Annotated in this window: 214 protein-coding genes and 4 tRNA genes (2 of these 218 running past the window's edge); 84 read left to right on the forward strand and 134 right to left on the reverse strand. The window is 67.8% G+C overall.

Annotated elements, in window-relative coordinates:
* Both ACFK0J_RS26370 and ACFK0J_RS26375 read right to left on the reverse strand, forming a co-directional pair.
* Positions 1-481: the start of a phosphotransferase family protein gene (locus ACFK0J_RS26370; protein WP_378731733.1), read on the reverse strand. Its footprint begins 689 nt before the window's first position; 481 of the gene's 1,170 nt are visible here — the first part of the coding sequence; the start codon lies at positions 479-481; its stop codon lies beyond the left edge, outside the window.
* Between the two features lie 224 nt (positions 482-705).
* Positions 706-1,032, reverse strand: a complete 327-nt coding sequence (locus tag ACFK0J_RS26375; protein ID WP_378731735.1) for a hypothetical protein — start codon at positions 1,030-1,032, stop codon at positions 706-708.
* A gap of 252 nt (positions 1,033-1,284) precedes the next feature.
* Here ACFK0J_RS26375 and ACFK0J_RS26380 point away from each other — a divergent pair, with 252 nt between their 5' ends.
* On the forward strand, positions 1,285-2,037 hold the full coding sequence (locus ACFK0J_RS26380) for a hypothetical protein (protein WP_378731737.1): 753 nt from the start codon (positions 1,285-1,287) through the stop codon (positions 2,035-2,037).
* 91 nt (positions 2,038-2,128) lie between these two features.
* Here ACFK0J_RS26380 and ACFK0J_RS26385 read toward each other — a convergent pair whose 3' ends face one another.
* Both ACFK0J_RS26385 and aspS read right to left on the reverse strand, forming a co-directional pair.
* A complete protein-coding gene (locus ACFK0J_RS26385; protein WP_378731738.1) occupies positions 2,129-3,097 on the reverse strand; it encodes a DUF389 domain-containing protein in 969 nt (322 codons plus the stop codon).
* 83 nt (positions 3,098-3,180) lie between these two features.
* Positions 3,181-4,986, reverse strand: coding sequence for an aspartate--tRNA ligase (gene aspS, locus ACFK0J_RS26390; RefSeq protein WP_378731740.1), 1,806 nt, complete (start codon positions 4,984-4,986; stop codon positions 3,181-3,183).
* Between the two features lie 161 nt (positions 4,987-5,147).
* Between aspS and ACFK0J_RS26395 the strand changes: the two genes are divergently transcribed.
* Positions 5,148-6,068: a neutral zinc metallopeptidase gene (locus ACFK0J_RS26395; RefSeq protein WP_378731742.1), complete on the forward strand. Its 921-nt coding sequence runs from the start codon at positions 5,148-5,150 to the stop codon at positions 6,066-6,068.
* A 126-nt stretch (positions 6,069-6,194) separates the two neighbouring features.
* On the forward strand, positions 6,195-6,737 hold the full coding sequence (locus ACFK0J_RS26400) for a hypothetical protein (protein WP_378731743.1): 543 nt from the start codon (positions 6,195-6,197) through the stop codon (positions 6,735-6,737).
* Positions 6,738-7,196: 459 nt separating this feature from the next.
* Here the strand turns inward: ACFK0J_RS26400 and ACFK0J_RS26405 are convergent, their stop codons facing one another.
* Positions 7,197-8,873: a hypothetical protein gene (locus ACFK0J_RS26405; protein ID WP_378731745.1), complete on the reverse strand. Its 1,677-nt coding sequence runs from the start codon at positions 8,871-8,873 to the stop codon at positions 7,197-7,199.
* On the reverse strand, positions 8,870-9,199 hold the full coding sequence (locus ACFK0J_RS26410) for a type VII secretion target (protein WP_378731747.1): 330 nt from the start codon (positions 9,197-9,199) through the stop codon (positions 8,870-8,872). The genes ACFK0J_RS26405 and ACFK0J_RS26410 overlap by 4 nt, the downstream gene beginning before the upstream one ends.
* Positions 9,200-9,410: 211 nt before the next feature.
* Here ACFK0J_RS26410 and ACFK0J_RS26415 point away from each other — a divergent pair, with 211 nt between their 5' ends.
* The 6 genes from ACFK0J_RS26415 to ACFK0J_RS26440 all read left to right on the forward strand — a co-directional run bounded on the left by ACFK0J_RS26415 (position 9,411) and on the right by ACFK0J_RS26440 (position 16,077).
* Complete coding sequence (locus tag ACFK0J_RS26415) at positions 9,411-10,415, forward strand: NAD-dependent epimerase/dehydratase family protein (RefSeq protein ID WP_378731749.1); 1,005 nt, start codon at positions 9,411-9,413, stop codon at positions 10,413-10,415.
* 120 nt (positions 10,416-10,535) lie between these two features.
* On the forward strand, positions 10,536-11,276 hold the full coding sequence (locus ACFK0J_RS26420) for a VOC family protein (protein ID WP_378731750.1): 741 nt from the start codon (positions 10,536-10,538) through the stop codon (positions 11,274-11,276).
* Positions 11,277-11,304: 28 nt separating this feature from the next.
* A complete protein-coding gene (locus ACFK0J_RS26425) occupies positions 11,305-11,877 on the forward strand; it encodes a PadR family transcriptional regulator (RefSeq protein ID WP_378731752.1) in 573 nt (190 codons plus the stop codon).
* A 42-nt stretch (positions 11,878-11,919) separates the two neighbouring features.
* A complete protein-coding gene (locus ACFK0J_RS26430; protein WP_378731754.1) occupies positions 11,920-12,936 on the forward strand; it encodes an Rv2578c family radical SAM protein in 1,017 nt (338 codons plus the stop codon).
* 112 nt (positions 12,937-13,048) lie between these two features.
* Positions 13,049-15,001 carry a 2-oxoacid:acceptor oxidoreductase subunit alpha gene (locus ACFK0J_RS26435; RefSeq protein WP_378731756.1) on the forward strand — a complete coding sequence of 651 codons (1,953 nt, stop codon included), beginning with the start codon at positions 13,049-13,051 and terminating at the stop codon, positions 14,999-15,001.
* The gene (locus ACFK0J_RS26440; RefSeq protein ID WP_378731758.1) at positions 14,998-16,077 is read left to right on the forward strand and encodes a 2-oxoacid:ferredoxin oxidoreductase subunit beta; all 1,080 of its coding nucleotides are present in this window, start codon (positions 14,998-15,000) and stop codon (positions 16,075-16,077) included. The genes ACFK0J_RS26435 and ACFK0J_RS26440 overlap by 4 nt, the downstream gene beginning before the upstream one ends.
* A gap of 722 nt (positions 16,078-16,799) precedes the next feature.
* Here the strand turns inward: ACFK0J_RS26440 and ACFK0J_RS26445 are convergent.
* The 3 genes from ACFK0J_RS26445 to ACFK0J_RS26455 form a co-directional block, all read right to left on the reverse strand.
* Positions 16,800-17,810 (reverse strand): malate dehydrogenase, encoded by a 1,011-nt coding sequence (locus ACFK0J_RS26445; RefSeq protein WP_378731759.1) that lies wholly within the window; start codon positions 17,808-17,810, stop codon positions 16,800-16,802.
* 878 nt (positions 17,811-18,688) lie between these two features.
* Positions 18,689-19,336: a hypothetical protein gene (locus ACFK0J_RS26450; RefSeq protein WP_378731761.1), complete on the reverse strand. Its 648-nt coding sequence runs from the start codon at positions 19,334-19,336 to the stop codon at positions 18,689-18,691.
* A 328-nt stretch (positions 19,337-19,664) separates the two neighbouring features.
* Positions 19,665-19,868, reverse strand: a complete 204-nt coding sequence (locus ACFK0J_RS26455; protein ID WP_378731763.1) for a hypothetical protein — start codon at positions 19,866-19,868, stop codon at positions 19,665-19,667.
* Between the two features lie 9 nt (positions 19,869-19,877).
* Between ACFK0J_RS26455 and ACFK0J_RS26460 the strand changes: the two genes are divergently transcribed.
* Positions 19,878-20,774, forward strand: coding sequence for a hypothetical protein (locus ACFK0J_RS26460; RefSeq protein ID WP_378731766.1), 897 nt, complete (start codon positions 19,878-19,880; stop codon positions 20,772-20,774).
* A 14-nt stretch (positions 20,775-20,788) separates the two neighbouring features.
* Here the strand turns inward: ACFK0J_RS26460 and hisS are convergent, their stop codons facing one another.
* On the reverse strand, positions 20,789-22,081 hold the full coding sequence (gene hisS, locus ACFK0J_RS26465) for a histidine--tRNA ligase (protein ID WP_378731768.1): 1,293 nt from the start codon (positions 22,079-22,081) through the stop codon (positions 20,789-20,791).
* Between the two features lie 158 nt (positions 22,082-22,239).
* On the opposite strand from hisS, the gene ACFK0J_RS26470 reads away from it, so the two are divergent.
* Together ACFK0J_RS26470 and ACFK0J_RS26475 are read left to right on the forward strand one after the other, a co-directional pair.
* Positions 22,240-23,118 (forward strand): peptidylprolyl isomerase, encoded by an 879-nt coding sequence (locus ACFK0J_RS26470; protein ID WP_378731770.1) that lies wholly within the window; start codon positions 22,240-22,242, stop codon positions 23,116-23,118.
* A gap of 538 nt (positions 23,119-23,656) precedes the next feature.
* A complete protein-coding gene (locus tag ACFK0J_RS26475; RefSeq protein WP_378731772.1) occupies positions 23,657-24,214 on the forward strand; it encodes a hypothetical protein in 558 nt (185 codons plus the stop codon).
* Between the two features lie 126 nt (positions 24,215-24,340).
* On the opposite strand, the gene ACFK0J_RS26480 is transcribed toward ACFK0J_RS26475, so the two are convergent.
* The 18 genes from ACFK0J_RS26480 to ACFK0J_RS26565 form a co-directional block, all read right to left on the reverse strand.
* The gene (locus tag ACFK0J_RS26480; RefSeq protein WP_246634022.1) at positions 24,341-24,733 is read right to left on the reverse strand and encodes a DUF4913 domain-containing protein; all 393 of its coding nucleotides are present in this window, start codon (positions 24,731-24,733) and stop codon (positions 24,341-24,343) included.
* A 28-nt stretch (positions 24,734-24,761) separates the two neighbouring features.
* Complete coding sequence (locus tag ACFK0J_RS26485) at positions 24,762-26,585, reverse strand: type IV secretory system conjugative DNA transfer family protein (protein ID WP_378731775.1); 1,824 nt, start codon at positions 26,583-26,585, stop codon at positions 24,762-24,764.
* 37 nt (positions 26,586-26,622) lie between these two features.
* Positions 26,623-27,201, reverse strand: coding sequence for a hypothetical protein (locus tag ACFK0J_RS26490; protein WP_378731777.1), 579 nt, complete (start codon positions 27,199-27,201; stop codon positions 26,623-26,625).
* Between the two features lie 59 nt (positions 27,202-27,260).
* Positions 27,261-28,952: a peptidoglycan DD-metalloendopeptidase family protein gene (locus ACFK0J_RS26495; RefSeq protein WP_378731779.1), complete on the reverse strand. Its 1,692-nt coding sequence runs from the start codon at positions 28,950-28,952 to the stop codon at positions 27,261-27,263.
* 91 nt (positions 28,953-29,043) lie between these two features.
* On the reverse strand, positions 29,044-29,352 hold the full coding sequence (locus ACFK0J_RS26500; protein WP_029899114.1) for a transposase: 309 nt from the start codon (positions 29,350-29,352) through the stop codon (positions 29,044-29,046).
* Positions 29,353-29,407: 55 nt separating this feature from the next.
* Positions 29,408-31,804, reverse strand: a complete 2,397-nt coding sequence (locus tag ACFK0J_RS26505) for a hypothetical protein (RefSeq protein ID WP_378731781.1) — start codon at positions 31,802-31,804, stop codon at positions 29,408-29,410.
* 7 nt (positions 31,805-31,811) lie between these two features.
* The gene (locus tag ACFK0J_RS26510) at positions 31,812-33,302 is read right to left on the reverse strand and encodes an SCO6880 family protein (RefSeq protein ID WP_218478967.1); all 1,491 of its coding nucleotides are present in this window, start codon (positions 33,300-33,302) and stop codon (positions 31,812-31,814) included.
* A 2-nt stretch (positions 33,303-33,304) separates the two neighbouring features.
* On the reverse strand, positions 33,305-34,765 hold the full coding sequence (locus ACFK0J_RS26515; protein WP_378731783.1) for a hypothetical protein: 1,461 nt from the start codon (positions 34,763-34,765) through the stop codon (positions 33,305-33,307).
* 77 nt (positions 34,766-34,842) lie between these two features.
* Entirely contained in the window at positions 34,843-35,658 is an 816-nt protein-coding gene (locus tag ACFK0J_RS26520) for a hypothetical protein (RefSeq protein WP_378731785.1), read from the reverse strand.
* A 73-nt stretch (positions 35,659-35,731) separates the two neighbouring features.
* Positions 35,732-36,346 (reverse strand): hypothetical protein, encoded by a 615-nt coding sequence (locus ACFK0J_RS26525; protein WP_378731787.1) that lies wholly within the window; start codon positions 36,344-36,346, stop codon positions 35,732-35,734.
* Complete coding sequence (locus tag ACFK0J_RS26530) at positions 36,343-36,630, reverse strand: hypothetical protein (RefSeq protein WP_218470205.1); 288 nt, start codon at positions 36,628-36,630, stop codon at positions 36,343-36,345. Before ACFK0J_RS26530 ends, ACFK0J_RS26525 begins: the two co-directional genes overlap by 4 nt.
* Positions 36,630-36,926, reverse strand: coding sequence for a hypothetical protein (locus tag ACFK0J_RS26535; protein ID WP_218470206.1), 297 nt, complete (start codon positions 36,924-36,926; stop codon positions 36,630-36,632). Before ACFK0J_RS26535 ends, ACFK0J_RS26530 begins: the two co-directional genes overlap by 1 nt.
* A 51-nt stretch (positions 36,927-36,977) precedes the next feature.
* Complete coding sequence (locus tag ACFK0J_RS26540) at positions 36,978-37,646, reverse strand: hypothetical protein (protein ID WP_378731789.1); 669 nt, start codon at positions 37,644-37,646, stop codon at positions 36,978-36,980.
* Positions 37,643-38,521 (reverse strand): hypothetical protein, encoded by an 879-nt coding sequence (locus ACFK0J_RS26545; RefSeq protein WP_218470208.1) that lies wholly within the window; start codon positions 38,519-38,521, stop codon positions 37,643-37,645. The genes ACFK0J_RS26540 and ACFK0J_RS26545 overlap by 4 nt, the downstream gene beginning before the upstream one ends.
* A gap of 16 nt (positions 38,522-38,537) precedes the next feature.
* On the reverse strand, positions 38,538-39,512 hold the full coding sequence (locus ACFK0J_RS26550; RefSeq protein ID WP_378731791.1) for a hypothetical protein: 975 nt from the start codon (positions 39,510-39,512) through the stop codon (positions 38,538-38,540).
* 57 nt (positions 39,513-39,569) lie between these two features.
* Positions 39,570-41,198: a cutinase family protein gene (locus ACFK0J_RS26555; protein WP_378731794.1), complete on the reverse strand. Its 1,629-nt coding sequence runs from the start codon at positions 41,196-41,198 to the stop codon at positions 39,570-39,572.
* A 362-nt stretch (positions 41,199-41,560) separates the two neighbouring features.
* Positions 41,561-43,978, reverse strand: a complete 2,418-nt coding sequence (locus ACFK0J_RS26560; RefSeq protein ID WP_378731796.1) for a RelA/SpoT family protein — start codon at positions 43,976-43,978, stop codon at positions 41,561-41,563.
* A gap of 312 nt (positions 43,979-44,290) precedes the next feature.
* On the reverse strand, positions 44,291-45,184 hold the full coding sequence (locus ACFK0J_RS26565; protein ID WP_378731798.1) for an alkaline phosphatase family protein: 894 nt from the start codon (positions 45,182-45,184) through the stop codon (positions 44,291-44,293).
* 571 nt (positions 45,185-45,755) lie between these two features.
* Between ACFK0J_RS26565 and ACFK0J_RS26570 the strand changes: the two genes are divergently transcribed.
* The 4 genes from ACFK0J_RS26570 to ACFK0J_RS26585 all read left to right on the forward strand — a co-directional run bounded on the left by ACFK0J_RS26570 (position 45,756) and on the right by ACFK0J_RS26585 (position 48,043).
* On the forward strand, positions 45,756-46,088 hold the full coding sequence (locus ACFK0J_RS26570) for a YnfA family protein (protein ID WP_378731800.1): 333 nt from the start codon (positions 45,756-45,758) through the stop codon (positions 46,086-46,088).
* Positions 46,089-46,170: 82 nt separating this feature from the next.
* Positions 46,171-47,196, forward strand: coding sequence for a saccharopine dehydrogenase NADP-binding domain-containing protein (locus ACFK0J_RS26575; RefSeq protein ID WP_378731802.1), 1,026 nt, complete (start codon positions 46,171-46,173; stop codon positions 47,194-47,196).
* A 217-nt stretch (positions 47,197-47,413) separates the two neighbouring features.
* Positions 47,414-47,548, forward strand: a complete 135-nt coding sequence (locus ACFK0J_RS26580; protein WP_378731804.1) for a hypothetical protein — start codon at positions 47,414-47,416, stop codon at positions 47,546-47,548.
* 141 nt (positions 47,549-47,689) lie between these two features.
* Entirely contained in the window at positions 47,690-48,043 is a 354-nt protein-coding gene (locus tag ACFK0J_RS26585; protein WP_378731806.1) for an MmcQ/YjbR family DNA-binding protein, read from the forward strand.
* A 72-nt stretch (positions 48,044-48,115) separates the two neighbouring features.
* Here ACFK0J_RS26585 and ACFK0J_RS26590 read toward each other — a convergent pair whose 3' ends face one another.
* From ACFK0J_RS26590 to ACFK0J_RS26600, 3 genes are all read right to left on the reverse strand, one after another.
* The gene (locus ACFK0J_RS26590) at positions 48,116-49,705 is read right to left on the reverse strand and encodes an ABC-F family ATP-binding cassette domain-containing protein (RefSeq protein WP_378731808.1); all 1,590 of its coding nucleotides are present in this window, start codon (positions 49,703-49,705) and stop codon (positions 48,116-48,118) included.
* A 190-nt stretch (positions 49,706-49,895) separates the two neighbouring features.
* Positions 49,896-50,498: a DUF4291 domain-containing protein gene (locus ACFK0J_RS26595; RefSeq protein WP_378731810.1), complete on the reverse strand. Its 603-nt coding sequence runs from the start codon at positions 50,496-50,498 to the stop codon at positions 49,896-49,898.
* 98 nt (positions 50,499-50,596) lie between these two features.
* Complete coding sequence (locus ACFK0J_RS26600) at positions 50,597-52,015, reverse strand: MFS transporter (RefSeq protein ID WP_378731811.1); 1,419 nt, start codon at positions 52,013-52,015, stop codon at positions 50,597-50,599.
* A gap of 82 nt (positions 52,016-52,097) precedes the next feature.
* Between ACFK0J_RS26600 and ACFK0J_RS26605 the strand changes: the two genes are divergently transcribed.
* Positions 52,098-52,787, forward strand: coding sequence for a TetR/AcrR family transcriptional regulator (locus ACFK0J_RS26605; RefSeq protein ID WP_378731813.1), 690 nt, complete (start codon positions 52,098-52,100; stop codon positions 52,785-52,787).
* A 6-nt stretch (positions 52,788-52,793) separates the two neighbouring features.
* Here ACFK0J_RS26605 and ACFK0J_RS26610 read toward each other — a convergent pair whose 3' ends face one another.
* From ACFK0J_RS26610 to yajC, 7 genes are all read right to left on the reverse strand, one after another.
* Positions 52,794-52,991, reverse strand: a complete 198-nt coding sequence (locus tag ACFK0J_RS26610; protein ID WP_378743026.1) for a hypothetical protein — start codon at positions 52,989-52,991, stop codon at positions 52,794-52,796.
* A gap of 73 nt (positions 52,992-53,064) precedes the next feature.
* Positions 53,065-53,658 (reverse strand): hypothetical protein, encoded by a 594-nt coding sequence (locus ACFK0J_RS26615; RefSeq protein ID WP_378731815.1) that lies wholly within the window; start codon positions 53,656-53,658, stop codon positions 53,065-53,067.
* Between the two features lie 36 nt (positions 53,659-53,694).
* Positions 53,695-54,267 carry an adenine phosphoribosyltransferase gene (locus ACFK0J_RS26620; protein WP_378731817.1) on the reverse strand — a complete coding sequence of 191 codons (573 nt, stop codon included), beginning with the start codon at positions 54,265-54,267 and terminating at the stop codon, positions 53,695-53,697.
* A gap of 33 nt (positions 54,268-54,300) precedes the next feature.
* Positions 54,301-56,022 (reverse strand): ABC transporter substrate-binding protein, encoded by a 1,722-nt coding sequence (locus ACFK0J_RS26625; RefSeq protein ID WP_378731819.1) that lies wholly within the window; start codon positions 56,020-56,022, stop codon positions 54,301-54,303.
* Positions 56,023-56,039: 17 nt separating this feature from the next.
* Positions 56,040-57,263: a protein translocase subunit SecF gene (secF, locus tag ACFK0J_RS26630; RefSeq protein WP_378731821.1), complete on the reverse strand. Its 1,224-nt coding sequence runs from the start codon at positions 57,261-57,263 to the stop codon at positions 56,040-56,042.
* A complete protein-coding gene (secD, locus tag ACFK0J_RS26635) occupies positions 57,260-58,984 on the reverse strand; it encodes a protein translocase subunit SecD (RefSeq protein WP_378731823.1) in 1,725 nt (574 codons plus the stop codon). Before secD ends, secF begins: the two co-directional genes overlap by 4 nt.
* A gap of 154 nt (positions 58,985-59,138) precedes the next feature.
* Entirely contained in the window at positions 59,139-59,498 is a 360-nt protein-coding gene (yajC, locus tag ACFK0J_RS26640; protein ID WP_218470228.1) for a preprotein translocase subunit YajC, read from the reverse strand.
* Between the two features lie 358 nt (positions 59,499-59,856).
* Here yajC and ACFK0J_RS26645 point away from each other — a divergent pair, with 358 nt between their 5' ends.
* Positions 59,857-61,203, forward strand: a complete 1,347-nt coding sequence (locus ACFK0J_RS26645) for a hypothetical protein (RefSeq protein WP_378731826.1) — start codon at positions 59,857-59,859, stop codon at positions 61,201-61,203.
* Positions 61,204-61,257: 54 nt separating this feature from the next.
* Here the strand turns inward: ACFK0J_RS26645 and ACFK0J_RS26650 are convergent, their stop codons facing one another.
* Positions 61,258-62,748 (reverse strand): flavin-containing monooxygenase, encoded by a 1,491-nt coding sequence (locus ACFK0J_RS26650; RefSeq protein WP_378731828.1) that lies wholly within the window; start codon positions 62,746-62,748, stop codon positions 61,258-61,260.
* 69 nt (positions 62,749-62,817) lie between these two features.
* Between ACFK0J_RS26650 and ACFK0J_RS26655 the strand changes: the two genes are divergently transcribed.
* Entirely contained in the window at positions 62,818-63,450 is a 633-nt protein-coding gene (locus tag ACFK0J_RS26655; RefSeq protein ID WP_378743028.1) for a TetR/AcrR family transcriptional regulator, read from the forward strand.
* Positions 63,451-63,611: 161 nt separating this feature from the next.
* Complete coding sequence (locus ACFK0J_RS26660) at positions 63,612-64,211, forward strand: DivIVA domain-containing protein (RefSeq protein WP_378731830.1); 600 nt, start codon at positions 63,612-63,614, stop codon at positions 64,209-64,211.
* A gap of 24 nt (positions 64,212-64,235) precedes the next feature.
* On the opposite strand, the gene ruvB is transcribed toward ACFK0J_RS26660, so the two are convergent.
* The 5 genes from ruvB to ACFK0J_RS26685 all read right to left on the reverse strand — a co-directional run bounded on the left by ruvB (position 64,236) and on the right by ACFK0J_RS26685 (position 68,102).
* A complete protein-coding gene (gene ruvB / locus ACFK0J_RS26665; RefSeq protein WP_378731832.1) occupies positions 64,236-65,324 on the reverse strand; it encodes a Holliday junction branch migration DNA helicase RuvB in 1,089 nt (362 codons plus the stop codon).
* A gap of 6 nt (positions 65,325-65,330) precedes the next feature.
* Positions 65,331-65,933: a Holliday junction branch migration protein RuvA gene (ruvA, locus tag ACFK0J_RS26670; protein WP_378731834.1), complete on the reverse strand. Its 603-nt coding sequence runs from the start codon at positions 65,931-65,933 to the stop codon at positions 65,331-65,333.
* Entirely contained in the window at positions 65,930-66,499 is a 570-nt protein-coding gene (gene ruvC, locus ACFK0J_RS26675) for a crossover junction endodeoxyribonuclease RuvC (protein WP_378743030.1), read from the reverse strand. The genes ruvA and ruvC overlap by 4 nt, the downstream gene beginning before the upstream one ends.
* Positions 66,500-66,628: 129 nt before the next feature.
* Positions 66,629-67,057 carry an acyl-CoA thioesterase gene (locus ACFK0J_RS26680; protein ID WP_378731836.1) on the reverse strand — a complete coding sequence of 143 codons (429 nt, stop codon included), beginning with the start codon at positions 67,055-67,057 and terminating at the stop codon, positions 66,629-66,631.
* A 91-nt stretch (positions 67,058-67,148) separates the two neighbouring features.
* The gene (locus tag ACFK0J_RS26685) at positions 67,149-68,102 is read right to left on the reverse strand and encodes a GlxA family transcriptional regulator (RefSeq protein WP_378731838.1); all 954 of its coding nucleotides are present in this window, start codon (positions 68,100-68,102) and stop codon (positions 67,149-67,151) included.
* A 70-nt stretch (positions 68,103-68,172) separates the two neighbouring features.
* On the opposite strand from ACFK0J_RS26685, the gene ACFK0J_RS26690 reads away from it, so the two are divergent.
* The 4 genes from ACFK0J_RS26690 to ACFK0J_RS26705 all read left to right on the forward strand — a co-directional run bounded on the left by ACFK0J_RS26690 (position 68,173) and on the right by ACFK0J_RS26705 (position 70,484).
* Entirely contained in the window at positions 68,173-69,120 is a 948-nt protein-coding gene (locus tag ACFK0J_RS26690; RefSeq protein ID WP_378731840.1) for an NADP-dependent oxidoreductase, read from the forward strand.
* 188 nt (positions 69,121-69,308) lie between these two features.
* Positions 69,309-69,515, forward strand: coding sequence for a DUF5988 family protein (locus tag ACFK0J_RS26695; RefSeq protein WP_218470238.1), 207 nt, complete (start codon positions 69,309-69,311; stop codon positions 69,513-69,515).
* Between the two features lie 115 nt (positions 69,516-69,630).
* Positions 69,631-69,993, forward strand: a complete 363-nt coding sequence (locus ACFK0J_RS26700) for a metalloregulator ArsR/SmtB family transcription factor (RefSeq protein ID WP_378731842.1) — start codon at positions 69,631-69,633, stop codon at positions 69,991-69,993.
* Positions 69,990-70,484, forward strand: a complete 495-nt coding sequence (locus ACFK0J_RS26705; protein WP_378731844.1) for an SRPBCC family protein — start codon at positions 69,990-69,992, stop codon at positions 70,482-70,484. The genes ACFK0J_RS26700 and ACFK0J_RS26705 overlap by 4 nt, the downstream gene beginning before the upstream one ends.
* A gap of 64 nt (positions 70,485-70,548) precedes the next feature.
* Here the strand turns inward: ACFK0J_RS26705 and ACFK0J_RS26710 are convergent, their stop codons facing one another.
* Both ACFK0J_RS26710 and pdxT read right to left on the reverse strand, forming a co-directional pair.
* Complete coding sequence (locus ACFK0J_RS26710; RefSeq protein WP_218470241.1) at positions 70,549-71,301, reverse strand: YebC/PmpR family DNA-binding transcriptional regulator; 753 nt, start codon at positions 71,299-71,301, stop codon at positions 70,549-70,551.
* Between the two features lie 175 nt (positions 71,302-71,476).
* On the reverse strand, positions 71,477-72,124 hold the full coding sequence (pdxT, locus tag ACFK0J_RS26715; protein WP_378731846.1) for a pyridoxal 5'-phosphate synthase glutaminase subunit PdxT: 648 nt from the start codon (positions 72,122-72,124) through the stop codon (positions 71,477-71,479).
* A gap of 220 nt (positions 72,125-72,344) precedes the next feature.
* Here pdxT and ACFK0J_RS26720 point away from each other — a divergent pair, with 220 nt between their 5' ends.
* Positions 72,345-74,036, forward strand: a complete 1,692-nt coding sequence (locus ACFK0J_RS26720) for an APC family permease (protein ID WP_378743032.1) — start codon at positions 72,345-72,347, stop codon at positions 74,034-74,036.
* Positions 74,037-74,197: 161 nt separating this feature from the next.
* Here the strand turns inward: ACFK0J_RS26720 and ACFK0J_RS26725 are convergent, their stop codons facing one another.
* Complete coding sequence (locus ACFK0J_RS26725; RefSeq protein ID WP_378731848.1) at positions 74,198-75,016, reverse strand: acyl-CoA thioesterase; 819 nt, start codon at positions 75,014-75,016, stop codon at positions 74,198-74,200.
* A 168-nt stretch (positions 75,017-75,184) separates the two neighbouring features.
* On the opposite strand from ACFK0J_RS26725, the gene ACFK0J_RS26730 reads away from it, so the two are divergent.
* Positions 75,185-75,790: a hypothetical protein gene (locus tag ACFK0J_RS26730; RefSeq protein WP_378731850.1), complete on the forward strand. Its 606-nt coding sequence runs from the start codon at positions 75,185-75,187 to the stop codon at positions 75,788-75,790.
* Between the two features lie 15 nt (positions 75,791-75,805).
* Here the strand turns inward: ACFK0J_RS26730 and ACFK0J_RS26735 are convergent, their stop codons facing one another.
* The 13 genes from ACFK0J_RS26735 to ACFK0J_RS26795 form a co-directional block, all read right to left on the reverse strand.
* Positions 75,806-76,297: a hypothetical protein gene (locus tag ACFK0J_RS26735; RefSeq protein ID WP_378731852.1), complete on the reverse strand. Its 492-nt coding sequence runs from the start codon at positions 76,295-76,297 to the stop codon at positions 75,806-75,808.
* A gap of 256 nt (positions 76,298-76,553) precedes the next feature.
* Positions 76,554-77,456, reverse strand: a complete 903-nt coding sequence (gene pdxS / locus ACFK0J_RS26740) for a pyridoxal 5'-phosphate synthase lyase subunit PdxS (protein WP_378731854.1) — start codon at positions 77,454-77,456, stop codon at positions 76,554-76,556.
* Between the two features lie 489 nt (positions 77,457-77,945).
* On the reverse strand, positions 77,946-78,989 hold the full coding sequence (locus ACFK0J_RS26745) for an NUDIX domain-containing protein (RefSeq protein WP_378743034.1): 1,044 nt from the start codon (positions 78,987-78,989) through the stop codon (positions 77,946-77,948).
* Positions 78,989-80,113 carry a glycosyltransferase family 4 protein gene (locus tag ACFK0J_RS26750; RefSeq protein ID WP_218470246.1) on the reverse strand — a complete coding sequence of 375 codons (1,125 nt, stop codon included), beginning with the start codon at positions 80,111-80,113 and terminating at the stop codon, positions 78,989-78,991. The genes ACFK0J_RS26745 and ACFK0J_RS26750 overlap by 1 nt, the downstream gene beginning before the upstream one ends.
* Positions 80,110-81,093: a phosphatidylinositol mannoside acyltransferase gene (locus ACFK0J_RS26755; protein ID WP_378731856.1), complete on the reverse strand. Its 984-nt coding sequence runs from the start codon at positions 81,091-81,093 to the stop codon at positions 80,110-80,112. The genes ACFK0J_RS26750 and ACFK0J_RS26755 overlap by 4 nt, the downstream gene beginning before the upstream one ends.
* A 46-nt stretch (positions 81,094-81,139) precedes the next feature.
* Positions 81,140-81,835, reverse strand: coding sequence for a phosphatidylinositol phosphate synthase (gene pgsA / locus ACFK0J_RS26760; protein WP_378731858.1), 696 nt, complete (start codon positions 81,833-81,835; stop codon positions 81,140-81,142).
* A 2-nt stretch (positions 81,836-81,837) separates the two neighbouring features.
* Positions 81,838-82,422 (reverse strand): HIT family protein, encoded by a 585-nt coding sequence (locus ACFK0J_RS26765; protein ID WP_378731860.1) that lies wholly within the window; start codon positions 82,420-82,422, stop codon positions 81,838-81,840.
* Positions 82,419-84,470, reverse strand: a complete 2,052-nt coding sequence (gene thrS, locus ACFK0J_RS26770) for a threonine--tRNA ligase (RefSeq protein ID WP_378731862.1) — start codon at positions 84,468-84,470, stop codon at positions 82,419-82,421. Before thrS ends, ACFK0J_RS26765 begins: the two co-directional genes overlap by 4 nt.
* Before the next feature lie 211 nt (positions 84,471-84,681).
* Complete coding sequence (locus ACFK0J_RS26775) at positions 84,682-85,296, reverse strand: (2Fe-2S)-binding protein (protein WP_378731863.1); 615 nt, start codon at positions 85,294-85,296, stop codon at positions 84,682-84,684.
* The gene (locus ACFK0J_RS26780) at positions 85,293-85,718 is read right to left on the reverse strand and encodes a TIGR02611 family protein (RefSeq protein WP_378731865.1); all 426 of its coding nucleotides are present in this window, start codon (positions 85,716-85,718) and stop codon (positions 85,293-85,295) included. The genes ACFK0J_RS26775 and ACFK0J_RS26780 overlap by 4 nt, the downstream gene beginning before the upstream one ends.
* Before the next feature lie 94 nt (positions 85,719-85,812).
* The gene (locus ACFK0J_RS26785) at positions 85,813-88,065 is read right to left on the reverse strand and encodes a SulP family inorganic anion transporter (protein ID WP_378731867.1); all 2,253 of its coding nucleotides are present in this window, start codon (positions 88,063-88,065) and stop codon (positions 85,813-85,815) included.
* 264 nt (positions 88,066-88,329) lie between these two features.
* Positions 88,330-88,722: a hypothetical protein gene (locus ACFK0J_RS26790; RefSeq protein WP_378731869.1), complete on the reverse strand. Its 393-nt coding sequence runs from the start codon at positions 88,720-88,722 to the stop codon at positions 88,330-88,332.
* Positions 88,723-89,268: 546 nt separating this feature from the next.
* Positions 89,269-89,340, reverse strand: a tRNA-Val gene (locus ACFK0J_RS26795).
* A 346-nt stretch (positions 89,341-89,686) separates the two neighbouring features.
* Between ACFK0J_RS26795 and ACFK0J_RS26800 the strand changes: the two genes are divergently transcribed.
* From ACFK0J_RS26800 to ACFK0J_RS26810, 3 genes are all read left to right on the forward strand, one after another.
* A tRNA-Gly gene (locus ACFK0J_RS26800) sits at positions 89,687-89,758 on the forward strand.
* 47 nt (positions 89,759-89,805) lie between these two features.
* Positions 89,806-89,876, forward strand: a tRNA-Cys gene (locus tag ACFK0J_RS26805).
* Position 89,877: 1 nt separating this feature from the next.
* A tRNA-Val gene (locus ACFK0J_RS26810) sits at positions 89,878-89,952 on the forward strand.
* Between the two features lie 620 nt (positions 89,953-90,572).
* Here ACFK0J_RS26810 and idi read toward each other — a convergent pair.
* From idi to ACFK0J_RS26850, 8 genes are read right to left on the reverse strand one after another with little or no spacing between them, the layout of a single operon-like run.
* Positions 90,573-91,115 (reverse strand): isopentenyl-diphosphate Delta-isomerase, encoded by a 543-nt coding sequence (gene idi / locus ACFK0J_RS26815; RefSeq protein ID WP_378731871.1) that lies wholly within the window; start codon positions 91,113-91,115, stop codon positions 90,573-90,575.
* The gene (locus ACFK0J_RS26820; protein ID WP_378731873.1) at positions 91,112-91,750 is read right to left on the reverse strand and encodes a LysR substrate-binding domain-containing protein; all 639 of its coding nucleotides are present in this window, start codon (positions 91,748-91,750) and stop codon (positions 91,112-91,114) included. The genes idi and ACFK0J_RS26820 overlap by 4 nt, the downstream gene beginning before the upstream one ends.
* The gene (locus ACFK0J_RS26825) at positions 91,747-92,538 is read right to left on the reverse strand and encodes a DUF6182 family protein (RefSeq protein WP_378731875.1); all 792 of its coding nucleotides are present in this window, start codon (positions 92,536-92,538) and stop codon (positions 91,747-91,749) included. The genes ACFK0J_RS26820 and ACFK0J_RS26825 overlap by 4 nt, the downstream gene beginning before the upstream one ends.
* Complete coding sequence (locus tag ACFK0J_RS26830) at positions 92,535-93,716, reverse strand: hypothetical protein (RefSeq protein ID WP_378731877.1); 1,182 nt, start codon at positions 93,714-93,716, stop codon at positions 92,535-92,537. Before ACFK0J_RS26830 ends, ACFK0J_RS26825 begins: the two co-directional genes overlap by 4 nt.
* Positions 93,706-95,166 carry an FAD-dependent oxidoreductase gene (locus ACFK0J_RS26835; RefSeq protein WP_378731879.1) on the reverse strand — a complete coding sequence of 487 codons (1,461 nt, stop codon included), beginning with the start codon at positions 95,164-95,166 and terminating at the stop codon, positions 93,706-93,708. The genes ACFK0J_RS26830 and ACFK0J_RS26835 overlap by 11 nt, the downstream gene beginning before the upstream one ends.
* On the reverse strand, positions 95,163-96,023 hold the full coding sequence (locus tag ACFK0J_RS26840) for an SAM-dependent methyltransferase (protein ID WP_378731881.1): 861 nt from the start codon (positions 96,021-96,023) through the stop codon (positions 95,163-95,165). Before ACFK0J_RS26840 ends, ACFK0J_RS26835 begins: the two co-directional genes overlap by 4 nt.
* Entirely contained in the window at positions 96,020-97,789 is a 1,770-nt protein-coding gene (locus ACFK0J_RS26845) for a GH3 auxin-responsive promoter family protein (protein WP_378731883.1), read from the reverse strand. Before ACFK0J_RS26845 ends, ACFK0J_RS26840 begins: the two co-directional genes overlap by 4 nt.
* Positions 97,776-98,432 (reverse strand): hypothetical protein, encoded by a 657-nt coding sequence (locus tag ACFK0J_RS26850; protein WP_378731884.1) that lies wholly within the window; start codon positions 98,430-98,432, stop codon positions 97,776-97,778. The genes ACFK0J_RS26845 and ACFK0J_RS26850 overlap by 14 nt, the downstream gene beginning before the upstream one ends.
* A 332-nt stretch (positions 98,433-98,764) precedes the next feature.
* Here ACFK0J_RS26850 and ACFK0J_RS26855 point away from each other — a divergent pair, with 332 nt between their 5' ends.
* On the forward strand, positions 98,765-99,082 hold the full coding sequence (locus ACFK0J_RS26855; protein ID WP_378731886.1) for a hypothetical protein: 318 nt from the start codon (positions 98,765-98,767) through the stop codon (positions 99,080-99,082).
* A gap of 9 nt (positions 99,083-99,091) precedes the next feature.
* Here the strand turns inward: ACFK0J_RS26855 and gyrB are convergent, their stop codons facing one another.
* Positions 99,092-101,128: a DNA topoisomerase (ATP-hydrolyzing) subunit B gene (gyrB, locus tag ACFK0J_RS26860; RefSeq protein WP_378731888.1), complete on the reverse strand. Its 2,037-nt coding sequence runs from the start codon at positions 101,126-101,128 to the stop codon at positions 99,092-99,094.
* A 307-nt stretch (positions 101,129-101,435) separates the two neighbouring features.
* The gene (locus tag ACFK0J_RS26865) at positions 101,436-103,103 is read right to left on the reverse strand and encodes an alpha-keto acid decarboxylase family protein (RefSeq protein ID WP_378731890.1); all 1,668 of its coding nucleotides are present in this window, start codon (positions 103,101-103,103) and stop codon (positions 101,436-101,438) included.
* A gap of 236 nt (positions 103,104-103,339) precedes the next feature.
* Between ACFK0J_RS26865 and ACFK0J_RS26870 the strand changes: the two genes are divergently transcribed.
* From ACFK0J_RS26870 to ACFK0J_RS26880, 3 genes are all read left to right on the forward strand, one after another.
* The gene (locus ACFK0J_RS26870; protein WP_378731892.1) at positions 103,340-104,509 is read left to right on the forward strand and encodes a PucR family transcriptional regulator; all 1,170 of its coding nucleotides are present in this window, start codon (positions 103,340-103,342) and stop codon (positions 104,507-104,509) included.
* Between the two features lie 208 nt (positions 104,510-104,717).
* Positions 104,718-105,782, forward strand: coding sequence for a cobalamin-independent methionine synthase II family protein (locus ACFK0J_RS26875; protein ID WP_378731894.1), 1,065 nt, complete (start codon positions 104,718-104,720; stop codon positions 105,780-105,782).
* A 97-nt stretch (positions 105,783-105,879) separates the two neighbouring features.
* Positions 105,880-107,109, forward strand: a complete 1,230-nt coding sequence (locus ACFK0J_RS26880) for a sigma factor-like helix-turn-helix DNA-binding protein (protein WP_378731896.1) — start codon at positions 105,880-105,882, stop codon at positions 107,107-107,109.
* On the opposite strand, the gene ACFK0J_RS26885 is transcribed toward ACFK0J_RS26880, so the two are convergent.
* Positions 107,075-108,022 (reverse strand): hypothetical protein, encoded by a 948-nt coding sequence (locus ACFK0J_RS26885; RefSeq protein ID WP_378731898.1) that lies wholly within the window; start codon positions 108,020-108,022, stop codon positions 107,075-107,077. The genes ACFK0J_RS26880 and ACFK0J_RS26885 overlap by 35 nt on opposite strands.
* A gap of 621 nt (positions 108,023-108,643) precedes the next feature.
* On the opposite strand from ACFK0J_RS26885, the gene ACFK0J_RS26890 reads away from it, so the two are divergent.
* Positions 108,644-109,873: a hypothetical protein gene (locus ACFK0J_RS26890; RefSeq protein WP_378731900.1), complete on the forward strand. Its 1,230-nt coding sequence runs from the start codon at positions 108,644-108,646 to the stop codon at positions 109,871-109,873.
* On the opposite strand, the gene ACFK0J_RS26895 is transcribed toward ACFK0J_RS26890, so the two are convergent.
* The 3 genes from ACFK0J_RS26895 to ACFK0J_RS26905 all read right to left on the reverse strand — a co-directional run bounded on the left by ACFK0J_RS26895 (position 109,840) and on the right by ACFK0J_RS26905 (position 113,743).
* Positions 109,840-110,775 carry a LysR family transcriptional regulator gene (locus ACFK0J_RS26895; RefSeq protein WP_378743036.1) on the reverse strand — a complete coding sequence of 312 codons (936 nt, stop codon included), beginning with the start codon at positions 110,773-110,775 and terminating at the stop codon, positions 109,840-109,842. The genes ACFK0J_RS26890 and ACFK0J_RS26895 overlap by 34 nt on opposite strands.
* Before the next feature lie 108 nt (positions 110,776-110,883).
* Entirely contained in the window at positions 110,884-112,443 is a 1,560-nt protein-coding gene (locus tag ACFK0J_RS26900; RefSeq protein WP_378731902.1) for a flavin-containing monooxygenase, read from the reverse strand.
* Positions 112,444-112,501: 58 nt separating this feature from the next.
* Entirely contained in the window at positions 112,502-113,743 is a 1,242-nt protein-coding gene (locus tag ACFK0J_RS26905) for a cytochrome P450 (RefSeq protein WP_378731904.1), read from the reverse strand.
* Positions 113,744-114,033: 290 nt separating this feature from the next.
* Between ACFK0J_RS26905 and ACFK0J_RS26910 the strand changes: the two genes are divergently transcribed.
* Positions 114,034-114,573, forward strand: a complete 540-nt coding sequence (locus tag ACFK0J_RS26910; protein ID WP_378731906.1) for a GNAT family N-acetyltransferase — start codon at positions 114,034-114,036, stop codon at positions 114,571-114,573.
* A gap of 8 nt (positions 114,574-114,581) precedes the next feature.
* Here the strand turns inward: ACFK0J_RS26910 and ACFK0J_RS26915 are convergent, their stop codons facing one another.
* Positions 114,582-115,334, reverse strand: coding sequence for an alpha/beta fold hydrolase (locus ACFK0J_RS26915; protein WP_378731907.1), 753 nt, complete (start codon positions 115,332-115,334; stop codon positions 114,582-114,584).
* 87 nt (positions 115,335-115,421) lie between these two features.
* Between ACFK0J_RS26915 and ACFK0J_RS26920 the strand changes: the two genes are divergently transcribed.
* On the forward strand, positions 115,422-115,910 hold the full coding sequence (locus tag ACFK0J_RS26920; RefSeq protein ID WP_378731909.1) for a GbsR/MarR family transcriptional regulator: 489 nt from the start codon (positions 115,422-115,424) through the stop codon (positions 115,908-115,910).
* A gap of 4 nt (positions 115,911-115,914) precedes the next feature.
* On the opposite strand, the gene ACFK0J_RS26925 is transcribed toward ACFK0J_RS26920, so the two are convergent.
* Positions 115,915-116,706 (reverse strand): tyrosine-protein phosphatase, encoded by a 792-nt coding sequence (locus ACFK0J_RS26925; protein ID WP_378731911.1) that lies wholly within the window; start codon positions 116,704-116,706, stop codon positions 115,915-115,917.
* A gap of 44 nt (positions 116,707-116,750) precedes the next feature.
* The gene (gene zapE, locus ACFK0J_RS26930) at positions 116,751-117,707 is read right to left on the reverse strand and encodes a cell division protein ZapE (protein ID WP_378743038.1); all 957 of its coding nucleotides are present in this window, start codon (positions 117,705-117,707) and stop codon (positions 116,751-116,753) included.
* 125 nt (positions 117,708-117,832) lie between these two features.
* On the opposite strand from zapE, the gene ACFK0J_RS26935 reads away from it, so the two are divergent.
* From ACFK0J_RS26935 to msrB, 4 genes are all read left to right on the forward strand, one after another.
* On the forward strand, positions 117,833-118,594 hold the full coding sequence (locus ACFK0J_RS26935) for a pyrimidine reductase family protein (RefSeq protein WP_378731913.1): 762 nt from the start codon (positions 117,833-117,835) through the stop codon (positions 118,592-118,594).
* A 32-nt stretch (positions 118,595-118,626) separates the two neighbouring features.
* Positions 118,627-120,183, forward strand: coding sequence for an alpha/beta hydrolase (locus ACFK0J_RS26940; protein ID WP_378731915.1), 1,557 nt, complete (start codon positions 118,627-118,629; stop codon positions 120,181-120,183).
* A gap of 84 nt (positions 120,184-120,267) precedes the next feature.
* Complete coding sequence (locus ACFK0J_RS26945; RefSeq protein WP_378731917.1) at positions 120,268-121,584, forward strand: glycosyltransferase family 87 protein; 1,317 nt, start codon at positions 120,268-120,270, stop codon at positions 121,582-121,584.
* Positions 121,584-122,027, forward strand: coding sequence for a peptide-methionine (R)-S-oxide reductase MsrB (msrB, locus tag ACFK0J_RS26950; protein WP_378731919.1), 444 nt, complete (start codon positions 121,584-121,586; stop codon positions 122,025-122,027). The genes ACFK0J_RS26945 and msrB overlap by 1 nt, the downstream gene beginning before the upstream one ends.
* 102 nt (positions 122,028-122,129) lie before the next feature.
* On the opposite strand, the gene hemQ is transcribed toward msrB, so the two are convergent.
* The 4 genes from hemQ to hemE all read right to left on the reverse strand — a co-directional run bounded on the left by hemQ (position 122,130) and on the right by hemE (position 125,809).
* Entirely contained in the window at positions 122,130-122,825 is a 696-nt protein-coding gene (gene hemQ / locus ACFK0J_RS26955) for a hydrogen peroxide-dependent heme synthase (RefSeq protein WP_378731921.1), read from the reverse strand.
* 303 nt (positions 122,826-123,128) lie between these two features.
* The gene (locus tag ACFK0J_RS26960) at positions 123,129-124,472 is read right to left on the reverse strand and encodes a protoporphyrinogen oxidase (protein WP_378731923.1); all 1,344 of its coding nucleotides are present in this window, start codon (positions 124,470-124,472) and stop codon (positions 123,129-123,131) included.
* A 57-nt stretch (positions 124,473-124,529) separates the two neighbouring features.
* Positions 124,530-124,670, reverse strand: a complete 141-nt coding sequence (locus ACFK0J_RS26965; RefSeq protein ID WP_378731926.1) for a hypothetical protein — start codon at positions 124,668-124,670, stop codon at positions 124,530-124,532.
* A 74-nt stretch (positions 124,671-124,744) separates the two neighbouring features.
* Positions 124,745-125,809, reverse strand: a complete 1,065-nt coding sequence (gene hemE / locus ACFK0J_RS26970; RefSeq protein ID WP_378743040.1) for a uroporphyrinogen decarboxylase — start codon at positions 125,807-125,809, stop codon at positions 124,745-124,747.
* A gap of 247 nt (positions 125,810-126,056) precedes the next feature.
* Between hemE and ACFK0J_RS26975 the strand changes: the two genes are divergently transcribed.
* Entirely contained in the window at positions 126,057-126,695 is a 639-nt protein-coding gene (locus tag ACFK0J_RS26975; protein WP_378731929.1) for a DUF3000 domain-containing protein, read from the forward strand.
* 92 nt (positions 126,696-126,787) lie between these two features.
* The gene (locus tag ACFK0J_RS26980; RefSeq protein WP_378731932.1) at positions 126,788-128,050 is read left to right on the forward strand and encodes an HRDC domain-containing protein; all 1,263 of its coding nucleotides are present in this window, start codon (positions 126,788-126,790) and stop codon (positions 128,048-128,050) included.
* Positions 128,051-128,059: 9 nt separating this feature from the next.
* On the opposite strand, the gene ACFK0J_RS26985 is transcribed toward ACFK0J_RS26980, so the two are convergent.
* Together ACFK0J_RS26985 and ACFK0J_RS26990 are read right to left on the reverse strand one after the other, a co-directional pair.
* Complete coding sequence (locus ACFK0J_RS26985; RefSeq protein ID WP_378731935.1) at positions 128,060-128,434, reverse strand: DUF5655 domain-containing protein; 375 nt, start codon at positions 128,432-128,434, stop codon at positions 128,060-128,062.
* Positions 128,435-128,442: 8 nt separating this feature from the next.
* On the reverse strand, positions 128,443-128,838 hold the full coding sequence (locus ACFK0J_RS26990) for a MerR family transcriptional regulator (protein WP_378731938.1): 396 nt from the start codon (positions 128,836-128,838) through the stop codon (positions 128,443-128,445).
* 28 nt (positions 128,839-128,866) lie between these two features.
* On the opposite strand from ACFK0J_RS26990, the gene ACFK0J_RS26995 reads away from it, so the two are divergent.
* Positions 128,867-129,616: a methyltransferase domain-containing protein gene (locus ACFK0J_RS26995; RefSeq protein WP_378731940.1), complete on the forward strand. Its 750-nt coding sequence runs from the start codon at positions 128,867-128,869 to the stop codon at positions 129,614-129,616.
* Positions 129,617-129,624: 8 nt separating this feature from the next.
* Here ACFK0J_RS26995 and dxs read toward each other — a convergent pair whose 3' ends face one another.
* Positions 129,625-131,553, reverse strand: a complete 1,929-nt coding sequence (dxs, locus tag ACFK0J_RS27000) for a 1-deoxy-D-xylulose-5-phosphate synthase (protein ID WP_378731943.1) — start codon at positions 131,551-131,553, stop codon at positions 129,625-129,627.
* A gap of 167 nt (positions 131,554-131,720) precedes the next feature.
* Here dxs and glsA point away from each other — a divergent pair, with 167 nt between their 5' ends.
* Positions 131,721-133,586, forward strand: coding sequence for a glutaminase A (gene glsA, locus ACFK0J_RS27005; RefSeq protein WP_378731946.1), 1,866 nt, complete (start codon positions 131,721-131,723; stop codon positions 133,584-133,586).
* A gap of 78 nt (positions 133,587-133,664) precedes the next feature.
* Positions 133,665-134,345: an SIMPL domain-containing protein gene (locus ACFK0J_RS27010; protein WP_378731949.1), complete on the forward strand. Its 681-nt coding sequence runs from the start codon at positions 133,665-133,667 to the stop codon at positions 134,343-134,345.
* Positions 134,346-134,367: 22 nt separating this feature from the next.
* On the opposite strand, the gene ACFK0J_RS27015 is transcribed toward ACFK0J_RS27010, so the two are convergent.
* Positions 134,368-134,883 carry a hypothetical protein gene (locus ACFK0J_RS27015; RefSeq protein WP_378731951.1) on the reverse strand — a complete coding sequence of 172 codons (516 nt, stop codon included), beginning with the start codon at positions 134,881-134,883 and terminating at the stop codon, positions 134,368-134,370.
* Positions 134,880-135,176: a DUF1330 domain-containing protein gene (locus ACFK0J_RS27020; RefSeq protein ID WP_378731954.1), complete on the reverse strand. Its 297-nt coding sequence runs from the start codon at positions 135,174-135,176 to the stop codon at positions 134,880-134,882. Before ACFK0J_RS27020 ends, ACFK0J_RS27015 begins: the two co-directional genes overlap by 4 nt.
* 128 nt (positions 135,177-135,304) lie before the next feature.
* On the opposite strand from ACFK0J_RS27020, the gene ACFK0J_RS27025 reads away from it, so the two are divergent.
* Entirely contained in the window at positions 135,305-136,108 is an 804-nt protein-coding gene (locus tag ACFK0J_RS27025; protein ID WP_378731956.1) for an enoyl-CoA hydratase, read from the forward strand.
* A 1,264-nt stretch (positions 136,109-137,372) separates the two neighbouring features.
* Here ACFK0J_RS27025 and ACFK0J_RS27030 read toward each other — a convergent pair.
* Complete coding sequence (locus tag ACFK0J_RS27030; RefSeq protein WP_378731959.1) at positions 137,373-139,070, reverse strand: TRAM domain-containing protein; 1,698 nt, start codon at positions 139,068-139,070, stop codon at positions 137,373-137,375.
* The gene (locus ACFK0J_RS27035) at positions 139,067-141,055 is read right to left on the reverse strand and encodes an APC family permease (protein ID WP_378731961.1); all 1,989 of its coding nucleotides are present in this window, start codon (positions 141,053-141,055) and stop codon (positions 139,067-139,069) included. Before ACFK0J_RS27035 ends, ACFK0J_RS27030 begins: the two co-directional genes overlap by 4 nt.
* A gap of 157 nt (positions 141,056-141,212) precedes the next feature.
* Here ACFK0J_RS27035 and ACFK0J_RS27040 point away from each other — a divergent pair, with 157 nt between their 5' ends.
* Positions 141,213-141,878: a potassium channel family protein gene (locus ACFK0J_RS27040; RefSeq protein ID WP_378731964.1), complete on the forward strand. Its 666-nt coding sequence runs from the start codon at positions 141,213-141,215 to the stop codon at positions 141,876-141,878.
* Positions 141,879-141,880: 2 nt separating this feature from the next.
* Positions 141,881-142,552 (forward strand): potassium channel family protein, encoded by a 672-nt coding sequence (locus ACFK0J_RS27045; protein ID WP_378731966.1) that lies wholly within the window; start codon positions 141,881-141,883, stop codon positions 142,550-142,552.
* A gap of 36 nt (positions 142,553-142,588) precedes the next feature.
* Here ACFK0J_RS27045 and ACFK0J_RS27050 read toward each other — a convergent pair whose 3' ends face one another.
* The 3 genes from ACFK0J_RS27050 to ACFK0J_RS27060 all read right to left on the reverse strand — a co-directional run bounded on the left by ACFK0J_RS27050 (position 142,589) and on the right by ACFK0J_RS27060 (position 144,444).
* Positions 142,589-143,212, reverse strand: coding sequence for a sigma-70 family RNA polymerase sigma factor (locus tag ACFK0J_RS27050; protein ID WP_378731968.1), 624 nt, complete (start codon positions 143,210-143,212; stop codon positions 142,589-142,591).
* A gap of 164 nt (positions 143,213-143,376) precedes the next feature.
* Complete coding sequence (locus ACFK0J_RS27055) at positions 143,377-144,063, reverse strand: DUF3159 domain-containing protein (RefSeq protein ID WP_378731970.1); 687 nt, start codon at positions 144,061-144,063, stop codon at positions 143,377-143,379.
* A 3-nt stretch (positions 144,064-144,066) separates the two neighbouring features.
* A complete protein-coding gene (locus tag ACFK0J_RS27060; RefSeq protein ID WP_218470316.1) occupies positions 144,067-144,444 on the reverse strand; it encodes an OB-fold nucleic acid binding domain-containing protein in 378 nt (125 codons plus the stop codon).
* A 128-nt stretch (positions 144,445-144,572) separates the two neighbouring features.
* Between ACFK0J_RS27060 and ACFK0J_RS27065 the strand changes: the two genes are divergently transcribed.
* Positions 144,573-145,286, forward strand: coding sequence for an alpha/beta fold hydrolase (locus ACFK0J_RS27065; RefSeq protein WP_378731973.1), 714 nt, complete (start codon positions 144,573-144,575; stop codon positions 145,284-145,286).
* Positions 145,287-145,330: 44 nt separating this feature from the next.
* Here ACFK0J_RS27065 and ACFK0J_RS27070 read toward each other — a convergent pair whose 3' ends face one another.
* Positions 145,331-146,170 (reverse strand): DUF3710 domain-containing protein, encoded by an 840-nt coding sequence (locus tag ACFK0J_RS27070; protein WP_378743042.1) that lies wholly within the window; start codon positions 146,168-146,170, stop codon positions 145,331-145,333.
* Between the two features lie 5 nt (positions 146,171-146,175).
* Complete coding sequence (dut, locus tag ACFK0J_RS27075; protein ID WP_378731975.1) at positions 146,176-146,673, reverse strand: dUTP diphosphatase; 498 nt, start codon at positions 146,671-146,673, stop codon at positions 146,176-146,178.
* Positions 146,674-146,752: 79 nt separating this feature from the next.
* Here dut and ACFK0J_RS27080 point away from each other — a divergent pair, with 79 nt between their 5' ends.
* Entirely contained in the window at positions 146,753-147,259 is a 507-nt protein-coding gene (locus tag ACFK0J_RS27080) for a DUF3093 domain-containing protein (protein WP_378743044.1), read from the forward strand.
* Between the two features lie 15 nt (positions 147,260-147,274).
* On the opposite strand, the gene ACFK0J_RS27085 is transcribed toward ACFK0J_RS27080, so the two are convergent.
* On the reverse strand, positions 147,275-147,577 hold the full coding sequence (locus tag ACFK0J_RS27085; RefSeq protein WP_069160046.1) for a DUF4193 domain-containing protein: 303 nt from the start codon (positions 147,575-147,577) through the stop codon (positions 147,275-147,277).
* 416 nt (positions 147,578-147,993) lie between these two features.
* Here ACFK0J_RS27085 and cei point away from each other — a divergent pair, with 416 nt between their 5' ends.
* A complete protein-coding gene (gene cei, locus ACFK0J_RS27090) occupies positions 147,994-148,671 on the forward strand; it encodes an envelope integrity protein Cei (RefSeq protein ID WP_378731977.1) in 678 nt (225 codons plus the stop codon).
* Between the two features lie 70 nt (positions 148,672-148,741).
* On the opposite strand, the gene ACFK0J_RS27095 is transcribed toward cei, so the two are convergent.
* Positions 148,742-149,665 (reverse strand): inositol monophosphatase family protein, encoded by a 924-nt coding sequence (locus ACFK0J_RS27095; protein ID WP_378731979.1) that lies wholly within the window; start codon positions 149,663-149,665, stop codon positions 148,742-148,744.
* A gap of 169 nt (positions 149,666-149,834) precedes the next feature.
* Here ACFK0J_RS27095 and ppgK point away from each other — a divergent pair, with 169 nt between their 5' ends.
* Together ppgK and ACFK0J_RS27105 are read left to right on the forward strand one after the other, a co-directional pair.
* Positions 149,835-150,593, forward strand: coding sequence for a polyphosphate--glucose phosphotransferase (gene ppgK / locus ACFK0J_RS27100; protein ID WP_378731981.1), 759 nt, complete (start codon positions 149,835-149,837; stop codon positions 150,591-150,593).
* A 270-nt stretch (positions 150,594-150,863) separates the two neighbouring features.
* On the forward strand, positions 150,864-152,234 hold the full coding sequence (locus tag ACFK0J_RS27105) for an RNA polymerase sigma factor (protein ID WP_218470321.1): 1,371 nt from the start codon (positions 150,864-150,866) through the stop codon (positions 152,232-152,234).
* Between the two features lie 182 nt (positions 152,235-152,416).
* On the opposite strand, the gene eutC is transcribed toward ACFK0J_RS27105, so the two are convergent.
* From eutC to eat, 3 genes are read right to left on the reverse strand one after another with little or no spacing between them, the layout of a single operon-like run.
* Positions 152,417-153,265 carry an ethanolamine ammonia-lyase subunit EutC gene (eutC, locus tag ACFK0J_RS27110; RefSeq protein WP_378731984.1) on the reverse strand — a complete coding sequence of 283 codons (849 nt, stop codon included), beginning with the start codon at positions 153,263-153,265 and terminating at the stop codon, positions 152,417-152,419.
* A complete protein-coding gene (locus ACFK0J_RS27115) occupies positions 153,265-154,674 on the reverse strand; it encodes an ethanolamine ammonia-lyase subunit EutB (protein ID WP_378731986.1) in 1,410 nt (469 codons plus the stop codon). Before ACFK0J_RS27115 ends, eutC begins: the two co-directional genes overlap by 1 nt.
* Positions 154,671-156,092 carry an ethanolamine permease gene (gene eat / locus ACFK0J_RS27120; protein ID WP_378731987.1) on the reverse strand — a complete coding sequence of 474 codons (1,422 nt, stop codon included), beginning with the start codon at positions 156,090-156,092 and terminating at the stop codon, positions 154,671-154,673. The genes ACFK0J_RS27115 and eat overlap by 4 nt, the downstream gene beginning before the upstream one ends.
* Positions 156,093-156,266: 174 nt before the next feature.
* Here eat and ACFK0J_RS27125 point away from each other — a divergent pair, with 174 nt between their 5' ends.
* Complete coding sequence (locus ACFK0J_RS27125) at positions 156,267-157,031, forward strand: rhomboid-like protein (RefSeq protein ID WP_378731989.1); 765 nt, start codon at positions 156,267-156,269, stop codon at positions 157,029-157,031.
* Here ACFK0J_RS27125 and ACFK0J_RS27130 read toward each other — a convergent pair.
* Together ACFK0J_RS27130 and ACFK0J_RS27135 are read right to left on the reverse strand one after the other, a co-directional pair.
* A complete protein-coding gene (locus ACFK0J_RS27130) occupies positions 157,021-158,205 on the reverse strand; it encodes a cation:proton antiporter (protein WP_378731991.1) in 1,185 nt (394 codons plus the stop codon). The genes ACFK0J_RS27125 and ACFK0J_RS27130 overlap by 11 nt on opposite strands.
* Positions 158,206-158,209: 4 nt before the next feature.
* The gene (locus ACFK0J_RS27135; protein ID WP_378731993.1) at positions 158,210-158,692 is read right to left on the reverse strand and encodes a cation:proton antiporter regulatory subunit; all 483 of its coding nucleotides are present in this window, start codon (positions 158,690-158,692) and stop codon (positions 158,210-158,212) included.
* Between the two features lie 18 nt (positions 158,693-158,710).
* On the opposite strand from ACFK0J_RS27135, the gene ACFK0J_RS27140 reads away from it, so the two are divergent.
* Positions 158,711-159,982: a sensor histidine kinase gene (locus ACFK0J_RS27140; protein WP_378731996.1), complete on the forward strand. Its 1,272-nt coding sequence runs from the start codon at positions 158,711-158,713 to the stop codon at positions 159,980-159,982.
* Complete coding sequence (locus ACFK0J_RS27145) at positions 159,979-160,626, forward strand: response regulator (RefSeq protein ID WP_378731997.1); 648 nt, start codon at positions 159,979-159,981, stop codon at positions 160,624-160,626. The genes ACFK0J_RS27140 and ACFK0J_RS27145 overlap by 4 nt, the downstream gene beginning before the upstream one ends.
* Here the strand turns inward: ACFK0J_RS27145 and ACFK0J_RS27150 are convergent, their stop codons facing one another.
* A complete protein-coding gene (locus ACFK0J_RS27150; RefSeq protein ID WP_378731999.1) occupies positions 160,627-160,947 on the reverse strand; it encodes a DUF952 domain-containing protein in 321 nt (106 codons plus the stop codon).
* Between the two features lie 311 nt (positions 160,948-161,258).
* Here ACFK0J_RS27150 and ACFK0J_RS27155 point away from each other — a divergent pair, with 311 nt between their 5' ends.
* Positions 161,259-161,453, forward strand: coding sequence for a hypothetical protein (locus ACFK0J_RS27155; RefSeq protein ID WP_246634043.1), 195 nt, complete (start codon positions 161,259-161,261; stop codon positions 161,451-161,453).
* Between the two features lie 48 nt (positions 161,454-161,501).
* Here the strand turns inward: ACFK0J_RS27155 and ACFK0J_RS27160 are convergent, their stop codons facing one another.
* Entirely contained in the window at positions 161,502-162,299 is a 798-nt protein-coding gene (locus ACFK0J_RS27160; RefSeq protein WP_378732002.1) for a TetR/AcrR family transcriptional regulator C-terminal domain-containing protein, read from the reverse strand.
* 118 nt (positions 162,300-162,417) lie between these two features.
* Between ACFK0J_RS27160 and ACFK0J_RS27165 the strand changes: the two genes are divergently transcribed.
* Positions 162,418-164,148 carry a DEAD/DEAH box helicase gene (locus ACFK0J_RS27165; RefSeq protein WP_378732004.1) on the forward strand — a complete coding sequence of 577 codons (1,731 nt, stop codon included), beginning with the start codon at positions 162,418-162,420 and terminating at the stop codon, positions 164,146-164,148.
* Positions 164,148-164,711 (forward strand): SWIM zinc finger family protein, encoded by a 564-nt coding sequence (locus ACFK0J_RS27170; protein WP_378732006.1) that lies wholly within the window; start codon positions 164,148-164,150, stop codon positions 164,709-164,711. Before ACFK0J_RS27165 ends, ACFK0J_RS27170 begins: the two co-directional genes overlap by 1 nt.
* Positions 164,712-164,730: 19 nt before the next feature.
* Here ACFK0J_RS27170 and ACFK0J_RS27175 read toward each other — a convergent pair whose 3' ends face one another.
* Complete coding sequence (locus tag ACFK0J_RS27175; protein ID WP_378732008.1) at positions 164,731-165,300, reverse strand: class I SAM-dependent methyltransferase; 570 nt, start codon at positions 165,298-165,300, stop codon at positions 164,731-164,733.
* A 55-nt stretch (positions 165,301-165,355) separates the two neighbouring features.
* On the opposite strand from ACFK0J_RS27175, the gene ACFK0J_RS27180 reads away from it, so the two are divergent.
* On the forward strand, positions 165,356-166,123 hold the full coding sequence (locus ACFK0J_RS27180) for an AraC family transcriptional regulator (protein ID WP_378732010.1): 768 nt from the start codon (positions 165,356-165,358) through the stop codon (positions 166,121-166,123).
* A 20-nt stretch (positions 166,124-166,143) separates the two neighbouring features.
* Here ACFK0J_RS27180 and ACFK0J_RS27185 read toward each other — a convergent pair whose 3' ends face one another.
* Positions 166,144-166,884, reverse strand: coding sequence for an SDR family NAD(P)-dependent oxidoreductase (locus ACFK0J_RS27185; protein ID WP_378732012.1), 741 nt, complete (start codon positions 166,882-166,884; stop codon positions 166,144-166,146).
* Between the two features lie 106 nt (positions 166,885-166,990).
* Between ACFK0J_RS27185 and ACFK0J_RS27190 the strand changes: the two genes are divergently transcribed.
* Positions 166,991-167,590: a TetR/AcrR family transcriptional regulator gene (locus ACFK0J_RS27190; protein WP_378732014.1), complete on the forward strand. Its 600-nt coding sequence runs from the start codon at positions 166,991-166,993 to the stop codon at positions 167,588-167,590.
* 42 nt (positions 167,591-167,632) lie between these two features.
* On the opposite strand, the gene ACFK0J_RS27195 is transcribed toward ACFK0J_RS27190, so the two are convergent.
* Positions 167,633-169,321, reverse strand: a complete 1,689-nt coding sequence (locus tag ACFK0J_RS27195) for a DEAD/DEAH box helicase (RefSeq protein WP_378743046.1) — start codon at positions 169,319-169,321, stop codon at positions 167,633-167,635.
* A gap of 380 nt (positions 169,322-169,701) precedes the next feature.
* Between ACFK0J_RS27195 and ACFK0J_RS27200 the strand changes: the two genes are divergently transcribed.
* Entirely contained in the window at positions 169,702-170,778 is a 1,077-nt protein-coding gene (locus tag ACFK0J_RS27200) for a YihY/virulence factor BrkB family protein (RefSeq protein ID WP_378743048.1), read from the forward strand.
* Here ACFK0J_RS27200 and ACFK0J_RS27205 read toward each other — a convergent pair.
* Entirely contained in the window at positions 170,751-170,987 is a 237-nt protein-coding gene (locus ACFK0J_RS27205; RefSeq protein WP_218470335.1) for a DUF3039 domain-containing protein, read from the reverse strand. The genes ACFK0J_RS27200 and ACFK0J_RS27205 overlap by 28 nt on opposite strands.
* Positions 170,988-171,091: 104 nt before the next feature.
* Between ACFK0J_RS27205 and ACFK0J_RS27210 the strand changes: the two genes are divergently transcribed.
* Positions 171,092-171,511, forward strand: coding sequence for a DUF3099 domain-containing protein (locus ACFK0J_RS27210; protein ID WP_378732016.1), 420 nt, complete (start codon positions 171,092-171,094; stop codon positions 171,509-171,511).
* A 1,603-nt stretch (positions 171,512-173,114) separates the two neighbouring features.
* On the opposite strand, the gene ACFK0J_RS27215 is transcribed toward ACFK0J_RS27210, so the two are convergent.
* Complete coding sequence (locus ACFK0J_RS27215; protein WP_378732018.1) at positions 173,115-174,464, reverse strand: MFS transporter; 1,350 nt, start codon at positions 174,462-174,464, stop codon at positions 173,115-173,117.
* Between the two features lie 150 nt (positions 174,465-174,614).
* On the opposite strand from ACFK0J_RS27215, the gene ACFK0J_RS27220 reads away from it, so the two are divergent.
* The 3 genes from ACFK0J_RS27220 to ACFK0J_RS27230 all read left to right on the forward strand — a co-directional run bounded on the left by ACFK0J_RS27220 (position 174,615) and on the right by ACFK0J_RS27230 (position 178,105).
* Positions 174,615-175,355, forward strand: a complete 741-nt coding sequence (locus ACFK0J_RS27220; protein ID WP_378732020.1) for a VOC family protein — start codon at positions 174,615-174,617, stop codon at positions 175,353-175,355.
* Between the two features lie 68 nt (positions 175,356-175,423).
* The gene (locus tag ACFK0J_RS27225; protein WP_378732022.1) at positions 175,424-176,944 is read left to right on the forward strand and encodes a methyltransferase; all 1,521 of its coding nucleotides are present in this window, start codon (positions 175,424-175,426) and stop codon (positions 176,942-176,944) included.
* 192 nt (positions 176,945-177,136) lie between these two features.
* Positions 177,137-178,105 (forward strand): sigma-70 family RNA polymerase sigma factor, encoded by a 969-nt coding sequence (locus ACFK0J_RS27230; protein WP_218470340.1) that lies wholly within the window; start codon positions 177,137-177,139, stop codon positions 178,103-178,105.
* 214 nt (positions 178,106-178,319) lie between these two features.
* On the opposite strand, the gene ACFK0J_RS27235 is transcribed toward ACFK0J_RS27230, so the two are convergent.
* Positions 178,320-179,339 carry a hypothetical protein gene (locus tag ACFK0J_RS27235; protein WP_378732024.1) on the reverse strand — a complete coding sequence of 340 codons (1,020 nt, stop codon included), beginning with the start codon at positions 179,337-179,339 and terminating at the stop codon, positions 178,320-178,322.
* Between the two features lie 124 nt (positions 179,340-179,463).
* Here ACFK0J_RS27235 and ACFK0J_RS27240 point away from each other — a divergent pair, with 124 nt between their 5' ends.
* Entirely contained in the window at positions 179,464-180,069 is a 606-nt protein-coding gene (locus ACFK0J_RS27240; protein ID WP_378732026.1) for a TetR/AcrR family transcriptional regulator, read from the forward strand.
* A gap of 34 nt (positions 180,070-180,103) precedes the next feature.
* Here the strand turns inward: ACFK0J_RS27240 and ACFK0J_RS27245 are convergent, their stop codons facing one another.
* Both ACFK0J_RS27245 and ACFK0J_RS27250 read right to left on the reverse strand, forming a co-directional pair.
* Positions 180,104-182,779, reverse strand: coding sequence for a GNAT family N-acetyltransferase (locus tag ACFK0J_RS27245; RefSeq protein WP_378732028.1), 2,676 nt, complete (start codon positions 182,777-182,779; stop codon positions 180,104-180,106).
* Positions 182,772-184,040, reverse strand: a complete 1,269-nt coding sequence (locus ACFK0J_RS27250) for an acetoin utilization protein AcuC (protein WP_378732030.1) — start codon at positions 184,038-184,040, stop codon at positions 182,772-182,774. The genes ACFK0J_RS27245 and ACFK0J_RS27250 overlap by 8 nt, the downstream gene beginning before the upstream one ends.
* A gap of 198 nt (positions 184,041-184,238) precedes the next feature.
* On the opposite strand from ACFK0J_RS27250, the gene ACFK0J_RS27255 reads away from it, so the two are divergent.
* Positions 184,239-184,925, forward strand: coding sequence for a metal-dependent transcriptional regulator (locus ACFK0J_RS27255; protein WP_218470345.1), 687 nt, complete (start codon positions 184,239-184,241; stop codon positions 184,923-184,925).
* Between the two features lie 3 nt (positions 184,926-184,928).
* The gene (gene galE, locus ACFK0J_RS27260) at positions 184,929-185,909 is read left to right on the forward strand and encodes a UDP-glucose 4-epimerase GalE (RefSeq protein ID WP_378732032.1); all 981 of its coding nucleotides are present in this window, start codon (positions 184,929-184,931) and stop codon (positions 185,907-185,909) included.
* 915 nt (positions 185,910-186,824) lie between these two features.
* Here galE and ACFK0J_RS27265 read toward each other — a convergent pair.
* Together ACFK0J_RS27265 and ACFK0J_RS27270 are read right to left on the reverse strand one after the other, a co-directional pair.
* Entirely contained in the window at positions 186,825-187,919 is a 1,095-nt protein-coding gene (locus ACFK0J_RS27265; protein ID WP_378732034.1) for a DUF4192 domain-containing protein, read from the reverse strand.
* A gap of 999 nt (positions 187,920-188,918) precedes the next feature.
* On the reverse strand, positions 188,919-189,623 hold the full coding sequence (locus ACFK0J_RS27270; protein WP_378732035.1) for a sensor domain-containing protein: 705 nt from the start codon (positions 189,621-189,623) through the stop codon (positions 188,919-188,921).
* Positions 189,624-189,868: 245 nt separating this feature from the next.
* Between ACFK0J_RS27270 and ACFK0J_RS27275 the strand changes: the two genes are divergently transcribed.
* From ACFK0J_RS27275 to speD, 4 genes are all read left to right on the forward strand, one after another.
* A complete protein-coding gene (locus ACFK0J_RS27275; protein ID WP_218470348.1) occupies positions 189,869-190,822 on the forward strand; it encodes a proteasome assembly chaperone family protein in 954 nt (317 codons plus the stop codon).
* A gap of 35 nt (positions 190,823-190,857) precedes the next feature.
* Entirely contained in the window at positions 190,858-193,356 is a 2,499-nt protein-coding gene (locus ACFK0J_RS27280) for a DEAD/DEAH box helicase (RefSeq protein WP_378732038.1), read from the forward strand.
* Between the two features lie 171 nt (positions 193,357-193,527).
* Positions 193,528-194,628, forward strand: coding sequence for a type III PLP-dependent enzyme (locus ACFK0J_RS27285; RefSeq protein WP_378732040.1), 1,101 nt, complete (start codon positions 193,528-193,530; stop codon positions 194,626-194,628).
* An 8-nt stretch (positions 194,629-194,636) separates the two neighbouring features.
* Positions 194,637-195,839, forward strand: coding sequence for an adenosylmethionine decarboxylase (speD, locus tag ACFK0J_RS27290; protein WP_378732042.1), 1,203 nt, complete (start codon positions 194,637-194,639; stop codon positions 195,837-195,839).
* 187 nt (positions 195,840-196,026) lie between these two features.
* Here speD and ACFK0J_RS27295 read toward each other — a convergent pair whose 3' ends face one another.
* The 3 genes from ACFK0J_RS27295 to ACFK0J_RS27305 form a co-directional block, all read right to left on the reverse strand.
* On the reverse strand, positions 196,027-196,227 hold the full coding sequence (locus ACFK0J_RS27295; protein WP_378732044.1) for a 4-oxalocrotonate tautomerase family protein: 201 nt from the start codon (positions 196,225-196,227) through the stop codon (positions 196,027-196,029).
* A complete protein-coding gene (locus tag ACFK0J_RS27300) occupies positions 196,227-196,961 on the reverse strand; it encodes an SDR family NAD(P)-dependent oxidoreductase (protein WP_378732047.1) in 735 nt (244 codons plus the stop codon). The genes ACFK0J_RS27295 and ACFK0J_RS27300 overlap by 1 nt, the downstream gene beginning before the upstream one ends.
* A gap of 76 nt (positions 196,962-197,037) precedes the next feature.
* On the reverse strand, positions 197,038-197,628 hold the full coding sequence (locus ACFK0J_RS27305; protein WP_378732050.1) for a TetR family transcriptional regulator C-terminal domain-containing protein: 591 nt from the start codon (positions 197,626-197,628) through the stop codon (positions 197,038-197,040).
* A 110-nt stretch (positions 197,629-197,738) separates the two neighbouring features.
* On the opposite strand from ACFK0J_RS27305, the gene ACFK0J_RS27310 reads away from it, so the two are divergent.
* Entirely contained in the window at positions 197,739-198,047 is a 309-nt protein-coding gene (locus tag ACFK0J_RS27310; protein WP_378732052.1) for a hypothetical protein, read from the forward strand.
* A 4-nt stretch (positions 198,048-198,051) separates the two neighbouring features.
* Positions 198,052-198,369, forward strand: coding sequence for a hypothetical protein (locus ACFK0J_RS27315; protein WP_378732055.1), 318 nt, complete (start codon positions 198,052-198,054; stop codon positions 198,367-198,369).
* Here the strand turns inward: ACFK0J_RS27315 and ACFK0J_RS27320 are convergent.
* Together ACFK0J_RS27320 and ACFK0J_RS27325 are read right to left on the reverse strand one after the other, a co-directional pair.
* Positions 198,366-198,797, reverse strand: coding sequence for a gamma-glutamylcyclotransferase family protein (locus ACFK0J_RS27320; RefSeq protein WP_378732057.1), 432 nt, complete (start codon positions 198,795-198,797; stop codon positions 198,366-198,368). The two genes, ACFK0J_RS27315 and ACFK0J_RS27320, sit on opposite strands and share 4 nt — an antisense overlap.
* A 123-nt stretch (positions 198,798-198,920) precedes the next feature.
* Positions 198,921-199,829 carry a hydrogen peroxide-inducible genes activator gene (locus ACFK0J_RS27325; protein WP_378732059.1) on the reverse strand — a complete coding sequence of 303 codons (909 nt, stop codon included), beginning with the start codon at positions 199,827-199,829 and terminating at the stop codon, positions 198,921-198,923.
* Positions 199,830-199,953: 124 nt separating this feature from the next.
* Here ACFK0J_RS27325 and ACFK0J_RS27330 point away from each other — a divergent pair, with 124 nt between their 5' ends.
* The 3 genes from ACFK0J_RS27330 (at position 199,954) to ACFK0J_RS27340 (ending at position 201,951) form a co-directional block, all read left to right on the forward strand.
* On the forward strand, positions 199,954-200,541 hold the full coding sequence (locus ACFK0J_RS27330; RefSeq protein ID WP_218470359.1) for a peroxiredoxin: 588 nt from the start codon (positions 199,954-199,956) through the stop codon (positions 200,539-200,541).
* Positions 200,542-200,590: 49 nt separating this feature from the next.
* Entirely contained in the window at positions 200,591-201,130 is a 540-nt protein-coding gene (locus ACFK0J_RS27335; RefSeq protein WP_378732062.1) for a carboxymuconolactone decarboxylase family protein, read from the forward strand.
* A 146-nt stretch (positions 201,131-201,276) separates the two neighbouring features.
* Positions 201,277-201,951 carry a PhzF family phenazine biosynthesis protein gene (locus tag ACFK0J_RS27340; RefSeq protein WP_378732064.1) on the forward strand — a complete coding sequence of 225 codons (675 nt, stop codon included), beginning with the start codon at positions 201,277-201,279 and terminating at the stop codon, positions 201,949-201,951.
* A gap of 403 nt (positions 201,952-202,354) precedes the next feature.
* Here ACFK0J_RS27340 and ACFK0J_RS27345 read toward each other — a convergent pair whose 3' ends face one another.
* The 4 genes from ACFK0J_RS27345 to ACFK0J_RS27360 form a co-directional block, all read right to left on the reverse strand.
* Positions 202,355-203,071, reverse strand: a complete 717-nt coding sequence (locus ACFK0J_RS27345; RefSeq protein WP_378732067.1) for an anti-sigma factor domain-containing protein — start codon at positions 203,069-203,071, stop codon at positions 202,355-202,357.
* Complete coding sequence (locus ACFK0J_RS27350; RefSeq protein WP_378732070.1) at positions 203,064-203,738, reverse strand: sigma-70 family RNA polymerase sigma factor; 675 nt, start codon at positions 203,736-203,738, stop codon at positions 203,064-203,066. Before ACFK0J_RS27350 ends, ACFK0J_RS27345 begins: the two co-directional genes overlap by 8 nt.
* Positions 203,739-203,884: 146 nt before the next feature.
* Entirely contained in the window at positions 203,885-204,625 is a 741-nt protein-coding gene (locus ACFK0J_RS27355; protein WP_378732072.1) for a DUF5134 domain-containing protein, read from the reverse strand.
* A gap of 92 nt (positions 204,626-204,717) precedes the next feature.
* A complete protein-coding gene (locus ACFK0J_RS27360) occupies positions 204,718-205,755 on the reverse strand; it encodes an AraC family transcriptional regulator (RefSeq protein ID WP_246634047.1) in 1,038 nt (345 codons plus the stop codon).
* A gap of 282 nt (positions 205,756-206,037) precedes the next feature.
* Between ACFK0J_RS27360 and ACFK0J_RS27365 the strand changes: the two genes are divergently transcribed.
* Positions 206,038-206,769, forward strand: a complete 732-nt coding sequence (locus tag ACFK0J_RS27365) for an SDR family NAD(P)-dependent oxidoreductase (protein ID WP_378732075.1) — start codon at positions 206,038-206,040, stop codon at positions 206,767-206,769.
* 6 nt (positions 206,770-206,775) lie between these two features.
* On the opposite strand, the gene ACFK0J_RS27370 is transcribed toward ACFK0J_RS27365, so the two are convergent.
* Positions 206,776-208,407, reverse strand: coding sequence for an acyl-CoA synthetase (locus tag ACFK0J_RS27370; RefSeq protein WP_378732077.1), 1,632 nt, complete (start codon positions 208,405-208,407; stop codon positions 206,776-206,778).
* Positions 208,408-208,533: 126 nt separating this feature from the next.
* Between ACFK0J_RS27370 and ACFK0J_RS27375 the strand changes: the two genes are divergently transcribed.
* A complete protein-coding gene (locus ACFK0J_RS27375) occupies positions 208,534-209,052 on the forward strand; it encodes a GNAT family N-acetyltransferase (RefSeq protein ID WP_378732079.1) in 519 nt (172 codons plus the stop codon).
* Positions 209,053-209,058: 6 nt separating this feature from the next.
* Here ACFK0J_RS27375 and ACFK0J_RS27380 read toward each other — a convergent pair whose 3' ends face one another.
* Both ACFK0J_RS27380 and ACFK0J_RS27385 read right to left on the reverse strand, forming a co-directional pair.
* Positions 209,059-210,282, reverse strand: coding sequence for an aspartate aminotransferase family protein (locus ACFK0J_RS27380; protein WP_378732081.1), 1,224 nt, complete (start codon positions 210,280-210,282; stop codon positions 209,059-209,061).
* Between the two features lie 153 nt (positions 210,283-210,435).
* Positions 210,436-211,062: a Pr6Pr family membrane protein gene (locus tag ACFK0J_RS27385; protein ID WP_378732084.1), complete on the reverse strand. Its 627-nt coding sequence runs from the start codon at positions 211,060-211,062 to the stop codon at positions 210,436-210,438.
* A gap of 127 nt (positions 211,063-211,189) precedes the next feature.
* Here ACFK0J_RS27385 and hrpA point away from each other — a divergent pair, with 127 nt between their 5' ends.
* The gene (hrpA, locus tag ACFK0J_RS27390) at positions 211,190-215,383 is read left to right on the forward strand and encodes an ATP-dependent RNA helicase HrpA (protein ID WP_378732086.1); all 4,194 of its coding nucleotides are present in this window, start codon (positions 211,190-211,192) and stop codon (positions 215,381-215,383) included.
* 94 nt (positions 215,384-215,477) lie between these two features.
* On the opposite strand, the gene nrdR is transcribed toward hrpA, so the two are convergent.
* The 3 genes from nrdR to ACFK0J_RS27405 all read right to left on the reverse strand — a co-directional run bounded on the left by nrdR (position 215,478) and on the right by ACFK0J_RS27405 (position 218,173).
* Positions 215,478-215,945 (reverse strand): transcriptional regulator NrdR, encoded by a 468-nt coding sequence (gene nrdR, locus ACFK0J_RS27395; RefSeq protein ID WP_218470370.1) that lies wholly within the window; start codon positions 215,943-215,945, stop codon positions 215,478-215,480.
* A 225-nt stretch (positions 215,946-216,170) separates the two neighbouring features.
* Positions 216,171-217,427 (reverse strand): hypothetical protein, encoded by a 1,257-nt coding sequence (locus tag ACFK0J_RS27400; RefSeq protein WP_378732088.1) that lies wholly within the window; start codon positions 217,425-217,427, stop codon positions 216,171-216,173.
* Between the two features lie 227 nt (positions 217,428-217,654).
* Positions 217,655-218,173 (reverse strand): hypothetical protein, encoded by a 519-nt coding sequence (locus tag ACFK0J_RS27405; RefSeq protein WP_378732090.1) that lies wholly within the window; start codon positions 218,171-218,173, stop codon positions 217,655-217,657.
* Positions 218,174-218,490: 317 nt separating this feature from the next.
* Here ACFK0J_RS27405 and lexA point away from each other — a divergent pair, with 317 nt between their 5' ends.
* Entirely contained in the window at positions 218,491-219,225 is a 735-nt protein-coding gene (gene lexA / locus ACFK0J_RS27410) for a transcriptional repressor LexA (RefSeq protein WP_378732092.1), read from the forward strand.
* Positions 219,226-219,278: 53 nt separating this feature from the next.
* Here the strand turns inward: lexA and ACFK0J_RS27415 are convergent, their stop codons facing one another.
* Complete coding sequence (locus ACFK0J_RS27415; RefSeq protein WP_378732094.1) at positions 219,279-219,857, reverse strand: DUF2867 domain-containing protein; 579 nt, start codon at positions 219,855-219,857, stop codon at positions 219,279-219,281.
* A 77-nt stretch (positions 219,858-219,934) separates the two neighbouring features.
* On the opposite strand from ACFK0J_RS27415, the gene ACFK0J_RS27420 reads away from it, so the two are divergent.
* Positions 219,935-220,675 carry a helix-turn-helix domain-containing protein gene (locus ACFK0J_RS27420; RefSeq protein WP_378732096.1) on the forward strand — a complete coding sequence of 247 codons (741 nt, stop codon included), beginning with the start codon at positions 219,935-219,937 and terminating at the stop codon, positions 220,673-220,675.
* Between the two features lie 27 nt (positions 220,676-220,702).
* Here ACFK0J_RS27420 and ACFK0J_RS27425 read toward each other — a convergent pair whose 3' ends face one another.
* Entirely contained in the window at positions 220,703-221,350 is a 648-nt protein-coding gene (locus ACFK0J_RS27425; protein WP_378732097.1) for a TetR/AcrR family transcriptional regulator C-terminal domain-containing protein, read from the reverse strand.
* Between the two features lie 92 nt (positions 221,351-221,442).
* Between ACFK0J_RS27425 and ACFK0J_RS27430 the strand changes: the two genes are divergently transcribed.
* Positions 221,443-222,924 (forward strand): FAD-dependent monooxygenase, encoded by a 1,482-nt coding sequence (locus ACFK0J_RS27430; RefSeq protein WP_378732099.1) that lies wholly within the window; start codon positions 221,443-221,445, stop codon positions 222,922-222,924.
* An 82-nt stretch (positions 222,925-223,006) separates the two neighbouring features.
* On the opposite strand, the gene ACFK0J_RS27435 is transcribed toward ACFK0J_RS27430, so the two are convergent.
* The 5 genes from ACFK0J_RS27435 to ACFK0J_RS27455 all read right to left on the reverse strand — a co-directional run.
* Positions 223,007-223,186 (reverse strand): YegP family protein, encoded by a 180-nt coding sequence (locus ACFK0J_RS27435; protein ID WP_378743050.1) that lies wholly within the window; start codon positions 223,184-223,186, stop codon positions 223,007-223,009.
* A gap of 300 nt (positions 223,187-223,486) precedes the next feature.
* A complete protein-coding gene (locus ACFK0J_RS27440; RefSeq protein ID WP_378732101.1) occupies positions 223,487-224,764 on the reverse strand; it encodes an SGNH/GDSL hydrolase family protein in 1,278 nt (425 codons plus the stop codon).
* A gap of 214 nt (positions 224,765-224,978) precedes the next feature.
* Positions 224,979-225,926 carry an alpha/beta hydrolase gene (locus ACFK0J_RS27445; RefSeq protein ID WP_378732103.1) on the reverse strand — a complete coding sequence of 316 codons (948 nt, stop codon included), beginning with the start codon at positions 225,924-225,926 and terminating at the stop codon, positions 224,979-224,981.
* 138 nt (positions 225,927-226,064) lie between these two features.
* Positions 226,065-227,306, reverse strand: coding sequence for a metallophosphoesterase (locus ACFK0J_RS27450; RefSeq protein WP_378732105.1), 1,242 nt, complete (start codon positions 227,304-227,306; stop codon positions 226,065-226,067).
* Positions 227,307-227,349: 43 nt separating this feature from the next.
* On the reverse strand, positions 227,350-228,798 hold the 3' portion of the coding sequence (locus ACFK0J_RS27455) for a tripartite tricarboxylate transporter permease (protein WP_378732107.1). It continues 78 nt past the right edge of the window; 1,449 of the gene's 1,527 nt are visible here — the last part of the coding sequence; the start codon falls outside the window, past its right edge; its stop codon occupies positions 227,350-227,352.

Below are 228,798 nucleotides of genomic sequence, written 5' to 3' on the forward strand. Positions count from 1 at the left end.
CGGCGTGCATCCGGCCGAGCGCCTGCGCGAACGCCATCATCCCGTTCCGCGTCGCGGGCTCGATGCCGGACTGCAGCATCTGGGTCAGCAGGCAGTTCTCACCGAGGTCGCTGAGGATCAGCAATCGCTCCGGCAAGCTGTGTGCGATCAGGTACGCGCCGGGGCGCTGTTCGCGGCTCAAGGCGGTGGTGAACTGATACGACACCGCTTCCCGAAGGAACGCGGAATCGATGCTGGCGACTCCGGGCGCAAGACCGCCGGTAGTACGGTCCTGCGAGCGTCCGCGAACTTGTTTGACGATCAGGGTTCGCGGCAACGAGAAGGCGTTTTCCGCTACACGCACACGGAGAACCGTCGTTCTACCACTACCGCTGAGTTCGATCGGATCGCTCAGCTTTACCGGAGCACCCATTCGCTTTGTGAGCAACTGTTGCGCTGCGGACACGACTTCGGCGGCGCGTTCGGCCAATAGTGCGGTCATCGCCCTTCAAGTTACTCGCATGGGGTCACTTCTAGCGAGCGGTTACACAACCTTTCCGCGTCGTTCGGCGTGTCTCCCGCGAGGTGACGGAACGGGCGCACGTTGCTTGACACCATTGCACCTGTCAGGTTTTCTCATCGTCAACTGCTCTGCGCCACACCGCAAACCAGTTGAGTGGAAAGGTCTATGGCATGACCGGCACACCGCCTCCCCCGCCCCACGAATCAGCTGGCGACGCTCCCGACCACGGAGACGACGAACGCTACGCGGCGCGGCCGGGCCAGCACGAGAGTCCCACCCCGCAGTCCCCGGGCACCAGTGCGGGGCACGGCCGCCACGAAATGGCAGGGGCCGCCGGGTACCCGCAGTTCGAGGGGCCCGGCGCGGCGCAATACGGGAATGAGCCCGTCGAGCCACCGCCGCCGGTGACACCGCAGCAATCGCAGCAGCAGCCGCCGGAGCAATCGCGGCAGCAGCCCCAGCAGCCGCAATCGGAACCACAATCGCAGCAGTCGCAGCAGCCGCAGCAGCCGCAATCGCAACCTCAGCAATCGCAGCAATCCCAACCGCCGCAATCGCAGCAGCCCGAGCAGCAATCGCAGCAGCCCAGTTACGGTCCGCCGGGAACCGGCCCGGGTGCGGCGCCACCCGGCTCCATGCCGCCACCGCCCGGCTCCATGCCTCCCGGTTACCTGCCGCCCGGTTCTATGCCGCCGGGCTCCATGTCGCCGCCGCCCGGTTCCATGCCTCCCGGTTACACGCCGCCCGGCTCTATGCCACCCGGCTCTATGCCGCCGGGGTCAATGCCCCCACAGGGAAACGTGCCGCCGTACGGCTCGATGCCGCCACCCCAAGGCGGCATGCAACAACCGGGCATGATGCCGCCACCCGACCAACCGATCTACGGCTACCAGCAGGCCGCCACCACCGCCCCCGGCACCCTCGATGTCGGTCAGGCGCTCAGCTACGGCTGGGAGAAGTTCCGCTCGAACCCTGGTCCCTGGATGAGTGTGATCGCGAGCGGGCTCATCATCTATCTCGCGTTCGTCCTCGTCGTTCAGCTGACCGATCCGACGACAATGCTCCCGCTACTGCTGATCTTCCTCGCCGTGCTGGCCGCGGTATGGCTGCTCCAGGCCGCCATGGTGCGGGGCGCGCTCTATGAAACCGACGGCTACAAACCGTCTTTCGGCTCGTACTTCCGTTTCGTGAACGCGGGCAATGTACTGCTCACTGCCCTGATCGCGTTCGTGCTCACGTTCATCGGGTCGGCACTGTGCATCGTTCCCGGTCTTATCGTCGGCGTTCTCTGTATGTTTTCACTGCACTTCGTCGTCGATCAGGACCAAGGTCCGTTCGAGGCGCTCAAATCCAGCTTCACCCTGGTAGTCACCAATGTCTGGCCGGTGCTGCTGCTCGCACTCTCGGTGTTGTTCGTGACGTTGGTCGGTGCCCTGCTGTGCGGCCTCGGCCTCCTGGTCGCAGGTCCCGTAGCCGTCCTGGCGGTCACCTACGCCTACCGCACTTTGACAGGCGGCACCGTCGCCCCCATCTGACACCCGGCCACAAACGGTGCGCGCACCCTTTGCGCTAGCCGCACACCCCGTGTACTGGGCGTGCGGGTAGTGAAAAGGGTGCGCTCTCGGCCTACTTGTCGACCAGGGCGCGCGTTCCGATCCATCGCCTGAATCGATCTATGGGTCCGGCCTCACGGCCTGCGCGAGGGCGGAGTTCCAGCACGATCACACCGGCCGTGACGATGCCCGCCAGGTTCACCGCGAGCTGCCCCGCCGACATGAACGCGACGTGCCACTCCCCCAAGGTGGCGGCGACAACGGCGAATCCGGCCGCGGGCACGGTCGTCACCGAGATGAACACACCCACTAGCGCCGCCGATTTCGCGGTCACCAGCGACAGCATGCCCGCGGCACCGGCCAGCAGCGCGACAACCAGGGAGAACGGCCCGACCTGGTAGATGAAGTCGACATTCGTGACGCTTTCCACGCCGCTCAGCGTGATCCAGCCGAATTGCTCCCACGCCAGCGTCGCCGCCAACGTGACCAGCATGGCCACCGGAAAACCGATCGCCAGCGCGATCGCCGAGCGCCGAGCCAGCCGGAAGTCGCGACGCACCATGCCCACCGCGAATGCCGCCAGCGGGCCGAACTCCGGCCCGACGACCATCGCGCCGACGATCGTCACCGGCGAATCGGTCGCCACACCGACCGCGGCCAGCAGGCAGGCAATGGTCAGGAAGGCGAGGAAGGTGGAGTTGAGCGTCGATTCCTCGTGGGTCTGCGCCACCAACTCTTCCCACACCACCGCGTCGGACGGATCACCGGGCGCCGCCTCGACCGCCCGATCGGCCGCCTCGGACAGCACGGTCTCGACCGGCCCGAGGGTGATGCCGCCGGTCTTGCAGATGCCGAGGTCGGTCAGCTCGGCCAGCACCTCGTTCCCGGCCTCCCGGGCCACATCGGCCTGGATGAGGTCACCCGCGGGTTCCAGCGCGACGCCGCGAGCCAGGGTCACATGCGTGGCACCTGGGTTCGCGGCGAGCACGGCCAGCACTTTGTCCGTCAGCTCCGGCGGACTGATCATGCGCAGATGCAGCAACAGATCCCCTCATGGTCAGTGTCGCCCCGACAGGGTCGACGGATCGAACTGTCCAGAAGGTACCGCTCGCGCGAGTGCGCTCGCTATTGCGCGGGCTCGTCGGCCTTCGCGTCGGCCTTGTCGCCCTTCGACGCGGGCTTGGCGTCCAGCCCGGCTTCCTTGCGCTGCTGCTCGGTGATCGGCGCGGGTGCGTCGGTCAGCGGGTCGACGCCGCCGCCGGTCTTCGGGAACGCGATCACCTCGCGGATCGAGTCGAGGCCGGCGAGCAGCGCGACGATCCGGTCCCAGCCGAACGCGATGCCGCCGTGCGGCGGTGCGCCGAACGCGAAGGCGTCCAACAGGAAGCCGAACTTCTCCTGCGCCTCCTCCTGGCTGATGCCCATCACCTTGAAGACGCGTTCCTGCACATCGCGGCGGTGGATACGAATGCTGCCGCCACCGATCTCGTTGCCGTTGCAGACGATGTCGTAGGCGTAGGCGAGCGCGGAACCCGGGTCGGTGTCGAAGGTGTCGATCGACTCCGGCTTCGGCGAGGTGAACGCGTGGTGCACCGCCGTCCACGCCGAATGACCAAGCGCCACATCGCCGCTCGCGGTGGCGTCGGCGGCGGGCTCGAACATCGGCGCGTCCACGATCCAGACGAACGACCAGGCGTTCTCGTCGATCAGCCCGACCTTGCGGGCGATCTCGGCGCGCGCGGCACCGAGCAGCGCGCGCTGCGCCTTCTCCGGACCGGCGGCGAAGAACACACAGTCGCCCGGCACGGCACCGACGTGCTTGGCCAGTCCGTCGCGCTCGGCGTCGCTGAGGTTCTTGGCGACCGGGCCGCCGAGCGTGCCGTCCTCGTTGATCAGCACGTACGCCAGTCCCTTGGCGCCGCGCTGCTTGGCCCACTCCTGCCAGGCGTCGAGTTGCCGCCGCGGCTGACTCGCCCCGCCCGGCATGACGACCGCGCCGACATACGGCGCCTGGAACACCCGGAACGGGGTGTCCTTGAAGTACTCGGCGCATTCGGTGATCTCGATGCCGAAGCGCAGGTCCGGCTTGTCGGAGCCGAAGCGGCGCATGGCTTCCGCGTAGGTCATGTGCGGGATCGGAGTCGGGATGTCGTAGCCGATCAGCTTCCACAGACCGACCAGGATCTGCTCGGCGAGCAGGATCACGTCGTCCTGCCGCACAAAGCTCATCTCGATGTCGAGCTGAGTGAACTCGGGCTGGCGGTCGGCGCGGAAGTCCTCGTCGCGGTAGCAGCGCGCGATCTGGTAGTAGCGCTCGATGCCGCCGACCATGAGCAGCTGCTTGAACAGCTGCGGGCTCTGCGGCAGCGCGTAGAAGCTACCGGGCTGCAGACGCGCGGGCACCAGGAAGTCGCGGGCGCCCTCCGGAGTGGAGCGGGTCAGCGTCGGGGTCTCCACCTCGACGAACTCGTGGCTGGCCAGCACGGCGCGAGCGGCGGCGTTCGCCTTCGAGCGCAGCCGGATGGCGTGCGCCGGACCTTCGCGGCGCAGGTCCAAATAGCGGTACTTCAGCCGAGCCTCTTCGCCGGGCTGCTCGTCCAACTGGAACGGCAGCGGTGCGCTCTCGTTGAGCACCTCGAGCTCGGTGACGTTCACCTCGATGGTGCCGGTCGGCAGTTCCGGGTTCTCGTTTCCGTCCGGTCGCAGCTCCACCACACCGGTGACCCGCACGCAGTACTCGGCGCGCAGCCGGTGCGCCTGCTCGGCGGGCTCGCCCTCCCGGAACACCGCCTGCGACACCCCCGACGCGTCACGCAGATCGATGAAGATCACGCCACCGTGGTCACGCCGCCTGGCCACCCATCCGGTGAGGGTCACGGTCTGACCGGCATGCTCGCTTCGCAGCGAACCAGCCAAGTGGGTGCGCAGCACAAGGTTCCTTTCGACGACTCCGGCACCGGCGCGATATGACCAGGTGCGGTCCCATCGTAGTGAGACACAACCGCCCAGTGGAAACCGATGTCGCCACGCCCGTGCGAAGCTGTATCGGCGGGGTATGTCCGAGGCGTAGCGACAACGAGAAAGCGACGGCGATGACGTTCAACGAGGGCATGCAGATTGATCAGGATGCGGTCAGTTCCGGCGGTCCCGGTATGGGTGGCAAGCTCGCTCTCGGCGGCGGCGCGGGCGGGCTGATCTTCCTCGTGGTCGCGCTGCTGCTCGGTGGTGATCCCGGCACGCTGCTCGGTGATTTCACCGGCTCACAGAACCAGCAGACCCAGTCCGACGCGACGGGTACCCCGGCACATTGCAAGACCGGTGCGGATGCCAACAAGTACGTCGACTGCCGGGTGGCGCTCACCGCACAGAGCCTCAATGCGGTGTGGTCCGGCGAACTGCAGAAGCAGACGGGCACGAAGTACGTCAAGCCGAAGGTGGTCCTGTTCTCGGGTGCGACCGCCACCGGCTGCGGCAACGCGACCAGCGACGTCGGGCCGTTCTACTGCCCGGCCGACCGCACCGGCTACTTCGACGTCACCTTCTTCCAGGAACTGGTCGACCGCTTCGGCGCCAGCAGTGGACCGCTGGCCCAGGAGTACGTCGTCGCGCACGAGATCGGCCACCACATCCAGAACCAGCTCGGCGATATCGGTCGCGCGCAACAGGATCCACAGGGTGCGAACTCGGGGGCGGTGCGCACCGAACTGCAGGCGGACTGCTACGCGGGGATCTGGGCCCACTTCGCGGACAAGACGCCCGCGCCGGGAAGCAATCAGCCGTTCCTGAAGCCGTTGTCGGACAACGACGTCAACGACGCGCTGTCGGCCGCGGCGGCGGTCGGTGACGATCGGATCCAGCGCGCCTCCCGCGGTCGGGTGAATCCGGAGAAGTTCACGCACGGCAATTCCGAACAGCGGCAGAAGTGGTTCTTGTCCGGCTACCGCACCGGGCAGGTCAAGGCATGCGACACCTATTCCGCGTCGAACCTGGACAGCCCGCCCGGGCTGCGCTGACCGACACTCGCCCGGCAAACTGTGCCTGATCGATCGGCGCGCCACCTGGCGGGAAAGTTGACGCTCCGCTGAGATCTCTATGCGCTATGAACGAAGCGTCTATTCATTGCTAGAGAGGTTGCTTTCATGCGACGAACAAAGGCCGCACTGCTGGCTGTCCTGCTGGCGCTCGCGGGCAGCCTGGGCACCGCGACCGCGGCCCCCGGTCCCGATGCGGCGCAGCCGAGCGCGCACGGGCCGGTTGCCGAGCCGTTGGCGCTGCTCACGCTGACCAGCATCCCGAACGGCTGGCAGACCCGGATCGACCTGCGCCCGCAGTTGGAGGTGTTCGGCAACGGACGAGCCGTAAAAATCCCCGATGCCGTTGCCTCCGAACGCAATCCGGAAACGCTGCCGCAGCAGGTGACCGGCCACATCCCGCCCGAGGTACTGGCCGCGGCGCTGGAAGAGACAAAGGCACTGGTCACCGTCGATTTCGGCATGCCCAGCGTCACCGACCAGGGCAGTCAGATCATCGACCTCATGCCGCAACCCCCCGAAGAAGACGTACACCTAGTCGTCTACGCCCCCGAATTCACCAACGCCCTCACCCCCGAACAACAAGCAGCCCGCAAACGTTTCACCGACCTCTACCGCACCCTCCTCGACGCCTTCGTCAAGGACAACTAACACCCCACACCCTCCCCGCCGCGCCCTGGTTACCCTGCCGCGCATGAAATCGCTAGCGACTTCATGCGCGGCAAACGACCATGCGCGGCACGCGGTGTGCCCGCCACACTCGTTTGCCTCCCACGCATCGAGTCGCTGACAGTTTCGCGCGGTCAACGGTTTCCGTCCGCAGCTAGCGGCTTGTCACGCACGGGTTGCCCTGTCGCGCACCCGTTTGCCTCTCGCGCACGAAATCGATAGCGATGTCATGCGCAGCCAGCGATCTCGTGCGCAGCCAGCGATCTCATGCACAGCCAGCGATCTCATGCGCAGCCAGCGATCTCATGCACAGGAGCGACTTCGTGCACAGCCAGCGATCTTCTGCACGGCGGGGGCTCCGGCCGAGCACCCCGAACGGCAAAGAGCCCGGCTCAAGCGGTCGTTCGCTGCTCGGGCCGGGCTGCGCCGGACGATCGTGCGTTAGAACTGGTCCTGTTCGTAGTCGGAGCTGACTATCTCGTCGGAGTGGGTCGCGCCGATGACGTCCGGTGTGGATTCGCCGAGTGGGCCGGTGAGATCGTCGTTGCCGGTGGCGCTTTGGTATGGCTGCACCGTGCGGGAGTGTTCGTCCTCGTTGCCGCGTTGGGCGCCCGCGGCGGCGGGGCCGCCCATGAAGCCGCTGCCCGCGCCTGCTGTGCTGGTGCTCGGCGCACCGGTGACGCCGGGGCCGAACGAGGTGCTGCCGGGCATGCCGCTGATCGGACGCACCGGTGACACGCTGGTGCCGGGCAGGCCGGTGGCCTTCGGCACCGAGGGAATGCCGGTAGTGCCGGGCCGGCCACTCGGGCTGCCTGGACTGCCCGAACGGTTCGGGCTGCCGGGCACACCGGTGAGGAGGCTGTTGTTGGTCGAGTTCGGGGTGTTCGTGCTGTGCACCGACGAGGGTGCGGTCGAGGTCGGCGACCCCGCGATGGCCGAGTCGAGACCGGCCGCCTTCGTCGTGGTGTCGGCCGCGACCGCCTGCGCCTGCTCCAGGATCGGTTGGCCGACGTTCTGCGCCAGCGCCTGCGCGATCTCCTGCGGCGCGGGCCCGCCACCGGGTGCGACCAGCTGCTGAACCATGCCGCTCAGCTCGCCGGTCTTGCCCGCCAGGTCACCGCGGGTGGCATTGACGACGCCGACGGCTCGGCCGAGATGTTCGGTCGCCGAGGCCATCAGCGTGGCCTGCGCCGGTGGCGTCAGGATGACCGGGGCCATCGCCGTCGCCTGGGTGGCGAACGACGAGGCGATGGTGAGCAGTTGCGCGTTGCCCTGCTGCACCACCGCGGCGGCCCGCTGGGTGAGCTCGGAGATGTCGATGCCGCGCTTGCTGGTCTCTTGCCCTTCGACGTTGGCCTGCTGGCTCGCGGCCTGCGCGTTGCGTGCGGCCTGGCTCTGCCACAGCTGTTCGACGGTGGTCATGCTGCCCTTGCCGACCTGCATGGCCATCTCGATGACCTTGGAAGACTGGCTCAGGATCGCGGTCGGGTCGAGCGCGCCGATAACGCCGGTGCCGAAGCTGCCGAGCAGATCGAGGATCGGCTTGATCAGCATGTCGACGCCGGGCAGCGCGGGCACCGCGACACCCTGCATGAGCGCCGAGACCGGGTCGGCGGGCAACGCGGGCAGTGCGGTCGGAACGGCGGCGGCCGCCTGGCTCGCCGCGGCGGCGGCCGAACTCGGCGCCGAGCCGATGGCACCGTTCAGCACCCCGCTCGCCTGATCGAGGGCACCCTGCGCGGCCTGGACCACCGGCGCGGCGGCGTGCTGGAGCGCGGACTGGGTATCACCGAGTAGGGCCGAAATATCCGACGGCACACCGGAAATGCCCTGCGCGTCCGCGGCGGGAGCGCCGGAAAGGCCCGGCATGCCCGACGGTGCGGCGCCGAGCGTGTTGTGCTGGTCCTCGCTGATCCGCTTGGACAGCACGAACTCGGGCGGTTCGATCGGCGGCAGATCGTCGGGCAACTGCGGCAGCGGCAGGTCGAGGACGGCTTGGGCGGCCGAGCTCTGCGTCGCCTCCAGCACGGCCTGCTGACCGATAGCCACATTCTGGTCGGCGGCGTGCGCCATCGCGTGCTCTTCGGGGGCGATCACCCCGGTATCGAGCGGCTTCATACGGCGCCGCCGATCTGGCTGCCGATGGCGTTGAGCGCACCCGAGGCCGACCAGTCCGTCGCGTCGTAGGCCGCGGCGGCACTGAAGGCGGACTCCGACAACTCGGCGTATTTAGCGGACAGATCGTTGATGTCCTTGGCCTGCAGCACCTGTGCCGCGGCGAACATCGCCAGATAGTCGACGCCGATCAAACCGAACACCGGCACGAGGGCCGAGACGTTCTTGACCGCGTCGAAATTACCTGCCCCCGCAAGATCACCGGCGATGCCCGCGTTCGTGGCGGCGAACGCCCGGACCGCGTCGGTCTCTACCGAGAGATCACTCATCGAGTTGCCCCCCAAATCGTCGTGCACATCAGTGTCGTGAACTTCTTCGTCGTCACCGTCTGCCCTTGCCCCGAACGGCGTGACCGCTACGGTTGGGCTCAATATAGCGGACGGTACCGGCAACTTTCGAGCCCATCGCGACGTTCACACAGGGAATAGAAAGGAACTGGAACGTGTTGCAAATTAGAACAAGTTCTATATTCTCGATCGCATGAAGGTCGCAGTGACCGGCGCAGCCGGCTACCTTGGCACGAATCTGCTCCGCCTGCTGGTCGCGCGCGGCCATGAGGTCACCGCCATCGATCGGGCGGTGCCACCGACGGCAGCGGAGCCGAACGTCACCTGGGTGAGCGGGAACGTGCTGGACCCGGCGTCGATGCGGGAAACGCTGGCGGGCGCCGAGATCGTCTACCACCTGGTCGCGGTGATCACCCTCGCCGAGAAGAACGACCTGGCCTGGAAGGTGAACACCGAAGGCGTGCGCGTGGTCGCCGAGGCCGCACGCGAGGTCGGGGTGCGACGGATGGTGCACGCCAGCTCGATCCACGCGTTCAACCAGTACAGCTGCGGCGGCCGGATCGATGAGACCGCACCGCGCTCGACCGACGCGGCGCTGCCCGTCTACGACCGCTCCAAGTGGGCGGGCGAAGTGGCGCTGCGCAAGGTGATCGATGCCGGCTTGGACGCGGTGCTGTGCAATCCCACCGGCGTATTCGGCCCACTCGACTACAGCAAGCCACTTTCCCGGATCAACCGCACGCTGAAAGACGCGGCGCACGGCCGCATTCCGGCGATGATCGGCGGCGGCTTCGACCTGGTGGACGTGCGCGACGTGGCCGAGGGTCTGATCCTGGCCTCCGAGCGCGGCCGCACCGGCGAGAATTACCTGCTCGGCGGCGAGATGATCTCGATGCTCGACCTCTGTCGACTGGCGGCCGGTCACGGCGGCAAGCGCGGGCCGAAGTTCGCCATCTCCCCCACCGTCGTCGCGGGTCTGATCCCGGTGCTCGCGCCGATCGGCAAGCTCTTCAAATCCGACATCGTCTCGAAAGCCGCACTGGGCGCGCTGATTTCGGCACCCGTGGTGGACCACGGCAAGGCCGAACGCGAACTCGGCTACCGTCCGCGCTCCACCGACGAGACCGTCCGCGACCTCGTCGCCTTCTTCGCCGACCGGACCCCGTTGACGCCGCCGGACACCCGGCAGATCGCTTGACCCACCCCTGAACAAGACCCCGGAGCGCGACTAGTCAAATTTGCTTAGCCGCGTTCCGGGTGTTACCTTTCCAGCGCTAGCCAAATTTGGCTAGTTCGCTCGAAAGGGAGGGTGAGCCCGATGACCGGCGAAGTGATGACGCCCCTGTTGCCGTGCGGGTCGATCGATGAGATCGGCGAGTTCTACCGAATGCTCGGATTCGAGCAGACGTATCGACAGGTTCGTCCGAATCCATATCTCGCGATGCGACGAGAGGACATCAACCTGCACTTTTTCGGAATGCCCGGGTTCGAGCCCGCCGAGTCCTATGGGTCATGCCTGGTGGCGGTGCCCGATATCCGCGGCCTGTACGAGTCTTTCGCCGCGGGGATGCGCACCGTGCACGGCACATTGCTGATATCGGGGACGCCGCGGATGACGCGGCCGCGTAAACGCAAGAACGCGGACAATCTCACCGGATTCCTGGTGGTCGATCCGGGCGGGAACTGGATCCGCTTCCTCCCGCGAACACCCGAGACGAAGAAACCGGCCGAGCCGGTACCGGAGCGCGGCCGACTCCGCAGAACGCTGGCCGACGCCGTCGTACTCGCCGATTCCCATGGCGCCGACGGCCAAGCGGCCAAGGTTCTCGATGCCACACTGGCCCGCGAGCAGGACACGGCGACGAAGATCGACCTCGTCGACGCCCTGGCCTATCGTGCCGAACTGGCCGTGCGGATGGACGATCCCGAACACGCGCGCCACCTGCTCGACCGCCTGCGCACGATCACGTTGACCCGCGCCGACCGCCGGGTACTCGCCGATACCCTGAGCGATGCCGAAGACCTGCAACGCATCCTGAACTCCCCGACCGTCGACTGACAAACCACCGGAAGGAACCGAGAACTCCGTGTCCGCGGTCCGCCTGCTCGTCCTCGGCGCCGTTCGGCGCCGGGCACGGGCGCACGGCTATCAAGTACGAGCAGATCTGGAAGCGTGGGGCGCGAACGAGTGGGCCAACGTCAAGTCCGGGTCGGTTTACCACGCGCTCAAAGCCATGACCGGCGACGGTCTCTTGGTCGCACACGAAACCACACCGAGCACCACCGGCGGACCACCCAGGATCGAATACGAGATCACCGACGCGGGCGACGAGGCGTATTTCGACCTGCTGCGCAGCGCACTGTCCCACCACGACCCCCGCATGGACGTCCTCGCCGCCGCAGTCGGACTCATCGATGACCTGCGCCGCGCCGAAGCCATCGGGCTACTGCGGCAACGCGCGCGGGTAATGGAGCAGTGGCGGTCCAGCGTCACCGGCGCATTGCCGCCGGACACCGACCTCGACACCTGGGGACCGGTCGGCGAAGTCCTCGGACTGTGGATTCACACCGCCGACAGCCGCGCCGAATGGACGCAGCGCCTGATCCGCCGCCTCGAAGCGGGCGCGTTCGAGATGGCCGACGACAAAACCCGGGAGTGACCGTGGTTGCGCACTCAGGGGAACATATGTTCGACTGAAGCGGTGCGGTGGCAAAGCCAAACCCTGGACGCCGACGACGGCGCCTTGCCCGGGCTCACCCGGGCAGGTTTGACGCGCACCGTGCAGACCCCCGAATTCGAGGGCATCACCTTCCACGAAGTGCTGTGCAAGAGCGCGCTGAACAAGGTGCCGGAAAGCTCGAACCTGCCGTTCCAATGGACGATCAATCCGATGCGCGGCTGCTCGCACGCCTGCCGCTATTGCTTCGCCCGGCCCACCCACGAGTATCTGGATCTGGACGCCGGCCGCGATTTCGATTCACAGATCGTGGTGAAGACGAATATCGCCGCCGTACTGCGCAAGGAACTCAACCGGCGCTCCTGGCATCAGGAACCGGTCGCGCTGGGCACCAACACCGACCCCTACCAGCGCGCCGAGGGCCGATATCGGTTGATGCCGGGCATCATTCGCGCGCTCACCGATTCGGGCACGCCGTTCTCCATACTCACCAAGGGCACCCTGCTACGACGGGACCTGCCGCTGCTCACTCTGGCCGCGCGCGAGGTGCGGGTGAGCGTCGCGGTGTCCATCGCGATCTTCGATATGGACCTGCATCGCAGCCTGGAAACCGGCACCCCGTCGCCGAAGGCCCGGCTGGAGATGGTGCGCGCGCTCACCGAGGCGGGGTTCGACGTGAATGTCATGGTGGCGCCGGTGATTCCCTACCTCACCGACGGCAAGGCCCACCTGGACGAACTGTTCGGCGCGATCGCCGACGCGGGCGGGCGTTCCGCGGTCGCCTTTCCGATGCACCTGCGCGGCAGCACCCGCAACTGGTTCCTCGGCTGGCTCGCCGAGGCACATCCCGCGCTGCTGCGCCGCTACCGTCAGCTCTACGGCCGCGGCGCCTACGTGACGCCGGAGTATTCGGCCTGGCTCCGCGGACGCGTCGACCCGCTGCTCGAGCGACACGCATTGAAGCCGACAAAACCGGCCGAACCGGCGACACAAACGGAAAGTCCGCACGCCACCGACCCGCAGCTGGCATTGTTCGCCTGACGTCCCTACCACCGGTTACCGGCGGACCTCACATTTCGGGCGGACGCACCGCGCGGTGCGGAGTAGTTTGGCGATGGCACCCCTCTCATCGACGAGGAAGTGAAGCAGGCAAATGGTTTCGCACCACAGCGAGGTCGGCACCGCCCAAAGCAACGCCGGCGCAGCGAAATTGGAGAAGGTCGTCATTCGGTTCGCGGGGGATTCCGGCGACGGGATGCAGCTGACCGGTGATCGCTTCACGCACGAAGCGGCCGCGTTCGGCAACGATCTCGCCACCCAGCCCAACTTTCCCGCCGAGATCAGGGCGCCACAGGGCACGCTGCCCGGCGTCTCGTCGTTCCAGATCCAGATCGCCGACTACGACATCCTCACCGCGGGTGACCAGCCGGACGTGCTCGTCGCGATGAACCCGGCCGCGTTGAAGGCGAACCTGGAAGACCTGCCGCGCGGCGCCACCATCATCGTGAACACCGACGAGTTCACCAAGCGCAATCTGTCCAAGGTCGGCTACCCCGCCGACCCGCTCGGCGACGACACGCTGTCGGACTTCGTGGTGCACCGCGTCCCGATGACCTCGCTCACCCTCGGCGCCACCGAATCCACCGGCGTCGGCAAGAAGGACGGCCAGCGGGCGAAGAATATGTTCGCACTCGGCTTGCTGTCCTGGATGTACGGGCGGCCGATCGGCGGCACCGAGAAGTTCATGCGGGAGAAGTTCGCCGCGAAACCGGACATCGCCGAGGCCAATGTGCTGGCGTTCCGGGCGGGCTGGAATTACGGCGAGACCACCGAAAGTTTCGCCACCACCTACGAAATCGCGCCCGCGAAACTGCCGCCCGGCACGTATCGCCAGATCACCGGCAACACCGCGCTCGCATACGGTTTGGTCGCGGCGGGTCAGCTGGCCGGACTGCCGGTGTTCCTCGGCACCTATCCGATCACCCCGGCCTCGGACATCCTGCATGAGCTGAGCAAGCACAAGAACTTCGGCGTCACCACCTTCCAGGCCGAGGACGAGATCGCCGGAATCGGTGCGGCACTGGGGGCTTCGTTCGGCGGCGCGCTCGGCGTCACCAGCACCTCGGGGCCGGGACTCGCGCTCAAGAGCGAGACCATCGGCCTCGCGGTGATGACCGAGCTGCCGCTGCTGGTGATCGACGTGCAGCGCGGCGGACCGTCCACCGGCCTGCCGACCAAGACCGAGCAGGCCGATCTGCTGCAGGCGCTGTACGGGCGCAACGGCGAATCGCCGGTCGCTGTGCTCGCGCCGCGCTCCCCCGCCGACTGCTTCGCCACCGCGGTCGAGGCGGCCAGGATCGCGCTCACCTATCGCACGCCGGTGCTGCTGCTCTCCGACGGCGCGATCGCGAATGGTTCGGAGCCGTGGTCGATTCCGCGCGTCGCCGACCTGGCACCCATCGATCCGGCGTTCGAACCGGACGGCGACGACGCCGACCCGTTCCTGCCCTACGCCCGTGACCCGGAAACCCTGGCCCGGCCGCTCGCCGTTCCCGGCACCAAGGGTCGCGCGCACCGCATCGGCGGGTTGGAGAAGGCCGACGGCAGCGGCAACATCTCCTACGAACCGGTCAACCACGAGCTCATGGTTCGGTTGCGCCAGGCCAAGATCGACGCGATCACCGTGCCCGATATCGAGGTCGACGACCCGGACGGCCGCGCCGAACTGCTGCTCATCGGCTGGGGCAGTTCCTACGGGCCGATCGGCGAAGCCTGTCGCCGGGCTCGCCGCCGTGGGGTGCCGGTCGCACAGGCGCATCTGCGTCATCTGAATCCGTTGCCCGCCAACCTCGGCGACGTGCTGCGCCGCTATCGCACGGTGGTCGCACCGGAGATGAACGGCGGCCAGCTCGCCATGCTGCTGCGCGCGAAGTATCTGGTCAATGTGCAGCCGTGGACGAAGATCGCGGGCACCGCCTTCTCCGCGCAGGAACTCGTCGGGGTCATCGATGCCGCGCTGGACGGCTCGATCGAGGACATGGAACACGACAAGGCCTTCGCCGCTCGCGCGCAGGCCACGTACCGGACCGCTGGGGGCAACGAATGACGATCACCGAAACCTCGCTCGTCGGAACCGATCTGGGCCTGACCGGACTCTCGGGTGTGCCCGCGGCGGACGGACCGCAGAAGGTGAAGGACTTCACCTCCGATCAGGAGGTGCGCTGGTGCCCCGGCTGCGGTGACTACGTGATCCTGGCCACCGTGCGCGGCTTCCTCGCCGAGCTCGGATTGCGCAGGGAGAACCTGATGTTCGTCTCCGGGATCGGCTGCTCGAGCCGCTTCCCGTATTACCTCGAGGCGTACGGCATCCACTCCATCCACGGCCGCGCACCCGCCATTGCCACCGGGCTCGCGGTGACCCGCCCCGACCTGTCGGTGTGGGTGGTGACCGGTGACGGCGACGCGCTGTCCATCGGCGGCAACCACCTCATCCACGCGCTGCGCCGCAATGTGAACATGACGATCCTGTTGTTCAACAACCGGATCTACGGCCTCACCAAGGGCCAGTACTCGCCGACCTCGGAACAGGGCAAGGTCACCAAGTCGACGCCGATGGGTTCGGTGGACCACCCGTTCAACACACTGTCGATCGCGCTCGGCGCCGAAGCCACCTTCGCCGCCCGCGCCCTGGACTCCGACCGTGCTGGCCTGACCGAGGTGCTGCGCGCCGCCGCCGAACATCGCGGCACCTCGTTCGTGGAGATCCTGCAGGACTGCCCCATCTTCAACGACGGTTCCTTCGACGCCCTGCGCCGCGACAACGCCGCCGCCCACCTCATCCCGCTACAGCACGGCCAGCCCATCCGCTTCGGCACCGACGGCGAATTCGCGGTCGTCCAAAGCGGTTTCGGCCTCGAGGTGGCGCGCGCGGATGCCATTGCCGAATCCGACATCGTCGTCCACGACGCCTATGCCGACAACCCCGAATACGCCTACGCCCTCGCCCGCCTCTCCGACCAAGCCCTCGACCACGTGGTCACCGGCATCTTCCGCAACGTCAACCGCCCGACCTACGACGACGGAGTGCGCGCCCAATCCGCGACGGCCCGGGAACGCAAGCCAGTTTCGGCGGACTCGCTTCAGTCCCTGCTGACCGGCCCGGAGACCTGGACCGTGAGCTGACCCGTCCGGGTCGGCTGGAATTCACCGGCACGACAGCGTCCCCGCCCCCGGCGCCCCCAGGGCAGTCCTCGAACGGGACATGGCTGAGCCAAAACGCGAGTAACGCCTCCGTGAGGTCCCGTTCGCGATTAGGGCGGGTCCCGAACGGGACATGGCCGCGCCAAAACGCGAGTAACTCCTCCGTGACGCCCCCTTCGCGGCTAGGTCGGGTTCCGAACGGGACATGGCTGCGGCGAAACGCGAGTAACCCCCCGTGACGTCCCCTTCACGGCTAGGCCGGGCCCCGAACGGGACATGACCGCGCCAAAACGCGAGTAACGCCCCCGTGAAGTCCCCTTCACGGCTAGGCCGGGCCCCGACGGGACATGACCGCGCCAAAACGCGAGTAGCACCTCCGTGATGTCCCGTTCACGGCTAGGTCGGCCCTCGGACGGGACATGGCTGCGGCGAAACGCGAGTAGGGCCTCCGTGATGTCCCGTTCGCGATTAGGGCGGGTCCCGAACGGGACATGGCTGCGGCGAAACGCGAGTAGGGCCGCCGTGAAGTCCCGCACACGGCTAGGCCGGGCCCCGAACGGGACATGACCGCGCCAAAACGCGAGTAGCACCTCCGTGATGTCCCCTTCACGGCTAGGTCGGCCGTCGGACGGGACATGGCTGCGGCGAAACGCGAGTAGGGCCGCCGGGATGTCCCGTTCGCGGTTCGCTGGCGGCTGGGTGGGTTAGGGGTGCTTGGCGAAGCCTAGGTCGATTACGGCGTCGCGTTCTTGGGTTAGTTCGGTGATGGTGGTGTCGATTCGGGGGCGGGCGAAGTCGTCGATGGGGAGGTTGGGGACGATGGTGTAGGTGCCGTTGGTGCAGGTTACGGGGAAAGAGCTGATCAGGCCTTCGGGGATGTTGTAGGAGCCGTCGGACGGGACGGCCATGGAGACCCAGTCGCCGGGGGCGGTGCCGCGGACCCAATCGTGGATGTGGTCGAGGGCGGCGCTGGCCGCGCTGGCGGCCGAGGACGCGCCGCGGGCCTGGATTATGGCGGTGCCGCGCTGCTGGACGGTGGGGATGAAGTCGTCGGTCAGCCAGGACTTGTCGCCGATGCGGTCGAGGGCGGGGCGGCCGTCGATGGTGGCGTGCGCGATATCGGGGAATTGGGTGGCGGAGTGGTTGCCCCAGATGGCAACTCGGGCGATGTCGGCGGCGGGCGCACCGGTCTTCTTGGCCAGCTGCGCGATCGCGCGGTTGTGGTCGAGGCGGGTCATCGCGGTGAACCGCTCGGCCGGGACGTCGGGTGCGTTGCTCATCGCGATGAACGCGTTGGTGTTGGCCGGGTTGCCGACCACGAGCACCTTCACGTCGTCTGCGGCACTGGCGTTGATCGCGGCGCCCTGCTCGGTGAAGATCGTGCCGTTGGCGGCCAGCAGATCCGACCGCTCCATGCCCGCCGTTCGCGGCCGCGCACCCACCAGCACCGCGACGTTCGCGCCCGAAAAGCCCACCCACGGATCGTCACTGATGTCGATGGACTCCAGCAGCGGGAACGCGCCGTCCTCCAATTCCATCGCCACCCCCTCCAGCGAGGACACCGCCGCCGGGATCTCCAGCAACCGCAACCGCACCGGCGTATCCGCGCCCAGCATCGCCCCCGAGGCGATCCGGAACAGCAGCCCATAAGCGATCTGCCCCGCCGCTCCGGTCACGGCAACGGTCACGGGCGCGGTCCGAGCTGCGGTGGTCACGACAGAACTCCTTCTGCGGTAGACGGACTCTCGAACCTCACCCTAACGACTCTCACCGCCCCCGAAACCCGACGGTGAGCAACGCGACAGTCACCCCACCCACCACCCCACCAGCCCGGCCCCCGCTCACGAATCACCGTCGCGCGCATCGAATCGCCAGCAGATCCGGGCGCAGCGAACTGGAACACGCGCGGCGCGCGGTGAGTGCGGCCCGCAGTTAGTGCGGCCCGCGATCAGTACGGCCCGCGATCAATGCGGCCCGCGATCAATGCGGCCCGCGATCAATGCGCCCCGCGACCAGTACGACCCGCGACCAGTACGCCCCGCGACCAGTACGACCCGCGACCAGTACGGCCCGCGGTCAATGCGGCGCGCGATCAGTACGGCCCGCGATCAATGCGGCCCGCGATCAATGCGCCCCGCGATCAATGCGCCCCGCGATCAATGCGCCCCGCGATCAATGCGCCCCGCGATCAATGCGCCCCGCGATCAGTACGACCCGCGACCAGTACGACCCGCGATCAGTACGACCCGCGATCAGTACGACCCGCGACCAGTACGACCCGCGACCAGTACGACCCGCGATCAATGCGGCCCGCGACCAGTACGACCCGCAATCAGTACGACCCGCAATCAGTACGACCCGCAATCAGTACGACCCGCAATCAGTACGACCCGCAATCAGTACGACCCGCAATCAGTACGACCCGCAATCAGTACGCCCCGCAATCAGTACGCCCCGCAATCAGTACGCCCCGCAATCAGTACGCCCCGCAATCAGTACGCCCCGCAATCAGTACGCCCCGCAATCAGTACGGCCAGCGATCAGTACGGCCAGCGATCAGTACGGCCCGCGACCAGTGCGGAGTGGGGGCCTGTCAGGTCAGGGCGGCTACTTCTCGGTCGGTGAGGACTATTGGGGAGACGGCGTCCTTGGTGCGGGCCATTTGGACGGCGCGGTAGAGGGGGCGGTCGGCTAGGCGGGCGTCTCGGGCTTCGGCGCGCAGCTGGTGGACCAGGAGCGCGGAAACGGCTACGGCGGCGGCCAGTTGGCTGGTGGCGAGGGCGTCGGCCAGGCGGCGCAGGCCGAGGAGGTGCATTTCGCGGCCGCTGCCCGCGTCGGTGTACATGGCGAGCGGGACGATCTGGGAGATTTCCCCGGCGGTGACGCGCAGGACGATCCGGCTGAGCCGGGCCGGGAAGATCAGCACCTCGACGCCGGTCGCCGCGGACACCTCCACCCGCCGCTCCCCGAATAGTCGGCGCGCATGGATCATGGTGCCCGTCAACCACATTCGCCGACGCCGCAGCGCGAAGGCGTAGCCTACGGTCGGCGCGCCGACCACCAGTCCGATGGCCACCGCGATCGGCCAGCTGACCACGGTCGCGGCCAGCAACGCCGACCCGATCCCGATGCCCGCCGCCGCCAGCGCGAGCCGCCGCAGCATCGGCGCGTACATCTCGGGTGCCACCAGATCCAGCCCAACGGGTGGATCCGTTTGCTGCTCACCAGAATTCGCCTGCACTGGCCCAACCCTCTCCGCGACCCCGGCGCCACATCGTGCGCGCAGTCACGTTACCCCCGCCACCAGCGGCGCGGTGGGTCTTCGGGCTGGCCGAACCACGGATGATACGTCCAGCAGCTGAATCGCGATAACCGTCTTGTCCGGCGGCAGCTGTCGCGGATGACAACCAGGCGACGAAAAGCCGAGAACGTCTCGAGCGCGATTCCACTCTGCGAGAATCGCCGGGCAGCAACGTCCTCGGGTCCGGGATTGCGATGAAAAATACCAGGTCAACAATTATTTTCGGGTGCGGCATCGCCCTCGGGCTCTGCCTGATCACCGCAGGCTGTCAGGGCAGCGAACAGCGCACCCCACCTACCACCGGCGGGCCGACGACGATCGAGACGACGCGCGGCGCTCCCACGGGCACGAGAATCCTGCCCACGACCGCTACGCCGGTAACGCGTTCGCCGACGAAAAACCCGGTAACCGGCCCGCCGGTCTGGAGCACACCGCCGACGACGACCACCACCACCACCACCACGCCACCCACGACGACACCGTGACGCAGCCGTACAGAGCATTCAACCCGCCCGCGCTGACGACGATCGCCGCTATCGCCTCGCAAGCAGCGGCGGTGACCGCGGTGCTGTACTACTTCGGATGGGCTTACAGCCGAGCCTTTTTCGGACACTTCGGCGTGGATGTGCACCTGCTCAGCTACTCGACCCAGGATTACGTGCTGCGCAGTCTCAACGGCACCTTCTACCCCGCCGCGATCACCTTGTTCGTGATCTTGACGCTGCTCGCGGTGCGGCGGCTCCCGGAACTACACGCACTCCGCAGCAGGCGCCCACGGCGCACCCTGCGACGCTGGGTAGCGGCCACCGGCGCCGTCGGCGCGGCGCTGATGATGGCGGTGCTGCTCGCGATGCTGGCGCGAGTCAGCGTCGGATCGGCAGGTGTCGCACTCCCCCTGCTGCTGATCGCGGGCGCCACCCTCGTCGGCTACGCCAGCCAGCTCCGGCGCAAATATCCGGCCTTGCTCCGCACCCGAGGACGAGGGCGACCGCACCCGGGCAGCACACCCGCGATCCAGGCGCAGACGCTGGTGCTGATCGCTCTCATCGCCATGGGCTATCTGTGGGCGGTCGGCGACTCCGCCGACCGGCGGGGCCGAGCCGAAGCTCAGCGAGCCGAAGCCGCTCACTTCGTCGACCGCTCCTCGGTCCTGGTCTTCAGCACGGAGAAACTGGCCATCGAGGGCTCCGGCGCCACCGTCGGCGAAATCGCCGGACCGGGCGAGAAGTACCGGTATGTGTACAGCGGCCTCTGGCTGCTCGCCCGCACACCGGACCGGTACTTCCTGATCCCGCAACAGTGGAACTCCGCCCGGGACCGGGTCTTCGTGCTCCGCGACACCGACGACCTGCGCATCGACATCGCCCGAAACCCCTAGGCCCGCTTGACGATCTAGCTGTGCGGACCGCCGGATGACACGTCCAGCGCCTCCCGGATCGCGATGACCGTCTCCTCGATCGGAATCTGCCGCTGCTCCCCGGTCGCCATGTCCTTCAGCCCGATGGTGTCCTCGGTGAGGTCGCGATCGCCGAGCACCAGGGTGAATTTCGCGCCGGACCGGTCGGCCGCCTTCATCGCGCCCTTGACGCCACGCCCGCCGTAGGCCAGGTCGACGCTGATCCCCGCCGCCCGCAACCGCGCGGCCAGCACGACCAACCGCTGCTTAGCGGCATCACCCAGCGGCACCCCGAAGACCTCGCAGCGCGCGGGGTCGCCCGCCGTCTTGCCTTCGGCCTGCAACGCGAGCACGGTGCGGTCGACACCGAGCCCGAATCCGATGCCGGACAACGGCTGCCCGCCGAGCTGGGCCATCAGGCCGTCGTAGCGACCGCCGCCGCCGATACCGGACTGCGCGCCCAGCCCGTCGTGCACGAACTCGAAGGTGGTCTTGGTGTAGTAGTCGAGCCCGCGCACCATCCGCGGGTTCACCACGTACGGCACGCCGAGCGCGTCCAGGTGCGCGAGCACCTGCTCGAAGTGGGTCTTGGCCGATTCGGAGAGGTGGTCGATCATCAGTGGCGCGTCCGCGGTCAGCGCGCGCACCTCGGGGCGTTTGTCATCGAGCACGCGCAGCGGGTTCAGCTGTGCGCGCCGCTTGGTCTCCTCGTCGAGGGGCAGGCCGAACAGGAACTCCTGCAACAGTTCCCGATACTGCGGACGGCAGGTCTCGTCGCCGAGCGAGGTGAGCTCGAGCCGGAAACCCGTCAAGCCGAGCCCGCGAAAACCCGCGTCGGCGATCGCGATCACCTCGGCGTCCAGCGCGGGATCGTCGACGCCGATCGCCTCGATGCCGACCTGCTGCAGCTGCCGGTAGCGACCGGCCTGTGGCCGCTCGTAACGGAAGAACGGGCCGTTGTAGACCAACTTCACCGGCAGCTGCCCGCGGTCGAGCCCGTGCTCGATCACCGCCCGCATCACGCCCGCGGTCCCCTCGGGGCGCAGCGTCACGCTGCGATCGCCCCGATCGGGGAAGGTGTACATCTCCTTGCTGACCACATCGGTCGACTCGCCGACGCCACGGGCGAACAACCCGGTGTCCTCGAAAACCGGCAGCTCGATATGTCCGTATCCGGCCAGCCGGGCCGCGCGGATCAGGCCATCGCGCACCGCGACGAATTCGGCCGAACCGGGCGGGACGTAGTCCGGTACCCCCTTCGGGGCGGAGAAGCTGCTGGTCTTGGTCACGATGGTCCAGTTTCCACCACTACGCCCCCGCAAGTCCAACCGGTTGTTCGTACCTGTGGTTCGGTAGGCGGCGCACCGCTCTGAGGAAGAGTCGAGCAGTCTCAGGAATAAATGGCAAACTCTTTGCCGTAACAACCGGACACGGGAGGAACGTGGTAGTGCCGAGCAACGAACAGCGGCGAGCAGCGGCGAAACGCAAGTTGGAGCGCCAGCTCGCCAACCGGGCCGAGCGCGCACGCAGGCGCAAGCAACTCACGATCGCCGGGTCGGTGCTCGGGGTCGTCGTCGTGGTCGCGGCGGTAACCGGGGTGTACTTCCTGACCCGCGGCGACGACGACAGCACCACCGACGCCAAGGACGCGACCCAGTCCAGTGCCCCCGCGGCCGCACCGCCGCCCGCGCCGGTGGCCAAGCCCGCGCTGGTCAACTGTGTCTACAAGGACAGCGAGAAGCCCGCGGACAAGCCGGTGACCAAGCCGGCGAAGGCCGAGGGCATCCCGACCACCGGCAATGACGCGAAAGTCAGCGTCAGCATGGAAACCAATCAGGGCCCCATCGGCCTGACGTTGAACAATGCCGAAGCGCCGTGCACGGTGAACAGTTTCGTCAGCCTGGCCTCGCAGAATTTCTTCGACGGCACCAGCTGCCATCGGATGACCGCGAGCGAGGGCCTGAAGGTGCTGCAGTGCGGTGACCCGACCGGCAGTGGCATGGGCGGACCGGGCTACGCCTTCGACAACGAATACCCGACCGATCAGCTCGACCCCAACGATCCGATGGCCGCTCAGCAGCCGGTCGCGTACAAGCGCGGCGTGCTCGCCATGGCCAACGCGGGGCCCGGCACCAACGGTAGCCAGTTCTTCATCGTCTACGGCGATTCGCAGTTGCCGCCGAACTACACCATTTTCGGCACCGTCGACGAGAACACCATGGGCACCCTGGACAAGATCGCCAAGGCCGGTCAGGACGACTCCAACGGCCCCGGCGACGGCAAGCCGACCCAACCGGTGAACATCGAATCGGTCCGCATCGACTGACGATCCGCGAAACCCGTTCGGGCCCGGCGCCGATCCTCGGCACCGGGCCCGAACGCGTCTCCCCAAGACTGGGCGTACCTCCGCCTCCGCTCCGGCCATGCGCGGTCTGACGACGGACTCCGTCCGGCTGCGCAGGATATGCGTACCTCCGCCTTCGCTCCGGCCATGCGCGACCCGACGACGGACTCCGTTTGGCCGCGCAGGCAAGGCGTACCTAATAGTTCAGTTAGGCTCCCCTCAGACCGCAGATCCTCCGGCGAGTTACCGAGCCTGTCGGAATTGTGCGATATATGCTGATAAGCGGCACGGCCGTACGGTTGCGCCGGCCCTTTCTCGGGTAATCTCGAAACAAGGAGTTCCCGCAGCGTAGTAACCCCTCCATTGGGCGACCCCCAAAGAAGGGTAATGCCACACTACGAGTCCTCTTCGGTGACCAAGTTTGCAGCCGGGGCATCCTCCACGGACTACAGTTCGCGTGGCGGTGCCAAACGAAGCACCACAACATCCATAGTGATCACTGCAGCATCGGGGAGCAGCCATGTCCGAGGAACTGGACGACATCGGCCGCGAGACAGCGGCCATGATGAGGACAATGTTGCAGCTTGCGACCCTGGTCGCACTGCGGACCCGCGAGCGTGGTCAAAAAGAAGCCGAAGCGCGCGCCAAGATGACCGAGGCGCGCATGAAAGAAGCCCGCGAGATGCAGATCCGCGAGGCCCGCGACGCCAAGTCGAAGGACCCGCGCAACACCGAGCTGGCCCGGATGATCGAGAAGCCGATCCCGGAACGCGGCGTGTCGCTGGAGAAGGATCGTTTCACCGCGCAAGCCGAAGCCACCAGGATGGCCGGCATCGCCGCCGCGCACGCCAAGCCCAAGCCGCCGGTGCTGCAATACGACTCCCCCGAACGCCGGATGGCGATCGCCGCGCATCTGGCGAAGATGGGTGTCGCACCCGAACTCGCCGCGGTACGGATGTTGATCGAAGTAGGCCAGGCGCAACCACCGACCGAGGCGGTTCGTACCCGTCCCGAGGAAGCGCCCGCGGTCACCAGGGCCAGGGAACAGGAATCCCGCGGCCTCGAACGCACCCGCTAACGGACCGTCGAGAACGCCCGCCTATCAAGCGGGCGTTTACTTTTCGCTTCTATAGTCGTCGAACCTCAGCAGCACGCCTGCCACCAGCGCATCGCCGGCCTGATACCGGCGATGCGCTGCACGCGATCAGGCCAGATTCCGGAAGTCGCCGATGGTCGGGTCACCGAACATCCCGTGCTGCGGCGACTTCAGTGGCAGCGGGCTGAGCATGTCCTTGTGCCCGTTGCGCACACTGCAGTACTTGAACGGGCCCTTGGGATCGAACAGCTTGGCCATGTGCGGGTCCGCATGGTCGAGGAACCACACACTCAATCCCGTTGCCCCGTCGAGCCGGAAGTGCTCCCAGGCCCGCCACATCGCGTCCAGCCGGGCGATCGCCTCGGCGTGCTGCCACCACTCCGGGCACCACACCGTGTCACTGAGATCGGTGACCTGTCGCCGGTACACCAAGCTCAGATAGTTCTCGACGAACTCCACCACGCTCGCGTAGATCATCGGCTGCTGCTGCTGTTCGGTCACGACTGTGCCTCGCTGTCGCTCGGCTCCCTCACAGTGGCCTGACCTCCTCGATCTTTCCGTACTCCGGCGGCTGCGTGCCCTTGCTCAGCGAGGGCGTGCCCGGCATCAGGTCACCGATTTCCGTCTTACGCTGCGGATCGTGGTGCGAGATGGACTTCGTCACCTCGGCAGCGTACTCGCCCTCCCACCACGGAACCGTGCGAACCAGTACCGGCGGCGCGCCGGACGGGAAGACGATCACCCGACCTCGCGGCAACTGCGCCAGCGCCTGCACGCTGAACGTCTTCGACGACCCGAGCGAACGCGAATAGCTCTTGCTGCCTTTGGATTCCGATACCGAGGCGGACACGACCTCGTAGTCGCCGATCGCCTCGGAACGCTCGCGCAGGAAGGCGGTGTCGTCCACGCCGCTGCCGAGCACCTTGATGTTCGCGGCGGCCCACAGCGCGTTCATGCCGGGCTCGCCCCAGCAGCGCACCCCCTGCGCCCACGACTGCAGCACGGTCATCACCACGATGCCGCGCGAGCCGAAGTGGCTGTACTGCTTGGGCAGGTCCTTCCAGCGCACCACGTTCGCGGCCTCGTCGAGCACCGCGAGCAGCGGAATGGCCAACCGGCCACCACGGGACTGCGAAGCCTTGCGCATGGCCACGTCGATCACGGCCTCGGTGAGCGCGCTCACCAGTGGCGCGGCCGAGCCACGGCCCTCCAGCGAGAGGCTGTAAAGGGTGCCGTTGCGTTCGATGAACTCGAGCTCGTCGAACTCCCTGCGGTCGCCGCCGCGGGTGATCCACGGGTGCACGTTGGACAGCTTGAGGCAGCGGATCATCTTCTTCGCGGTGCCGAAAATGCCACTGCGCGTGCGGGCGTCGGTGTTGTACTGCGACGAGAGGCCCGACGCCGTGTAGTGGTGGCGGGCCGCGCGCAGCAGCTCGATGGGCTCGGTGTCCTGCGGGTTGGTCACCCATTCCCACACCTGCACGATCGGCCTGCTGCCGACGGCCGCGGCAAGGAACAGCCCGGCCAGCAGATCCTCGGCCTCCGGGTCGAAGAAGGCGTCGGTCTTGGCGTCGGAACCGTCGTCGCCGTCGGCGAAGTGCCCGGCCAGCCGCGCCGCGCGCATCTCGCAGCCCTCACGGCCCGCGTCCACCCAGGACAGCGGGTCCCAGAACCAGCTGGGCTCCTCGCCCGCGACACCCTGTGGGTCGAAGACGAAGGTGGGACTTCCCTTGGCCTCCCGCACATCTCGGGTCGCGTCCACCACGTCACGCTTGTTCGAGGTAGCCAGCACCGGCCCGATGGCGGTGAGGATCGCCGGGATCACCCGGGAGGTCGATTTGCCTTGACGCGGACCCCAGATGTCCAGGTGCAGGTCTTCGTAGGAGCCGTACAGCATCTGGCCGTCGGCGATCCCGACGCCGATCGGCACACCGGGCACGTCCTCGCTACCGAGTCGCACACCGAGCTGCTCGGCCTTCTCCCGCACACCCTTCGCCGTGAGATGCGCGATGTCGCTACCCTGGCCCATGAAATCGGCCTTCTGGTCGACCGGCAGCACACCGACCGACTTGCGCTTCTTCAGCCGACTGCGCAGCAGCACCCAGGCCAACACCAGCGCGACCACCAGCAGCAGGATCACCGTCGAGGCCCGCGGCCACTGCAGCTTGCCCCGGACCAGATCCGCGACGATGGCGATCGGGTTGATCGGAATCGACTGCGGTGTCACCGCGAACATGTTGCCCAGATGCAAGGACAGCCACAGGGTTCCGAGGAGCGCGAAGCCCACGCCGAGCATGATCAGGGTCGCGTCCGGCCCGATCGCGGCCGGATCCTTCACCGGCTTCTTCGCCATGGCTGCCTCCTCTTTCGGTTCGGAAATGTCGTGGTGTTCAGCGGAACGCGTCCAGCCGCCAGCCCTCCGGCGTGCGCACGACGGTGGCGATGACCGTCGCGGGCGGCAGCGGTTCTTTGCGGCCGTTCGGGTAGACGACGGTCTGCTCGATCCCGATCTTGAACTGCTGCATGTTCGGGTCGCCGCCGGTGGGCGGCTTCTCGCCGGAGGCGAAGGTGAATGCCTCGACGCGCGCCTTCGCCGCGGCCCAATCGGCCCACTGCAATGTCGTCTTGGGCGTTTCGAGACCGGTCGGTGCGCCATCCAGCATGCGAATCAGGCTGGGGCCCAGCCATTTCCGCGCCCGCGCCAGCGATGCGCCCTGCGCTTCGGTAGCCGGCTGCCAGGTGTAGATCTCGCGCAGCGCGGCCACCGCGACACCGTCGGGCGTGACCGGATCGGGAGCGGGCACACCCTCGAGCAACCGGGTTGTGGACGTGGCCGGATGCGCCCCACCGGATCCCGAGTCCGCGCGGTCGCCGCGACCGCAGGCCGCGCCCAGCATCGCGACGCTCACCACCAGCATCACCACCAGTTTCGCGCGTACCTGTGCTTTATTACTCCAGGCTAACCGCATCGACCGACAGTTCGGCAGTCTCCAGGTCGCGTGTTCTGAACGGATGTACGCGCGGATGGTCACAGCACCCTCCTCGCCCGGCTGTCCCCCGGCACCGCCACCTCGCCGACACCACCGGCGGACCGGCCGTCCACGCCGGGTACGGCCTGGATCATCCGCCCGTTACCGGAGTAGATGCCGACCTGCGCGGGGCCGCGCGGCCCGAACGAGCTGAACACCAGATCCCCCTCCCGAATCTTGCTCATCGGCACCTCCGCACCTGCCTCCCACTGCTGTTCGGCGGTCCGCGGCAGCGTCACCGTGCCCGCGGAGGCCGCGAACACCGCGGCGGCGGTCAAGCCCGGACCGTCCAGCCCGCCGCCGCTGGGGCCCTGCGGTCCGCCGCCGCCCCACACATACGGCGTGCCCAGCCAGTCGTGCGCGGCCTCGACGATCTGACTGCCGTCGCCGCCTTCCTCCGGAGCGAACCGGCCGAGCGCGCCAGGGGCCCGGTACTGCGCCTCCATCGCGAGAATGTTCGCCACGTACGGCTGGGTCTCGGAGTAGTGCGCCGCCACCCGATTCGGCATGCCGCCGGACGCGAGCACCGCGCCCTCGCCCGCGTTGTACGCGGCCAGGGTCAGCGCCGTGACATCGCCTTGCACCTTGCCCTCGGACTGCCATTGCGCGATCTTGTTCGCGATGGCGCACATGTAGCGGCCTTGGCCGATGATCGCGTCGCCGTCGTCCCACACGCTCGCGCTGCCGTTGCCGTCGGCGTCGATCACATAGGGCTGGCCGTCATCCGGATTCACGCTGACCGCGGTGCTGGGCAGGAACTGCGCGAGGCCCTGCGCGCCCGCGGGCGAGGTGGCGCCACGGCGGAAGCCGGATTCCTGCTTGCCCTGCGCGGCCAGCAGCGAGGGGGTGATCTGCGGGCAGATGGAACCCGCACGGCGATACCAGATTTCCAGCTCCGGCGGCACCTTGCCCGTGGCGAGGGCGCCGCCCGCGCTACCGAAGCCGCGGCTGCACCGGGGATCGCTGGAATAGGCCTGCGCGCCACCGACATCCGGGGTCGGCGCGCCGTCCAGCCAAGGCAGCGGGTCGATCTGGCGGCCACCGGTGAACCGGCCGCCGGGCACGATCTCGAAATGCAGGTGCGGACCGCTGGATTCGCCCGCCGAGCCGACCTGGGCGATCGGCTGGCCCGCGGTCACCGCGTCGCCGACGCGCACGTGCACGCCGGAGTCCCACATGTGGCCGTAGACCGCGGAGTACGCGCGACCGTTGGTGTCGACCGAGTCGACGACCACCCAGTTGCCGAAACCCGATGCGGGCCCGGCGGCTACCACGCGGCCGTCGGACACCGAGTAGATCGGGGTGCCGTCGGCGGCGGCCAGGTCGATGCCGAGGTGCTTGCCGCCGCGCGCACCGAAGACGTCGGACACCGTGAAGGTGCCGGTCGCCAGCGGCAGGGTGCGGCGGATCGGTCCGGCCCCCGCGGCCAGCGACGGCGCCACGGTGGCACTCGGATTCGCCTGCGCGCCGGGCGGTGTCGCCGCCGCGGCCGGATCGGCCTGGGTGCCGGGCGGATTCGCGCGCGGATCACCCGGCGGGTAGCCGCCGAGCGGTGGTAACGCCGACTGCGACCCGAGCACCGACGAGCCCTCGCAGGGGTCGTCGACCGAGGGCAGCACGATGACCACCACCATGGCCATCAGCCCGAGCACCACCGCAAGCGCCCCCCACAGCAGCGCCCGCCCGGTCACCGCGGCCTCGCCGGGCGCGGCCCCCCACGATGCCGCCGACCGGCGGCGCCGGGTGCCGCGCCGGATCGACTGAAAGCCCTCGGCGCTGGGCTCACTGGCCGCGCCGGGATTCGTTGAGGGTGTCGGCCAGCGTGCGGTTCATCTCCGCCGCGGCCGCCAATTGTTGTTGTAGCAGCGCCACTTTGCGGCGCAGCGCGGACGCGTCCAACCGCTCCAGGCTCGGCCCCTCGGCCGCGCGGACCCAGTTGCGCACCGAGTTCGTGTGCACGCCGATCTGTTCGGCGACCACCCGGCACGCCTCCGACTCGCTGCGCAGCTTGCCGGTGAGCGCGACCACCTGCTGCACGGCGGCCTGGCGCACCTCCGGCGACACCCGGCGGTAGGAGCGGTGCGGCATCATCCGACGCACCTCCCCGTGCGGCGGTCCATCCATAACTCGCGTCTCGGCTGATCGTTCATGCGGCGCTCCCGCTCGGCGAATCCGTCCCTCGGGCAGTCGATTCGGTGAACTCGCTGAACCGCTGGTTGGTGTCGTGGATACCGCTCTCCTTCTCCGAGAGCGTGAACTCCATGTGGAACGGAATGCCCGGCCGACGATCCTCACCGATCTTCAGCAGGAATTTACCGGTACCCGGTGGCGACGGCCGCAATTGGCCGGGTTTGAGCGCCTCACCCGTCAACGCCTGCGGCGCGGACCATCCGGTCACCATCTGCTCCTCGGCGGAGGTGAACGGCACGATGCTGTCCAGGCGTTTGACCTCTTCGGCGGGCAGCGCGCCGAAGATCTTCGCGCGCGCTCGTTCCAGGAAGCCGAGCGCCTTCGCGATGGCCGCCTCCGAGCCGAGTGCCTGCAGGTCCTTCACGGTGTGGCTGATCATGATCAGCGCGGTGGCGATGCTGCGCTGCAGGCGGGTCAGTTCGTCGACCCGGTCGACCATGAAATCGCCGAGGCCGAGCACCTGCCACAGCTCGTCCATCACCACCTGGAAGTAGCGCTGCGGGCCCATATCCGCGTCGGCCAGCACGTGCGCCGCCTCGACGGAGGCGAAGCCGTCGGCCCAACAGGCCAGCATGACAGCGGCTTTGAGCTTCTTGTCGCCGGTCGGGATGTGTGAGACGTCGATGCAGACCGCGACGGCGCCGGTGTCGATCGGCACCGAGGTCTGCCCATTGAAGATCGCGCCGAACGGTCCCTGGGTGAGCGCGCGCAGCGAACGGCGCAGGCCCTTGATCGCGTTCTGATATTCCGTGGGGTCGTCGGCGCCGGCGTCGAGCATCAATTCCTCACCGCCCGCGACGATCACTTCCAGCAGGTTCTCCATGATCGGCGGCTGGTCCGGCGTGTAACCGCTGCCCGGCTGGTAGAGGATGCGCAGCGCGGTGGAGATCAGCGTCTCCTCGTAGTCGCGCACCCGCGCGCCACGGACCAGTTCGACCAGACCCGCGATCAGCGTCACCTGCCGGGCGCGCAGATCCTGCAGCACCTGAAGTTGCAGGGCGGGAAGGTGTTCCAAGCGCGGCACCACCGCACCGAGCACACCCGCGGCGAGCGGGTTGAGCTTGCCGTGGCCGTAGCCGAGGTCGATCACCTGGCCGCCGACCAGCTCGACCATCTTGCGGTAGTCCGGCTTGACGTCGGCCAGGATGAGCGGCGTGATGCCCTGGGCGATGCCGCCCAGCACGATCCGGCGCACCAACGAGGATTTACCGAAACCGTTGAGCCCCAGCACGAAAAGGCTCGGCGCGGTGATGAAGCTGCCGCGCAGGAACCAGTTCATCGGATCGAAGCAGACCGGCGCCCCGGTGTGCAGATGCGAGCCGAGCGGTGTGCCGATCAGCGGCGCACCGGCACCGACCGACCACGGCCACAATCCGGCGACCTGCGCGGTGGTGGCGCGGTATTCGACCGGGCGGCCGACCACGTTCATCCGGCCGCCGCCCTCACCGGCGTAGCCGCGATCGGTGAGTTGGGCTGTGCTGCGGTCGAATCCGTCCTCGAAGACCTGCTCGGCGCGCGCGGCGTAGTTGCGCCGCCGGATGTCGTCGGTGCGGATACGGAACTGTGCGAAGGCCGCGCGCAGGCCGGTCTGCTCGCGGGCGACCATCTCCAGCTTGGCCCGGGTCCGCTCGTCGAGCAGCGGCGGACCGGAGTGCTTTCGCCGGTCGGCCTTGGCCTTTGCGCGCAGGGCGGCCTTGTCCATCACCGGCGTGCCCATGGCCCGGTCGGCGGTGTAGTCGGTCTTGGTGGGGCGCTGCGCGTTTCGACCGGACCGCGAACCGTTGCGGTCCTGCACACCGCGCTCCGGCTTGCCGTTGCGCGCCGCTTTCGCACCGCGCTGCTCCGATTTCTGCCCGCGCTGCTCCGACCGCGGCGTCCGCTCACCACGCGCCGGGCGTTCGACCGCGCCGTCGCGGGCCCGGGCGGTTCTGGACGCGTCGCCGCGCGCGCGATCCGAACTGCGCTCGCCGCGACCGTTTTCGGCCGGGAGCGCTTGCGAGTCGCGACTGCGCGAGGCCGCGCGTGACCGATCGGGACGCGAGCCGTCCGCCCGGGCGCCCTCGGACCGCGCCCGTCGCTCGGCCGCCTCCCGCGCGCGCTCCCGCTCGGACTTCTCGTCGAGCCCCGACCGGTCGTCGGCGCTCACCCGCGCCGCGCCCCTGCCGAAGCGACGCGGCCGGTCCGGCATCTCCTCGATGCCGGATCGTTCGCGTACCCGAGGACCGTCGCGGCGGCCACGCTGAGCCTGCGGGCGCTCGCCCCACTCGTCCTGCTCGACCTCGTCGCGCCGTTTGCCGCGACGGGCCGCGGGCTCGTCCCGTTCCCGTACGGGTGGCTCGTAGTCACGTGCCATAAATCGTTCACCCCGCCAGTGCCTTAGGAATAGTCGCGTGCTCCGGCAGGATCACCCCGCAACCGAGCGAGGCCGCGAAGGCCGCCGCCTGGTAGCGGTAACACCGCCGGATCTTCAACCGCGCCTGAGTGGACAGGTCGCGCGTGATGGCTTCGATACGCGGCAGATCGCCGCGCAGGGGCTCGGTGATGGTCACCAACGCCCCGAAGCGGGTCACACCGTGACCCCGGGCTTGCTCCTCACGGGCCTGCTGGGTGGCACCCACCCGCAGGGTCGCGGCCGCGGACACCACGCCGCGTTCGCTTTGCTGGGCCACCAGCGCGTTCTTGAAGTCGTCGTCGACGATCTCGGCGGCGTCGGCGGCCGAATGCGGCCGGTACACGATGGCGATGCGCTTGCGTGGCACTTCGGGATTCGGCGCGAGCAGGCGTTGCAGCACCCGCTCGTCCACCGCGCCCTCCGGCGCGGCGTCCATCTCCCAGGTGACCGAACGGCCACCGTCGTGCACCAGGTGATCCCACTTCTCGTCGTGCGAAACCGGGCCCGCGTCAGCCCAATCCAGCCCGTGACCCTCGGGTTCGCTTGCGGCGACTTCCAAGTCGGCCTGGGAGGCCGGGTCGTAACTGCGCCGGATGAACGAGATCACCTCGTCCGCCGACATCGGCTGGGCCCGCACGCCCGCCTCGGCGAGGGCCGCGCAGATGCCGGGCAGTCGCCGCCCGATCTCGACGGCCTCCTCGGCGGGGTTCTTGCGGCGCTCGGCGGTGGTGGCCTTGAAGGTGATCGCCACGCGCGGCAGCAGTTGCACCCGCTCCTGCGGCAGCTCGGTGGCGAGCTCGTACATCACCTGCTGCGCCAGCTCCGGCGCCTCCGGCCGGGTGATCGTGGAAACCTCGGTGAGCAACCGGTTTCCGGTCTCCGGCACGGTGTCGATGACCGGGACGACCGCGACGATGTCACTGGTCTGACCGACCGAGGCGAGGAAGGTACCCCAGGCCGACACCCAGCGATCGATCACCGGCTGATCCACCGCCTCGTGGCCCTGCGGCCAGGCGCGTAGCACCACCGTGTACTGGGCGAACTGCGGCAGATGGATCATGCCGAAGCTGTAACCGCCCGCGTCGATGCCCTCGTACAGCTTCGACGGCGCCAGCAGGCCGGGCAATCGGGTGACACCGCCCGGGATTCGGGAGAACCGGCCACCCCGGTACACGTGCTCGCCGCGCTTGCGCGAGCGCATCCAGTTGAACATCATCAATCCCGTCTCGTAGCCCGAGCGGCCCCCCGTCCGCCACACCAGTGGAACCATCACCACGACGCCGGTACCGCCGACGATCAGACCCCATTGGAAACCGCCGACCATCGCGGTGATCAATGCCGTGATCACCACTCCGAAGCCGAGCACGGTCTCCTCCCAGCGGAGGCCGAAAAGGCCTGCGCTGCGGGGCTTCTGCCACAGCCCGTACGAGCGACGCTCGTAAGTATCGTTCGTCGTCATCGTCATCGCGGAATGGTGCTCCTCCCGAGGTCGGGCGAGCGATTCGCCCAACGGTCACCGGCCACATCGCCCATCACCTGGTCGGCGCGGTTCAGACTGCTCGTCGCGGCCCGCGCCGCCCCGATCCGGCCCGCCGCCCTTGCCGCACCGGACGGTACTCCCGCCGCGCCCGCGGGCCCGGAGGCGCGCGGTGCCGCCGCGCCACCGCCGCCGCCACCGCCGCGTGGCGGGACCGGGCGTGGCGCGCCACTGCCGCGGCCGCCCGCGCCACCCGGCGGGCGCGGACCCGCGCCACTGCCGCTGACGTAGCCCGCCGAGCCAGGCGCCGCAGCGTTTTTGACGCCAACCGCCTTGGTGCCCATGGCGCCGAGGCCCGCGACGGCGAGCAGCGTGCCGCCGGTCGCGGTGAGACCGGAACCGCCGCTGCCGACGATCGCGACCGCGGGCGTGACCAACCGCATCAGCGCAGGCAGCACGAACGCGACACTGCACAGCAGCACGATGGCGACCAGCATGCGTTGTGCCTGTTCACCATCCGGCAGATTGTTGACCGGGGTCATCGAATCCACGTGTCCCGCAGTGGTGAACGCGATCATGTAGACGATCGCGGCCACCGGTTTGTAGAGCATGAATGCGATGATCCAGCCAACCAGCTTCTGGTAGGACTGTTTTCCGACATTCATCCCGGAGGCAGCGGCCGCCAACGGCAGCACACCGGCGGCGATGATCAGCAGACCCTGCCGGACGATGGCCAGCACGATCTGCGCGAGCGCGCCGAGCAGGCCGACGACCGCGATGATCAACACCAAGCCCGGTGAGAAGGCCTGTAGCTTACTGGTTTTCACCATCAGCTCAGCCAGGTCCTTGGCATTGCCGTTGGTCGAGTCGTTGATGATCCACTCGGAGAAGCGATCCGAGGCCTGGGTGCCCGCCACGATCACCGCGCCGAGCATCCAGGAACTGAAGACCACTCTGGCGAACATCCGGAACGACTCGGCGGCCTCGTTCATCGTGGCCCCGCGTCTGGCTTCGGCCAAGCGGGCGCCGGAGAGGATCACCGAGGCTATCAAGAGCAATATCTGGGCTTGATAGGTGTAATCGTTGATCTTCGTGAACAGCGAACCGGAGTCGCTGGCCGCCTCGTTGGGCACTTTCATCCAGAAGGTCAACGCCAGGATGATGGCCTCGCCGAGGCCTTTCATCAGCGAGTCGACCACCTTGCCGAAGGTCGAATCCCACGCCTTGTCCTTGACCGCGGTGGCTGCCTGGCCGGGATGTGAGGCGGCGTTGCCCGCCTTGCACGCGGCGGACGCGGCGTCACCGAGCGAGATTCCGGGCAGGCCGACATTGTCGAGGGTGTCGTGGATCTCGTTGCACGTCTCGTCGAAGCCGTACTGCTGTCCATAGGCTATGGTCGGCGTCGCCATCATCACCGTGAAGATGACAGCGAAGATCGTGAGCATTCGCCTCACCATTGTCTGCACCCCTCGCTGCTCCGCAGGTCGGCCATCAACTGTTTCTCGAGCCTTTCGCATCGTGCTCACCATTTCGTCCACCCGCCCAGCGATTCGATCAACTCGGTTTGTGCGCTGTTGGACGTCGAGGGCTTGAGTCGCCAGTCACCGGCATCCCAGACCATGACCAGGCGGATCGCCGCCCAGAGTTGTTTGCCGTCGACCACCGGCCCGCGCGAGGCGAGCCGGATGATGGCCAGGTCGTCGGCGTAGTCGTCCACCTTGAACGCGTCCGAGGCGACGAAGTATCGGGTGATCTTCTCCGGCTGCTGTTCGGGCAGCTTGTCGTTCGCCAGCGCCTTGTCGTACGCGGCGATCTGCTGCGCGGACACCCGCACCTGTCGCACGTACAGGTCGCGGTTGGCCGGACGGGCGTTGAGCCGGTAGGTGATCTGCGCCCCGGCCAGCACCGCACCCTGCGGCGTGTGCGAATAGCCAACGGCCAGACCGTCTTCGATGCGGGTCGGGCCGTCGGAAGTGGAAAACGGTACCGACGCGCCGTAGACCCGCTGCCAGCCGTGCGGCGCGGTGGTGCCTTCCGGGGCCGCGGTCAGCCAGTCGCTGTCGGACGGCTTGCGCTGCCGCGACGGGTCCTGCGGAAGTGGTTGCCCCGCAGGGTTGTTCGGCACATCGACGCGCCTGCCGAGGATGTCGACCTCGGGGCTGGCGAAGCCGCTACCGCCCGCCGCTTCAGCGGGCGCCGGTGCGGTGGCCGCCGTGCCGCCGTCGTCCCGGGTGATGTAGACGACGATCCCCGCGATCACGATGAGCGCAAGCACGGCAGCGGACGCGACGGCGCCGAAGGAGACGCGATCGCGCGCGTAAGACTCCTTGTCGCTCATGACTCCACCTCGCTGACGCTCGGTTCCGCCATGCGCGAAGCGCGCTGCGACATGATTCGCTCGCTACGCTCCCTCATGCCGGTGCCTCCAACTTCACAATGTCATCAGGTATTTCGGTGACCGAGTCGATCGGTCTGGTGGTCGAGCCCGGATCCGGCAGCCGTAACCGCCAGTCCTGGCCGAACCATTCGACGGTGGTGTGGTTCACCGCCTTCGAGCTGTCCGAGTATTGGGTGTAGGCGTCGACGGTGCTGCGCTCGTCGGTGTAGCCGGTGATCTTGTAGCCGAGCACGCGCGGCGCGTAGTCGGCACTGGCCGGGCCGGTGATGGACAGCTGGATCCGGTTGACCGCCCATTCGTCCTTGGCGGGACCCGGAACGACTTCCTGCGCAGCGACTTTCGCCCACTGACTGTCGGCGGCCACCGCCAACCGCACCGAGTGGGTGATGGCGGCGACGCCCGCGCCACGCGGCGAATGCTCGAAACCCGTTGCGGCCCCGTCGGCCACCGACTTCGGTCCCTGGTCGGTATGGGGCAGGGCGACACCCTGGAACGGCTGCCAGCGCACACCCGTGGGCGCCGCTGTCAGGTCAGGTCCGGATCGTTGGTCGCCACCGCCGCAGCCGACCGTGGCGAGCAGCAACGCGGCGCCGACGGCGCCCACTGTCCCCCTGCTGCGTCGGCTCACGTCGGTAGGAACGCCAAAGCGATCCCCGACGCTGTGCTGGCCACCGTCGCTCCGAGCAGGCTCATCAGTACGCCGTGCGAGGCGTCGTTCATCGCCAGATCGCCGTTGCGGAACTCCAGCCACAGCTTGCCCGCGGAGACGATCATCCAAGCCAGACACACCAGCAGGACGAACCACAGCAGCCAATTGAGCAGCTGCATGAGCGGCTCCAGCACCTCGGCGGGCATCTGTTTGTAGGCCAGCAGCTCGGCTGCCGACACGCGCACGGTAGATATTTCGGACATCAGGTTCCAATAACGGCGTTCATGATGGTGCCTGCGCTGGTCGCGACGACGCCACCGATCATCGCGCCGGCCACCATCTTCGGGGACTCCAGACCACCACCGGTCCACTTCTCCCAGGCGAACTTGCCGCCCGCGTAGACGATGCCGGTGATGCCCGACAACAGCACGAACCAGGTGAGATAACGCACCAGCTGCAGGATCTTCTCGGAGCCGGGAGGCGCCTCGGGCGTCGGGTTACCGACCTGCGCGAGTACGGTGCCGTACGTGTCCTGCACGGCGAGGAGAATCGTGCTCATCGGGTGCCTTTCTCGAAAGTGGTTGAGTAGTCGCCGATTCGATGCGTACGTTCACTGATCGGGTGGCTTTCTGCTACCCCGGTCCTGCGCCGGATCGTCGAGTGCTGCCTCCTCCAGTGCCGTTCGAGCCGCCGCGACGATGTCGGCGCCGAGCTCCCTGACATCGAGCGGTACCTCCTCCAATGGGTCGATCTTTCGTTTCTTCTGTGGCATCGGGTCACCGGGTGTCCACACCGGCAACTTCTCCGGTTCTACCAGCGTCCATTCCTCATACCACGGGACCTGCCACAACTGGCCGGCCAGCGAACCGACCACGTCGCGGTAGCGGCGGATCTCGGCGGGCAGCCGGCCGGGGCGCGCGGCAACGGTGATCAGGCCGAGCACCTCGCAGGAACCGGCGAAGCCCGAATGGTGTTGGCGCAGTAGGTCATGCGCACGGGTGAGGCCCGCGATGGTCTCCCGGGCCACCAGCACGACGAAGGGCGATTCGCGGTCGAAGACGCCGGGCCAGCGGCGGCCCGAATCCGCCGCGGGCGCAAGCACGTGCGCGAGGCTACTGGCCCCGGCGCCGCCGTGCACGCCCAGCAGCCACACCAGCGGCGCCCGGCCGACACCGGGTACCGGACGGTCCCAGATCGGCGCGCGGCGCGACTCCGGCGGAGCGACCACGCCTGCGGGTGCGGATTCGTTATGACGTCGAAATATCATGGCGGCGGTCATGATGCCACCCCGGCGAGCAGGCGCCCATAGGCCCGGCGCGTCTCGATGGCCAACGACGCGTGGCGGACCAGCTCACCCCTGGCCAGGTGGGGGTCATAGGGAATTTCTCGGATATCGCGGACCCAGCCGGACAGATGCTCACGCAAATGCTCGGCAACTCGCGACTCGGTGCCCGGATGCTGGTGCGAGACAACGATTGTCGTGTCGCCGACAATGCCGCCGCCCTGCCCCTCGGCCGAGTCGCCGAACTGGTCGTCGAGCCATTCCAGGGTGACCCGCAACCGGTTCGCGGCATCGGCGCGCGCCGGAATGGCAAGCACCAGAGCAACATCCGCGTCATCGAGCAGCGGACGCAGCTGCCGACCGGCAATCGGGCTGCCACCGTCGTAGACCGCGGTGAAACCCGCGTCGTACACCGCCCGCGCCACCGTGAGATAGGTCGCACGCCGGCGCAGCGGCGCGGAGTCGCGCCACAGCAGGCCGATGCCGGAGGTCGCCCGGGACAGGCATTCCTTCAGCGGCGCCGGTTCGTCGTCGCCGCGACCGTACAGCCACGATTGCAGGCTGATCGGGTGCAGGTGCTCGTCCGCGCCGCGCAGCGCCAGATCGCTGCCCGCCGCCGTCGCGTCCACCGCGACCGTCGGGGTGGACGCCATGCCGAGCTCGCCCGCTATCCCCAACGCCGTCGTGGTGGTTCCCGCGCCACCGCAGCCGCCGACCACCAGGATGGGGCGCTGCAGGGGTTGTTCCGCGCCGGAACCACCCCCTTTGCCGCGCCGCAACCGCACCACCGGAGCCTTGGAGCGCGCGGGCCGACCCGACGGTTCACCCTGGTCGGGTGCCTCGTCGAGCCAGCGGCTCCAGTCCTCTCCCATCGCTTCCTGCTCTCCTCTATCCGGCCGCGATGCCCGTGATCAGGGTGCGACCGTCGATCACCGCGGTGGTGACCGTCTGCTTGTTGTAGGTGGCGGGCGCGCCGCCTGGCCGGTACTCGGTGACCTCCACCGAGTACCGGTTGTCCGCGATCGTCACGATCCGCACGCAGTGCGTGGTGCCCGCCGGGATGGTGTCGATGCCGCGCTGGATGGTCGCGGCGGGTGAGACGGCGGCGTCCGGGGCGACGGCCTGCCGGACCCGCTCGCCGGACCGCTCGACGTAGTACGCGTGCTGGAACGCCAGGATGGCGTCGGGTCCCGATGCGGTGCCGCCCGGTTCCGCGCCGCGCACGATCGACTCGGCCCGCTCGGTCGGGCAGGCGTCCCGCAGGCCGTGCGTGGTCACGCCCGCTTGCGACCTGCCGCGCAGGCCATCGGTGCTCACGCCCGCCTGGGCGCTGCCCGCGGTGAACTGCACCGACGCCGACCAGGTCGAGGCGGGCACCCGCGGCTCGGCGGCGCGAGTGCTCGATGAGTTCAGCAGGAACAGCACGCCCGCCGCGGCCGCGCCGAGCAGCAGCACCGCGATGACCAGCACGACGAACACCCGGCCGCGCCGCGAGCGACGGACGCGGGCCTCCTGACGCAAGGCGCTGGACGAGCGCGTCGGCGGCTCGTCCAGCTGATCGTCGTAGTCATCGTCGTCGGGCCAGGGGAAACGCACCAGGTCGGCGTCCCGTGGCGGGTAATCGTCGTCGGGGCCGGGTGCCCGGCCCACCCAGTCCGACCAGCCGCCGGTGAATTCGCTGCGTTGCGCGGGCAGGTCGGCGGGGACGTCCTCGGGCGGCGGTTCGTCGCGGATGTAGTGCGGATACCGGGCCGGTCCCGCGTCGTCCAGCTGCACCGAACTCGCCTCGCCGGGGGGCACCGGGGCCGTCTCCGGCTCGAGCGCGCTGTACCAACGGGACAGCTCTTTGTACGACTTCAACATTCCCCCATTCCCGCTGAGCGAGGCGCATGATTCCGCATCGTCGGACCCTCTCGGCGATCAGTTCGTGGAGAACGGGTAGGTGTTGGCGGTGCCGGGTCGATCGGTGGGCGGAATCGACGTCGCGCCGCCGGATGAGGCGCCGTCGGCTCCTGTCCCGAACGGAAATTGTCCCGTACCGGATGAATTCGGCGTAGTCGACGCGCCGGATTGCTCCCCGAAGAATCCCGTGGGCGGCTTATCCGCACCGCCCTGTGGCCTGCTGTTCGCCCCGAATTCACCGGCGATATCGCGGGCTACCGCGGCGAACCAATCGGCGACGAATTTCGTCGGCGCGGCACCGTTCGCGGCGACCGTCGCGGTGTTGTACGCGCCGTGTCGCTGGACGGTGTCCCAATACCGGACCCAGGTGGCGGTATTGAGCAATTCGCTGTTGTCGGTGATGTTTTGCACGACCGCGTCGAATGCCTGGGTTACCAGTCGCACGCCGGTTGTCGGCGGGACGAGTTGGGCGACGGCACCGACCAGTTTCGTGCCGAGCGACAGCAGCGCGGCAGGCGGATTGGACAACCCCACGGTGGCCAGTTCGGCGATGGCCGCCGGGTTGATGACCGTCTTCACCACCGTGACGACCGCGTTCAGCCCGATCATGCCGACCTTCAGCAGGGCCTGCAGCGCGCCGGGCAGGTCGAGCGGGGTGCGCGGATCGGCGGCGTCGGCGAGGCGCTCCGAGATCGACTTCTTGGGCGAGATGGACAGATTCGCGAGCGAGTTGCCCTGCACGTCCTCGTTGACCACCTTGGTCGCGGTCTTGATCGAGGTGTATGCCAGCGCCTGGGCGATGGAGACCAGCGAGGCGATCGGGTCGCCGCCGCTCAGCTTCGACTGGCCGACGACGTTGGTGACCGCCTTCAGGATCGGCGCGCCCTGCGGTGCGTCGCAGGCGAGGTCGCCCGCCGCGCAGAAGCTGGCCACCCGGCCGGTGAGGGCGCCGAAGTTGGCGGCGCGGTCCCGGTCCGGTCCGATGCCGCCGCCGGTGGCGGGCGCCTGCGGCAGCGCGGCGAGGTCGGCGAGCTGATCGCCCGTGGTGCCGGGTGCCGGATCCGGTGACGCCTTGCCCGGCGAGCCGGGGAACAGCGGGGCGCCCGCGTTGCGGGTCGGGTCGGCGAACAGGGCCACCGCCGCGACCTTATCGGCCGGCAGCACGCCCCGGCCCTGCCCGATCTCCTGCGCGAACATCGAGGCCACGTGCGCGCCTTGCGAATAGCCGACCACGGCGAATCTGGTCTCCGCGCACCGGTCGGCGACCGTCTGCGCCATCGAGCGCAGCCGGGCCAGTCCGCCGGTCACCGACTCGGCGTACGGTGCAGCACCGCCCGCGGTCGCGCCGCCGAAGCCGGATTCGTAAGGGACATAGGCCCGATCGACCAGTCCGGGATCGGTGGCCTTGGCCATCATCGGGCGGAAGACGGTGGACAGCATGCCGGTGTCGGTGGACGGCGCGGCGTCCGGCGACGATTCGCCGGTGCCTTGAATTCCCAAGGCGTACAGTGCCGGACAGGCGCTGAGCGCGACGTTTGTGGAGGGCCCTGGCGGATTCGGTGGAACGGCCGCGGCGGTGCCCGCCGTAGCCACGGTCACGGCGAGTGCTGCCAGCACCCCCGTGACCTTTACCGAGTAATTCGTCATAGCGATCCGCAATCAATCCGTGTTGCCGCAGCTACCCTCAACGCCATGAAACGCAATAGACCGTAACAGATTCCGGCTATTGCCGGGGAATCGGCGAAAAGTTTCCACGAACTGCCGAAAGGCGCGTGACACATTCCGGCGTGCCGACGAAGCCACTCCGGCAACTTTCCGATGGTCCGAAAATGAGGGCAACCGTCTGGCGACTTATCGGCCACCCGAATTCCCTAGCGGGACTCCATCTTCCGTTCGCCCGATGGCGTCGGCATTCGTGCAGACATCTCGAGCATCCGGGGCCGAGCGCGGCGAGGTTGCCGGGGCGACAACAATTGACGCGTCAAGGGGAGCTGACCCCAGGGGGGTCGTCAGGCTGCCGAAGTGACGCGGTAGACGTCATAGACGCCTTCCACGTTCCGGACCACGTTCAGCAGGTGTCCCAGGTGCTTCGGATCGCCCATCTCGAAGGTGAACTTGCTGATCGCGACCCGGTCACCGTGCGTGGCGACGGAGGCGGACAGGATGTTGACCTTCTCGTCGGCCAGCACCTTCGTCACGTCGGAGAGCAGGCGGGTGCGATCGAGCGCCTCGATCTGGATGGCGACCAGGAACACCGAGGACGGCGACGGCGCCCAGGACACTTCGATGATGCGTTCGGCCTGGTCACGCAGCGAACCGGCATTGGTGCAGTCGGTCCGGTGCACACTGACCGCGCCGCCGCGGGTCACGAAGCCCATGATCTCGTCGCCGGGAACCGGCGTACAGCACTTGGCCAGCTTGGCGACGGTGCCGGACGCGCCGGGGATGAGCACGCCCGCGTCGCCGGTGGTGCGCTGCCGGTTCGGCGTGGTGGACGGGGTGGACCGCTCGGCGAGCTCGTTCTCCACGTCGCCGATGCCGCCGAGCTGCGCCATCAGTCGCTGCACCACATGGTGCGCCGAGACCTGATGCTCGCCGACGGCGGTGTAGAGGGTGGAGATGTCGGTGTAGTGCAGCTCGTGCGCGACCGCGGTCATCGCGTCGACGCTCATCAGCCGCTGCAACGGCAGGCCGACGCGGCGGACCTCCTTGGAGATCTGCTCCTTGCCGTTTTCCAGGGCCTCTTCGCGGCGCTCCTTGGCGAACCACTGCCGGATCTTGGCCTTGGCGCGCGGCGAGACGACGAAGTTCTGCCAGTCGCGGCTGGGTCCGGCGTTCTGCGCCTTCGAGGTGAACACCTCGACGACCTCACCGTTCTCCAGCTGACGTTCCAGTGCGACCAGGCGACCGTTGACCCGCGCGCCGATGCACTTGTGGCCGACCTCGGTATGCACGGCGTAGGCGAAGTCGACCGGCGTCGACTTCTGCGGCAGCGTGATCACGTCACCCTTCGGGGTGAACACGAAGATCTCCGGCGATTTCAGGTCGAAACGCAGCGACTCCAGGAACTCGGCCGGGTCGGCCGCCTCACGCTGCCAGTCGAGCAGCTGGCGCATCCACGCCATGTCGTCGACTTCGGTGGAGTCGTTGGAGTGCTTGCCGCGGGTTTCCTTGTAGCGCCAGTGCGCGGCGATGCCGAATTCGGCGGTGCGGTGCATGTCCTGGGTGCGGATCTGCACTTCCAGGGGCTTGCCGTCGGGGCCGACGACGGTGGTGTGCAGCGACTGGTAGACGCCGTAGCGCGGCTGGGCGATGTAGTCCTTGAACCGGCCCGCCATCGGCTGCCACAGCGAGTGCACCACGCCGACGGCCGCGTAGCAGTCCCGCACCTCGTCGCAGAGGATGCGGATGCCGACCAGGTCGTGGATGTCGTCGAAGTCCTTGCCCTTGACGATCATCTTCTGGTAGATCGACCAATAGTGCTTCGGCCGACCCTCGACGATCGCGTTGATCCGCGACGCCGCAAGGGTATTGACGATCTCCGCGCGCACCTTCGCCAGGTACGTGTCGCGCGACGGCGCCCGATCTGCCACGAGCCGCACGATCTCGTCGTACTTCTTCGGGTGCAGAATCGCGAACGCGAGGTCCTCCAGCTCCCACTTGACCGTCGCCATGCCGAGGCGATGAGCAAGGGGCGCAATGACTTCGAGCGTTTCCTTGGCCTTCTTGGCCTGCTTCTCCGGCGGCAGGAAACGCATGGTGCGCATGTTGTGCAGCCGGTCGGCGACCTTGATCACCAGTACGCGCGGGTCCCGCGCCATCGCGATGATCATCTTGCGGATCGTCTCCGCCTCGGCGGCCGCGCCGAGGTTGACCTTGTCCAGCTTGGTGACGCCGTCCACCAGGTGCGCGACCTCGGCACCGAAGTCGAGGGTCAGCTGTTCCAGCGAGTACCCGGTGTCCTCGACGGTGTCGTGCAGCAGCGCCGCGACCAGCGTGGTGGTGTCCATGCCGAGCTCGGCCAGGATGTTGGCCACCGCGAGCGGGTGCGTGATGTACGGATCGCCGGACTTGCGGAACTGGTGCTTGTGCCGCTCGTCGGCGACATCGAAGGCGCGCTGCAGCAGCGTCAGGTTCGCCTTCGGATACAGCTCACGGTGCACGCTGGCCAGCGGCTCGAGCACCGGCTTGACCGCGGCGATGCCGCGCTGACCGGTCATCCGGCGGGCAAGCCGCGCGCGTACCCGGCGCGACGCCGACGTGGGGACCGCGGCGGAGGTGCCGGGCTGGCGCACGGGCGTGGCGTTGCTCGGTGGCGTGGCGGGCGGTGTTCCGGTCTTCGGCTGGTCTCCCCCGGTGGCGGCACCATTCGACTGCGGGGCGCCCGCCGATTGCCCGACATTCGCCTCGCCCAAGTGCTGAGTCATGCCACCACCTCTCAGTGCCCACTTCGCGGCGCTCACGGGCCTTCCGTGGCTACGCAGGCTGCCGCCTCCGGGCCTGACGTTCGCGCCACGCGCCTCGATCGGACCACCCTATCCGACCGCTGCAACCGCCCAGACCACCAACTTTAGTCCCGGCCGCGCGCTGGCGTCCGGCGCGCGGCGCTGGGGGCGCGATGCCGGTTCTCAGGCCGGGATGACGGTGGGTTCGCCGAGGACTCCGCAGCGTAGGGGAAAGCGTGACATATCAGGCGTCGAGGTGGGGGCGTCGAGACCGAACCGCTGCCCGGCGGCGAGTTAGCGGATCGTGGACGGGTCGGCGGGCTCGCGGGTGATCATCGAGCGGCCGTCGAAGTCGGGGCTGGGCGGCACGTGCAGCAGGTCGACGACGGTGGGGGTGATGTCAACCAGGGTGTAGCGGGAGGTGGTGCTGCCCGCCGCGAAGTCGGGGCCGCGAGCGATGACGAAGTTGGTCGTCTCGTCCGGGGATTGGCCGCCGTGGCCGCCTTTCGGGGTGTGGCCGTGGTCGGCGGTGACGAGGATGGTCCAGCGCTCGGCCGGGTTGGCCGCGGCGCGGGCGTCCACGGCGGCGGTGATGCGACCGACCTGTTCGTCGACGCGGCGGACGGCGTCCAGGTACTGGCGCGAAGCGGCGCCGTCGCTGTGACCTGCCAGATCGACCTGATCCAGGTGGGTGAAAAGGAAGTCGGGGGCGAACTTGGCGATCGCGGTGACCACGGCCGAGGTGGTGGCCGCGTCGGTCTTGGACTCGTCCGGGTCATCGGGGACCGGAGGGGTGGAAACGACTACGTCGGCGCGTGGGTTGCCGCTGCCCGCCATGGTGGCGATCTGGTCCCAGGTGGCGATCGAGTGGGTCTTGCGTGCCGGGTCGGCGCGTTCGAGCTGGGTGAACACCGTCGGGTACTTCGCGAACGGTGCCGCGCTGAAGTTGTTGTCCTTGATGCCGTGCTTGCGATCCCACACTCCGGTCAGCACGGTCGCCCAGGACGGACCGGAGATGGTGATGTGCGGCGCGATCGAGGATCGGCTCAGCAGCCCTTCGGCGCTGAGCCGCAACAGGTTCGGCGCGCGCACCTGTAGAACCTTGTCGTACATCAGCCCGTCGAGGCCGATCACCACAACCTTGTCGACGCGGGGTTCGGCATGCGCACCGCCTGCGGCAGCGGTCATGGGAAGAACCGTAACAGCGATGACAGCAAGGGATTTGACGAAGAACTGGAGCGGGTTCATGCCCCTGTCACGCTCACCCGAAGCGCGCCTGCCCCCGCCCCGCCACCGCTCGGCTCTGTCACCCTCGCCGTGTCCATGACTCGCTCGCTTGCGCTCGCTCATAGTCGCCAACCATGCGGGTCGGGCCCCGGCGGCGGATAGCCTGGCGCGGCACTGTTCATTGACGTTTCATCGGTCGCGGCACCGCCCGTTGCCTCGCTGAACGGTCACTGAACTGCCGATAGCGCGGAGCTGTTCCGGCGGCTCGCCACCCGGTGGCCCTTGCCGAAGCCGTCGACGCGGGCCACGCGACGCTCGCCCTGCACGGCCACGCCCACAGCGGCACCGAATTCGGCCGTACCGCAGGCGGAGTCCCGTCCGCAATGTGTCCTATCCGGTACTCGGGCGCCCGTACGGCGTCTACCACCTCATGCCGGACCGGGTTGCCCCCGGGCCCTGACCAGCTGCCGGGGAGCTGAGGGCAGCGCCATGCCCGCGCGCCGGACGCGGACCGGATCGGTACCTTCACCTCATGACCGTCGCCCGCTCTCTACTGCTGTTCGCCCTGGCCGCCCTCGCCGAGATCGGCGGCGCCTGGCTGGTGTGGCAGGGCTGGCGGGAACACCGCGGCATCCTCTGGATCGCGGCGGGCGTCGTCGCCCTCGGCGCGTACGGGTTCGTCGCGACCTTCCAGCCGGATCCGCATTTCGGTCGCATCCTCGCCGCCTACGGCGGTGTCTTCGTCGCGGGCTCCCTCGCCTGGGGCATCCTCGTCGACAAATTCCACCCCGACCGCTGGGACTACCTCGGCGCGGCCATCTGCCTGGTGGGCGTCGGCATCATCATGTACGCACCGCGCCGCTGATCGGACCCACAGACCCCTGCGGAATCCCACCCGGGCACCGAACGTTGGTTCGAGTCGACACCATCCATCGAGGGGATCCGCAATGTCGTCGACCGTGACCATCTACGGCGCTTACGGCCACACCGGCCGATTCATCGTTACCGAACTCGTTCGTCGCGGCTGGACACCGATTCTGTCCGGCCGCAACGAATCTCAGCTACGCCGGCTCGCGCGCGCCTACCCCGGTCTCGCGATTCGACCCGCGACCGTCGACGATCCCCACGCGCTCGATCGCGCGCTCGCGGGCAGCGCGGCGGTGATCAACGCGGCAGGCCCGTTCGGTGAAACCACCCCCGCGCTCGTCGAAGCGGCGCTGCGGGCGGGCATCAATTACCTCGATGTCGCCGCCGAAGTAGAGGTCGTCGCGGGAACCGTTGCCGCATACCAAGATCGGGCCGTCGCCGCGGGCGTTGTCGTCGCCCCCGCGTTGGCCTTCTACGGTGGTCTCGGCGACCTGCTCGCCACCGCCGCCATGGCCGACCTCGCTGCCGCGGACGAGATCCAGCTTGCTTTCGCCCTGGACAGTTGGATCCCCACCGAGGGCACCCGTGCCTCCGGCCGCGCATCCCGCGCCCGCCGCAACGGCAAGCGCCTCGTCTACGCCGACGGCGAATTCACCCTCCGCGACGACCCGGTCCCAGTCACGGACTGGACCTTCCCGGCCCCCTTCGGAAAACAAACCGTCGTAGGCGATTTCACCACCGCCGACAGCGTCACCATCCCCCGCCACCTGAAAACCGCTGCCCTGCATACATATATGACCGCAGCCCCGCTAGGCGACCTCGCCCTCCCCGACCGCACCCCGCAACCCGCCGACGAATCCGGCCGCTCCGCCCAGCAATTCCTGGTCGAGGTCGTGATCCGTGCAGGCGACACCCAACGCCGCGCCGTCGCCGCCGGACGCGACATCTACGCGATCAGCGCGCCGATCGCAGTAGAAGCCTTGTCGCACATCATTTCCGGAACCCACTCCGGCCTGCTCACCGCAGGCCAGATCGCCGCCCCCGGCGCATTACTGCGCGCCTTACACCCCACCCATCTCGACCGACTGGAGATCAACAGCAACTAGGGCGTCCGCACCGCCCCCGGTGCACACCCTCCACCGCGTAGCGCACACCACCCGTCAGGTGCACACCGCTCGACCCGGGCGCATCGCCTCTAGGGGGCACACCCTTCGCCCGAGGTGCGCACCCGCTATACGGAGTGTGCGCCCGACAGAACGGGTGTGCGCATCCGGTGGTCGGCGAAAATCGGCGGCTCGGTAGGGGCGGTTTAGGATCGCCGCCATGGAGGAGATCGCCAGGAAGCCGACCGTGCTCGCCGTTGAGGCCGCCTTGCGCGCGGCGGGGGTGACACCGCGGGTGCGAGTGCTGCCCGAGACGGCGCCGACCGCGGCCGCGGCGGCCGAACAACTCGGCTGATCGGTGGCGGCTATCGCCAACAGCCTCATTTTCGATGCTATCGCCGTCAACTGACGGCGCGACGAACACATGGCTCGCGCTCGGCCCCCGCGAATATGCGACGCACCATGCGCGAAGCCTCCGCACCGTTAGACTGCGCCCATGGACCCGTTGACCCGGATCCGAGCGATCTGCCAGGCACTACCGGAGTGCAGCGAACGGCTCAGCCACGGCTGCCCCACCTTTTTCGTGCGCACGAAGACTTCGTTCGTCAAGTACATCGAATCGGGTTACGACGAACCGGGCCCGACTCTCTGGTGTCCCGCCCCCGAGGGCGTGCAAGCCGAACTGGTGGACGCCGAACCCGAAAGGTTCTTCATACCGCCGTATGTCGGGCACAGTGGCTGGATCGGCGTACGACTCGATGTCGACCCCGATTGGGATGAGGTCGCCGAGATCATCCACGACGCCTACCGCAAGGTGGCACCGAAAAAGCTTGTCGCGGAACTCGACTGACGGATTGCCACACACCCCCTGATCAACTGACATACGCGAAAGATCAGGGGGTGTACGGCATCGAGCGACCCACTACCGGACCAACGTTTCCGTCAGCCCGTCGGCGGTGAGTTCCAGCCGCCTCGTGACGCCGATGTCGTCGAGGAAGCGCGGGTCGTGGCTCACCACGATCAACGCCCCCTCGAAACTGGCCAGCGCCTGAGCAAGATGCTCGAGGCTGGGCAGGTCGAGATTGTTGGTCGGCTCGTCGAGCAGCAACAACTTCGGCGCCGGGTCGGCGAGCAGCAGCATGGCCAGTGCGGCCCGGAGCCGCTCGCCGCCGGACAATGCCGAGGCCGCGACGTCGGCGTCCGTGCCGCGGAACAGGAAGCGGGCCAACTGGGCCCGAATCTGTTCCGGCGACGCGTGCGGCGCCGTCGACGCCACGTTCTCGAACACCGACCGTTGCTCATCGAAGATGTCGAGGCGTTGCGGCAGCATCCGCCACGGCACCTGCGGACCCGCGACCGAGATCTGGTGCAGCAGTGTGGTTTTGCCGACCCCGTTGCGCCCGGTCAGGGCGATCCGCTCCGGACCGCTGACCCGCAGTGAAACCGTTGGCCCGCAAGCCAATTCCACCTCCTTCAGCTCGATCACGTCCTGCCCCGGATACAGCCGGGTATCGGGTAGATCCACCCGGATCTCCCGATCGTCACGCAACAGCTCCTGTGCCTGCTGGAGCTGATCCTTGGCCGTCTCCAGCTTGTCGATGTGCTGATTGCGCAACTTGCCCGCCGACACCTGGGCCTGCCGTTTGCGTTCGGACATGATGATTTTCGGTTCCCGCTTGGTGTCCCACATCTTCTGCCCGTACCGCAGCCTGCGATCCAGCTTGATCCGCGTTTCCACGAGTTCGCGGGCCTGCCTGCGCACATCGCCGCGCGCGTCGCGGATCGCCGCCCGCGCGGCTTCCTGCTCGGCCTCGATGATCCGCTGGTACTCGCTGAAATTGCCGCCGAACAACCGTATTTCGCCTTGCCGCAGCTCGGCGATGGTGTCCATCCGCTCCAGCAGCGCACGGTCGTGACTGACCGTCAGCACGGTGCCGGAGAATTGGGCGACCACGTCGTAGAGCCGGTCGCGGGCGATCTGATCCAGGTTGTTCGTCGGCTCGTCCAGCAGCAGGATCTCCGGTTCGGCCAGCAGTTCGGCGACCAGTCCGAGCAGCGTGGTTTCGCCGCCGGAGAGGGTCTCCAGTCGGCGATCCAGCTGTTCGGCCGAGTCGGCGAGGTAGTGCAGGCCGAGCCGCCCGAGCAGCGCGATCGCCCGTTCCTCGACATCCCAGTGGTTGCCCACGATGTCGAAGTCGGATTCGTCGCCGCCCCCGGATTCGATGCGGTGCAAGGCTTTCCGGATATCCGCGATGCCGAGCACCGCGTCGACCCGCTGTCCTGCGGCCAGACCGAGGTCTTGACGCAAGTAGCCGAGGTAACCGGGGACCGTGATCGAACCACGGGCGGGCGTGAGCTCACCGGCGATCAGCCGCAGCAGCGTTGACTTACCCGCACCATTGCTGCCGACCAGGCCGACATGCCCGGGACCGAGGGTGCCGTCGAGCCCGTCGAACACAGGTGTGCCGTCCGGCCAGGCGAAAGTGAGATCGGAAAATGACAGATTGGTCATGGTGACTCCAGAGGTCGCTACGGATACGCGGCGCGCGACTGCGGACCGCCCGAGTGGCTACCTCATGAGAGCAACGGCATTACTCCGATCAACGACAATAAGACCCGTCAAGATTAACCACATTCGCGCCGCGCGTGCCAGTGATATTTGGATCACACCCGCTCACAGCCATTTCAACGGAGCTGGCGACCTACCCGGCCCCGATCACGTCCGCGATCTCGGCCGTCAGCGGATAGGGCCGCTCGACCGGCAGCGCGCGCGTCGCCGCGTCGAGTTTCCCGTCGGCCACCAGCCGCCCGATACGCTGCGCATCCTCGGTGACGTCCCGAATTCCGGTGATCCACCTGTCGACGTACAGCCCCACCGCCGGACCGCCGAGCCCGACCTGCAGCGACCGATGCGGCAGCGGTCGATGATGCAGGTCGCGCTCCGGATCCCATTGAATGCGAACGGGACTCGCGCGCAACCGGTCCATCCACACCCGCCGATCCGCATACATCTCCGGCATATAGTGACTCATGCAGGACTGCCACAGCGCCCACTCGAACCCGCTCCGGGTGATCGACACGGCGAGCACCCGCTCCTGCCCTGGCTTACGCGCCCACCCGCACCGATACATCATCCACAGGAACGAAGGCTTGATCCACGTCATCCGGGTACGACTGAACGGGCTAACAAACGTCCCCGCGGCAAGCGCCGCGTCGGCGATCGCCGTCGAATACGCCTGATAGACAACGACGGTCTCCGCGTCGTAGTCAGCTCTGACCTGCCGCATGGGCGGCGCAACACTCACCCGCCGATCCTCGCAGCCCGACCCCGGAAGTTCATCCGCATTCGCGCTAGCCGGACGAGGCTCCGGTAATCGCCACGCAATGACTCGGGGCAGCCGCACTATAGGTCGACAACCACCCGGTCCGGCTCCTGCTCGCGAACACCGCCCGGCAAGATGACGGCGGCGGCCACGGCGCCGATCGCCAAGAGCGCCGCGGCCAGCAGCAGGGCGGTGCCGTAGCCGTCGACCAGGGTGGGACGGTCGGTGGCCGAGCCGATAATGCTGGTGGCGACGGTGACCAGGACGGCGAGGCCGAGGGTTCCGCCGAGTTGCCTGCCGCTGTTGAGGATTCCGGAAGCGAGGCCGGTCTGGTCGGCGGGGACGCCGGTGATCGCGGCCATCCCCATGGCAACCATGCACGCGCCGATGCCGATGCTGGCGACGAGTGACGGGCCGAGGATGCCGGTGAGGAAGGTGGCGCCGGTGTCCTGCATGCCGAACCAGGCCAGGCCCGCCGCACCGCACAGACCACCGATCAACAGGACCGGCCGCGGACCGACAGCCGAAACCCGAGACATCGCGATGCGGACGCCGACCACCACGCCGACGCAGAACGGCAGGAACGCGAGCCCGGTGGCGATCGCACTGTAGCCGAGGACTCGTTGCGCGAACAGTGAGACGAAATAGAAGCTGGCGAACTGGCCGGAGGCGAGCAGGAAGCCGAAGACGGTCGCGCCGATCAGCGCGCGTCGGCGCAGAAATGCCAACGGCACCAACGGATCCGAAGTCCGCGACTCGACCAGAACGAATGCCGCCAATGCACCGATCCCCACCGTGAACCAGCCGAGCACGGGGGTGGACAGCCACGCATGGTGCTCGGTCGAGATCACCGCGAGCACCAGTGCGGTCGCGCCGACGGTCACCAGCACCGCGCCCGGTACATCCGGCCTGCTGCGCCGCACCGGCCCGGTGTTCGCGACACCACGGACCACGATCCCCGCGACGAGCACGACCAGCACCACGTTCACCCACATCACCGAGCGCCAGCCGAACTGCTCGGTGAGCACCCCGCTCAACACCACGCCGACCGCCCCGCCCGCGGCCCCCGCCGCACCCTGCACGGCCATCGCCTTCGCCCGCGACGGGCCGGGCGGGAACTCCGACGCGACAAGGGCGAGCGACATCGGCGCCAGCACCGCGGCCGCGACGCCCTGGATCGCGCGGGCGCTCAGCAACTCCCACCCCGTGTGCGCCGCACCGCCCCACCCGCTGGCCGCCGCGAACACCGCGAGGCTGACCAGCAGCAGGGTCCGACGGCGCGTCAGATCGGCGAGGCGTCCGCCGAGCAGCATCAGCCCGGCGAAGGTCAGCAGGTACGCGTTGATCACCCAGCTCAGCCCCGACTCACTGAAGTCCAGTTCGGCATCGATCGCTGGCAACGCCACATTGACGATCGAAAGATCCAGCGAGACAAGGAACATCACGAAGAAGACGACGGCGAGCGTCCACCCCGCCCTGGCATCGGCCCGAGCGACCACGGCAACCTCCAGAATAAAATAACGCGTGTGTTTATTATGGTAGGCACAGCCCTCGTCGATGTCGAGAGGTTCGATCCGCAGAATGGAGTACGTGACAGGCAGTGCGACGACCGGCAGACGACGCGGCCGCCCGATCCGGGCGAGTCGCGAGGACATCATCGCCGCCACCACCCGGATGCTCACCGACGGCGGGGCCGCCGCCTTCAGCATGCGCAAGCTGGCCGACGAACTCGGCGTCAGCACCGCCGCCGTCTACCACCACTTCCCCACCAAGGCGGCACTGTTCGTCGCGGTGCTCAGCGCTCGCGCCGAGCAACTCGACCGCCCCGAGCTACCCGGCGACCCGCGTGACCGCCTCGTCGCGGTGACGCTGCACCTGATCGATGTGCTGCACCGCCACCCATGGGTGGTGGAACTTCTGGTCGGCGGCGAATCCTTCGGCCGCTCCGCCATGTGGATCCTCGACGAATTCGTCGACGCCGCAACCGAACTCGGCGCAACAGACGAGTACGCCGGGTATATGTACAACGCCGTCTGGCGCTACACCCTCGGCGAGCTCATGATGCGCCGCGCCGAAGACGAACGCCGCGCGTCCGCCGACCGCGGCGCACCACGATCACGCTGGACCGATCAGATTGCCCCCGACGATCTCGCCGAGTTCCCCGCCGCGGCACGGATGTTGCCGCAGTGGGCCGACATTCGCGCGGACTACCGAACGCGCACCGCAGTGCGGCACATCATCGATGGCCTGATCCGCGGCATCCCCGGCTGAGCCCGGTCATCCCGGTTCGGCGAAGCGAAGACCTCGCGCGGCGAGTTCTTCCTCCAGAATCCGGATCGCCTTGGGGCCGATGCCGTGAATGCGCAACAGCTCCTTTGTGGTCACACTGGTCAGCTGGTCGTACCGGGTGTACCCGTTCGAGACCAGCTCGCGGTTGGCCACCTTGCCCATGCGGCTCGGAAACTCCGACGGCATTGCTTGTTCTGCGGACAATTCTGCTCCTCCCGGCGCACCCGTCCCCACCTCTGCCAGCCGTACGGTACCCGCCCTACTCGTCGATGTCGCCAGCCCCAACGGCGGGCGAACCTGCGCGAATCTGGCCGAGCAGCGTTGTGTACGCGTCCTCGAGCCCCGCGTCGAAGCCGGTCGACAAGTCGACGTACGGCAGCCCCGCCGCGGCACAGGCATCGCGAAGCGCGGCACTCTGGTCCTTGACCCACGACGCGACCTGCCGGTAGGTCGCGTCGTCCTCGCCGTCGAGCCAGTGCGGCGCGGTGCGCAGCAACTCCGGGGTCATCCCGGTATTGCCGACGAAGACCGCGGCCACCGGCAGGCCCAGCGCCGCGGCGGAACCGACCACCGCGGGCGTGACGACATCGCCCTCGACCACGTAGCAGTCGGGCGGATCGGCCTCGTGATCGAGACCGTCGGCGATCGCCTCGAGAAACGCGAGCAGGAATGGTTGCGCGGATTCTGCCTTGTCCGGATGCATTCCGTGCCGCACGCCGTGTTCGGGGGCGGCCTGTCCGAGCATCGAGACCAGCGCGTCGGTCGGGCAGCCGGGAATCCCGTCCCGTTCGAGCAGCATCCAGGCCAGCGTGCTCTTGCCCACCCGGGGTGGGCCGCCGATCAGCAGGAGCATCACGCCAGCGTAGCCGGGCGGGCTACCCGCGCAGGCTCAGACCTTGACGATCGAGGTGAGCGGATAATCGTCTTGCCGCTCCCGGCCGTTCAAGAAGGTCAGCTCCAGAACCACTGCGGCGGCGACGATTTCGGCACCCGCCTGGCTGAAGAGCTGGGCCGCGGCGGCGAGGGTGCCGCCGGTGGCCAGGACGTCGTCCAGCAGCAGGATGCGGCGGCCGTCGAGTTGCACACCGTCAGCGGGGATTTCGAGGGCGGCCGTGCCGTATTCGAGGTTGTACTCGCGATTGAACACCGGCGGCGGCAGCTTGCCCGCCTTGCGGACCGCGATGACGCCGGTGCCCAGGCTGGCGGCCACGCCGGCGCCGAGCAGGAAGCCGCGCGCATCGACGCCGGCGACGAGGTCGGCGTCGGGGGCGCAGGCCGCGAGGCAGTCGATGACCGCGCGGAAGCCTTCGGCATCGGCGAACACCGGCGTGAGGTCGGCGAAACGGACTCCGGAAGTGGGGAAGTCGTCCCGCCAGCGGGTCAACCGTTCGACCGCGTCGACGGCTTTGCTGGTCCGATCGGCGGCTAGCTCGTCGGACTCGATCGCCGCATGCTTACTCATCGACACTCCTCATGCTCACAACACCCACACCTGTCACCGCTTCAACACCCAGCGGTCCATGTTCCACCCGGACCCCGCCTGGTTGGCGGCGGCTATCCCGTTCTGCAGACCACCGCCGAACGCGATGGTGCGCGGGGTGGCGAACAGCGGAATGCTCGGCAGCTCCGCCCACAGCAGGTTTTCGGCGTCGGTGAGCAGATTCAGCTGTGTGGTCGAGTTGTCGTCGGCCGCAAGCTGATCGGTGATCGCATCGTAGCGGCCGTTACCGAATCGCCCGAAATTGATTCCGCTACCGGTGCGCAACGCACTGGTCGCGGCGACCCCGGTCAGCGAACCGGACGGACCCGGCGCGCCCGCGGTGCCCGCCAGGACGGCGTCCACTTTTCCCTCGGTGAGCTGGGACGGCGTGAAATCGGTCGCCCCGGCGTCGACCACGGTGATGCCCGCCGGTCTACAGGCCTCGGTGATCATCGCCACGGTCTGCGCGCGACGCTCGTCGGGACGCAGATAACCGATGCGAATGGTCGGATTGTTCGCCTTCGAGGCAGCAACGGCCTGCGTCGCGCCGGGCACGTCCCCGCCGCCGAACTTGCCCGCCGCCCCGGTGACCGACGAGTAGAACAGCGAATCCTGTTGCACGATATGAGCGTTGAGCGGTCCCGCGCCGAGCCCGGACTTCGGCGCGTCCTTCACCTTGCCGAGCTTGTCGAACAGCGCCTGCCGCGGCACGCACAGCGCAAGCGCCCGGCGCAGGTCGACCGAACCCAGCACACCCCCGGTCGCGAGGATCAGCTGTTCAGCGCCACGGCTGGGCACGTTCTGGACCTTGAAGCCGTCCAGGTTCAGGTCTTTCACCGATCCGGCGCCGATGTCGATCACGCCCATGGCGCTGTCGCCGACCTTGTCTGTCAGATCGATATTCTTCGGCCACACCAAAATTCGGCCGGTGGCCGGCTTGTTACCCCACCAGCGCTCGTTGGAGACCAGCACCAAACCGTCCTTCGCACTGAAGGATTCGATCCGATACGGCCCGGACGACGGGAACCGGGTCTGGTCGAGATTGCCGGTGCCGAAATTCCAGCCGGTGTTCCAGAACTCGGCGACCCGTCCGAGCGCGTTCGGATCACCGGATTGCAAGGCGGCCACCACATTCGGCACGTTCGCCACCCGGGCCGCCACGTGCGCGGGCATCAGCTCGCCCGCGGTGAACAGGTTGCGCCATGCCGAATAATGCCGGTCCGGGCGGAAAACCACCGTGGCGTCGCGGGAACCGGCTTGGCAGTCCACCCGCTCGATGTCCGCATAGCCGGTGGTGCTGGCCGCGTCGAACAGCGGAACCGGGCCGCGCTCACCGGGTTTGGTGAACCGCCCGCTACGCGCGGCCCAGGTGAGCACCAGGTCGTCGCAGGAGGTCGGCACGCCGTCGGAGTACACACCGTCGGGGTTGAGCCGGTACTGGATGGTCTGCGCCTCGCCGGGCACTTCCTTGGCCGTGCCGAAGTCGGTGTCGGCGACCTGCTGGCCCTCCGGTCCGGTGTAGAAGAACCCGGTGAGCACCCGGCCGAACACCGCGGCCGTTCCGGTGCTCGCGCCGAGGGTGCTACCGCCGTTGTAGCTGGCGATGGTGGCGTCGACGGCATAACCGATGGACGGCACCTGGTTCTTGCTCGAGCACCCGGCCGCCAGTCCGGCGGCCAAGGTGCCCGCGGCCAGCACCGCGATCAGACGTACCGCTCGGCTGCGTGGCTTTCGCATGAAACCCCTTGCCTGTGTCAGTGCCGCCGCTTCTGCCGTTTCCCGCTCGGGCGCGCGCCCGGCCGGGGCGCCTCCCCCGGTACCCGCGGCCTGCGCGGCTCGTCGCCGAGGCCACGGCCGGTGGCGGCGGTCGCCCGACGCTCCGCTTCGTAAGCCGCGCGCGCACTCGACGCCCCGGCTCGCCGGGCCTTGACCCGGTCGGTGTGTTTGGCGACCGGGCCCCACCGCTCCTTGATCGACACCAGCAGCGGTGTCGCGAAGAAGATGGAGGAGAAGCTGCCGACCATCAGACCGACCAGCTGCACCAGGGCGAGGTCCTTGAGCGTGCCGACCCCGAGCATCCAGACGGCGACCACCATCAGGCCGACGATCGGCAGGATGCCGATGAGGGCGGTGTTGATCGAGCGCATCAGCGTCTGGTTCACCGCGAGGTTGGCCTGTTCACCGTATGTTCGACGGCTCAAATGCAGGATGCCCCTGGTATTTTCCTCCACCTTGTCGAAGACGACGACCGAGTCGTACAGCGAGAAGCCGAGAATCGTCAGGATGCCGATCACGGTCGCCGGGCTGACTTCGAAGCCGACGAGCGAGTACACGCCCGCGGTGACGGTGACGTCGAAGACCAGGGCGGCCAACGCGGCGATCGCCATGTGCGGTTCGAATCGAACGGCGATGTAGATGGCTACCAGCACCAGGAACACGGCCAGCGCGATGAGCGCCTTGCGGGTGATCTGTTCACCCCAGGTCTCGCTGACGTCCGAGGCGCTGATCGCGGCGCGACTCGGGGTGCCGTCCTTGTCCTTGGGCTGGAACTCGGTGAACAGCGCGTCGTTCAGCGCGTCCACCTGCTCCTTGTTCAGCGCCTCGGAACGAATCAGGATGGTGGCGTTCCCGCCGCTGCCGACGGTCTGCACCGAGACCGGGTCGGTGCCGATGGCGGAGCGGTAGACATCCTCGACCTGGCTGGTACTCGCCGACCCGGCCGGGAACTGGACTCGCGAGCCGCCTTCGAAGTCGATACCGAAATTGAAGCCGCGGAAGACGATGCTGCCCAACGAGATCAGGATGATCGCGGCACTGATCAGGTACCACATCCGCCGTTTGCCGATGACGTCGATGGCACCGGTGCCGGTGTAGAGGCGGTTGAAGAAGCCGTGCGTCGGCTGCTCGTGCATCGTGGCGTAGACGTCGGTGGTCTCGGCCGAGCTCTTGCTGAGCGACGGGCTGGTGTCGTTCGTCATCTCGTCTTCACGCCTTCCCGAGTGCCGACTGCGGCCTCGGCCGCCTTCCGCTCGCGTGCGATCTGCTGGATCGCGCCGAGCCCGTTCACCGACGGTTTGGCCCACCAACTCGTCCGGGAGGCGAGCAACACCAACGGCGAGGTCACCAGGAACACCACGATGACGTCGAGGATCGTGGTGAGCCCCAGCGTGAACGCGAAGCCCCGCACCTGTCCGACCGCGAGGATGTAGAGCACCGCGGCGGCGATGAAGCTGACCGCGTTGCCGGACAGAATGGTCCGGCGGGCCCGCTGCCAGCCGCGCGGGGCGGCGGAACGGAAGCTACGGCCTTCGCGCATCTCGTCCTTGATGCGTTCGAAGAACACCACGAACGAGTCGGCGGTCATACCGATACCGATGATCAGACCAGCGATACCGGCCAGGTCCAGGGTGAACCCGATCCATCGGCCGAGCAGCACCATGATGCCGTATACCGCGAAACCCGAAGCCACCAGCGACAATCCGGTGACCAACCCGAGCATTCGGTAATAGGCGAGGCAGTAGAGCAACACCACGGCCAAGCCGATCGCACCCGCGAGCAGACCCGCCTTCAGCGAGGAAAGTCCCAGCGTCGCGGAGACGGTCTCGGCCTCGGAGGTCTGGAACGACAGCGGCAGCGAACCGTACTTCAACGTGTTCGCCAGTTCCTTCGCCGAGGCGGCGGTGAAGTTACCGGAGATCTGGGTGCGGCCGCCCTGCTGCGGTCCCTGCTGCACGACCGGCGCGCTGACCACCTTGGTGTCGAGCACGAAAGCGACGCGCTTGTTGACGTATTCGCCGGTGAGCGTGGCCCACTCGTCGCTACCCGCGGACTTGAACTCGAGGTAGACCTCGTGCCGCGCCTGCTGGGTGTTCATGCCCGAGGTCGCGCTCTTGATCTCCTGGCCGTCGATCCGGCTCTTGTCGAGCAGGAGGATCTCCTGGCCGTCGGTCGAGCAGGTGACCAGCGGCAGTTTCGGGTCGTCGTTGCCTTGCAACGGGTCCTGCTTGGTGCAATCCAGCGCGGCCATCGCGGCCTGCTGAACGGTCGGGTCGGTGCTCTGCCGCTGTGCCTTGGCGTCCTGGATTTCCTTCTGCGCCAATTGCTGCGGCGAGAGGTTCGGATCCGCGGGCGGCTGGGTCGGCGCCTGGGCCGGGAACACCCGCTGTTGCGGGGCGGGCTCCGGCTGGGGAGCCGGTTCGCCGCCCGAGGCGGGATCACCCACCGAAGGCGGGACCTCTCCCGGTGGGGGCGCAGGTGTCTCACCCGGTACGGGCGGCACACCGCCCGGTGCGGGCGGCGGCGTCGTGCCGCGCTGCGCCGCGGGCACGGCATTGAGCACCGGCCGGATGTACAGCCTGGCGGTAGTCGCCAACGCACGCGCCTGCTGCCCGTCGTCACCGGGCACCGTGATCACCAGGTTGTCGCCGTCGATGACAACCTCGGACCCGGCGACACCGAGACCGTTGACCCGGTTCTCGATGATGTCCTGCGCCTTCTTCAGGCTGTCCTGATTCGGCCGTCCGCCGTCCGGCGTTCGAGCGGTCAGCGTGACCCGGGTACCACCCTGGAGGTCGATGCCGAGCCGTGGGGTCGAGGATTTGTCACCGGTGAAGAACACCAGCGCATAGATCACGGCCAGCAGCGCGGCGTAGACGCCGAGCAGCCGGAGCGGATGCGCCGATCCCTGGGAAGGTGGCACAGTACGTCATCTCCTAGGCGGGAAGTCGAGAGAGTGGAACAGGCAAGCACACACCAGCGACGCCGAGTGCGGGCAGTGGTGACCGGGCGCGACGGGTGTCCGCGGGTCGGATAACCGCGGCAGCACCCGGCGCGCCGGCGCACCGAGCGGATGATCAGTCCTTGGTCAGCCGGGTTTCGGTCTGCTCGGCGGATTCCTCGACGGCGTCGGCCGCGTGCGCGCCGTCCGTGCCGGAATCGGCCTCGTCCGCGACGACCTCGGTCTCGACACGGACCTCACGGATGGCGGCGCGCAGCCAGGTGGTGACGACCTCCTCGGCGATCTCCAGATCGACCGTGGTGTCGTCGAGATCGACGACGGTGCCGTACAGCCCCGACGTGGTGATGACCTGGTCGCCGGCCTTGAGGTTGTCCTGCATCTCCGTGACCTTGGCGGCTTCCCGCTTCTGACGGCGGACACCGAGGAACATCGGCACGAGCAGGGCTACCAGCAGCAGCGGAAACAGAAGTTCCATCGTCGAAGTCAGTCCCTAGTTTTAGTGGTGGGATGGATAAGTACCCACACAGTCTGCCAGTTCGTGTCGCCGCCGCCACACCGGCACACCCGCTGGGGAGCCGCGACGTTCGCGCCGGCCATATCGCACGGCGGATCGGCGGCGCGCGGCGGCGTCCGAATAGCCCGGTCGGTTTGTCGGAAAATCTTCCGGCGCGAAACCCGTCCGTAACGAATTCCGTTGGCCTACAGTAGAAATCGCAGGGAATTCATCAGCGCAGGACGTCCCGACGGCGTGGCCGGGGAGCCTGATCTACGCACGAACTCACCGATCACCGAGCCGTGTCCGGGGGACCTCCTGTGCCTTCACAAAGGGGACGATGATGGCCCAAGAAGCCAGAATCGACGTCAAAACGCAACTACAGAAAGCCGCAGGGGATCTGTCCGCGCCCGAACTGTACGACCTGGCGCGGATCGCCGAATCCGGCCCATGGTTCGGCACACCGGCCATCCGATCGGCCGAGACCGCACGACCGGCCGACTTCGAGTGGCCGCTCGTGTCCGAGTACGCCTACCTGGGCAAATACGGCAAGGGCACGGCAGCCGTGCATCTGGCCAACGGGCACGACCGCGTGGTCAACCCGATGATCTTCGCCGACGGCTTCAACTACGGGCCCAGCGACCTCGACGCGCTGTGGCAGTGGTTCAACCAGCCCTACTCCGACGCGGGCGAGCGCCTGTTCGATCAGCTGCTGGCCGCGGGCATCGACATCGTATTGCTCGGCTTCGACGCCCGGCACGACTACATCCAGGTCAACGCGGGGGTGGCGCGGGCGTGCATCGGGAAGGTCATCGCCGAACGACAGGGCACCGCGCCGCTGATCACCGGCGGCGTCAGCATGGGCGGCCAGATCACCCGGTACGCCCTTGCCGCGATGGAGCAGGCCGAAGAGGACCATCAGACCGAGACCTATCTGTCCTGGGACTCACCGCATAACGGGGCATGGATCCCGCTGATCCTGCAGCAGATGGCCTATTTCTTCGAATTCTTCGAAGCCCTCACGCCGGGCAAACCGAGCAAGGCCAGCCTGATCCGCAGTCCAGCGGCCCAACAGCTGCTGTGGGCCTGGGTGGAGGATGCGCGCTATTCGGGTCCGGTCGCCACCGCCTCGCCGCTGCGCGCGCAATACGTCCAGGAACTGGCCGATCTCGGCGGCTTCCCGCAGCGCCCGGTGCTGCTCGGCGTCTCGAACGGGCGCGGTGACGGACAGGGGCCCACGCTGCCCGCCGGTGAGATCGCCTTCGACAAGAAGTTCCTCGGCGGCCTGGTCGGCAGCGCCACCGCGCGCTACCAACCGGACTTCGGGGAACAGCGGCCGGTCGGCGGCATGCACCTCGGGCTGACCATGCGCAGCTCGACGACCACCGCCATCGCCCCGTTCGACAGCGCACCGGGCGGCATGCTGGATTCCTTCGGCCAGGTGGCCACCACGCTCGGGATCGACATGGAGGAGGCGAAGCGCTGGAGTTGTTTCGTCCCGGCGGTCAGCGCCATCGCGCTGGACTTCGACCCGATCAGCTGGAATGTCGAGCTCGGCAAGGATTTGCGTGAGGTGACGGCCGAACAGACCGCACTCACCGAATTCTGCTGCAACGCAACCAATACCGAGCACTCGGCAGTGACACCGACACTCGCCGAATGGGTACTGCGCAAGATCGCGAAGTAGCAGCGGCGGGCCCCGCCGGAACGCATCCGGCGGGGCCCGCGTGCTCGACCGGGATCAGGCGCTCTTTCCGTAGACGTAGTCGTCGAGCGGGAAACTGACCGCCTCGCGGTGGGCGTTGAGGGTGCTGGTCGGGCGAAGCAGCGCGGCTTCGCCGTGCGGGTTGAAGTAGTAGCTGCGCGCGGTGGAGCAGTCGCCGCCGTAGAACACCGACGAGCTGAGCTTATCGGTGACGCGGTCGAGGAAGCCCGCGTTGGCCGCCTCGGTCACCTCGAAGGTCTGCTCGCCGCGACGGAACAGCTCACCGAAGAGCCGTCCCATGTGCTTCATCTGCGCCTCGATGGTGGTGAAATACGAAAGGCCGCTGTACGAATACGGGCTGTTGAGGCTGAGGAAATTCGGGAACTTCGGCACGGTGATGCCCTCATACGCCTGGAAACGGTTGTCCCGCCAGAACTTTCCGAGGTTGACGCCGTCCCGGCCGATGATCTCGATGGCCGGGAAGTTGACGTCCCACAGGTTGAAGCCGGTGGCCAGGATCAGCGTGTCGATCTCGGTCTTGTGCCCGTCGGCGGTGACGATGCCGTCGGCCTCGAGGTGATCGATCGAGGTGGTCTCCAGGCGCACGTGCGGCTGGTTGAAGGTACGGAAGTAGGTGTTGGAGAAGGTCGGGCGCTTGCAGCCGAAGTCGTAGTGCGGGGTGAGCTGCTTACGGGTTTCCTTGTCCCGCACCGAAGCACGCAGATGTGCCTTGGCCAGCACACCCGCGGCCTTGTTCAGCGGCTTGGCCTGCTTGTAGTGCAGCACGCCGACCACCATGAGCGCCTCGAGCAGGCTGGTATTGAACAGCCGCGCGGCCTTCTGGGTGGCGGGCACCCGGTGGAACAGTTTCTGCACCGGAGCGGGGATGGCGGTGTCGATCTTGGGCACCACCCAGATGGGGGTGCGCTGAAAGACGGTGAGCGCCTTCGCCTTCTTGGCCACCTCGGGTACCAGCTGCACGGCCGTCGCGCCGGTGCCGATGATCGCCGCCTTGCGGCCGGTGAGGTCGAAATCGTCTTCCCACGCGGTGGTGTGGATGATCTTGCCCGCGAACGAGTCGATGCCGGGGAACGGCGGCGTGTAGGGCTGCGACAGGAATCCCGTCGCGGTGAGCAGGTAACGGCCCGTGAGGGTTTCACCGCCCGCGACCGAGACCACCCAGTGCTCGTGCTCCTCGTCCCACCGGGCGCCGTCGACCACCGTGCCGAAGCGCATGCGCCGGCGCAGGCCGTACTTGTCGGCGATGTGTGCCGCGTACTTCTTCAGCTCCGCCCCCGGCGCGAACAGCCGCGTCCAGAACGGGTTCGGCTCGAACGAGTACGAGTAGGTGACCGAGGCGATGTCGACCGCGAGGCCCGGGTAATGGTTGACGTGCCAGGTGCCGCCTAGGTCGTCCTCGCGTTCGAGGATGACGTAGTTGCTCAAGCCGAGTCGATCGAGCTCGATGCCCGCCCCCATGCCACCGAATCCCGCACCGACAACGACCGCGTCGTACTGAGGCGCCACTCCGAACCTCCAGGTATGTGAACCGTTTCTCACGGAATGACACATCATTCCGTTTGTGACGACTGTATCATCGGGAGCGTGACGAAGCCATTGACGCGTGCCCAGCGACGTAAAGCCGAGCTGCGCCAGGAAATCATCGACACCGCCTTCGTCTGTTTTTCGGAGAAGGGCTATCACGCCACCGGTATCGCCGATATCGCCGGTCATCTCGGCATCGGGCACGGCACCTTCTACCGCTACTTCAGCAATAAGCGCGACATCATCGATCACGTGATCGATGACCTGTCGGCCAAGATCATCGACAGCCTCGGTACGGAGAACGCCCCGGACGCCGCCACCACGCTGGACGAATACCGCGCGCAAACCGACCGGATCGGCCAGGCACTGACGCACATCCTGATGGACGACCGCCGGGTCGCACAGCTGCTGCTGGTGCACGCCCCCGGGATCGACGACGAGCTGACCGCGCGACTATACGGCCTGCTCGACATGGCCGACGCGCTGACCGCGGGCTATCTCGACCACGGCGTCGAACTCGGTTATCTGCGTGCGGATCTGGACACCGTCAACACCGCGCGGGCGGTGACCGGCATGCTGCTCGCCGGCATCGTGCACGGCCTGCGCGACACCGACGAGAACGCCATCCGCGGTCTCAACGAGGCCATCCGGCGGCTGCTGATCGACGGCGTCCGCAAGGATTGAGCAAATCGGCAAGCCCCCTGACACGTCTCGCGGAGTTAAAGTGATGCACTGCTCGATGTGTCCGCTCCGATGTGTTCGCCAGCGGGCCGCTCGTGGTCGCAAGAGACCAGGGAGTACGAAAAATGCACATTCCCACGGACCGGCGCACCGGGGCTGACAGAATGTCGCCCGTGACCCCCGAGGATGTGAGCCGAATCAGTTTTGCGACACCGCCATTCGGGCAGCGCGGATATCACGCGGACGAGGTGGACGCTTTCCTCGACTTGGTCGCCGCGACCATGGCCGGACGGGGCTCGCTCGCCGCCGACGATCTACGGCACGTCACCTTCGACGCACCGCGGCCCGGCGGGCGTGGTTATCGCGCGGACCAGGTCGACGAATACCTGGACCAGGTGCGCGTCGAACTGGAGATCAGGCAGCGCGGTGTGCGGCCCGCACCGGCGGGCAACGGGCACGCAATGCTCACGCCCGACGATGTGCGGCGGATGCGGTTCACCCTGTCGCCGGTGGGCCGACGTGGATACCACGAGGAAGAGGTCGACGCGTTCCTCGATTTGGTCGCCGCCACCCTCGCCCACGGCGGACCGGGCAGCCTGACCGTCGCGGATGTGCGGGCGGTGCGGTTCACCGAGGCACGGCTGGGAACGCGCGGATACCAGCGCGACGAGGTAGACGCATTCCTCGACCTCGTCGTCACCGCATTGCAGCACGCCGAGCATCAACACCACCGCTGGACCCTCCACCGCGACGGCACCGACTAGCCCTGCGCGGGGTGATGTGCTAACTCACTCGAATAGGTCGAGGGTGGGTTGGGGGTCGCGGCCGCGGACTTCGATGGAGCCGAAGACGAGGTCGGGTGGGGGTACCAGGCCGAGGTGTTCCCAGGCGGCGGCGGTGGCGACGCGACCGCGGGGGGTGCGGGCGACCATGCCCGCGCGGACGAGGAATGGCTCGCACACCTCTTCGACGGTGGCGGCCTCCTCCCCTACGGCCACGGCGAGGGTGGAGACGCCGACCGGGCCACCACCGAAACTGCGCACCAAGGCGGCGAGTACGGCGCGGTCGAGGCGGTCGAGGCCGAGCACGTCGACGTCGTACACCTCGAGCGCCGCCCGTGCGATGGGCAGGTTGATCACGCCGTCGGCGCGGACCTCGGCGTAGTCGCGGACCCGGCGGAGCAGCCGGTTCGCGATGCGCGGCGTGCCACGGGACCGACCGGCGATTTCGGCGGCGGCCTCGCGATCGATCTGCACGCCGAGGATGTGCGCCGATCGCTGCAGAATGAGCAGCAGTTCGGCCGGGTCGTAGAAGTCCATGTGCCCGGTGAAGCCGAAGCGGTCCCGGAGCGGGCCGGTCAGCGCACCGGACCGGGTGGTCGCGCCGACCAGGGTGAACGGGGCGATGTCCAGCGGAATCGAGGTCGCGCCCGGGCCTTTGCCGACGACCACGTCGACGCGGAAGTCCTCCATCGCCAGGTAGAGCATTTCCTCGGCGGGGCGGGCGATCCGATGGATCTCGTCGATGAACAGCACGTCGCCGTCGACCAGGTTGCTGAGCATGGCCGCGAGGTCGCCCGCCCGTTCCAGCGCGGGGCCGGAGGTGATGCGCAGCGCGGTGCCGAGTTCGCCTGCGATGATCATCGCCATGCTGGTCTTGCCGAGACCGGGTGGGCCGGACAGCAGCACGTGATCCGGTGTGCCGCCGCGTTGTTTGGCACCGCGCAGCACCAGCGCCAGCTGCTCGCGGACGCGGGGCTGGCCGATGAAATCATCGAGTGATTTCGGGCGCAGGCTGGCCTCGATCTCGCCGTCGGACTTCAAATAGCTTGGCGTGACCTGGGATTCGGGCGACTCGTCGATTTCGTCGTGATCCATGCCGTACTACCGATTCTTGCCGAGCAGGTTGAGCGAGGCGCGCAATGCGGCGGAGGTGTCGGCGGCGGGCTGTTCGGCGAGGACGGAGTCGATGGCCTGCTCGGCCTGTTTGGCGGGGAAGCCGAGACCGGTGAGCGCCTCGACCACCTGCTCGCGCACCGGGGTGATGACCGGGGTCGGCGTGCCGGGCGGACCGGATTGCACCGGAACGAGATTCACCTTGTCGCGCAGCTCGACCACCATGCGTTCGGCGCCACGCTTGCCGATGCCGGGCACCCTGGTCAGGGCGGCGACGTTGCTTTCGGCGAGCGCCTTGCGCAGCGCCTCGGGTTCGAGCACCGCGAGCACCGCCATGGCCAAGCGCGGGCCGACACCGGACACCGTTTGCAACAGACCGAACAGGTCGCGGGCCTCGGTATCGGCGAAGCCGTACAGCGTCATCGAGTCCTCGCGGACGATCATCGCGGTGTACAGCCGGGTTTCCTCGCCGCGGGTCAGCGTGGACAGCGTCGCGGGCGTGACGTTCAGCCGGTAGCCGATGCCGGCCGCCTCGATCACCGTGTGGTCGAGCGCGATTTCCAGCACCTCACCGCGTACCGACGCGATCACCTCTGTACCGCCTTCCGTTGTTCGGCAAGCCGTTCCGCGTACTTGCGCTGCGCCGCGGCCGCTTGGGCTTCGGCCTTGGCCATCCGCTCGATCAGCGGCGCCCGCCAACAATGGCAGATGGCCAACGCGAGCGCATCCGCCGCATCCGCGGGTTTGGGCGCTACCTGCAGGCCGAGTATCCGGGTGATCATGGCCGTGACCTGTGCCTTGTCCGCGGTGCCGTTGCCGGTGACCGCGGCCTTCACCTCACTCGGCGTGTGGAACATAACCGGGATGCCGCGGCGAGCGGCCGCGAGCGCGATCACGCCGCCCGCCTGCGCGGTGCCCATCGCGGTACGCACATTGTGCTGGGCGAAGACGCGTTCGATGGCGACGGCCCCTGGTTTGTGGGTGTCCATCCAGTATTCGGCGGCATCGGAGACCTGTAATAGTCGCTGCGCCAAGTCCATATCGGCGGGGGTGCGGATCACGTCGACGTCGATCGCGGTCACCTTCCGGCCCAGCCCGCCCTCGACGATGCTGAGGCCGCACCGGGTGAGCCCGGGGTCGACGCCCATCACCCGCACGAAATCCCCTCTCGCAGACACGAACAACTGTTCGAGAGTCTAGCGGAGGCAGGGTCTTTCGCGGTCCAGCGACACGGGGTGGACCGCCGTCGCCGCGGGCTCGCGAACGCGCGGTTGACCCAGGGTCGGTTATGACGCTCCCGGGAAGCCGAGCAGCTCCGGTTTGCTGGCGCGCGCTGCCCACTCGCGCGCCGGATCGAGGACCAGCCGTCTCGCGCGCAGGTCCAGCAAGCCACTGACGTTGGTCACCGTGGCGGCCACTTCGCCGTCCGCACGGGTCAAGACCTGTTCCACCCGGTACGTCTTGCCGGTCCCCCACAGCCACTGGCAGGACACGTCCACCGAGTCTCCACCGCGCAGTTCCCGATGGAACTTGATCGTCGTCTCGAGATTCACCGGACCGAAACCGTCCGCGATCAATTCGTCGACCGAGATGCCGGCCGCCTGGACGCACGCGAATCGCGAGTGGTCCGCGTACTGGTGATACGCCGCACCGGTGACATGCAACTGCGGATCGAGATCGGAAACCCGGACTTCGAGACGAGTACTGAACGACACGGCCCCGACTATGCCACCGCCCACCGACAAATTGAGCAACGGGACATGACGGAGCCCTTACTCGCACTTCGGCACCATCATGTCCCGTTGATCATGGGCTGGCCGGGCGGAATGTGCGGCGGTAGGCCTGGGGGGAGACGCCGATCGCGTCGTGGAGGTGCTGGCGTAAGGAGGTGCCGGTGGCGAAGCCGACCTCGCCGGCGATGCGGTCGACTGTCAGGTCGGTTGATTCGAGTAGGTGGCGGGCGCGGAACAGGCGTTGCTGAATCAGCCAGCGGCCCGGGCTCATTCCGACTTCGTCGCCGAAGCGGCGGGCGAAGGTGCGTTTGCTCATGCGGGCACGGACGGCGAGTTCGTCGATGGTGAGCGGCAGGTGGAGGTTTTCCAGCGCCCACTGCCGGGCGGCGGCGGTCCCGGCCGAGGTCGACGGCGGGACCGGCTGCTCGATGTACTGCGCCTGTCCGCCGTCCCGCCACGGCGGCACCACACAGCGGCGGGCCACCGCGTTGGCGACCGCGCTGCCGTGGTCGCGGCGAACCAGGTGCAGGCACACGTCGATCCCGGCCGCCGCGCCCGCCGAGGTGAGCACGTCACCGTCGTCGACGTACAGCACATCGGGATCGAGCCGGACCCGCGGGAAGGTGCGGCGGAAGAGTTGGGCCTGATTCCAGTGCGTGGTCGCGGGACGGCCGTCGAGCAAACCCGCGGCGGCCGCCACGAACGCACCGGTGCAGATCGCCACGACCCTGGCCTCCGGCCGGATCCGAGCGAGCGCGTCCCGCACCGGCCGCGGCAGGTCGCCGTCCAGGGTCATCGTGATATCGCAGGCGGGCAGGACGACGGTGTCGGCGGTGTCGAGAATGCCGCTGTCGTGCGCGACGGCGATCGCGTAGTCGGCGTTGCTGCGCACCGGCGCGCCGTCGAGCGAGCAGGTGCGGACCTCATATCGGCCACCCGCGCTGCCGAATACCCGGTTCGGGATGCCGAGTTCGAACGGGTAGACCCCGGCCAATGCCAGCACCGCCACGCGATGGACGGATTTCATGGCACGATCATATCGAAGAATGGCAATCGTGCCATTTCTTCGGCCGGTCGCGCGCGGCAGGCTCAGCGGTATGAGTGAAACCATGCGCGCGATCAGCCAGCACACCCTCGGCGGACCCGAGGTGCTCACCGAAGTACAGCTGCCCCGACCGGTCCCCGGCCCGGGCGAGATCCTGGTCCGGGTGCGCGCGGCAGGACTCAACCCGACCGACTGGAAGCACCGGGCCCTACCCGGCCTCTTCTTGCCCGAACCGCCATTCGTGCTCGGCTGGGATGTTTCCGGCGAGGTGGCCGAGACCGGCATCGGCGTCGCCCTGTTCCAACCGGGCGACGAGGTCTTCGGCATGCTGCCCTACCCCGGTGGTCATGGCGCGCTGGCCGAGTACGTCGTCGGCCCCGCCCGCGCCTTCGCCCGCAAACCCACCGTGCTGGATCACGTTCAGGCCGCCGCGATCCCGCTGGCCGGGCTCACCGCCTGGCAGGCCCTGGTCGACACGGCCGGACTGCGAGCCGGACAGCGGGTGCTGATCCACGCGGCAGCGGGCGGGGTCGGGCATTTCGCGGTGCAGATCGCCAAGGCCCGCGGCGCTCATGTCATCGGTACGGCCAGCGCGCCCAATCGCGACTTCCTGCGCGGTCTGGGCGCCGACGAAGTGATCGACTACCGCACCACCGATGTCGCCGAGGTGGTCCGCGAGGTGGACGTGGTGCTGGATTCGATCGACGACGACAACAGCATCCGTTCGCTGCGCACGCTGCGCCTGGGCGGCGTGCTGGTGACGCTGCGCCCGATGGGCACCGGCAACCTCGCGGCGGCGGCCGACGAACTGGGCGTGCGGGCGATCCGGATGCTGGTGGAGGACGATCACGCGGGCATGGTCGCGCTGGCCGAACTCGTCGAATCCGGCGCTTTGCGCCCGACCATCGCCGGTGTCTTCCCGCTCGCGGCGGCCGCGAAGGCGCATGCACTCGGCGACACCGGTCGTACGGTCGGCAAACTGGTTGTCACCGTGCCCTGATGCTGAATTGCCACCGTGCCCCGGCCCCGATCGCCACCATGCCCCGGCATCGATTGCCACCATGCCCCGGCATCGATTGCCACCGTGCCCCGGCCCCGATCGGCACCGTGCCCGGCACCGAAGATTTTTCCGCGCGGCGCTTCGGTGAATCCGCGAAATCGGGGCGGCCACGCTTCTACCATCCGATGATGAGCACTGTTGTGAAGGCTGTCCTCGAGGGCGGGCCGAAAGACATGCCCGCGCGAATCGTTCCCATCACCCCGCCGGGGATCGAGTTGAAGGTGCCGTTCAAGGGTGGTTACGAGCACTTCAAGGTGACCCCCAAGGAGCAGGACACCCCGGAGGGGCGGTTGCCCGTCTACGAATGGTCCAGTCGGACCGAGATCGCGGAGTGACGCGCGAATAATCGTCCAGTGCGGCCGGTCGGTTTCCGACCGGCCGCCTTCCGCTGAGCTCCTGCTCGGTACTTGCCCATGGACAAATGCGTAACCAAGTGGTTACGCTTTCCGGGTGGACGAAGTGGCGGGCGCGATCGCCGATCCGGTACGACGGGAGATCTTGACGTTGCTGCGCGACACCCGCCGCACGGCGGGTGAGATCGCAGGGCAGTTCGAGATCAGCAGGCCCGCGATCAGCAGGCACCTGCGGGTGCTGCGCGAAAGCGGCCTGGTCCATGACGAACTCATCGGCAGGCAGCGGTACTACGTGCTCGACCCGGCACCGCTCACCGAACTGGCCGAATGGATCGCCCGCTTCGACACGACCACCGCGTGGGAGCACCGGCTCGACGCACTCGAAACCGAGGTCTACCGGACGCGCCGCGAGCACCGCGGCACCTCGGCGGACCCGAACCCGAAGGAGAACACGGGATGACCATCCGACCCACCGGCCGCCTCGACCGCACCGACGGCAAGCGCGACCTGATCCTGACCAGAAGCTATCGCGCGCCGATCGAGGACGTGTGGGCGAGCATCACCGAATCCGACCGCACCGCACGCTGGATGGGCGCCTGGCAGGGCGAGGCGGGTCCGGGCCGAAACATCAAGTTGCAGATGGCATATGAAGAGGGCGCGCCCTGGTGCGACGCGCACATCGAAGTCTGTGAACCACCGCGGCGGCTCGCGATCACCACCACCGACGACTACGGCACCTGGCACCTGGAGGCGGTGCTGACCGAAACCGGCGGCACCACCGAACTCGTCTTCACCCACCATCTGGAGCCCGAGGCGAACCTCGCCGAGGTCGGACCCGGCTGGGAGTACTACCTGGACGCACTGGGGGCGGCCCGCACGGGTGCGGACCGCCCCGATTTCGAGGACTACTACCCCTCGATGAAGCAGTACTACGAAAACCTGCCGGACTAGGTCGATACCGCTGGACGGTGCCCGGTAGCTCCGCGCATCGCCGGAGCGAACGCGCAGATGCGCACTAGTCGTCCAGCTGAGCCAGGATCTCGTCGGAGATGTCGACGTTGGTGTAGACGTTCTGCACGTCGTCACTGTCCTCGAGCGCGTCGACCAGCTTGATCACCTTGCGGGCGCCGTCGGCATCGACCTCGACCGAGACCGACGGCTGGAAGCCGGATTCGGCGGAGTCGTAGTCGATTCCGGCGGCCTGCAGTGCTTTACGCACCGGGATCAGGTCGCTCGGCTCGCTGATGATCTCGAAGGAATCACCGAGGTCGTTGACCTCCTCGGCGCCCGCGTCGAGCACGGCCATCAGGACGTCGTCCTCGGACAGGCCGTTCTTCTCCAGCGTCACAACGCCCTTGCGGTGGAACAGGTAGGACACCGAGCCGGGGTCGGCCATATTGCCGCCGTTGCGGGTCATCGCGACCCGCACCTCGCCCGCGGCGCGGTTGCGGTTGTCGGTGAGACATTCGATCAACACCGCGACACCGTTGGGGCCGTAACCCTCGTACATGATGGTCTGCCAGTCGGCGCCGCCGGCCTCTTCACCACCACCGCGCTTGCGGGCGCGCTCGATGTTGTCGTTGGGCACCGACGACTTCTTCGCCTTCTGGATGGCGTCGTAGAGCGTCGGGTTGCCTGCGGGGTCACTGCCACCCGTGCGGGCCGCCACCTCGATGTTCTTGATCAACTTGGCGAAGAGCTTGCCGCGCTTCGCGTCGATCCCCGCCTTCTTGTGCTTGGTGGTGGCCCATTTGGAGTGGCCGCTCATTCCCTACTTCCTTCAGGTCGATGGCACGTGTGGTGATGTCGACCGTACCGGCAGCGCCGGACGGACAACTTCCCCAGCTTAGTGGACGCGGCCGGACGCAGTCCGACCGCAGCCTGCGCCCGGCCGAGCACAGCCATCTACTCAGCTGCTCGTGGTCGGTTGAACGGCGGGTGAACTACGCGTCCCGGACCAGATCCACGAACATCCGGTGCACGCGCAGATCGCCGGTGACCTCCGGATGGAACGAGGTCGCGACGACTTTCCCTTGCCGCACTGCCACAATGCGGCCCGCGAACGGTCCGTCGGGCACCGTCGCGAGCACCTCGACGCCGTCGCCGACGCGCTCCACCCACGGCGCCCGGATGAACACCGCGCGCATCGGGCCGTCGTCGAGTCCGGCGAAGTCCAGGTCGACCTCGAAGGAGTCGACCTGGCGGCCGAAGGCGTTGCGCCGCACCGTCATATCGATGCCGGACAGGTGCTTCGCGTCCGGGCGGGTGTCGAGCACCTCGTCGGCGAGCAGGATCATGCCCGCGCAGGAACCGAAGGCGGGCATGCCATCTCGCAGTCGCGCGCGCAGCGGCTCGAGCAGTTCGAAGGCTTCGAGCAGCTTGCTGATGGCGGTCGATTCGCCGCCGGGCAGCACCAGGGCGTCCACCGCGGCGAGTTCGGCCGCGCGGCGCACCAGCACCGGTTCGGCGCCGCAGTGCTCGAGGGCCGCGATGTGCTCGCGCACGTCGCCCTGCAGGGCCAGCACGCCGATGCTCGGCCGGGCCGGAGCGAGGTCGGCGGCGGCGGGTGCGGCGACCGGGAAAGCGTTCACGTCGGAAAGTTTACGAGCCCGCGCGGTGTGGGCCTGCTCACGGTCGCCGTCAGGGTTCCGTCAACGACAGGGCCGCGCGAGCGCGAACGGGTCGACACTCGCAGATGTGATAGCTGTGTTGCCGCGCAAGGCGCCCGCGCCGCGCGGAAATGGGCCTGCTGCCCCGACCCGCCGGGGCCTCACCGTGCCGACCGGATTGGCGGGGCTCTCCCTCGACGCGATGGCGTCGGTTTCCTACGGTCCCGAGGCCATTGTGCTGGTGCTGGCGGCCGCGGGCGGTGTGGGGCTCGGCATGACGTTGCCGGTGACGCTGGCGATCGCGGCGTTGCTCGCGGTGCTCGTCGCGTCGTATCGGCAGGTGATCGCGGCGTTCCCGAACGGTGGTGGGGCGTACGCGGTGGCCAAGGCCCACCTGGGGCACCGCACCAGTTTGGCCGCCGCGGCCTCGCTGATCATCGACTACGTGCTGAATGTGGCGGTGTCGATCGCCGCCGGTGTCGCCGCGCTCACCTCGGCGTTTCCCGCACTTCTGCCGTACACGCTGTGGCTGTGCGTTGCCATTCTGGTCGGCATCACGGCACTGAATCTGCTGGGCATCACCGAGAGTGCGCGGGCGTTCATGGTGCCGACCATTGTTTTCGTCGTTGGCATCCTGACCGTGATCATCGCGGGGCTGGTGCGGAGCGAGCCCGCGAGTATCAGCGAAGGTACGGCGACTGTGCTGGATCTGCACACGGTCGGAGTTCTGTTGCTGCTCAAGGCATTCTCCAGCGGATGTGCCGCGCTGACCGGGGTGGAGGCGATCGCCAACGCGGTGCCGAGTTTCGAGGCTCCGAAAGTGGTTCGCGCGCAACGCGCCGAGGTCGCGCTCGGTGCGCTGCTCGGTGTCATGCTGATCGGGCTCGCGGTACTGATCGAGAAGTTCGAGGTGCACCCGATCGACGGCACGACGGTGCTCTCGCAGTTGACCGAGGCCGCGCTCGGACACGGAACCGGTTACTACGTCGTGCAATTCGCGACCGTCGTGCTGCTGGCGCTGGCGGCCAATACCTCCTATGGCGGGCTGCCGACGCTCACCAAGATCCTCGCCGACGACAACTGCCTGCCGCACCGGTTCGCGGTGAGCTCGCCGCGCCAGGTCTACCGCTACGGCGTGCTGACCCTCGCCATCACGGCGGGCGTGCTGCTGATCGGCGCGGACGGCAATATGAACGCGCTGGTCCCGCTGTTCGCGATCGGGGTGTTCGTCGGATTCACCATCGCGCAGGTCGGCATGGTGCGGCACTGGTTGCTGGTCAGGACGGCGGGCTGGCGCTGGCGGATGGCGCTCAACGGGTTCGGTGCGCTGCTCACCTTCGTCGCCGCGATGGTCACCACCGCAATGAAATTCACCGCCGGTGCCTGGTTGATCGTGTTGATCCTGCCCGCGCTGGTGGTCGGCATGGAACGAATTCGCGGCGCCTACACCCGGATCGGCGCCTGCCGCCGGTCCGACGAGGTGCCGCCGCCACCGCGGCCGCGCGACGCCGTCATCGTGGTGCCGGTCTCCGAGGTCTCCGACTTGAGCTGCGAGGCACTGTCCGCGGCGCTGTCGATCGGCAAAGATGTCGTCGCGGTACACGTGTGCCTGCCCGGCGAGTCGGTCAAAGCCTTCACCAAGGCGTGGGAAGCCTGGCACCCCGAAGTGCGCCTGGTGCTGCTGGAAGACAGCGACGCGACGGTCGGCGGCCCGGTGGCGCGCTACGTACGGGAGAACTTCGAAGGTCGCCGCAAGGTGGTCGTCATCGCCGAGGTCGATCCGCCGGTCGGCTGGAACCGCGTACTGCCCAGCCACCGCAGCGACGAACTCGAACGCGTCCTGCGCCGAATGACCGACACAGTGGTCTGCCACCTGCGCGTCCAGGTGGGTTGAGCCTGATCGAATTCAGGCGGTCGCGGTGGTGTGGGTCGGCCACACCCACACCACCGCGGTCGACAAAGCACCAACCCTGCTCCCGCGCGGCGATTCGCTGACGATCTCGTGCGCCGCACCCCACGATCCGCGCTGCAATAGGCGGCCGCGGCGGGCGAAGGTCAGTCGCGGAGGGTGCGGATGAGGCCTTCCTGGACTACCGCGGCGACGAGTTGGCCGTCGCGGTTGAAGATCTTGCCGCCGGTCAGGGCGCGGCCGAAGCCCGCGGACGGGGAGGCCTGGTCGTAGAGCAGCCAGTCGTCGGCGCGGAAGGGGCGCAGGAACCACATGGCGTGGTCGAGCGAAGCGTTCTGGGTCTGCTCATCGGGGTGGGTCACCTTCGACGAACCGAGCAGCGTCATGTCGCTCATGTAGGCCAGGGTGCAGACGTGGAACAGCGGGTCGTCGGGCAGTGGATGCCGGTAGCGGAACCACACCTGCTGCTGGGAGACCACGCCGTCGCGGCGGGTCACCTGATCCTGCGGCACCGTGCGGATGTCCCAGTGTTCCCACTCGCGCATCGCCCACAGCCGCTCCGGGCTCATCGTGGTGCTGGCGTCCGGGAGTTCGTCCGGTGGCTGCACCTCGGGCATCACGTCCTGATGCTCCGGTCCCTGATCGCCGATGTGGAACGAAGCCGACATCGTGAAGATCGCGGCGCCATCCTGCACGCCGGTAACCCGCCGGGTGCAGAACGAGCGGCCGTCCCGGATCCGCTCCACCAGGTACACCGTCGGCTGATCCGGATTGCCCGGCCGCAGGAAATACCCGTGCAGCGAATGCACCTGATACCGCGGTTCGACGGTGCGCACCGCCGACACCAGCGCCTGCCCGGCAACCTGTCCGCCGAATGTGCGCGGAAGCTGAGTCTTCGTAGACGCCCCACGGAAGATGTCACGCTCGAGCCGCTCTATCTCCAGCGCCTCTTCGATTGTCGCCATGGGCAGAGATTAACGCCCCCCACCGCCCACCTGCCCCTCGGCTACCAGTGAGATTCCACTCCCACCCAGCGGACCGTGGAAAGCCGCCTCGAAGCTTGTCGAACGAGGAGGCTCGCTACCCGCATACCGCCGATGACGGTCGTACCCACGGTTTGCTCTGATGGAGCGGTGCCACGGTTTGTCCCGATCAGTCAGGATGCCCTCGTCGAGCGAGTCGTCGAGCGGGTCCTCGCGCTGCCCGGTTATCGGGTGGTCGGGGTCGATGGTGCCGACGCCGCGCGACCCATCGATCTCGCGCGCCGAGTCGCTACCGCGCTGCGCGGCACCGGCAGACCGGCCGAGGTGGTGTCGCTGCACGATTATGTCCGGCCCGCCTCCCTTCGGGTGGAGTTCGGCCGGGACGAAATCTCTTACCGCACTGCCTGGTTCGACTATGACGCGCTGCGTCGCGAGGTCATCGATGCCCTGCACGACGAAGGTCGCTGGCTGCCCGCGCTGTGGGACGAGGCCACCGACCGTTCGGCCCGCGCGGCGATCCGCACCGCCGCCGCCGACACCGTCCTGCTCGTCGCGGGTCCCATGCTCCTCGACCGCGCCCTCCGATTCGACCTGACCGTCCGCCTCGACCTGTCCGAACCGGCCCTACGCCGAACAACTCCACCCGAAGCCCACTGGACCATTCCCGCCCTACTTCGACACCACGAAACCGCCACCACCCCAACATTCTTCGCCCGCTGGGACCACCCCGAGCGCCCAGCCCTCCGCCTGGACTGACCCGCGAGCAACCAGCTACGCGCAGGCGGGCGACTGCTGGTTGAGGGTGGTGAGGGCTTGGCAGGCCCAGCTCTTCTGGACCTTCCACTTGCCGCCTTCGGCGACGAAGGGGACGTCGATCATGTTTTCCTGATCGCCGATGATGAATTTCGCTTGGGCACTGACGGAATCGCCGAAGGTGGTTACCCCGACGACTTCGGCCTTGGCGTTCGCCTGCTGGTAGGCCGCGGCCAGGCGGTTGGGCAGGTCGGGGTCGGACTCGATGCCCTGCACGAGGTCCAATTTCTCCGCGCTGGGCACCGCCGGGTCGAGTGCCTTCTGCAGCAGCTGGTTCAGTTCCGGCACGGTCGGGGCGGCGGGTACGCCGGGGGCGGCAGTCGCGCTGGTCGTGGTGCGGGACGGCGTCGGCGGATCCTTCTTGTCCTCGCTGCCGCAGGCCGTCAGGCCCAGTGCGGCCACGACGGCCAAGCCGGCGATCGCCATGCGTCCGGTCTTACGAAGCTTCAACTGCTCGTCCTTTGCGTTCGGCTGGTGGATGATGCGGCACGAACGACCCATCCGGGGTCCACAAGCATCGAAACGTGAAGCTACCCAACGCAATTGTGAGGACATTAAGACAACGCTCGGCTGGGCATGAGAGTCGGACCGTGGACCGGACCCGACACGCATCCCGGCTCGCGCGGAGACCGTATTACCCGTACGAGCAGGGACCCCTCGGAATCCCTGCTCGTACCTACTCGTCACGCCCGCAATGGGGCGACGATCACCAGCCGCGCTCGGCCAGCCGGTGGTCGACCGGCAGTTCCTCGACATTGATGCCGACCATGGCCTCGCCGAGCCCACGCGATACCTTGGCCAGCACGTCCGGGTCGTCGTGGAAGGTGGTGGCCTTGACGATGGCGGCGGCACGCTCGGCCGGGTTGCCGGACTTGAAGATGCCGGAGCCGACGAACACGCCTTCGGCGCCGAGCTGCATCATCATCGCGGCGTCGGCCGGGGTAGCGATGCCGCCCGCGGTGAACAACACGACGGGCAGCTTGCCGGTCTCGGCGACCTCGCGGACCAGTTCGTAAGGTGCCTGCAGCTCCTTGGCGGCGACGAACAGCTCGTCGGCGGGCAGCGAGGAGAGCCTGCGGATCTCCTGGCGGATCTTGCGCATGTGCGTGGTGGCGTTGGAGACGTCGCCGGTGCCTGCCTCGCCCTTCGAGCGAATCATGGCCGCGCCCTCGGTGATTCGGCGCAGCGCCTCACCGAGGTTGGTGGCGCCACACACGAACGGCACCGTGAAGTTCCACTTCTCGATGTGGTTGGTGTAGTCGGCGGGGGTCAGCACCTCGGACTCGTCGATGTAGTCGACGCCGAGGCTCTGCAGGATCTGCGCCTCCACGAAGTGGCCGATGCGCGCCTTCGCCATGACCGGGATGGAGACGGCGGCGATGATGCCGTCGATCATGTCGGGGTCACTCATCCGGGACACGCCGCCCTGCGCGCGGATGTCGGCGGGCACCCGTTCCAGCGCCATCACCGCGACCGCACCGGCGTCTTCGGCGATCTTGGCCTGGTCGGGGGTAACGACATCCATGATCACCCCGCCCTTGAGCATCTCGGCCATGCCGCGCTTCACGCGGGCGGTGCCGATGGTCTGGGTGGTGTCGGGCGTCGTCACGGCAAACTCCTGGGTCATGTGCGCCAATCGGGTCGCAAGGGTATGAATCGACCCAATTCTAGGCGCGCTGCCCAGGCCACTTGATAGCCAGTCGGCGATGACTGGCCTTGTCAACTACCAGGGGCTCTGTCCGCCACCGCGGCTCACTGGACCGGTCGGCGAAGCCGAAACAGCGGATTCGGTGAGCAGCGGGGCGGTTTCGGCGTCCCCGCAAACTTTCGGCGACGCCCCGAGACAGGGGCGAGAAGTCAGAGAGGGCCGACGACCAGCAACGTGGCCCAATACTCGGCGGCGGCGGGGCCCACGATCGGGAGCAGGAAATCGAACAACAGGTAGGACATGTACTGAGTACCTCCGCACACCGAGCATTTCCCCCCGCCAGCGGCGGAGGCCGCGGCCCCGAATTCCGAGCGCCTTGCGTTCAGCACTACCCAGAACCGCATCAATCCAGTCGCGACGGTAGCACGACGTGAACCACATCACAGCCGCTCAGCGGATCGAACGGACCTCCGGATGGGCCACTCCGGACGCGACGGCAGCGGCTTCGGGCAGTAGTTGATCCAGGTTGTAGGGGTAGACGGTTTCACCGGAACGGTCCAGGTAAACGATGTCTTCCACGGTGCACCATTTGTGGCCGGTGATCGAGCGGCGTTCGATGACGCTCAGGTTCGCCGCCTGTGGTTCGAAGTTGCGCACGCGGAGCGCGAAGAAGAGCTCTTCGGAGCGGATCAGGTCGCCGTCGAAGGGGAAGACCGCGACGCGACGCCAGAGCGGGCCGCGCAGGCTCTCGGGGTCGGCTTTGTAGCCGGTTTCCTCGTAGAGCTCGCGTACCGCCGCGTCGCGCAGCGATTCGCCCGGTTCCACGCCGCCGCCGACGGTGAACCAGAAGGAGACGTCGGGGGTTTTGGGGTCGTTGCCGCGCATCAGGAGGGTGCGGTCCTGTTCGTCGAAGAGCACGATGCGCGCGGTGGTGCGGATGGTGTCGACCGAGAGCCCGGTGGACGCGGCCGGGGTGGCACGCTCGGTGATCTCGAAATAGGTGGGCAACGGGGCGGTGCCGCCGAGGTGCAGGATGCGCACCAACCGGCGGGTACGCAGCGCCAGGGTGTCGCGGACGGCGTCGTTGTGGAAGCGGCGCGCGATCAGCACCCTGGCTTCGGCATCGGCCAACTCGGCGACCATCTGCGGGCGCAGCTGGGCAATGTCGACCGACGAAAGTGCGGCGGAGAGTTGGTTTTCCACGGTTTCGCGATCGGCCCGTCCGACCCGTTCGGCCCGATCGGCCAGTAGCGACAGCTGTTTGGCCTGCTCGGCCCGTTCCGAGTCGGACACCGGTCCCGCGATCGCCATCGCCACCGATCTGGCGACCACCGCCCGGCGGGCCAGGGCCGCGTCGAGCGCCTGCCAGGACTGGTCGGAGCGCACGTGCAACCGGTCCAGCCGGTTCGCGGTCGAGTAGGCCCAGATGCCGATCGCGACGATGATCGCGGCGATCAGCGCGAGAACGAGAACCGTTGTCGCGGAGAAGGTGATCATCCGGCGGCCCGCACCCTGGTGTCGCCGATGGTCACCGTCTCGTACACCCGCAGGATCTGTTCGGCCACCACCGGCCAGTCGTACTCGCCGACCACCTGGGTCGCGGTGTGCACCAGCGTTTCCCGGCGCACGTCATCGGTCAGCACGCCGTCGATGGCCTTCGCGAGCGCCGCCGAATCGCCGACCGGCACGAGTACACCCGCCGTACCGTCGCGAAGCACCCGACGGAAGGCATCCAATTCGCTGGCCACCACGGCGGTCCCGGCGGCCATCGCCTCGATCAGGATGATGCCGAAGCTCTCGCCACCGAGATTGGGCGCGACGTAGACGTCCGCGCTGCGCATCGCCGAGGCCTTCTCCGCATCCGACACCTGCCCGAGGAAGCGCAGGTGCCCGGCCAGCGGTCCCGCCTCGCGGCGCAGCCGATCCTCGTCACCGCGCCCGACGATCAGGATCTCCAGGTCACGATGCTTGCGCACCAGCTCGGGCAGCGCGCCGAGCAGCACGTCCATCCCCTTGCGTGGCTCGTCGTAGCGACCGAGGAACAGCACGGTCCGGCCCGCCCGCGGATAGCCGGGCAGCATCGGCGCCCTGGCGAACGCGGGCACGTCGACACCGTTGGGGATCTCTACCGCATCGGAGCCGAGCGCCTCTACCTGCCACCGGCGCGCCAGCTCCGAGACGGCGATCCGGCCACTGATCTTCTCGTGGTACGGCCGCAGCACACCCTGAAAGGTGCTGAGCACCAACGATTTCGTGGTCGAGGTGTGGAAGGTCGCGACGATCGGGCCCTCGGCGATCTTCAGCGCGAGCATCGACAGGCTCGGCGCGTTGGGTTCGTGGATGTGCAGCACATCGAAGTCGTTGCCGTCGATCCACCGGCGAATCCTGGTATAGGCCATGGGGCCGAAGGACAATCGCGCTACTGATCCGTTGTACGGAATCGCGACCGCGCGACCGGCCGACACCACGAAATCGGGCAGCGGCGTGTCCTCCGCCGCGGGTGCGAGCACGCTCACCCGGTGCCCGCGTTCGATGAATACCCGCGCCAGCTCGACCACGTGCGCCTGCACGCCGCCGGGAACGTCGAACGAGTAGGGACAGACCATGCCGATCTTCATGGAGCGCCTTCCGGGCTTGCCGTCGCGTTCGGGCCGCTGTGCTCGGCGCCGAGTTGCGCCGCCGCGATGCGACCGCGCCGCGCCTCGGACAGGTCGCTTTCCCACATCGGTTGCAGCATGTGCCAATCGGCGGGATGCTCGGCGATGTTGGCCGCGAACCGATCGGCCAAGATTTGCGTAGCCGCTGCGACACCCCCCGAAACATCCACCGGTGCTTCGACTTTCATACCCCACGCCTCGACGCCGTCGGCGGTGAACCAGGTGTGCACCGGCAGCAGCGCGGCACCGGTCTCGATGGCCAGCTTGGCGGGGCCCGCGGGCAGCCAGGTGCGCTCACCGAAGAAAGTGACCGGGATACCGCGACCGGTCAGATCGCGCTCCCCCAACAGGCAGATCACCTTGTTGTCGCGCAGCCGGTTCGCGAGCTGGACGAACGGCGGCTGCTCGCCACCCGTCAGCGGGAACACCTCGAAGCCGAGGCTTTCCCGGTAGGCGACGAAGCGCTTGTACAGCGCCTCCGGCTTCAACCGTTCGTTGACGGTCGCGAAGGTGCCGTGGTTCTGCACCAGCCACACGCCCGCCATGTCCCAGTTCCCGGAGTGCGGCAGCACCAGGATCACCCCGCGCCCCGCGGCCAGTCCCGCTTCGAGATGCGCGGTCCCGGCCACCGGAAGTTTGCCCAGCGCCGCATGATCCATGGCGGGCAGCCGGAACGCCTCGCGCCAATACCTGGCGTAGGAGCGAATACTCGCCTGGATCAACTCGTCCGGCACGTCCGCGGGTTTCCCGCCGATCACGCGAGCGAGGTTGCGCCGCAATTGATTCGGTGCACCACCGGCGCGGAAGGCGCGATTCGCCTTGGCCGCGGCGCGGTCGGCGCCCCAGTCGAACAACCGCCGCGCCGTCGACTCGGGCAGTGCCCGCACCAGCCGCCAACCCGCCGCGTATCCGGCATCGCTGAACCGCTCCCCGATACTCATGACCATTGCCCCGTTTCCCACACCACACCGCCACCATATGGCGGTCTCACGTTGGCAGCTCCGTCGCGTTCGCCGTTCCCGCCGAGGGGTTTTCGGGATGCGCGGGCGTGATCACATCGCGCGCGCCCGGCGAGTTGCGCACCGCGAGCACCCGCTGGAACACCGTGACGATGCTGAGCACCGCCAGCACCCACATCGCCACATGCACCGCGTACCCGAGCCAGTCGATGCCCCAGTACCCGCCGATGCCGGTCAGCCCGGCCCCGACCAGCACGATGATGAGGCGGTCCGGCCGCTCGATGATCCCGCCGTCGGCGGAGAGCCCGCTGGCCTCGGCGCGCGCCTTGGCGTACGAGATCACCTGCGAGGTCACCAGCACCACCAGGGTCGCCGCGAACAGCGGCTTGTGGTTCTCGTGATACACCGCCCACCAGGCCAGGCCCGCGAAGATGGCGCCGTCGGCCACCCGGTCGCAGGTGGCGTCGAGCACCGCACCGTACTTCGTGCCGCCGCCGCGTGCCCGGGCCATGGCGCCGTCGAGCATGTCGAACATGACGAACAACCAGATCACCATGGTCCCCCAGAACAGGTGTCCGGTCGGGAACAGGGTGACCGCGGCCGCGATCGACGCGGTGGTGCCGATGATGGTCACCGCATCCGGGGTGAGCCCGGTGCTCACCAGCGCTTTGCCCAGCGGCGCAGTCGCTTTGGCAAACGTATCGCGGCCGAAGAAGCTCAGCACTGCTAGTCGACTTCCTTCCAGGCTGCCGACAGCAGCGCCCTCGTCTCGCGCAGCAGCTGCGGCATGACCTTCGCGCCGCCGACCACGGTGATGAAGTTCGCGTCGCCACCCCAGCGCGGCACGATGTGCTGGTGCAGGTGGTCGGCCAGCGAACCGCCCGCCACGCCACCGAGGTTCAGGCCGACGTTGAAGCCGTGCGGCCGGGAGACCCGCTTCATCACCCGGATGGCCTGCTGGGTGAACGCCATCAGCTCGGCGCCCTCGTCCTCGGTCAGGTCCTCCAGGTTGGCCACCTTGCGGTACGGCACCACCATCATGTGGCCGGGGTTGTACGGGTACAGGTTCAGCACCGCGTACACCAACTTGCCGCGGGCGATGACCAGGCCGTCCTCGTCGGACATCTTCGGGATGTCGGTGAACGGATGCCCGGTCGAGGCGGGATCGGTGGCCGCGGCCTCGGCAATGTAGGACATCCGGTACGGCGTCCACAGTCGTTGCAGCCGATCCGGTTCGCCCGCGCCCTTGTCCACGATGCTGCCCTGGTCGTCCAGTTCGGTGAGTCCGTCGGGCGCCATCCGCTCACTCATACCGCACCCTTGATCTCGAAGCCCGCCGCGGTCGGAGACGCGTTCTCCCGGTTCGCGATCCACTGCACAATGGTGGTCACCGCGTCGCCGACCGGCACCCCGTTCACCTGGGTGCCGTCGCGGAAGCGGAAACTCACCGCGTCGGCGGTCACGTCCCGCTCGCCGGCCAGCAGCATGAACGGCACCTTCTGCGCGGTGTTGTTGAAGATCTTCTTCTGCATCCGGTCGTCGCTGCGGTCCACCTGGGCGCGGATGCCCGCGTCCTGCAACTGCTCGATCACCCGATCCAGATGCGGCGCAAAGGCTTCCGCGACCGGGATGCCGACCACCTGCACCGGCGAGAGCCAGGCCGGGAAGGCGCCCGCGTAGTGCTCGGTGAGCACGCCGAAGAAGCGTTCGATGGAGCCGAACAGCGCGCGGTGGATCATCACCGGCCGCTGCTTGGACCCGTCGGAGGAGGTGTATTCCAGGTTGAACCGCTCCGGCAGGTTGAAGTCGAGTTGGATGGTCGACATCTGCCAGGTGCGGCCCAGCGCGTCCTTGGCCTGCACGGAGATCTTCGGTCCGTAGAATGCGGCGCCGCCGGGATCGGGCACGAGCTCGAGTCCGGAGGCCGAGGCCACCTTGGACAGGGTCTCGGTGGCTTCCTCCCACATCTCGTCGGTGCCGACGAACTTGACCGGATCCTTGGTGGACAGCTCCAGGTAGAAGTCGTCGAGGCCGTAGTCCTTGAGCAGATCGAGCACGAAGTGCAGGGTGCTGGTCAGTTCGGCGTGCATCTGCTCTTTGGTGCAGTAGATGTGCGCGTCGTCCTGGGTCATGCCGCGCACCCGGGTCAGGCCGTGGATCACGCCGGACTTCTCGTAGCGGTACACCGAACCGAACTCGAAGAGCCGCAGCGGCAGTTCCCGATACGACCGGCCGCGGGCCCGGAAGATCAGGTTGTGCATCGGGCAGTTCATCGGCTTGACGTAGTAGTCCTGCCCCGGCTTGCGGACGGTGCCGTCCTCGTTCAGCTCCGCGTCCAGGTGCATCGCCGGGAACATGCCGTCGCGGTACCAGTCCAGATGGCCGGAGACCTCGAACAGATGCCCCTTGGTGATGTGCGGGGTGTTGACGAACTCGTAGCCCGCGGCGACATGCCTGCGCCGCGAGTACTCTTCCAGCTCCTTGCGGATGATGCCGCCCTTGGGGTGGAACACCGGCAGGCCGGAGCCCAGTTCGTCGGGGAAACTGAACAGGTCCAGTTCCAGACCGAGCTTGCGGTGGTCACGGCGTTCGGCCTCGGCGAGCAGGTGCAGGTACTCGTCGAGCGCTTCCTGGGATTCCCAGGCGGTGCCGTAGATGCGCTGCAGGTCCTCGCGGTTCTGATCGCCCCGCCAGTACGCCGCCGAGCTGCGGGTCAGCTTGAAGGCGGGGATGAACTTGGTGGTCGGGATGTGCGGGCCGCGACACAGATCGCCCCAGAGGCGTTCGCCGGTGCGCGGATCCAGGTTGTCGTAGATGGTCAGCTCTTTGCCGCCGACCTCCATGACCTCCGGGTCGTCGATGCCGGACTTGTCGCTGATCAGCTCCAGCTTGAACGGCTCCTTGGCCAGTTCCACGCGGGCGTCCTCGACCTCGACCACGCGACGCGAAAACCGCTGCGCGCCTTTGACGATCTTCTTCATCCGGGATTCCAGCTTGGCCAGATCCTCCGGGGTGAACGGCTTGTCGACCTGGAAGTCGTAGTAGAAGCCGTCCTTGATCGGCGGGCCGATGCCGAGCTTGGCCTCCGGGAACTCCTGCTGCACCGCCTGGGCCAGCACGTGCGCGGCGGAATGCCGGATGACACTGCGGCCGTCCTCGGTATCGGCGGCGACCGCCTCCACCTCGACGTCGGTGTCCGGGATCCAGGACAGGTCCTTGAGGCCCTCGGCGTCGCGCACGACGACGATGGTGTCCGGTCCCTTGGTCGGCAGGCCCGCCTCGCGCACCGCGGCACCCGCCGTCGTCCCGGCCGGCACCCGGACGAGGGTGGCGGGGCTGGGGTGGGCTGAGGTGGTCACGGCGGTGCTCTCCTTGGAGTTTCTCGGGTGCGGGGATGCCCCCGCGAATCATGGCCGTGGCAGCGTCTGCCCCGGCGCGACCATGCTAGCTAGCCCGCCGCTCCGCGTCTTCTGCCGGTCGTCGGGTGCGTCAATACTCGCATTGCGGGCGCGCGGTCGCGCAGTTGGCCGGATTTTCGGCGTACCCGGTTGTCGCCTCGGCGACCGGGCGTCAGCTGTCCGCGGCCAGCTTTTCCAGCAGGGACTCACGTTCGGCGGCGGGGCGTTTCGGGCAGCTCGTGCACATCTCGCAACCGGGGACCTCGTAGACCAGGCAGCAGGAGATGCGCTTGACGAAGGTGCGGCCGCCGATCTGCACGAACCGCGGCACGGGCAGTTTGCCGCCGATCTCGGTCGCCAGTCGCGTGCCCGCCTCGGCCGAACCCGCGTCGAGAGCGCGATTGCCGACCGCGTCGGCGACGATCGCCCACAGCGATGGCACGCCCGCGCCGGACACCTCGGCGACCGGACCGATCACTGCCGCAAGGGTTTCGCGCAGTGCCGCCCCGGGTTCAGTGCAGGCGTCCGGCTCCGCGAGAACATGGATGCGTTCCACACCGCCGTCGGGCCGGACCGCACAGTCGAAACGGTCCAGCACCGGCTCGACGGCTTGCCCCTCGTGCGCGTACGCCCGCGCGACCTGCTCGACCAGCGCGGAGGCGACCATGCACCACCACAGCGTGCCAGCGATGCGCGGTGAGGTAGTCCCCCACGAGTGCCCCATCTCCGCGATGCGCGCCGCCAGCCACTCCGGCTGCGTCAACGTCCGCCCGGGGACGGTGCTCACCACTTCAGGGGACTGCGTAACCATTGCCACTCGACTCCGATCCAGCCGCCGACCATCCCGAATGTGCCCAATACCCATAGCGTGGCGACGACCAGGGCAAAGGTAGCGGTCGCCGCGAACACGCGCATGGCGGCACCCCGTGCGGAATACCACGCCATACCCTGCCGGTACCTGTCGCGCAGCCAGCCGAGCGCCCGTTGTGCCCAGGCGAATTCGGTGGCGAGGATGCCAAGTCCGGCGAACACGATCGCCCAGCCGGGTCCGGGGTAGGGAATCGCGAGGATTCCGACGGCCAGCACCGCGGTGCCTGCCATCGCGACCCCGATCCGATAGGCGAGGTTCAGCGTAGGTCGCGCGGCAACGCGGGCCCGGAAGGCGCGCCAGGCCGTAGGCGTCGATCTTGTTTCCAGCTCAGCCGTCACCTTCTCCAGCGTACGAGACTGCCCGGTCAAGTCCATGATGCAGCCGCCGAGCCCGCCCGAACCAGGTGGTTCGGGCGGGCTCGGCAGTCCTGGATCAGACGAGTTCCGGGGTGACCCGATGTCCCGCTTCGTCCTCGATGTGGGCCAGCCCGTCCTCGGTGATCTCGATGACGCGCGCGCTCGCGATGTCGAAGAACAGGCCCGACACCGTGACGCCGCGCTCGGCGACCGCCGCGCGCACGGCGGGATGCCGTTGCAGGTTTTCCAGCTGCACCGCCACGTTCACCATGCTCAACTGGTCGACCTCGTCGAAGCCGGCGGCCGCCGCGGCGATCGCCACCGGGTGTCCGCGCCGGACCCGGTCCAGACTCGGACGGGCGTGCGCGAGCCACTTGTCGATTTCCGGACCGGCCTGGGCCCCCGAGTGCAAGGCCTTCATCGCGCCGCACGACGAGTGGCCGCAGACCACGATGGAGCGGACGTTGAGTTCCTCCAGGGCGAAGGCGAGCGCGGCGTCCACCGACGGATCACCCACGGCGGGAACCAGGTTGCCCACATTGCGCACCGTGAACAGATCGCCCGGCCCGCTGTTGGTGATCATGTTCGGCACGATGCGCGAGTCGGCGCAGGTCAGGAAGAACGAATCCGGATCCTGGCTGTCGCGCAGTCCGTCCAGATGCGGCCGGACGACATGCGCGTGGCTGCGGTGGAAGGCGGCGACACCGGCCGCGATCGGATCGGCGTGCTCGTCGCGGCGCCACGGTCCGAGGATGTCGGTCCACACCGCGCGGCCGAAGCTGCGCGACGGCGGCCCGGCCGTCACATGGGCCATTCTGGCACTACCGATCTCCACGAAATCGACACTGCCGCCGCTGCTTTCCTGCTGGCGCACCCAGTCCTCGATGGCTTCGAAGGCGGCGTGGTCGAGGAAGTCGACGGTCATCTCGACGGTGACATCAGCGTCGGCGGGCACCTTCGCGAACTCCGCGGACAGCTTCGGCAGCGCGAGGAACGTGCAGGAGCCATCGATGGTGATCATCCACCGCTGCGAACCCGGAATCTGCCTGGCGCTGATGGCAACTCGCACCACTCGCCACAGCAGCAGGCCGAAGGCCAGCGCCAGGCCGATCAGCACGCCCTCCAGCAGATTCAGGAACACGACGCCGAGCACCGTGACGGCGTAGACGAACAGGTCACCGGTGCGCCGGGCGAGCTTGATGTGCGCGATCTTCACCAGCTGCGTACCGATCACGATCAGCAGGCCGGCCAACGCCGCCTTCGGAATCTGTTGCACCACAGCGGACAACGCCACCGAGAACAGCAGAATCCAGCAGCCGTGCATGACCGCCGAGGCCCGGCTGCGCGCGCCCGCCTGGACGTTGGTGGCGCTGCGCACGATCACGCCGGTGACGGGCAGGCCGCCGATCAGACCGGAGATCACGTTGGCCGAGCCCTGACCGATGAGTTCGCGGTCGAAGTTGGTGCGCTGACCCGAGTGCATCTTGTCCACGGCCACCGCGGACAGCAGGCTTTCCACACTGGCGATCAATGCGATGGTGATGATCATCAGCACCACGGCCGACCAGTCACCGCGCGGCAGCTCCGGCAGCCCGATCGCGTCGAACAGTGAGCCGTTCAACACGATTCGCTCGGCGCCGGTAGGCAGCACCAGCGACAGCACGGTGGCGACGAACACCGCGACCAGCGGGCCGGGAATCAGGCGCAGCTTGGCAGGGGCGTACTTCCAGCCGACCATGATCGCGATCACCACCGCGCCGATGAACGCGTCGCCGCCGTGCAGCGACATCAGCTGACCGGGCAGTTCGGTGATGTTCTTCCACGCGGAGCTGTGCGACGAACCGCCGAGCAGCACGTGAATCTGTTGCAGCGCAATGGTGATACCGATACCGGCCAGCATCGCGTGCACGACCACCGGCGCGACGGCGAGCGCGCCACGGGCAATCTTGCTGAGCCCGAACAGGATCTGCAGCACACCGGCCGCCGCCGCGATGAAACAGGTGGTCTTCCAGCCGAATTGGTTGATGGACTCGGCCACTACCACGGTGAGGCCCGCGGCGGGGCCGCTGACCTGAAGAATGGAGCCGCCGAGCAGGCCGGCGACGATACCGCCGACCACGGCGGCGATGAGGCCCGCGAGGACAGGCGCGCCGGAGGCGAGGGCGATGCCGAGGGACAGCGGCAACGCGACCAGGAAGACCACGATCGAAGCGGGCACATCGTGGCGCAGGATCGAATGCAGACGATCGGACAGGGGCTCGGGACCGCGGCCCGTGTCCGCTGGTACCGGCGGGGTGAACGGGGGTGCTAAATCGTTTTCGACAGCCATGACTTTCTCCTTCGCCGAACTCGGCGCGAAGGCCGAGGTCGGTTGACGATCAACATGTCCAGCAGGGCACACGACCGCGAACCGGCATCTCGCGGTGAAGCAGCTCTCGACGCACCAGCGGGCCGAGATGTAATGCGAAGCAAGGCTATGAGTAAAGACTTAGCAAAGCCTGAGAACTGGGCTAACTGTGCGTAAACTCCGTGCTCAGCGTGCTATGGCCTGCCTCACATGTGGGCCGAGACGGTGCCGGGGCCGTCGCGGCGGTTAAACCGGTTGTGCGGCAACACGGCGGCCCTCATCATCAGATGTCGCGATCCCGGCCACGGTCAACCGGCGGTGGCGACGGCCAGCGAACTGCGCTCGTCTCTGGTGGACGGAGCCGCGGTAGGCGGCGATGCCCGCCAGGATGGGGCCCGCACGGACCCCGGTGCGCCGCCATGAACCGGTTGTCCGGTCAGCTGCCCACACCGGGGCTGCGGGCGTGATTCGTCCCGCGACCCGCGTCGCTACAGCGGCGACCGCCAGGTCGAGGGAAAGTGGCAGCGCGACAAGGAAATCCAGCACAGCGGCGGATAGCCGGCGGCGGCTGGCAGCCAGACGTTCGGCGAATGCGGGGTTGCGCGACGTCCGTGGTGCGGGATCGGTGTCGGTTGACATATTTCTCCTTCGCCGGGACGACGTGAGCGCCCGGTTCATCGGTCGAACATGTACTGGCATCGAAAGCGAGCGGCGGGCGAAGCTCTGCCGCTCCGTACTGCTCGGTGAGCGGCGACCCGTGACGCGAAGGTCTAGTTAATAGTAAAGACTTCGCAAAGCTTATGGAAAGGTTTCAAGTGGAATCGGCGCAAATGTCATCGTATTGTGACCCAGGTCACTAGGCAAGGGTGTGGTGAACCGACCGCTACCGCAAGGGCGAGAGCGGGTCGCCCGCGTGCAGGCGGTGGCCGTCTGACACACTTCCGGCCGAGCGCGGAATCCACGGGAGGACGCCTTCCCGGCTTGGCGAATACCGCTGGGTGCGAACCGGTTAGCAAAGTTAATGGCGACGCGGCGGACGCGGCCGAGATCCGTGCCGCACTCAACCGGCCGCGTGGCGTGTAGCGGACGTTCCACTTTTCGTCGTGGATACAGTCACGGAATTCGGACGTTTGAAATGAAACAGCCCCTGATCTGCTTGCGCAGGTCAGGGGCTGTTTTCTGGTGTGGTCCCAGCTGGTTTCGAACCAGCGACCTTCCGCGTGTGAGGCGGACGCTCTCCCGCTGAGCTATGGGACCTGAACTCATGCCACATGGTGGCGGGCCGGGTGGCGTGGTAGCGCCCTCCGAACGAGATGGAACATTAGCATGCGCCACCGGCGGTTCACCAAATCGCCACCCGGACAGGGGCGGAACGCGCTGTGCACCAGTCCGTCTCGTCCGGAGGCGTGGCGGTGCCTGACTGCCCTGTTCACGCAGTCCAGCCGTGCTGGCGAACCTCCTCAACCACATCGGCCACCTCCGCCACTCTGGCAACCTCGCCGATTTCCCCCGTTCTACCAGCGGATTTGTAGCTTTCACCGGGCGTCCGCTAATGTTCTGTCTCGCACCACGGAGGCCACAATGGGCCGCCGAGATGCAGAATGCGGATGTAGCGCAGTGGTAGCGCATCACCTTGCCAAGGTGAGGGTCGCGGGTTCGAATCCCGTCATCCGCTCGAAGAGGTAGGGCCAGGCAAACTAGTTTCGCCGTCCCCCTTCGCACGGTGGAGTGGCCGAGTGGTGAGGCAACGGCCTGCAAAGCCGTGCACACGGGTTCGATTCCCGTCTCCACCTCGCGCGATTAGCTCAGCGGGAGAGCGCTTCCCTGACACGGAAGAGGTCACTGGTTCAATCCCAGTATCGCGCACCACCGTAGTACCAGGTCAGGCCCCCTTTCGAGGGGGCCTTTCTTGTTGGGTGCCAGATATGCACCAGATCAATCGGCCTCGTGGTCGACGAAGTTGCACCTACATACGTCGCACGTGATGCCACCGAGCTGATAGGTGCCGATCGCGAGTCGGATCCTTGCGCGGGCAATCACGCTCGTCAGCCCGTTGTTGGTGGATTTCCGGCCGCCGCGCCGCTCCGGCTCGCGACGGCGGTAGGCGACGAGGGCGAAGGTTAGCTCGTCCAGCGCCTCCCGATACAGCCGCTGGGTGCCATCCGGTACTGCGGTTAGCGACCAACCAAGCTTCGGTGGCGGGTGAGTGTGAGCCCCAGTTCCTCACCGAGTGCTTGACGTAGAAGGCGAGTGCGAGGAGCAACGCATCCAGCAGCTGGCGACGCAGGACGCCGAACGAGACCGGCAGCGGTGGGTGGAACCGCTGCAAGTCTCTGCGGTTGCCTACCGGACCGCACAGGTGAATGGCCTGCCGTTACTTGGGGTTTCGCATGCCGGGTGGCATTCCGGCGCGCGGGTCGCCGGAGGCGAACTAGTCGCCTACCACGATTCAGATAATTGGAGAGCGGCGGGCAGTTCGGGGGTGCCGTTCACCAGTTGGGGGCGAGGCGGCGGATTTCTGGGAGTGCGGCGGTGAGTACGGTGTGGAACCAGGATGAGAAAGGTTGTTGGGCAAGCATTTTCGTAAGATCGTCTGGGCTCACGAACAGTGTTTCTTGTACCTCGCTGGGGTCGGGTTGCAACGGGTGGTCGGCGCGGCCGACGTAGAGGTGGTTGTATTCCCACTCGACCAGGCCCGAGATGGTGTCGGGGTGGTTGTAGGTGACGGTTCCTGCGGGTACTACCGCGGTGGGGGTGAGGCCGAGTTCTTCGTGGGTGCGTCTGGTGGCGGCAGCGGTGGGCGGTTCACCGGGGAAGGGGTGTCCGCAGCAAGTGTTGGACCAGACGCCGGGTGAGTGATATTTGGTCAATGCGCGGCGTTGCAGGAGCATTCGGTCCGCTGCGTCGAACAGGAATACCGAGAACGCGCGGTGTAGTCGGCCCGGTGGCTGGTGGGCGGAGAGTTTTTCGGCGGTGCCGATGGTGACGCCGTCGGGGCCGACCAGTTCGAGCAGGGTGGGTGGACCGGTCACGAGGGCACCGGCGTCACCGTCGCGAGGAAGTTTCGCACGTGCTGCGCATCCATGTTTCGACGCCAGGCGAGGCGGACCGGTGCTGGCGGTAGATCGTGAATCGGGATGACACGCACCGAATTCGGGACGAGATCGGCCAAGGACGCGAGGGAGATGTGGACGGCGTCGCCGCTCACGACCACACCGAGCATCTCGGGGATGGAGTCGACCTGGTGGACGCGTCGAATCTGCCTGCCGCCCGGGGTAGTTCGCGGGACAGCCCGGTCCCAGACTTCGGCTGGCATCGAGCCGGGACGGTGGAACGACGGGTAGTCGGCGAGTTCTTCGATCGAGAGGGTGGTGCGTAGCGCCAGTGGATGTTGCGCGGAAAGTATCGCGGCGCGCGGGTCGAAGGCCAGCACGGGGCTCACTTCGAGGTCGGGTTCGGCGATGTCGAATTTGACGATCATGACGTCGATTTCGCCGTCGCGCAGCAGCCGGAAGGGATCGATGAGCTCGTACTCGGCTAGTTCGAAACCGTGGGCAGGGTCGTAACCGGCGGTCTCGATGATGCGTTCGGCGATGCGGCGCGAGCCGTGGAAGCCGAAGCGAACGAGCCTTTCCACCGGCCGTAGGTGGGTCGCCGAGGTGGTCACGTGTCGTCTCCTCGAAAAAGGGTGGTGATGGGTGCCGGGTCCCGTCGGGTCAGGCAGGCCTGTGCCCGCAGCCGCTGAGCGTCGACCGGATCGGGCATCGCCCGGATCGCGGTGAACGGGCCGGGCACACCGGCCAAGGTCGGCGACCGATGCAGTGTCAGCGTGTCGCCGGGCCGGATGTGGCGGTCCAGGACCGCCTCCACCAGTAGGTGATTGAGTGCGATGAGGCTGTCGGTGAGCCGCTTGCCCGCCATGGCGACGTGCACCTGGTGGTCGAGCGGCGCCCGATCGGGGGCACCGGGACTGGATGGCAGCTCGACCGTGCCGGACAGCGGCGGGAGGGCGGCGTCGGTGTCGAAGGCGGTGAGCAGCCGGCGCAGCGTCATCGTTGCGGCGGCGGGCCTAGGTGCCAACCAGGCAGCCGAGCCGTCGGGGGCGATGTAGTCGAAGGTGAAGCGGCCCACCAGGTTCGCCGGATTACCGGCGAGAAAGACAGTGCGGGTGAAACTCCGCCGCCACGCGGCCGCGGCGGCCGGGGCGAGTCCCTGCGCGAAAAGGCAGGTGCCGCGCAGCCACGCGGCCAGCTCCACCCGGCGCAGCACCACCACGGCGAGGACGTCCCCCGCCGCGGGCGGGTCCGCATCGCTGGACATCGCGGTCGCATAGGCGGACGCCAGGCCCGCCGGGTCGGCCAGGTCGAATTGTTCGGCCAGGTCCGGTCGTATGACGTTCAGGCGGCGCGCCGCAGCAACGCGCAGCACGTCTTGATCTATCGCGGGCGAGATCACAGGTAGACCTCCTGCAACAGTGCGCGCCGCGCGGCCGGTCGGTACCGGGCGAGCAGGCGCGAAGTCAGGCGGTAGGGGTCCACATACGCGGCGTTCCCCCGGGCGGCCAGATGCTCGGCGACGAATTCCGCCGAGCTGGCGCGGTCCTCGTCCCGTCCACCGGCCAGCAACTTGCGGGCCCGATCGAGGCATCCCGTCAACCGTTGCCAATCGAAGGATTGACTGCTGCTCGGGCCGAGGGTCGCGATGAAATACAGCCGCACACCGAGACTCACCTCCTCGCTGTCGTGTCCCGCAGCCACCCGGTCGAGCAGCGCACCGAGATGAACCTCATGCCAATCGCCGGAGCGCGCCGACCGAATGTGGCCATCGATCGGCACGCGGCCGATGCCGACGCGGCGCACCTTCGGCCCGAAGTTTTCCAGAATTCGTTGCAGCAGTTGGTAGTCCGCTTCGAGTTCGGTGTCGCACAGCAGCACGACCTCGTCGTACCCACCGACCAGGGGCAGCAGTTCCCGCAACGCACAGGCCAGATAGTTCGGGCGGCCGTCGCGTCCGACAATGCGGCGCAATGGCATACCGAATCTCGTCGGATCGGCATATACGGGACCGCCATCGGCACGCATGTCCAGGCATAACCCCGAAGAGCCGAGCCGATCGATCATCGCCGCCAGGCTGAGCCCGGGCGGCTGGTGTTCGGTCAGTCCGGGGTCGTGCATACCGAGCCGCGCGTACTGCGCGCGCCAGCGCGCGAGGAGACGCGCCGAGGCCGGATGCACCCAGCCGGACTCCTCGACCGCCGTCTCGTACGGACGCAGCGCGGCGGGCGCGGGACGGTCCGACGTTGCCCGGTAGCGGACGTACAGTTCGCCGATCTCGACCTCGGACATGCTCGCGTAATCGACGTCACCGCAAGTCCGATCGAGGAATTCCCAGAAGCCCAGTGTCTGCTCGGTGACGTGATACGCGGTCGGGCTGTACCGGTAGTCGGCGTCGGCGATGAGTGTGGTGGCCCGATACAGCACGTCGGTCCACAGCAGCCCCTTGAGGTGGCTGGGCGTGAGCGGCTTGGTCGGCGTGATGGTGACCGGGGCGACGAGCACCCGGGGTCGGCGCGCACGCACGGGCAGCGGGATATGGGTGCGAGCCGCGATTGGTGTGTGCATCTCAATGCTCATGGATCAACTCCCCCGCCAGCGCCGTTCGCACGGTGTGTAGCAATGAATCCCGGTCGAGCGCAGGTACTCCGGGCAGGTGCGGTGGGCGGGCCCGGCGTACCCGATCGCGGAACTCCGCGTCGTCGAAAACGTCCTCGGGAGGAGTCAAGCCCATGAAAGAGCGAATCAGGCCACGCCATACCAGGCCGTCGACGGACGCGGCGGCGGAGATCTCCGTCACTGCGGGACGGCCGTCGACTCGCTCGACAACCTCCACCGGCGTGCCGTGAACTACGCTGCGCCACAGCGCGATACGCGCTGCGTCATCGGCGGACGCCTGCTGATACCACGGCCGGAACAGCCGATCGGCGAGCAGCGCCGCCGCACGTGCCTGGCCTTCGTCGACACGCGGCCGCGTGCGGAGGAGGTCGGCGAGTGCATAGGCGTGCGCGAGCGCCAACGACATGCCGCGCCCGTACAGCGGATCGGTTACACACGCCGCGTCGCCCACCGGATACAGTCCGGCCACCGGCGGGCGATCGGTTACCGCCAAGGCGCGCAATGTATTCGGCGGGCAGTTGATGGCCCGCACGGGGGTAATCGGCTCGGCGACACCGTCGGCCATCCACGGTGCGGTGATCGCGGTGGCGCGAGCGGCGGCGGTGAACACCGCCTCGTGCCGAAGGTCGCGCATGGCAGCGTCCTCGGGAAGAACCGCGAGGATGATCGAGAATGTCCCGTTGTCACCCGGATGTGCCACCGCCGCATAGTGATCGGCGACGACACCAGCGGCATTGCCGCGGTTCAGCGGGCCGGGCCAGTCTCGACCGTTGAGCTGGTAGAACCGGCTGAATCCGCGAAATCCCGAGGGCGCCACCTGATCCGCGTCCAGCTCGATGCCCGCAACGGCCAGCCAGTCGCGTCCGGCGCCGCGGCGGCCGGTGGCGTCGAGGACGACGTCCGCGTCGATTCGGCTGCCGTCATCCAGCAGCACGCCGGTCACCCGGCGCTCGGCATCGATGGCGAGGCCGCGCACGGTCACACCGTGGCGCACCCGCACCGTCGGCTGCGCGGCGGCCCTGCGAAACAGCAGCACCTCCAACGTCTTCCGGCGGCAGGCGAGCGCAACCAACGCCTCGTCACCGGGTTCGGGCTCGCGGTGCGTCGCCTCCGGTGGGAGCGCAGCCAGGAGATCGAGCGGAACGGCGCCCGCCGCGAGCACGTCGTGCCACAGCGCGGGCGCCCGTTCGCGCAGGACGCCGACGCCGACCGAGGTGAGCATGTGCGGATGTTCGGCCTGCGGGACACTGGACCGGAGCCAACGCTCCCCGGCGAGTGCGGCGGGGCCCTCCGGTGGTGAGGCGGACCGTTCGAGTACCTGAACCCGGTGTCCCCGTTCACCGAGCGCGAGTGCGGCCGCCAGTCCGGCGATGCCACCACCGACCACTACGACAGCGGGTTTGTCCGTCACGACGCGAAACGCCGTCCGTGTACGAAGAACACCCGACGGACACCGGTGTCGGTCCGCGGCGGCACGGGGTCGGGCCAGCGGCCGAAATCAGCGGACGGTTCGCCCGGTTGTACCGCGACCGCCTCGATACCGTGCCCGGCGAACAGCGCCTCGGGCTTATTGGTGCCGAACCGCCACGGGCAGCCCCAGCCCGCGAAAACGTCGAGCAGGCCGCGCATCTGCGGCAACACCAGGGCATCGCTGTTGACGACATCGGCGGCCACCAGCGTGCCGCGCGCGGTCACCGACGCGACGCTGCCCAGCACGCGATGCACCGCGGACTCGGGAATGTAGTACAGCAGGCCTTCCAACAGCCACACCGACGGCCGGTCCGGGTCGTAACCGGCGGCGACGAGCTCATCGGTCCAGCTGTCGGAAACCATGTCGGCGCCGATCGTCCGGCGGTCGACACTCGGAGTCGCCGCGCCGAGCAACTCCTGTTTGGCGGCGAGCACCTGCGGGCGGTCGACCTCGAACACGGTGACGTCGGACGGCCATTTCAGCCGGAATGCCCGCGAATCCAGCCCGGCCGGTGCGATCACCACCTGCGCCCGCGACACCGATTCGACCGACGACAGCAACCAGTCGTCGAAGAATCGGGTGCGGATCGCGTTGTAGTCCGGCGTGCTCGGCAGTGTGCGCGGTGCGCTCGCCGGGAAGGTGACCGCGCGAATCTCGGCCAGCAGGCTCGGGCCGATGTCCCCGGCCAGCGCCGCGGCGAACGGGTCCTCGTACAGCCGGTCGGCGCGTTGTGTCTCGGCGGCGCGTAACGCCGCGGTGAGGAAGGCGGTCCGCTCAACGGCACCCAGTTCGGTCATGGTCGTCCTCGGTTCTCTGTGTTCGTGGCGGCGACCTGAGCATTCGCCGGTTGGTTACTCCCCTGTTCACCGGTGAGGCGCTGCCACTGCTCGGGCGCCTGCCGGAAGAGCCGGTCCTTAACCTGGGTCGGCCGCACGCCCGCGGCCACATCGGCCTGCCAATCCCGGTGGAATGCCTCGGCGTCGATCGGCCGCACGGTCGGCGCGATCAGCCGTCCGTCGGCGCGGGCCGCGCGGTAGGTGCTCGACTCGTCGGCCAGTGCGGCATCCAATTGCCCGACCAGCCGGGCAATCTCGTCGTCGCTCCACCGCTGGTGGGTGCCGAGTGCGAACCGGTACGCGGGCCCGGTGCCGGATATCGAGCCGGTGGATTGCGCGTCTGTGACGCGGCATGCGGCGTTGGTGACGGTCAGTCCGCCCGCGGCCAGCGCCGTCGCCAGCGCACGCACCACCTCGGCGTCGCGCAGGCGTTCACCGACCGCGTTGGATCGGCCCGCCCGTCCCGCGTACTCGACGCGGGGCACGCCGTCGACCCGATCCACTACGCGCACAACGTCTCCCACCGCGTAGCGGTAGAGGCCGCCGACGTGACTGAAGATCACGTGGTAGTCGTGGCCGGGTTCCAAATCGTGCGCCGACAGCGTCCTGCTGTCCGGCTCGAGATCCTGGTCGGCGGGCACGAACTCGTGCACAGCAGCGGTCACCACCAGGCTGCCCGCCCGCGGATGTCGGCCGAGGGCGACTCCGGTCGGTCCCTCCGAGGCGGCGATCGGCGCGGGCAGCACCGTGACCGACGGGCCGAATTCCTCGCGCAGCGCGGGCAGGTACAGCGACGCCAAACCTGTTGACCAGCAGAAGATCACGCGCAGGCGTGGCCAGACATGGGCGGGCCGCAACGTGCCGAACCAATCGGCCATCCGGTCGAGAGCGCGAGCGCGATCGGGGTTCGGAGTGGTGAACGGGCGTCCGTCCACGGTGCCGTCGTGCACCTCCCGCACGATCCGTGGCCACCATTGGCGCAACTGGAACGGCACCGCCGCGACCATGGCGGGGTTGATGCCGATGATGCACTGCACATCGGCCTCCACCGCCATCCGCAGCCGCAGGTACATCTTGTGCAGGTGATCGTCCGCGCCCACTTCGACGGGCAGGCGGCTCCATGGCGCACGCGTGCCGGGTTCGGCGGATAATGGTTCGCCGAACCGCTCGCCGAAGTCCACCTGACTCGCCCCGACATGCGATCGTCCCGACGCGGTGGTCGGCGGTGCGGTCAGCGGGTCGTGCTTGAGGTTGAGCACCGCGTCGGCGCGCCCGAGCACCTCCGGGAAGTGCTCGGCCAGCGGTGCCCACGCGGCGTAGAAGAAGGGCAAGAAGGTCGTCCGGACGAAGCGCGGCGTGACCGGGATCTTCTTGCGGCTGCCCGTGCTGCCGCTGCTGGTGAAGAACACCGCTGGATCGTCGGCGGTGAGCAGGTTGCGCTCCCCCGCCGCCATCCGTTCGATCCAGGGCGCGTGCGCCGCGTAATCCTGCACCGGTACGGCCCTGCGGAAGTCATCGATAGTGCGGATGCTTTTGAAGCCGTGGGCTTTTCCGTACTCGGTGTCGGCATTGAAGTCGAGCAGGTCCGTGAGCACCCGCTGCGGCCAGGTGTCGGCTGCGGCGAACGCCCGCCGCAATGCGGTGCGCTCGTGGAAAACCCGCTCGCGGTAGGCCGTGATGTGTTCCGGCGAGAATCCGATGTCCGTCCGATCGTCAAGCAACGTCACTGTCCTGCAATACCTTTCGTACCGCCGCCACGGTCTCGGCGACTCCGGGCTGTTCGTGCACCACGGTGACGGGCACGTCGGCGATCTCGTCGAGCATCGCCGCGCGCAGGGCGATCTGAAAAGTCGCGAAGTCCGCATAGGGCTCCCCCGTCGCCACCGCCGCGTCCCGCTGCTCCATGGGGTTCAGCCGCGAGCCGAATCCCGAACGCCGCCAGGCCGTTTCGGGCGAAACATCGAGGTAGACGACGTGCTGCGGCGCCGGTAGCGTGCGCCACCAGGTGAATATCGGGTGATCACCGGCACCGACCAGGCGGCATTTGGCCAAGATTTTGTAGTAGTACGAGTCGACGAGCAACGGTGCGCCCGGCGCGGCCGCCCGAATCCGATCATGCAAGTGCACGACAGCGCATTGCATCATGGCAAAAGCGAATTGGTCCGAGTATGTTCCCGGCGGCGCAGCGAGGACGTCCTCGACCAGGTGCCGCCGAAGGGTGCCGAGTAATGCGTGCCGGGGATGGAGAAGATTCTCGTCGACCGAAATCAGCTGCCATTGCGAGCCGGTCGCCAGCGCGGAGAGAACCGTCGACTTACCCGCGTAGTCCGGCCCGAGCAGGACGTAGAAGTCGTTGTCGCGCTTAGGCATCCACCCAACTAAGCACTCGCCGACAGGGCCGTCAACCTGGCCGGACAGCGAAACCGCATTGCCCCGATTTCTGCTGTCTCGCGAAATCCCTTCTGCGTATTCGGCGTTCGTGTCCGGCAATGGTGGTCGGCTGCGGATACTCCGCAGGCACCAGTCCGGCGTTGCGTACTCGCCGCAATCGTGCACCGATTCCCCGGTCGGCACCTGCCACGAAATGCGGAACACCTCTGGAGGTTCCGGTGGGCGGTGCCGCTTGCCGACCGGGTTGCGACGCCTGGCAGGCTGATCGGGACCGTTCACGCGGTGCGCACGCCGCCGATCGAGGAGTAGGGATGTCGTACCCCGAGCTGCCCGCACAACCGCAGTGGCGACGGACCGGGAACACCTATTTCCCGGTAGCCGCCCGCGTCGAGGGCCACTGGTGGGTCTTGCGGCTCAACGGGTTTCCCGATCACCCGCTCTGGACACTGTTCGTCGACGGTCAGCGGCGGTTCGACCTCGAAACCGCGCCGTCGACCTGGGGGCCGCTGCACGACGCGCCGATGCTGGAGACGAGCACCGCCCAGGACATCCTGGCACCCATCCGGGACTTTGTGGCGTACGCCAGCGAAATCGGCGACCCCTGCGACAACCCGTTCTGCTGCGGTTGACGCACCGGCTTATACGTCGAGGAAGCGAACGTCCTTGGCATTGCGGGTGATGAAGCTGCGGCGTGCTTCCACGTCCTCGCCCATCAGCACGCTGAACAACTCGTCGGCCGCGGCGGCATCGTCCAAGGTGACCAGCTTGAGCACACGCGCGGACGGGTCCATGGTGGTCTCCCACAGTTCCTTGGCGTTCATCTCACCCAGGCCCTTGTAGCGCTGGACACCGTCGTCTTTGTTGATCTTCTTGCCCGCCGCCAGACCGGCTTCGAGCAGACCATCGCGTTCACGGTCGGAGTAGGCGAACTCCGGATCACTGCGCTGCCACTTGAGCTTGTACAACGGCGGCTGAGCCAGATACACATGACCCTGTTCGACCAGCGGGCGCATGAACCGGAACAACAACGTCAACAACAACGTCGCGATGTGCTGACCATCGACATCGGCATCGGCCATCAACACGATCTTGTGATACCGCAACTTCGCGATATCGAACTCGTCATGGATACCGGTACCGAACGCGGTGATGATCGACTGCACCTCGTTGTTCTTCAACACCCGATCGATACGGGCCTTCTCGACATTGATGATCTTTCCCCGCAACGGCAAGATCGCCTGATACATCGAATCACGCCCGGACTTGGCCGACCCACCGGCCGAATCACCCTCGACGATATAGATCTCGGACCGACTCGGATCCTTGGACCGGCAATCAGCCAACTTGCCCGGCAACCCACCCAGATCCGTCGCCGACTTACGCCGCACCAACTCCCGCGCCTTACGCGCGGCCACCCGCGCCTGCGCCGAGGACACCGCCTTGTTCACGATCGTCTTGGCATCAGCGGGATTGGCCTCGAACCAATGCGACAGATGCTCGTTACACGCCTTCTGCACAAACGACTTGACCTCGGTATTACCCAACTTGGTCTTGGTCTGGCCCTCGAACTGCGGCTCGGAAACCTTCACACTCACAATCGCGGCCAAACCCTCCCGGATATCATCACCGGTGAGGTTGCCGTCTTTTTCCTTGAGCAGCTTCTTGTCCTTGGCGTACTTGTTGACCACCGTGGTCAACGCCGCCCGGAACCCCTCCTCATGCGTGCCACCCTCATGAGTGTTGATCGTGTTGGCGAAGGTATGCACCGACTCCGAATACCCCGAGTTCCACTGCATCGCCACCTCGAGCTCATGCCCGGTGCCCTTACCGGTGAACCCGACCACCGAATTATGAATCGGCTGCTTGGTCCGATTGATATGACGCACAAAATCCTCCAGACCACCGGGATAATGGTAAGTCCGGGTCTTGACGACCTCCGCACTCGCGGCTTCCTCGGCAGGCTTGGGCGCTTCGGCGGTCTCGCCGACAAAATCGTCGATCACGTCGCCATCAGTGATCCGCTCATCGGTCAAGGTGATGGTCAGGCCCTTGTTCAGGAACGCCATCTCCTGCAACCGACGAGCCACGGTCTCGAAGTTGAACGTGGTCGTCTCGAAGATCTGTGGATCCGGCCAGAACCGCGTCGTATTGCCGGTTCGCTCGGTCGGCGCACCGCGCACCAGTTCCTCGGGCTTGGCATTGAGGTAGTTCTGCGTCCAGTGGTAGCCGTCGCGGTCGATTTCCAGCTCGACCCGGGTCGACAAGAAGTTCACCACCGACAGACCCACGCCGTGTAGACCGCCGGCCACCGCGTAGGTATCGGAGTCGAACTTGCCGCCCGCGTGCAGCTGCGTCATGACCACCTCGACCGTGGGTATCCCCTGGTCGTGCAGCTCGACCGGGATCCCTCGGCCGTCGTCGGCTACTTCGACGCCGCCGTCGGCGAGCAATGTGACATCGACGCGGGTGGCGTACCCGGCCATCGCCTCGTCGACGGAGTTGTCGACGATCTCGCGGACCATGTGGTGCAGACCGCGCTCACCGGTGGAACCGATGTACATGCCGGGACGCTTACGGACCGCCTCGAGCCCCTCGAGGACCGTAATGGACGAGGCACCGTAATCCTGCTTTCGCTTCTTCGCCCTACTCGATCCGCTGGTTCTGGTGGCAGCCACAGGTCGGTAGCCCTCCTCATAGGACCCCAGCGCAGCGTCGAGCACACACGTGGGGCCCAGGAAGGTGTTTCCGAGAAGTACGGGTCCTGGCGCGTGCGCCGCGCAACGCGCCGAAGGGTTCGCCGCTAGTTACTTCCTCATACTACGATCCCCCCTACTGACACCCCTCTATCAGAGCCTCTACGGGATCGCTAGACGCCAAAAACCGGAAATTCACCGATTTCACGGACAGAGCGCTGCATCGGACGTCTTTCGCCGTGGGCGCGAAGGCTCGGGACCCGTCGGCCGAGGTGCGCACCCGGCGGGCTCAGCCGCTGTTCCGCGCACCGACGCCGTCGGCGAATCCGGTGAGCAGTGGCGGAGTGTCGTCCATGTCGGTGCGGACCTCGACGAACACCAATCGGTCGGTCGCCTGGGCTGCCTCGTCGAGCGCGCGAGCCAGCTCGGCGCTGGTCCGGGCGCGAAGCACCAGCGCGTCCGTCGCGCCGAGGGCGTGCGGGATTGCGGCCCAATCCCATTCGGCGATGTCGTTGTACACCGCGCGCCGACCATGAATGGCCCGCTCGACGGTGTAGCCGCCGTTGTTGACCAGGACGATGACGGGCGTCAGGCCGTGGCGAGCGACGGTGCCCAGTTCCTGGATGGTCAGCTGCGCCGAGCCGTCGCCGATCAACAGCAGACCGCGACGGGACGGGTCGGCCAATTGCGCGCCGAGCAGCGCGGGCAGCGTGTACCCGATCGACCCCCACAACGGCTGCGCGATGAATCGAGCTCCGCCGGGAAGCCGTCGCGTGCACATGCCGAAGAACGACGTGCCCTGCTCGGCGATGACGGTGTTCCACGGTCGCACCGCGGCGGCCACCATGTCCCACAGGTCGTTCTGGCTCAGCGGCGCATCCGTGCGCTCGATAGGTGACGCGACGGCCGCCGTTTCGACCCGGGACGTCGGCAGCGCAACCACTTCGCCGATCCGCTTCGTCAATCCCGTCAAGGCGGCGCGCATCGGCACGCCGTCGAATCGTTTCCCGTCGACGGCCGCCGAGTACGGGCCGATGTCGATCCCCGCTTCGAGGTCGAATCCTTGGGTGAATCCACCGCTGGTGGTATCGGACAGCAGGACGCCGACGCGAATCAGCAGGTCCGCCTCGTCGACGGCGATCCGGGTGCGCGGATCACTGAGTCGGCCCGAGTACACGCCGACGAATTGCGGGTTGTCCTCGTCGATGACCGTCTTTCCCATGGACAAGGTCGAAACCGGAAATCCGCTGACCGCAAGGAATTCGGCCAGTTCGTCGCGGGCATGGAACCGGTCGGCCAAGAAGTCCGCGAGCACGGTCGCCGAGGATGCTCCGGCCACTCGCTTTTCGGCCGCCCGCAGGAATGCGGACAGGCTCTCGGTGTCGACATCCTCGGTGCGCGGCAACGGGTCGGTCGGGGCCGCGATCCGCGCCGCGGCAACGTCGGCGGGTAGCCGCAGGTATCCGGGTCGGCTTTCGCGCAGGGCGGTGGTCAGCACCCGGTCGATCTCGGCCCCGGCGTTTCCGGGACGAAGCACGGCCTGCGCGCAGGTGACCTCCGCGTGCGCCCGCGCGAAGCGTTCGTAGTCCCCGTCTCCGGCGGTGTGGTGCAGCAACGCCCCGGTCCGTTCCATGGCCTGGGCGGGCCCCACCGCGAGGTGAACCAGGGGAACTCGTTCGGCGTAGCTCCCGGCCACCCCGTTGATCGCGCTGAGCTCACCGACGCCGAAGGTCGTCACCAGCGCACCGAAACCGGTTATCCGCGCGTAGCCGTCCACCGCGTACGACGCGCCGAGTTCGTTCGCGGTGCCCACCCACTCGAGCGCCGGATAGTCGATGATGCTGTCCAGCAGCTTCAGGTTGTAGTCGCCCGGTACACCGAAAACATGCCGGACACCGAGTGATTCGAGTCGCCGCAACAAGTACTCCGTCACGGTGATCGTGTCGTTGCCGTCCATCGTCGCCTCTCTTCCACAGTGCTTCTGCATCCAGGCTGTCCGGCGGCGAGGATGGTTACCAGGGCGCAAACCGAGAATGTAGGCGGCCGTGAATTGTGGAATCCACAGTGCGGCCCCTGACGGGACCATCAGCCCTTGGGTAACGTTGCAGGTCAGACGTCATGATTTGGTCCATCGGCTCAGATGTGACTCTTCCAGCACAACCAGCCCTAGTGAAATACGCAGCGAGGTGAGCTATGACACCGCAAATTCCGGCGGAGTGGCTGCCGATCATCGAACTGTGCGACTCGATCACCGCCGATCTACCCCGGCTGGTGCCGGACATCGTCGAGGTGATCCGCCGGGACGTCCCGGGTTATCACGTCGTCGACCTGGACGAACACATCGCCGGGGTGACCGAGCAATACCGAGGTCTGCTCGTCGGGCTGACCACGCGGCGTCCACCGTCGCCCGACGAGAGCGAACGGGCCCGCGCGTTGGGTCGGCTGCGGGCCCGCGAGGGTGTGTCCATGCAATCGCTGATCGGCGCGTATCACGTCGGCTATCGCGAGATGTGGAATGTGTTGCTCACCCGGGCCGACGCCCGGAATCCGCGGCTGGCCGCCCAATTGGTACGGCTCGTCGGCACCGTCTGGACGTGGGTGCAGCAGGCGACCACCGCCGCCGCCGACGCGTACGGCGAGGCGATCCGTGCCGACGACGCGGCCCAACTCGCCTCGACCTATCGCTTCTTCGACGCACTGGTGGCGGGCGGCGCCGCCAGCGTGGATCTCGATCAGCTGGCGCACGGGGTCGCCTTCGACCCCGGCGGCGAGTTCCAGGCGGTCTGCTCGCCTGCCGATTCCTGGTCCGACGACAGTCTCGCGGAACTGCGGACCGCGATGGGCAGGTCCCGGGGAACGCTGCGCTGCGTCAACCAGGGAACGACCATGATCGCGCTGCTGCAACACATTCCGTCCGCGGCACTGATCGACGAAATGCGTCGACGTGAGCCGCAGGTGCCGATCGGAATCGGCTCGATCCGCCACGGTTTGGCCGGGGCCGCCGCCAGCATCATCGATGCCAAACAGGTAGTGCCCATCGCCGCGCGGACCAACGGAATCGCGCACTTCGACAACGAGTGGTTGCTGGCCACGGTCCTGCCGCACGCCGAACGCCTCGCCGCGGTGCTGGAGCCGGGCCGAGCACCCGCCGCGAACCATCCGGAATTGGCCGAGACCGTGCGACACTTCGCCCAGCACGGCATGTCTCTCGCCGCGACCGGTCGAGCCCTGCACATTCACCCGAACACGGTGAAGTACCGCCTCGATCGCTGGCACGCACTCACCGGTTGGGACGTCCACACGTGGAACGGCCTGTCCCGCAGCATGATCGGCCTCGCCCAACCACCGCTGCCGAGCGGGTAGCAGGGCGCGGTCGGTCCGCGGCCACCGTGGCGACGACGGCGGACTGGATTTCGGCCGACGCTGCGCGGATCGCCCACCTGTGCAGGGTCACTGTTCTGGTCTCGACGCCTTGTCGTGTCTCCCAACTCAGGTACCAAGGCCGTGAATTTCTAATAGGCGCAGCCGATTTGGGACTTGCGAACAGCACGGTTCACTTACACTCGCGAACGTGAGCATCCCTACGGAGCCAATCGGAAGCATTCCACGTCCCCAAGAGTTGCTGGCCGCGATGGCAGCGCACGGAGCAGGCGAGATCGATGACGCCGCGCTCGCTGAAATTCAGCAGCGGGCCGTCAGTGACACCATCCGCCGCCTCGAAGAGATAGGGTCGCCGGTCGTCACTGACGGTGAGCAGAGCAAACCCAGTTTCGTCACGTATCCGATCGCCGGGCTGACTCAGCTGGCGGCCGAGGGCGTGGCGATTCCGTTCGCCGACGGGCATCAGCGGCAGTTGCCGGTGCTCACCGGCGGTCCGTTCCGATATCAAACCCACGCGGCCGACTATCTGCGCGCGGCACAGGCCCACGCGACCGTGCCGGTGAAGCAGGCGGTCATCGCGCCGTCGGCGTTGAGCCTGCTGTATCCGGCCGACGGCATCGAGAGCTATCCGCGCGAGGCCTTCCTCACCGATCTGATCGCCGAGGCCGAAGCCGACATCCGCGGCTGCCTCGACGCCGGGGCACCGGTGGTGCAGCTCGACTTCACCGAGGGCAGATTGTCACTGAAGCTCGATCCCAGCGGCGGCATCCTCGACCAGTTCATCGAGCTGAACAACCTGGTCCTCGAACGCTTCTCGGCCGAGGAGCGGACCCGAATCGGGGTGCACACCTGCCCCGGCGGCGATCAGGATTCGACGCACAGCCTCGATGTGGACTACACCGCGCTGTTGCCGAAGCTCTTGCAGCTGAAAGCGGGCAATTTCTATATCCAGCTCGCCAGCGAGGCGGAACCGGAGAAGGTGCTCGCCGTCATCGCCGAGCATCTGCCCGCGGACGCGCGCGTCTTCGTCGGCGTCACCGATCCGATCGATCCGCGGGTGGAGACGGCGGAGGAGGTGCGCGACCGGGTGCTGGCCGCGGCGCGCCACCTTCCGGTCGACCGGTTGGGCAGCTGCGACGACTGCGGGTTCTCCCCCTTCGCCGACGACACGTCCACCTCGCGGGAGACGGCGTTCGCCAAGATCAAGGCGCGCATCGACGGCACGGCGCTGGCCGCTGAGCAGCTAGGAGTCTGACCCGAGGCGACGCCCTCGGCGCGGTCGGTGCGGCGGAAATGTCGGTGCCCGGCATTAGGCTGAGCCGCACATGGAACCGAGCCGAGGGGGTCGCAGCGTGACGGCAAGCCGGGAGGTCGAGGCACCCGCCGCGGCGGACGGGACGGACCCCGAGCTACTCGATCTGCAGGACGATATTTCGTTCGGGCTCGAGGAAGTCAATGAGCTGCTTGCCGAGCTGATCGCGTTGCAGGCCGACCGCAAGGCCAAGGACGGGGAGATCCTGTCCTATCGGCTCGGTGTCACGGGCGAACAGCCCGAGACGCTGGCCAAGATCGGCGCGCGCTACGACCTGTCCCGCGACCGGATCCGACAGCTGCATACCAAGGCGGTGGGGCAGCTGATTCGCAACGCGCAGTTGAGCGGTCACCGGGCGGCTGGTGTGTTCGCCGAGCGCTACCCGATCGGCGCGCGCGACCAGCAGTTGGTGCGGGCGCTGCTGGTGGAGACCTACGCCACCGACACCGACATCGCGGCAAACGAGTTGTCGTACTTGAAGTTGCGGCTGGCCGGGCACGCGTCCGAGGACGCGAAGCGGATCGCGGGATTCGTGACGCAACGCATCGCGGCCTGGCAGAAGAAGACGAACCGGCGGCTCGCCAAACTGCGGGACGCGGAACCGCGTGCGACGAGTCAACTGAATCCGTGGCTGGGGCAAGTCGATTGGCCGGGCTCCGCGACACCGGATGCGCTGCCGGTGGTCTCGGCCCGGACCGTCGACAGCGACGATGACGGTCGAGGCCGTTTCTACCTGGACAAGGTCGGGCGCGACGTGCCGTTCGATTCCGGGTTGGAGGCGCGGTTGCTGTGGATCCTCAACGCGAGTGACCTCGTCGACTCATTTCAAGAACAGCCCGCCGCCGTCGGGTACCACCGGGACGGCACCGAGCAGATCTGCTACCCGAGCATCGTCGCCCGGCTCACCGATGGACGGGTCGTGCTGATCGATGTCCAGCCGCTCGGACATGTTGCCTTCCACGTCAATCGAACGAAGGCCGCCGCCGGGCGCGCCTACGCGCACAGCAAGGGCTGGGGCTGGCTCATCTGGACCGGCAGCCTCCTCGGCGTCCCCGATCTGCTCGCGCGGAAGGTCGACGCGCACACCGCGGCCCGGCTGACCGAACTCGTCGAGCGCGGACCGGTCTCCTGGTCCGCGATTCGGCAGCTGCGCGCGGAGACCGGTCTGGAACTGCTCGATTTCGTCGCACTGGTGCTGCGCAACGAATGGCGCTGGGACCGCGGGCCGTTTCAGCTCAGCGCACCACCATCGCACCCGCCACGAACGTGACGATCAGCATCATCGCGCAGCAGGTCATCAACTGCCAGTGATTGATGGTCTGCTGCAGATTCTTGATGGTGGCGCGCAACGACGTGTCGAGGCGGTGATGGTCGTCGAGTTTGCGCCGGGCCTGCGCCAGTGCCTCGGCACGCTCCTGCGCCTCCTGCTCCGCCCGCTCCAACCGGAGCGTCAGTTTGACGAGATATTTCTGCTTGTCGCGCACCGATTTCCGGGACAGGGCCAGCGTGGTGCGCTGGTTGACCAGCTCCTGACGCTGGCGGGCGATGATCATCGCCTGCGTTTTGGTGTGGTGTTCCCAATCGGCCACGGTTGCCCAACCTCCTGTCGTCACATCGCGATAACCCCAGACGATGTCGCCGGTGACCCAGCCGTGAATGAAATCACGGAGCTCGAGCGGGTGCCGCCGCGGCGCGACCACCGCGCTGTGTGCGGTGTCCAGCACACCGCACACCACCTGGTAATCGCATGCGGGCGGGGCGAAATCGGCGATGCCGAGCGCGTGCAGATGATCGACCCAGTAGCCGGGCGGGCACAACCACAGCACGTCCTCGATCCCGGCCGCGCGCAACCGCTCCGTATGTTCCTGCGCGAGAGCGCGTTCCAGCGGACCACTGCGCACCTCGATGACGAACTCGCGCTCCCCCTTGCGCCAATAGATGTCGACGGGCAGCCCATCCACTCGCCGGTCCACCTCGGCCACCTCGGCGCCATACGCGAGCAACCTGCCACACAGCCAATATTTCAACCGCCGCATATCCCATTGCGCGGCGTCACATTCCGGACACTTGCACCCGTAGCCCGCGGACTGCCGGCGCGCTCTGCCCGGTCCGTCCGCGATACCCAACTCGGCGAGCATCGCCCGGCGACCGCAGGCGATCTCCGCCCGCTGCTTCGTTCTCACGCGACCACTCCCCTGCCCAAACCACCGCAGGTCTGGCGACCTACGCCATAGATCAAGAGTGCGTCAGACTCGCGAACCTCGCCAGTCCCCTTTACCCCGCGCCCGGGTGCGCCACCGTGTCAAATTTCCGGTTGAACACCTGGTGTAGGCTGTGGCACAAGCAATTTCGCCGGAGCGAACGGCCACAACGACACGCATATATCGGTGGATTGACAGTAGCCGCCATCCTGCGACATCACCACGCCGCGCGCCTACCCGCGCCGGTGCCGTCGTTCGAGCTGCCACCGGAGCGAGAAAGCGCATAGGCTACGACCGGGGTGCGCCACGGCTGGTCGCCGATTGGTAAGCAGATCTGTTCCGGACAAACCGGATCGCGCCGACCTCCGCCTGCAACGGCGCAGGACGGCCCGCCTACGCTGCTTCGATCAGATCCAAGGAGCCGGTACCGAACCGGTCTTCGCGGGCGAGCGTCAGCGAGTGAACCGACAACACAGCGCCCCTGGTGAACGACGGAGCCGCGCGTCAGCGAGGTCCCGTTCGCGAACCGCGTATTTCCAACTGGGCGGATAGAATCGTCCGGCCGAGTGCGAGCTGGGCCGATACGGGGAAGTGGGTTACTGGATGGAGCACGGTCAAGAGACCGGCGAGTCGATCGGCGCGATGCTGTCGAGCATCGCGGCGGTTCTCCGGGAGGTCAGCGACAAACTGGACGCCGTGGCGATGCGGGTCGACGGTGTCGACAGCACCCCGGTCGCGCCCGCCGACCGCAGCGTCGAGGCCCGACTGGCCAAGCTCGAGGCGTGGGCTTTCGGTGCCGGACAGGACATTTCGGGCATCGACCGGCGGTTGACGAAGGTCGAGTCCGGCGGCGGTGCCTCGCATGCCGCGCCGGAGGGCGAGCGCGCCGAGCGTCCGCTACCGCGCGCGGCGTCGCGCCGGAACGCCGTCGCGGCCGAGCCGAATGCCGCGGTCCAGCGCGAATCCAGCTCCGCCGCGAGCACTCCCGCCGCCCGGGAGAGCATCGGCACGCCCCAGGAGATCGTCCCCACCGCCCGGGAGAACACCGCGACGGCGCGCGAGAACGCCACTGCTACCCGCGACAACGCCGCCGCTACTCGGGAGAGCGTGTCCCGGCGTTACGACAGTGCGTCCGCTCCGCGCGACGCCGCACCGGCGCGTGATTCCGCGGCGCACGAGGCGAACTCGGTGCCGCAACGCGGCTTCAGCGCCCCACGCGAGCCCGCCGGGTACGAGCCCGCGCAGAACTTCACCACCCCGACCCCGCGCGAACCGAGCGCCGCACCGTCGCAGAACTTCACCACCCCCACACCGCGCGAACCGAGCACCGCGCCATCGCAGAACTTCACCACCCCCACACCGCGCGAACCGAGCACCGCACCGTCGCAGAACTTCACCGCCCCCACACCGCGTGAGCCGCTGCCCGTCCGGCAGGCGAACTTCACCGCACCACACGAACCGACCGGCTCGTCGTATCAGAACTTCACCACGCCGCACGAAAAGCCCTACGAGAGCATGGTCCCCTCGTCGCCGGACAGCGGCGACCACGGTCTATCGCGCGGTGTCACGAACGGTGCGACACCGGTGGACAACGGCACCGCGCTGACCGGTGCGCACCGCGCCGACGAAGACGCGATCCCGGTCGACAACTCCCACGTCGACAAACTGCAGGCGATGCTCGACGAGCTCAAGCGGACCGCCGCGGCGCCACTGGGGCGCTCCGACGTCTTCGGACCGCCTGCGGGCGACCTGAACTCGACCAGCTATCAGCCCGAGCGCAGCACCGAAACACCGCGCGACTACCGGTTGTCGAGCCCACCGCCGCTGTCCTGACCAGGATCGGCTGCCGCCGACCTGGACAGGGTCGCGGCGATCAGTTCGCGCAGCCAGCGATGCCCGCTGTCGGCGGTATTGCGCGGATGCCAGGCCATGCCGATCGCCACTTCCGGCAGCGGTAGCGGAATCTCGAAGGCGCACAACCCCAGCGCGGGCAACGCCGACCTGCTCAACAGCGCGGGTGCCGGGCAGATCAGATCGCTGCCGTGCACCGCGAACAACGCGGCGGTCAGATTCGGCACGGTGGCGACCACCCGGCGGGTACGACCGTGCAAGGCCAACCGATCGTCGATCGGTCCGCGCGGGTGACCGTTTCGCGAAATGCTCAGGTGCGCCGCCGCCGCGAACCTGGCCACCGTGACCCGCTCGGTGACCAGCGGATGATCGGCCGCGGCGATTCCGATCACGCGATCGCCGAGCACCCGTCGCACCGTCGTCTCGGGATCGGCATGGTCGATCACCCCCACCTCGATATCGACCCGACCGTCGCGCAGCGCCGCGGTCCCTTCGAGGGTGTCGGGCAGGAAACGCAGCGTCACCCCCGGCGCCTGCGCGCGCACCGCGGCCAGCAGCGGCGCGGCCAACTCGGTGAGCACCAAGTCCCCCACCTGCACCGCGAAATTCCGCTTCAACGCAGTCGGATCGATCGCGGCCCGCGGTGTCAGCAATGCCCGCCCCTGCTCGACCAGCGCGCCGACCTCGTAACGCAATTCCAGCGCACGCGGCGTCGGCACCAGGCTGCGGCCCGCCCGCACCAGCAGCGGGTCACCCAGCACCTGACGCAATCGGGCCAACGTCCGACTCATCGCGGGCGGCGAGGTGTGCAGCCGTTCGGCCGCCCGCGTGACGCTGTTCGTCGCCAGCAGCGCGTCCAGGGCCACGAGCAGATTCATGTCCAGGGCCTCCACCCGTGGATTATCACCAGTGGAATGACTGATCACCAATATTCCACTGGCGGTAATCGGCGAGTCGGCGGCTCCTGCTCCATCTGCTGCGGGATGGCTCGGCTAGCGGGTCCCGCCCGGGGTCTCGGCCGGGTGCCGGTCCAGCGGCGCCGGATCAGCGACCGGCCCGGATGGCGTGGTGGGTTCCGGGCGCTGCTTGTGACGGTCGTGCAGTCCGCGGTAGGACTCGGGGCGAACGGTGCGGAACCATTGGGCCGCACGGGTACGCAGCGGGAGCCGGAACTTGAGGTCGGCCAGCATCTCATCGATATTGCGGATCGAGAACGGCACCACGGAGGTGCCGCGCGCGTGGTGGCCGCGGGTGCGTTCGTCCATCCAGCGCAAGCGGGCGTCGATCTGTTCGCTCGCCTCGTCATGCGGCGGCAGCTTCAGTTGACCGGCGAGCAGTGCGGCGATCCAGTGCGCGTTGACCTCGGCACTGATTGTGCTGAGGACCGAGGTGTTATAGCCGGTGAAGGACAGATTCGGCACGTCCAGCGGCAGGATCTGCCGGTGCAGTCGGAAGTTGCCGTGTTCGTCGGTGAGCCTGCGTTGCACGTACGGCGTCAGGAAGGGCACCCGCTGCTGGAAGCCGGTGGCGCACACGACGATGTCGGCCGGGAGGAGTTGCCCGTTCGACAGCCGCACGGCGGGTGCCTCGCGGCCGCCGTACATTTCGCTGATCGTCGTGTCCCGGTGCACCACGATGCGCCCGTTCGCCACCTGCTCGTAGAAGTTTTCCGTGGTGAGGCCGACGGTGCTCTCGGCGATCTCCTCGAAACGTCCCTCCGGGAGCAGACCGAGTTCGCGCAGGTTCATCCGTTTGGTGGCCAGTTCCTGGATCAGGTCGAGATTGGCGATCCGGAACGAACTCCCCGGTCCGTCCAGGTAGCGGTCCATCCGGCCGGGTTCCAGGTGGTGGAAGTGCGCTTCGCCGAAGCGGGTCAGCATCAGCCGCTCGAAGTCGAGCACGCGCGCCATGGTGCGCGGCATCTTCCACAGCAGCCGCCGCGCCACCACGGTGGTCGCTGCCGCGACATCGCTCACCGCCTCGGCGATGTCGCAGGCCGACTTGCCGTAGCCGACGACGACGACGGATTTACCGCGCACCGCCTCGACATCCAGGAATTCCGACACGTGACCGAGCTGCCCACCGGCGGCACGGAACAGCTCGACGCCGCGATAGTCCGGAATGTTGGGTTCGCTGAACACCCCGTTGGCGATTACCAAATGATCGCAGGAGCTCCGATGTATCCCGCCCTCGTCGCGGACCTCGAGCAGCCACCCGCTGTCCACCGGGTCCGCGGCGACCACCTCGGTATTGAGCCGCAGATGTTCGCGCAGACCGAAGTGGTCGGCGTACGCGGCGAGATAGGCCTGCATCTGCTCGCCGTCGAGCACCTTCGGATAGTCCGAGGGCATCGGGAAGTCGGAAAAGTGGTAGGTGTTCTTGGAATTCTGGGTTCGCAGCCCCGGGTACCTGCGGGTCGCACTCCACACGCCACCGACATCGGGCGCACGGTCGAAGATCTCGACCGGAAAACCCTTCTGGATCAGCACTTTCGCGCAGGCAAGACCTGCGATACCCGCACCAACGATCGCGATGCGGTTTCCGCTCGTCATGCGCAGGAGATTACGTCGCTCGGGGCGCACAGCAAAGTCGGTTGGCGGAAACGGTGGTTCAGCGCATCGCCGCGTCCACCGCAGCGCCCGCCGGATCGACCGGCAGTTCCTGCAGGCCGCGGATCAGAATGCTCCTCCGCCAGCGCAGATCGTCGTCATCGACGGCAAGGCGCAGCTCCGGATAGCGCCCGACGAGCCGGGTCAGCGCGATCTTCGCCTCCAACCGGGCCAGGCCCGCGCCGAGACAGAAGTGGATGCCGTGGCCGAAGGCGAGGTGGTTGCTCGACCGCTCCGGATGGAACGCCGCGGGATCGGCGAAATGACGTTCGTCACGATTGGCCGAGGCGAGGGCGACCAGCACCAGTTCACCCTGCGGTATTTCGGTGCCGCCGAGGGTGATCGGAGCGGCCGTATAGCGCATCGTCGCGACGTTTACCGGGCCGTTGTAGCGCAGCATCTCCTCGACCAGCGGCGCGACGGCGTCCGGGTCGTTGTGCAGTGCGCGGTATCGTGGCGGATCGGTCAACAGGGTGAGCACGGTGTTGCCGATCAGGTTGACCGTCGTTTCGTGGCCGGCGACCAGGATCAGGAACGCCATCGAGATCAGTTCGTCGTGACTGAGCCGATCGCCGTCGTCGGTGCCGGTCAGCAGCTGCGAGATCAGATCGTCGCCGCGCGCCCTCGTGCGACGCAGCGCCACCAGCCGGTCGAAGTAGTCGACGATGGCCTCGGTCGCGTTGACCATCCGCTGCGGCGTGGCCATCGGGGTATCGACCACCGCGGCGGACCAGTCCCGGAACCGCGCGCGGTCCTCGACCGGCACGCCGAGCAGCTCGCAGATCACCGTGATCGGCAGCGGGAAGGCGTACTCCGCCAGCAGATCCACCCGGCCGGTGGCATCGGCGGCGCGGTCGATCCCGTCGAGCAGTTCGTCGGCGATCGCCGTGATCCGCGGCGCGAGTGCCGCCATCCTGGCGGGCGCGAACGCGGGCGTGACCAGTTTGCGCAGCCGCGCATGCGCTGGCGGATCGGCATAGAGCAGGTGGTGGCTCAAGCGTTGATTGGCCGGGATGACCCTGCCGTCACCCGTGGCGGCGTGCCGGGCCCGCACCCCCGCCGACGAGTGCGGGTTCTTACGAATATCCGGGTGGCGCAGCGCCTGCTTGGCGGCGTCGTAATCGACGACCAACCAGGCCTGCACGCCGGTGCGCAGCCGGACCCGATGTACCGGACCGTCCGATCGCAGCTGCTCATAGAAGGCATACGGTGTACGAAAGAAGTCCGCTGGCAGGGTGATCATCGGCCCGCCTCCCCGTTCGCGAGTTTCGTTGCGGCCCTTCGATAGTGACACGCGCCCCCGAACACGGCCAGTGCCCAGAGCCGTGGTGCGGACCCACTTGCCACAGCGGAAGGACAGATTCAGGGCCGATCGTGGGCTCGGTGGTGGGGGTCTCGCTGCTCGCGGGCGGTGGCAGCGTGACCGCGGAGCGGCTGGCGCCGCGCTGGTCGAACCGTGGCGCGAGTGTTTTATTCGCGACCTGAAGCAGACAAACATCCCACCTCTTCCGGTGATCGTGCTGTACTGGACGAATGAGCAACATCCCAGTCACCGTCGACCGGGCCGGTCTGTGGGACGCCGAAGAACTCAGTGACGTTGCGGCGGCAACCTTTCCACTCGCCTGCCCGCCGGAGGCGACCTCCGACGACATCGACATCTTCATCACCGACGTACTGTCCGGCGAGCGGTTCGGCGAGTACCTGAGCGATCCGGCCAGGACCGTCCTCAAGGCCGTCGCGGGCGACGACATCGTCGGCTACGCGATGCTCATCGCGGGCGACCCGGTCGATCCGGCGGTCGCGAAGGCGGTGAACCTGCGGCCGGTGGTGGAGATCAGCAAGATGTACGTGCTGCCCGGCCACCACGGCAGCGGGGTGTCGACGGCACTCATGCTCGCCTGCATGGAACGCGCCAGGGAGGGCGAGTTCGCCGGGGTGTGGCTCGGTGTCAACCAGGAGAACGTGCGGGCGCAGCGGTTCTACGGCAAGCACGGGTTCAGCACGGTCGGCACCAAGACCTTCACCGTCGGCAGCCAACTGCATCACGACTTCGTGATGCGAGTGGTTTTCTGACTCGCGAACTATTTCGAGAAGTCGACCAGTGCCGAGTGGAAGCCCGGCGCGAGTACGGCCATGAGGTGGTCGCCGGGTACCACGCTCAACGTTCCGTTGGGTAGCGCGTCGGCGAGGCGTTCCGGTTCGGCGGCGAACGGATCGTCGTCGCCCGCGAGCACCAGGGTCGGCACGGTGATGTCGGCCAGACCGCTGATCGGGCGGGCGTCGAGACCGGTGGCGACCGCCTGGATGGCCTGACGGTCGGCGTGCACCGCGTCCGCGAGGACCCGGAACATCATGGCGAGCGGTGGGGCGTCGGCATTGTCCTCGCCCATCGCGGTCTGCAGATCGGCCAGCTCGACGACCCGGCGGTCGACGCCGCCGCAGTCGAGCACGCCGGACCCGATGCCGCCGACGACCAGCCGTTCGACCCGCTCGTCGGCGGCGGCGACCAGCAGCGAGATGACCCCGCCCATCGAATAGCCCACCTGCACAACGCGATCGAAGCCCAGCTCGTCGTACAGCGCGCGCACGTCGTCGGCCATGAACTCCCAGGAGTACCGCGCCGGGTCGTGCGGCTTTTCCGATCGCCCGTGCCCGCGGGCGTCCAGTGACACGACGGTGCGCCCCGCTGCCTGCAGTGCGCCGACGACCCCGGTACTCATCCAGTTCGCGTTGGTATCCGCGACCACTCCGTGCTGCAGCACGACGGGAACGCCCTCGCCCTCCCACACTCGATAGTTGAGTTCCAGGCCGTCCCACGTCTTGAACTTCGTCATGACCGGATCGTAGGGGACGCCCACCCAAGGGTTGATATGTTCTATATGTTCAGCATTTACTGAAACATTAGGAGGGATACTCGACCGATGGGCACTACGGGCGAACAACCGGCCGGTCCGACACCGGAGCAACTAACCTTCGTGGAGGATTTCGCGCTCGTACTGGAACGCATGGGACTGGTCCGGATGACCGGCCGCGCCGCGGCTTGGTTGCTGGTCTCCGACCCGCCGGAGCAAACGTTCGGCCAGATCGCCGACGCACTGCAAGCCTCGAAGGGTTCCATCTCCAGCGCGCTCAAGACCTTGGTCACCATGCGCTGGGTCGACAAGATCTCCAAGCCGGGCGACCGCAAGGACTACTACTCCATCCGTCCCGGCATCCTGCCCGAATTGACCCGCCAGCAGAGCGGCATGTACACCGACCTCACCGCGATGACCTCGCGCGGCCTCGCGTTGTTCGACGACCCGAGCAGCGACCAGGCCGCCCGCGTCCGCGAGATGCACGAATTCTTCGTCTGGATGGGCAAGGAACTGCCCGCGCTGATCGACCGCTGGTACGCGGAGCACCGCGCCTGACCGGTCAGGCGAGCAGCTTGGTCCGCAACGCGGCGATGTCGGCGTCGGACAGCTTCAGGCCCTCGCGCACGTAGTTGTCGAAGCTGCCGTAGGTCTGGTTCGCCTGGTCGAAGGCGGCGTCGAGCCAGGATTGCTGGACGCCGTTGAGGGTGTCTCCGGGAGCGGCGTTGCGGTACTGGTTGGACAGCAAGTAGTCCTGGCTGACGGTGTCGCGGTCGACGCCGAGCAGAGTGAGTAGGACGGCGGCGGTCCAGCCGGTGCGGTCCTTGCCCGCGGTGCAGTGGAAAAGCACCGCGCCATCGGTATCGATGATGTCGCGCAGCACCGGGGAGAAAGCCTGGCTGGCGCCGGGGGCGGTAATAAAGGCGCGGTAGAGGCTGTCGCCGCCGGTGAGGGTGCTGATCAGAACCTCCGGTGGCGCCTGGCCGATGACGTCGTCCCAGTTGGCGGTCGCGCCCGCGGGCACCCTGTCCGGGCCGATCGCGCGCTCGTACGCCGTGCGCAGGTCGTCGACGACGCGCACCTGCCTGCTCGACAGCTCGGCGAGATCGGCCGGGGTCGCGTTGTTCAACTGACCGGTGCGGTAGACCAGACCCGTACGTACCGTCTGACCACCGATCGTCCGGTATCCGCCGATGTCGCGGGCGTTCTGCACGCCCTGCAGGGGCAGCGAGCGGTCGAACGCGAGCGCTGACGCGGCGGGCGGGTCAGCGAGCGCAACGCCGGTCACCGGGCCGAAGGCGACAGCGAGACCGACGGCGAGTGCCACCGGGGCGCGAAGCGAGCGACGGGTCATACGTACTCCAATCATCGGTTCGAGCTCCCCGGTGGCCAGGGTGGTTACGCCGGTACCTCGAACCGGGACAATGCCAACAGCCGGGAGATGGCCCGCAGATATTTCTTGCGGTAGCCGCCGTCCAGCATTTCCTGCGAGAAGATCTGGTCGAGCTTGGCACCGGAGACGGTGACCGGAATGCTCGCGTCGTAGAGTCGGTCGGCCAGCACCACGATGCGCAGCGCGACAGCCTGGTCGGTGACCGGGTGCACCTGCGCGATGAACACCGCCGACACCCCGGCGATCAGCGCACCGTACTTGGACGGGTGCAGCGTGCTCAGGTGCTGGAGCAGCGCGTCGAAGTCGTCGAGCGTGGAACCCGGTGTGGCGGAGGCGCGTTCGGTCAGCACCGCCAACGAGGTCGGCTCCGGTGCGGGTGGCAGATCGCGGTGCCGGTAGTCCGGGCCATCGACCCGCACGGGCTCGAAGATCGACCCGAGCTTCTTGATCTCCCGCAGGAAATCCTGTGCGGCGAAACGACCTTCGCCCAATTGACCCGGCAGCGTGTTGGAGGTCGCGGCAATGGAAACACCCTTGGCGGACAGCTCGGTCAGCAGTCGGGAGACCAGCATGGTGTCGCCGGGATCGTCGAGTTCGAACTCGTCGATGCACAGCACGCTGTTCGCCGACAACCGTTCCACGGCATTGGTGAAGCCCAGGGCGCCGACCAGATTGGTGAGCTCGCCGAAGGTGCCGAACGACTTCGGCGCGGGCGCGCTATGGAAGATGGAGGCGAGCAAGTGGGTCTTGCCGACACCGAATCCGCCGTCCAGGTACAGCCCGGCGCCGGACACCTGCTTCTTCTTGCCGAACAGGCTCTTCTTGTTGGCTGCGTGGTGGATCTTGGCGACCTCACCGGCGAACTCCTCCGCTTTGCGCACCGCGGCCGCCTGGCTCGGCTCCTGGGGATCCGGAATGTAGGACGCGAAGCTGACCTCGTCGAACATCGGCGGGGGCACCATCTGGGCGACGAGCTGGTCGGCCGGAACCTCCGGGTGGCGGTCGACGAGGCGTTCTTGCCCGAGCGAGCGCAGCGAGTGAGCAATAGGCACGACCGAAGCCTAATGACGTGGTGTGATCTACCTTCATGCAGCGTATCCACAATGCGATCCAGCTCACAGACCTGGGACCGGACGACCTCGCCCAGCTGTACGCCTACCCCGCCGACCTACGCGAGCCCTGCGTGCGCGCCAATTTCGTGTCCAGTATCGACGGCGCGGCCACCAGCGACGGCCGGTCGGCGGGCCTCGGCACGCCCGCCGACAAGGCGGTGTTCCTGATGTTGCGCGAACTGGCCGACGTGGTGCTGGTCGGCGCGGGCACCGTCCGCGACGAAAACTACGGCGGCGCCCGGACCGATCCGCAGCGCCGCCGCGCGCTGCACGAGCGCGGTATCGGCGGGCATCCGGACGGCGCCGCACCGCCGATCGCGGTGGTCACCGCGAGCGCGGCGATCGACCAGGCCGCCCGGCTGCTCACCGACACGACGGTCCCGCCGTTGATCATCACCACCACCACGGCCCCCGCGGACCGCAAACAGCAGCTGGCCGACGCGGGCGCCGAGGTGGTCGAGGCAGGCGATCTGGCGGTGACCCCGAAGGCACTGCTGCGGGTGCTGGCCGAACGCGGCTTGCACCGCGTGCTGTGTGAGGGCGGACCCCATCTGTTCGGCGAGTTGCTGACCGCCGACGCCGTCGACGAGCTGTGCCTGACCACCGCACCCCTGCTGGTGGGCGGCACGGCCCGGCGAATTTCGCTGTCCGCGCACGAGTTCCAGCGCCCGATGACCCGCGCGCACATCCTGCTCGACGACGACGGCACGATGCTCACCCGATGGGCCCGTGCATGAAACACCGGCCCGAACCTGGCAGGCTGTAGCGCATGCGCTGGACTCGGGCCGTCGTGCTGGCCGCGACACTCTCGATCATGATCGCCGGATGCGGGGCGGGACCCTCCGACCGACCCGGCGTCGCCGTCGAGCGTGAACGAGTCGGCGGCAATGCCACCACCTCGGCCGCACCGGCCCCGCCGCCGAGCGCTGAGCTGCCCAAGACCGACCTGGCGTGGAACGACTGCACAGTGCCGACCCTGAACCTGCTCGGCCTCGGCCCGGCTCCGGCGGGCCTGGTACTCGAATGCGCGGAGTACTCGACGCCGATCGACTCGACCGGTGCCGTGCTCGGCAACTTCCGGGCCGCGGCCATGCGCGCCCGGCTGCCCCAGACCCCGGCGGACGCGGCCCCGATCGTGCTCACCTCCGGCACGGACCGCTCCTCGACCGCCACGCTCGCCGGACTGGCCGCCGGACCCGCGAGCGCCCTGCTGGCCGCCCGCCCGATCGTCGCGGTGGACCGGCGCGGCATCGGCAGCTCGCAGGCGCTCGACTGTCTGCCCCCGGAGGTGCGCAAGGGCCTGGCCGACAACGCCCAATTCGGTCCCGGCGCAACCGATCCCGTCGAGGCGATGACGGTGTTGAGTCAGGAAGCCACCATCGCCTGCCGCGATTTCCTGCAGCCCTACGAGGGCACCTTCGACGCGCCGCACGCCGCCGACGACATCGAACAGCTGCGCAAGCAGTGGCAGGTCGACCATGTGGCACTGCTCGGCACCGGCAACGGCGCGAAGGTCGCGCTCAGCTACGCCCGTAAATACGGTGATCATCTGGCCAGGCTGGTCGTCGACTCCCCCGAGGCCGTCGGCGCGGACGCCGCCACCCGGGCCGAGCAGCAACTGGCGGGCGCGGAGGCGGCATTGACCGCATTCGCCCAGCGCTGCACCGGAATCAGCTGTTCGCTCGGACCGGACCCGCGCGCCGCGATCACCGAGCTGGTGCAGCGAGCCGGTTCCGGCGGGCTCGGTGACATCTCGGCCAACGCACTGCTCACCGCGATATCCGGCTTCCTCGGCAGCCCGCGGGCCGACCAGGCCAACCGGATCGGCGAACTCGCCGACGCGTTGTCGGCGGCCGGGCGCGGCGATCGCGGTCCGCTCGGCAACCTCATCCTGCGTGAGTCCGCGGCGATCGCCGGGGACGGTCAATTCGTGAACCGCTGCACCGACACTCAGCAGCCGCCGACGCCCAGCAAAGCCAAGGAACTGATGGGCACCTGGGGCAGCAAGTACCCCGTGTTCGGCCGGAACGCGGCGATCGGGCTGATGGAATGCGCGGCCTGGCCGGTGTCCACCACGCCGCCGATGCCGGAGAAACTCTCCATTCCGGTGCTGATCCTCGGCGGCATCGCCGACCCGGTGGTGGGCAACGGTGGCCAGGCGTCGGTCGCGGGCGCACTCGGCACGGCCGGTGCCCGCACCGCCGGACTCACCTGGCAGGGCTGGGGCCATCCGGTGTCCACCCACTCGACGTGTGCGCAGCGGACCGTGGTCGACTACCTGAAGGACGCCGAACTGCCCGCCGACGGGACCGTCTGCCCGGCCTGATCCAGCGCCCCGAATAGCGCCTCGAGCGGCGCGTCGGACAGGTCCGGGCAACCGTGCGAAGGTGATCCGGTGTACCGTGCCCCAGTGTTACTTCGACAGCTCGAGCCCCGCACTGCTCGCACCACCGCCGAGGTGATCAAGTTCGCACTCTGGCCCTTCGCGGTCATGACGGTGCTGAACCGGGTTTTCATCAAGGCTGTCAATGGTTTCATCACCGACGACTTCCGGCCGGTCTACCAGGCATCGCTCGATTTTCTCAACGGGCGCCCGGTGTACACGGCGAACTTCGACTCGGTCGATCCGCACTACCTGTACTACCCGAGCGGCACGCTGCTCATCGCTCCGGTCGCGGTGCTCGACTACGAGAAGGCGCGCTGGCTGTTCATCCTGCTGAACGCGATCGCGATCATCGCCGCCTGGTATCTGCTGCTGCGATTGTTCCGATTCACGGTGAGTTCGGTTGTCGCGCCGGTGTTGCTGTTCGCGATGTTCATGTCGGAGACGGTCATCAACACGCTCGTCTTCACCAACGTCAACGGCTGCATCCTGCTGGCCGAGCTGATCTTCTTGCACCTGCTGCTCAAACGACGAGACCTCTGGGCGGGTGCCGCACTCGGGTTGAGTATCGCGGTCAAACCGACTCTGGCACCGCTACTTCTGATCGCCTTGGTTCGTGGGCAGTGGAAGGTTTTCATCACCGCGCTCGGTGTGCCGCTGGCGCTGACCGCGATCGCGTGGCCGATGTCGAAGGACCCGGAGAAGTTCTTCACCCGCACCGCGCACTATCTCTTCGAAACCCGCGACTACTTCAACAGTTCGATCCCGGGCAACGGCGAGTACTACGGCGTGCAGCCCTGGCTGATCTGGCTCATGCGCCTCGGCATGGGCGTGCTCGTCGCCATCTCGCTGTGGCTGCTGTACCGCTACTACCGGGACGACGAACTGTTCTTCGTCTGCACCGCCTCGGGTGTGCTGCTCACCGCGGTGTTCCTGCTGCCCTCGCTGGGGCAGATGTACTACTCGATGATGCTGTTCCCGTTCCTGATGACGGTGGTGCTGCGCAATTCGGTGCTGCGCAACTGGCCCGCGTGGCTGGCGGTGTTCGGGTTCATGAGTTACGACAAGTGGCTCTCGGACCGCTGGCAGCACATCGGCCGGGACCTCGAGTACCTGCGCATCACCTTCGGTTGGGGACTGCTGCTTATCGTGGTGTTCTGCGTGCTCGGTGATCGGTACCTGGCCGCGCGGCGCGAAGGGCGGCTGGCCTTCGGCATCGACCCCACCTGGATCAAGCCCGTGCCGACCGGCGCCGCGGCCACCCCGGGCGCTTCGGTGCCCGATTCGCCCAGCCCCACGAATGGTTCGGCGACGACCACCGCGAAACGTATTAGCGTGGAGTGATGAGTTCCGAAGCCGACACGTCCCTGCCCGCGCCGCGGATCCAGCTGACGCCCCAGGAATGGCGCTCCAAGCTGACCCCCGAGGAATACGCGGTGCTGCGCGAGGCAGCCACCGAACGTCCCTTCGTCGGTGAATACACCGACACCAAGACCGACGGCGTCTACGAGTGCCGGGCCTGCGGAGCCGAACTGTTCCGCAGCACCGAGAAATTCGACTCACACTGCGGGTGGCCGTCCTTCTTCGACCCGGCGAAATCCGACGCGGTGATCCTGAAATCGGACGACACGCTCGGCATGCACAGGGTCGAAGTGCTGTGCGCGAACTGCCACAGCCACCTCGGCCACGTGTTCGAGGGCGAGGGATACAACACGCCCACCGACAAGCGCTACTGCATCAACTCCATCTCCCTGCGACTGCACCCCTCGGGCAGCGCAGCGGAGTAATCAGCGTCGAGCGCTGGACCGAACAGTACGGTCCGGCGCGACGCCTCGCACGCCCCGAAAACCCGGGGCTTGCCGGTTGATAGCTCAGGCCTCGGTCTCGGCTCAGGGCAGGGCGTTTATCAGCTTGTCGAGTTCGACACGGGGGCCGGTGAAGAACGGGGTCTCCTCACGCACGTGCAAGCGGGCCTCGGTGGCGCGCAGGTCACGCATGAGGTCGACGATGCGGTGCAGTTCGGGGGCCTCGAAAGCGAGGATCCACTCGTAGTCGCCGAGCGCGAACGAGCTGACCGTATTGGCGCGCACGTCCGGGTAGCCGCGGGCGGCCTTGCCGTGGTCGGCGAGCATCTTGCGCCGCTCCTCGTCGGGCAGCAGGTACCACTCGTAGGAGCGGACGAACGGGTACACGCAGATGTAGTTGCCCGGGTCCTCGCCGGCCAGGAACGCGGGCACGTGACTCTTGTTGAACTCCGCGGGCCGGTGCAGCGCCACATTGCTCCAGACCGGGGCACTGGCCCGGCCGAGCTCGGTGGTTCGGCGGAAGTCGGCGTAAGCGGCCTGCAGGTCCTCGACCCGTTCGGCATGCGTCCAGATCATGAAATCGGCGTCGGCGCGCATCCCCGCCACGTCGTAGACGCCGCGAACGACTACCTCGCGATCGGCCAGACCGTCGAAGAACGCGCGCGCCTCCTTGATCGCGGCGGCCCGATCGTCGCCGAGCGCACCCGGCCGCACCTGGAACACCGAGAACATCAGGTAGCGAATGGTCGAGTTGAGTGCCTGATAATCGAGTCGCGCCATGCACACATCGTGCCACTCGCCGGAATGTGACCGTTTCGCGGTCCACGGTCGTGGGCGTCCATGTCGAACGATGCGGGGCGTGGGATCGCCGTGGGCGGCTGCGGCTCAATGCGGCCCCCAGCCGCCTGCCGACAGCAGTGGTTCACTCACCTCGAATGAGCTTCCGCGAGACCGGGGCGGTCGGCGCGACGGCGAGCGCCCGGTCGGTGACGGTTGCCTCGAATGAGCTTGCCGCGCTTGTGGTTACGGCGGTGATTCGGTAAGCAGCGACGATGGCCCGAACGGGACTGAGCTTGCGGCGCTTCAGCCTACGGCGGCGATGCGGTGGGCGGCGGCGTTACCTGAAGCGACGCAGGCGGGGACGCCGACGCCGTGCAGATAAGCGCCCGCGACGGCGATTCCGTCGAGCGAATCGACCGCGGCTTCGATGGCGGCGACCCGATCGGTGTGACCGGGGGCGTATTGCGCGAGCCCACCGCGCCAGCGCCGCACCACGGCGGAAACCGGTTCGATGGCGACGCCGGTCACGGTGGCCAGATCCTCGGCGGCGGCGGTGATCAGGTCGGCGTCCGACCAGGACAGGGTCGAGTCGTCACCGAATTTGCCGAACGAGGCACGGACCAACGCCGTTTCGCGCTGGGCCAGATGGGTCCATTTGCGGCTGGACAGAGTGAATGCCTTGGCGCGCAACGGTTCTCCGGTAGCAACCAGGATGCCGGAGTTGTGCGGGAGCGCGGTGTCGCGGGGAAGGGCAAGTGCGACAACGACGGACGAGGACAGTTCGATACCGGCCAGCGCCGCAGCGGCGTTCGGTGCGACCGTACCGAGCAGTCGCGCGCTGACCGGTGCGGGCGTGGCGAGCACGACCGCGTCGACCGCACCGATCGGGTCGACGACCCAGCCGCGCAGCCCACGGGCCAGCCGGGTGGCCGGTGTCGCGGTGACGAACTTCGCGCCGGATCGCGCCGCCAACGCCTCCAGCAGCACCTGATAACCGTCGCGGAGCCCACCGAACACCGGTGCGTCCGAGGGCGGCGGCAGCGCGACGGAGACCGCGTGGGTGAGACTGGGCGCGCCGTCGTCCAACGCGGCGGCCAAGGTCGGCAGCGCGGCGCGTATCCCGATCGAGCGGGAACTCCCGGCGTATACCCCGCCGAGCAGCGGGTCCACGCTGCGCTCGGCGACCTGCGCCCCGAACCGGTCGGCGATCAGCCGGTACACGTCGATGTCGGCGCCGGGCTCCCAGGCCAGCGGCCGCCGCGGTTCCGTGGCGATCCGCTCGACCGTCTCCGCGTCGACCAGCCCGCGCATCGATTCGGCGTCCGCCGGTATCCCCATCAGCGTCCGCTCCGGCAGCGGATGCGTCACGCCGCCCGACCACAGCAGCGGCCGCAACCCCGCGGGCGTCACCAGCTGCGTCTCCAGTCCGACCTCGCGCAGCAACTCCGGCACCTCGGGCCGCCGCCCGACAAACGCCTCCGCCCCGAGATCCAAAGGCTCCCCGGCTACTTCACCGGTATACAGAATCCCGCCCACCCGCTCGGCCCGATCCAGCACCAGAATGTCGGCCTCGGCTCCCAGCAGCACGCGCAACCGATACGCGGCAGCCATCCCACTGATCCCGCCACCGACCACTGCGATCCTCATAGCCCCGACCGTATCCCCCGCCCGCACACCCACCGCCACTAGGTCAGGGCGGCGTGCTCAGGGGACACCGCTGACGATGATGTCCGCGTGGGCGCGGGTGTCGTCCGCGGCGAAGTGGTCGTCCTCGTCGGTCATCCAGCGCTCCCACAGCGGCAGCGCGGCTTCGCCGTCCCGTTCGAGCCCGCGCGCCAGTCGCACGGTGCGCGGCGTATCGACCCAGATGGCTAGCGACAGCTAGCTCGCCAGGACCCCGGCCACGATCCGCGCGAGCACTACAGTTCGTGCACCAGGTCGACCAGTGCGGTCAGTACGCCGGGGTCGGTGTCGGGCAGCACGCCGTGGCCGAGATTGAAGATGTGTCCCTTGGCGCCCAACGTGATCGCCTCGTCGGCCTCGTGCGCGATGCGGCGCGCTTCGGCTTCGACCGCGGCCGAGCCCGCGAACAGGACGGCGGGATCGAGGTTGCCCTGCAACGCTTTTCCGGGTCCGACGCGGCGCACTGCCTCGGTGAGCGGCACCCGCCAGTCGACACCGACCACATCGGCGCCCGCCTCACCCATCGCGCCGAGCAGCTCGCCGGTACCGACACCGAAGTGGATGCGCGGCACGCCCGCGTCGGCGACCTCGGCGAAGACGCGTTCGGAGTGCGGCAGCACGAACCGGCGATAGTCGGCGAGGGACAGCGCCCCGGCCCAGGAATCGAACAGCTGCACGGCGTCGACACCGGCGGCCAACTGGGCCCGCAGGAAGGCGATGGTGATGTCGGTGAGCGCACCGAGCAGCGCGTGCCAGGTCTGCGGGTCGGCGTACATCATCGACTTGGTGCGCTCGTGGTTCTTGCTCGGCCCGCCCTCGACCAGGTAGGACGCCAGCGTGAACGGCGCGCCCGCGAACCCGATCAGCGGCGTCTCGCCGAGTGCGTCGACCAGCAACCGCACCCCGTCGGTGACCGCGCCCACTTCTTCGGGGCGCAACCGCGGCAGCCCGCGCACATCGTCGACGGTGCGCACCGGCGACGCGATGACCGGTCCGACGCCGGGCACGATGTCGAGGTCGATGCCCGCCGCCTTCAGCGGAACGACGATGTCGGAGAACAGGATCGCCGCATCGACGCCGTGCCTGCGGATCGGCTGCATCGTGATCTCGCACACCAGCTCCGGATCGAAGCAGGACTCCAGCATGCCGACGCCCTTGCGCAGCTCGCGGTATTCGGGCAGCGACCGTCCGGCTTGCCGCATGAACCACACCGGACGCCGGCTCGGCGTCGCGCCGGTGGCGGCGGCCAGGAACGGGGCATCGGTCAACCGGCGGCGGGTATGAGTGCTCATCGAGCCCATCGTAAAGGGCGGCTGTCCAGCCCCCATCCGCCCGGGCGGGCCATCCCACGGGACATGGCCGCGACAGAACGCGGGTGCCGTCGCGGTGCGGTCCCGCTCGACGGGCACAGTGTGTTCCTAGGGTCGGCGGGGGGCGACACGCCCGGCGGTGAGGGCGCGCCAAAGCATGGAAGGGCCTGCGGACGCCGCAGGGATACAGCGGCGCGCCTCCGACTGTGCCGGGTGCACAGGGTCTACCGTCCCCTTCGTGACACCGCTCGACTTCCGCGACGGCGCCGCACCGACCGAGGGACCTCATGGCGAGCCAGCTCAATTTCGCGCCGCGGTCGATGCGATGGGCACCGCTACCGTGCACCCTCGGATCGAGCTGGCGCCGATCCGGCCGCCGCAACGTCTGGCGCCCTACTCGTACGCACTCGGTGCCGAGGTAAAACATCCGGAATCCGGTGTCGTGCCGGTCGATTCGGAAGGCGACGCGTTCGGCAGGCTGATCCTGCTGCACGACCCGGACGGTGACGACGCCTGGCATGGCACGCTGCGGCTGGTCGCCTACATCCAGGCCGACATCGATGCCGCGCTGGCCGCCGACCCGCTGCTGCCGGAGGTGGCGTGGAGCTGGCTGGTGGACGCGCTGGAGTCGCGGTCGGAACCGTTCACCGCGCTCGGCGGCACCGTCACCTCGACGAGTTCGGTACGTTACGGCGATATCGCGGGCCCGCCACGGGCGCACCAGTTGGAGCTGCGCGCCTCCTGGACCGCGCTCACCGACGACATGCGTCCGCACGTGGAAGGTTTCTGCGAGGTACTCGCCTACGCGGCCGGACTCCCACCGGCCGGCATCACCGAGCTGCAGATGCGGCCGGACCTGTCGAACGACCAGCGATAGCCGACCGCTATTCCGCTGCCGTTCTCCCTTCCGACACACGGAAGCCCGATAGGACGACGACCGCCGCGGCACTGCACGTAAAGTTCAACAACATGTCCGTACCCGACGAATCCGAACCCACCGGCGCGCCTCCCCTGCTCGCGCCCGTGGATGGCGTGCCTCCGGTACTGGACACCGCCGCCGAAATCGCCGCGGCCGCCGCTCGTCTCGCCGCGGGCACCGGCCCGCTCGCCGTCGACGCCGAACGTGCTTCTGGCTTCCGGTATTCGGCGCGCGCCTACCTGATTCAGCTACGCAGGGACGGCGCCGGAACGTTCCTCATCGATCCGATTCCGGTCACCGAAGCGCTCGGCCCGCTGGCCGACGCGATCAACGGTCTCGAGTGGGTATTGCATTCCGCGGACCAGGATTTGCCGGGTCTCGCCGAACTCGGCCTGCGTCCGCAGCGGCTGTTCGACACCGAATTGGGCGGTCGGCTGGCCGGTTTCGAGCGCGTCGGACTGGCCGCGATGGTGGAGAACCTGCTCGGGCACGCGTTGCGCAAGGGACACGGTGCCGCCGACTGGTCCACCAGGCCGCTGCCCGACGAATGGCTCAACTACGCGGCGCTGGATGTCGAACTGCTGCTGGAGTTGCGCGACGCGGTCGCCGCCGCGCTCGCGGAACAGGGCAAAACGGATTGGGCGGCACAGGAATTCGAGCACGTCAGGACGGCGGAGCCGGCCGCACCCAAGGCGGACCGGTGGCGGCGCACCTCGGGCATCCACAACCTGCGCCGGGCCAGGCAACTGGCCGTGGTGCGCGAACTGTGGACCACCCGAGACACGCTGGCCCGCGCCCGCGATGTCGCGCCCGCCCGGATTCTGCCGGACGCCGCGATCATCGCGGCGGTGACGGCCGACCCGAAGACCATCGCGCAACTGCGTGCGCTGCCGGTATTCGGCGGGCCGCGGCAGCGCCGGTACTCCCGGGAGTGGCTGGCCGCGATCGATCGCGGCCGGACCATGCCGGACAGTGAGCTGCCGCCGCTGACCCAGCCGTTCGACGGTCCGCCCCCGGTGAACCGCTGGGAACGGCGCGACCCGGCGGCCGCCGCCCGGTTGACCCGCGCGCGCACGGCGATGGGCGAGCTGTCCACCGAACATTCGATTCCGGTGGAGAACCTGCTTTCCCCCGACCTGGTCCGCCGCCTCTGCTGGGACGGCCTGCCGGATTACGACCGCGTGCCCGACTCCCCCGCCGACCTGGCCGCCGCCATCGACGGCTTCCTGAAATCGGGTGGGGCAAGGCCGTGGCAGCGTGAACTGGCTGTGCCGGTCCTGACCGAGGCACTGACGCCGAAGCAAGCCGACTGAGTCGCGCCGCTACTCCTTGATGCCGAAGTCGTAGGCCTCCTGCAGCCAGCCCTCGTTCACCACGTGCTCGATGACCGAATCGTCGAGCACCCGGATCTGATGGGTCCACTTCCCCGGGTATGTCTCCTGCACGCTGAGTACCAGTGGATCCGACACCGGTTTGCGCATGTCGAGGGTGAGCATGAGGACGTCCTCGGGCACCTTCTTGCCCCGCGGCGTGGGCCACAGCCAGGCGAACTTCCGGTCGGCGCCGAAGGAAACCTGGCTTTTGGTGACCGCGGTGGTGACCCCGCCCAGTGCCTGGATTCGCGGCGCCAGAGTGCGGAACAGGCGCAGTGCGTCCGGTCGGCCGGCGAACAAATTCTCGACGGTGTGTTCGTCCATCCTTGGCATTATTGCCGAAGCAGCCGTGCCGAGGCGGCCGCTCGGAAATGGGGGCAGCTGGTGAAGTCCGCATAATCGCAGGCCAGCCCGTGATCGATCATCTCCAGCGAGGCCTGCGCGCGGGCGATGCGTGCCCGTAATTCTTCGCGCCGCCGCAGCAGTACCGCCGAGCGGTCGGAGCCGGTGAGGATTGCGCGGATTTCGTCGAGGCTGAATCCGGCGTCCTTCGCGAGCAGGATGACGGCGACGCGGAAGACATCGTCGTCGGTATAGCGTCGGCGTCCGGCCGAATCCCGTTCGGGATCAAGTAGACCCACGGATTCCCAGTGCCGCAGCACATGGGTTGCCAGACCGAATCGCGCGGCCACCGTCCCGATGGTTGTCGCCGCGGCACTTGACTTCATGTCAACATTAAGTCGAATGATGGCCGCTATGTCCACCTCTGCCACCGACAGTTTGATCCAGCGACTCGACGCCGCCGACGCCATGCCCGGCGCCGCCGAGCTGCGCACCCACTCCTACGAACTCCTGCGTCTGCCACCCGGCGCCACCGTGCTGGACGTCGGCTGTGGTTCCGGTCGCGCCGTTGCCGAGCTGGCCGCTCGGGGGACCTGCCCCGTCGGTATCGATCCGGATCAGCAGATGCTCGACGTCGCGCGAACACGCTGGCCCGCAATGGATTTCCGGCCAGGCAGCGCGCAAGCCCTGCCACTGCCGGACGAATCGGTGTCCGGTTATCGCGCGGACAAGGTATTCCACGAAATCGCCGACCCGGCAGCGGCATTGGCCGAGGCGCAGCGAGTCTTGGCGCCGGGCGGTCGCATCGTCCTGCTCGATCTCGATTGGGACGCCGTCGTAATCGATTCGGACGATCTGGCGACAACCCGCGCCATCGTGCATGCTCGCGCGGACGCGATCACCAATCCGCAGGCCGCTCGCGGATGCCGGAACATGCTGCTCGCCAGCGGTTTCCGCGACGTCACCCTGGAGGGGCGACTGTCGATCTGCACCGACGGGCACATGCTCTCACTGCTGACCCGCCTGACCGAGGTGGCGGTCGCCACCGGCGAACTGGACCGCGAACGCACCGAAGCGTGGCTCGCGGAACAAACCGCGCGGGCCGGATCAGGCCGCCTGATGCTGGCGATACCGCTGTTCATCGCGGCGGCGACCCGGCCATAGCGACGGGCTCACCGCGCGGCGAGCCACCCGCCGATCCGCCGGGCGATGTCGGGAGCCGTGAGTCCCAGCTCCGCGTGCACCTCACCGCGCGACGCATGGTCCAGGAACTGCTGTGGCACACCGAGATCGCGGGTCGGGATATCCAGACCGGAGTTGCGCAGCCGAGCCGACACGGTCGAGCCGATGCCGCCGTGCAGTCCGCCGTCTTCCAGCGTGACCACGAGCCGGTAGTTCTCGGCGAGTTTGATTAGCGTGTCGGAGACCGGGAGCACCCAGCGCGGGTCGATGACGGTGACCGAAACCCCTTCGGTCTCCAGCAGATCCGCGGCGCGCAGGGCGGCCTCGGCGAACGAGCCGACGGCCACCAGCAGCACGTCACCGCGAACCGCCTGGACCGATCCGCCGCCGTCGAGCGCGGGTTCGTCGCCGGTGCGCTCACCGGCGGCGAGCCGGAGCACGTCCACCCCGTCGAGCCGTTCGACCGCCGTAATATCGTCGGCGACACTGCCTTTGGGGAACCGGATGGCGGTGGGGCCGTCGTTGACGGCGAGCGCCTCGGCCAATTCCTCGCGCAGGGTCGCCGCGTCGCGCGGTGCCGCCACCCGGATGCCGGGGATGATGCCGAGCACCGAGAGGTCCCACATGCCGTTGTGGCTGGCGCCGTCGGGACCGGTGATGCCGGAACGGTCCAGCACGACGGTCACCGGCTGCTTCAACAGCGCGACGTCCATCAGCAGCTGGTCGAAGGCCCGGTTGAGGAAGGTCGAGTAGATCGCGACAACGGGATGCATGCCGCCCAGCGCGAGCCCGGCCGCCGAGGCCATGGCGTGCTGTTCGGCGATGCCGACATCGAACATCCGCTCCGGGAACCGTTCGCCGAAGGCCGCGAGCCCGGTCGGCCCCGCCATGGCCGCGGTGATCGCGACGATGTCGTCGCGCTGTTCGGCATGCGCGATGAGTTCCTGGGAGAACACCGAGGTCCAGCCGAGCGCCTTCGGCCCACCGACCGGAACCCCGGTGAGCGGGTCGATCGGGTCGCAGGCGTGCATCTGATCGGCGATGTGATTCTCGGCGGGCGCGTAGCCGTGGCCCTTCTGCGTCACCGCGTGCACCACCACCGGTCCGCCGAAGTCCTTGGCCCGGCGCAGCGCCGCCTCCAGCGCGACGATGTCGTGCCCGTCGACGGGGCCGACGTACTTCATCCCGAGGTCGCTGAACAGCTCCTGCGGGCTCACCGCGTCCTTTATCCCGGCCTTCACCGCGTGCATCATCGAGTAGGCGGACTCGCCGACCCGGGGAATGCTCTTCAGGATCCGTTTCCCGGCGTCGAGCGCGTGCTCGTAGGCGGGCTGGGTGCGCAGCGCGGTCAACCGGTCGGCCAGGCCGCCGATGGTCGGCGCGTAGGAGCGGCCGTTGTCGTTGACGACGATCACCACCGGGCGGTCCGGTGCGCCCGCGATGTTGTTGAGTGCCTCCCAGCACATGCCGCCGGTGAGCGCGCCGTCCCCGACCACGGCGACCACATGCCGGTTCTGCCCGCTCAGCGCGAACGCCTTCGCCAGGCCGTCCGCGTAGGACAACGACGCGGAGGCGTGCGAGGACTCCACCCAGTCGTGCGCGCTCTCGGCGCGGCTCGGGTAGCCGGACAGTCCGCCCTGCTTGCGCAGCGTGTCGAACTCGTCCTTGCGGCCGGTCAGGATCTTGTGCACATAGGCCTGGTGGCCGGTGTCGAAGATCAACGGGTCGGCCGGCGAGTCGAAGATCCGGTGCAGGGCGATGGTCAGCTCGACCACGCCGAGATTCGGGCCGAGGTGCCCGCCGGTCGCGGCCACCTTCCGCACCAGGAACTCACGGATCTCGTCCGCCAGCTCACGCAATTGCGGCGCGGTGAGCGGACGCAGATCTTCGGGCGTGTCGACCCGGGAAAGCACTCCCACCTGAACTCGCTCCCTCCGGATTGTGCATCTGATCCGATCAGTCTACGGAGCGGCGGGCGGTGCCCTGGAACGAGAACCGAACTGCCACACCTGGCAACGACCATCACCAGCCGACATCGGGCCGGAATGTGAGCCTCGGCATACCGTACTCGGCCTACAGTGATCATGTGGCCCAGCCCGAAGAGGCGACCCAGCGGACAATCGAACCGGGCGTCGTGTCCAGGATCGTCACCGACGTCTACCAGCTGTGCCGCCCCGACGATTCCGGCATGCTCGCCGACTACATTCCGGAACTGGCTGCGGTGCAGCCGAATTCGTTCGCGCTGTGCCTGGCCACCGCCGACGGGCAGGTGTACGGCACCGGCGACCTGGCCACCCCGTTCACCATCCAGTCGATCTCCAAGCCGTTCACCTACGCGCTCGCACTCGCCGACCGCGGCACCGAGGCCGTCGACGAGCGCATCGACGTGGAGCCGTCCGGTGAGCCGTTCAACGAGATCAGTTTGGATCCGGTGACCGAGCGCCCGCGCAATCCGATGATCAATGCGGGCGCGATCACCGCTGCGGCGTTGATCACCGGCAGCGATCCGGCCGAGCGCTTCGAACGCATCCGGCGCTGTTATGCGCGCTTCGCCGGACGCGAATTGAGCATGAACGAGGCGGTGTACACGTCCGAATCGCGCACCGGCTTCCGCAATCGCGCCATCGGGTACATGCTGCGCTCGTTCGGCATCATCGACTCCGACCCGGACGAGGCGGTCGACCGCTACTTCCGCCAGTGCTCGATCGACGTGACCTGCCGCGACCTGGCGTTGATGGCGGCGACGCTGGCCAACAACGGGCGCAACCCGGTGACCGGGGAACGCGCGCTGTCGACGGCGCTGACCGAGCGGGTGCTCAGCGTGATGACCACCTGCGGCATGTACAACGCGGCAGGCGACTGGGTGACGACGGTCGGGCTGCCCGCGAAAAGCGGGGTCGGCGGCGGCATCGTCGCGGTGCTGCCGGGGCAGATCGGCATCGCGGTCTACTCGCCGCGGCTGGACGCGCACGGCAACAGTGTGCGCGGCGTAGCGGCCTGCCGGGAGTTGTCGCGGCGGCTGGAACTGCACTTTCTGCACGTCACGCGGGCGGCGCGGACGGCGATCCGGGTCGGGTACTCGGTGGCCGAGGTGCCGTCGCGGCTGCGCCGGACGACCGACGAGATCGCGTTGCTCGCCGAGCACGGGCACCGGGCCCGGGTCTACGAATTGCACGGCGATCTGTTGTTCGCCGGCGCGGAGAGCGCGGTGCGGACCATCGAGGCGCAGGCGGGTGAGCTGGCGGCGCTCGTGGTCGATCTGCGCCGGGTGGGCGAGGTGAGCGCGATCGCGGTGCGGATGCTCGACGACCTGCAGACCGAGCTCGCGGCGGTCGGCGTGCGGGTGGCGCTGGTCGACCCCGATGCCAAACTTGGGCACCTGGTGTCCAGCTTGGATCCCGACGACCCGCGCGGGCGGGTGTTCATCGACCGCGATACCGCGACCGAATGGTGTGAGAACATCGTGCTCGACCGGCACCGGCCCGCCGATGAGCCGGAGTGCACGTCGATCTCGATCGAGGATCATCCCGCGCTGGCCGCGCTGGCGGCGGACGACCGGGCGCGGTTGGCCAAGGAGTTCGAAGTGCGCACGTTCGCGCGCGGTGAGGTGATCGCGCGGCGCGGGAGTGCGCGATCGGGGCTGTATCTGATTCTGGAGGGGCGGGTGCGGATCACGTTCGAGGGCAGTGACGCTCGGACGCATCGGCTGGTGAGTTTGTCGGCGGGGATGTCGTTCGGGGAGATTCCGATGCTGGTCGGGACGCCGTTCGTGAACGAGGCGCGGGCCGAGTGGGGGGTGCGGGTCGCGGTGTTGAACCCCGCGCGGTTCGATCGACTCACCTCGCAGGCGCCGCAGCTGAAGCTGGCGCTGCTCGAACGGCTCGCGGCGGGGGCGTACGCGCAGATGGATGCGGCGGTGCGCGCGATCGCGGTACGCGGTGGGGATTATTGAGCGCGTCGGCGGGGACGATTGCGCCGCGTCCGCCGTTGACCACATGAGAGCTACCGTCGATCGATCGAGGAGTATGCCGTGAGTGAGAAGTCCGACTCCGCCGAGGCGGGCGCCGTCACCGTTTTCGGCAGCGGTACGGCCCGCGCCACGCCTGATCTGATGCGTGTCACGATTTCCGTCGAGTGCCGGGCGAGCAAGGTCGCGCTCGCCTACAGCAAGGCCGGGGAGCGGGTCGCCGCGGTGACTCGTTCGCTGCGCTCCGACGGGGTGGCGGGCACCGATATCGCGACGAGTGGGTTGTCCGTGCACACCGAAACCGTGTGGACCGAAGGGCAGGGCAATCGTATTACCGGGTACCTCGCGAGCACGTCGTTGACCGTCGCGCTGCGCGACATCGGTGACGACGCCGATCCCGGGCCCGCGACGGTTATTGCCAACGCGGTCGAGGCGGGTGGCGACGATGTTCGCCTCGGCGGTTTGAATTTGACCTTCGCAGACCATGAGTCGCTGCTCGTCGAGGCACGGGACGGGGCGTGGCAGAACGCTGTCGTCAAGGCTGAGCAGTATGCGCAGCGGGCGGGGCGTTCGCTCGGAGCGGTGCTGGAAATCACCGAGAATACTTCCGCCGCACCGCCGCCCATTCCGCGGATGAAGGCGATGTCGGTGTCGATGGACGCCTATGGTGCCGCTCCGGTTCCGGTCGAGCTCGGCGAGAGTGAGATCTCGGCGGTGATTCGCGTTACCTGGCAGTTGAATTGACGCAGCTCGCTCGAGGCGGGTTCTACTCGTGGAATTCGAATTTCCAGGCTTGGTGCTGATTGCTCGATTCGAGCGGTCGCAGGGCTACGGTGGGTGGGAAGATGCGCAGCATGCTGAGGTCCACGGCTAGTTCGGTGCCGTCGGGGACGACGATGTAGTAGGTGAACGGCTCAGCGGCCGGAATGAGGTTCCATTCCTTGGGTTCTGGGAAATGGTCGATCCGCTGTGGGTTTGCGTCGTAGCCGAGGTAGGTCTGGCTCGCGAGGTTGCGGATGGTGACGTTGCCGTTGTCGAGTTGGTGCACTTCCCACTCTTGGGTGCCGGGTTCGCCGGTCGGCGGTAGGACGACGATTGGCGTGGGACTTTCCGTGCGCTGCAAGGTCAGAAGTTGTTCCTGGGGACGGCTGATCGCGTAGACACCACCGTGCATCGCGGCGGTCCGGATGGGCTCGGAGCTGGTCGGCCACCATGCTGTCGCCAGCGCGAGAACCGAGAGCACCGTGATTGTCAGTGCGCCTGCCGAGCGCGGGGTATTCATCGGTGACCGAGGCCCTTGACCAAGAGCGTCACGGTGTCGGCGCCCGCGTGCCTGTCCTTCGAAATCTCCAGGTACTCGGGGGATTCCGCCCAGGCGCGGAAGGAGGGCTCGTCGGGAAACGACATCAGCACCACCTTCTCTCGGTCCGTGGTGCCTTCGATAATGTGCGGCTCTTCGTCAGCGGCGAGCAGCGTGCCCGAGTAGCGGGTGAAAACGTCCAGGAAGCGCGCCTGGTACCGGTCGTAGGCAACACGATCGGTGAACTTCAGTTGCGCGATCACATACACGGTCATGGTGCGACCCTAAGTCCCGGTGCGGACTTCGGCATCGAACCGGACAGATATGCGTTGCGTCCGAATACTTCGGCCGCCGCCTATATTGAAAGTCGGTGACAGCGCCCGGTTGCCGGTTAGGGGATCGAATGTCGTTCGTGCTCATCGACACACCGCGACCGCACGTTGCCCTCGTCACGCTCAACCGTCCCGATCGGATGAACGCGATGGCCTTCGATGTGATGATCCCGCTGCGCGAGGCACTCGAAGAAGTCAGCACAGACAACGATATTCGGGTCGTGGTGCTCACCGGTGCGGGCCACGGCTTCTGCTCCGGTGCCGACTTACAAAGCGCTGGCAAAGTTCCCAATGTCGAAGGACTCACCGTCAGCAGCATCGCGCGCCGCTCGATGGACCTGCTCAATGATGTGATGATCACCCTGCGGCGCATGCACCAACCGGTGATCGGCGCGATCAACGGTGCTGCCATCGGTGGCGGGTTCTGTCTCAGCGTCGCCACCGACATCCGAATCGCCGCCGACGGAGCCTACTTTCGCGCGGCGGGCATCAACAACGGCCTCACCTCCACCGAACTGGGCATCAGCTACCTGCTACCGCGCGCCATCGGCTCCTCCCGCGCATTCGAGATCATGCTGTCCGGTCGCGATGTCGACGCCACCGAAGCCGAACGCATCGGCCTCGTCTCCCGCACCGTCCCCGCATCCGAACTCCTCGAAACCTGCTACGACCTCGCCGCCCGCATCATCAGCTTCAGCCGCGTAGGCACCGAACTCACCAAACGCATGCTCTGGAGCGGCATGGAAGCAAACAGCTTCGAATCCCACATGCAACACGAAGGAACAGCCCAACTCTACGTCCGCCTAACCACCAACAACTTCGACGAAGCCATCCAAGCCCGCCAAGCCCACCGCCCCCCAATCTACAAAGACTGACCCCCACCCCCGGCCCCCCACCGCAGTGTCACCCCCGCCATGTCCCACCCGGCGAAGAATCAGCCTCACTTCGATACCCGAACGGGACATCACGGAGCGCCTAACCGCGTGTCGCCACAGCCATGTCCCTTTCGGGGAACGATCAGCCTCACTTCGGTACCCGAACGGACATCACGGAGCACCTAGCCGCGTATCGCCACAGCCACGTCCCCCTCGGCGAACGATCAGCCCCACTCCGGTACCCCAACGGGACATCACGGAGCGCCTAACCGCGTGTCGCCACAGCCATGTCCCCCTCGGCGAAAGTCGGCCCCGGTTGGATACGAACGGGACATCACGGAGCATTCAGCCGCGCGCCGCCGCAGCCATGTCCCGCTCGCTGAGTTGTCGGCGCGAGCGGCGCACCATCAGCCATAGAGAGGGGCCGCGAGCGCCAGCGAGGGTTCCTCACCGGCCCGGCTCCGGCTCACCGCCCGCTGAACGGGACATCCCGGAGCGCGCCCCGGCGTGTCGCCACAGCCACGTCCCGCACGGCGAAAGCCGGCCCTCAATTCGACACGAACGGGACATCACGGAGCGCTTGGCGGCGTGTCGCCGCAGCCATGTCCCGACCGGTGAGTTGTCGGCGTGAGCGGACACGGTCAGCCATGGGCGAACCGAGAGGGTCAGCACGGATTCCTCAACGAACCGGCTCCGCCCCAGCGCACGCCGAACGGGACACCACGGAGCACGCACCGGCGCGTCACCGCAACCATGTCCCGCCCCGCGAAGGTCGGCCTCGGTTGGATCGAACGGGACACCACGGAGCGCGCACCGGCGGGTCACCGCAGCCATGTCCCACTCGGCAAAGGGTCGGGGCGAGAGGCACACGGTCGGCCGGTGGACGGAGGCGAGAGGTCCTCGGTGGTTGCTGCCCGGACCGACTCGGCCTAGCTCCGCCTCACCGCAACGCCGAACGGGAGGCCACGGGCTGCCACCCGGGTATCGCCGCAACCATGTCCCGCCCGGCGAAGGTCGGCCTCGGTTGGATACGAACGGGACACCACGGAGTGCGCACCGGCGTGTTACCGCCGCCATGTCCCGTTCGGCGAAGGGGCGGGCCTAAGTTCCGTACCGAACGGGACATCACGGAGCGCGCACCGGGGTGTCGCCGCCATGTCCCGTTCGGGGCGGGGCGGGCCTCCGTTCGACATCGAACGGGACATCACGGAGTGCTTGGCGGCGTGTCGGCGCAGCTATGTCCCGCTCGGGGTGGGTTGGGTTTTTACTGGGGCGGTGGGCGTTTGAGGAGGGCTATGCATTCGACGTGGTGGGTGGTGGGGAAGGCGTCGAAGGCGCGTAGGTCTTCTAGGTGGTAGCCGGTGGAGTGGTATAGGGCTAGGTCGCGGGCGAAAGCGGCTGGGTCGCAGCCTATGTGGATGATGCGGGTTGGGTCGGTGGCGGCTAGGGCGGCGATTACGTCTTTGCCTGCGCCTGCGCGTGGGGGGTCGAGGACGACTACGTCGGGGGCGGGGCCGCCGAGGCGTTCGGTTACCCATCGCTCCACTCGTTGGGCGTGCAGGTCCAGCCAGGGGAGGTCGCGCAGGGCTGCTGTGCCGTCGGCGACGGCGGAGCGGGCCGATTCCACCGCGAGGACCGCGCCAGTCTGTCCGACCTGCTCGGCCAGTCGGGACGCGAAAACGCCTGCACCGCTGTACAAGTCCCAGGCCAGGCCGCCGGGGAGCAGACCGGACCATTCCGCCACCAGATCCGAATAACATTGCGCGGCACCGTGATGCGCCTGCCAGAAGCCGGTCGCGGAGACCTCCCACCGACGCCCGGCCACATACTCGACCGCCCGCCCGCTGCCAGAAATCACCCACTCGTCGCGCGCCGCATGGGTGGCCGCGCGCCGCGCCGACGCACTACGCCGCTCCTCCGCCTGTGGCACTTCCGGGATGCGGCTGCCGCTCTGTTCCGTACCGCTGCCCCGCGCGTCACTACGCCAGACTCCGCCGATCTCACCTGGACGGCGGCGACGACCACGCTCGGGCGCGTCGTCTCCGCGCCATTCGCTGCCCGGCTTGCCAGCTGGGCGACGGCGGTTGTCTCGTTCGGCGCTACGTCCGGTGCCGGTGCGGTCATCGCCTCCGCGTGCACCCGGGTCGTCGGTTCGTGGCTTACGTCCACGGTCGTCGTCCCCGCGTACGCCACCGGGTTCGGCGCCGGGGCGGCGGCGATCGTTGCGCTCGGCGCGGCCTCGTCTGTCACGGCCGCGTTGATCGCCGCGGCGGTCGCTGGTGGCACCGGGGTCGGTGCGCTGCGAGTCGCTTGTGCGCGACTTGCGCCGCTCCCCCTCGGCCGTCGGTGTCAGTTCGACGATGTGGCGGACGCCGTCGCCGTCGACCGCGATGACCAGATCCGCACCCGGTGTCCACAATCGGTCCGCGACACCGTCGAGTGCACCTGGAACCGGTTGGGGGCAGCGCAGATCCGCGATCACGTCGGTGCTGCGGTATCGATGAACGCCGGCTCGACCCGTCGCATCCACGGCAAGCCGGATTCGGGTGCGCCAGCCGCCGGTGGCGTCGCCGGAACCGGTGATCGGCTGCACGACGATTTCCCGCTCGATCCCCGCGAGCCTGCGCAGCTGTTCCGCGACGACCGATGCCTTCAGCGCCCGTTGCGCTTGCGGTGTGGCATAGGAGAAATCGCAGCACCCCGCACCACCCGGACCGGACACCGGGCAGGTGGCGGGGACGCGGTCGGGAGACGGCTCGAGGATTTCCACCGCGTCGGCGCGGCAGAACGATCCGCCACGATCCTCGGTGACCCGCACCCGCACCAGTTCACCGGGCAGCCCGTGCCGGACGAACACCACGCGCCCCTCGTGCCTGCCGACACAGAACCCACCGTGCCCCGGCGGCCCGAGCCGCACCTCGAAAGTTGCGTCGCGCCAATCATTCATGACTCGCTCACTCATGATCGGTCGTCATAACCGCGACGCACCGCACCCGGCGCGTTCACAACGCCGGGCGTGCGCGCCCGCGTCGACGAACTCAACTGCCACGGCACGCTGGTCACCATCACTCCCGGTTCGAAAAGCAGTCGGCCCTTGAGCCGCAACGCACTCTGGTTGTGCAGCACCTGTTCCCACCAGTGACCGACCACGTATTCGGGGATGAACACGGTCACCACATCGCGCGGGGAGTCCTTGCGCACTCGCTTCACGTAGTCGAGGACGGGCTTGGTAATTTCCCGGTAGGGCGATTCGATCACCTTGAGCGGCACGGTGATATCGCTCTGCTCCCATTCGCGCACCAGCGCCCTGGTGTCGGCCTCGTCGACGTTCACGGTCACCGCTTCGAGCGTGTCGGGCCGGGTGGCGCGGGCATAGGCCAGCGCACGCCGCGTCGGCAGATGCAGCTTGGACACCAGCACGATCGAGTGCGAGCGGCTGGGCAGCACACCGTCCCACTCGTGCTCGTCCAGCTCGCGCGACACCGAATCATAGTGCTTGCGAATCATTTTCATCACGATGAAGATCGCGACCATGGTGATGATGGCGATGTAGGCGCCCGCGAAGAACTTGGTGATGAGCACGATGATCAGCACCGCGCCGGTCGCGCTCAGGCCGATCGCGTTGATCACCCGCGACCGCTTCATCCGCGCCCGCTGCGCCGGATCGGTTTCGGTGCGCAGCAAGCGGGTCCAGTGCCGCAGCATGCCGGTCTGGCTGAGGACGAAGGAGACGAAGACGCCGACGATGTACAGCTGGATCAGCTTGGTGACCTCGGCCCCGAAGAACACCACGAACGCGATGGCGGCCCCGGACAGGAACAGGATGCCGTTACTGAATGCCAGTCGGTCGCCGCGGGTGTGCAACTGCCTCGGCAGGTAGCGGTCCTGCGCCAGAATCGACCCGAGCACCGGGAACCCGTTGAACGCGGTGTTCGCGGCGAGGACCAGGATCAGCGCGGTCACCGTGGTGATGAAGAAGAACCCGATCGGGAAGCCGTGGAACACCGTGTCCGCGAGTTGAGCGATCAGTGTCTTCTGGTGGTAGCCGTCGGGTGCGCCGATCAGATCCGACTCGTCGTGGGCGTAGACCACCCCGATCTTCTGGGCCAGGATGATGATCCCCATCAGCAGCACGATCGCGAACGTGCCCAGCATCAGCAACGTGGTGGCGGCGTTGCGCGACTTGGGCTTCCGGAACGCGGGCACGCCGTTGCTGATCGCCTCGACACCGGTCAGCGCGGCACAACCGGAGGAGAACGAGCGGGCGATCAAGAAGGCGAAGGCGAGACCGTAGAGGTGCTCGTCCTCCGCCTGCAATCCGAAGCCGGCCGACTCGGCTCGTAGATCGTCGCCGAGGATGAAGATCTGGAACAACCCCCAGCCGAGCATGACGAACATGCCGACGATGAACGCGTAGGTCGGGATCGCGAACGCGGTGCCCGACTCGCGGACGCCGCGCAGGTTGATCGCGGTCAGGATGGCGATGGCGACGACGGCGAACAGCACCTTGTGCGTGGCGACGAACGGGATGGCCGAACCGATATTGGACGCGGCCGAGGAAATCGAGACGGCCACCGTGAGGACGTAGTCGACGAGCAGTGCGCTGCCGACGGTCAACCCGGCGTTCGGTCCGAGGTTCGTCGTGGCGACCTCGTAGTCGCCGCCACCCGACGGGTAGGCGTGCACGTTCTGCCGGTAGCTGGCCACCACCACGGCCATCACGAACGCGACGGCGAGACCGACCCAGGGCGCGTAGACGTAGGCCGAGATGCCGGCGGCGGAGAGTACGAGGAAGATTTCTTCCGGCGCGTAGGCGACCGAGGACATGGCATCGGAGGCGAACACCGGGAGGGCGATGCGCTTCGGCAGCAGGGTATGGCCAAGCGAATCACTACGGAAAGGCCTGCCCAGCAGCATTCGTTTCGCTGCCGTCGTCAACTTGGACACTGGAGCGAGCATAGGCCCCCGCATCGTCCGTCGTGCGCGTGGCTCGCAGGTTTGGCCGACGAGCGGAGGGGGAAAGTGGATGTAATCATTCGGCAGGTACCGTTCGAACGAACGAGAAGCAGACCGAACGCTTGGTTCCAGGAACGAGGTTGCACGGGTGTACGTAGTGATCATGGGATGTGGGCGCGTCGGGTCGGCGCTGGCCCGCGCCCTCGTCCGGGTCGGTCACGAGGTCACCGTGATAGATCGGGACTCCGCCGCCTTCCTCCGGCTGGGCCAGGACTTCAGCGGTGAGCGGGTGACCGGCGTCGGTTTCGACCGAGATGTGCTGGTACGGGCGGGAATCGAGCGCGCCGACGCGTTCGCCGCGGTCTCCTCCGGCGATAATTCCAACATCATCTCCGCGCGGGTGGCCCGCGAGATGTTCGGCGTCGAGCGCGTGGTCGCCCGCATCTACGACGCCAAGCGCGCCGCGGTGTACGAGCGGCTCGGCATTCCGACCATCGCCACCGTGCCGTGGACCACCGACCGGTTCCTGCGCACCCTCATCGGCGACGGCACCACGACCACCTGGCGCGACCCCACCGGCACCGTGGCCGTGACGCAGCTGACGCTGCACGAGGACTGGTACGGCCGTACGGTGCGCGACCTGGAGCGCGACGTCCGCGTCCGGGTGGCGTTCATCATCCGATTCGGCCAGGGCCTGCTGCCCGACAGCAAGACCATCGTGCAGGCCGACGACGTCGTCTACGTCGCCGCCACATCCGGTTCGGTGGGTGAGGCCGTCGCACTGGCCGGCAAGCCCCCCGTGAGCGAGGACTGAACATGAAAGTGGCCATCGCCGGGGCAGGCGCCGTCGGTCGATCCATCGCCAGGGAACTGCTGCGCGGCGGACACCGCGTCATGCTGCTCGAGCGGCAACTCGACCACATCGAACCGGAGGCGATCCCGGACGCCGTCTGGGTGCACGCCGACGCCTGTGAGCTCGCGTTGCTCGAGGACGCGGGGCTGGAAACCTACGAGGTGGTCATCGCGGCCACCGGCGACGACAAGGCGAATCTGGTGCACAGCCTGCTCGCCAAGACCGAGTTCGGCGTGCGCCGAGTGGTGGCGCGGGTGAACGATCCGCGCAACGAATGGCTCTTCGACGGTTCCTGGGGTGTCGACGTGGCGGTGTCCACGCCGCGCCTGCTCGCCTCGCTGGTCGAAGAGGCGGTCACCGTCGGCGATCTGGTGCGCCTGATGACGCTGCGGCAGGGCCAGGCCAACCTGGTCGAGATCACGCTGCCCGGGGACACCGCGCTGGCCGGAAAGCCGGTGCGCACGCTCACCCTGCCGCGCGACGCCGCCTTGGTGACGATTCTGCGCGGCGGCCGGGTGATCGTGCCGCAGCCGGACGATCCGTTCGAAGGCGATGACGAACTGCTGTTCGTCACCTCGGTGGAGGCCGAAGAGGATTTGCGGGTCGAACTCGCCAACCACGGCATCAAGCCTTGACTCCCCGACAGGGCTGATACGCGGCGGCTACGCCCGCTAGGCCACCTTCAGTTCCGCGCGCAGCTTGTTCAGCGCACGGTGCTGCATCACCCGGACCACACCGGGACTGGTGCCGATCGCCTCGGCGGTCTGCGCCGCCGACCAGCCGAGCACGAGGCGCATGACCAACACCTCGCGGTGCGCGGGAGCAAGCACCTTCATGAGTTCCCTGGTGGCCGCGCGCCGCTCGGACGCCAGCGCCCACTCCTCGGGTCCCGCGGCGGTCGACGCCGTGTCCGGCATCTCCGCCATCGGATAGGTCGGGTGCTGCTGGGAACGGCGGAACGCGTCGGCGACCTTGTTCGATGCGATGCCGTAGACGAAGGCCAGGAACGACTTGCCCTGATCGCGGTACCGCGGGATGGCGTGCACGGTGGCGATCAAAATCTCCTGCACCACATCGTCGGCGGTCACCTGCAGATGGGCGGTATTGCCAAGGCGCGCACCACAATACCGGCGGACCAGCGGGTGGACGAGGCGGACGATCTCGGTGATGGCGGTGCGGTCGCCCGCGGCCGCCGGGCCGATGAACTTGTCCAGTTCGGCCGACACTCGGCGGCTCTCCGACAGGGCCGGATTGTGGTTGTTCGACGATGCTGCGGGGTTGTGCTCGGTAGCCACGTCCGAGTCCTTTCGTGCGATCGTGCGGTGTTTCGTACGCAACGATCGTCTGATGAACTCGGCTGACCAGCCAGGCACCCCAGGGTGGGTAACCACCCACCTAGGCGGTGGAATGTGCCCCACCCCTGAAGGTTTTCGCGAGCGGACCCCGCGGAGTTAACGCCTCACGCAGCCGCGGCGGTCCTGGTCGGCAGATGACCCGCGCGGCGCACCGCCCACACCGTGACGCCCAGCGCGATCGCGGTCAGCGGCCAGCCCATGGCGATGCGGGTGAACGCGAGCCAGCCGGTGCGGTCGGTGTCGTAGAGCTGCGATTGCACCAGGTAGCGGGCACCGAAGACCAGTACCCAGGTGGTGGTCGCGAGGTAGTACAGGCGCTGCACCCGTTGGTCGCTGCGCCAGGCGCTGCCGTGGCCGTTCAGCACTCCCCAGATCACGCCGACGAGTGGCCAGCGCACCAGCATCGAAACGAGGAACACGCCCGCGTAGACCAGGCTCGTGTAGATGCCGAACAGGAAGAAGCCCTTGGCCTCCCCCATCCGGTAGGCGATGAACGCGCAGATGCCGACGCCGAAGAAGCCGGAGATGGCGGGCTGGACGGGGCTGCGTCGGATCAACCGCCAGACCAGGATCAGCGCGGCCACCCCGAGCGCCGCCCAGATGGCCGCGGTCAGCCCGGCGAAACTGTTCACGGGGACGAACACGACTACGGGAACGGTCGAATAGATCAGGCCACTGAAACCGCCGAGCTGCTCGAGCAAGGTCTGCTCGGCGGCTTTCTCGTCACGGTCGAGAGCCGCGGCGGGCTCGTTGCGTTCGCCTGAGGGGGCGTTGTCGTTGCTCGATGGCATACGTCAGCTGTTCCCGCGCAATTCGTAGTAGGGGTTGTAGATCACTTTGCGGCCGTCTCGATCGCCGACTCGGCCGCGAACCAAGATACGCCGTCCCGGTTCGATACCGGGGATGCGCCGACGACCGATCCACACCAGGGTGATGGCATCGGTGCCGTCGAAGAACTCCGCTTGCACACTGGCGCCCGCGGACTTCGGACACGCTTCGACACTGCGTAGCCTACCGAGCATCGTGGCCTCGTCACCGCGTCGACACTCCGAAGCGCGGCACGCACCCGAGGCTTCCGATTTCTCGGCAAGTTCCTCGGCGTCCAACTGGTCGAGATCCTCGGTCAGTCTGCGGCCCAGACGTCGAAAATACCCTGAGGCAGCGGATGACATTTCGCACGTTCTCCTGCATAGCGCAGACAGTGTGGGTCGCACACCATCGTGGTTTCCGTGCACGACCGGCTGTGGACGTACACCCGCCACTGTAGATGCCCCGGCCCACCCCCGCTACGCTCGGACCGGTGTTCGACTCCCCACACCCCGTGTCGGCCGCCCACGTCGTCGTGGCCTTGCCCGGCACCGGATCCGATGCGGATTTCGCCCGCCGTGCCTTCGCGCCCGCCTGCGTAGCGCGCCGTCTCGACGTGGTCGCGGTGGAGCCCGATCCGCGGGCGGTGGTCGCGAGCTATCGGGCCGCGCTCGATGCCGCGGCCGCGGCGGGACCGATTGTTGTGGCGGGAATCTCGTTGGGTGCCGCGGTCGCGATCGAGTGGGCGGCCGAGCATCCCGAGCTCACCGTCGGAGTGGTCGCGGCACTTCCCGCGTGGACCGGGCCGGACACCGCCGCCTGCCCCGCCTCGTTGAGCGCGGGCGCGACCGCCGCGCAATTGCGGGCCGACGGGTTGGACGCGGTGGTGGCCCGGATGCGGGCGAGCAGCCCGCCCTGGCTGGCCGACGCGCTCACCCGGTCGTGGCGGTCGCAATGGCCCAATCTTCCTGCGGCGCTGGACGAAGCGGCCGACTACAAGTGGCCGGAGACCGAGCGGCTCGGCACCCTCGAGGTGCCGGTGGCCGTGGTGACGGCCGTCGACGACCCGGTGCATCCGTTCGCGATCGCCGAGGAGTGGGCGGCGCTGATCCCGCGGTCCGCGATCCACCGGATCACCCTCGCCGAACTCGGCGCGGATCCGTCGATTCTCGGTCACACGGGATTCGCCGCGCTGGCTCGAAGCTGAGCACGCCGGGTCGGTTCAGACCCGGCGTGGCTTCGGACGCAACGTCAGTTCAGGCCCAGCTGCTGCATGGCGGAACCGTCCGCGCCGCGGCGCGGTCCCTCCGGCATCCGCGGCGGCACGGCACTCTGCGGGCCCGCCTGCGTGGCCGCGGCCTGGGCCGCGATCTGCTGTTGCTGGGCGTCGATCTGCGCCTGGTGCGCGGCGGCCAGCTGTTCGGCCAGTTCCTGCGGCAACACCACGGGTAGTGGCTCACGCACCGGCAACGGGTCGTCGCCGCGGCGGATCACGGTCTCGCTCAGGATGGCTCGGGCCGCCGCCACCAGCGGGCTGCCGTCGTTGGACGCACCCGACGGGCCCGCCGCGACCAGCCGGACCATCCAGCGGGGGCCGTCGACACCGATGAACCGCAGGTCCGCACCCTCGGTGATGGCCAGCAGCTCGCGACCCCACGGGCCGGTCTCCACCGCGACCCGGGCACCGTCGTTGCGCAGTGAATCGGCGAGATCGGCTGCTACCGTGCGCCATTGGCCCGCCGACTTGGGTGCCGCGTACGCCGCGACGGTGAGCCTGCCGTGCTCGGTTGCCAGGTGCACGGCTTGTGGCGTGCCGTCGGGGGTCATCTCGACCTGCAACTGGCCGCCCTGCGGCACCGGCAGGATCACCGAGCCGAGATCGAGCCGCTGCTCGGTGACCTTCTCCAGCAGGTCGGCCACCTCGTCGAAATCGTACGGACCCGACTTCACCGCCGACGCGTCACCAGCATCGGCTGTGACGTAAGGCGTTTCGTCGGTGTCGAACTCGTCGTACCCGTAGTCGTCCGCCTCGTCGTAGTCGTCGGCCGGATACCGGTCGTCGTCCGAGGCCTTGCGTCTCTTTCCGAAAATTCCCATCACGCCTCCTCGCCGGTTGCCCGGCCCGCCCCATCCGCCACGGTCAGACTCGCGTGACCGCCGCTCGAACCGTGACCACCCGCGCCCCGAGTGGTCTCATCGAGCGAGTCGACCTCGTGGAAGTCGACCAGTTCCACCCGCTGCACCAGCAGCTGCGCGATCCGGTCGCCCCGGCGCAGCTCGATGGGCGTGCGCGGGTCGTGGTTGATCAGGCACACCTTGATCTCGCCGCGATACCCGGCGTCGACCGTGCCCGGGGTGTTCACCACCGACAGTCCGGTCTTGGCCGCCAGTCCCGAACGCGGATGGATCAGGCCGACCGTGCCGACCGGTAGCGCGACGGCGATGCCGGTCCCGACCAGCACCCGCTCACCGGGCTCCAGGATGACGTCTTCCGTGGTGCACAGGTCCACGCCGGCGTCGCCGTGATGGGCGCGCGCGGGCATGGGGATGCCGGGATCCAGCCGCAGCAGAGGGATAGGTGAAAGTGCCGTCACGTTGGTCGAGCCTACGCGTTGCACCGTCACCCCTGTGACTTAGTGTTGACTCGTGTCGGACCAGCCCAACCCCATGACGATGGACGAGAAACAGCAGAGCCCGCAGCCGTACCGCGAGCGCCTCTGGGTGCCGCTGTGGTGGTGGCCGGTGGCCTTCGCCATCACCGGCTTGCTGGCCGCCGAAATTCATATGGGCGCACCGGGTTTGCGGGCCTGGCTGCCCTACGTGGTGCTGTTCCCGGTGCCGGTGTGGGTGCTGCTGTGGTTGAGCAGGCACCGCGTCGAGGTCGTGCCGGACGCGTCGGGCACGCTGGAACTCCGCGCCGACCGCGCCCACCTCCCGGTGAACTTCGTGGCCCGCGCGGCCGTCGTACCCCGCACGGCGAAGAGCGCGGCGCTGGGTCGCCAGCTCGACCCCGCCGCCTATGTGCAGCATCGGCCGTGGATCGGGCCGATGGTGTTGCTAGTGCTCGACGACCCGGACGATCCGACGCCGTACTGGCTGGTCAGCACGCGTCGCCCCGAACGGGTCCTGGCCGCGCTTGGCTTACCGGGCACGGGGCCGGGTGCGCCGAGCGCGGGCTGATCCTCACGTGTCAGCTCAAGCTGCGCAATCCATGCAGATCAGCTGACCACCCTTCTCGCTGGCCAGCCTGCTCCGGTGGTGCACGAGGAAGCAGCTGGAACAGGTGAACTCGTCGGCCTGCTTCGGGATCACCCGAACCGTCAGTACTTCCTCGGACAGATCCGCGCCGGGAAGCTCGAACGACTCCGCGGTATCGGATTCGTCGATATCCACGACGGCGGACTGTGCCTCGTTACGACGAGCCTTCAGCTCCTCCAGCGAATCTTCCGACACATCGTCGGTTTCGGTGCGCCTCGGTGCGTCATAGTCGGTTGCCATGTCGTCTTCCCCTCGTCCTTACTTCGTATATCCCGGACCGGCTCGATCACACCGATTCCTGCCGGAATCGCTGACTCGCACCGTCCCGCCGGTGGTGCACGTCACACGCACACCGGTCACCCATCAGGGCGGATCGGGCTGATCCACTCCGGATAGCGCTCGGTAAACGCAGGACATGCCCTACTTGTTCCCGCGACCGACCACCAATTTCGCCACCGGCGATTCGATCTGGGCCGCCAGACAATAGCGGACCGTGCGGCAAAAGTCGCAATCAAAACACAGACGATTCGAAACTGACGGGTAATCGACACCATCTGTCGAACTCCCCGAGACCTGGTGCGCCGTATTTACCCAGCCCGGCCGACTCCATCGGCCTGCCGTCGCCCGGGCCCGTGACCTTTTCGTAGAGTGGGTAGGTGGTTTCACTGATCACCGAAGGCCGCCCCGTGGATTCCCAGGGCAGGCCCTTCCTCCGACGGCGCCCGCAGCCCTGGCTCATCATGCTCGGCATCCTCACGCTGATCTGCACGATTGTGTGGGTCAAGGCGTTGACGACGACCGAGCAGGACACCAGCGCGATGGCCTGCAACTCGCCGAGCCCGGCCACCGATCCGGGTGCCGGGCAACCGGCGACGCTCGGTCAGCGCGTCGGCGCGAGCCGACTACAGGACGTGGAACCCGCACCGTTGGCGGCCAGCAAGGTGCGCGTGCTCAACGCGAACAACCAGCGTGGCCAGGCCGCGCACGTGGCGGCGCAGTTCGGTGACCTCGGGTTCGCCAGCGCACCGGGAACGCAATATGGCAACGATTCGGTATACGTCAACGGCGACCTGGAATGCACCGGGCAGATCCGGTTCGGCGTGAACGGCCGTCCGGCCGCCGCGTCGGTGCAACTGGTGGTCCCGTGCGCCGAGCTGATCGAGGATCAGCGAGCCGACGACACCGTCGACATGGTGCTCGGCTCGCTGTTCCGGGACATCCGGCCCAGCAACGACGCGGAAGAAGTGTTGCGTTCGCTGAAGAATCCCGCGCCCGGCGGCACGCCCTCGATCGATATCAAGCTGCTCGACGCCGCCAGACAAGCGCGCTGCTAGCTCCCCCGGCGAGGTACCCATGTGCCCGCGAGACCAGTGGTCGCGTGGGCACATGGGCGTCGGCGCGAACCTAGCGGTCGGGGATCGGCTCGGTAGCGCCGACTCGATCGAGCAGCATCGCCAGTTCGTCGGCAATGCCGGGTGCGGCGGCGACCACCAGGTCGCCCGCCTCGCCCGGTGCGGTGGCGGGTGGCAGCGTGAGCCGGGCACCCGCCTCGGCCGCGATCAACGCGCCCGCACCCCAGTCCCAGGCATTGAGGCCGTGCTCGAAGTAGGCGTCCACCCGCCCCGCGGCGACGTGGCACAGGTCGAGCGCGGCCGCACCGAAGCGGCGAATATCACGCACGTGCGGCAGCACCTCGGCGATCAGCTGCGCCTGCCTGCCCCGCCGGTGCTTGCCGTAGGCAAATCCGGTGGCCACCAACGACATCGAGACCGTCTCGACCGGCGTGCACCGCAGATGTTCCACCGCGCCCTCGGCGTCGACCCGGATCGCGCCGAGCCCGAGCCCGGCGCTGTAGGTGGCACGCCGCGCGACATCCACCACCGCGCCCGCGACCGGTCGGCCACCGCGCAGCGCGGCCACCGACACCGCGTAGCCGGGGATGCCGTACAGGAAGTTGACGGTGCCGTCGATCGGGTCCACCACCCAGTGCACGACATCGGCGGCCGAGTCGGCGAGGCTGCCGCCGCCCTCCTCGCCGAGGATGGGGTCGCCGGGCCGTTGCTCGGCGAGCAGGCCGCGGATCAGGTCTTCGGTCTCGGTGTCCACGATGGTCACCGGATCGGTCGGATGGCCCTTGGCCTGCACCGCGCCCTCGGCGGGCCCGCCGGCCTGCCCGAAGACCTCGGGGCGGCGGGCACGGACGTGTGCGGCCGCGGTCTCGGCGAGGTCGACCGCGACTCTGCGCAGCTCGGCCTCGTCGCCGCGGGCGACGATGATCTCGGAGGTGTAGTCGGACACTGGCGATGAGGTTTCCGGCACGCTCCCCATCGCATCACAGATCCTCGGGAACGCGCAGCATCGATCGCGCATTACTCTTGTCGTGCACGACACAACGCCGTCGTCGGGCACACCACCGCAACGCCGCTGACGGCGACGCTGTGGACCTGTACGGCGGTGTTGTGCTCACACCGGCCAGCACAGGAACGAGGGGTTAGCCATGTCCGCTCGGGGGCAAGCATTCGGCATCGATATCGGCGGCAGCGGCGTCAAGGGCGCCACGGTCGATCTGGCCACCGGTGAGCTGGTCCACGAACGGATCAAGATGGCGACACCGCAACCGTCGACACCGCAGGCCGTCGCCGAGACGGTGGCAAAGCTGGTCGCTCAGGCCGATTGGGACGGCCCGGTCGGCATCACGCTGCCGTCGGTCGTGCTCGACGGTGTCGCGCGCACCGCCGCCAACATCGACAAGGCGTGGGTCGGCACCGACGCGCGGACACTGTTCTCCACCGCGCTGGACGGCCGCGAGGTCACCGTGCTCAACGACGCGGACGCGGCGGGCCTGGCCGAGGACCGCTACGGCGCGGCAAAGGATTTCGACGGGCTGGTGCTGCTGCTGACCTTCGGCACCGGCATCGGCTCGGCCCTGCTGTACCAGGGCACGCTGGTGGCCAACAGCGAACTCGGCCATCTCGAGATCGGCGGCATGGAGACCGAGCACCGCGCCGCCGCCTCGATCAAGGACCGTGACAAACTCACTTTCGAACAGTGGGCCGCCGCGGTGAGCACCGTGCTGATCGGCCTGGAGAACCTGTTCTGGCCGAAGGTGTTCGTCGCCGGCGGCGGCATCAGCCGCGACTCCGATCTGTGGATTCCGTTGCTCACCAACCGAACCCAGGTGATTCCGGCGCATCTGAAGAACACCGCGGGCATCGTCGGCGCGGCGATGGCGATCGATGCGGGTATCGCCCCGTAAATCGGGCGCGGTCGTGCGAGAATTCGGATAACACTCCCGCGCCGTTGGCGGCATCGTGCCGAAGGTACCCTGGTTAGATCGTTACAATGGAACGTGCTCGGCTCGTTCACTAGCGAAGCGAGTGAACCACAGCCACAGTGCCCTCGGCTCACGACGCAGTCGTGAGCCGGAGAAACCCGACCGGCCCTCCGCCGGTGAAACCCGACAGACCGCTCCGCCGGAAGACCACTCTGGCGTGACGCCGCACGAGACCGTCACGAAAGGGCGTACGTGGTAGCCACGAATACCCGTCAGACCGCCGATTCGGCCGAGGCCGATTCCGCAGATGTAACCGAAGCACGGCCGGTCCGTAAGGCGGCTGCCGCGAAGAAGGCCCCGGCGAAGAAGGCCGCCGCGGCCAAGAAGGCGCCTGCGAAGAAGGCCGCCGCCAAGGCGACCAAGGGGCCCGCCAAGAAGGCCGCCACCAAGAAGGTGGGACCGGATGGCGAACCAGGTGCCGACGAGCCGATCGAGGACGTCGAGATCGAAGATCTCGGTGACCTAGAGGTCTCCGAGGACGATCTCACCGAAGAGGCCGAGGATCTGGTCGTCGAGGAGGTCGCCGAAGCCGCCGAGGAGGAGGTCGAACCGACCGCCGCCGACAAGGCGTCGGGCGATTTCGTCTGGGACGAAGAGGAATCCGAGGCCCTGCGGCAGGCCCGCAAGGACGCGGAGCTGACCGCTTCGGCCGACTCGGTGCGCGCCTACCTCAAGCAGATCGGCAAGGTCGCGCTCCTCAACGCCGAAGAGGAGGTCGAACTCGCCAAGCGGATCGAGGCGGGCCTCTACGCGGCGGAGAAGGTGCGCGAGTTCACCGAGCACGGTGAGAAGCTGCCGGTCGCGATGCGCCGCGACTACACCTGGATCGTTCGCGACGGCAACCGCGCCAAGAACCACCTGCTCGAAGCCAACCTGCGACTGGTCGTCTCGCTGGCCAAGCGCTACACCGGCCGCGGCATGGCGTTCCTCGACCTGATCCAGGAGGGCAACCTGGGTCTGATCCGCGCCGTCGAGAAGTTCGACTACACCAAGGGCTACAAGTTCTCCACGTACGCCACCTGGTGGATCCGGCAGGCCATCACCCGCGCCATGGCCGACCAGGCCCGCACCATCCGCATCCCGGTGCACATGGTCGAGGTCATCAACAAGCTCGGCCGCATCCAGCGCGAGCTGCTCCAGGATCTGGGCCGCGAGCCCACCCCGGAAGAGCTGGCCAAGGAAATGGACATCACGCCGGAGAAGGTGCTGGAGATCCAGCAGTACGCGCGTGAGCCCATCTCGCTGGACCAGACCATCGGCGACGAGGGCGACAGCCAGCTCGGTGACTTCATCGAGGACTCCGAAGCCGTTGTCGCCGTGGACGCGGTGAGCTTCACGCTGCTGCAGGACCAACTGCAGTCGGTGCTGGAGACCCTGTCCGAGCGCGAGGCGGGCGTCGTCCGGCTGCGCTTCGGCCTCACCGACGGCCAGCCGCGCACCCTCGACGAGATCGGCCAGGTGTACGGGGTCACCCGCGAACGCATCCGGCAGATCGAGTCCAAGACCATGAGCAAGCTGCGCCACCCCAGCCGCTCCCAGGTCCTGCGCGACTACCTGGATTAAGACACGCCCGACGAACGCCCGCATCTCGAAGATGCGGGCGTTCGTCGTTCCCCGGCCTGCTCGCCCCTCGAGCCCCGCTGCCGCGCAGGTATTCGCGGGCCGCGCGCGGAATTGCTGGCGAATTCGGGCGCAGCTCGCTAACTGGTGCGCAGCACGACGACCCGCACGCGGCGGCGGTTCGGTCAGGGGGTGATGGTGGGAGGTGTGCTGGTGGGGAGGGTGTCGGTGCGGGAGGTGTCTTTGAGGTCGACGCCGGAGCGGCCTAGGCGGCGCGCGCCGGATACCAAGCCCGCCACCACCTTTGCGGCCTGGGTGTAGCCGAGGCCCTCGGGTGGGTGGATGTTGGAGACGCAGTTGCGGTCGGCGTCGGTGCGGCGGGGATGCGGCCGGTGGGTCAGGTAGATGCCGAGGCTGTCGGCGACCGAGAGACCTGGACGCTCGCCGATGAGCACCACGACGGTGGCGACACCCATTGCCTCGGCGATGTGGTCACCCAGGGCGACCCGCGCCTGGGTCGCGATCACGGGGGCGGCGATCGAGTAGCGCGGAGCCAGTTCCTCGATCAGCGCAGCCAGTGTCGCGGGTCCGTGGTCGATGAGGGCGCGTGGGGAAAGCCCGTCCGCCAGAACGAATCCGATGTCGGCGCCGCTGTGCGGTACCGCGGACAACGCCCGCGCCGAGCTGGAACCGGTTGCGGGAGATCGGCGTTCGGCGGGCAATCGCCCGAGGTCAGGTCTGCGCAGGTATTCCGCGCGGTCGCGCGCACGGCTGCGCACCTGGACGGGTGCACCGAGGCCGAGCGCGGCGACCCGCTCCCCCAATTCCGCTACGTCCAACGGCGTATGCACCGCGTCGCGGGCCGCCGAGTGCGCCGCACGGAATTCCAGTACCCGCGCGGTGGGCAGCGCATCGCCGGTGCGGCCGAGTCCGATCCTGGATTGGGTACTGCGCCGAAGTTCCTCCCAGAACAGGTGCGCCGCAGTGTTTTCCGCGACGACTTCCAGCTTGGTGCGCGAGTTCCTGCGCGTCATCAGGCACCTGCCAAGGCTCGTAGCGGCGATGCGAGCGGTTCCACCGGGAGCACCCGGCCCGCCACATCGATCATGCCGAGGTCGGCCAGCCAGGCCTCGAATTCCGGTGCGGGACGCAGGTTCAGCACCTGCCGGGCGTACAGCGCGTCATGGAAGCTGAGGCTCTGGTAGCCGAGCATGACGTCGTCGGCGCCGGGGACGGCGATGACGAAGGCGCAGCCCGCCGCGCCCAGCAGGGTCAGCAGGGTGTCCATATCGTCCTGGTCGGCCTCGGCGTGGTTGGTGTAGCAGACGTCGACGCCCATCGGGAGGCCGAGCAGCTTGCCGCAGAAGTGGTCTTCCAGGCCCGCGCGAATGATCTGTTTGCCGTCGTAGAGGTATTCCGGTCCGATGAAGCCGACAACGGTGTTGACCAGCAGCGGGTCCAGGTCGCGGGCCACCGCGTAGGCCCTGGCCTCCAACGTCTGCTGGTCGACCGGTTTGCCGCCGGTGCCCAAGTGCGCGCCCGCCGACAGGGCCGAGCCCTGACCGGTTTCCAGGTACATGACGTTGTCGCCGACGGTGCCGCGCCGCAGCGACCGGCCCGCCTCGTTGCCCTCGCGCAACAGCGAAATGTTCACGCCGAAACCGGCATTGGCGCCCTCGGTGCCCGCGACCGACTGGAACACCAGATCGACCGGTGCGCCCGCCTCGATCAGCCCGATGGTCGTGGTGACATGCGAGAGCACACAGGATTGGGTGGGGATGTCGAAGCGCATCCGCACCTCGTCCAGCAGGCTCAGGAGGTCGGCAGTCGCCTGCGGTGAATCGGTGGCGGGATTGATCCCGATGACGGCATCGCCACAGCCGAGCAGCAGCCCGTCGAGCGTGGCGGCGGCGATGCCGCGCGGGTCGTCGGTGGGATGGTTCGGCTGCAACCGGGTGGCCAGCGTGCCGGGCAGGCCGACGGTGGTGCGGAAGCCCGCGGTCACCTCGACGGCCCTGGCGACCGCGATCAGATCCTGGTTACGCATGATCTTGCTGACCGCGGCCACCATCTCCGGAATGAGGCCCGGCGCCACCGCGCGCAGGATGTCCGCGGCACCGGCGCCCGCCGCGACCGCGAGCAGCCAGTCCCGCAGGCCACCCACCGTGAGATGCGAAATAGGTTGGAAAGCAACACGATCGTGCGTATCGATGATCAGCCTGGTGACCTCGTCGCTCTCGTACGGCACCACCGGCTCGTCGAGGAACCGGGTCAGCGGCACCTCCGCCAGCGCCCACTGGGCGGCGGCCCGCTCGGCATCCGAACTAGCCGCGCAGCCCGCCAGTTCGTCGCCGCTGCGCAGCGGGGTGGCCTTGGCGAGCAATTCCACCAAACCGTCGAACTGGTATGTGGTACCGCCGAGTTGCTTTGTGTAGCAGGTCATTCCAGCTCCTCCTCGGCCCTGGCCAGCACCGCGAATTCCTCGTCCGGCGAGTTGGCCACCAGTCGGTGCCTGCTGTACAGGCCGAAGTAGGCCATGAACGCGCAGAACGCGACCAGCGTCCACGTCGCCGCCACCGGGTCGACCAGGAACGTGGCAATCACCGCGGCACCGGCGATCACGAGCGCGAACGTGGTGGTGGCCACGCCGCCGGGTGTGCGGTACGGGCGCGGCATGTTCGGCTCGCGCACCCGGAGCACGATGTGGCTGACCATCATCAACACGTAGCTCAGCGCCGCACCGAACACGGCCATGTTCAGCAGCATGGCGCCCTTACCGGTCAGCGACAGCGCGAAACCGACGACGCCGGGCACGATCAGCGCCAGCACCGGCGCCTTGCGCGCGTTGGTCACCGACAGGCTGGTCGGCAGGTAGCCCGCCCGCGACAGCGCGAAAGTCTGCCGGGAGTAGGCATAGACGATGGAGAAGAAGCTGGCCACCAGCCCGGCCAGACCGATGTAGTTCACCATCTTGGCGGCCCCACCGGTACCGAGCGCCTCGACCAGCGGGTTGCCCGACGTCGAAATGGCCTGCGCGCCAAGCGCTCCGGTGGCCAGGAACAACACGGCCGCACCGGTGACGATCAGCACCAGCATCGCGCTGACGATCCCCTTCGGCACGTTCTTCGCCGGTTCCCGCGCCTCCTCCGCGGCCAGCGGCACGCCCTCGACAGCAAGGAAGAACCAGATCGCGAACGGCACCGCCGCCCAGATGCCGAACACCCCGAACGGCAGGAACGCCGAACTGCCAACGGCATTCGGGTCCGCCGGGATGTCGGTCAGCTTGCCCGCGTCGAACAGGCCGATCGCAGCGCACGCGAAGACCGCTAGTCCGGCCAGCGCGATCGCGGTGATCACGAACATAGCCTTCAGCGCCTCCCCCGCCCCGGTCAGATGCACCCCGATGAACAGCGCGTACACCGCCAGATACACCCACCAGCCGTCGGTGATTCCGAACAGGTTCAGCGACTCGACATAGCCGCCGATGAACGTGGCGATGGCCGCGGGCGCGATCGCATACTCGAGCAATATCGCTGTGCCCGTGGCGAATCCGCCCCAAGGCCCGAGCGCGCGCCGAGCGAAGGTGTAGCCGCCGCCCGCCGCGGGAAGTGCCGCCGACAACTCCGCCATGCCGAGCACCATCGCCAGGTACATCCCGGCGATCAGCACGGTCGCGATGAGCAGACCACCGAAGCCGCCCTCGGCGATGCCACTGTTCCAGCCCGCGTAGTCACCGGAGATCACATAGCTCACGCCGAGCCCGGCCAGCAGCACCCAACCCGCCGAGCCCGAGCGCAATGTCCGCTTGGCCAGATAGTCCTCGTCGGCGGTGCCGGTTACCTTCGCGTCCTCGATCGTCATAGGCGGCGCGCACTCCTTATCCACATACCGTTTGGTCGGTGGACCAATTCTTGGGAGCGTTTGTTGCCCGAGTGTGAAACGACGTTACGGACGAGGTGCGGCCGCTCGTGACACATCACACACCACGGGCGAGTCGCACAGTCGCACCTCATCGAGGCACGGCACACTTGGCAAGTGGTTGCCTCCGCCGCGGTCCCGTTCCGGTCGCCCTGGACTCAGACGATCGACCTCCGCACCGAATTGCGCGTCGCGTGGGACTGGCTGCGGCGTCCCGGGCTCGCGCACCGGGTGCTGCCAGCGCTCCGGGAACACCTCGGTGCCGCCCCGGCCAGCACCGCCTACGCGTTCACCCTGTTCGTCACCTGGTGGACGCTGCGCGGAGTCGGCGACTCGGTGGAGCGCAGGCTGATCTTCTCCGCCTCGACCAACCTCTACAACATGCGGCACAACCCGGTGCAGGTGCTGGTCGCCTCGGCATTCTGGACCGACGGCGGCTTCCCGTGGACCGCCATCGTCAGCTTCTTGATCGTGATGGCCTACGCGGAACGCTGGCTCGGCACCGGGCGCTGGATCGTGCTGTTCGCCACCGGGCATATCGGGGCGACGCTGCTCACCGTCACCGGCATTTCGCATGCCATCGATCGCGGCGTCATCCCGCTCAAGGTGGCCGTCGCCGCGGATGTGGGCACCAGCTATGGCTTTTCGGCGGTGCTCGCGGCGATGGCGTTCCGGTTCCGTGGGCCGGTCCGGCTGGTCTGGGCGGGGACGCTCACCGTGGTGCTCGTCGCCGCCCTATGGATCGGCCCGACTTTCACCGACTATGGCCACCTGTGCGCGGCCGCGATCGGCTTCGTCGTCGGTGCGATCGCGACCACGCTCGGCCGCTGGGTCGAGAAGCGCAGCGCGGCAAAACAAGCCGCGCCCGCGGTCACGGAGTAACGGCAGTGGGCTTCCACCGGCGCTGAACCAGTCCGACGGCAGGCTCGACGACACGCGCCGCGATCGGGCCGAGGATGGCCATCAGCAACACGTAGGCCGACGCGAGCGCGGCCAGGTCGCCGTCGACGCCGCCCATGGTCACCGCCAAACCCGCGATGACGATGGAGAATTCACCGCGGGCGACCAGTGCCGCGCCCGCCCGCGCGCGGCCCATCGGCCGGATGCCCTGCCGTTTGGCGGCCCACCAGCCGGTGCCGACCTTGGTCAGCACGGTGACCACCGCCAACGCCACCGCCCAGCCGAGCACCGGCGGAATGGCGCGCGGGTCGGTGGTGAGCCCGAAGGCCACGAAGAAGATCGCCGCGAACAGATCCCGCAGTGGTTCCAGCAGTTTCGCGGCCTCGTGCGCGGTCGAACCGGAGATCGCGATGCCGAGCAGGAACGCCCCCACGGCCGCGGACACGTTCAGTGCCGAGGCCACCCCGGCCACCAGCAGCGCCGCGCCGAGCAGTTTCAGCAGGAACACTTCACGGTCCGAGCTGTCCACGATGGCGGAGACATATCGGCCGTAGCGCAACGCCACCACCAGCACCACGGTGATCGCCGTCAGCGCGATGGCGAGCGACTTGGCGCCACTGGCAAAGCTCAGCCCGGCCAGGATGGTGGTGAGGATCGGCAGATACACCGCCATCGCCAGATCCTCGAACACCAGAATCGACAGGATGACCGGTGTCTCGCGGTTACCGAGCCGCCCGAGGTCGTTGAGCACCTTGGCGACGATGCCCGACGACGAGATGTAGGTGACCCCGCCCATGGTGACCGCGCCGACCGCGCCCCAGCCGAGGATCAGCGCCACCACCACCCCGGGCGTCGCGTTGGCGACGATGTCCACCAGACCCGCCGCCCAGGACCGGCGCAGACCGGTCATCAGTTCCGGTGCCGTGTACTCCAAACCCAGCAGCAGCAACAGCAGCACCACGCCGATTTCGCCTGCGACATGGCCGAATTCGTTGGCGGCACTGAGCGAGATGAAGCCGCCTTCACCGAAGGCGAGACCGCCGATCAGGTAGAGCGGAATGGGAGACATCCCGAAGCGACCAGCCAACCGCCCGAACGTACCGAGGGCAAACAAGATCGCTCCGAGCTCGATCAAGGCGAGCGCGGTTTCGGTCACTGGTTCAGCCGTGCGTCAGAATCTTCGCGGCGGCGTCCAGGCCGTCGGGTGTGCCGACGACGACGAGCACGTCGCCCGCGGTGAAGGTGAAATCCGGGCCGGGCGAGGGATGCAGTTGCCCGGCGCGCATGACCGCGACGATCGACACCTTGGTGCGGGTGCGCATCGCGGTCTCGCCGAGGGTGCGGCCCTCGTACGGGGATTCGTCGGCGATCGGCAGCTGCCGGGTGGTGATGCCGGGGAGGTCGCTGTGCTCGTCGTTCAGCTTCGAGACCAGTTGCGGCGCGCCGAGCAGGTTGGCGAGCACGGCCGCCTCGTCGATGCTCAGCGGGATCTGCGCGGCGCAGGCGTCGGGATCCTCCAGCTTGGAGACGATCAGGTCGATGTCACCGTCGCGGTGTGCGACCACCCCGATCCGGCGGCCGGAGCGCACCTCGAAGTCTTTCCTGACGCCAATTCCGGGGAGGGCGGTCACGTCGACATTCACGCTGTCCAGGCTAGCCCGATGTCTGATTCGGCCGACGGGGCGGTCATCACTTCGGCGGATGGCGCCTGGTCAGGGCTGTGCTGTGATGGAGGCGTGCGGCAGTGGTCGGAAATTCCGGAGATGGGGCGCGACGCGGTCGGCGCGGTGCTGGTGTTCGTCGCCGGTTGCGCGCTGTATCTCACCGACCTGGTCATCTTGACCCAGCACGGAGTGGACGTGTCGCTGCCGGTGCGGCTCGGGGTGCTCGCCGCCCTCTGTGCCGCGATGCCGTTCCGTCGTCGAACGCCGGTATCGGCCATGTTCGCCGGGCTGGTACCGCTGGCCGTGGACCTCTGGCTCGGGCCGACGGTGCCGGTGTGGGTGGTCTACGGCGACCTGATCTACGCCGCGGTGTTGTATTCGAGCAGGCGGGCCTCGCGGAACATCACCAAGGGCTGGGCGGTGTTCTCGGTCCTCATCGTCATCGTGACACTGAGCCTGACCCGCGACGTACGGTCCGTCTCGCTTGCCGCCATCGCCATGTTCGCCTTCGTGGCGACCCCGCTGTGGTGGGCGAACACGGTGCGTACGCACAAGGAGATCGCCGACGCCGAACGTGCCCGCGCGCAAGCGCTGACGCTGGTCGGCGAACTCGACCGGCGCGCCGCCATCGCCGACGAGCGCACCACCATGGCGCGCGACCTGCACGATGTGATCGCCGGGCACCTGTCGGCGATCGCGATCCAGTCCGAGGCGGCGCTGGGCGTGCTGGCCCGCCGCGAGGCCGATCCCGCGGTGCTCGGGATCATGCGGTCGGTGCGCACCAACAGCGTCAGCGCGCTACAGGAGATGCGCACCATGATCGGCTTGCTGCGCAGCGACGGCGAGGCCGCGGACGAGGTGGCCGCGCCACGGCGGCTCGCGCAGTTGCCGATCCTGGTCGACGCGGCCCGCGCGGCCGGGGTCACCGTGCGGGTACGCGAAACCCTCGGCGACACCGAACTTCCCAGCGCGGTCGACCAGGCCGCGTACCGGATCGTCCAGGAGGCATTGACCAACGCCATGAAACACGCACCAGGACAAGGGGTCGACATCGACGTGCGCACGGAGAACGGGAAGCTGCGGGTGTCCGTGCGCAACCCGACACCAGCGGTAGCGTTGCGGCACACCGAGAACGGGGATCGGCACCACGGTCTGATCAACATGCGCGAGCGGGCCGCCGCCCTCGGCGGAAGTTTCACGGCCGGACCGGACGCGCAGGGCTGGGCCGTGCTGGCGATCCTCCCGCTGTCCGTGGCGAGTGCGTCATGACGATCCGGGTGCTGATCGCCGACGACCACGCCGCGATTCGCGCGGGACTGCGGATGATCCTGGACGCCGAGGACGATATCGAGGTGGTCGGCGAGGCCGCCGACGGCGATGTCGCGGTCGCCCAAGCCAAGGCGCTGCGCCCGCATGTGGTGCTGATGGATGTGCGGATGCCCGGAGTGGACGGGATCACCGCGACCGAACGGGTCACCGCCGACGGGCTGGCCAAGGTGCTGATCCTGACGACGTTCGATTTGGACGAGTACGTCTTCCGGACACTCCGGGCGGGCGCGTCGGGCTTCGTGCTGAAGTCGGCGTCGGGCCAGTCGCTGATCGATGCCGTCCGCACGGTGGCGGCGGGCGACGGCGTGCTCGCGCCCGAGGTGACGCGGGCGGTGATCACCGCGTTCGCCGCGACGAATACCGATGCGGCCGAACCGGAACCGGAGGGACTCGCCGATCTCACCGAGCGTGAACGCGAGGTGCTGGACTGTCTGGGCGAGGGGTTGTCCAACGCGCAGATCGCGAGCCGCCTGTTCATCGGCGAGACGACGGTGAAGACGCACGTGTCCCGGGTGCTGACGAAACTCGGTGTGCAGTCGCGGGTTCAGGCGGCCATCGTGGCGCGCGAGGTCCGCGACCGCTGATTACTTCGCGAGCTGAGCGAACACGCCGTCCGGACCGGGCCGGAACTCCTCGACGGCGATGACCGCGCCGGTCGGCAGCGGCCCGTACAGGTGCGGGAAGAGCATCGAGTCCGGGTCGGTCGGCACGCCGGGCTCCCACTTGACCGGCGCGCCGAGGCGGGCCGGATCCAGGCGCAGCAGCACCAGGTCGCGGCGGCCCGCGAAGAGCCGGTTGGCGGGCAGGTGCGCCTGCTGCGGCGCGGACAGATGGATGAACCCCACCTCGTCGAGCGAGGGCGCGCGGTACTCGCCGGTTTGCCGAGCGGAAAGCCACTCGCTCAAAGTGCATATGTGAACAAGCGTGTGAGTGTCGTGGGTCACGGGTAATCTCCCGGTAGACAACTGGATCGGCCTGTTCGAGGTGGTGACCACACGGAGTTCGTAGCGTGACCTGGCATGTTCGCCTGTAGCGAAATCCCTGGTCGTGTTATCGAAAACACACAGAATCACTTACGGGAACAAAGCCCCCGTCCCGAACGTCTGACAGAGTAGTCATACCACTGCTGGGAAGTAGCGGTAGCGAGCCCGCGGAGTGACCACGGGCCCCACACCAGGCAAACGGTCTGTGAACCGGGAGCCAGGACGGAGGAGTCATGCCAGGAACCCTGACTAGCACCCCACTGACCGCGGTCGATCGTTGCGACCGCTGCGGGGCGGCAGCACGAGTGCGCGCCGTTCTGCCCGCAGGTGGAGAGTTGCTCTTCTGCCAGCACCACGCGAACGAACACATGGATCGGCTGCGTGAGTTGGAAGCCGTGATCGATACGGCGTCCGCTCCCGCCCTCTGATCAACTCCTCGCGTCCTGACACAACAACATCCGACAACAGAACACCGTTTACCGCAGCGGGCGATCCACGGATCGCCCGCTGTTGGTGTGTTCGGGGATCTTCAGCTCACCGAGGATCCCATCCAGCAGGCGGTTGAGGCCGTACTCGAAAGCACCGGCCGGGTCCGCCGGGGCTTGATACAGCTCGCCGACCGCCGCGCCGACGCGCGACGACAACGGGAACGAATCGGACGGCATGGCCTCGGTGAGGAAGGGGCCGTGCACCTCCCACCACTGCGCATCGGTCATCACCTGCGTGTCGCGGTGCGCGGCGACCGCCATGCGGGCGTTGCCGGTGGCGAACTCCGACAGCACGGCGATCACCCGGTCCATCGCGACGTCCGACAGGCCGATCCCGTCGATGGCCGCCAGCTGCCGCTCGTAGCGACGCATCCGGCCGGGACCGATCACCAGGCGCCACGGCGACACCTCGAGCAGCCACGGATGCGCGATCAGCTCGGCCCGCGCCTGCCTGCCGATGCCGGCCATCCGCTCGCGTACCGGCAAGTGCGGTGAGATGGGCGCGTCCTCGTCGGCCACGGCGTCGACCATCAGCACCGTCAACGCGTCCTTGCTCGGCACGTAGGTGTACAGGCTCATCGGGCGCAGGCCCAGCTCGGCCGCTACCGCGCGAATGGATACCTTCGCGTACCCCTCGCGGTCGGCGAGGGCGACCGCCGCGTCGACCACGGCATCGACGCTGACGGTCTGTTTCGGCCCCCGACCGCCCGGTCGCGGCGGAAGCTCATGCCGCCACAGCAGACCCACCAACTGTTTCGCCTGTTCGACGGCGGATGCATCGGCCACGGGACTCCTCGGAACAAACTCGGTACTCTGTACGTTGTTCAGATACTTCGTACACCATACGCCGATTAAGGGGTTAGCTCTGCGCAGCACACAGGCCACCTATCTGCCCGACCGTCACATGTTCGCACTGTGGACCTGGACCGGGCAGCACATCGGGCCCGCACCGGCCTCGTTCGGCGAGCGGGAGACCATCGCACTCGCGGTACCGGTCGGCCCGGAAGGGGCGATCGAGGTCGCCGACGTCGATTGCGCGCTGATCGATCCCGAGGGATTCGCCGCATCGGACATCACTGACGCGGGCCCGTCGGTGCGCGTCTGGCGTACGGCACTGGGCGACGACTGCGACGTCGAGCTGCCGATCGCGGCGAACGCCGTGCCCAACGCGGCGGGTACCTCGATCGTGTCCGCCGAGCGCGCGGTCCGGACCCTGCGCGAAACGCAGTCCGTCGCCGCGGAATTGCGTTCGGCCCTGAAGGCCGATCTGCGGCCCTATCAGGTGCGCGGGGTCAGCTGGCTGCGGGAAACCACCGCGGCGCACGGAGGGGCCGTGCTGGCGGACGAGATGGGGCTCGGAAAGACGGTGCAGACCATCGGATTTCTGCTCGGCCCGGCTTCGGGGCCGCAGGTCGTCGTGTGCCCGACCTCGCTGGTGGGCAACTGGGCACATGAGATCGATCGGTTCGCGCCTGGGTTACGGGTGGTGGTGTGGCGCGGCGGTGCACTCGACGCCGCCCCGGGGAGCGTCGTCGTCACTGGGTATCCGACGTTGCGAATGCACGGGCAGCTGCTCGGCGACCAGCGTTGGGCGACCGCGGTTTTCGATGAGGCGCAGGCGTTGAAGAATCCGCGTACACAGCTCGCCAAGGCCGCGCGGGCGCTCGACGCCGAGGTGAGTGTCGCGTTGACCGGCACGCCGGTGGAGAACCATCTCGAAGAGTTGTGGGCGCTGCTGAACCTGGTGACGCCCAGGCTGTTCGGGCACAAGACGCAGTTCCGGCGACGGTTCGTCCGGCCGATCCAAGAAGGGTCCGCGGCCGCGGCGGCCCGGTTACAGGACGCCATCGAACCCGTTGTCCTCGCGCGCAAGAAGGCGCAGGTCGCCGCGTCGCTGCCCGCCAAGATCCACACCGATCTGCTGTGCGATCTCACCGGCGAACAGGAAGACCTCTACGACAAGCTGCTCGATCGCGCCATCGATGACGGATTCGGTTCCGGCGTAGAGCGACAGGGCCGAGTGCTCGCGGCGCTCACCGCGCTCAAGCAGGTCTGCAACCATCCCGGCCTGGTCACCGGCGAGCTCACCGAACTGGCAGGCCGGTCCGGAAAGCTCGACCTGTGCACCGATATTCTCGCCAACAACCTCGACACCGGCGCTCCGACACTGATTTTCACCCAGTATCGGCAGTCCGGTGAGCTACTGGTCCGGCATCTCGCCGAGCAGTTCGGGATCGCCGCCCCGTTCTTCCACGGTGGCCTGAACCAGGCCGAGCGCGCCGCCATCGTGACCGGCTTCCAAGCCGAGGACGGGCCGCCGGTGCTCGTGCTCAGCCTGCGCGCGGCAGGCACCGGCCTCACTTTGACCCGTGCCGCCGACGTCATCCACTTCGACCGTTGGTGGAACCCGGCGGTGGAGGCGCAGGCCTCGGACCGTGCGCACCGCATCGGACAGACCCGCACGGTCACCGTCACCACGCTCACCTCGACCACCACCGTGGAAGAGCACATCGCCCGCATGCACGACCGCAAGTCGGCGCTCTCCGATCTCGGCGATTCGGCCGGCATCGCCGCGCTGGCCCGCCTCGACGACGACCAGCTCGTCGAAATCCTGCGCCGGAAGAGGGCAAACTGATGGCGGACAACGAATTCGGCTACACCAAGTGGGGCATGGACTGGGTGCGGCTGGCCGAGCCGATCAGCCAGACCCGTCCCGAGCCGCTGCTCCCCCGGGCCCGCAGTATCGCCCGCAACGGCGGCGCGCAGACCACGATCGAGGGGCGCATCGTGCGCGCCGCCATCCATCGCGGTAACGAGGCATCGGTGACCCACCTCGAGGTGGCGCCGCTGCCGCGCGCGGCGATCACCGCGATCGGCGAGCTCATCCCGGATACGGCCGTCCTCACCGATGAGATGCACCAGGCGGTGGTCGCGGCGGGCGTCACCCTCGCGCCGGTGCTGGCCGGTACCGACTGCTCGTGCAAGGCGCGGTCGGCGCGGTGCCTGCATGTGCTGGCCGTGTTCTATGACATGGCGCGGCGGGTGGACGAGAACCCGCGGCTCGCCTTGGAGGTGCAGGGGTATTTCCGAGGCGCACAGGATGATTCGCCCGTGGCGGCGGAAGTGCCGCGGTGGGTGCCGATCAACGCGCTCGATCCGGCGGACTACTTCGGGGAGCTGTCGACGACACCGGCCTGATCGAGCCAGGGTTCGCCGTTCAGCTCGGGCGGCGGGCTCGGAATCGGAAACTGGTTGTGCCGGTTTCTATTTCGATGTCGGTGAAGCCGATGCGGGTCAATCGGTCGGCGGCGGTCTCCGGGGGTACGGGTACGCAGGTGTCGCCGAGGTGGATCAGCCGGAACATTCGGCTGTCGAGTCCGTCGCTGCCCGCGAACACACCGCCCGGTCGCAGGACGCGCAGTGCCTCGGCGAACAGCGCGTCCTGTTGACCGGGTGTCGGCACGTGGTGCAGCATCGTGAAGCACACAACCGAGTCGAATTGCCTTGGCGGGAAAGGCATGTCGGCTCCATCGCCGTCCACCACGGTCATCGCCGCACCATGCCGGGTGCGCAGGCGGGCGGCGAGGGCCGGTTCGATCTCGACGCCGGTGAGGGTGTCGGCGCGGTCGAGCAGGGCGCGCACATTCGCACCGTAGCCGGGGCCGATCTCCAACGCCGAGGCCCCGAGATCCAGTCCGGACAGCGCCCACGGCACGATCCGCGTCGCGCTGGCCCGTTCCCACATCGATGAGCGGCATAGCAGTCGGTGCAAGAGGTTCATCGCCATGCCCATGACGCTAGGAGCGGACAACCGTGACCACGAGCGGCTACGGTGACATATTGTGTCGCAGAACGGCCAACCTTCGGTACACGGGGTCCCGCCCGGTGCCACGGCGATGGTGTTCGGTGCCGGTGTGCTACCCGCCGGACACTGGTTCGACACGCACGAGCATCCGCAGCACCAGATCGCCTGGGCCGCACGGGGAGTCATCGCCGTCGAGGTGGCCGACGACCGCTGGGTGCTGCCGCCGACGCGAGCGCTGTGGATCCCCGGCGGCACCCGGCACCGCACCGGTAGCGCCGACGGCGCGGAAATGCGTGGCATCTACGTCGAACCCGAGCGCTGCCCGGTGACCTTCACCGCGCCGACCATGCTGCGCGTCACCCGCCTGCTGCACGAGTTGTTCGACCATCTCGGGGCACCCGCCACCGCCGCCGCGCGTCGCGAACGCGCGGAGGCGGTGGTCTTCGATCTGCTCGAGCCGGTCGAGGTGATCCCCGTCGGCGCCCACCGCCCCACCGACCCCCGCGCGCGGCAGGTAGCCGACGCGCTGACCGACGATCCCGCCGACCCGCGCACCCTGGCCGGGTTCGCGGCGGCCGTCGCGACCAGTCCGCGCACGCTGGCCCGCTTGTTCATCGCGGAAACCGGAATCACCTTCGGCCAGTGGCGAACCCAGATCCGCCTGGCCAGCTCACTGCCGCTGCTCGCCGCCGGACTGCCGATCGCCCGCATCGCGGGCCGAGTCGGCTACGCCGCGCCGAGCGCCTACGTCGCGGCGTTCCGCCGTGCTGTCGGCGTCTCCCCAGGTCGCTACTTCTCGGGATAATCCGGCATCATGGCCCATCTTCAAGCGTTGGTGCCGCCGTCAACGGTGAAGATCGCGCCGGTGACGCTGCGGCCGGAGTCGCCCGCGAGGAACGCCACCATCGCCGCCATGTCCTCCGGCTGCGCGAAACGGCCGAGTGCGGTCAGTTCGATCTGCGCGTCGTAGTGCCCGCCGTCGACCGGATTCATGTCCGTCACAGTGGATCCCGGCTGTAGCAGGTTCACGGTGATGTTCCGGGGTCCGAGTTCACGCGCGAGGGCCTTGGTGAATCCGTTCAGCGCCGACTTGCTGAGGTTGTAGAGCGAAAGTCCGTCGAACGGGGCGTGCTCGGAGAGGTTGCTGCCGACGCTGATGATCCGGCCTCCGCCGGTCATGTGCGCCACCGCGGCCTGCGCGCCGACGAACGCGGCCCGCGCATGGATGTTCAACGCGCGGTCGACCTCCTCGACGGTGAATTCCTCGAACGGCTTCGCCGGAAAGATGCCCGCGTTGTTCACCAGGATGTCGAGCCGGCCCAGTTCGCTCGCGGCCTGGTTCACCGCGGCGACCACCTCGCCCGCGTCGGCACTGTCCGCGCGGATCGCCACGGCCCGGCGGCCGAGCGATTCGATCTCCGCCGCAACGGCTTTCGCCTGCACCTCGGCGCTCTGATAGGTGATCGCCACGTCCGCGCCGTCGGCGGCCAGCTTGCGTGCGATCGCCGCCCCGATTCCGCGGCTGCCGCCGGTCACCAGTGCCACCTTGCCCGTGAGATCCGACATCGGTAGTCCTCCAAATTCTGTGTCGATCAGTACATAAATAGCTAAGCGCAGGGAGGGCATCGGCGTCAAGGGGTATATTTAACGATCGACACAGAAAGGACCGACCATGGCCGAACGGGGACGACCACGCGCCTTCGACCGCACCGAAGCGTTGCGCCGCGCCATGGAGGTGTTCTGGGAACACGGCTACGAGGGCTCGTCGATGAACGACCTCACCTCCGCGATGGGCATCAATTCGCCGAGCCTGTATGCGGCGTTCGGCGGTAAGGAAGCGCTGTTCCGGGAGGCCGTCGACCTCTACGGGCAGACCGATGGCGGGTACACCGAGCGGGCGTTGCGCGAGGAGCCGACGGCGCGGGCCGCCATCGAGGCGATGTTGCGGGACAACGCGATCGCCTACACCGTCGATGACAAACCGCACGGCTGCATGGTCGTGCTCGCCGGGTCCACCTACACGACGCGGAGCGAGAGCATTCGCGACTTTCTCGTCGAAAAGCGGTTGGAGACAACCGAAGACATTCGCCGTCGACTAGACCGCGGTGTCGCCGAGGGCGATCTGGCGGCCGAGGTCAACACCGCCGCACTGGCCCGCTTCTACACCACCGTGCTGTACGGCCTGTCGATTCAGGCGCGGGACGGTGCGTCGTTGGCGGAGCTGACGCAGTCCATCGACTGCGCGATGGCCGCTTGGCCGACATCTGCCTGAACGGAATCCCTTGACAGTAGGCCGGATTCGCAGCCTACGCCGCTACATCCGCCGCAATGCCGCGATCCGCTCGGCTAGCTGCTCGGCCGATGCCAATGCTGTTGGTGGCCCGCCACATTCGCGACGTAGTTCACCATGGATCACGCCGTGCGGTTTGTTGGTGCGATGGTGATGCATGGCGACCAAGCTGTTGAGTTCACGCCGCAGCTCGCCCAATCGGTCTGCGGTGGCGACCCGTTCGGCCGCACTGGCGACCTGCGGGCCGGGATCGGGAGCGGCGGCGGGCTCGCCACGGTCGGCGATCTGGCGGGACTGTCGTTCACGCAGCAGCGCGCGCATCTGGTCGGCATCGAGCAGCCCGGGAATACCCAGGTAGTCGGCCTCCTCGTCGCTGCCCGCGAAAGTGGCGGTGCCGAAGGAGGATCCGTCGTAGATCACCTGGTCCAGCTCGGCGTCGGCGGCGAGCGCGACGAAGGACTTCTCTTCCTCGCCCGGCTCGTCTTTCTGCTTGTTCGCGTCGATCAGCAGCTCGTCGTCGAGCCCGTCCTTCTCCCGGTGCGGCTTGCCGATGACGTGGTCGCGCTGCAGTTCCAGCTGCGCGGCCAGATCCAGCAGCACCGGCACGGACGGTAGGAACACGCTCGCGGTCTCGCCGGGTCGGCGGGCACGCACGAAACGGCCGATGGCCTGCGCGAAGTACAGCGGCGTCGAAGCGCTGGTCGCGTACACGCCGACCGCGAGCCGCGGCACGTCCACGCCCTCCGACACCATCCGCACCGCGACCATCCACGGCTGGGTGGTCGCGGCGAACTGGCCGATCCGGTCCGAGGAGTCCGGATCGTCGGACAACACCAGCGCGGGCTTCTCGCCCGAAATGTGTTCCAGTAGTTCGGCGTAGTCGCGGGCGCGGTCCTGGTCGGTGGCGATCACCAGGCCACCCGCGTCCGGCATGCCCGTGCTGCGCAACTGGCGCAGCCGCATGTCGGCGGCGCGCAGCACCGCGGAGATCCAGTCGCCCGCCGGGTCCAGCGCGGTGCGCCAGGCGCGGGCGGTCTGTTCGGCGTTGAGCGGCTCGCCGAGGCGGGCGGTGTACTCCTCGCCCGCGCTGTCGCGCCAGTGCGCCTCGCCCGAATACGCGAGGAACACCACGGGCCGGACCACGCCGTCGGCCAGCGCCTCGGAGTAGCCGTAGGCGTGGTCGGCGCGCGAACGCGGGAACCCGGACTCGTCGGGTTCGTACGTGATGAACGGGATCTGGCTGTCGTCGCTGCGGAACGGGGTTCCGGTGAGCGCGAGACGGCGGGTGGCGTCGCCGAACGCGTCGGCGGTCGCCTCACCCCAGCTCTTCGCGTCGCCCGCATGGTGGATCTCGTCGAGAATGACCAGGGTCCTGCGGTTTTCGGTGCGCACCCGATGCCGGGACGGGTGCGAGGCGACCTGGGCGTAGGTGACGACGACACCGTGATAGTCGCCGGAAGTGCCGCCGGTGGCGTTGGAGAACCGCGAATCCAGCGCGATCCCGGCGCGGGCCGCGGATTGCGCCCACTGGTGCTTGAGGTGTTCGGTGGGGGCGACGACGGTGATCTGGTCCACGGTGCGGTCGGCGAGCAGTTCGGCGGCCACCCGCAGCGCGAACGTGGTCTTACCGGCGCCGGGCGTGGCCACCGCGAGGAAGTCGCGTGGCTTGCTCGACAAGTACTTCGTCAACGCCCGGCGCTGCCAGGCACGCAGCGATCCGCCGCCCGATGTACCGGAGCTGTTCGGCGTCCCCGAAGCGTGGGGTGTTACCGAATCGCCCGGTGTCTCCGCTTTTCCCGCCACAGCGGCGCCACCCGACCCAGTCACGCCGTCGACCCTACTGGCCCCGCACGGCGTGTTGCCAAACCGACGCGGCATGGGCGATAGGCATCACATGTTCAACTACCGACACGCCGGAATTCACCCGTTGCCCGACGACACGTAGCCCCCGGAATCCAGTGCGGGAACCCCAGGTGCGCGATGCTGTAAGCACGATGACCCACGAAAACGCCCCGCCGAGCGAGCCACTGAGGACCGACATACCGTCGCTCAGTGGTGGTATCGCCGCGCGGGAGCTGAGCTGGTCCCAGCGCATGATCATCAGCCTGCGGCGTGCCCGCAGACAGACCACCAAGCTGGTGGTGCGGGTGGCGGGGAAAGCTTGGGACGACTCGATCTTCACCAAATCCGCGGCAGGCGCGTTCTGGCAGACGCTGTCGCTGGCGCCGCTGCTGCTCGGAGTGCTCGGCAGCCTCGGCTATGTCGGTACCTGGTTCGGGCCGGACACCGTGGAGATCGTCGAATCCAAGATCATCTCGTTCAGCCGGGACCTGTTCAGCCCCGCGGTGGTGTCCGATCTGATCGAGCCCACCGTCAGCGACGTGCTCGGCAAGGGGCGCGGCGCGGTGGTGTCGGTGGGGTTCGTGCTGTCGCTGTGGGCGGGATCGTCGGCGATGTCGACCTTCGTCGACGCGATCGTCGAGGCGCACGATCAGCAGGACCTGCGACATCCGGTGTGGCAGCGCATTTTCGCGCTGCTGCTGTATGTCGGGTTCCTGGTGGCCTCGGTGTTCATCCTGCCGCTGGTGGCGCTCGGGCCCACGTTGATCGGGCGGGTGCTGCCGGAGCCGTGGCGGGTGACCGGGCTGCAGCTGCTGGACTTCTTCTACTACCCCGGTGTCGGGTTGCTGCTGATTATCGTGCTGACCACGCTGTACAAGCTGGCGTTGCACACGTCGTTGCCCTGGCACCGGCTGTTCGGCGGGGCGATGGTCGCGGCTGTCTTCTTCATCACAGCCAGTGAGGGGCTGCGGCGGTATCTGTCCTGGGTCACCCAGACCGGCGTGAGTTACGGCGCGCTGGCGACGCCGATCGCGTTCCTGCTGTTCACCTATTTCCTCGGCTTCGCGGTGATCCTCGGCGCGGAATTCAACGCTGCCGTGCAGGAGTTCTGGCCGGCCCGGACGACCCGGCTCGACCAGGTGAAGGAGTGGATCGCCAACCAGTGGGGCGGCGATTCGGCCGAGGAGGACAACGACGACCCGAAGACGGCGACTACCGAGACGGCGGAGGAGCCTCCGCCGTCAGCTGGCGACACATCCCGACCGCCGTCCGCGGCGCCCGCGCAGGCGCCGCAGCAGCCTCACTCGCCCTTCTTCAGCCCGTCGTAGACCTTCTTGCAGTCCGGGCAGACCGGCGAACCGGGCTTGGGCGACCGGGTCACCGGAAAGACCTCACCGCACAGCGCGACGACATGGGTGCCCATGACGGCGCTCTCCGCGATCCGGTCCTTCTTGACGTAGTGGAAGAACTTCGGGGTGTCGTCGCTCGTCGACTCGTCGGTGGTCGAATCCGGGCGAACCTTGGTGTCGGTGCTCACGGGTTCAATGATGCCGTATCAGTTCGAGAGGTGACGGATCACGGTCGGGTGTCCGGCTGACCACGCTGTGTGCGCCGCGGCTCCGACAGTGGAAGACTCAGGGTATGCAGCAGCACGGCGACACCCCCGGCGCCGACGACATCGGCCGTGGTGACCGCCCGGACGTGACGATGCCGCCAGCCTCCGGTCGATCGGCCGGGTACTTCCCCGGCAACGACAACAAGCATCCGGTCCTGATCACCGAGGCCCAGCCGTCGCTGGAAGACCAGCACCGCTCCCGGGTCCGCCGGTACACCATCATCATGGCCTTCCGCATCCCCTGCCTGGTCCTCGCCGCGATCGCCTACAGCACCTTCGGCAGCGCCCTACTAGCCATCCTCATCATCGCGGTATCCATCCCCCTCCCCTGGGTAGCAGTCCTCATCGCCAACGACCGCCCACCCCGCCGCAAAGACGAACCAAGCCGCTGGGACGAACGCCGCACCGCCATAGAATCCCGCCGCCACAACGCCATCGACACCTGACGCCTTGTCCCCAGCCGGGGCAAGCAACGGGACATGAGCGCGGCATCCGTCGAGCAGGGCTCCACCACGTCCCGCTCAAGACCAGCAGCAGCTCGGACCGCGCCGAATGGGACACCACTGCGGCATCGAGCGAGTAGACGCGCCACTATGTCCCGCTCGCGAACCACCGTGAACCTGGTTGGCGCCGAACGGGACATCACCGCGGCATCGGTCGAGTAGAAGCTCCACCATGTCCCATTCGCGACCCAACGTCAGCCTCTGGCGCGGCGAACGGGACACCAGCGCGCCATTGAACAAGTAGACGCTCCACTGTGTTCCGCTCGCGAACAGCACCGACCGAGGCCGCGCTGAAGCTCCAACGCCAGTCGCCCAAGACCGCAAACGGGACATCAGCGCGCCATCGGTCGAGTGGAAGCTCCGCCATGTCCCGCTCGCGAACCAGCGTGAACCTGGTTGGCGCCGAACGGGACATCACCGCGGCATCCGTCGAGTGGAAGCTCCACTATGTCCCGCTCGCGAACCAGCGTGAACCTGGTTGGCGCCGAACGGGACATCACCGCGGCATCCGTCGTGTGGAAGCTCCATCGTGTCCCGCTCGCGAACAGCACCAACCGAGACCGCGCGGAAGCTCCGGCGCCAGGCGCGCAATCGACCGCAAACGGGACATTAGCGCGCTATCGGTCGAGTAAACGCGCCACTATGTCCCGCTCCCGAACCAGCGGGCGCCTGGACGGCGCCGAACGGGACATCACCGCGGCATCCGTCGAGTAGAAGCTCCGCTATGTCCCGCTCGCGAACCAACGTGCGCCTCGATGGCGCCGAACGGGACATCAGCGCGGCATCGGGCGAGTAGAAGCTCCGCCATGTCCCATTCGCGACCCCAACGTCAGCCGCTGGCGCGACGAACGGGACACCACCGCGCCATCGATCGAGTGGAAGCTCCGCCATGTCCCGCTCGCGAACCACCGTGCGCCTCGATGGCGCCGAACGGGACATGAGCGCGGCATCGAACGAGTAGAAGCTCCGCCATGTCCCATTCGCGACCCCAACGTCAGCCGCTGGCGCGACGAACGGGACACCACCGCGCCATCGGGCGAGTAGAAGCTCCGCCATGTCCCGCTCGCGAACCAGCGTGAACCTGGTTGGCGCGGATCGGGACATCACCGCGGCATCGGGCGAGTAGAAGCTCCACCGTATCCCGCTCGCGAACAGCACCAACCGAGGCCGCGCTGAATCTCCAGCGACAGTCGCGTAATCGACCGCAAACGGGACATGAGCGCGCTATCGGTCAAGTAGACGCACCACTACGTCCCCCCCGCGACACCAGCAACGGCTCGGGCCGCGTCAAACGGGACATCACCGCGGCATCCGTCGAGTGGAAGCTCCACTATGTCCCGCTCGCGAACCACCGTGCGCCTGGTTGGCGCCGAACGGGACATCAGCGGAGCGTGCGCCGAACGGGACATCAGCGCGGCGTCGGGCGAGTAGAAACTCCACCGTGTCCCGCTCGCGAACCAACGGCAGCCTGAGCGTGCGCCGAACGGGACACCAGCGCGGCATCGGTCGAGTGGAAGCTCCGCCATGTCCCGTTCGGGACCCGGCATCAGCCTGGGATGCGGGGGACGAGGGGATCAGGGGAGTTGGGGGTGGTGGGGGGTGGGGTGGGGTTGGGGGTGTGGAGGATGAAGGCGGACATCAGGGCGGCTGTGGCGCATAGGGCGCCGGCTAGGTACCAGGCGAGGTTGTAGGTGCCTTGGAGGTCGCGGATTACGCCTGCGCCGGTGGCGGCTATGGCGGAACCGATTTGGTGGGAGGCGAAGACCCAGCCGAAGGCTACGGGGGCGTTGCTGCCGAAGAGTTCGCGGCAGAGCATGACGGTGGGCGGGACGGTGGCGACCCAGTCCAGGCCGTAGAAGACGATGAACACCCAGAGGCTGGGTTGGGTGTGTGGGCCGAGCAGTGACGGCAGGATGAGCAGCGACAATCCGCGCAGCGTGTAGTAGCCGATCAAGAGATAACGCGGGTCGATGCGGTCGGTCAGCCAGCCGGACGCGATGGTGCCCGCGACATCGAAGATGCCGACGACGGCGAGCAGGCTCGCGGCGGCGGTCGGCGGCATGCCGTGATCGTGCGCGGCGCTGACGAAATGGGTGCCGACCAGACCGTTGGTCGACGCGCCGCACACCGCGAATCCGCCTGCCAGCAACCAGAATCCGCGCGTACGCGCGATCTCGACCAGCACGGTCAGCGCCCGCGCAGCACCGACACCCGCCGGGGTGCGGGTGCCGACGACACTGTCCACCTCGGCACCGTAGGCGGTGACGCCGACATCGCTCGGAAAGTCCCTGATGAACAGTAGCACCAACGGCACAACGGCCAGCGCCGCCCCGGCGACGATCAGCGACGGCAGCCGCCACCCGTGCGCGTGCGCCAGCGCCGACACCAGTGGCAGGAAAATCAGCTGACCGGTCGCGCCCGCCGCGGTCAGCACCCCGGTGACCAGGCCGCGCTGCCGCACGAACCAGCGTCCGGTGATGGTCGCCACGAACGGCATCGACATCGATCCCACGCCGATGCCCACCAACAGTCCCCAGGTCAACATCAGATGCCACGGCTGGGTCATGAACACGGTCAACCCGGCACCGCCCGCGACGAGCACCAGCGCACACGACACCACCTTGCGAATGCCGAACCGGTCCATCAAGGCCGCGGCGAACGGCGAAATCAGCCCGTACAGCAGCAGATTCAGCGATACGGCCGCCCCGATTGTGCCGTGTGACCAACCGAACTCCTCGTGCAGCGGATCCATCAGCACACTGGGCACCGAGCGGAACGCGGCGGCGCCGAGCAGCGTGACGAACCCGACCCCCGCGACGATCCACGCGGGATGCAGACGACGCCGGTCAATGGTGTTCTCGGACGGTACGGTCGGCGGCGTCTGTAGTTCGGTCACCCGCTGAGAGTGCCGGAAAATCGCTCACCCAACGAGTGGCCGGAATGCCACAAATCACCAAGATCGTGCCAGCACGCGTGACACGCCAATCCGCTCGACAGCGCGCGCGGCTTTCCCTAGGGTGGCCCGGGGAACAAGACAGGAGTGAACATGATTCGGTGGATCTGGGCTTTCCTGGACCGCCCCGCCCAGCGTTTCGACGACTGCGCGAAGTTCTGGTCCACAGTCACCGGTACCCAGCTCTCGGCCCGCCGCGGCGAGCACGACGAATTCCTCACGCTGCTACCGGATCCCGCGCGTTTTTCCGCCGCGGGCGTGAAGATGCAGTCGGTCACCGGCCTGGGCGGCGTCCACCTCGACCTCGACGTCGACCACATCCCGACCGCCGTGCGCACTGCGCTCGACCTCGGTGCCGAACTGGTCGCCAACCACCCCGACTACGCGGTGCTGCGCTCCCCCAGCGGCCAAACCTTCTGCCTCACCCCGAGCAGGCGCACGAAGGGCACCCCCGCTCCCGCCGTGCCCGGCCCCGACGGCACCCTCAGCCGACTCGATCAGGTCTGCCTCGACATCGGCCCCACCGACTACGCCACCGAGACCGAATTCTGGAAGTCGTTGACCGGCTGGAACTTCCAGCATGGCCGACTCCCCGAGTTCGCCCGGCTACGCGCCGACGAACCCTTCCCCATCCAGCTGCTGCTCCAGCGCCTCGGCGAAGACCGCCCCACCAGCGCGCACATCGATTTGTCCTCCTCGGACATCACCGCCACCGCCGCGTGGCACGAAACCCTCGGCGCCACAGTGGTAGACCGCTACGAACACTGGATCGTGATGAGCGACCCGGCCGACGCGCCGTACTGCGTCACGGCGCGCGACCCGAAAGGCGTCTGACGGGATTGCGCCTGTGACACGGCGAACACCTGGCAAGTACTGATCGGTGGCGGTGGCAAAGTACCGATGTGCCTACGAACCGATCGACGACCACCGGATCTCTGCTCACCGCGCTGTGCCCCGATCTGCGGGCCGCGCTGACCCGGGTCGGCTACGACGCCGACACGCTACTCGAGGTGCTCGGCGAGGACGTCCATGCGGCGCTGGGCCGGTCGGAACCGGTGCCGGTGCGGCGGGCCGCGCGGGATGCGGGGGAATTGGGCACCCTGATCAGGCTGCTGCTGCTCGGGGACCCGCTGCCCGAACGGGAAGTGGCGGCCGCGCTCGCGCCGGTGAGTATCGAGCTCGCGGTGGCGGCCGGGCTGCTCGCCCGCGACGGTGCCACGGTCCGCGCGGCACTCGATCTGCGTCCCCTCGACGCCGGAGCGGGCACCCGCTGGATCCTGTCCGATCTCGACGATTCGATGCGCAGGCGGACACTCACCGAAGACCACGTGCTCGGCGTCGGCCACGCCTCCCTTTCGCTGCTGCGCGCCACGCCGACCCGCCCGGTCGGCTCCGTGCTCGATCTCGGCACCGGGTGTGGCGTCCAAGCGGTCCATGCCGCCTCCTACGCGCAGCGGGTCACCGGCACCGACGTGAGCACCCGCGCACTGTGGCTCGCCGAAGCCACCGCCGCGCTCAACGGGCTCGATATCGAATTCCTCGAAGGTTCCTGGTTCGAGCCGGTGGCGGGCCGCCGCTTCGATCAGGTGGTGGCGAATCCGCCGTTCGTCGTGGGACCCGCCAGGATCGAGCACACCTACCGCGATTCCGGGCTCGCCCTCGACGGCGCAAGCGAATTGGTGATCGGTCAGGCCGCGGACCTGCTCGCGCCGGGCGGCACGGCCGCGATGCTCGCGGCATGGGTGCACGTCGACGGTGCGGACTGGCGGCACCGGGTGTCGTCGTGGCTGCCCGCACACGGCGTCGACGCCTGGGTGGTGCAGCGTGATGTCGCCGACCCCGCCCTCTATGTCGGCACCTGGTTGCGGGACGCCGGTTTGGATCCGCGCGATCCGGCCGCCCAGGAACGCGCCGAGCAGTGGCTCGACGCGTTCGCCGCCGCCGACGTCGAGGGCATCGGCTTCGGTTTCGTCTACTTGCGCGCTATCGACGGCCCGACCGAACTGCTCGCCGAGGACCTCACGCACGGCTTCGACGACCCGCTCGGCGACGAGGCGACTCGCTATTTCGAACGGTCGGCCTGGCTGCGCGCCGTCGCGGGGGACGAAAAACTGGCCTGGACTTCACGTTTCGTGGTCGACCCGGCCACCGCGCTGGAACGCGTCGCACTGCCCGGACCCGACGGCTGGACCCAGCAGGTGGCCCGCTTGCACCGCGGCGACGGACCGCGCTGGCAGCACGAAGTCGACGAGACCACCATCTCGCTGCTGGCGGGAATGCGTGCGGACGGCCTCCCGTTATACGAGTTGATCGAACTGCTGGCGGTTGCCCACGGATCCGACGAGGTGACCGCCGAGTTCGCGGCCGACGCGCTGTCCGTGGTGGCCGCACTGGTCCGTCATGGGCTGGTGCGGCCCGTGTAATCCCGGCAATTGCGGGTAGGTCGGTGCAGGCACCGGACAGAGGATGTTCCATCGCTCAACGCTTCTCAGGAACTTCTCAGACGAGAGTGATGAAAACCGCACGTCAGAGCGGTTTATCTGAGCTGAGACGGGGAACTTTCTCTCTGTCGGGTCCGTTGTTCGGAGTGAGACACCACCGACAGGAGGCAAGTCATGACAAGCCCCGCCACCACTCGTGTGCGCATCAGCGATTCGGACCTCGACGCCCAGAGCCCCGCCGCCGATTTGGTACGTGTGTACCTGAATGGGATCGGCCGCACCGCACTGCTCACGGCCGCCGACGAGGTCGAATTGGCCAAGCGTATCGAGGCGGGCCTCTACGCCCAGCATTTGCTGGAGACGGGCAAGCGTCTGTCGGCCACCCGCAAGCGTGATCTGGCCCTCATCGTTCGCGAAGGCCAAGCCGCTCGGTCGCACCTGCTGGAAGCCAACCTCCGCCTCGTGGTCTCGCTCGCCAAGCGCTACACCGGCCGCGGCATGCCGCTGCTCGACCTCATCCAGGAAGGCAACCTGGGTCTGATCCGCGCCATGGAGAAGTTCGACTACGCCAAGGGCTTCAAGTTCTCCACGTATGCCACCTGGTGGATCCGGCAAGCCATCACCCGCGGCATGGCCGACCAGAGTCGCACCATCCGGCTGCCAGTCCACCTGGTCGAACAGGTGAACAAGCTGGCGCGGATCAAGCGTGAACTGCACCAGCAGCTCGGCCGCGAAGCCACCGACGCGGAACTGGCCAACGAGTCCGGCATCCCGGTCGACAAGATCTCCGATCTGCTCGACCACAGCCGCGACCCGGTAAGCCTGGACATGCCGGTCGGCAACGACGAAGAGGCCCCGCTCGGCGATTTCATCGAAGACTCCGAGGCCACCTCGGCCGAGTCCGCGGTGATCGCCGGACTGCTGCACCACGACGTGCGCAGCGTCCTGGCCACCCTCGACGAGCGCGAGCAGCAGGTCATCCGGCTGCGCTTCGGCCTCGACGACGGTCAGCCCCGCACCCTCGACCAGATCGGCAAGCTCTTCGGGCTCTCCCGCGAGCGGGTCCGCCAGATCGAGCGCGAAGTCATGTCGAAGCTGCGCAAGGGCGAGCGGGCCGACCGCCTCCGCGCCTACGCCAGCTGACCGAAAACCCGTGCCGGATCACACCGGCACGCCAACGACGCCGGGCTACTCCCGAGGCCGGTCCGGCGTCCGACTTGGTGACCTTCGGGGTCACCTGCCGACGCCGACCGGTGCCGCGCACCCCGCCCCCTCCGGGAACCGCGCGAACCGGTCGGCGTGAACTGTGCCCGGCCGACGAATCCGAATGCGGCCCAACGGCTTCGATGGTTCGGCTTCAAACGTTCCGGTAGTGCTGCGCGAGCGCGGTGAACGCGGCTTTGGGTTCCCATGGCAGGTCCGGGTAGGTGCGCCCGTGACCGACCTCGAAGACCTTGACGATGCCATAACTGGCCAGGTCCAAGTCGTCACGGGGATCGCCGTCAGGGCGGTGCACATGGTCGTAGAGCGCGAACAGGAAAACGAAGGCGGCATCGACACCCTCCGCGTCGAACACCTCCAGTAGCTCACGGACATACGCGGCCTGGCCGGCCTCGTCGCGGACGTATTCACCGTTGAGGCGAACCGGGCCGTGCGCGTTGTACTCGACGATCTCCAGCCCCTGCGCCCCTCGATTGGCCGCACCGCGATAGGTGGCGGCACCGAACTCGGTAATCGCGAGCGGTTTCCCCTGTGCCACCAGAGCGCGGACGCCGTCGGCGAACTGATCCGCGACCTCCGAGGACCGGTAGAGATCCACGGACACGATGTCGAAGGGTGCCCAGTCGACGCGCTCGAGCTGGACCGCCGCGTAGGTGACCTTGCCGCCGAAACGCTCGCGCACGAGAGCGACAGCCTCGCCGAGCACAGCGTTGATACGTGTGCCGATCTCGCGAATCCGCTCCGGCCTGTCGTCCGGTCGCAGCAACAGCTCCAGTCGCTCCTCCACCGTGTCACCGGGCAGGAAGCCTTTGTTCATCAAACTCAATTCGGCACCGGTCACGAACACCACCTCGGCTCCGCGTCGTCTGATCCGCTCAGCACGCTCGGCGCAGTCGGCGAACAGCGCCAGCATTTCCGTTTTCGTCAAATCCAGCGGATACGGCGAAAACCACACCGCCAAGCCAAGTTCGGCGGCGCATGTCGCGGCGAGTTCCAACCGCTCCGGGTCACCGCCGATCACGCGGACCGCGTTGCAGTGCAGCTCATCCCGGATGATGCGCAGTTCACGTTCGACCATCTTCGGATCGAACTGCGCACGAGAAAACGTTCCGTCGCGCAGGAAACCGGTGTCGTAACTGATGCCTTTGACCCGCATGGGCACAACCCTTCTTCTAATTAAGGTACTTTTAGTACCCTAAACCTGAATGTGCTGAGCGGGCAAGTCCTGGATTTAGGGTACGATCTGTTCTCGGATTCCCGATCAAGTCCCAGGAGGGCCGATGCGGCAGCCGGATGCTGAGCCGATCCGTCGACGTGGCGCAGTGCTGGAAGCGGCGATCCTGCGCGCCGCCGCCGACGAACTCATCGAATCCGGATATGCCGGGCTGACCATGGACAAGGTGGCCGCCCGCGCGGGCACCAACAAAAACGCTCTGTACCGGCGCTGGCCGAACCGCCTCGCGCTCGGCATCGCCGCCTATCGCCAGCTGACCACGACGGTGCAACCGCCGGACACCGGAAACCTGCGCGACGACGTTCTCGAACTTCTGCGCCGGGCCAACAGGCATTGGGGCTCGCCCCTCGGCGCGGTCCTGCGCGAACTCCTGGCCGCGGCCGGTGGCGCGGCCGAACTGCTCGCGCAACTGCCCGATCAGTCCGTCGATGCCACCGCGGGCCTCTGGCTCACCGTCCTCGGGCGCGCGGTGGCGCGCGGCGAATGCGCGCCCGAAGCGCTGCATCCACGCGTCGCCACCGTGGCGATCGTCCTGCTACGCAACGAATTCGTCACCCGCGGCGTGCCCACCGCCCCCGACGATGTCCTTGTCGAGATCGTCGACGAGGTCTACCTACCACTGGTGCGGCAACGTGGTTCGGTAGCGAACTGATCCCACACCGTCGAGGCCACAGATTGCACGTAGCTCAGCCGAGGCGACGCGGGCCGGTGTCGAAGCGGCTCGGCTCCGGGCCGATTCGTCCGCGGGCATACAGGATTTCCGCCGAGTTCGTGGAAGCCAGGACCGGGTCGAACGACAGCTCGCGCATTTCCGGCAGGTCGTCGAAGAGGGCCGAGATGCGTTGGGCCAGTTCAGCCAGCGCCGCCTTGTCGACGCGTGGGCTCGCGGGGGTGCCGGACAGCAGCGGGGCCGCGCGCGGGGCATCTATGAGGGCGGTGGCTTCGTCGGCGGTGAGCGGCAGGGCACGGTAGGCGCGGTCGCCGAGGAGCTCGATGATCAGTCCGGAGAGGCCGAATTCGATGACCGAGCCGAACGACGGGTCGTCCTGGACGCGCAGCACACAACCGACTCCCTTGGTCGCCATCTTCTGGATGTGCAGCACCGGGTCACCGCAGAGCTCGGCCAGGTCCGCGTACCCCTGACGCACAGCCTCCGGCCGCCACAGATCCAGGCGGACACCGGTGAGATCCGGTCGGCGACGCCACATTTCGCCGGTCGCCTTCGCGGCCACGGGGTAGCCGAGTTCCTCCGCCGCGGCCACCGCCTCGTCGGCGCTGCGCACCTCCCGGAACTCGACCACCGAAATGCCGTAGCAGTCGAGCAGTTCGACGGTTTCCAGATCGGTGAGCCGACGACCACCCGACCCGGTCGTCATCCACTGGGCCACCAATCGCCGCGCGCGCTCGGTGTCGATCCCCGTCGGGCGCACCACGGTTGACACCGGCCTGTTCCGCCATTCCGCGTAACGGCGGACCCGAGCCAAAGCCCGCGCGGCCCGCTCCGGGTCCGGGTACGAGGGAATGGACCCACGCACCGTCGTCGCGCCCGCACCACGCACCGCAAGCAAGTTCGGAATGCCCTGTTCGGCAACGAAAGTGGTCAGGATCGGTTTGCCCGCATCGGGGACCGCGTCGGCGGCGGCTCGAATGGCGTCGGCGAAACCGGCCATCGGCAGCGGCACCGGCGGCGCGAAAACCACTAGCACCGAGTCGATCTCGGGCGAGCGCAGCGCCGCCACCGTGGCGTCGAGGTAGGCGCCCGGTGTCGCGTGCGGGCCGAGATTCACCGGGTCGCCGACGTCCAGTCCCTCGCTCTGCGCGGCGTCGACCGCCAGCCAGTTCAGCGCCGCGCTGTTGCCGACCACCGCCAATCGGGAACCACCGGGCAGCGGCTGATAACCCAGCAGCGCGGCGCAGTCGAACAGTTCCGAGATCGAGTCGACCTGCACAATTCCCGCCTGCGCGAACAGATCTCGGACGATCGAGCGGTCCATGTCGCCGACCGGTTGGGCGGCATGGCGGCCGCTGCTCACCGCAACGATCGGCTTGGTCCTGGCCACCCGGCGTGCGATCCGGGAGAACTTGCGCGGGTTACCAAAACTCTCCAGGTAGAGCAGCACCACGTCGGTGTCCGGGTCGGTGTCCCAGTACTGCAGCAGGTCGTTGCCGGACACGTCGGCGCGATCGCCCGCGGACACGAACGTCGACAATCCCAAATTCCTGGCGGCGGCCTCACCGAGGATGGCCGCGCCCAATGGACCGGACTGACAGAAGAATCCGATCCGCCCCCGCCCGGGCAACACCGAGGCCAACGTCGCGTTGAGCGCCACCGCCGGATCGGTGTTCGCGATGCCGAGGGCGCTCGGCCCGACCACCCGCATCCCGTGTCCCCGTGCGGCAGCGACCAATTCGCGTTCCGCGGTCCCGCCACCGACACCGGTCGTGTCGAATCCGGCGGTGAGCACGACAAGTCCCTTGACGCCCTTGGCCATACAGTCGTCCAGCACCGAGCCGATCGCGTCCGGCGGCACCGCGACCACCGCGAGGTCGACCTCGTCGGGGATCTCCCGCACCGTCGCGTAGGCGCGCACCCCGCGTACCGAGCGCCGACTCGGATTGACCGGGAACACCGGTCCTTGGAACACCCCGGAGAGCAGGTTGTGCAGCACCGCGCCGCCGACCCGGCCCGCGCTCGGTGTCGCGCCGATCACCGCCACCGATCGCGGCGTGAGCAGGTTGCCCACGCTGCGCGCCTCGGAGGCGCGTTCGCGCGAATCCCGCACGGAGAGCAACGCTTCGGTGGGATCGATGGCAAATTCGAGGTGCAGCACCGATCCATCCCTGCTGCGCTCCACCTGATAGCCCGCGTCCCGGAAGACCGTCACCATGGTGGTGTTCTCGGCAAGCACCTCGGCGACGAAGGTCTCGATCTTGTGCTCGGCGGCGGCACCGGCCAAGTGCTCCAACAGGATCGAGCCCAGCCCGCGCCCCTGATGCTCGTCGGCCACCACGAACGCGACCTCCGCGGACCGCGGCCCGACCCGGTCGAGCAGCTCGTAGCGGCCCACCGCGACGATCTTGGTACCGAGCACCACCACGAGTCCGACCCGGTCGTGATAGTCGACGTGCGTGGTGCGGTACAGGTCCTTCGGCGAAATCCGCGGGTACGGTCCGAAATAGCGCAGATACCTGGTGCGGTCCGACAATGCGGCGTGGAACTCCTGTAGCGGACCCGCGTCGTCCGGCGTGATCGGCCGCAGCCGGACCACACCGCCGTCGGAGGCGAGCACATCGGCGAACCAATGCTGCGGCGGCGGAGGCGGGACCGCAGGGGTGTCCGGAGTGTCTACGGGGTCAGTCACGGGGGTCCTCCGGATCCAGGCCGAGCAATCCGAAAGTCGCTCGGCGGGTGGCCAGCACGGCCGTGTCGATGGCGCGTTGGGCGCGGTCCAGCCGCGCGTCCCCAGTCTCCCCCGTGCCGCCGGGGCCGTCCCACGGGCGGTAGGCGATGTCGCCGCCGTCACCCATCGTGCGCGGCGGGTCCACCTGCGGCGCTTGCGCCCGCACGAGATCGATCCAGTCCTGCGGGATCGCGGTCTCCGGCGCGATGGTGCGGTCCAGCGCGGTGGCCAGCAGATGCGTCCAGGCACGGGGGACCACCCGAACCAGTCCGTACCCGCCGCCACCGACGGCGAGCCAGCGTCCCTCGGCGTGTCGATCGGCCAGGTCACGCATCGCGCGGAAGGCGGCGCGCTGGCCGTCCACGGTCAGTGCCAGATCTGCCAGCGGATCCTCGCGATGCGTATCCACTCCGCACTGACTGACCACGATCTGCGGCCGGAACGCCGCGAGCGCGCCGGGCACCACCGCGTGAAAACCGCGCAGCCACTGCGCGTCTCGGGTGCCGGGCAGCACCGGCAGATTGATCGCGGTGCCCACCGCCGCGCCCGCGCCCGTCTCCTCCGGCCAGCCGGTGTTCGGCCAGAGCGTCGCCGGATGCTGATGCAGCGAGACGGTCAACACTCTCGGGTCGGCGTAGAACGCCCGCTGTACGCCGTCGCCGTGGTGCACGTCGACATCGAGATAGGCGATGCGGTCGAAGCCGTTGTCCAACAGCCAGGAGATGGCCACCGCAGCATCGTTGTAGACGCAGAACCCGGACGCCGCGTCGGCCATCGCGTGATGCATGCCACCGCCGATGCTCACCGCTCGCCTGGTCCGCCCCTCGGCAATCGCCCGCGCCGCGGCCAGGGTGCCGCCGACGATCACCGAGGCCGCCTGATGCATGCCGGGGAACACCGGGTTGTCCGGCGACCCCAGGCCGTACGGCGGCGCCTGCGGCGAGCCGGCCGGAGCCCGCGCCTGCTCGACCGCCTCGATGTACTCGGGAGTATGGATGCGCAGCAGGTCGGCCCGGTCCGCCGCGGCCGGCGCCAATAGCTCGACACCGTCGAGTAATCCGAGACTTTCCGCCAGCGCCATGGTGAACTTCAGGCGCGCCGGTTTCATCGGATGCTCCGGGGTCCAGGTGTAGTCGAGAAACCGGTCGGTCCAGACGACGGTTCCGGTGCTGCGCTGTTCGCCGGGTGGCGCCGGGTGTTCGCTGCGCGGTGCAGTGGCCATACTCGCAACGCTACGCGGGAAGGTACGGACCCCGTCGAACGTTGGTATGCAGTAGAAATACAGACAAGTGCGATCGCGGCGGCATGCCGTGCGCCGACGGGGATCCCGCATTGCCGCGCCCAACGCGGCGCGAAACCGTCCGGCACACGGTCGTGTCGGTGTGCCTAGGTAGAATTCGTGCCGACGAAGGGGTAACAGGTGAAAGATCTGGTCGACACCACGGAGATGTATCTCCGTACCATCTACGACCTCGAGGAGGAGGGCGTGGTGCCCCTGCGCGCCCGGATCGCCGAGCGCCTCGAACAGAGTGGACCGACGGTGAGCCAAACTGTCGCTCGGATGGAGCGCGACGGTTTGCTGCTGGTCGCCGGAGACCGCCACCTCGAGCTGACCGAGAAGGGCCGCGGCATGGCGGTCGCCGTGATGCGCAAGCACCGGCTCGCGGAGCGCCTGCTCGTCGACATCATCGGGCTCGATTGGCAGAACGTGCACGCCGAAGCCTGCCGCTGGGAACACGTGATGAGCGAGGACGTCGAACGACGGCTGGTCGAGGTGCTCAATCACCCGACCACCTCCCCCTACGGCAACCCCATCCCCGGCCTCGATGAACTGGGCGTCGTGCCGCCGACCGCGGCCGAGGAAACCCTGGTCCGGCTGTCCGACCTGCCGTACGGCCAGGTGCACGCCGTCGTGGTGCGCAGGCTCGCCGAGCACATCCAGACCGACCCCGAGGTCATCGGCCAACTGCGGGAGGCGGGCGTGGTGCCCGACGCCCGCGTGACGGTCGAGAACAAGCCGGGCTCGGTGGTCATCACCGTGCCGGGCCACGACGGTTTCGAGCTGTCCGACGAGATGGCCCACGCCGTCCAGGTGAAGCTGGTCTGACGCGTGAAACTTCTGGTCACGGGTGGCGCCGGGTACGTCGGCGGGGTCTGCGCGCAGGTGCTGCTCGAAGAAGGTCATGAGGTCGTCGTCGTCGACGACCTGTCCACCGGCAACGCGGACGGCGTCCCGTCCGCCGCCCGCTTCGTCGAGGGCGACATCGCGCAGGCCGCCACCGCGCTGCTCGCGTCCGAAACCTTCGACGGTGTCCTGCATTTCGCGGCGCAATCGCTGGTCGGCGAGTCGGTGCAGCAGCCGGAGAAGTACTGGCACGGCAACGTGGTGAAGACCTTCGAGCTGCTGGAGGCGATGCGCCACGCGGGTACGCCACGGCTGGTGTTCTCCTCCACCGCGGCCGTGTACGGGGAACCGGAACAGGTGCCGATCACCGAGGACGCGCCGACACGCCCCACCAATCCGTACGGTGCGTCGAAACTCGCCATTGATCACGCCATCACCTCCTACTCGATCGCGCATGGGCTGGCGGCAACCAGCCTGCGCTACTTCAACGTCGCGGGGGCCTACGGTGGCCTCGGCGAAAACCGGGTGGTGGAAACACATCTCATTCCGCTCGTGCTGCAGGTCGCGGCCGGGCACCGCAAGGCGATCTCGGTGTTCGGCACCGACTGGCCCACGCCCGACGGCACCGCGATCCGCGACTACATCCACATCCGCGACCTCGCCCAAGCCCACCTGCTGGCCCTCAGCAGCTCCGAGCCCGGCACGCACCGCGTCTACAACCTCGGCAGCGGCACCGGATTCTCGGTCCGCCAAGTGATCTCGGCCTGCGAACGCGTCACCGGCTTGCCGATCACCGCCCAGGACGCGCCCCGCCGCCCCGGCGATCCCGCCACCCTCATCGCTTCCAGCGAGCGCGCCATCGCCGAACTCGGCTGGCACCCGGAACACAACGATCTCGACGAAATCGTCTCCGACGCCTGGGATTTCCTCCAATCCCTCGGCCCCCGAGCCCACAGCGCCCGCTGAGCTCTACCGTTCGACCACACCGCACCGGAATCGCACACAATCGCGCAGTTGGTACCGGGTCAGCACCACTCGCTGACCGGTAGCACTGCTGCCGACTCCTCGCACCCCCGCGCTGGCCTGATCGCCTGCCGCGCGGCCTAACAGTTGCCCACGATCAGCACCATTCGCCCGGCAGCACCACTGCCGACTTCCTCGCACCCCGCGCTGACCTGATCGCCTGCCGCGCGGCCTGACAGTTGCCCACGGTCAGCACCATTCGCCCGGCAGCACCACTGCCGACTTCCTCGCACCCCGCGTTGTCCTGATCGCCAGCCGCGCGGCCTAACAGTTGCCCACGATCAGCACCATTCGCCCGGCAGCACCACTGCCGACTTCCTCGCACCCCGCGCGGCCCTGATCACCTGCCGCGCGGCCTGACAGTTGCCCACGATCAGCACCATTCGCCCGGCAGCACCACTGCCGACTTCCTCGCACCCCGAGTTGTCCTGGTCACCTCCCTCGCACACGTTGGTACCAACCGGATCGGTAGCCGCCACCCACAGGGCCGACTGAACTTCCGTTCCGACCGACGCCACGCCGGGGCCGCCACATGCTCTGGCTTGCGCCCCGGTCGGGTCAACTCGCGGGCCGGGCGGCGCGGCTGCCAATTCATCCCGCACACGGCACTACGCCGACCCTCTACGTCGCACCTAGGGCCAATAGCCGCACGCCTGCCACCTCGCATGCGCTGTACCACCCTGATCACCTGCGCCGGACCATTGATACTTGGCGGCACGGCTGCCAGCTCATCGCGCCCACCGTGCCGTGTTGATTAGCTTCTCCGCCTGTTGGTACCAACGGGAGCGGTTGCGGTCGGCTGTTGACAGCACGGGGGTGCTAGGAGTTGGGGGCGCAGACGCGCGGGTCGGGTGGCCTTCATGGGGCAGGGGTGCCCAGGTCTATGCCGAGGTCTGTGGCGGTGTCGTAGCCACTGCGGGCCAGGCGGCGCAGTTGTTCGGGGCGCATGCCGACGATGAGTGATGTTTCGAGCAATGTGGCCAGGGGGTGATCGGGGTCGGCGTCCAGGGCGGCTTCGAGTGCGATGCCTGCTAGCGGGCCGTCGCCGCGGACGTAGGCGCTGTAGCCGAGCAGTGCTGCGGCTTCGGCGCGGTCGCGGCCGGTCAAGGCTCGGGTCAGGGCGGCCCAGAGGCCTTCCGCCGCGACGGCGTGATCACCGACGGCGAGCGCGAACATGGTGTCGCGGACGGCTCGGTCGCGCAGTGCGGCAGCGAGTTCGGCGATCTCCGGAACCATGAGTTCGACGCCGGACTCGGTGTTGGCGATCTGCCACAGCACGTAGTCGAGGGCTTGCCTGCTGTAGGCGCTCGGATCACCCCGCCGGACTGCCCTGGCATAACGATCACGGGCCACCGACAGCGCACTGTCCAGTATCGCCGCCACCTGATCTCGGACGTCGGCGTCGACGGCCACCAGCGCCGTCAGTTCCGAGCGGGAACCACGAATCTGCCGACCGTCGAGCACATGCGACAGCGCCACCATCGATGTCGCCGGATCCGGCACCACCCCACGCCGGTCCACACCGAACAGACTCCACCAGCACTGCTCCGGCTCGATGACAGGCACCGCCCACGCTCCGGCGAGCGCGATGTCGTGCGTGGCGAGCCGCCGCGCGAGGGCATCGATCAGCACCTCGAATCGTCCTGTGCCACACCGTTCCCCGGCCGTCGAGCGCTGCCGTCCTGGTTCCACGGCCCGGTCATCGACCACGACCGCGAGCACCTCGGCCACCTCATCGTGCGCGCAGATCTGCGCCACACACCGCGCCACCACCCCCGCCCGCAGCTTCCGTCGCCCACCCTCCTGCTCCAGATCGAACCGCACCACCGCGTCGATGATCGCCCCGTCATCGCGCCCCGGCGCCGCCCGCAGCACGAGCACCACCAACGACCGCTCCGGCGGAAACCCGATCATCGCAGGCACCGCCGCGATCAACTCCCCCGGATCATCCACGTGCACAACACAATCCGGCGCATCAGCATCGAACGACGGTGCCTGGTCAGCACAGACCACCGCCGGCCCGCGATCAGCCACCCCGAACCCGCTGCCCTCAGGCGCAGCACCGGAACCTGCAGACGTCATCTCGCCGAATCGTTCGGTGTCGTCGCTGTGCACAGCAGTGCCCAACCGGTCGGCGTCAGCAGTCTGCGCTGCGCCGTCAGGCCGCACTGTGCCGTCGGGCCGCACTGTGCCGTCCAATCGCGCCGTCCTATACGGCCGCGACATGCTTTCTCGTCGCAGCGCACCATCCGGCCGCACTGTGTCCTCCGGCCACCCAGCACCTTCCAAGGGCGCCGGGTCCCCCGACCGGTCGACGTCAACAGCTTCCGCTGCGCCGTCGGTACATGCTGCGCCGTCGGGCCATGCTGCGCCGCCGGACCGCACTGTGAGGTCTAGTTTCGCCGTCTCATACGGCAGCAACATGTCCTCCGGCCGCATCACATCCTCCGACGGCACCAAATCCAATGTCGCGGCTGAGTCCTCCATCCGCGCCGTCTCGTCCAGCTGCACCGTCTCGCCCAACGCCCCAGCGTCTTCCAGCGCGACGCCATCCGCCACCGGACCTGGGTCATCCGGCCGCACCTCATCACCCGGCCGCGCGCCACGCGCTCGAAGGAACTCACACGATCGCATGGCGGCGCCGAGGCTCACCGGAGCGCGGGAAGTCTTGTTGCGCAAAGACATGCGGGAACACAGAACGTCGTCCGGCGCAGCGTGTGTGCCACCGTCTGAGGCGGAATCGAGCTTCGCGGTATCAGCGGAATGGGGAGTCTCGGGAGTGGTCATGACAGCGAGCATGCCCGCCGCTCCAACCAATCCAGCCAAGCTGACCAGGCATTTCAACTGCCCTGGGGAATTCCGAAGGGCTGTGGACAAACTGTCCTCAGCAACGCGCGATCACCCATCGACTGTCGGCGTGCCCTGCTACGGTCCCACCGCCGGGACCCCGGACTACCCCTTCTCGACCCGGCGTACCGCCGTCGTGAACAGCTCGTCCACCGCCGCCATATCCGGCTTCGCATCGGAAAAAGACATATACGTCACAGTGATTCGCACATCGCCGACCTGCCCGGCCAGCGTCCGCATCGATTGCGTCAACCCGGCCCCACCGACGTCCGGCGCCACGGTCCGCCGCAACGCCAACGTATCGTCCGCGTCGATCGGCGGCGGCGGCTCGAGCTCTGTCGTCACGGTCGTGGTCGCGGCACCGCGGCTCACCCGCACCGTCGAGCACTGCTTCAACTGGCTACGCCACGCCGCCAGCGGCTGCTCGGTCCTGATCAATTCCACCGTGATCGTGGCACGCGTCGCATCGTCGGTACCGACAGCGATCGCGGTCTGGTCCACCCCGAGCCGCTGTTCCGGCGGCACGCAATTCCCCGGCTGCACCCGCGCACCCCGGCTGATACCGGTCAAATCTCCCGCCGCCTGACCAGCCGCTTCCGGTGGCAAAACCACCGCGGGATACCTGGCCGGGAACTGCGCCGGATCCACCAGCAACGTCGACAAGGCGGCGCTCACATGGCGTGTCACCTCCGTCTGCTCGCCCGCGACCGGATGCCCGGTCACGGTCGACCCACACCCGGCGAGCAGCACCGCCGACGCGACAGGCACGGCGAAATACAGCCGCCTGCGCGCTGAATCCGCCACAGTCACCCCACCCACTGTGCCAAACTCCCCGTGCCCACCCGCGATGCCACGCCGCCGGGCCGGGAATGCGCAGGGCTCCGGCGCTGTTGCCTCGTCGTATGGGTCGGTGTCCGGCCGTGCGCGGTGGCGGTCACCGGCATGGGGGACAATGGACATGGTCCCCGTCTCGGACGCTGCTCGTCTCGAACGACTTCGGTGTCGACGACAGAGCATCACCCGTGCCGGGGAAACCGCGCAGGAAGGAGTACGCGATGGACCACGAGTCGCGAATGTACGAACTGGAGTTCCCCGCTCCGCAGCTGTCGTCCGACGACGGCTCGGGTCCGGTTCTGGTGCATGGACTGGAAGGTTTCACCGATGCTGGGCATGCGGTGCGGCTGGCCACGACGCACCTGCGCGAGAGCCTGGAAAGCGAACTGGTCGCCTCGTTCGATGTCGACGAGCTGCTGGACTACCGTTCTCGCCGCCCGCTCATGACGTTCAAGACCGATCACTTCTCCGAATACGCGGAGCCGGAGCTCAACCTCTACGCGCTGCGCGACACGGCGGGCACCCCGTTCCTACTGCTCGCGGGCATCGAACCGGACCTGCGGTGGGAGAAGTTCACCACCGCGGTGCGCCTCCTCGCCGAACAGCTCGGCGTGCGGCGCAGCATCGGCCTCAGCGCGATCCCGATGGCGATACCGCACACCCGTCCGCTCGGCGTGACCGCGCATTCCTCCGATCGTGAACTCATTCCCGAGCATCAGCGCTGGCCCGGCGAGCTGCAGGTACCCGGCAGCGCCTCCTCGCTGCTGGAGTACCGGATGGCACAACACGGTCACGAGTCGGTGGGCTTCTCGGTGCACGTGCCGCACTACCTGGCGCAAACCGCCTATCCGGAGGCCGCGCAGACCCTGCTGGAGAACGTCGCCGACAACGCGGGCCTGGAGATTCCGCTCGCCGCGCTCGGTGAGGCCGCGGCTCGGGTCCGCGAACAGGTCAACGAGCACATCGCCGGTAACTCCGAGGTGGAAACCGTCGTGCACGCGCTGGAACGCCAGTACGACAGCTTCGTCAGCGCCCAGGAACGCCAGTCGAGTTTGCTCGTCGGCGACGGCGAACTACCCAGTGGCGACGAGCTCGGCGCCGAGTTCGAACGGTTCCTCGCCGAGCAGGGCGGCTACGAGGGCGAAGGCGAACCCGACAACGGCGAACAGCGGTAGCCACTGCCCGGATCCCAGCCCGTAGGGTGTTCGGAGTGGATCTGACCGAACTGCTGGAGATACCGGGAACCGACGCCGACGCGCTGTACGAGTCCTTCGGGGCGTGGGCGGCCGAGCAGGGCACCCCGCTGTATCCGGCGCAGGACGAGGCGCTGCTGGAATTGGCGTCGGGATCCAACGTCATCCTGGCGACCCCAACGGGTTCCGGTAAGTCCCTGGTCGCGGTCGGTGCCCACCTCATCGCGCTCGCCCAGGGCAAACGCACCTACTACACCGCCCCGATCAAGGCACTGGTCAGCGAAAAGTTCTTCGCCCTGTGCGAGGTGTTCGGCGCCGAGCGCGTCGGCATGGTCACCGGCGATGCCGCCGTCAACGCGGACGCACCGATCATCTGCGCTACCGCGGAGATCCTGGCGAACCTGGCCCTGCGCGAAGGCTCGGCCGCCGACGTCGGCCAGGTCGTGATGGATGAATTCCATTTCTACGCCGACCCCGACCGCGGCTGGGCCTGGCAGGTTCCGCTGCTCGAACTCCCCCGCGCCCAGTTCCTGCTCATGTCCGCCACCCTCGGCGAGGTCGACTTCTTCGCCAAGGACATGGAGCGCCGCACCGGCCGGCCGACGGCGGTGGTCGCGGGAACCGAACGCCCGGTGCCGCTGACCTTCTCGTACGCGCGCACCCCCATCACCGAAACCCTGGAAGAACTCGTCACCACCCACCAGGCCCCGGTCTATGTCGTGCACTTCACCCAAGCCGCCGCCCTCGAACGCGCACAGGCGCTGACCAGTGTGAATTTCGCCACCCGCGCCGAAAAGGACGCGATCGCCGCGGCGTTGGGCGAATTCCGCTTCGCCTCCGGTTTCGGTAAGACGCTGTCCCGGCTGATCCGCCACGGCATCGGCGTGCACCATGCGGGCATGCTGCCGAAGTACCGCCGCCTGGTCGAACGCCTCGCCCAGGAGGGATTGCTGAAGGTGGTCTGCGGTACCGACACCCTCGGCGTCGGCATCAACGTGCCCATCCGGACGGTGCTGCTCACCGGCCTCACCAAGTACGACGGCGTGCGCACCCGCAGGCTGAAAGCCCGTGAGTTCCACCAGATCTCGGGCCGCGCCGGACGCGCGGGCTACGACACCATGGGCACCGTCGTCGTCCAAGCCCCCGAACACGAGGTGGAGAACACCCGCCTGCTCGCCAAAGCAGGCGACGACCCGAAAAAGCAGCGAAAGGTGGTGCGCCGCAAGCCCCCCGAGGGTTTCGTCTCGTGGAGCGAGGAAACGTTCGACCGCCTCGTCGCCGCCCAGCCGGAGCCGATGGTCTCCCGCTTCAACGTGACGAACTCCATGCTGCTCAACGTGATTGCCCGCCCCGGCAACTGTTTCGACGCCATGCGGCACCTTCTGGAAGACAACCACGAGCCGCGCCCCGCCCAGCGCAAACACATCCTGCGCGCCATCCGCCTCTACCGGGCGCTGCGCGACGCCGGAGTGGTGCAACAGCTCGACGAACCCGACGCGCAGGGCCGCCGCGCCCGCCTCACCGTCGACCTGCAACGCGACTTCGCCCTCGACCAGCCGCTGTCACCGTTCGCGCTCGCCGCCTTCGAGCTACTCGACAAAGACGCGCCCAGCTATACCCTCGATGTGGTGTCCCTCATCGAATCGACCCTCGAGGATCCGCGCCAGCTGCTGATGGCTCAGCAGCACAAGGCGCGCGGCGTGGCGATCAATGAGATGAAGGCCGACGGCATCGAGTACGACGAGCGGATGGAACTGCTCGAAGAGGTCACCTGGCCCAAACCGCTCGCCGAGCTCATCGAGCCCGCCTTCGAGACCTACCGTGCCGGGCACCCCTGGGTATCGGAGTTCGCGCCGTCGCCGAAGTCGGTGGTGCGCGACATGATCGACCGGTCGATGACCTTCGCCGAGCTGATCTCGTTCTATGAACTGGCCAGGTCCGAGGGCGTCGTGCTGCGCTACCTCGCCGACGCCTACCGCGCGCTGCGCCGCACCGTGCCCGATTCCGCGCGCACCGAGGAACTCGACGACATCACCGAATGGCTCGGCGAGCTCGTCCGGCAGGTCGATTCGAGCCTGCTGGACGAATGGGAACAGCTCACCAACCCCGGCGCGGAGATCGACGCTGACCAGCTCGCGTTCGGCGCCGAGACGGTGCGGCCCATCTCCGCCAACGAGCGCGCGTTCCGCGTGATGGTCCGCAACGCCATGTTCCGCCGAGTGGAGTTGGCCGCGCTGCACCGCTGGGACGCCCTGGCCGACCTGGGCACCGGGCCGGACTGGGAGACCGAACTGGCCCCCTACTTCGCCGAATACGAGAGCATCGGCATCGGCCAGAACGCGCGCGGACCGCAACTGTTCCAGATCGAACGAAGACCCGGTTTCTGGCAGGTGCGTCAGGTCCTCGACGACCCGGCGGGCGACCATGGCTGGTCGATCGTCGGCGTGGTGGACCTGGCCGAGTCCGACGCCGCGGGCGAGGTCGTCTTCGACGAGATCACCGTGTCCGCGGGCTGACCGCACCGGCCCCCTACCTCGAATCTCTACAGAATCCATACAGGTCACCGACCGCTTCGCGCCCTGACGCGGGCGCTGAACGGGGGTGCCGTGGACGTGAGGTTTGACGGATTCGGTTCTGGGTAGGGGCCGCTGATACTCTCTCCGCTGCTGCCAAGCGAAAGATCAACTATGCCCGAATCACCGTTTCTTGTCATCTATCCCGAGCGGGTGCGTGAAAACTTCCACGCACTCCATGCCGCCATGCCCACGGCAAGGATCCGCTTCGCGGTCAAGGCAAGTCCGGTGCCGGAGATCATCCAGGCGCTCGACGAGGAAGGCGCCGAGTTCGATGTCGCCAGCATCGGCGAGATCGAGCTGTGCCTCGCGCTCGGTGTCGAACCGGACACCCTCTGCTACGGCAATCCGATCAAAAAGGCCGCCGACATCGCCCGCGCCTACACCCTCGGGGTGCGCCGCTTCGCCTTCGACACCGAGGACGATCTGCTGCGCATCGTGGAGCACGCGCCGGGCTCGGAGGTCGAATGCCGTTTCCTCGCTTCGGCTCCCGAGTCGCGCACCCCGTTCGGCACCAAGTTCGGCTGCACGCCCGGTGAGGCGTTCCGGCTGCTGGTCCGGGCCCGTGATCTCGGGCTGAGCGTCGCGGGGCCGTATTTCCATGTCGGGTCGCAGCAGCTCGATCCGGACGCGTGGCGGATCGGCATCGAGCAGGCCAGTCGCATCGTGGAAGCATTGGCCGACAAGGAGATTCACGTCCAGTCGGTGAATATCGGTGGCGGCCTGCCGATCGCGTATGCCGATCCCGCACCCGCACTCGACGAGATCGCGGCGGTGATCACCGCCGCCGCGGCCGAATTCCTGCCCGAAACCGCCGGGGTGGTGGTCGAACCCGGCCGCGCACTGGTCGGTTCCGCGGGCATCATCCACGCCGAGGTAGTCGGCGTGCGCATCGCGCCGGATGGCCGGCGCTGGGTGTATCTCGACATCGGCCGCTACAACGGAATGGCCGAGACCGAGAACGAGTACATCGCCTATCAGTTCGTCACAGACCGGGACGGTGACCCTGTCGATGAGGCGGTGGTGGCCGGTCCGACCTGCGACGGAGACGATGTACTGTATCAACGCACGCGAGTCTTCCTACCGACCACGTTGCGAGCCGGTGATCGCATACAGATCCTCGACACCGGCGCCTATACCGCGAGCTATTCGTCGGTGTCCTTCAATGGTTTTCCGCCCTTGACCGTTCATGTCTCGGGCGCTGAGCGAGAGTGAGTTTGCCCATGACGGCGGATTTCACCGGCTGGCACGTGCTGGCCGAGTTCGGTGGTGTCGACGCGGTGCTCTGCGACGATCTCGAACGACTCGAATCGGCGTTGCGTGAGTCTTTGATCGCCGCGGGCGTCACCATCTGCGATGTCGTACACAAAAAGTTCGATCCGCAGGGGGTGACTGTCCTCGCGCTGTTGTCGGAGTCCCACGCCTCGATTCACACCTATCCGGAGTCCGGCGACATCTTCGTCGACGTCTTCACCTGCGGCAGTATCGGCGCCGGCGCGTCGAAAGCCGTCGAACTCCTGCGAGACAAACTCGCCCCCAACGACGTTCGCATGCAAGTCATCCGACGCGGACACGGCTCCCAACGCATCGAAGAACCCGTCGGAGCCGGACTGACCCGCATCTGGGACCTGCACGAGGTCATCGTCGACACCCACACCCCGTTCCAGCACATGGTCATCGCCCGCACCGACCAAGGCATCAGCCTGTTCTCCGACAACGACCGCCAATCCACCGAATTCTCGCAGCTGACCTACCACGAAGCGATGATGGTCCCCGCCTTCGCCCTGGCCCAGAAACTGGACAAGGTCCTCATCATCGGCTCCGGAGAAGGAGTGGCCAGCCAAATGTCGGTCACCGCGGGCGCGACACAGGTCGACCACGTCGACATCGACCAACGCGAAGTCGAGTTGTGCGCCCAACACCTGCCCTACGGCTACAGCAGCGACGAACTGGCCGCCGCGGTCAACGGCCAGGGACCGATCACCGTGCACTACGCCGACGGCTGGGACTTTTTGGCCCGCGCCGCCGACACCGGCACCCGCTACGACGTCATCGTCATCGATCTACCCGACGAAAGAGTCGAAGACGCACAACACAATCGGCTCTACGAAACACAGTTCCTGTCGCGATGTCGGGAACTACTCGCCCCCGGCGGCGTGCTGAGTGCGCAAGCTGGGTGCGCGACGATGTGGCGCAACGAAACGTTGAAGCGGTCCTGGCACCGCTTCCACGAACAGTTCGCCACCGTCGTGCAATACGGCAGCGACGAACACGAATGGACATTCCTGTTCGGGCTCAACGAACAACTCACCGACCCGGTACAAGCCATGACCGACCGACTGGCCACGCTGCCCTACCATCCAGAAACCATCGACGCCCGAGCACTCGTACGCGGCGCGATCGAACCACACGCCCTGCGCGTGTAGCTCAACCCCGAACGCACCGGCCCCCTTAGGAAATCCCTTGGGAGCCGGTGCGTTCGGCGTATTGGTTGCGTGCGGTCTGTGTCGAAGCAAGCTTCGTGCACCACCACCACCCGGTGAGCCGATCTAGTTCCGGCGAACGTCGAGTCCAAGATCCACGAAGCCGATCGCTGACAAGACGCTCCGAGGCTCAGAGCTGTCTGCGGTACTCCTCGACGTTCACGCCCCCGACTCCCCAGTCGACGAGGTCGACCTCATCGATGACCACGTAGGTGCTCGCCGGGTCCTTGCCGAGCACGTCTTGGAGGAGATCGGTGACGCCTTTGATCAACTGCGCCTTCTCTTCCCGCGTGACGCCCTCGTTGGTGATCTTGATGTTGACGTACGGCATCAGGCGGCCCTTCCGGAGATGAACCCGCCGTCGACGGGGAAGATGTGGCCGGTGGTGAACTCCGCGTCCGCGAGATACAGCACCGCGGCGGTGGTTTCGGACACCTCGCCGATCCGATTCAGCAAAGCCAGTCGGCCGGAAGCTGTTTCGTCACCGTCCCCGAACAGCGGGGTGCGGATGATGCCGGGGGCAACAGCATTGACCCTGATGCCGTCCGCCGCCAGTTCCGCGGCGAGACTGACGGTCAGCGCGTGCACACCACCCTTGCTGACCAGCGCCGCCGACGCGGGCAACCCGGCGAGCGCGTGGTTGACGAGCACCGTGCCGATGTTCACGATGCTGCCGCCGGACGCCTGCCGTCGCAACTGCCGCACCACCGCCTGCGTGGTGAAGTAAGTGCCCTTCAGGTTGCCGTCGAGGTAGCTGTCGAGATCTTCCTCGGTGACATCGACGAACGGTTTGGTACCGAAGATGCCCGCGTTGTTCACCAGGGCATGCACGCCGCCGAACCGCTCGACCGCGGCTCGGACGAGTTCGGAACCCGTTGTGGGAGAACCGATGTCCCCCGCGAAGGTGGCGATCTGTTCCGGTGCGCCGAGCTCCGCCGCCACGTCGGCGAGTTTGCCTGCGTCGCGCCCGTTGAGCACCACGTTGTCTCCGCGCGCCACGAAGGCGCGGGCGATATCGCGCCCGATCCCGCTGGAGGATCCGGTCACGATGACCGTCTTCGTCATGTTCTCCTTCTTTCATTTGATACGACCGGTCGACTTGAAATGGGCATGCGAGACGACCCGATGGGAAAGCCTTAGGTCAGGGCCGGAAGTAGTCGTCCAGCAGACGGTTCAAGCATTTGTGGAGTGGTTCCAGCGTCCGGTCGATCTTCATCCGGATCACCGCCCCTTCCCACGATTCGAGCAGCAGGTCGGCCAAGTCGGTCGCGTCGATGTCGTCGCGAATCATCCCCTGCCGCTGCGCATCCCGCAGTTGGTCGGCGACCCGATCCCGCCAGGCTCCCCACGCACTCGACAACGACTCCCGAAGCAGCTCACTGCCTTCCAGCTCGCCACCGAGGTTCGCGATCAGGCAGCCGCCCGTGAAATCCGCCTCGACGAACTCGTCCATGAGCCGCCCGAAGAACGCCCGCAGCCCACTCACCGGATCCGGCGCCGCGGCGAACGCCACACTCAAATTCCGCTGTACACAAGCCGAATGGTGTTCGATCACCGCTCGCCCGAAACTCTCTTTGCTGTCGAAGTAGTTATAGAACGACCCCTTCGGCACCCCCACCTTGTCCAGGACCTGCTTGATCCCGGTCCCGTGATATCCACTGGCCAAAAACCCAGCAGCCCCCTCCTCCACCAGAAGCTGCCGAGTGTCTCCACTCCGTCGCGGTCGCGCCATACCGCAAATATACGACCGGTCGTCTCAAAACACCAATCGGGCCGACGCGAACAGTGTGGGTATTGCCCACCTGACCCACTCGTGACATGATGGGCACGGAGGTAGTTGCGATGACACTGTCCGGTTTGGATCTGAGCCGCTTCGAGATCGTGGGAGAAAGCGAGGCCGATTCCCGCGGGCGCGTCGCACTGGGGCGCGCGGGCGCACGCCCAGGCCGCCGATACCAGGTACGCATCGACAGCGACGGGGTGGTGGTTTTGGTGCCGGTGGTCTCGATTCCGGAACGCGAAATGATGGTGTGGGAAAACCCGCACTTGGCCGAGCAGATCCGGCAGGGCGTAGAAGACGCCGAGTCCGGTGCCACGGTCGACCTCGGCGACTTCACGCAGTTCGCCGCGGACCCCGAGGACAAGGCCTGACGCGGTGCCGTACGAACTGCGATTCGCCCGCGCCGCAGCCGCCGCGCTGCATACGTTGGCCGAAAGGCCCGAGACCGCAGCAAAACTCAGAAAGGCACGCAAGGCACTCGGACTGCTGCAAACGGACCCGCTGTATCCCGGCCTGAACTCCCATCGCTACCAGAACTTTCCCGGCTTGGAAAAGGAAAAGATCTGGGACTCCTACGTGGCGAACCACACGCCGGGCGCGTGGCGCATCTACTGGATGTACGGCCCGGACACCGAACGCGACGGCGAAGCGATATCGGTGATCACCGTCCTGATGATCGGCCCGCACCTCTAGAACCCGCGCCGCCATTCGGCGCAGTGGGTGACGAAGTGCGCGAGGTGGGCAGTGACGAAGCTGTCCGGGTGCCAATCCTCTTGTGCGGGAGTGGAGGTCCAAACGTAGGACCAGGCCGATTTGTCTTGGGCAGGAAGGGGAATCGCCCGTAGGTCGTACTCGTCGTCCTCGTAGGCGTCGAGAATCTCCCACTCCCCCGCAGTGAGTCCACTGAGCAGGACACCGCGCGCCTGGCTCGTCGCCGCGGGAACAAGGCCCGGGTACACCCTCCCGGGTAGGGCAGCCACCCGCCAGCCCGGCACGACAGTCGGGACGAGCTCCGGGACGCGGCCGAGCAAGACCTCGAGTATCGCCGGAAATTGCAGCGTCCCATAGGCGAACAACGGACAACCGGACGTGACGAGCCGTCCCCACCTAGCACCCTCCACATCATCTCCTCTGGTGGTGGCCGAGCGGGACATGACGGTGCACCCACTCGAAGTTTGGCGCAGTGATGTCCCGTACGGGTGGTCGTGTCGACGCCGGATTGGGCTGGGCCGAGGGTCTTTTGCCTACTGCGGGCGCTGGGTACGGATGATGGCGGCGAGGTATTCGTAGTCTTCAGCGCGAGCGGTGGACGTGCGATATGCGAGGCCGATGGTGCGGCCGGGTGCGGGGGCGGCGAAGTGGGCGATGTCGAGCGTGCCGCGGGCGGTTTCGGACGCGACGGCCATCTCCGGAATGAGGGTGACGCCGAGACCGCCTGCCACACATTGCACTACGGTCGCCAAGGATGCCGCCCGGGTATCGCCGACGGCGGCGGGATGGATCTCGGCCGAGCGGCACAGGTCCAGAGTTTGGTCGCGCAGGCAGTGCCCCTCGTCGAGGAGCAGCAGCGGCAGCGCGTCCAGCACGGACGGTGCGAGGTCGGTGCGCCCGGCCAGCTCGTGCCCGCGCGGCGTCACCAACACGAACTCCTCGGTGTACAGCGGGATCTCGACCAGGCCGGGAATATCGGTCGGCAACGCGAGCAGCGCTACATCGAGCACGCCGGTGCGCAACCCGTCCAGCAGGCGCGCGGTCTGATCTTCGATCACCTGCGGGTGGAGCGCGGGTAACTTCTTGTGCAACTCTGGAAGAAGACCCGGCAGCACATACGGAGCAACCGTCGGAATGATGCCCATGCGCAACGTGCCGCCGAGACCGTCCCCGGTCGCCGACGCCACGAAACGATCCGCCGCCTCGAGCGTCGCCATCGCCTTCGGCAGCAATCGCATCCCGGCGGCGGTGACGAGCACCCGCCGCGTACTCCGCTCGATCAGCTGTAGCCCCAACCCGTGTTCCAGCGCCGCTAGCGCCTGCGATAGCGTGGGCTGGCTCACACTGAGCCGCGCTGCGGCCGTGCCGAAATGGCGGTATTCCGCGACCGCCACGAACGCACGCAGCTGTGACAGGGTCGGCTGATAAGTCTGATCGGTCACGGCTATCAGTGTAGTGCGACTGATCACCTTTACCTTTCAGCGACCCTTCGGCAAGATCGCAAGTGAGCTTTTCTGCTTTTCTGCACAGTGCTAGCAAACCCATCACAGGACGAGGAGATTAGGCATGGCCTTGCTGACCATCGGCGACCAATTCCCGGCATACAACCTCACCGCTGTTATCGGTGGTGATCTGTCCAAGGTCGACGCTCAGCAGCCTGACGACTACTTCACCCAGATCACCAGCGACGATCACGCGGGCAAGTGGCGGATCGTCTTCTTCTGGCCGAAGGACTTCACCTTCGTGTGCCCGACGGAGATCGCCGCGTTCGGCAAGCTCAACGAGGAATTCGAAGACCGCGACGCGCAGGTGCTCGGCGCCTCGGTCGACAACGAGTTCGTCCACTTCCAGTGGCGTGCCCAGCACGAGGATCTGAAGACCCTTCCGTTCCCGATCCTTTCCGACCTCAAGCGCGAATTGGCCGCCGCCACCGGCGTTCTCAACGCCGACGGGGTCGCCGACCGGGCCACCTTCATCGTCGACCCGAACAACGAGATCCAGTTCGTCTCGGTCACCGCGGGTTCGGTCGGCCGCAATGTCGACGAGGTGCTGCGAGTGCTCGACGCGCTGCAGTCCGACGAGCTGTGCGCGTGCAACTGGAAGAAGGGCGATCCGACCATCAACGCCGGCGAACTGCTCGCCGCGAGCGTCTGATCCCATCCCGAAGTACGAAAATCTTTGAACGAGAACAGGACCGGTACATATGAGCATTGAGAACCTGAAGAACTCCCTCCCCGAGTACGCCAAGGACCTCAAGCTCAACTTGTCATCGCTCGCGCGCACCACCGTGCTGAACGAACAGCAGCTGTGGGGCACTTTGCTGGCGTCGGCGGCCGCGACACGGTCGGCGACCACGCTGCGCGAGATCGCCGAGGAAGCCGCGGACGTGCTGTCCGAGCAGGCCTACAACGCCGCGCTCGGCGCCGCCTCGATCATGGGCATGAACAATGTGTTCTACCGGGGCAAGGCGTTCCTCGACGGTCGCTACGACGACCTGCGGGCCGGTCTGCGCATGCAGATCATCGGCACCCCCGGGGTCGACAAGGCCGATTTCGAGCTGTGGTCGTTCGCGGTCTCCTCGATCAACGGTTGCCAGCACTGCCTCGAAGCGCACGAGCACACGCTGCGTGAAGCGGGCGTGTCCCGTGAGGTGATCTTCGAGTCGCTGCGGGCAGCCGCGATCGTCGCCGGAGTCGGACAGGCAGTGGAGTCGACCGAAACGCTTGCCGCCGCCACGGTCTGATCCGTTCGGTACGAGGCCGTCGCCGTTCCCATTGAACGGCGGCGGCCTTTTCGCGTGCCCGCTGACCAGCGACGACGCCTCGGTGAACGCAGAGTGTGGGCCACGCGACAGCTCGGTGTCGGTGGCGGCTAGTAGGCTCGGAAACCATGGGCACACAGGTTGATGTGGTGCGGGTGTTCACCGACGCCGCCGGACGGTTCGGCAACGAACTGGGGATCGCGCGGGCCGCGGACGTGCCCGAAGCCGACCGCCAGGCACTCGCCGCCAAAGCGGGCTACAGCGAGACCGTGGTGGTCGAGGAGCCGGTCGACGGGGTCGCCCGGGTGCGGATCTACACCCCCACCGTCGAGCTGCCGTTCGCCGGACATCCGTCGGTGGGCACCGCGTGGTGGTTCGCCGCGCAGGGCACGCCGATCCGGCAGCTGAACGTCCCCGCGGGACCGGTCGCCGTGGAGCTGACCGACGGCCTCACCTGGATCACGGCCCGCGCGGAATGGGCGCCCGACTTCACTTTTCACCAGCTCGAAGACCTCGACGAACTGGCCGCCCTGCGCCCCGACGACTTCACCGGCGGACCGCACTACTTCTGGGCGTGGATCGACCAGAACCGCGGCTCGCTGCGCTCCCGCATGTTCGCCCCCAACTTCGGCATCGCCGAAGACGAGGCGACCGGTGCCGCGGCCGTCGCCATCACGGCCCTGTTGCGCAAGGGATTGGTCATCACTCAGGGCAAGGGATCACAACTGTTCACCGCCTGGGACTCCGACGGCTGGGTACGCCTCGGCGGTCGCGTGGTCGCCGATCAAACAGTGGAGATCTGAGGGTCCACCGAACTAGCCCCGCCTGGCTGAGCGGCATACCGGAGTCCAACGCGAGTTGGCGCACAACGTCTATGCCATTACGTCCGCGGCGCCGGACGAGGTGCGCACAATGGCGTTGCCGCCGCCTTTCCGGATGGCCGCGCGCTGGCCAACCCGGGGCCTCTGGGATGGCGTGTCGCGCGGAGCCGTTGCGGCGCAAGCACATACCGCACACGGTTACACCCGGAGAACCATTGGCACCGACGAGCTTGCAGCCAAACGTCCGACTGCCGCATATCGCGCCGTGTTGTCGAAGCACCGGCAGCGCCGCTGTTGCCAGGACAAATCGCCACGGGTGCATCACGTTGAGGCACTGGCGTTCTGGGCATACAACGCCTCCGGTAACTCACGCCAAGTCATGACCTCAGGGCAGGGGCACCCCGACGATCGGTGTAGTCGTCGGCGCCGCGGAGCCACTGGTTGGCTCGACACTGACGGCCAGCGTTGCACCCGGATCGAAGCCCATTACGAATGGTCTTGCTGCCGAGGGTGATTCGGTGAGCAGACCCACTGAGCGCGGCGGCGCGGCGGACTCGACCAGCCACACCTGATACACCTGGCCGGGCGGGGGCTCGGACACACCGTCGAAGGCGACGACCGCGAGACGCTGCCGCGGCGAGACCTCCACGACGACGGTACCGCCGCCGGTGACAGGCTCGGTCAGTGTGTGCGTGTCGGGCTGCCGATGCACCTGCTCCGCGCCCGGCACATCGGGTGGCGGGCCACTGATCCGGTCGGCGACGATGCTGCCGCCGATCACCAGGCACGCCGTCGCGGCCACCGGCACCGCCCACCGGGTCCAGCGTGTCGACCTGGACCGATCCTCCCTATCGTGGGGCAGTGCCGCCAGGATGCGGGTTTCCAGTTCCGGTGGTGGTGGCTGCGCGTCGAGCATGGCGATCCGTGCCATCACCTCGCGCAACCGCCACATTGTGTCCGAGAATGCTTGGCGCACAGCTGGCTCGGCGGCCGCGAGCCGTTGCTCGATATGCCGGCGTTCGATATCGGCGACGGCGTCCAATGCGCACGGGTACGCGAGGTCGAGCAGTTCCGCGTCGGACTGCGGGGAGGTCTCAGCCACCGGTGCCGCCGAGGGGTAAGCGTTTCTCGAGTCTCTTCAGCCCGTCACGGAGGCGAAACTTGATGGTGCGCAAGGGGACCGACAGCTGAACGGCGACTTCACGGTAGGTCCGCCCGGTGTAATAGGCGAGGGCGATCGCTTCCCGCTGGGTAGCGGGGAGTGCGTCCAAACAGCCCGCCCCCGCCTGTTCCGCCCACTGTCGCGTCACCGATTCGGCGACGGCATCGTCCTTCCGGACGGCGTACGCGTCGGCCACTTCCGGGACGGTGCCCGAGGCTTTCGCACGCACCCGATCGATCGCATGTCGGTGCGCGAGCATCGTGATCCAGCCGACCGGACTGGATTGCGCCGCGTCGTAGCGGTCAGCCGTCGCCCACACTTCGAGGTACACCTCCTGGGTGACTTCCGCCGCGGCAACGTGACTGCGCAGCATTCGCACGGCGAGCCCGAAGACACTCGGGCTGGTCAGCCGGTAGAACTCGGTGAAGGCGGCGCGATCCCCCGCGCCGATCGCCGCGACCAGCGTGGCGAATCGTCGACTGGCCACTGACACCCGGTCCCGATCGAGCCCGGTGGGCACCGGACACGCGAGTACCGAGCCAGCGTCGCAGCCCGGCACCGGATCACAAACCCGATGCACCGAAGCAAACCCGTACTCGTAGCTCATACCCACACCTCGCGACCGCTCGACCCCGTCCCATGCAACACCCACTGGCACATGATTGGCTTGCCGCGCTCGCTGTTGGCCGAATCTTCTGCCTGCATAGAGAGGGTTCGGTATGGGCTGGCGTGCGGATTGGTCTGCGGCGCCGGTCAATTCGAAACGGCCGCGAACAGCATGTAGGCGGTGCCGAGGTCCATCACCACGTGTGGCACGATCGCCGACCGTTTCTTCGGGCCGGTCAGCGCCGCGACACACCCACCGGAGCGCAATAGAATGCCCAGGTGGCGCGGCGTGTTCGAGGGGTGACGGCCAGTGGCCGAGGTGACCAGCGACGCGTCGGCGACGAACAGCGCGGCAAGGGCCACCGCGGGAACGGTGGCGGGTCCGCCGGTATGCCCGTTCACCGCGTGCCCGGACATCGCGTACAGCATGGCAGCGGCGGTAATCGTGTGATAGCCGAGGGGCACGAGCCGGTCCACCGGCATCGCCCGATCCTGGCTGCGCCACTCCAGAATTCGGCTCACCAGCAAGCCCGCGAAAACCACCGTCATGGCGGTGAGCACACCGCGCACCGCGGCCGGGCTCGCGGCTGCCGGAAACACCAGCATCGCGAGCATGACCAGGCACATGAGCAGGTGGGCGGCATCGGATTCGTGATACCCGGCAGCAGGTCCCGAGTGCGCAGCAGGTCCCGAGTGCACCGAGGCAACCGGACGACGCGTCGAATCACCTTGCGACCACCCATTTTCCGCGGCCGGAACTACCGGATCCCGCACCGGGACGAGCCGAGCAGGCGTGGCCAATCGTCCGAGCACGATCGCGGCAGCGATCAGAAATGCCGCGACCACCGACCACCGCAACGCGGCGTACTCCTGGACGAACTGCGCCACACCCATCACCTCTCGTCGCGGCGATCGTGGTCCTGCTCATTCAATGCTCGCACCCCATGCGGATCAGGGTGCCTTTTTCACCGCAGGGTGGGTCAGCGCGGCACGGATTGCCGGTATCGGTCGACGGCAGAGCGCGCGAATCGGCCCGGCGACACGCCGCGCCACTGCTTGAACGCGTTCGAAAAGCTCGGTGCGCCCGAATATCCCATCCGGTAAGCGACGTCTTCGACGGTGAGCCCGGTGGCGAGCAGTTCCTCGGCGAGGGTGCCGAAGGTTTCGGCGCAGAGCTGGCGATAGGACGTGCCCTCTTCGGCCAACCGACGGCGCATGGTGCGCAGACTCATGTGCAGTCCGGCCGCGACATCCTCTTGGCTGAGCCTGCTGTTCATCCGGTGCATCAGCATTTCCCGCACCGTGCCCGCCACGCCCTGCCGCAGGCCGCGCCGCTGCAACAGATCGTCGCATTGCTCCTCGAACAGCTGGGCGGTGAGCGGACTGGCCTGCGGCATCGGCTCGTCGATGCCGGTGGCGTCGAACACCGCGAGTTGCAATTCGGCGGACTCGCTGCTGGGAATCTCGAAGCTGTCGAACAGCGGCGCCAATCTCGGACGCAGGCCGCCCGCGATCTCCACCCGCAGCACCGGCGGCGGCACGCCGAACACCATGAACCAGTTGGTCAGCAGCGCCGAGACGTCACGTTCGGCGAGGAACGCGCGCAGGTCGCCGGGCAGATCGCGATCGTCGCCGTAGAGCAGGATCTCGTCACCGCGGTAGATGTGCCAGGCGCGGGCGAACGATGTCATCAGGCTGAAGTAGCGCATGGCGACCTCGATGGCCTGCCGCATCGTCGGGCTGCTGAGCACGGCGAGGGCGAGCACGCCGTGCGTGGTCAGATGCGTGCGCGTGCCCGCTTCGACGCCGAGCCCCGGCGGGTCGTCCAGCAGGGTGACGATATTGCGGACGATCTGGAGTTCCTGCGCCGCGGTGATCTCCGCGCCGGGCGTCTTGAGCAAACGAGGGTCGACATCCGTGCCGTGTAGGCACTGGTTCTGGGTGAGACCGTGATCGTCTCCGAGCTCGACGAGGATCGCCGCGTTTGTCACCGATCGCCGCCACTCCCATGAGGCCACCCGTCCATCGTTGCCTGTGCTGGCCGATATGCGCAAGGTTTTTGGCCGGAGATCGTATGTACCGCTCTCCCAATGCGGTTCAGCCGACGAAGCAAACCGTCCGACCGGTTCTACTTGGCCGGTTGACGCAACCTTGTTGGCCGAAGTCGCAATGGACAGCAAACCCTAGCGAGCGATCGCATTCGCCCTGGCCGGATTGCGCAAAGTACTGACCCGATATCGCATGGAGAGCGCTCCAGCGACCATCTAGCGTTGAGTAGACACGAAGGCAGGCGAAACCATATGTCTCGGAAGACACTCGCTGGCAAACGGATCGCGATCACCGGGGGCGCGCACGGCATCGGGCGCGAGACCGCGTTGGCTTTCCTGGCCGAGGGGGCCGAGGTGGTGATCGGCGATGTGGACGCGGGCTCGGTGCGCGCGGTCGCCGAACAACTCGGCAGGATCCACGGCGGCACGGTGGTCGGCGTGCCACTCGACATCACCGACAGTGCCCGGTTCGCGAGCTTCCTCACCTATGCCGAACGCAAGCTCGGCGGGCTGGACGTCGTGGTGAACGCCGCCGACGTCATGCCGTCCGGACCGTTCCTCGCTGAGACCGAGGCCGAATCGGACCGTCAGCTCGATATCAACCTGCGTGCGGTGATCATCGGAACCCGGTTGGCCGCAGAACGATTCGTCAGCCAGGGGCACGGCCAGATCGTGAATATCGGCACGGCGGCCGGGGTGACCGGCGCGCTGGGGGTTGCTGTGTATTGCGCGACCAAGCACGGCGTGGTCGGCCTCGGCGCGGCGCTCGACCAGGAACTTTCCGAGTTGGGCGTCATTGTCAGCACCGTCGCCTCCGGCTCGGTCGCGGATCCGGAGGCGGTCGCCGACTCCGTGGTCGAGAGTGTGCTGCACCAGCGCAGCGGGTTGATCAGCGTGCCCGCGACGCACGGACTACGGGCCGCACTGCGGCCACCGAGCGGGCTGCTACGCCGCATGTTCCCGCGCGACGGACAGGCCCGCTGAAGCCGATCAGAGCTCGCGCAGTACGCGTTTGAGCACCTTGCCGGTCGGATTGCGCGGCAGTTCATCGACGAACAGCACGTCGCGCGGCACCTTGAAACGAGCCAGATGCATCTTGACGTGCTCGCGCACCTCGTCCTCGGTGAGCGAATGTCCTTCGCGCACCACGAGTACCGCGCGCAACCGCTGCCCGTATCGGTCGTCATCGACGCCGAAAGCGCTCACCTCCGCGACGGCGGGGTGCGCGGAGAGCAGTTCCTCCACCTCTCCCGGGAAGACATTCTCGCCGCCGGAGACGATCATGTCGTCGTCCCGGCCGTCGATGAAAAGCCTTCCCGCACTGTCGAAGTGGCCGACGTCGCCGCTGGACATCAGCTTGCCGATGCGGTCCTTGTCCCCACCGCCGGTGTAACCCTCGAACTGGTAGCTGTTGCCGACGAAGATGCGGCCGGTCTGCCCCGGCGGCAGCTCGTCGCCGTTCTCGTCGAGAATCTTCACGGTGGCGCTCGGCACCGGGCGGCCCACGCACCCGGGCTCGACCGCCAGGTCGTCGGGGGTGGCGATGGTCGCGTAGGCCACCTCGGTGGAGCCGTACAGGTTGTAGACCACCGGACCGAAGGCCTCGGTCACCCTGGTACACAGGTCTGCGCCCAGCTGCGAACCGGCGACGAAGATGATCCGCAAGGCGGAGAAGTCATGTCCCGCACGGGCTTCCGGACCCAGATCGACCAATCGCTGCAACATCACCGGCACCGCGATCATGGCGGTGGCGCGATGGCGGTGCAGACTGTCCAGCACCGCCTGCGGGTCGAACCGGCGGCGGATCACCAGCGTCGAGCCGAAGCCGAGCGAGAGAATCGCGTGCGCGAAGCCGAGCGTATGGAACAGCGGCGCCGGGCATTCGGTGATCTCGCGGGCCCGGAACGGCACCTTGTCGAGGATCGCGCCGAGCGGGGCCAGCGAGGTCGGTTCGCTGCGCGGCGCGCCCTTCGGGGTGCCGGTTGTGCCGCTGGTCAGCAAGATGATCTTCGCCGGGGTGGTGGCCCGCCGCGGCGCGGTGCGGATCGCCCCCGCGATCAGGTTGTCCAGGGTGTCGGTGCCGGGCTGCTCGGCCCAGGCACGGTAGCGACCACGCGGCACGCTGAGGTCACCGAGGACCTCGGCATATTCCTCGTCGAAGACGAGTAGGTCCGCACCCTCCCTGGCGACCACCTCACGCAGCTGCGGTCCCGCGAAATCGGTGTTGAGCAGCACGATTCGGGCGCCGCACTTGGCCGCGGCGAACACCGCGTAATGGAAGCCGCGATGATTGCGGGCCAGGATGGCGACGCCCTCGCCGTCGCGCAGGCCGCGAGCGCGCCAGGCATTGGCCAGCGCGCTGGCGCGTTCGTCGAGTTCGCGGAAGGTGACGGTGCCCAGCTCATCGATCAGGGCCGCTCGGTCCCGGTAGCGCAGCGCGGCGACCGAGGTGAGCCCGCCGAGCATGCCGGAGCGCAGGACCGCCGCACCCATCCGCGCGAGGCGGTCGGGCCGTTCCGGCGTCACCAGTCCGGCGCGGACGGCCAGTGCGGCGTAATAGGTTTCGTCGACCGCGCGACGCCCCACGTCCGCGGCCAGCGTCGCGACCTTGGCAAGCTTCATGATTCAGACCCCCTGGCCGGACAGCGACGTCCACCGAGCAATGCGGGCGAGTGCCTTCCCAGTAAAGCTTGTCGATCGAGGTCCGTCGAGTGATCGCGACGCCGGGACGCAGGGCATGATGGACAAATGTCTAGCAACACCGACCAGTCTGCTATCGCGGGCGCCGCCACCACCGGCTCGATGCCCGCCCTGCGCATCGTCGTCGACGACCTCTCCGGACCGGAGATCGCCGCCCTGCTCACCGACCACCTGAGCGACATGGCCGCGCACTCCCCCGCCGAGAGCATGCACGCCCTCGACCTGGCCGGCCTGCGCCGCCCGGAGATCACCTTCTGGAGCGGGTGGGACGGCGACACCCTCGCGGGCTGCGCCGCACTCGAGCAGCTCGACGACGAACACGCCGAGATCAAGTCGATGCGCACGGCCGCGACGCACAAACGTCGCGGCATCGCCTCGATCCTGTTGCGCCACCTACTCGCCGAGGCAACCGCGCGCGGGTATCGGCGGGTGAGTCTGGAAACGGGCGCGGGCGAGTTCTTCGTCCCGGCCCAGAAGCTCTACGCCGCACACGGTTTCGAGTTCTGCGACCCGTTCGGCGACTATCAACTCGACCCGTACAGCGTCTTCATGACCCGCACCCTCTGAGCGAGGTCAGCCGAGGGCGCGGGTGAAGCCTTCGACCAGCTCGTCGACCTGCGCGTCGGTCATCACGAACGACGGCGAGATCTGCATGGCGCCCTGGCCCGCCGCGCGGCCGGAAATGCCATGGGCGCGCAACGTTTTCACCAGCGGAAGACCTTCGGCGGGGTCGACGAGCTGGATGGCGGCGACGGCGCCGAGGCCGCTGCGCACCTCCGCCACGCGCGGGTGCTCGGCCAGCGGCGCGAGCTTGGCGTGCAGGGTGGCTTCCAGCCGCGCCGCCTCGTCCAGGAGGTTTTCCCGCTCGAGAATGTCGAGGTTGGCCAGCGCGGCCGCGGCGGCGCCCGCGTGGCCGCCGTAGGTGTAGCCGTGCCGCCACCAGACGCCGCCGGCGAAGAATGGTTCGGCGATGTGCGGGGCGATGAAGACCGCGCCCATCGGGACGTAGCCGGAGGTGAGGCCCTTGGCGGTGGTCATCAGGTCCGGCTGCAGGTCGAATCGGGAAGACGCGAACCAGGATCCGCCGATGCGGCCGAACCCGGTGACGACCTCGTCGGCGACGAAGAGGATGTCGTTGTCGCGGCAGATCCGGCGTACCTCGGCGAGGTAGCCGTCCGGCGGCAGGTAGATGCCGCCCGCGCCGAGGATGGGTTCGCAGAAGAAGGCGGCGATGCGTTCGGCGCCGATCTCCTCGATCAGGGCGAGCAGGGACTTGGCGTCGTCCCATTCGACGGTGCGCGCGTCGGCCATCAGTTCGCCGTAGCCCTCGCGGTTGGGCGCGATGCCGGCGAGCGCGGTACCCGCGACGTGCATGCCGTGGTAGGCGAGGCGACGCCCGACCACGATCGTCTTGTCCGGCCTGCCCAGCTCGTGCCAATAGCGCCGGGCGAGCTTGGCGGCGGTGTCCACCGAATCCGAGCCGCCGGAGGTGAAGAAGATCTTGCTGCCGGGCACCGGCGCCAGCGCGGACAGCCGGTCGGCCAACTCCTGAGTGGCGGGCTCGGTGAAGTCGCCGAAGTTGGAGTAGTGCGCGATCCGGCGCAACTGCGCGGCGACCGCATCGGCGATCTCACCGCGACCGTGGCCGACATTGGTGAACCACAACCCGGCCGTGGCGTCCAGGTAGCGGTTGTCCGCCGCGTCGTAGATGTAGGCGCCCTCGCCACGGGCGACGACGAACGCGCCGTCCCGCTCGACCGCACCCATGTCGGCAAATCCATGCCATAGCGAGTTCATGTGTCCACCTTTACCGGAGGAAGGTGTCGCCCTCCGAATCGCGCCGACTACCGCTGTTCGCACCCGAACCGACGACCAGCCTGCCAACCAGGGCAAACTCGCTGCGACCGCACCTCGACCCTATGGCCATCACCACGTCACGCTCACGGCGGGTCATGGGGTCCGGCGGCGGGCGCGGCCGCCGACGGTCGCGATGGCGACGGCCAGGAGGGTGAAGACGGCGGTGAGGACGATCAGGCCGATGGCCAGCGAGATATAACCCTGATGCCGCGGGTCGAGAAACGGGTAGGGGTACCAGTCGACGATCGGGCCGCGGATGAGGGTGTACACGCCATAGATCACCGGATAGATCAGCCACCGGGCGACGAGGCGGGGCGAGAGGGTGACCCGGTGGCGGGCCGGGACGAGCACCCAGTCGGCAACCAGCACGATCGGCATCGCCCGATGCAGGACGTCGTTGATCCAGCGATCGGTCAGCATCACGTCGATATTGGCCAGCAGGACCGCGTAGACCACGCCGGTGATGAGCAGGTACAGCGCGGTCGCACCGCGCACCACCTGCCAGCGGCGGTCCTGCGGGTCGAGCAGACCGCCGATCAGCAACACCAGCACGGCGAGCACGTTGGACTGAATGGTGAAGAAGCTGAAGTAGTTTCCGAGGGAGAACGCGGTCTCGTGCAGATTGCGCAGTGGGATCCAGGCCAGCGCGACGATGCCGAGCACCCCGAAGGCGATCCGTAGACCGCGATATAGCCAAGGCGTACCCGAATCGGCGTCCATCGCCCGATCTTCGCATACCAACGCCCTGGTACCCGGTAGATCCGGACCGTCGGCACACTGTCGGCAACCATGCCGGTCCGCCTGACGGAAATATCGGTTGCCGCCCTTCGCTAGGCTTATGAATGCAATGACCAGGACAGCTGACACCGGACCCCGCGAGCTCCGCACCCGCCTGGCGAATCTCTCCCTCCGCGACGAATACCGGCTGAAGCGCCGGCTCGACAAAGCGCGCGGTGGTGACCTCGGCGCGGTCGAGGCCGAGATCGCCGCCGCCGAACTCCGCATCGACGCGCGCCGCGCCGCCGTCCCGGCGATCCGCTACCCCGAGCAGCTGCCGGTCACCCAGCGCCGCGAAGACATCGCCGCGGCCATTGCCGCGCATCAGGTAGTGATCGTGGCCGGCGAGACGGGTTCCGGCAAGACCACGCAGATCCCGAAGATCTGCCTGGAACTCGGCCGCGGCATTCGCGGCACCATCGGCCACACCCAGCCGCGCAGGCTGGCCGCGCGCACCGTCGCCGAACGCATCGCCGAGGAGCTCGGCACCGAACTCGGCGACGTCGTCGGCTACACGGTCCGTTTCACCGACCACGCCTCCGACCGCACCCTGATCAAGCTGATGACCGACGGCATCCTGCTCGCCGAGATCCAACGTGACCGGCTGCTGCGCCGCTACGACACGATCATCATCGACGAGGCGCACGAACGCAGCCTCAACATCGACTTCCTGCTCGGCTACCTCAAACAGCTGCTGCCGCGCAGACCGGACCTGAAGGTGATCATCACCTCGGCCACCATCGATCCGGAACTGTTCGCCAGGCACTTCGCCGACGAGAACGGCGCGCCCGCACCGATTGTCGAGGTGTCCGGGCGGTCCTACCCGGTGGAGCTGCGTTACCGGCCGCTGTCGCTGGAACTGCCCGGCGCCGACGACGAAGACGACGAGGACAGCCGAGTGGTGGACCGCGACCCGGTGGATGCCATCGGCGACGCGGTCACCGAACTGTTCGCCGAGGGCGATGGCGACGTGCTGGTGTTCCTGTCCGGCGAGCGCGAGATCCGGGACACCGCGGACGCGCTGCGCGACCTGAAACTGCCGCGCACCGAGATCCTGCCGCTGTACGCGCGGCTGTCCACGGCCGAACAGCACCGGGTGTTCGCACCGCATCCAGGCCGTCGCGTGGTGTTGGCCACCAATGTCGCGGAGACCTCACTGACCGTGCCCGGCATCCGGTACGTCGTCGACCCGGGGACCGCACGCATTTCTCGCTACTCGATGCGCACCAAGGTGCAGCGGCTGCCGATCGAGCCGGTCTCCCAGGCCTCGGCTCGGCAGCGCGCCGGACGCTGTGGTCGTGTCGCCGATGGCATCTGTATCCGGCTGTACTCCGAGGACGATTTCGACTCCCGGCCCGCGTTCACCGAACCGGAGATCCTGCGCACCAACCTGGCCGCTGTCATCCTGCAGATGACCGCGCTCGGGCTCGGCGATATCGAGAACTTCCCGTTCGTGGAGGCGCCGGACAAGCGAGCCATCCGGGACGGCATCGCGCTGCTGGCGGAACTCGGCGCGCTGGGGCGGCGAACAGGCAAGGACGCCGACACCGATACCGGGCTGACGCTCACGCCGATCGGGCGCGATATGGCGCAGCTTCCGGTCGACCCGCGGATGGCGCGGATGCTGGTGGAGGCGCACCGCGCGGGCTGTCTGGCGGAGGTGCTGATCATCGTTGCGGCACTGTCGATTCAGGATGTGCGTGAGCGACCCGCCGACAATCAGCAGGCCGCCGATACCAAGCACGCGCGCTTCACCGTCGAGGGCTCGGACTTCCTCGCCTATCTGCGCCTATGGGACTATCTGACCGAGCAGCGTAAATCCTTGTCCGCCAATCAGTTCCGGCGAATGTGCCGAGTGGAGTTCCTGCACTATCTGCGGATCAGGGAGTGGCAGGACCTACACGGGCAGTTGCGCACGATCACCAAGGGCCTCGGATGGTCGACCGAGGACGGCGCTGCCGCGCAGGCTGCCGGAACGCGGAGCGCCGAAACCGCGGACGCCGATGGATCGAACAGCGAGTCACGCGGCGGGCGATCACGGGGCCGAACCGCGGCTGCGGGTCTTCCGAACGAGAACAGTTCGCGCCGCGGAGCAGCCGCCGACAGCGGGCCCGCCCGTGGCCAGTCCCGGCGACGGCGCTCGGCTGACCGTACCGCCGACTCCTCGCCCCGAGCGGCGGCGGGATCAACCGTGGAATCCGACGGTGACCCTTGGGATTCCGTCGGCATCCACCAAGCCCTACTGGCAGGCATGCTTTCCCATATCGGGCTGCGGGAAGCCGAATCGCGGGAGTTCCTCGGCGCACGCAACGCGAAGTTCATGATCTTTCCCGGCTCGTCGCTGGCGAAGAAGCCCCCGCGCTGGGTGATGGCGGCGGAGCTGGTCGAGACCTCGCGGCTGTGGGGGCGGATCGCGGCCAAGGTGGAGCCGGAATGGGCCGAGCGGCTCGCCGGCGATCTGGTGAAACGCACCTACTCCGAACCACATTGGTCGGCCAAGCGCGGCGCCGCCAGCGCCTACGAGCGCGTCACCCTGTACGGGATCCCACTGGTGACCGGCAGGCAGGTCGACTACGGCCGGATCGATCCCGTGCTGTCGCGCGAGCTGTTCATCCGGCACGCGCTGGTGCAGGGCGAATGGCAGACTCGCCACGAATTCTTCCACCGCAACCGCGAATTGATCGACGACGTCGCCGATCTGGAGCACCGCGCCCGCCGCCGCGACATCCTGGTCGACGACGAGGTGCTGTTCGAGTTCTACGACAAGCGGTTGCCCGCCGACATCGTCTCGGTGCGCCATTTCGACAGCTGGTGGAAGTCCGCGCGCCGGAAAGACCCAGCGCTGCTCGACTTCTCGACCTCGACCGTCGTCAACGAGAACGCGGCCGCGCTGGATCCGGCCGCCTTCCCCGACGCGTGGCGGCAGGGTGAGCTCAGCTTCCCGCTCACCTACCAATTCGAGCCGGGGAACGAGGAAGACGGTGTCACCGTACGCATCCCGGTCGAGCAGCTGGCCCATGTGCGCGCCGTCGGCTTCGACTGGCTGGTACCCGGCATGCGCGACGAGCTGGCCGCTGCGCTGATCAAGACACTGCCGAAAGCGTTGCGGCGCAGCGTTGTTCCGGCTCCCGACTTCGCGGCGGCGGCATTGGCCGCGCTCACGCCGCGCGCGGAGCCGCTACGCATCGGGTTGGCAAGGGAGCTTTCGCGGCTGGGTTCGATCACGATCGACCCGAGCGACCTCGACCCCGCCGCGCTGCCGGATCACCTGCGCATGACCTTCGCCGCCGTCGATACCGAGGGCCGGGTTCTGGCCCGCAGCAAGAGTCTGGCGGCGCTCAAAACCCAGTTGGCCGAGCAAGTTTCCGCCTCGGTAGCGCGCGCGACAGCGGGTGCGGAACGCGCACCCGCCGCGGTGTGGACGTCGGAATCGCTCGGCACGGTGGAGCCGACGGTGCGTCGCGAGGTCGCCGGGCAGACCGTCACCGGCTATCCCGCCCTGGTTCCCGAGGGCGACGGGGTGGCGGTTCGGGTGCTCAGCTCCCCCGCCGCACAGGCGGCCGCAATGCGGGCGGGCACCCGGACGCTGGTCCTGAACGCGCTACCGACCTCGGTCCGCACCGTCACCGCGGGTCTACCACCTACTGATCGTCTTGCGCTGAGCCAGAATCCGTACGGATCGCTGGCGGCGCTGGTCGAGGATTGCCGCGCCGCGGCCGCCGACGAGCTCATCGCCGCCGCGGGCGGGCCGGTGCACAACCCGGATGACTTCGCGGCACTCGTGGCGAAGATCCGTCCTGATTTCGGCGCCGCCGTAGCGCGACTGGTCCGGTTGGTTGTGCCGATTCTGGCTGAGGCACACCGGGTTTCGGCGGCGCTGGCGGAGACCGCCGAGCGCGATATCGCCGATGACGTTCGTGACCAACTGGACAACCTGGTCTTCCCCGGCTTCATCTCCGAATGGGGCAGTACCCGGCTGCGCGAACTTCCCCGCTACCTGCAGGCCGCCGTCGTCCGGCTGGAGGCCCTGCCCGGTTCCGCGGTACGCGACCGTCAGGGCATGCTCGAGTTGGACCGCGCCCTCGCCGCCTACGACCGGCTGGTCAACTCGCTGCCGGAGAACCGGCGTCACAGCCCCGCCGTGACCGAAATCTGGTGGATGATCGAAGAATTCCGGATCAGCCTGTTCGCCCAGAAGCTCGGGACGCCCTACCCCGTGTCCGCGAAACGCATCGAGAAGGCCATCAGCGCAATCCGCAGATGACCGGTCCCAGCCACGGCTGCGGCGCCGACCGGAGTTTTGTTGCCGCGCACCTATCGTGGCGACGCGCAAAAGGCGCGCGGCGCAGGCCAGTCGACTATTCGGCGGCGACCGCGGCGGCGCGGGCGGTACGCATGTCCTGGATCTCGCGTTCGAAATCCTCCGCGGAGGTGAAAGACCGGTAGACGGAGGCGAATCGGAGGTAGGCGACCTCGTCGAGGTCGCGCAGCGGGCCGAGAATGGCCAGGCCGACCTCGTGGCTCGGCACCTCGGGGGAACCCTTGGCGCGCACGGCGTCTTCCACCTTCTGCGCCAGCAGGTTCAGGGCGTCGTCATCGACTTCGCGGCCTTGGCAGGCGCGGCGCACACCGCGGATGACCTTGTCCCGACTGAACGGCTCGGTGACGCCGCTGCGTTTGACCACGGACAGGATCGCGGTTTCCACCGTGCTGAACCGCCGCCCACAGTGCGGGCACGCGCGGCGGCGGCGGATGGCCGCGCCTTCGTCGGCCTCGCGCGAGTCCACCACCCGGGAGTCGGGGTGTCGGCAGTACGGGCAATGCATCCGAGAGATCCTTCGTCGATGCGCGCGCTCGCGGCCGGCTCGGCAACCGATCGGGGTGACCGTCCCGGCGAGCGCGTGTACAGGGGCCTGGACCCCGGCACCAGGTAAACCTCAGGCGATATGCGGAATACCTGCATAGCACTTCGAGGATACCCGTCCGGGTACTCGGGTTGTCCCACTCACCCGTTACCCGTCGTCATCGGACGCGCCTGCGCCGGTTCAGCCCTATTCCACGAGTTGCCATTGCGCGGTCAGGTCGGCGATGAGCTCGGGCAGGCGCGGGATCAGGCGACCGCGGGCGAGTTTGGGCCAGAACGACTCGCCGAGCACGGCCGGGGCGAGTGCCGGGTTCAGCTCCAGGTCGATGTGGCGCGGGACGAGGTCGCCGGTGATGTAGGTCCAGCGGGTGTCCCGGTCTGCCCAGTTGAAGGCGGGCAGCGGGGTGCGCAGAGCCATGGTGCGGCCGCCGATGGTCGCGCGGACGGTGGCCGGTGCGAAGACGCCGGGGGCGCGGACACCGGGTACGGCGGGTTTGCCCGCGATAGTGCTCACGTAGGTGAGGACGCGGCCGATCGGGGCCCGGCCCGCCGAGGTCTCGTCCCACTGGTCGGCGATCACCCGGTTCTGTTCGCGGTCGGTCATCCGGATCAGCGCGTCGATGTAGCCGTCGCGGGTGCCCGCGGTAATGGACTGCCATGCGGTGTGGATGTCGTCGTCGAGCACGCCCGCCTCGTACATCTCGTCGATGCCCCGCATGCCCAGCGCGACATAGGCTTCGTGCATCGGGACCAGGTCGGTGAAGATGTGCTTCTGCATGATCATCAGCCGGGTCTGGTACCAGGCGAGGTCCGCGGCGCTGAGCCGCGACCCTTCGGCGGCGAGCAGGCGGAGGTCGGCGGGCAGGTCGCGGACCAATTCCGGTGGGGTGCCACGCAACAGGTCGGCGACGGCATTGCCGAGTTGATGGATGCCCGGCACGTCGAGTACGACACCCACGTCGCTCATGTCGAAGAAGCCCGAAGCGAACGAGCCGCCCGCGATGCCCGCCAGACCGGCCCAGTAGAACTCCGGGTGCTGGGTGGTGAGCCGCAGGTAGTTGACGTACACCTGGTTGAAGGTGCGTTCGTTGGCGCGGACCCCTTGCGCCGGATCCCAGGCCGCGAGGTCGATGGCGGCGTTGCGAGTCGCGACGACCAGCCAGTACTGGTGCAGCAGCGTCGCGTACCGGCGTGGCGATACGCCGTCGGCACGGGCTTGCTCGACCGCCGCGGCCAGCACCGATTCGTCCAGTGGGAGGGCCGGATTCAGGCCGCCGCCGCCCGCGCCGTCCCCGTTGACAGCGGGCAGGTCCAGGTATGCGGCGTAGGCCGGTGCCGCCTGGGCGGCCGGGATCGCACTCAGCCCGAAGACGAGACACAGTGAGAGCCCGGCGATCCGGGTGAGCAGCCGGACGGCGCGTCCGGTAGTGGCGAGGTGCGTCATTGCTGGTGTCCCGAACTCGTTCGATGGCAAAGGCCGCGTTTGGCAAAGGGCTTTGCCAGATCACGTTTTCAGCACACTAGCAACATGTTCCAGCGGACGATCAACAAATTCGGCCACTCCAGGGCCAGGCGGTAGTCAGCACAGCGCCAGGCCGTTCCTCATCGATTCAGCGGCGGGACGTGCCGGTACGGACGACACACTCGGAGGTGTCCAGCCGTCGATCCCGATCAGCGCGGTGCGGTGACACCTTGGGGCAGCACACTTCCGGACGCGCCATCGACAGGGATCGACTGCCCGTCGACCACGGCGGGCACCGTGCTGGTCGTCGCGTCGCCGCCCCAGTCACCGGCCCGCAGATGCGCCAGCGTGATCAGCGTGGCCACCACGAGAGCGCTCAACAGCGCCGCCACCGCGAGCACGGCGAACCCCACCTGCGCCTGCTCGACCAGCTCGGTCGGGTGAGCGCCGCGGGATTGGCGCACCGCCGAAGTCCGTATGCCACGGTCGTATACGACGACCGCACCCGCGGGCCGCGCACCGCGCGGCCGCCGGTCGACGGCGGATCGATGCGCCGAATCCGCCGGACGGACACGGAGGGTGCCGCGATGCACGCGCGGGATGGTATCGAAACCGAGATCGGCGTCGGCCGGGTCGATGTCGGTGCTGTCGATGCGGTCGGAGTCGAGGGCGTACGGTGCGCGACCCGCGCCGATCGCCGTGTTGATATCGCTGATCGCAGTGCTCATCGGACAAACCTCCGTGGTGGGTGCTCCGTCTGTGTTCGAGCTGGGTCGTTCGAGCTTGGCGGCCTGCCGGGGCCGTTCGGTGCCGCTGTTCGGTGCCGGTTTTCGATACATCGTTCGCTCAGGTGTTCGAAGAACTGATGTTCGATTTCTACCACGCGGCACCGACAATGTCAGTAGAAACGCCCGACATGCCTCGAACAGATGTTTGAAACATCGGCGCGACCGGGCTAGATTCGAAAGACGAAATTCAGGACAGGCCACGCAGGGATATGCCGGGCAGCGGATCAGCCCGGACACAGCAAGGAAGGGCGGTTGCGGTGAGGCACACAGACGACACGGGCGTAGAGAGCGAAGGCGGCGCCGACACGGCGGTTACCGGGGCGGATCTCACCGTGCGTCAGCGCAAAGTGCTGGAGGTGATCCGGTCCTCGGTGAGCGAGCGCGGCTACCCGCCGAGCATTCGGGAGATCGGCGACGCCGTCGGGCTGACGTCCACCTCCTCGGTGGCCCATCAACTACGCGCACTGGAGCGCAAGGGCTTTCTGCGTCGCGACCCGAATCGTCCACGCGCCGTGGATGTCCGCGGTCTCGACGAGGTGGGGCGCGCGGTGACCAGCTTGCACGCGGCCGCCGCCGTCGACGAATCCGACAGCGGCGCAGTCGATCCGACCAGGCCCACCCCGACGTTCGTGCCGGTGCTCGGCCGGATCGCCGCCGGTGGCCCGATCCTGGCCGAGCAGGCGGTCGAGGACGTGTTCCCGCTGCCCCGCGAGCTGGTCGGTGAGGGATCGCTGTTCCTGTTGAAGGTCGTCGGTCAGTCGATGATCGACGCGGCGATCTGCGACGGCGACTGGGTGGTGGTGCGCCAGCAGAACGTCGCCGACAACGGCGACATCGTCGCCGCCATGATCGACGGCGAGGCCACGGTGAAGACGTTCAAGCGCACCGGAAAGGATGTCTGGCTGATGCCGCACAACCCGGTGTTCGAACCGATCCCCGGCAACGACGCACAGGTACTCGGCAAGGTCGTCACGGTCATCCGCAAGATCTGACCGAGAGTCGACACTCGAACGGCCGCACGGCGATCCGTGCGGCCGTCCGGCGATCAGGCCGCAGTGCGCGATTCCCGCCAGTCTCGCCCGATCGATCGCATCAGGAGCGGATTCACCAGAAACACTCGAATCGGCTTGATGGCTGCCATATACAGCCTGCCGAACAGTCCGTTCGGCTTCACCAACGCGGTCATCTCACCGTGATAGCCGCCCGCCCCGTCCGGCACCCAACCGACGTGCATCAGTGCGTGCACCGTCCGGTTGGCGACCTCGGCCACCCACTCGGTGTCGGTCTGGTACACCGATTCGAACGGGACCACTTCGAAGTCCGGACCGCGTGGCCCGTCGCGCAGATCCGCGGGCAACCGGTCCCGCAGCGTTGCCACCCTGACGCCGACGCCCGCGTCGGGCTTGTCCAGGCCCAGCATCGCCCCCAGTTTCCAACGGAGATCGAGCAACCTGCGCACGACGGGGTCGGACACGTCTGTCGACGTGAACTGCCGCACGAATACCGCGAGGTCGTCGGGCCCGCCGGGTGTCGGTAATGCCCAGACGTCCTCGATCCGGAAATCGCTTGCCAGGTCGTGGATCCGCCACGGCCGGCGGGTAAAGCTGGTACTCGGGAGCTTCATGTGTCGACCTTTCCTTCGCGCACCGACCCTGCGGCCGACCCCTCGACGGTGCCCGGGACGAATGCCATCATGAGGTCATGATCGAGGAGCCGCGTTCGTGGCGTCTTGAACAAAACGGCAATGCCGTGTTCGCCGCCAGCTGCGGCGAGTACACCTGCTACGCCGAGAACACCGGGCAGCCCGACGCCGACCATCGCCATCCGGCATGGGAACTCGTGCTGTCCTGGGACGGTCCGCTGCGGGCCACCGACGAGCAGGGCAAGGTCCTAACCGCGCCGGGGGTGCTGATCCCGCCGGGGACCCCGAACACGACCCGGCAGCCGGGCGGCTTCACCTCCTTGTGGATCGATCCGTACTGCCTCGCGATCCCGGCTCGGGCGCGCATCCTCCCCCTCGATCAGGTCCAGGTTCGTCGGCTACTCGCCGCCACCACGGGTGACTTCGATTCGGCACGGCTCCGACACACCGTCCATCAAGTGCTCGGCGGCAGAACACAATTCATCGACCCTCGGCTGCGACAGGCGCTGGACATGCTGGACGACGGCACCGGTATCACCGAACTCGCCGACCGGGTCGGACTGTCGCCACGGCGGCTGCGCCAGCTGGCCGCCCGAGATCTCGGCGGAACGCTCCCGAAATTACGTCGCTGGCACCGCCTGCGCGAGGCCGGTCTCCTGCTCCCCTTCTATCCCGCCGCCGAAGTCGCCGCCCGCACCGGCTTCGCCGACCAGGCCCACCTGGTCCGCACCATGGCCGCGCTCACCGGCCGCACGCCCAGCTCGACACCGACCCGAAACGCCGCGGCCAGGTGCCGTTGATCAGGGAGCCGCGCGGCCGAAAGGATGTCAGAGCGCGGGATTCGTTCGGTTAGTGACGATTCCGGTCAGGATGATGCGTAAGCCGTGGTCGAACTCGGTATCGAAATCGGCGGCGGCGAATTCGGTGACCAGCCGAGCGGTCAGCGGGTAGCGGATGGTGTCGACGATCTTTTCGATGTGCTCGAGCCGGTAGGGATTGCTGTCATAGTCCACGCCGGTGCGTGCTTGTTCCTCGATGACGAAGCCGGTTGTGTAGTGCAGCAGCAGCGGGAAGACACGACCGGCGTCGGCCATCGAGAAGCCCGCGTCTTCGAGCGTACGCAGCGTCAATTCCACTGTGCGCCATAGTGCTTCGTCGTGAACGTAGGTGCCCGCGAGTACCTTCGCCCCATCGCGGTAGCGCAGCATCGCCCGGCGCAATCGGGCGGCGAGCTCGATCATCCAGTCCTGCCAGCTCTCACCCCGCCGTGGCGCCTCGACACCGTCGACCGCGGCGACGAAGACGGTCCTGGCCATCGCGTCGAGCAGTTCACGCTTGTTCTTGACGTGCCAGTAGAGCGCAGGCGCCTGGACATCCAACGCCGCGGCCACCTTGCGCATGGTCAGCCCGTCGAGACCGACGTCGTCCAGCAGTTCGAGCGCCGCTTGGGCGATCACCTGGGTATCGAGCTTCACTGCCGCCTCCTGTCGGGAATCGCTTGACAGCTTAACAACGTTCATGTCTCCTTAACAACGTTAAGTGATTTAACCTTGTTAAGGAGACAGTCATGGAGACGACCGAGGTAGTGGTCGCCGGTGCCGGGCCGACCGGACTGATGCTGGCCTGCGAATTGCGTCTGGCCGGGATCGAGGTGGCGCTGCTCGACGGGCTGCCGGAGCGCACGGGCGAATCCCGGGCCGGCGGTATCCACGCTCGCACGATGGAGATCTTCGATCAGCGCGGCCTGCTCGACCGGCTGGTCGAGCAGGGGCATCCTCTCCAGGCCGGTCACTTCGGCGCGCTGCCATTGAATTTCGCCGACTTCGACACGCGCTATCCCCACCTGCTCGCGGTTCTGCAGTCGGTGATCGAACGCGAACTCGAAGGGCGCGCGAACGAATTGGGGCTCGCCGTACGGTGGAGCTCGCCGGTCGTCGGCTTCCAGCAGGACGCGACGGGCGTGGACATCGAGATCGGCGGACCGGATGGCCCTCGGCGGATTCGGGCCGCCTACCTGGTCGGCTGCGACGGTGGCCGCAGCGCGGTCCGCAAGCTCGCCGGTATCGACTTCGCCGGAACCGGCGCGACGATGACCGGCATGCTGGCCGATGTCGAATTGGCCGAGCCGCCCGCGGAGCAGTTCTTCGGACGCCGCCGCGGTCCGGGCGACTTCTCGGTAGTGCAATTCCAACCCGGCTGGTACCGGCTGGTCGTACAACGGCACGACCTCATCTTGGAGCGCGGCAGCCAACTCTCGTTCGAGGACTTCCGGGCCCACTTCACCGAGATCGCGGGCACCGACTTCGGCATGCACAGCCCTCGATGGGTGACGCACTACGGTGACGCGGCCCGCCAAGCCGACCACTACCGGGACGGCCGAGTGTTTATCGCCGGAGACGCCGCGCACATCCACTATCCCGCGGGCGGTCAGGGACTGAATCTCGGTGTCCAGGACGCGGTCAATCTCGGCTGGAAGCTCGCAATTACGTTGCGCGGCAACGTCTCCGACGCCCTGCTCGACACCTACGAAACCGAACGGCATCCGGTCGGCGCCCGCGTCCTGCACAACACCCGCGCGCAGACCGCGCTGGCCCGGCCCGGCCCGCACATGGACGCACTGCGCGACACCATGAGCGATCTGATCGACCTGGACGAGGTCCGCCGACGACTCGGCCTCATGATCACCGCCCTCGACATCCGCTACGACATCAAGGGCGACCATCCACTCACCGGACGCCGCGTCCCCGACGCCGACCTCAGCACCACCGAAGGCACCACCCGCGTCTGCGAACTACTACGCACCGCCCGCCCGATCCTATTGCGCCTCAACGGAAACCAGACTCACACCGGCACCGGATGGCACGACCGACTCGACGTGGTAGACGCTCGAATCCACACCACCCACTGGACCCTCCCCGGCATCGGCGCCATCCCCACCCCCACCGCCCTCCTGATCCGCCCCGACGGCTACACCGCCTGGGCCACCAACACCCCCCACGACCCCACCCTCCCCGAAGCCCTCACCACCTGGCTAGGCCCCAGCCGTTAGGCGAACGGGACATGACGGAGCGCCTACTCGACCTTTTGCTCAGTCATGTCCCACTCGCCATACCGAGTGGGGGTGGGGTGGGCTAGGACTGGTCTTCGACTGGTGCGCCGGGGGCGTTCTTCTGTACTGATTCGATGCCGTTTTTTGCCGCGGCTTTGGATTCGTAGGCCTGGCTGACGGCGATGACCTCGCCGTTTGCCGCTTTCAGGTGCCAGCGGAACTTTCCGGCCTTGTCGGTGAACAGTTCGAATTTGGCGGCCATGGTGACCACGCCTTTCGCTCGACGGGTGAATACCTGCTCATCGAGGTAATAGACCGCCCAGTGTGCGTTCAATCCAGGAAATATGCGCTCAGCCGGATTCTGGTAACCGGGGTCCTACCGGGCACCGAACGTCGGCGCCCTGAACCACGCGAGGCTCAGCTCGAGTGATCCAGATCACAAACCAAGTCCGACCGACCGTTCGCTCCGAATAACCGAATGAAGTCGCACCTCCAACCCGGGATCCCGCGCCGCCCGCAGCAGGCGCGGGATCCCGGCTGAGCCCAGCTGCACCGCCACGACTCAACTGCCGGTCAGGACACCGGCGTCGATCGCATCCGCCATGGCCCGGTATCCGGCGTCACCAGGGTGCAAGTGGTCACCACTGTCGTACGCGGGGTTCAGCATTCGGGGGTTGCCGGGATCGGACATCGCGGCATCGAAGTCGATCACCGCGTCATAGGCGCCCGAGGTGCGGATCCAGGCGTTGACGGTCTGCCGCGTCTGCTCGCGCTCGGCGGTGTAGTAGGGCGAACCTTCGAAAGGCAGCAGCGTGGCGCCAACGATGCGGACGCCTGCGGCCCGGGACTGCCGGATCAGTTCGCGGTAACCGTCGATTAGGCGGTCCGCCGTTACCGTGGTGCGCGGTGCGGCGATGGGATCGGCGGAGTCGCTCATCCCGATGTCGTTGATACCCGCCAGGACGAGCACGGTTCCCACGCCCGGTTGGGCCAGCACGTCGCGCCGGAATCGGGACACCGCGCCGTCGCCGAGCAGCGTCGAATCGACGGTCACTCGATTGCCGCTGATGCCCGCGTTCAATACCGGGCGGGAAAGGCCATGGGCGGCAAGCTTTTCGGCGAGTCGGTCGGGGTAGCGACTGTTCATGTCGACGGTCGAGGCGTAGCCGTCGGTGATCGAATCTCCGAATGCCACCACCGCGTCCGGCCGGGGCGGGCCGGCGGCGTCGATGCCTGCCAGGTAGTACCAGGATCGGGACAGTTCGGTGAAGGCGTCGGCGGCCGGGTCGGCCCGATGGTCGCCGTCGGCCCGGTAACTGGTGGCGAGGGCCTGGGCATGGTGGGTTGCGGGTCCGGTGGGGCGAGCGAGGTAGAGGGTGACCGTCAGTGACTCTTGCGGTGCTACCGGCAACAACACCGGATCGGTGGCCGCCTCACCGCCGGGCGCGATCTGGAACCCCGGTCGTAGTCCGATCATCAAGGGCCGCACCGTGTCCGGATGCACTGCCGCACCACCCGCGGATCGAGCGATTGTCGCGCCGGTAACCTCCAGCGGCACTTGGCCGTACACATTCGACAGTCGGACGCGAATCTTCTCCCCGCGGCCGCCCACTCGAACCACTTGCCGCACAGTCTGATTCGTGAACCCGGAGATCGCCCACTCAGCGGCGGACGCGGCGACCGGCCGCTGCTGGGCGGTGACCCACACCGCGTCCCATTCCGTGGTCGCCGCGTTGCGCGGGCCGACCAGCGTCGCGACGAGGATCGCCCCGATCATCAGGAGTGCTGCGGCCACATATCGGATACGGACTCGTTGGAGGAGCTTTGCGATGTCAACCATATGGCAACACTATGAATCCACGACGAGCGTTCCAATGGGTAATTTGCTCATCCAAATGCCTCAAACACTCACCGAGGACGATTCAAGCGCGACTCTCGAACATGAACGCGCGAGGCATGTTCGAGTGTCGCGTAGCCATTCAACTGCGCAACCGCGCCACGGAACTCCCCTTACGACATCACCTGACAGATCGAAGAAGTGCGACCGCGAAGCGTCAAGCACCCAGGGCGCGGGCCAGGTGTGGCCACGAATTGTGCAGGTCCGCTTCGAACAGCCCCCACGTGTGCGAGCCCCGCGGGCGGTTGATGTGGACCGCGGACACGCCGACCTGGGCAAGTCTCCGGACGAAGGCGGCGGTGCACACACTGGCCAGCGCCTCGACCGGCGGCGAGGGCAGTCCGCCTCGATCTATCGCCCCGGGAATGCCCGTCGCGGCCGACAGATAGACGACCTTTCCGGCGAGCGCACCCGCCTTGGCGAACGCATCATGTGCCCGCCACCTCGGACCACCCGGCGCACCCCACATATTCACCGGATTGCCCCCGCCACGCATCACCTGGGCACTGACCATCGCGATCCCGAACGGGTCAGCGGCCCACGGGCACCCGCTGTACGCCGCGACGGCGCTATACCGGTGGGGTGCCTGGATGGCGAGGTCGACCGCGGACCCCGCACTCATCGACACTCCGGCGATCGCGTTGCGGCCGCTGGTACCGAGCCGGGCGTCGAGAACGCCAGGGAGTTCGCGGGTCAAGTAAGTCAGCCACCGGTTACGGCCGGCCACGGGGTCGTCGGCGATCCAGTCGGTGTACATGCTGAACGCGCCACCCACCGGCATCACCACGTTGACGTGCTTGTCGGCGAAGAACTCCCGCACATCGGTGTCATCCCACCAGGAGATACCGTCCTCGCCCCCGCCGATGCCGGTGAGCAGGTACAGCGTGGGCGCCGGGCCGCCCACGGCGCGAATCACCCGGTTGGACACCACACGATCCATCGACGGCGAGTAGACGTCGACGCGGTACGCGGAACGCCCCAGGGCCACTTCGCTCACCACGCGCGCCGAGGTGGGGGCCGCCGCGGCAGGGGTGGGCACGCCGGAAACCGTGAAAGCGGCCACCAGGATGCTGACGAGTGCTGTCAAATACTTTGAAGCCGTCATCAACTCCGGTTATACCGCCGAAGAGCGAGGACCCGAACCGAACACGCGCAGACCGGATAACAGGGTTATCGAACCGCAGCATTGCGGGCGCGCGACACCGATCCTCGCCCGTCGGTGCCGGGCTCACACCGGAAACGTTCACGCCTGCTTCGAGGCCAGCTCTATCACGGTGATGTCGGACGGTGCTCCGACGCGGACCGGCGGGCCCCACGCGCCCGCACCGCGCGTGACATACAGTTGCGTGTCACCGTAGCGCTCGAGCCCGGCGACGGTCGGATTGACAAGGCCCGCAAGGTAATTGCCCGGCCACAGTTGCCCACCGTGGGTGTGCCCGGACAACTGCAGATCGACACCGTGCGCAACGGCATCCTCGATGAGGACCGGCTGATGCGCCAAGAGCACGGCGGTACGCGACAGATCCCGGTCGCCGAGCGCCTTGGCGAAGTCGGGTCCCTGGCCGGTGCGCTCACCCTGGATGTCGTTGACTCCCGCGAGGTCGAATCCCGGCAGTTCCGTGCGGGTGTTGGCCAGCAGGTGTATCCCCAGTTCCTGGACGTGCTCGATCCACTGCTCGGCGCCGGAGAAGTACTCGTGATTGCCGGTCACGAAATATGCGCCGTGCCGGGCCCGCAAACCGGCCAGCGGCGCGACGGCGGGACGCAGATCCTCCACACTGCCGTCGACCATGTCACCGACGATCGCGATGAGGTCGGGTTGGGTGTCGTTGATCGTGGCTACCACGCGCTCGGCGAAACCACGGCCCAGAATCGGACCGAGGTGGATGTCGCTGACCACGGCGATCCGGAATCCGTGCGCCCGGCGGGGCAGCGAGGCCAGCGGCACGGTGAGGCGCTTGACCTGCGGGCCGCTCAGCACACTGTGGGTTCCGTAGCCGACTGTCGTTACCGCGGCGACCGCGGCCGCACCGCCCACGGCGCGAGAGACGAAGAGGCGGCGCGGCATTCGGGGTGCGTCGGCCGAATCTGGTGTCGGCAGAGTTGTGGCGCCGGGCCCCGGGACCCGCTCGACCGCCGCGACTGTCCGAGGAGATGTCCCGGTTGTCGCCGCGGTGTCCCGCTTCCACAACAAGGGGATCCGCACGAACTCGCCGATGAGCAACGCCAGGAGCAGATAGACGAAGACCGCACCCCACAGGTAGCCCGGCCACGCGATGAACTGCACGACCCGGAACGGAATTCCGGCGCGCTCGGTCATACCGGCCGCGATCAGCAATAACGGCCCGGCAACGAGAATCACCGTGCCGATCCGCCGACCGACCGATCCCGCGACCGTCGTGTCGCGCACCAGTCGCCGCCACAGGTACCAGTGGAGCGCACCGAATACAGCCAGGACCACAACCAGAACAACCACAATGCCCACGGCCGCACTCTCCATCACACTCCGGACCCGCAGCCCACGCTACCTAGGAGTGCGTAGCGGAATCGATCTCGACAGGTTTCCCACTGCCGCGCAGTGTTCGGATCGCTTTCGCGATCAGCGGCCAGAGCAGAATTATCGAGATCACCGCGTAAACAACGATGGAGAACCAGGTATCGACCAGTCCGCTGAGCGCTCCGTCGCTGATCTGCAAGGCCCGCCGCATCTGCTGTTCCGCGTTCGGACCCAGGATCGCCCCGATGATCGCGGGAAGCAGCGGGAGCCCGAATCTGCGCATGCCGAACCCGATTACGCCGATCACCAGCAATAGCACCAGGTCGACCGCATCGCCGCTGACTGCGTAGGCGCCGACGCTGGCGAAGAACAGGATTCCGGCGTACAGATAGGGACGCGGAATCCGCAGCAGCTTCGCCCAGATCGGCGCGAGCGGTAGATTCAGCACCAGCAACAGCACGGTGCCGATGAAAAGACTCGCGATCAGCGTCCACACCAGTTCCGATTCCCGTTGGAACAGCAGCGGTCCCGGCTGGATCCCGTACTGCTGGAACGCCGCCAGCATTACCGCCGCTGTCGCGGTGGTCGGCAGGCCGAGCGTCAGCATCGTCGTCAGCGTGCCCGCCGCCGAAGCGCTGGCGGTGGACTCCGGCCCCGCCACACCCTCGATCGCGCCCTTACCGAATTCGTCGCGATGCTTGGACAGGCGCTTCTCGGTGGTATACGACAGAAACGTCGGGATCTCGGCACCCCCGGCCGGTACCGCGCCGAAGGGGAACCCGATCAGTGGTCCACGCAACCACGGTTTCCACGATCGGTCGAAGTCTTGTCGGCTGAGCCAGGCGCGGCCCACCGGAATCGCTGTGCCCGGGCGACGTCTCAGATGCGCGGCGACCCACAACGCCTCCCCCACCGCGAACAGTCCGACCGCGATGATGATCACGTCGATGCCGTCGGCCAGTTGCAAGAAGCCGAACGTCAGCCGTTGCTGTCCGGTGATCGGGTCGAGCCCGATCAGGCCGAGCGTCAAACCGATGCCCAGCGAGGCGAACCCGCGGACCCGCGAGCTGCCGAGCACCGACGTCACCGCGATGAAGGCCAGCAGCATAATGGCGAAATAGTCTGGCGCGCCGATGTTTACCGCGAACTTCGCCACCGTCGGCGCCAGCAGCACCAACAGCGCGGTACCGGTGATACCGCCGACGAAGTGACCGATCGCCGCGGTCGCCAGCGCTTGCGCGCCGCGCCCCCGCTGCGCCATCGGATAACCCTCGATCGCGGTGACCACCGCCGCGGTTTCACCGGGGGTGTTGAGCAGGATCGACGTGGTCGACCCGCCGAACATGCCCCCGTAGTAGATACCGGCGAACATGATGAACGCGCCGGTCGGCTCCACGCTGTAGGTGATCGGCAGCAGCAAGGCCACCGCCATCGCGGGCCCGATCCCGGGCAGCACACCGATCGCGGTGCCGAGCAGCAC

This window comes from Nocardia brasiliensis (genome assembly GCF_042691675.1).
Lineage (GTDB): Bacteria > Actinomycetota > Actinomycetes > Mycobacteriales > Mycobacteriaceae > Nocardia > Nocardia brasiliensis_D.

What these genes read in the sequence shown, in the direction of transcription:
- ACFK0J_RS26380 (WP_378731737.1), top strand. Translation starts at nt 1,285, where the DNA reads ATGCCCCCACAGGGAAACGTGCCGCCGTACGGCTCGATGCCGCCACCC.
- ACFK0J_RS26395 (WP_378731742.1), top strand. Translation starts at nt 5,148, where the DNA reads ATGACGTTCAACGAGGGCATGCAGATTGATCAGGATGCGGTCAGTTCC.
- ACFK0J_RS26400 (WP_378731743.1), top strand. Translation starts at nt 6,195, where the DNA reads ATGCGACGAACAAAGGCCGCACTGCTGGCTGTCCTGCTGGCGCTCGCG.
- ACFK0J_RS26405 (WP_378731745.1), bottom strand. Translation starts at nt 8,873, where the DNA reads ATGAAGCCGCTCGATACCGGGGTGATCGCCCCCGAAGAGCACGCGATG.
- ACFK0J_RS26410 (WP_378731747.1), bottom strand. Translation starts at nt 9,199, where the DNA reads ATGAGTGATCTCTCGGTAGAGACCGACGCGGTCCGGGCGTTCGCCGCC.
- ACFK0J_RS26415 (WP_378731749.1), top strand. Translation starts at nt 9,411, where the DNA reads ATGAAGGTCGCAGTGACCGGCGCAGCCGGCTACCTTGGCACGAATCTG.
- ACFK0J_RS26420 (WP_378731750.1), top strand. Translation starts at nt 10,536, where the DNA reads ATGACCGGCGAAGTGATGACGCCCCTGTTGCCGTGCGGGTCGATCGAT.
- ACFK0J_RS26435 (WP_378731756.1), top strand. Translation starts at nt 13,049, where the DNA reads ATGGTTTCGCACCACAGCGAGGTCGGCACCGCCCAAAGCAACGCCGGC.
- ACFK0J_RS26440 (WP_378731758.1), top strand. Translation starts at nt 14,998, where the DNA reads ATGACGATCACCGAAACCTCGCTCGTCGGAACCGATCTGGGCCTGACC.
- ACFK0J_RS26475 (WP_378731772.1), top strand. Translation starts at nt 23,657, where the DNA reads ATGTCCGAGGAACTGGACGACATCGGCCGCGAGACAGCGGCCATGATG.
- ACFK0J_RS26485 (WP_378731775.1), bottom strand. Translation starts at nt 26,585, where the DNA reads ATGGCGAAGAAGCCGGTGAAGGATCCGGCCGCGATCGGGCCGGACGCG.
- ACFK0J_RS26490 (WP_378731777.1), bottom strand. Translation starts at nt 27,201, where the DNA reads ATGCGGTTAGCCTGGAGTAATAAAGCACAGGTACGCGCGAAACTGGTG.
- ACFK0J_RS26500 (WP_029899114.1), bottom strand. Translation starts at nt 29,352, where the DNA reads ATGATGCCGCACCGCTCCTACCGCCGGGTGTCGCCGGAGGTGCGCCAG.
- ACFK0J_RS26505 (WP_378731781.1), bottom strand. Translation starts at nt 31,804, where the DNA reads ATGGCACGTGACTACGAGCCACCCGTACGGGAACGGGACGAGCCCGCG.
- ACFK0J_RS26510 (WP_218478967.1), bottom strand. Translation starts at nt 33,302, where the DNA reads ATGACGACGAACGATACTTACGAGCGTCGCTCGTACGGGCTGTGGCAG.
- ACFK0J_RS26515 (WP_378731783.1), bottom strand. Translation starts at nt 34,765, where the DNA reads ATGCTCACGATCTTCGCTGTCATCTTCACGGTGATGATGGCGACGCCG.
- ACFK0J_RS26520 (WP_378731785.1), bottom strand. Translation starts at nt 35,658, where the DNA reads ATGAGCGACAAGGAGTCTTACGCGCGCGATCGCGTCTCCTTCGGCGCC.
- ACFK0J_RS26530 (WP_218470205.1), bottom strand. Translation starts at nt 36,630, where the DNA reads ATGTCCGAAATATCTACCGTGCGCGTGTCGGCAGCCGAGCTGCTGGCC.
- ACFK0J_RS26535 (WP_218470206.1), bottom strand. Translation starts at nt 36,926, where the DNA reads ATGAGCACGATTCTCCTCGCCGTGCAGGACACGTACGGCACCGTACTC.
- ACFK0J_RS26540 (WP_378731789.1), bottom strand. Translation starts at nt 37,646, where the DNA reads ATGACCGCCGCCATGATATTTCGACGTCATAACGAATCCGCACCCGCA.
- ACFK0J_RS26545 (WP_218470208.1), bottom strand. Translation starts at nt 38,521, where the DNA reads ATGGGAGAGGACTGGAGCCGCTGGCTCGACGAGGCACCCGACCAGGGT.
- ACFK0J_RS26550 (WP_378731791.1), bottom strand. Translation starts at nt 39,512, where the DNA reads ATGTTGAAGTCGTACAAAGAGCTGTCCCGTTGGTACAGCGCGCTCGAG.
- ACFK0J_RS26555 (WP_378731794.1), bottom strand. Translation starts at nt 41,198, where the DNA reads ATGACGAATTACTCGGTAAAGGTCACGGGGGTGCTGGCAGCACTCGCC.
- ACFK0J_RS26560 (WP_378731796.1), bottom strand. Translation starts at nt 43,978, where the DNA reads ATGACTCAGCACTTGGGCGAGGCGAATGTCGGGCAATCGGCGGGCGCC.
- ACFK0J_RS26565 (WP_378731798.1), bottom strand. Translation starts at nt 45,184, where the DNA reads ATGACCGCTGCCGCAGGCGGTGCGCATGCCGAACCCCGCGTCGACAAG.
- ACFK0J_RS26570 (WP_378731800.1), top strand. Translation starts at nt 45,756, where the DNA reads ATGACCGTCGCCCGCTCTCTACTGCTGTTCGCCCTGGCCGCCCTCGCC.
- ACFK0J_RS26575 (WP_378731802.1), top strand. Translation starts at nt 46,171, where the DNA reads ATGTCGTCGACCGTGACCATCTACGGCGCTTACGGCCACACCGGCCGA.
- ACFK0J_RS26580 (WP_378731804.1), top strand. Translation starts at nt 47,414, where the DNA reads ATGGAGGAGATCGCCAGGAAGCCGACCGTGCTCGCCGTTGAGGCCGCC.
- ACFK0J_RS26585 (WP_378731806.1), top strand. Translation starts at nt 47,690, where the DNA reads ATGGACCCGTTGACCCGGATCCGAGCGATCTGCCAGGCACTACCGGAG.
- ACFK0J_RS26590 (WP_378731808.1), bottom strand. Translation starts at nt 49,705, where the DNA reads ATGACCAATCTGTCATTTTCCGATCTCACTTTCGCCTGGCCGGACGGC.
- ACFK0J_RS26605 (WP_378731813.1), top strand. Translation starts at nt 52,098, where the DNA reads ATGGAGTACGTGACAGGCAGTGCGACGACCGGCAGACGACGCGGCCGC.
- ACFK0J_RS26610 (WP_378743026.1), bottom strand. Translation starts at nt 52,991, where the DNA reads ATGCCGTCGGAGTTTCCGAGCCGCATGGGCAAGGTGGCCAACCGCGAG.
- ACFK0J_RS26615 (WP_378731815.1), bottom strand. Translation starts at nt 53,658, where the DNA reads ATGCTCCTGCTGATCGGCGGCCCACCCCGGGTGGGCAAGAGCACGCTG.
- ACFK0J_RS26620 (WP_378731817.1), bottom strand. Translation starts at nt 54,267, where the DNA reads ATGAGTAAGCATGCGGCGATCGAGTCCGACGAGCTAGCCGCCGATCGG.
- ACFK0J_RS26625 (WP_378731819.1), bottom strand. Translation starts at nt 56,022, where the DNA reads ATGCGAAAGCCACGCAGCCGAGCGGTACGTCTGATCGCGGTGCTGGCC.
- secF (WP_378731821.1), bottom strand. Translation starts at nt 57,263, where the DNA reads ATGACGAACGACACCAGCCCGTCGCTCAGCAAGAGCTCGGCCGAGACC.
- yajC (WP_218470228.1), bottom strand. Translation starts at nt 59,498, where the DNA reads ATGGAACTTCTGTTTCCGCTGCTGCTGGTAGCCCTGCTCGTGCCGATG.
- ACFK0J_RS26645 (WP_378731826.1), top strand. Translation starts at nt 59,857, where the DNA reads ATGATGGCCCAAGAAGCCAGAATCGACGTCAAAACGCAACTACAGAAA.
- ACFK0J_RS26660 (WP_378731830.1), top strand. Translation starts at nt 63,612, where the DNA reads ATGTCGCCCGTGACCCCCGAGGATGTGAGCCGAATCAGTTTTGCGACA.
- ruvB (WP_378731832.1), bottom strand. Translation starts at nt 65,324, where the DNA reads ATGGATCACGACGAAATCGACGAGTCGCCCGAATCCCAGGTCACGCCA.
- ACFK0J_RS26685 (WP_378731838.1), bottom strand. Translation starts at nt 68,102, where the DNA reads ATGAAATCCGTCCATCGCGTGGCGGTGCTGGCATTGGCCGGGGTCTAC.
- ACFK0J_RS26690 (WP_378731840.1), top strand. Translation starts at nt 68,173, where the DNA reads ATGAGTGAAACCATGCGCGCGATCAGCCAGCACACCCTCGGCGGACCC.
- ACFK0J_RS26695 (WP_218470238.1), top strand. Translation starts at nt 69,309, where the DNA reads ATGAGCACTGTTGTGAAGGCTGTCCTCGAGGGCGGGCCGAAAGACATG.
- ACFK0J_RS26705 (WP_378731844.1), top strand. Translation starts at nt 69,990, where the DNA reads ATGACCATCCGACCCACCGGCCGCCTCGACCGCACCGACGGCAAGCGC.
- ACFK0J_RS26710 (WP_218470241.1), bottom strand. Translation starts at nt 71,301, where the DNA reads ATGAGCGGCCACTCCAAATGGGCCACCACCAAGCACAAGAAGGCGGGG.
- ACFK0J_RS26720 (WP_378743032.1), top strand. Translation starts at nt 72,345, where the DNA reads ATGGCGTCGGTTTCCTACGGTCCCGAGGCCATTGTGCTGGTGCTGGCG.
- ACFK0J_RS26725 (WP_378731848.1), bottom strand. Translation starts at nt 75,016, where the DNA reads ATGGCGACAATCGAAGAGGCGCTGGAGATAGAGCGGCTCGAGCGTGAC.
- ACFK0J_RS26750 (WP_218470246.1), bottom strand. Translation starts at nt 80,113, where the DNA reads ATGAAGATCGGCATGGTCTGTCCCTACTCGTTCGACGTTCCCGGCGGC.
- ACFK0J_RS26755 (WP_378731856.1), bottom strand. Translation starts at nt 81,093, where the DNA reads ATGAGTATCGGGGAGCGGTTCAGCGATGCCGGATACGCGGCGGGTTGG.
- ACFK0J_RS26765 (WP_378731860.1), bottom strand. Translation starts at nt 82,422, where the DNA reads ATGAGTGAGCGGATGGCGCCCGACGGACTCACCGAACTGGACGACCAG.
- ACFK0J_RS26785 (WP_378731867.1), bottom strand. Translation starts at nt 88,065, where the DNA reads ATGGCTGTCGAAAACGATTTAGCACCCCCGTTCACCCCGCCGGTACCA.
- ACFK0J_RS26790 (WP_378731869.1), bottom strand. Translation starts at nt 88,722, where the DNA reads ATGTCAACCGACACCGATCCCGCACCACGGACGTCGCGCAACCCCGCA.
- ACFK0J_RS26830 (WP_378731877.1), bottom strand. Translation starts at nt 93,716, where the DNA reads ATGAGCATTGAGATGCACACACCAATCGCGGCTCGCACCCATATCCCG.
- ACFK0J_RS26840 (WP_378731881.1), bottom strand. Translation starts at nt 96,023, where the DNA reads ATGACCGAACTGGGTGCCGTTGAGCGGACCGCCTTCCTCACCGCGGCG.
- ACFK0J_RS26850 (WP_378731884.1), bottom strand. Translation starts at nt 98,432, where the DNA reads ATGCCTAAGCGCGACAACGACTTCTACGTCCTGCTCGGGCCGGACTAC.
- ACFK0J_RS26855 (WP_378731886.1), top strand. Translation starts at nt 98,765, where the DNA reads ATGTCGTACCCCGAGCTGCCCGCACAACCGCAGTGGCGACGGACCGGG.
- ACFK0J_RS26865 (WP_378731890.1), bottom strand. Translation starts at nt 103,103, where the DNA reads ATGGACGGCAACGACACGATCACCGTGACGGAGTACTTGTTGCGGCGA.
- ACFK0J_RS26870 (WP_378731892.1), top strand. Translation starts at nt 103,340, where the DNA reads ATGACACCGCAAATTCCGGCGGAGTGGCTGCCGATCATCGAACTGTGC.
- ACFK0J_RS26890 (WP_378731900.1), top strand. Translation starts at nt 108,644, where the DNA reads ATGGAGCACGGTCAAGAGACCGGCGAGTCGATCGGCGCGATGCTGTCG.
- ACFK0J_RS26900 (WP_378731902.1), bottom strand. Translation starts at nt 112,443, where the DNA reads ATGACGAGCGGAAACCGCATCGCGATCGTTGGTGCGGGTATCGCAGGT.
- ACFK0J_RS26905 (WP_378731904.1), bottom strand. Translation starts at nt 113,743, where the DNA reads ATGATCACCCTGCCAGCGGACTTCTTTCGTACACCGTATGCCTTCTAT.
- ACFK0J_RS26910 (WP_378731906.1), top strand. Translation starts at nt 114,034, where the DNA reads ATGAGCAACATCCCAGTCACCGTCGACCGGGCCGGTCTGTGGGACGCC.
- ACFK0J_RS26915 (WP_378731907.1), bottom strand. Translation starts at nt 115,334, where the DNA reads ATGACGAAGTTCAAGACGTGGGACGGCCTGGAACTCAACTATCGAGTG.
- ACFK0J_RS26920 (WP_378731909.1), top strand. Translation starts at nt 115,422, where the DNA reads ATGGGCACTACGGGCGAACAACCGGCCGGTCCGACACCGGAGCAACTA.
- ACFK0J_RS26925 (WP_378731911.1), bottom strand. Translation starts at nt 116,706, where the DNA reads ATGACCCGTCGCTCGCTTCGCGCCCCGGTGGCACTCGCCGTCGGTCTC.
- zapE (WP_378743038.1), bottom strand. Translation starts at nt 117,707, where the DNA reads ATGGTGCCCCCGCCGATGTTCGACGAGGTCAGCTTCGCGTCCTACATT.
- ACFK0J_RS26935 (WP_378731913.1), top strand. Translation starts at nt 117,833, where the DNA reads ATGCAGCGTATCCACAATGCGATCCAGCTCACAGACCTGGGACCGGAC.
- ACFK0J_RS26940 (WP_378731915.1), top strand. Translation starts at nt 118,627, where the DNA reads ATGCGCTGGACTCGGGCCGTCGTGCTGGCCGCGACACTCTCGATCATG.
- msrB (WP_378731919.1), top strand. Translation starts at nt 121,584, where the DNA reads ATGAGTTCCGAAGCCGACACGTCCCTGCCCGCGCCGCGGATCCAGCTG.
- hemQ (WP_378731921.1), bottom strand. Translation starts at nt 122,825, where the DNA reads ATGGCGCGACTCGATTATCAGGCACTCAACTCGACCATTCGCTACCTG.
- ACFK0J_RS26960 (WP_378731923.1), bottom strand. Translation starts at nt 124,472, where the DNA reads ATGAGGATCGCAGTGGTCGGTGGCGGGATCAGTGGGATGGCTGCCGCG.
- hemE (WP_378743040.1), bottom strand. Translation starts at nt 125,809, where the DNA reads ATGGGCTCGATGAGCACTCATACCCGCCGCCGGTTGACCGATGCCCCG.
- ACFK0J_RS26980 (WP_378731932.1), top strand. Translation starts at nt 126,788, where the DNA reads ATGTCCGTACCCGACGAATCCGAACCCACCGGCGCGCCTCCCCTGCTC.
- ACFK0J_RS26985 (WP_378731935.1), bottom strand. Translation starts at nt 128,434, where the DNA reads ATGGACGAACACACCGTCGAGAATTTGTTCGCCGGCCGACCGGACGCA.
- ACFK0J_RS26990 (WP_378731938.1), bottom strand. Translation starts at nt 128,838, where the DNA reads ATGAAGTCAAGTGCCGCGGCGACAACCATCGGGACGGTGGCCGCGCGA.
- ACFK0J_RS26995 (WP_378731940.1), top strand. Translation starts at nt 128,867, where the DNA reads ATGTCCACCTCTGCCACCGACAGTTTGATCCAGCGACTCGACGCCGCC.
- ACFK0J_RS27015 (WP_378731951.1), bottom strand. Translation starts at nt 134,883, where the DNA reads ATGAATACCCCGCGCTCGGCAGGCGCACTGACAATCACGGTGCTCTCG.
- ACFK0J_RS27020 (WP_378731954.1), bottom strand. Translation starts at nt 135,176, where the DNA reads ATGACCGTGTATGTGATCGCGCAACTGAAGTTCACCGATCGTGTTGCC.
- ACFK0J_RS27025 (WP_378731956.1), top strand. Translation starts at nt 135,305, where the DNA reads ATGTCGTTCGTGCTCATCGACACACCGCGACCGCACGTTGCCCTCGTC.
- ACFK0J_RS27030 (WP_378731959.1), bottom strand. Translation starts at nt 139,070, where the DNA reads ATGAGTGAGCGAGTCATGAATGATTGGCGCGACGCAACTTTCGAGGTG.
- ACFK0J_RS27045 (WP_378731966.1), top strand. Translation starts at nt 141,881, where the DNA reads ATGAAAGTGGCCATCGCCGGGGCAGGCGCCGTCGGTCGATCCATCGCC.
- ACFK0J_RS27055 (WP_378731970.1), bottom strand. Translation starts at nt 144,063, where the DNA reads ATGCCATCGAGCAACGACAACGCCCCCTCAGGCGAACGCAACGAGCCC.
- ACFK0J_RS27060 (WP_218470316.1), bottom strand. Translation starts at nt 144,444, where the DNA reads ATGTCATCCGCTGCCTCAGGGTATTTTCGACGTCTGGGCCGCAGACTG.
- ACFK0J_RS27080 (WP_378743044.1), top strand. Translation starts at nt 146,753, where the DNA reads ATGGACGAGAAACAGCAGAGCCCGCAGCCGTACCGCGAGCGCCTCTGG.
- ACFK0J_RS27085 (WP_069160046.1), bottom strand. Translation starts at nt 147,577, where the DNA reads ATGGCAACCGACTATGACGCACCGAGGCGCACCGAAACCGACGATGTG.
- ACFK0J_RS27095 (WP_378731979.1), bottom strand. Translation starts at nt 149,665, where the DNA reads ATGGGGAGCGTGCCGGAAACCTCATCGCCAGTGTCCGACTACACCTCC.
- ppgK (WP_378731981.1), top strand. Translation starts at nt 149,835, where the DNA reads ATGTCCGCTCGGGGGCAAGCATTCGGCATCGATATCGGCGGCAGCGGC.
- eutC (WP_378731984.1), bottom strand. Translation starts at nt 153,265, where the DNA reads ATGACGCGCAGGAACTCGCGCACCAAGCTGGAAGTCGTCGCGGAAAAC.
- ACFK0J_RS27115 (WP_378731986.1), bottom strand. Translation starts at nt 154,674, where the DNA reads ATGACCTGCTACACAAAGCAACTCGGCGGTACCACATACCAGTTCGAC.
- eat (WP_378731987.1), bottom strand. Translation starts at nt 156,092, where the DNA reads ATGACGATCGAGGACGCGAAGGTAACCGGCACCGCCGACGAGGACTAT.
- ACFK0J_RS27140 (WP_378731996.1), top strand. Translation starts at nt 158,711, where the DNA reads ATGTCTGATTCGGCCGACGGGGCGGTCATCACTTCGGCGGATGGCGCC.
- ACFK0J_RS27145 (WP_378731997.1), top strand. Translation starts at nt 159,979, where the DNA reads ATGACGATCCGGGTGCTGATCGCCGACGACCACGCCGCGATTCGCGCG.
- ACFK0J_RS27155 (WP_246634043.1), top strand. Translation starts at nt 161,259, where the DNA reads ATGCCAGGAACCCTGACTAGCACCCCACTGACCGCGGTCGATCGTTGC.
- ACFK0J_RS27165 (WP_378732004.1), top strand. Translation starts at nt 162,418, where the DNA reads ATGTTCGCACTGTGGACCTGGACCGGGCAGCACATCGGGCCCGCACCG.
- ACFK0J_RS27170 (WP_378732006.1), top strand. Translation starts at nt 164,148, where the DNA reads ATGGCGGACAACGAATTCGGCTACACCAAGTGGGGCATGGACTGGGTG.
- ACFK0J_RS27175 (WP_378732008.1), bottom strand. Translation starts at nt 165,300, where the DNA reads ATGGCGATGAACCTCTTGCACCGACTGCTATGCCGCTCATCGATGTGG.
- ACFK0J_RS27185 (WP_378732012.1), bottom strand. Translation starts at nt 166,884, where the DNA reads ATGTCGGATCTCACGGGCAAGGTGGCACTGGTGACCGGCGGCAGCCGC.
- ACFK0J_RS27190 (WP_378732014.1), top strand. Translation starts at nt 166,991, where the DNA reads ATGGCCGAACGGGGACGACCACGCGCCTTCGACCGCACCGAAGCGTTG.
- ACFK0J_RS27200 (WP_378743048.1), top strand. Translation starts at nt 169,702, where the DNA reads ATGATCATCAGCCTGCGGCGTGCCCGCAGACAGACCACCAAGCTGGTG.
- ACFK0J_RS27210 (WP_378732016.1), top strand. Translation starts at nt 171,092, where the DNA reads ATGCAGCAGCACGGCGACACCCCCGGCGCCGACGACATCGGCCGTGGT.
- ACFK0J_RS27220 (WP_378732020.1), top strand. Translation starts at nt 174,615, where the DNA reads ATGATTCGGTGGATCTGGGCTTTCCTGGACCGCCCCGCCCAGCGTTTC.
- ACFK0J_RS27230 (WP_218470340.1), top strand. Translation starts at nt 177,137, where the DNA reads ATGACAAGCCCCGCCACCACTCGTGTGCGCATCAGCGATTCGGACCTC.
- ACFK0J_RS27235 (WP_378732024.1), bottom strand. Translation starts at nt 179,339, where the DNA reads ATGCGGGTCAAAGGCATCAGTTACGACACCGGTTTCCTGCGCGACGGA.
- ACFK0J_RS27240 (WP_378732026.1), top strand. Translation starts at nt 179,464, where the DNA reads ATGCGGCAGCCGGATGCTGAGCCGATCCGTCGACGTGGCGCAGTGCTG.
- ACFK0J_RS27250 (WP_378732030.1), bottom strand. Translation starts at nt 184,040, where the DNA reads ATGGCCACTGCACCGCGCAGCGAACACCCGGCGCCACCCGGCGAACAG.
- ACFK0J_RS27275 (WP_218470348.1), top strand. Translation starts at nt 189,869, where the DNA reads ATGGACCACGAGTCGCGAATGTACGAACTGGAGTTCCCCGCTCCGCAG.
- ACFK0J_RS27285 (WP_378732040.1), top strand. Translation starts at nt 193,528, where the DNA reads ATGCCCGAATCACCGTTTCTTGTCATCTATCCCGAGCGGGTGCGTGAA.
- speD (WP_378732042.1), top strand. Translation starts at nt 194,637, where the DNA reads ATGACGGCGGATTTCACCGGCTGGCACGTGCTGGCCGAGTTCGGTGGT.
- ACFK0J_RS27295 (WP_378732044.1), bottom strand. Translation starts at nt 196,227, where the DNA reads ATGCCGTACGTCAACATCAAGATCACCAACGAGGGCGTCACGCGGGAA.
- ACFK0J_RS27300 (WP_378732047.1), bottom strand. Translation starts at nt 196,961, where the DNA reads ATGACGAAGACGGTCATCGTGACCGGATCCTCCAGCGGGATCGGGCGC.
- ACFK0J_RS27305 (WP_378732050.1), bottom strand. Translation starts at nt 197,628, where the DNA reads ATGGCGCGACCGCGACGGAGTGGAGACACTCGGCAGCTTCTGGTGGAG.
- ACFK0J_RS27310 (WP_378732052.1), top strand. Translation starts at nt 197,739, where the DNA reads ATGACACTGTCCGGTTTGGATCTGAGCCGCTTCGAGATCGTGGGAGAA.
- ACFK0J_RS27330 (WP_218470359.1), top strand. Translation starts at nt 199,954, where the DNA reads ATGGCCTTGCTGACCATCGGCGACCAATTCCCGGCATACAACCTCACC.
- ACFK0J_RS27335 (WP_378732062.1), top strand. Translation starts at nt 200,591, where the DNA reads ATGAGCATTGAGAACCTGAAGAACTCCCTCCCCGAGTACGCCAAGGAC.
- ACFK0J_RS27340 (WP_378732064.1), top strand. Translation starts at nt 201,277, where the DNA reads ATGGGCACACAGGTTGATGTGGTGCGGGTGTTCACCGACGCCGCCGGA.
- ACFK0J_RS27350 (WP_378732070.1), bottom strand. Translation starts at nt 203,738, where the DNA reads ATGAGCTACGAGTACGGGTTTGCTTCGGTGCATCGGGTTTGTGATCCG.
- ACFK0J_RS27365 (WP_378732075.1), top strand. Translation starts at nt 206,038, where the DNA reads ATGTCTCGGAAGACACTCGCTGGCAAACGGATCGCGATCACCGGGGGC.
- ACFK0J_RS27370 (WP_378732077.1), bottom strand. Translation starts at nt 208,407, where the DNA reads ATGAAGCTTGCCAAGGTCGCGACGCTGGCCGCGGACGTGGGGCGTCGC.
- ACFK0J_RS27375 (WP_378732079.1), top strand. Translation starts at nt 208,534, where the DNA reads ATGTCTAGCAACACCGACCAGTCTGCTATCGCGGGCGCCGCCACCACC.
- ACFK0J_RS27380 (WP_378732081.1), bottom strand. Translation starts at nt 210,282, where the DNA reads ATGAACTCGCTATGGCATGGATTTGCCGACATGGGTGCGGTCGAGCGG.
- ACFK0J_RS27385 (WP_378732084.1), bottom strand. Translation starts at nt 211,062, where the DNA reads ATGGACGCCGATTCGGGTACGCCTTGGCTATATCGCGGTCTACGGATC.
- hrpA (WP_378732086.1), top strand. Translation starts at nt 211,190, where the DNA reads ATGACCAGGACAGCTGACACCGGACCCCGCGAGCTCCGCACCCGCCTG.
- nrdR (WP_218470370.1), bottom strand. Translation starts at nt 215,945, where the DNA reads ATGCATTGCCCGTACTGCCGACACCCCGACTCCCGGGTGGTGGACTCG.
- ACFK0J_RS27400 (WP_378732088.1), bottom strand. Translation starts at nt 217,427, where the DNA reads ATGACGCACCTCGCCACTACCGGACGCGCCGTCCGGCTGCTCACCCGG.
- ACFK0J_RS27405 (WP_378732090.1), bottom strand. Translation starts at nt 218,173, where the DNA reads ATGAGCACTGCGATCAGCGATATCAACACGGCGATCGGCGCGGGTCGC.
- ACFK0J_RS27415 (WP_378732094.1), bottom strand. Translation starts at nt 219,857, where the DNA reads ATGAAGCTCCCGAGTACCAGCTTTACCCGCCGGCCGTGGCGGATCCAC.
- ACFK0J_RS27420 (WP_378732096.1), top strand. Translation starts at nt 219,935, where the DNA reads ATGATCGAGGAGCCGCGTTCGTGGCGTCTTGAACAAAACGGCAATGCC.
- ACFK0J_RS27430 (WP_378732099.1), top strand. Translation starts at nt 221,443, where the DNA reads ATGGAGACGACCGAGGTAGTGGTCGCCGGTGCCGGGCCGACCGGACTG.
- ACFK0J_RS27435 (WP_378743050.1), bottom strand. Translation starts at nt 223,186, where the DNA reads ATGGCCGCCAAATTCGAACTGTTCACCGACAAGGCCGGAAAGTTCCGC.
- ACFK0J_RS27440 (WP_378732101.1), bottom strand. Translation starts at nt 224,764, where the DNA reads ATGGTTGACATCGCAAAGCTCCTCCAACGAGTCCGTATCCGATATGTG.
- ACFK0J_RS27445 (WP_378732103.1), bottom strand. Translation starts at nt 225,926, where the DNA reads ATGACGGCTTCAAAGTATTTGACAGCACTCGTCAGCATCCTGGTGGCC.